Genomic DNA, 192,569 nt, shown 5'->3' on the forward strand with positions numbered 1-192,569 from the left:
AACTTAGGTTTAAACGGCTCCATTCATCCCAAACAAAAAAGCCGATACCTATACCGCCTGTCAGCATTTCCACCGCGACGATGACTAACCAAGCAATCCCTAAACTAATTCGCAAACCTGTAAAAATATATGGCAGACTTGCAGGCAAAATAATTTTGATAATCCTTCGCCACTGGGGCATTTCTAGCACCCGTGCGACATCTAAATAATCTTTGGGAACGCTAGAAACTCCAAGGGCAGTATTGATAATTGTCGGCCACAAGGAGGTAATAAAAATTACAAAAATCGCTGAAGGGTCTGCTAAGTTGAAGATGGCAAGGGCGATGGGTAACCAAGCCAAGGGCGAAACAGGTTTAAAAATCTGAATAATCGGATTGAGAGCTAGCATTGCCGGTTTGGACATGCCAATCAAAAATCCCACAGGTATTGCCACTACCGCACCTAATAGAAAACCCAGCAATACCCGTCGCAGACTTGCTATTAACAACCAACCAATTCCTAAGTTACCGGGGCCTCGTTGGTAAAACGGGTTTAAGATGTAATCAAGATTCGCAACTAGCGCTTCTGGCGGTGTGGGCATTAATTCATGGTTGGCAAGTGCAACCACCCACCACAGCACTATAATTCCCAAAAAGCCAAGGATAGGCAAGAAGACGACATCCTTGGTAATCACAGGTTTTGTTTTTTTCCAAGCCGCTTGACTAGCGATCGCTGCGATCGCTACTAAATTTAATTGAAATACCATTGCCACCTCAACAGAACTAAGTGCAGGTACAAAAAACCTGAGCAGTACCAGCCTCGGACACTGATGAGATCAGCACATTCTAAAAATGTCGTCTCTTCAGTCTCCTCTCAATGCCTACGAAGTTAGCTGACGGGCTAGGGCTGAGAGATGCCCCTCTCGAACAGTTATTAGTTATCAGTTATGTCTTCGTAACTTCTAACTTGCTGCGAGATACGCCCCATAATTTGGTTCCTCCGCTCCAGCGTTACGCACTGTGATGCGCCGGATTAGGCTGACTTACTCTGAACATATACTTTAAGGAAATCTAACAAATAAATTATTTTGCTTCAAGTTGTTGACCGATCAATGTTGATAGTCTGTAACCAAAAATTACAATAGGCTATTTTGTTTGCAAGTTCCAAAAATTATATGTTCCCTGTCTATACCATAGCATTGTTGGTCGGTAAATACATCTGTCTTATGATAAATGTTGTTTATTTAAATACCAAGTCCAAGCGCTGCTCGTTAATTTTCTGTAATAAATAAAATTTATACTTGATGTGCTTTTATCAGTTCAATTCTTGCACTGCAAGCTCAACAGCATTTTTAAATCAAGCTCTAATGCTGTTAATTATATGACTTTTATGTAAATTTTGGTAATATATTATACATAGTAAATTAACTTCACGGTTAAAAAAGCCAGCAAATAAGCTGAGCAGTGGTAACATAACATCTCCAATCTATTTCTTTTGGTAGGTGAAGCTTATGAATTTTTTTGGTATGAAGACCCGGCAATCGCTAAACTAATTGCATATGGCGTTTACTCATCTATCTGTTAGCAGAATTTAACATCATGGATTTTAGTCAGGTACTTGCTGAAAAAACTGATACCATCTTGTATAAATGGGTGATAGCAGTTCGCAAAGATAGGCGGATTGAAAGTGCTGATGACCTATCTTACACAGCGATACGAAATCATATCCCTGATGTATTGAAAGCGATGGTAACGGTGCTTTCCAAATCTGAGGATAGTGATGTTAAATCCATAGTGATTGCTAGTTTACAGCATGGAGTGCTGCGGGCTGAACAAGGCTTTGATCCAGCAGAAATTGCCAGAGAATATCATTTGTTGCGAACGATAATATTTGAGGTTATAGAAACAGATTTATTGCAGAGAACACCTTTAAGTATCATTCGTTCTATGCGTTTGATTGATGCTGTAATTGATGAAGCGATCGCTCGGTGTTTTAACAGTTATGTTGATGAGCGGTTGCGAGAATTACAATATCTGTATACATCACTAACAGTGCATAATGAGGAACTCACTCGCTTAGTGAGCGCGAATCAAGAGTATCTTTCACAACTAGCTCATGATTTGAAACATCCTTTAACTTCTATTATTGGTTATTCAGATTTGTTTTTACGCCAACAACGACAGAGAACTGAGGTAAAAGACGCTAATATCAATCTAGAACATATTGAGCGCGTGCTACGCAATGGTAGACAGTTACTACGAATAATTAATGATGTACTGGAAATTTCTCGTTTTGATGCTGGACAAATCAAACTTCAACTCGCACCGACGAATGTACGCGTATTAATCAACAATGTGTGCGAAATGTTAGAACCTTCGGCTATAACTAAAAAATTACAAATCATTGTAAATTGCGATCGCGCTCCGGAAGAAGTATTCACAGATGGCTTGCAATTACAACAAATTGTCACAAATCTTATTAGTAATGCCATTCGCTACACTGAGTCGGGAACTATTACTATAGTGTGTCAGATGTTGGACAATGATAAAGCAGCGATCGCTCCCATGTTGTCCACAAGTGATTTTCTCAAAGAAAATCTTTTTTCTCTCAATGGAGAAAATCTGGCAATAGTTCCAGATAAGGCATTAGGTAACAGTAAGTATTTTGCGATCGTAATTTCTGACACTGGAATTGGCATTGCACCAGAAGACCAAACGCGGATATTTGAACCTTACTTTCGTGCTAATTCTAGCGATCAACCACCTCTTCCAGATAGCACAGGATTAGGATTAGCAATAGTTTACCGCTTGGTGAAACTATTGCAAGGGCAAATTAACTTAATTTCTCAAGTGGGGGTTGGTTCCACTTTCATTGTCACCTTACCTTTGCAATTGGAAATAAGCTAATTTGCTGTCAGTTGTTAGTTGTTAGTTGTTAGTTGTCAGTGGTCAGTTTTCATTTGCTACTAATATCATGTCCGCTTGATTAGTTATCAAACACACGCTTACCCTACCCCATAAAAGCTACGCTTTGTTTCCCCTCCCCGTGTACGGGGAGGGGTTAGGGGTGGGGTGCAATGACTTTGGGAATCGTAACTAATTAACCGGACATAATATAACAACTAACCACTGACCACTGACCATTCTATAACAAACCTTGTTTTTTCAACTTAGCTAACGCATCTTCTGCCGCTGCTTTTTCAGCATCTTTTTTGTTGCGTCCCTTACCTTCTCCGTAATTTTTTTCGTTGACAAATACTCTAGCTATGAACTCTGGCGCGTGAGACAAACCGCCTACTTGTTCTGTGACATATTTGGGGGGATTTGTTGTCACATTGCGTTGCACCCATTCCTGAAAACGATTTTTTGAGTCTACCTTAGAACGAGACACAACCATTTGTTCAGGTACAGAATCAAACAACGGTTCTATCATTGCGCGAACTGCTTCAATATTTGCATCGTTATCTAAATAATAAGCACCAACCACTGCTTCAAAAGTACTGCTAAGTAAATTAGGATTTTGGAAGCCGCCGTCTAGAATTGCTCCTTTTCCTAAGCGCATTCTGAAATCTAAACCTACTTCAATAGCAAATTTTGCCAGTTGCTTTTCATCTACTAACGCAGAACGGCGACGAGTTAATTCATCTTCTCCTCTTTCTGGGTGAAGACGATAGAGATACTCACCACTTAAGAAATTCAGCAAAGCATCACCGAGAAATTCTAAGCGTTCATTGTGTTCACCCTCTCCGGGGTTCTCATGAACATAAGAACGGTGAGTAAGCGCACGGCGCAAAAGTTTTTCATCACGGAATATCAACAATTTGTGTATATCTGCCAACTTCTCTCTAATGCGGGCTTCTTCAACTTGCTGAGGAGAAAGCATTTCTAGGACTTCTTGCTTTTGTTTTTCTACAATATCTGCCTCTGATGCTGAAATAGCTTTGAGAAGTCGAACAATGCTATCAAGTGCGCGATAAGTGTCATCAGTAGAGAAGCGCTTTTCATGGGCCCATTTGTGGCGAAAGTCGAGGATTTCACTTGCTAGACGACGTTTAGGGTAATCCAATTTTTTTCTAAATACTTGATCCCACTGCCTTGTCATTACTTTTAGCAAGGCAGAAATATCTTCACGCAAAACATCTTCTACGTTACGGTTGAGGTTTGGTTCATCTGATAGACATGATTTAGCAGTTTTCAGCCAGTCCTCTTTATAAATTGCCTGCATTTCTCTTTGAAAATATGGGTATAAACCTTGACAAAGTATCTCTAGAGATATGCGAACTCTTTCGTGATTGCTAATAGCCATTGTAGTGTTTTGAATTAGTTGATTATGAATTGATGATTATTTATCACTTATTTTGAGCGATCGCACTATACAAAATTCCTAAAATCTTCTTAACATCCTTAATATAATATTCACTCAAATCAATGGAAACTACATTGGCTTCAAGCTTCATAAATTGCCAGATAGTACCGATAGTAACAGCACCATATATAGCCTTGATTTGATTTCCACTCCTCTCATTAAACAACTGAGCGGCTACCATTTCGGCAATACATTGTGCTAAACCAGACCTCAAATTTTCATTTTTACTTTCCACCAAAACAATTACCGGGCTACGTACAAACAACTGTTCAGAAGAAAGACTTAAAATAAAATCACAAAAGCCATTTAATCCTCGTTGGCTATCAACAGTAAAATCAACTCCAGAAAACAAACTTATTTGATAATCAAACTTACGTCGAACTTCTAATAAAATAGGGCTAATTATCATCTCACTACGAGCCTTTTCTGAACTAATAGCCACTGCCAAATCAACATTTTCTCTAAGAATAGTAGATAACAAATCACTACATTCTTGTTCCTGTACACTTGCAAACAGTCCCGATGACTCGTGAATAACTAAACCAAAAGAATCAATAATTTCTAGGAGCTTAAAATCGCTATAAGCCATAATGAGTCTGATTTACAGTCAAACTTATTGATCGTCACTCTTAAACCCTATTGGTGAATGTGAATCGTCATAGTAAAGTTTAATAATTAACTTTGGGTGGAAATACCTTATTTAAATCGAGAGATAAATCAGGAAAGCGAGGCAATGATATAACTTGATTGGGCAAAAAAATCCGTTTATTTATATATCCATATTTATCTTGTTTATCCTGATAAGGTTCGCTGTAACATTCCAAATGATTATCAAATAAATGAAATATCCAATAATCAGAAATACCTGCTTTGGCATAAAGAGGTATTTTGACATTTCGGTCATAATCTAAAGAAGAATCAGATACTTCAATGACCAGCAACACATCACTAGGTTGAGGATGACCAGCAAAATAATCATCAGCACGGTTTTTAACAATAGCAAAATCTGGTTCAGGTTCGCTGTTAGGGGGTAAAGTAATCGGGGCTTGAGATTGCAGAGTCGCCCTGTCTCCTACAATTTTTGGTAGTTCCTTCCACAATTTTCGTAAACAAGTTTCATGGGCTGTACCTTTTGATACCATTTCAATTATTTCTCCATTAATTAATTGAAGATGATCATCTTCATGGAAAAAGCCTAATTCTATGAGTTTGTGGTATTCCGCTATTGTGAAGCGTTTAGCCTGAATAATACTCATAATCTTGCTCCTGAAAGAAAACGTAACGCCCTGACTCTTACAACACTTATTGTGATTTACCTACACTGTACCTTCATGTCAGTGTGGGCTTCCTACCCAACAGATAGCGCAGCAGTAGATTTATTGCGTCCTCTAAAGCCCCTTCTATAATTTTTCCCCTTTCAACCCAGTACCCAGTCCCTAATCACCAGTCCCTTTGACGCTAAATGTGCCAAAAATTGATATGCTAAAGACCGAGACTAACCATTTTGTAAACAATGCCTGCGCCCACTTTCAACCCCACGATCGCCTCCTTTCCCTTAACAGCCGTAGTCGGTCAAGAAGCAATTAAATTAGCCTTGCTGTTAGCAGCGGTCGATCCAGGTTTGGGAGGAGTAGCGATCGCCGGTCGTCGCGGTACGGCAAAATCTGTAATGGCTCGTGCTATCCACGCCCTTATACCACCCATCGAAGTGGTCAAAGGCTCCATTTGCAACTGCGACCCAAGCCACCCAGAAGACTGGGATGATCTACTTGCAGCAGAATACGCAGATAAGAATATTCAAGATGTCCCCACTGCAATCATCCCCGCGCCTTTTGTGCAAATTCCTTTGGGTGTGACAGAAGACCGACTTCTAGGTTCTGTAGATGTGGAACAGTCGGTGAAGCAAGGAGACACCATTTTTCAGCCTGGGTTACTCGCCACAGCTAACCGCGGCGTGCTGTATGTCGATGAAATTAATTTACTAGACGACCAAATCTCAAATCAACTGTTAACAGTATTATCTGAAGGACGCAACCAAATTGAGCGGGAGGGAATTAGTTTTCAGCATCCCTGTAAACCCCTATTTATTGCCACTTATAACCCAGAAGAAGGAGCATTACGAGAGCATTTACTAGATAGAATTGCCATCGCCCTTTCCGCTGACGGTGTACTCGGCTTAGATCAAAGAGTAGCAGCAGTAGAGAGTGCGATCGCTTTCTCCAAGTCTCCCCAGGAGTTCCTACAGCAATACAACGAAGACTTAGACGCCCTGAAAACTCAAATTATCTTGGCACGGGAATGGCTCAAAGAAGTCACCATCACCCACGACCAAATTGCCTACCTAGTAAACGAAGCAATTCGCGGCGGCGTTCAAGGACACCGCGCGGAGTTATTCGCCGTGCGGGTTGCGAAGGCGGCTGCGGCTTTGGAAGGACGAACAACAGTCAACGCCGAAGATTTGCGCCGTGCAGTGGAATTGGTAATTGTACCACGAGCCACCATCGTCCAGACACCCCCACCCGACCAACCGCCGCCACCGCCGCCACCACCGCCACCCCAAAATCAAGAAGAACCGCCAGACGAGTCAGAACAGGAAGAACAAGAAGAACAAGAAGAAAATCAACAGCAAGAACCACCAAGTATTCCAGAAGAATTTATCTTTGACCCAGAAGGGGTAATCCTTGATGACAGTGTGCTTTATTTTGCTCAGATGGCAAAACGGCAAGGTAAATCTGGCAGCCGCAGCATCATCTTTTCCGAAGACCGGGGGCGCTATATTAAGCCGATGTTGCCCAAAGGGAAAGTGCGCCGCATAGCCGTAGATGCCACATTAAGGTCTGCCGCTCCGTATCAAAAAGCACGGCGGGAGAGACAACCAAATAGAAAAGTGATTGTTGAGCAAGGTGACATTCGCTCGAAGCGTCTAGTACGCAAAGCCGGAGCCTTGGTAGTATTTGTGGTAGATGCTTCTGGTTCCATGGCTTTAAACCGGATGCAGTCGGCTAAAGGTGCCGTCATGCAACTTTTAACCGAAGCATATCAAAATCGTGACCAAGTAGCTTTGATTCCCTTCCGGGGAGAACAAGCAGAGGTATTATTACCGCCAACACGTTCCATTGCCTTAGCACGTAACCGTTTGGAAAGATTGCCCTGTGGAGGAGGTTCGCCGCTAGCACATGGTTTAACCCAAGCTGTGCGCGTCGGCTTAAATGCCCAAATGAGTGGAGATATTGGGCAAGTTGTGATTGTAGCGATAACCGATGGGCGGGGTAATATTCCCTTAGCGCGTTCTTTGGGTGAACAACTAGAACCAGGAGAAAAACCAGATATCAAAGCGGAATTGTTAGAAATTGCTGCCAGAATTCGAGGCTTGGGAATGCAACTATTAGTAATTGACACAGAAAGTAAATTTGTGTCTACCGGCTTTGCTAAAGAATTATCGCAAACAGCGGCAGGCAAGTATTATCATTTACCAAAAGCGACCGATCAAGCAATTGCTGCCATGACCAGAGGTGCGATCGCTGATTTAAAATCTCGGTAGTTAAGTAGGTAGGCACGAAAAAAGTTAACTAGTGAGGATCGTCAGTTGTCAGTTGTCAGTTGTCAGTAGTAAGGGTTTCAGGCATTTTACGTTTCGTAACATAGTCATGTTTATTTTCACTTACTTACTTAGTCAATAGTCATTTGTCAAAAGTCAGTTGCTTTGTCACTGACGACTGACCACTGACTACTGACTATGACCCACTTGGCACCACCTGTGGTTGCAAATAACCCATCAAATCTTGAATTCCCTTTTGCAAATATCGAGTTACTGTCATGGGACTAGTACCAATATTTTTAGCAGCATCCTTGCGAGAAAGTTCCTTTAAAAATACCATTTCAACTGCCATGCGGGGCTTTTCTTCTAACATACTAATTGCCCCTTGGAGTTGTTGCCGTTCTTCTTCTTGAATTTGCAAAGCAGTAGAACGAGGACAGGGAAGTGCTTCACCTAAAGTTATTTGGCAATCAACATAATGAACTGCGGTAGCATCTAAACTCAAAGGCATACGATTTTGAGCTGCTAACTTAGTTTCTTGCCATTCTTGCAGAGATACATTCAGGATGTTGGCAATTTCCGCATCCTTGGGAGTGCGACCCAAAGTCATTGCTAATTCTTTGCGAATTCTTTGTCCTTCGTTGTACAGTTCTTGCCAACGACGGGGGATTTTTAATAGAGTACTGCGATCGCGTAAAAAATGCAGCATCTCACCGCGAATATATGGCACAGCAAAGGAACTAAAAGCATATCCTTGGCTGGGATCGAAGCGTTCAATCGCCCTAATTAAACCAAAATAACCGATTTGTTCTAAATCTTCATAAGGTTCATTACATTGATGGCTGAATTTATGAGCCATCTTCCGCACTAATCCAGTATGTAACTGTACAAGTTTATTACGAAGTTTAATAGAGGGATTTTGGTGGTATAAATGCAATAACTCTATACCATCTGCTCGCACAGAGGACTCACTTGTTGCCATATCAATTCCTTTGTTGTAACTCCTTTTCCTGAAAGAATGGAGTTGCGTATATTGCTTTCAAAGCTGTCATTATTTTCCTTAGTTGCAGATGATTAAGCTATGGTTATTTCACTGAACTTACGCGAGTACCTATTTTGGCGTTCAGTATTTACACGCATGATTTCGCTTACTTAACTGTTGCGAGTTATTTTAATTTTCTCTACCACAATTTAGCGCAGTATAATGTTGATTTTTTGCAACAAAAGCTAGCTATTTATGCTGAAAAATGCATAAGTTTCTTAACAGTCATTTGCCATACTGAGTGCAACGGAGATTGATACTGTATTAATACCTAAAGAAGCTGAACAATCTGATTTTTGGCATTGCTGAATCAAGGGATGATTTAGCAAATTATAAAACCTCTCCCCCTGCCTCCTCTGCCTCAAGAGCCTCCCCTGCCTGCCTAAATTCATCCCCCTGTTCTGCAACGCCTCATTTTTAAGTTGAGTATTGAGGGATATTTCCAGACAATCAAAGAGGTAATAGCGGGGTTCTGGCTTTTTACGTGCATTCTTTCGCTAGTTGACATCCCTGGCAGCTAGTCACAAATATTGGTAAAAATGGGAATAAACACGATGTTCACTTGAAAAAACTTCAATATGAGCAATACCAGCAACTTTCGTGAAGCTATCCGTGAGGCAAGGACTCAAGCCCTTGTCGGCCCAAACGTAATTGCCAATGCCCTCCCCTACGTTGGTGGCGGTCTTGTACTGACCGCATTGGGAACCTACGGCGGTCTGGGAGTTATCCGTACTAACCCCAGTCTGTTCTTCCCCACCTTCATTGGTGCAGTGATTTTAGAGTTCATTTTGTTCTTTGTTGCCCAAAATGTAGCTGAAAAAGGTAACAAAGGCGTTGCACTGCCTCTACTGGCAACCTACAGCCTCTTGTCTGGATATACCATCAGTGGCTTGGTGTTTGTCGCCTTAAGAACCCAAGGTGTTGGCATTCAAGGTATTGGTTTGGCTGCCCTCGGTTGTGGCATCACATTTATTTTCGCCCGTCAAATTGGTTCAAATCTCTCTGAACAAGACGGGATGGCTTTGACTAAAACCATCAATATTGGGGTCATAGCCTTATTGGTGGTCTGCCTGACTCAATTTGTGTTTGCCATGTTTGGCGTTTACACACCAAATTGGTTAGAAATCGCCATCTCCGGCTTGGGGGTATTTTTGTTCGTTGGCGTATCTGTGGTTGATTTCTACATTTTGCCCCGCACTTACCACAATGACCAATACCTACCCGCGGCTTTGTCGATGTATCTTACCTACATCAACTTGTTCGTCTTTATCTTGCGGTTGCTAATTGCCATTAATGGCCGTGACTAAGCACCTAATAAACAGAAAAATTTAACAAACCGTCAACCGTGGTTAACTTTCAGCAACCACGGTTTTTTAATTTTCATGGAACATACAAGAACTTTTGTAATACAATATGTAGTAATTGATTAGTATTAAAGCAAGAAAACTATGCCCGAACTATCAAGTATCAAAATTGAAGTAGAAAGGTTATCAAATATCCTGGTTAAAGCTGAAGACTGTCTTTGACCTGGGAGAATTAAATGCAAAAATTCAAGACTTAGAACAGATAATTGCTCAACCTACTTTTTGGCACAATTCTGTTACTGCTCATCAGACACTTCAAGAAATTCAATTTCTCAACGCCAAAAAGAAACAATATCAGCGATCGCACTCTATTTTAGCAGATATCAACGCCGCCCTGGAACTTTTGGAAGTAACCGCTGATGAACAATTGCTGCAAGAAGCGCAAGCGAACCTGACTCAACTCCAGCGAGAACTTGAAACACTAGAAATACAACAGTTACTCACTCAACCCTGCGACCAAAAAGGCGCATTCCTCACCATTACTGCTGGAATTGGTGATGTGGATGCTGAAGATTGGGCATTTATATTGTTGAAGCTGTACCATCGTTGGGCATTAAATCACAATTACCGACCAGATGTAGTAGCAGAGTCTGACGGAGATATTGCAGGGATTAAGTATGCTGTTCTGGAAATTACAGGACATTATGCTTATGGTTGTCTCAAATCAGAAATCGGAACCCATCAACTACAACGGCTTTCACCCTTTGGTGCTGACAAAAACTTAAAAACGAGTTTAGCCAGTGTCGAAGTCAGCCCAATATTAGATGAATCCTGTGATTTTGACATCTCACAAAAGGATTTAGAAATTACCTTGGCGCGGGCTAAAGGAAATGTCAACCGCACAAAAACATGGGCGCAGGTTGTTCATCTTCCCACTGGCATAACTGTATTTTGTGACAGCGATCGCAGTCAAATGGAAAACAAAGCCAAAGCCTTAGCTATTCTTAAGAGTAAGCTGTGGGCGTTAATGCAAGCCCAAGGTGTTAACCAAATCTCTGCAATTCAACCCCGACAGATGAAATCTTTATCCAACAAGCTCATCCGTGAATATATCTTGCACCCCAACACAAAAGTCAAGGATCTGCGTACTCTAGTGCAAACAACAGCTGTGGCGGAGGTTTTGGACGGCGGTATCGACTTGTTTATCAAAGCGTATCTGCAACAGGAACATCAAACCACTGTGCCCAGTCAATAGCCCAGAGTCCACTAAATATCTTCATATCGTTCGATAATTGAAGATAGTTAAAGACAATTCTTGTAACTTATACAAATAGTGCAAGAGAATTTGCCCAACAACAGCTAAAATCAAGAAGACATATAGAATCAAGAGCAATCAATCTTTCATCCTCAGCGCTCTATTTAGCAAGCACTATGGAAGTCTTAGAACTCAAACGCGAAATCGAAACATTGTCCGGTCGTCTGGGTAAAGCCCAGGACTATCTTTGACATACCTGCACTCACCGCCAAAATTCAAGACCTGGAACAAATAGCAGCACAACCAGAATTTTGGGAAAACCAAACTCAAGCCCAACAAACGCTTTCACAACTCAACGACCTCAAAGCCCATCTCGAACAGTATCATCAGTGGCGAGCCAACTTAGAAGATACTAAGGCAGTTGTTGAGCTATTGGAGTTAGAAACTGACGAAGCACTACTGCAAGAAGCGGAATCTACTGTCACCAAGCTCAACCGCGACCTCGACCAGTGGGAGTTACAACAGTTACTTTCCGGCCCCTACGACGCTGAAGGGGCAGTACTAACGATTAACGCTGGTGCTGGTGGCACAGATGCTCAAGACTGGGCATTTATGCTACTGCGGATGTACACCCGTTGGGCAGAAGCCCACGGCTATAAGGTAACTTTAGCTGAAGAGTCCGAGGGTGATGAAGCGGGAATTAAATCAGCAACTCTAGAAATTACTGGTCGCTATGCCTATGGTTACTTGCGGTCAGAAACAGGCACCCATCGTTTAGTGAGGATTTCACCTTTTAATGCCAATGGCAAGCGACAAACTAGTTTTGCTGGGGTGGAAGTAATGCCGCAGTTAGATAACTCTGTGCAACTGGATATTCCAGAGAAGGATTTGGAAATTACCACATCCAGGGCTGGCGGTAAAGGTGGGCAGAATGTCAACAAAGTAGAAACAGCAGTACGAATTGTTCACATTCCCACCGGTATTGCCGTGCGGTGTACAGAAGAGCGATCGCAGCTGCAAAACAAAGAAAAAGCCCTCGCCCGTCTCAAGGCTAAGTTATTAGTCATTGCCCGTGAGCAAAAAGCACAAGAAATCGCTCAAATTCGCGGCGATATGGTCGAGGCTTCCTGGGGCAACCAAATCCGCAACTACGTATTTCACCCTTACCAAATGGTAAAAGATTTGCGTACAGATGCAGAAACAACTGCGATCGCTGATGTCATGAATGGCGACCTCGATTCGTTCATCCAAGCCTATTTACGGCAGGAAAACCAACTAGTAGAAAGCACTCCCGCTTAATGGGAGATGGGGAGATGAGGGAGATGAGGGAGATGAGGGAGATGAGGGAGAATAACTAGTACCAATTCCCAATTCCCAATGCCCAATTCCCCATTCCCAATTCCCAATAAACGTAAACAACCTGTTACATTGATATATAAAAGAGTTTGTAATCAAATCATTATGAGCAACTCTCCGTCAACTGAACCCAAACCAAGCTACGTAAAACTTGCCATGCGAAACATGGTGCGTAAGGGTGGCACTTCCATCAAACATTTTGGTCTGACTGCCATAGGGCTTTTAGCTGTTCTGGTGGGTCTTGCTTACCTGACTCGCTGATGACATAAAAACCGAATCGGCTAGGAGAGTTTGTAATTGGTGCAAGTTGAACTGGATGTACAAGATTTATTTTACGAGTCGTTCCCAAGCTCAAATTTCAGCACAAATTTCAGCACAAATTTAAATTCTGGGGACACTGATGTCCGAGTTGCTGCTGCAACTTGGGAAAACTGGTTTAGTCGCTGGTTGGAAGTTTTACAGCCTCATTTGCCACCAGCACCAGGTTATGAAATCGGGCTGCGTTTGACAGATGACACCGAAATCCAATCGCTAAATGCCCAATATCGACATCAAGATAAACCAACAGATGTTTTAGCCTTTGCTGCCTTAGAAGTAGACTTTCCTCAAAGTCCGGAAATGTCTGCTGACCCTTTGTATCTAGGTGATATCGTTATTTCGGTCAATACTGCACAACGTCAAGCCCAACAGCAGGGACATAATTTGCCAACCGAGTTAGCTTGGCTAGCTACTCACGGAATACTACATCTGTTGGGCTGGGATCATCCAGATGAGGAAAGTTTAATAGAAATGCTCAAACAGCAAGTGATCTTACTGGAGACGACAGGTATTGCCATAGACATAGAATATGAAATGTCCTAATGGCTGTAAGTGTTTATAATACTTCTGTAGAAATTACTTGAATGTTGATTGGAGCATTCAAAGAGCGCGAAGATTTCCTCTCTACTTAACTCTATTATTATTTTTAAGCTTATGTCCCAAAAAGTTTCCCCTTCACCAACGCCCAATCAGATACCAACACTGATGAATCAGGAACGGGAACTCTCTTGGAAAGTTGCCTCTAATTTATTTGTTAGCTTTAAATATGCTTGGGCTGGAATCAGCTATAGTTTTCAAACTCAACGTAACTTTCGTATCCATGTAAGTGTTTGTGCTTTAGCGATCGCTTTAAGCATTTTTTTACATCTGCAAGCAGTGGAAATCGCCATTATTGGTATAACTAGTGGATTAGTATTGGCACTAGAGTTATTGAATACAGCGATCGAATCACTCGTTGATTTAACAGTAAAGCAGACATACCATGATTTAGCAAAAATTGCCAAAGACTGTGCTGCTGGTGCTGTGCTTGTCTCTGCTTTGGTAGCGGTGCTGGTTGCTAGTACACTATTGCTACCGCCGTTGGTAGCTTTAATTAGGTCAAATTTCTAGGTTTGGTTGAAATCAGGAATTAGGAATTAGTAGGGGCGCAAAGCATTGCGCCCCTATATTAGTTAATATTTATAGCCGTAGCCAGATGTGTTAGGACAAAATTGATTGCTCAAAGCCTTAGACCAACTAAGTTTTCACTCAGCACTCAGCACTCAGCACTTTGCTATATATCAATTTTCTATATAGAAACCAGGAGTCATAGGTTGTGATTATAGTTATCGATAACTACGACAGCTTTACATATAATTTGGTGCAGTACTTGGGAGAACTAGCAACAGAGTTCCCCGTAGCAGCGGATATCAGGGTTTTTCGTAACGACAAAATATCCATAGACGAAATTCAGCAATTAAACCCTGATGTTGTAGTGATTTCTCCTGGGCCTGGTCGCCCAGAAGATGCTGGAATATCCCTAGATTTGATTAAACAGCTAGGAGCTAACTTGCCAATTTTGGGTGTATGTTTGGGACATCAAAGCATTGGTCAAGTGTTTGGTGGTAAAATCGTCTCTGCTCCAGAGTTAATGCATGGTAAAACTTCTCAAGTGTCTCACACTGGTGTAGGTGTTTTTCAGGGATTAGAAAATCCCATGATCGCTACTAGGTATCATAGTCTGGTGATCGATCGCGAAACTTGCCCCGAAGTGTTAGAAATTACCGCTTGGGTTGAAGATGGTACAATTATGGGAGTGCGACACCGGAACTATCCTCACATTCAAGGCGTCCAATTTCACCCAGAGAGTGTTCTCACATCTTCAGGAAAGCAGTTACTGCGAAACTTTCTGGAACAATTACAGCAAAGAGAGTAACTAATGAAACGACGACAATTGATGGGCTATGCTGGGGCGGGGTTAGCTACAGCTTTGGTTACTACGTTAGCTTCCGAATTTCAGGCTGACGCACAATCTAGCGGTTTATCAGTTCGGTGGTTGGGTCATACTTGCTTTCTATTTACTGGTGGCGGAGTAAAAATTCTCGTTAATCCATTTCGGGCGATCGGCTGTACTGCTGGTTATCGACCACCAAAAGTTGCAGCAGATTTAGTACTGATTAGCAGTCAATTGCTAGATGAAGGTGCAGTAGATCAACTACCAGGGAATCCAAAGCTAGTATATACACCAGGAGTTTACGAGTTCCAAGGTATAAAATTTCAGGGTACTGCCATAGACCACGATCGCAAAGGTGGTAAGCAGTTCGGCACAAATACTGCTTGGAGTTGGAAGCAAGGGGGAATTAATATAGTGCATTTGGGAGGCGCAGCCGCACCAATTTCCATTGAGCAAAAAATCCTTTTGGGGCGTCCTGATTTGGCATTTATCCCCGTAGGAGGCAGTGCCAAAGCTTACAATGCTCAAGAAGCCAAACAGGCAGCTGAGGTATTAAATCCGAAACTGATAATTCCCACTCACTACCGTACACAGGCTGCTGATGCTGCTAAGTGCGATATTTCACCACTGGATGATTTTTTGACCTTGATGCAGGGTATAACAGTGAGGCGCAGTAATAGTGACACTATTACTATTACTTCTGAGAAACTACCAGAAAATAGCGTCATTCAGGTTTTTAGTTACAAATTATAACACGATGCAATCGTTGTAAGTAAAGAATCCCCCAACTTAAAGCTGGGGGATTATCAATATGATTAGTTTTCGCCTAACTAGCTATGCAACTAGTCTCATAGCAATTTGAAAAAAGAAAGAAAACCCAGATGAAATGTGAGTAGAGACGATTCGCCGAATCGTCTCTACAATTACGAATTACCCTCCGGGTGGGGTGACGCTCCTGCGTCGCTAACGCTGCGCTAACGGCAGTCCCCCAGACGCTCGAAGACTCGCTAAAGCTGCGCTAACGACGGGAACCGCCAAGACGGGGGATGCCTTACGAATTAGTAATTCGTATTAAGCGGTATACCACTCTGGGCCAAGTTTATTTTCCTCGGCTACGGGAGTTTCAGTGGCTCTTGTTCCATCCATCGTCCAGATTGTATCTGCACCGGTTGTCTGGTCGCGCCAGTAGATGTCGGTCTTGCCATCGCCGTTGTAATCACCAAGGGATGGTGTCAAAGACGCGCTGTTGCTTGGTAGGAAAGCTTCGCTAGTGACTTTTGTGCCATCCATCAACCAAGCGGTGTTTTCACCAGTTGTATTATTGTGCCAGAAGACATCGGTTTTACCATCACCGTTGAAATCGCCAATTTTAGATGTCCAGTTGGAGTCAAGTGTATTTAAAGCACCCTCAGTTACAAAGATGCCATTCATCTGCCAAATCTTGTTCTCTCCTGTTTGAGTGTTTCTCCACAGAATATCAGTGGCAAAGTCGCCGTTGAAATCACCAACGGTATAAGTCCAGCCTGCATCCTGTGATTGGAGAGAATATTTAGTTGCTTGTGTGCCATCCATGAACCAAACGTTGTTTTCACCGGTTGTCTGGTCACGCCAGAAGATGTCGGTCTTGCCATTGCCATCGAAATCAACAAGAGTAGGCGTCAAGGATGTGCTTGTAGTTTCTAGAACAGTAGCGCTGGTGACAGTGGTGCCGTCAACCTGCCAAAGAGCATTTTCGCCAGTTGTCGCATTATGCCAGAAGATATCAGTTTTGCGATCGCCGTTGAAATCCCCAATGCTAGAAGTCCAGCCTACGTCAACTCTGTCCAGAGGAGCAAAACCAGAAACTCTGGTTCCATCCATTAGCGCAATATCGTTTTCACCTGTATTCTTATTACGCAATAGGAAGTCAGTCTTGCCATCACCGTTAAAATCGGCAATGTTGTAAGTCCAGGCGGATACATCATATGTACCCAGAGAAGCCTGTTCGAGAATGTTTGCGCCATCCATCAACCGAACTACAATTTCACCGGTTTGAGCATTGACCCAGACTTTATCTGTTTTGCCATCGCCGTTGAAATCAGGAGTAACCGCTGCACTAGTTATATAAGGATTGGGATTGGGGTTTGCACTTGCTGATAAAGAAGATTGTGTTTGTACAGTTTGTGTCAAATCTGAAGAACTGCTACGTCCTAGTGAAGAAAAATCTGATTGTTGTAAATCACTAGCATAATTTGCTATAGCTTGTGATTTTTCTAAAGATATATCAAATGCACTAGCTTGCGATGAATTTTGATTGGCAGGCATGATTTGTTTTTATGACTGGTTGTCATAAAAGTTTTAACCTTTGTGTTGAATATCTTTCTGTCAACAAATAACATTTTCTCAGGCTTTATTGTTTTTTTATGAACATTCTTTTTTGATAAAAATCCTTATTTAACAACATTTATCTGCTTTGTGTTGAATGATTCTTTTTAAATTTCTCAGCACTATATAATCAGCCAAAAAATATTTTTATCAAGATATGTATATAAAATTAATATGTTTATCTAAACTTGAGTACATAGTCAGGATTTTTTGATAAAAACAGAATTAATACTTTTGATATTTAAATGTTGTATTCCCAAGTGATAGTTGTATCATGAGGAATGATATAAAACTCTGACAATGAATTAGGAGATAAGTAGTTATCATCAACTGAGTACACCAGAACGAATAAAAATACTTTTTCTGTTTGTGTCTTAGTGTCTTTTGTGGTTATTTGATTTTTTACCACAAAGGCACAAAGTGTTTTAAAGTGTAATATATGCAATCTGTAGTTAGCAAACGTTAAGATATCACCATAAATTGAAATATAAACTAGCTATGCAAGCAGAATATCGGCAGCGTCGCGAACAGTTAATGGCAAAAATTGGTAATGGCACTGGAATTTTTCGCAGTGCGCCAATGGCAGTGATGCACAACGATGTCGAATACGCTTATCGTCAAGACAGTGATTTTTTCTATCTGACTGGCTTTAACGAACCCGAAGCGGTGGCTGTATTGGCGCCACATCATGCAGAACATCGGTTTGTGCTGTTTGTCCAACCCAAAGATAGAGAAAAAGAAGTTTGGACTGGTTATCGCTGTGGGGTAGATGCAGCCAAAGAAATTTATGGTGCAGATGAAGCTTACCCCATCACGGAACTGGATGAAAAGTTGCCGCAATATCTAGAAAAAGCCGATCGCATTTATTATCACTTAGGACGCGATCGCAGTTTTAATGACAAAATTTTGGGGCATTACCAAAGTTTACTGCGGACTTATCCCAAACGCGGTACAGGGCCAATTGCCATTGAAGACACTGGGCCAATCCTCCACAGCATGAGACTAATTAAAAGTGAAGCTGAGTTGTCACTAATGCGTCAAGCTGCCGCGATCGCTATTGAAGCACACAATCATGCAATGGAGTTCGCTGCACCCGGACGTTATGAGTATGAAATCCAGGCGGAGATAGAACACATCTTTCGCTTGCGGGGTGGCATGGGGCCGGCTTATCCTTCAATTGTGGCTTCCGGTGTCAACGCTTGTGTACTGCACTACATCGAGAATGTACGGCAGATACAGGATAAAGACTTGCTGTTAATCGATGCTGGTTGTGCTTATGGTTATTACAACTCTGATATTACCCGCACATTTCCCGTAGGGGGTAAGTTTACGCCAGAACAAAAGGCATTGTATGAGATTGTTTTATCAGCACAAAAACAAGCGATCGCGCAAGTACAGCCAGGTAATACCTTCAAGTCAGTTCACGACACCGCAGTCCGTGTACTTACGGAAGGCTTAGTTGAACTTGGTATCCTCAAAGGCGAAATTGACAAGTTAATTGAGGAAGAAAAATACAAACCATATTACATGCACCGCACCAGTCATTGGTTAGGTTTGGATGTCCATGATGTGGGTGTTTACCAACATGGTGAGGACAAACCGCAGATTTTGCAACCTGGTCAAATTCTCACAGTGGAACCAGGAATTTACATTGTCCCAGATACGAAACTAGCAGAAGACCAGCCAGAAACAGATCGTCGCTGGGTTGGCATTGGCATTCGCATCGAAGATGATGTATTAGTTACACCTAATGGACATGAGGTTTTAACTGCTGGCGTTCCCAAAGAAGTAGATGAAGTAGAAAGATGAAAAAATGAGAATGGTAAATAAGCTGTTCCACTTGTATTGACAGATGACTGATGACTGATGACAGATAATAGTTATCAGTCATCGGTCATCAGTTAACGGTCTTGTATTAATAGATGACTGAATAACTGTCATCTGTCATCGGTCATCAGTTATCAATTTTTTAGATGTGCTTTAGTTGACATTGCCAAAATATTTAAGAACACCCTTCAACATATTCAACTTCTGGCAATTTACCCGACCGAAACTGAGTGACACGCTTGCCATCAGTCTCAAATACTAAGCGATAATTCTGGTCAGCGCGGTCTTTGGGAATGAATGTTAAATAGTGTCCACCTTGCACATATTTATGAGGAGTGACTCGAATTTGTTCTGGGTAAAGTGATTTGATTCGAGCTTCGCTATCTCCTATTTTTGCACCTTTAAGAGTAGTAATTTTGCTATTTATCCACAATCTACTCTAAATACACAACTTTCCGTCACTATAAAGGCAAACTCCTTCGGTTCTCTCCTAATTATACTTTTATGAGAGTTATAAAAGAGTATTAAGGATAATGAAAATTTATTAGCTGTTTATTTGCTAATTTAACCACTGCTAGTATCATTTTAAATGACTGATCAATCATATATTACGTAAAAACAGAGGACATGAACATGCTTCAGAAAACGAGAAAAATAATCAGCGTAATACTTCTAGCTATTACATTAGCTATTGGCTTTAGCGCACCCTCGTATGCCGCAGATACCTTATGTGCTACTGTAACAAGCGAAGCCCAACCACAATCAGGTCAAAAAAATCGCTCAAGTGGAAACTTTTCAACACAAGGCTGTGGCCCTAGACTTAAATGGACTTCTCCTCCTCTCATTGTGTATAGAGTTATGAGAGACGTGTCTGGTGGTACAGACCCAGTAATTCTCGGCGCTGTAACTAACGGTTTAGTAACTAATGCAATAAACGAAAGAAGCTTATATATTGCAAATCCACAGAACGCAAAACAGAGCTTTCAAGTTACTGTGTATAGCACTGATGACCCAACCAATAACTAATTGCTAATGCTCAGCTATTTCATTAGTAGAAAATGAAACTTTATATCAACCTAGTCTAACAGTGCTAGGTTGTTTTTTGTCTATTGTTTGAAGGGACGACAAGGGAGGTAAAGAGCTTGTTATAAAAGTGACATACCTTTCAAACCCTGCCGATGAAACTTCTAGTTATTACCAATATAACTCATGATGGTCTCAACCCATAGTTGATACTTATGAAAAGCAGCCATCTAAAATTTATATAGACAATTAAGGAATTAAAAAATCTAAATGCTCTCCAGATATAAGTTGTAACTCCTGTGAAGAACCTTGAAGTTTTAAATATCCTTTATCTAGTAACACAATAAAATCAGCGCGTAGAATAACTCTAGGACGATGACTAATGATAATTGTAGTTTTGCCTTGTCGATAATGTAAAAGTTTATCTAATACCTGTGATTCTAATACAGGATCTAATGCACTGGTAGATTCATCTAAAATTAGTATTGGCGGATCTGTAACAATTGCTCTAGCTAAAGCTAATCTCTGTTTTTGCCCACCTGACATATTAACACCAAATTCTCCTAATACAGTTTGATAGTTATCTGGTAATTCTTTAATAAATTCATCTGCACCTGCAATTTGACAGGCTCTAACTATTTGTTCAAATGTAGCATGAGGATAGCTGAAGCGGAAGTTATCTAAAATTGAACGACTCCAAAATTGGGGTTCTTGTGGTACTAATATTACTTGCTGTCGTCGGCATTCTAAACATAAATCTTTTTGATGATAAATTCCAAAACTGATATTACCAGATTCTAGGATATATAGCCCTGCGATGAGCTTTGCTAAAGTGCTTTTACCACAGCCAGATTTACCAATTAATGCTGTAACTTTTCCTCCGGGAATAGTTAAAGAAAAGTCTTTTAATAAGTCTGCTCTACCTATATGATGAAAGTTAATGTTAGTACATATGATATCAGCATTATCAGGAATTACTGCCCAAGGTTTACCTTGTTCACTGTGGTCTTCAGGAGTACTGTCAATTACTTCCGTAATACGCTGTGTTGCAGTTTGGACTCTTGCGAATTCATCTACAAAACCTATTACGGTTGAAATCAAACCATTAAAATTAGCATTCATAGCATTAAAGGCTAGCAATTGACCAATGGTTAACTCTTGACTAATCACTAGACTACTGCCAAACCACAGTATAGCCAGATTACTAAAACCTGAAATTAAACCAGAAAATACATTATTGATAATTCCAATGCGGATAGTACTAAAACTCAGATTGGCAAGACTACCAAAACGACTTTGAATTTCTTCCCAAGCTTGAGGAGCAGCATTTGTACTTTTTAGTGTAACTATACCTTTAAAAGTTTCGACTAACATTGCTTGATTTTCAGCTTGGGTGACAATTAAATCACGAATTTTATTTTGTAACCTAGGTAGAAAGGCAATTGTAGATAGAGACATCAACAATGCCATTAACACTGCAAGTCCTAATAATTTAGGACTATAAAGCAGCATAAAAGCTAGTGATATACCTGCGATAAAAATCTGGCTAGGAAGAGTAATTACAACTTGCGAAACCATCTGGTTAATTTGTTCAATATCCCGCAATCGACTGACAACTTCACCACTGCGGTGGACTTCGTAGTATGTCAGAGGAAGACGCAAAATTTGTCTACCAAATTCTAAAGTTAGCCCTAATTCTAAACGTTGAGCAAAGTGGGTAATTAAATTAGACTGTACTAGTTTCAAGGAACTACTAAAGAGGTTCATTGCAACTATGCCAATTCCTACCGTAGTTAAAAGTTGCAAATCTTTTCTCACTAATACGTCATCGGTAAGAATTTGAATGAGGAAGGGAGTAGCTAGGGAAAGAATTCCCATCACGAGGTTAAGCAAAAATGCTTCTGTTAGAATGTGGCGATAAGGTAATATTCGCGTTAAAAAGCGACCAAAGCCTTTAATATTATCTGATTTTTGCTGATAAAAGCGGATTTCATCTGGAGCTAGCAATAGCATAATGTAATTTGCCCAACTAGTTGCTAACTCTTCACGACTGATATAGCGAATACCAACACTAGGATCGGCAATTACATATTTTTGACCTTTTTGTCCGTATAAAACTACCCAATGATAGCCTTTCCAATGAATAATCGCAGGCAAAGGTGCTTCATGAAGTTTATCAATTAGTTGTGGTGTAGCTCTGACTTGACGAGCATTAAATCCCAGGTTTTCTGCACCACGTCTTAAACCTACAAGGGTTGTACCTTGTACTCCTGTACCTACAGCTTCTCGAACGCGAGCGATCGCAAAATTTCGTCCATAATATTTAGCAATGCTGGCAATACACGCTGCACCGCAATCTTCCTCACTGTGTTGCAAAACAATCTGATATCTCATTCTTTTTGGATAACCGGATTTTACCTATATAAAGAAAGTTAACTGAACCAGTAAGAATATAAGTATGATGTAAAAATTGATTATATACTTGACATTTTTATACAAAAGCCAATATTAAGAAAAGTTTCATTTCTCAAATTTTCTGCCATTAAATGCTGAATTTCTGTATAAATTCGCTTGTGTTCAATAGTTTTTTAATCACTTGGGATTGACTTATTCTACAAGTTATTTTAATTCTCAATTAAATCTTGTTTAAGATAAAATAAACACTTGTAATTTCAAAATCTATGTAATAGTATTGAGAGCAGTATAAATTTACAATTCCTTTCCCAAGGAGGTATTTATGTCAGAGGCTAAACCAGAAAATTTAAATTCACAAGCAGTTCCATTCTTCGCTCGATTTTTAGAAGGGCAAAACTTTGAAGACCTCTCTGATCAAGAATCAGAAGCAGTCAGCGGTGGATGTACAGTTCAAACTAAGAAATATCCTTCTGATAATGAAGAGTTTGTTACTCTGAAGTATCCTTCAGATGGTGAAGATGGTGGTGGCGGTTTTTATGAAACTCTGAAGTATCCTTCAGACGGGGAAGAAGCATAATGCTTTATCCTATAGAATAAATACCTAGTTTTGAGTACATCAAAGTTGCAGCTTTGAAAAATATTTTCAGCACATGAATACTATTAGCTTTGTCAACCTCTTCTAGAGTTTGGCAAAGCTAATTAATATCAAGGTTTGGCTTTTAGTGCTTAGAGTATGTTTACAAAATCATTTTGAATACTCAAATTCTGGCTTGAGGGGGAGTTGGGTAAAACGAAAAATCTGATGTTTTCAGCTTTGTTGGAGGTTGATTATACTCAGATTTTACCTCAAATGTAAATTTGAGAATTGATATACATCATTATTATATGTCTGGTGCAGATTTACCATCAATTTCCAATCCCAAACCACAAGGAGTAACTCATCCAGACTCCCTGCATCTTGCTACCCCCAATGAATTTTTACCTCCAATTAGCTACTGGACAACGATGGGAGGAGTTGTGCTTTTGGGCATCTTTGGTACTGCCATTAGCCTTGCAGGTATCCTGAAATACAAAGTCACGATTCAAGCCCCAGCCACAATTCGTCCAGCTGGAGAACTGCGCCTAGTACAGTCGCCAATAGAAGGAACAATTAAAAGTATTGCTGTACAAGTAAATCAAGCAGTCAAACAGGGACAGGTTATTGCTGTGATTGACGATAACCGTCTGCAAACCCAAAAAAGCCAACTACAAACGAACATACAGCAAGCTACATTGCAACTATCTCAACTCGATGCCCAAATTCGTGCTTTAGATGAGCAAATAGCAGCAGAGAAATATCGGCTTAAGCGTGCTGTTGCTTCTATTCAAGCTGAAGTCAACCGCAACCAAAGAGATTTCCGAGACAGACAAATCACCTCTGTAGCCCAAGTCAAAGAAGCAGAAGCAAATTTGCAGCAAGCACAAAAGGAATTGCAAAAAAGCCAAGCACAGTTAAAATCGGCTCAAGCATCTTTAAAATCCAGCGAAGCTTCTTTAAAGGCAGCCAAGGCTAAGCGAGGCAGATATCAACCCTTAGTCCAAACTGGTTCTATTTCTCAAGATCAATTTCAAGAAGTACAGCTAGCAGTTGAACAACAGCAACAACTTTTAGAATCGCAAAAAGCTACTGTAGAAGAACGTACTCAAGCAGTCCAACAACAGCAACAAGCAGTAGCAGCAGCAACCGCTAAACTACAAGGGACATACCCTGTTCTTAATCCCAGCGATGCTGATGTGACAATTTCTCAAGAGAAAATTGCTACTGAAACAGCTACGGGTAGAGCCAGTTTAGGTAGATTATATCAAGAACGAGAGCAACTAATACAGCAAAAACTAGAAATTCAAAAGCAAACAAGCCGCGATCGCAAGGAATTACTCCAAACTAGTCGAGACATTGCCAGTACAGTAATTCGTGCCCCGGCATCTGGTATTATCCAAGAACTAAATTTGCGTAACGCTTTGCAAGTACTACGCTCTGGTGATGCGATCGCTCAAATTTCTCCAACTGACTCACCTTTAATAATTAAGGCATTGGTAGAGTCTCAAGATATCCGTAAGGTAGAAAACGGTCAAGAAGTACAACTGCGAGTCTATGGCTGTTCTTATACTGATTTTGGTACTCTTCAAGGTCAAGTAAAAGCTATTTCTCCAGATGTCATCACGTCTTCAGATAAAGACAAAAATACTGCTGTTTACGAAGTGACTATCCAACCAGAAAAATTAATTTTAACTGCCAAAAATCGTAATTGCGCCATTCAATCTGGTATGGAAGCTAGAGCAGACATTATTTCTGAGCAAGAAACAGTACTCAACTTTATCCTGAGAAAAGCAAGAATTTTGTCCAATTTATAATGAATTGAAGGAAAACAGTTATTCCTTGTTATTCATAGTTTTTTGTCAGGACTTAGGCACACTCTACGCATTCTTGGCGTCAGGGATTAAAAACGAACAAAAAGGGTTTTACTCCCCTCTCATTGAAGGAGAGGGGCCGGGGGAAAGGTCAAAACAGCACTTGTGGAACTCGCGTTAAAATTACTTCACTCCTGCTAACTGCTGCAAATTTTTATCCTGTTCATTTAGCTGTGATAAGGATGTATTGACTTTATCTTTACTAGATTCTACATTATCTTTATTTAAATTACTAATAGTTTCTTTTACCTTATTGGTTAAATTATTAATAGTTTCTTTGACATCATTTGCCACCGTTAAAGTCTCTAAAGTTTTATCAACTTCATTCAGAGATGAATTGTTTTCTTTCTCTAAAATATTTAAGACTACTTTAGTAGTACCAACATCATTATTAATTTTACTTAGTAACTTCCTAGATAGATGATCGATAGTAGCTATTGTCTGTTTTTGAACAGCTTCTTCCTTTTCTGCATACTGAATAGCAATCAATGCTAAGCCAGCGATATACTCTAGTTTTTGCAAGTTGACTTTTGTAAATTCTTTATTTTCATAACTTGCAACAATCAGCACACCCCGTAAATCGCCATTTTTATCTAAAAGTGGTACACTTAGTTCTGAATTAGCACCATGAAAGTATGGTTTGTAGTTTTGTTGAATTTTGATATCATTTACGATTCGCGATTTTTCATATGTTTTGACTTCTTCCCAACTAGCAACACTTTTACTTACCTGTGTGTTTGGATAACCGAATGTAATAAGTTTTTCGGTATTTGGAGGACAAGTACTAATTTCTCCTACCTCTGCGCCTGTGATTTCTACAGCTTTTTCGACAACTAACTTTAGAGTCTCCTGTTCTGTTATTATCTGGCGTTCAATACTGTCTAAACTTTGCATCCATCTATAATTATGAATAGCAGTAGCAGCTGAAGATGCCAAAGAGTCAATTATTTGCTTTTCCTCATTTGAGAAGCGGTGAATTCGTCGGTAGTTAATAAACATGACACCGACTATATCATTATTTGCTTTCAACAATATGCCTGCTGCGGATAGAATTTTTTCTCTTTGAGCAAATGATGAATCTTTGAAAATGGGTTCATCAACAATTTGAGAAGCATAAATATTTTTTCCACCCTGAATGAGCATCTGTGTAACAGTATGCTCATTAGTTTCTATTCGCATTTTATCTTCATCTAGAAATTTACCCGCGACAGTAGGTGGAGTGTGCAGTCTTTCTCCTATTTGAAAAAACTCATAAATAATCACAACATCTGCTGCCAAAGCATTCATTGCATTCCAAGCAATATAATTTACTAAGTTGCTGCCTATCTCATTGAAAGATTGTGTAATAGATTGTAAGGCAGATAACTGACGAGCTTCTTCACGCACTCTTTGATATTTGATGACACTAGTTATAGCATCAACAGCTTTCTCAACAAAATATTTTCCTAGACGTATTAGCTCTTTAGTAAACTGAGATTCTTCTCTAAAATGGACATATAATACTCCTTTCAAAATAGTGTTTAATTGTTCATCTTCTTGTTTCCTAATAGTAGATATACTACGTGGTATTATTTCATCAATGGTATTAATTAATAAAGGAAAAGCGGCATAAGCTTTAACACCTCTTAAATGAGCTTTTTCACTAAAGATGATATTACAATTATTCTTTGTTTGAGAATAATATAATACTTGAACTTGTTTTTGATCAATGGCTAGCTGTCCCAAACCATTATTGCGAGGAGAAAATTCATCCAATGGTTTAGCACCAATATCACCTTTAAACACTTCATATATATATTTTCCTTCTTGTCTTCCTTGCGGCTCCCATAAAAAGTGCAACGTAGCTAAATTAGCATTAAAAAAACGCCTAGCACTTTCAGCAATAGTTTCTAAAACATAATGTAGGCTGATTCGACGAATCTTCAATGCTTGCTCAGCAAGCAGTTGAGCAAGCAGGCTTGCTTGCTCGGATGTAATTAATCTATCACGATTTTCATACCCTGCTTCCAACGTGCCAATAATTTGAGGCGTAGCATTTGAAGGTGGTTGTTTCATGTAGAAAACTGTACGCCCATCTTGTTGTTTTTGTATAAAATTTTCTTGCCAATCATAGGACTGAAACCAGTCCACTATCACATCCTTTTTTTCGTCATAAAATAGAAAGATGGGAGTAAAAATACGAATAAGTTTGTCATGTCCAAACCTATCATATACACCTCGGTCAAATCGATCATCCCATCCACTAATAATTTCAGTTTGACCAGTTTTAACTATATCAGCCTGAATATCTCTTAATTTTTCGTTTTCTTGAATAGGATGCCTGACTCGATCAACCAATTGTTTAGCTATGCCAGTTCCATACACTGTTTCGATAGTATTCTGTTCTGGCATAACTAATGATATACTAATAAAATCAAATTTAAATTTTTCTTCAATTTTTTTACATATATCATCAAATATAATTTCTGATCTATCAAGTTCTGAAGCGGCTGATATGATTTTTTGATCAGCTTTTATAAGTTCCTCAAATGTTTTGATAGAATTATTTCTTCTATTGATACTATTCAAACAATTTATCTGATCAGCATCCTGCGAATCAACATTTGTCAGATTAGCATTACTCAAGTTAGCATCTGTGCAATCGGTATCAATGAAATTAGCATTACTCAGATTGGAATTATCTAATTTAGCACCGCTTAAGTTAGTTCCAGCTAAAATTGCACCACTTAAATCAGTGTTTCTTAGATCGGCATGATTAAAGTCTACATTTGTCAAATTAGTATCAATTAAATTAGCATTACTTAAGTTAGAATTTTCCAATATAGCACCACTCAAGTCAGCGCCTCTCAAGCAAGCATCAATCAGATTAGCTTTTGTCAAGTCAGCGCCTCTCAAGCAAGCATTAATCAGATTAGCTTTCGTCAGATCAGCACCACTGAGGTTAGCATTAATGAGGTCAGCTCCTATGAGGTCAGCGCCACTGAGGTTAGCATTAGTGAGGTTAGCTCCTGTCAAGTCAGCACCACTGAGGTTAGCATTAGTGAGATTAGCTCCTGCTAAGTTAACATTGATCAAATTTGCAACACTTAAATCAGTACAGCTAAGGTTAGCATTGCTTAAGTCAGCCCCAGTAAAATTTGCGTATTTTAAATTATCTTGACTCAGATCCTCACCACTGAAGTCTGCCCCTATATAATCCTTAGTTAAATCAAGACCAACTTTTTGAGCTAGCTCGGAGAGTTTTGCATTGGGGTGATCATGAATTACTTGAAAAATCTCACTCAGTTGTTCAAAAGATATCAGCTTATTCATATCGTAACAATTACTTTTTTCACATAATTATCTAGTTTATATTGTTCTTGAAGGTAATTCAAGAAGTAGCTGATAAAATTCTCTTTTTGTATTTTATCTTCTATTTCAACATCTAAATATTTAATTTTTATATGATTTCGATTAACTTCTTGTATTTTAAATATTGCCTCTAACTCAAAGTATTTACCTACTTCTTCCAATAATTCTATAATTCCTAGATTTTGGTGTTGAATGTGTCCTTGTAAACATTTAGAGTTTTCATCATTTAACAATGTAAATTTCCATTGAGGAGCTTCGGATGAACCTTGAGGTATTCCTATCAAATTGTCTATTTCATTTCTTAAAGTATTACGTTCATGCAAATCCATCTTACCATTTTTTAATTTCAATTCTAAAACACCTCTTTTTATACAAAATACTATGTTTACTCCTGAGCTATTATCTAGAGGAATTGTTAATTGGCTTTCAGTAAATGTAATGGTTAAATTTAGACGGAGATTGTGTGATGATTGACAATTCTCATCAAAAAGTAATGGCACAAAAGTAACTAAATCACAACAAATACATTCATCAAGCTGAATTTTTGATACAGGTTTTGACGCTACATTATTTTGGCTCATCGGCGGAGCGCCATTTCTGTCCGATGAGCCATTTAAGGGCGTGGCTGTCTTTGTATTAATTCCAACAATGCATCTTGAAGTTCTTGTAGTTTGTTATTATTGACAGCCCAGTCTAATATCTTGCCTCGCTTATCAAAAATTGTCAGATCATTTGAAGGACGATGCTCCTGTGGCATACCTATAAAAGTCATAAGATATTGATTTTGATCCGGTGGATTGAGTTGATAAAATAAATTAGAGACTCCTTTCGGCGTTAGCTCAGTTCTCACTGTTGGCTCAGTTGTAGTGAGGTTGGAGTCAGAAATCATTTTGCAGCGCCGAACTCGAAAACTTTCATCATACTTTCCGTTTAAGGTTTCTTCGATACCATATTTTTGCTGTAGCTCAAAATCGAGAGCTTGATATGTATCTGAATCAACAACAAACTCTCCAAGCTTTGCACTAGCTTCTAGCCGATAAGCTTTCACAATAACGTAGCCTGTAACGCGACCATTATCTTCAGTAATTTCGCCGGTTGCAGCACCAATACGGAACCATCTTTTTGCTGAGGGTTCAGTTTTATTAGCGTTATGCAATTGAGTAGCTTGATGAACAGCCTCGGCAAATCTATAGGCATCATTGGCATCCTCAAAGAGGATAACAGCATTGTCTCCGTTACGTGCTATGACGACTTCTTCACGCTTCTGATTTACTTTGTTTAACCCACCATCAATAAATCCTTGAATTTGCTGGTTGAGACGTGGTACGATATCTACTCCGTATTCTTCTTCTCCTTTCTTGACAAGATTGCCATATCCAACTAAATCAAGTTCAACTACAGTCACAGTCTTTTTCATAGCTTAGTATTCCAGATGGCTTTTGTCCTGATAACTTTTTGAGAATAAAACTCTGTTATAAAGTTTTATAAATAACTAGGCTGATTATAATTGAACATGGAATTACTATAATGGAGGCAATTAAGCTATACAAAGCATACGTAAAGATTTGAAATTTTATAAATGTAATTTCGGAATTAATTGTGATTTGACTAGCAATGTCTTTGTATTCTTTCTTATATCTGATGCTGAGCTTCTCCTCAAAATAATGCTTGTTTAACATATCTAGTAGTTGAGTGGGATTATATTTGTACAAATGTCCAAAATAATAAAAATTATCTGTATTATTTAACTGAATATTTGAATTTTTAGCTTGTTTGGTTTGCACCAATAACAGGCGCTCTAAATTTGTTTTGGGAAGAAAAGATAGCGAACACAAGAAAGCACAAATGCAAAGTAAGGAAGTTGTTAACAATAGTCCAACGCGCAAGGAGTTTGGGAGATTCTGTGCTGTAGCTAAAAGGGTTATAGTTGCAGTCATACCAGCACCAGCAAAAGCAAGCAGGACAGCATTTTTTGCTTCCGCAAACCTCAGCCACTCGTTGACGTTCTGAAAAATCACTAGCAATTTGCTAGAAACCTCATCCATAAAAACCTGCTCCTTGAATCTACTTATGTTGACCTAGTAGCAAAACCAGCAGACTCTAATTCACATCCATTTCCTGATCAATCTTGCAATTCGCTCAGCCATTGCTCAATCATCTTCACTACAACTTGACTCATCTTCAGACCTTGCAAAGCGCAGGCTGCATGTATAGCAGAAGGCAGGAGAGGAGGTGAGTCTAGTCCCCGTCTTGGCTTCTACCAAGATGGGGAACTAGCGAAGCGCGAAGCGGTAGCAAGGTACGAGCGTCGGTACGAGCGTCACTCGAAGGCAGGAGTAAAAACCTTACTGTTAATGACATTCACGCTCTTCATACGTCCTAATCTATGATTCGACTCCTGTAACTGTTTTTTCAGGTTGTCTGTAATACTAATGTGCATAGCAACTAGTGTTATGAGTAGTATCTATACAAAGCCACAAATGTATAGAACAGGATTCCAGATTAATCTTAACAATACCAGTAAATTTACCTTAGTATTTATACTGAGAAAAATATATAATATCTGTTTAAATATTTTTGCCTCCTTACTCAGCTTTGATCCCAGCATTTAAAAGCAATGTATCATTCATATTTATTTGCTAAGGAAGATAAATATATGTTTACATTGCCTACTACCTTTGTCCTGAACTTACATAATTTTCTAATTAGCCGCTGATAAATCTATCAGCAAGTATTTTGGAGGCAAAAATATGAAACTTCACTATCGTGGTCTAAGTTACGAATACAACCCAAGCCAAGAAGCACAACAACCATTTCAGCCAGTTCCTCAGTCAGGAAGAGTTTATGACCTGATGTATCGTGGGGTTACTTATCGTGTTGATGGTAATGCGAAATCACCTCAAGTTCCTGCATCACTGGCAGTTTATAAATTGATTTATCGGGGACTCAGCTACTTAATTAATGGAACTGCAAAGGGAAAAGTGACTATAGCTTCTCAACCAGTAAGTACTTCATGAGACAGCAGTTTTTGGGAAAATGTAGTTTCAAGAATAACTTGGCAATAAAAAAATGAGGATAGTCAACACCATCCCCATTTGATTTTTGTGATTTTGCTCATTTCCAGGCAGTAACCCAGAAAAGATTCAACTATTACAGTTGTGGTACGTACTGCTGCTTCTCCGGTACGTCAGCGTACTCAGCCACAATCTGACGGAATTCGTCGCCGTCAATGGTTTCTTTCTCGATGAGCAAATCTACTAAGCGATCTGTGACGGTGCGATTGTCACGTATAATTTTCTTAGCTGTTTCATAGCAATCTTCCACGATCGCCCGCACTTGAGTATCAATACGAGATGCGATCGCTTCGGAGTAATCAGAACGGGTCATCCAGTCACGACCTAGGAATACTTCGCCTTGTTGGCTTTCCAAGGACAGGGGCCCTAAATCAGACATCCCGAACCGAGTCACCATCTGCCTTGCCATTCCCGACAACTGTTGCAAATCCCCACCAGCGCCAGTTGTGACTTCCGCAGGGCCAAACACCACTTCTTCAGCGGCGCGACCACCCAAAGCACCAGTAATCCGCGCTTTTAATTGGGAACGGGAAATTAACCCCTGTTCTTCGCTGGGACTAAACCAAGTCAAACCTTGTGCTTGTCCGCGGGGGATGAGGGTGACTTTTTGCACTGGGTCATGGTCTTTTAACAAGGTTCCCACTAAGGCGTGTCCAATTTCGTGGTAGGCAATCAAGCGCTTGCTCTTGCTGTCTACCAAGGGAGTGCCTTCCATACCAGCCACTACCCGATCCACCGCATCATCAATTTCGCGGAGGGTGATGGCTTCTTTGCGTCTTCTGGCGGTGAGAATCGCAGCTTCGTTGAGTAAGTTAGCTAAATCTGCACCAGTAAAACCAGGAGTACGACGGGCGATCGCTTCTAAGGATACGCTAGGGTCAAGTTTTTTGTTGCGTGCGTGGACTTGTAAAATTTCCAAACGTCCTTTGATGTCTGGTGCATCAACTGTTACCTGGCGGTCAAAGCGTCCGGGACGTAACAACGCCGCATCAAGGACATCAGGACGGTTGGTGGCAGCAATAATAATGATGCCTGTGTTACCTTCAAAACCGTCCATCTCCGTGAGCAGCTGGTTCAGGGTTTGCTCTCTTTCGTCGTTACCGCCACCGATACCAGCACCGCGTTGTCTTCCCACTGCGTCGATTTCATCGATGAAGATGATACAGGGGGCGTTATCTTTGGCTTTCTTGAACAAGTCGCGGACACGGGATGCACCCACACCGACAAACATTTCCACAAATTCCGAGCCGGAAATGCTGAAGAATGGTACACCAGCTTCCCCAGCGATCGCTTTTGCTAATAAAGTTTTACCAGTTCCCGGAGGCCCGACTAACAGCACTCCTTTGGGAATGCGTGCGCCTACAGCTGTGAATCTTTCTGGCTGTTTGAGGAAGGTGACAACTTCTTGTAGTTCTTCTTTTGCTTCTTCGATACCTGCTACGTCGTCAAATTTCACCCCAGTTTTGGCTTCCATTTGGAAACGCGCTCTGGATTTGCCAAAGTTCATTGCTTGGCCAGGGCCGCCTGGGAGGTTGCTAGAGCGACGGAACAAAAAGAACAGTCCAGTAATCAATAATATGGGGAAAATCAGATTACCCAACAATCCCCAGATGGCGCCATCATTCCGCATGGGATGGGCATCAAAACTAATTCCTTTAGCTTTGAGCTTGTTAATCAACTCAGGAGCGTTAACAGGCAGATCTACCCGCCACCGTTGGACGCGATTCTCGATATCTTGATCGACTGCTTCGATAATTGCTGTTCTACCGCCTTCGTACAGATCAACACTGGTAACGCGATCGGCGTCTAAGTATTCCAGGAAGCGACCGTAGGTCATGCGGGTATTGGCTGCATTCTTACCCATGTCAGCAGGAGCATTGGCAAATGCCCCTTGCCAGAAGAAAAAGCCAATCACTAAAGCAGGCAATGTCCAGAGTGCCAGGACTTTCCAAGAAAATTTCATTTTAATTTGCCTCTAGATGCCATTACAATTATTCACCTTTAGCAACAGTCGTTTCGGTCGGGAAAACCCCACTCGCTACAACTTTGGCAAAGCTAGCAAAGCAGTCATTCCCCAATCAACAGCACTGTTTGAGTTTAGTTACTAGGTTAGGTGTGCAACGGATGTTTATTAATCCAGTTTGTTTAATCTGATTTCTGGTCGTGCATTACCATAGAACCGCCTGGGCATTACAGTAATGCCGACAAGAATCTTAATTAAAGTTAACTTAATTTTAATACAACTGGGATTAACCAAGCAGAAAATTTCAGATTCGCCAGAATCAGCCAGAAATGAGTTTTGTCAAATAGTGCAGGGTGGTGGCGATCGCAACCGCGTCAAACACAAAAGAGCAACCTGCCTTGGGAGTTTCTTGAGCAGCAAGGTTACTTTATTGCAGCGTGCAACTTTCCAATCTCAGAATATGTCATAAAAAATACATCTATTATAGCCAGATATTTTTCATTTGTATAGTTAGATACTTGATTGCCACCAAAAGAAAATTAGTTAATGGAACTACAAAAATGTATTTTAAAACTCTCAAATATTTGACTTTAGCCCTAGTTTCTTTAGTTGTAAGTCTAGGAATATTAACTGCCTGTACTCAAGGTAAAAGCGAAACTGTAAACAATAGCGGTTCGTCACTATCTCAACCCAACATGATACTCAATGTCAAACAAGAAGCAGGGACATGTCCTCAGACAATTGGTATTTGGACTTTCTTACTTCCTTTTGAAGGTGGTGCTGAACATACTGCTGTGGCTGACATTAGGGATGCTAAGTTGGTTGCCTCTGGTAAGAAATTTGTAGAATACGAAGCACGATTGCGGCAATCTTATGCATCTTGTGTTGGTAGCGCTAAGTCAGAAAGACCTTCCGTGTACAATTTCCAATTTCGCAATGGAAAAGCTTATTTCCACTTAGATTTGAGACAAGAGACACTAAATACCACAATTACATATCAAGGAACAGGTGGGTTCCGTCCTTATGTGCGCTGGATAGCTGGAGAATAGTTAAAGAACAACTGAATTTGCAAGCTTTCAGGTACAAAAAAAGACCTAGTTAGTGCTAGGTCTTTTCAAAATTATGCAATTGATTTTTACTGCCTAGTGTTTGTAAAATACTCAAACTGATTAGAAGTATTGTCCATCTTCTCCCACCAGAATTACTGGTGCGTTAGCTAAGACGGTAGTATTGGAAGCAGTGGTCGTTGCCTTTTGTCCCATGACACCAAAAATCACACCGACTGTTAGTAATGAACCGACGGAAATCAACAGAAATTTTTTAGATATCATTGAATGGTTACTCTTTATCTGTTTGAAACAACTTTAGCTTTTCTTGGGGTCTAGGTGGCTAGGAAATTTTACTGAGCAAATTGGCTCAATCTATCTACTATTGAATTCTAAGTAATATAGAAAATATACTTGAATTTGGAAAGCTAGTATATTTTTTAATGCTATATTTACTTAGTTTCTGTAATTTCTAAAGTGTAAGGAAAATACTTGCCTTTTTCGTATGAACCCACCCAAACCTGGTATTCCCCAGGTAGCCATTCCCCAACTATGCCAGGATTTTTACCTACAAAATCGTCATTACACCAAGTACCACCAGGGCCTTTAATCATGATGGTGGTGTCTTGAGGACTTTGCACTTGTAGTTTCAAGTAATCAAATTTACTTGTGAGTGACAGAGTGTGGTCTGGTGTTTCATCTACAAATCCAGTACATGGGCCAGTGGGTGTTTCAGACCTCCCAGCAATTTGGTTTTGAGCTACTGAACCGCCACTCATCCCTCTCACTTCCAAAGGGTCTGGGGAAAAATGGTGGTTAATTGTGACATCTCCAAATATCGGTGGCGCTTCTTGAGCATCAGCTACAGTGTGCATTGTTGATGTGATGCATACCGTAACTATCATCCACGATAATCCTAGCCCTTTATTTAGTACTGTTTTCAACATTGCAACTATATAAATTTATCAGTGTTTTGAAAGACACGATTTTTACACAGCAAGTTCCCAAGATCAGAGAAATAGCACTTAGAAAATTTATTGATTTTCTAGGTGCTATTTGTGGGCTTTGACACAATACAGTTTAGTTAAGCATTTCTTCCTGTTCTTTCTTCTGTGAGCGTCCTTGGCGTTCTTGGTGAAGCAGTCCGTAAGAATAATGTTTTATTTATGACATTTAAGGAGGGCTTAGCCCACCCTCCATTAGTTAAAATTGTTCACGCATCATTTAAGTAGAAATTTTATATAAATAAATGTAACTATTCAGTTAATTTTGCGTAAACAGTGATTCCGAGACTGAGGAGTTAACTAAGAATCTAAAAACATGAAGGTACAAGGTTGATCAGATCTTGTTACCTAATTAATTAGTTGATTCTACAAAAACATAATTTTTGTACAGGAGAAAGAAATAATGGCTACATTAGAGGAAGGTCTCAGTCAATTTAAAGCTTTACCAAAACCAGAGTCATCTCGATTGATTGACTTTGAACAAGCAGAAATTCGTCCTGGGATAGTCAATGGCACTTATATTTTAATTGTCAGTGGGACAAAACCATACTTGAATATGGAAGTTCGTCTCGTTCCACTTGTGTACATCCAGCAACCTGAATATTGGGGAGTTGAGGTAGTTGGCACTTTGTCTGGAATTGGGCTACCAGCTACTGCACCGTATACAGTTTCTCTTCCAGTAGACGGTATTCGAGGCAAAAAAGGTATTGAAGTTCTTGGTGCAAATAGTTCTAAGCAATTACCTTTTCCAGATGTAGAGCAATACTAAATTAGGAAATGAACAAATATAAGTCTGTCATATTATACAAGTAATAATCTTTGTTCATAGTCTCAATAGTATCTTGTATAATGATGGCAAATTAATACTGTCTCATATTTGTTTATTACCTATTATTTATTAGAATATTATTGGCTATTTTTTCAGCAATAATATTTCTCAAATTTTACAAGTATATTGCCAGGAGCATCTCCTGGCTTTTCTGTTGTATAACAAAGTGCTGAGGGACTGACAAATAAAAAAACATACAATTTTTCTTGTGGGGCGGACAAGATGTCCGCCCCACAAGTAGTAGTAATTTATTTGTTGGTAATCCCTGAGTGCTGTAGACGCTTCTGTGGCTACTCTACCCTGCAAAGAAGAGGGTTCTCGCAGAGTAAAGTAGGGGTTCTTGTTCGCGGCCTTCGTCTTTGAAGGAGAAAAGTACCCGTAAGGGCTTGTTGCCAGATGGAGAACTGGCGATCGCGATCTTCGCTGCGAAGATCGCGAGTCTTCTCCCAAGGGGAGACGCTAAGCTTTCCGAGCGTCAGCGTATCCGTTTGCGAAGCGTCTCCGACAAAAGAAGGATTCACCCGAAGGGCGGTTTCTTAGAAGCAGCCGCACTGGGGGCGCACCACCCGCTATGAATGAAAGAAACACTTTCTTCCGCCACTCCCTGTGTTTCTTGAAAGAGCGATAATTCGTAATTGCAAGTTTGTAGAAAAACTGATCTGTGACATTTACAATACAAAACAGTTGCCGTTCTTTTGGCTACCCCAATGAAATTTCGATTCAAAAGACTTTCAAACAAGCAACGACAGCCTTTGATTCCAAAAATTCACATTAAACTACGGGATGGACAGTTTGAGATTACAGGTATGAATGTATGGTATTCCTACTGGCGTGACCCCTATCATTTACTGTTGACAATTCCCTGGATTGGCTTTTTAGCGCTGATAGCTGTTTTATATGTAACAATTAATGCCCTGTTTGCTCTAGTTTACATGTTAGGCGGAGACTGCATCGAAAACGCCCGACCTGGCTATTTTTTAGATTTATTTTTCTTCAGCGTGCAAACATTAGCATCCATTGGCTATGGTGCGATGTATCCGAAAACCACTTATGCCAATATCATCGTCACTATTGAAGCAATAACTGGTCTAGTAGGAATTGCTGTCATGACTGGACTAGCATTTGCCCGTTTTTCTCGACCAACTGCTCGTGTCATGTTTTCTCGTGTCGCGTTAATTACAATTCATGAAGGAGTACCAACTCTGATGTTTCGCGCAGCTAACCAGCGCCGTAACCAGATTCTAGAGGCGCAAATACGCGTGTACCTGATGCGTGATGAAGTGACAGCAGAAGGACATTTCATGCGTCGGTTCCATGATCTCAAAATGGTAAGGAGCCAGACACCCAGCTTTGCACTTACCTGGGTAGCGATACATCCAATAGATGAATATAGTCCTCTTTATGGAATGACCGCAGAGTTGCTAACCAAGACAAATAGTAATATTGTCATTTCCCTAACAGGCGTTGATGAAACAGTTGCACAAGTCGTTCATGCCCGTCATAGCTACACAGCGAACGAAATTTTATGGAACTATCAGTTTGTTGATATTTTTCACCATACAAGTGACGGGCATCGCTACGTTGACTATACCCGCTTTCACGATATTTTACCCTTAGATTAGCTACTGAATAATTTGATGCAGCTATTACCAATGCATCAAAATTACGTTTGAGACTCTTTTTGAGTATTAGAAGTCTCATCAAGTGTTTGTATTGGTTTAACTACCACTCGGCCATTTTCAACCACAGTGCTACTTTTAGCCTCACTCTTGCTAGAGTTGACTGGTACATCTTGGTACTGGTTTTTGTGGGAGATATTTTGCTCCTGTTGCTGGTTGAGAACAACCACAGAACAGGCACAAGAAGGAAAAGACATATGAGCTAATTTGATCTCTACTTCCATTATGGCGCTGCTGTGATAATTTGGCTAAAAAATTTGCTATATGAGGCTGATATCTTGCACCATTCTCAATTAACGCTGTGGTGGGTACTGCCAACAACGTCAAAATCAAGGTTTGAACCAACCATTAGCAGTGCCCACCCTACAAAAATGCCAATAATACAACTGGTGCAAGATATGAATTAAAGTCAAAAATCAAAAAGTTTTGACTTTTGACTTTTGACTTTCCGTTATGATTCAAGTACCTAACTGTAACTACCTTCTTCCGTTCTTGCTATTTCTAAAAGAGTTTTCAGTACGGAGTCAGGGTTAAGGCTGATAGAATCAATACCTTGCTGAACCAAAAATTGAGCAAATTCTGGATAGTCACTAGGTGCTTGTCCACAAATACCAATTTTGCGTCCGTGCTTTTTAACTGTGGCTATGACTTTGGCAATCATCAGCTTTACAGCTTCATTGCGTTCATCAAATAAATGGGCTACTAATTCTGAATCTCTATCTACTCCTAATATTAATTGTGTCAGGTCATTTGAGCCAATTGAGAAGCCATCAAAGATTTCACAGAACTCATCTGCCAATTGCACATTACTAGGTAACTCGCACATCACATAAACTTGCAAACCGTTTTCTCCCCGCACCAAACCATGCTTAGCCATTTCTGCTAACACGCGCTGGCCTTCTTTAGGAGTGCGACAAAAGGGCACCATTAAAATTACATTAGTTAAACCCATGCGATCGCGCACATTTTTCATCGCTAGACATTCCAACGCGAAGCCTTGACGATAGCGTTCATCGTAGTAGCGAGAAGCACCGCGCCAGCCTAGCATGGGGTTTTCTTCTTGGGGTTCAAACTGCTTGCCACCCAAAAGGTTAGCATATTCATTACTCTTAAAATCAGAGAGGCGCACAATCACAGGTTTGGGATAAAAAGCAGCTGCGATCATGCCAATACCTTGAGCTAGTTTATCGATAAAGTAGGCGGTTTTGTCTGCGTATTGGGCAGTTAACTCAGCAATTTTAGATTTAGCAAACTGATCTTCCAATTCATCAAAGTGAATTAATGCCAGTGGATGTGTCTTAATATGATTAGCAATAATGAATTCCATCCGCGCTAATCCCACTCCATCATTAGGGATAGCAGCATAACTTAAGGCTTCTTCTGGATTGCCCACATTCATCATAATTTTGGTACGAGTCTGGGGCAAATCTTCCAATGCAAATTCTTGCACTTGATATGGCAATAATCCTTGGTAAACTTTGCCAGTTTCACCTTCTGCACAAGAAACTGTAATTTCTTGTCCTGTGTTCAATATAGTAGTAGCATTACCACAACCAACTATAGCCGGAATACCTATTTCTCTGGCGATAATTGCACTATGGCAAGTACGTCCACCTTGGTTAGTGACAATTGCACTAGCACGTTTCATGATTGGTTCCCAGTCGGGATCTGTGCGATTTGTGACTAGTACTTCTCCCGGTTGAAACTGGTTAATTTGCTGCACATCCAGAATAACTCTGGCTTTACCTTGACCAATCATCTCACCCACACTCCGCCCTGTACTCAACACTTCACCTTTTTGTTGTAATTGGTAAGTGCGGAGAACATTTTTAGATTTTTGAGATTGTACTGTTTCAGGACGCGCCTGTACAATAAAAAGTTCATTGGTAATCCCGTCTTTGGCCCACTCAATATCCATTGGTGTGCAAACACCACGGACTTGTGAGTAATGTTCTTCAATCAGGCAACAAGCTTGGGCTAGTTGTAAAATTTCTGCATTACTAAGAGCATATTTTAGGCGATCGCCTGCCGGAACACGTATATTTTTGGTCAATTTCGATCCGCCAGTATCGTAGACCATTTTGATTTCTTTTGTACCCAAGCGTTTTTCTAAAATTGGGCAATATCCTTGCTTGAGCGTAGGTTTAAATACTAAGTATTCATCTGGATTGACTGCTCCCTGGACTACATTTTCTCCCAAACCATAGGCGGCAGTAATCAATGCTACATCCTGAAAACCTGTCTCAGTATCAATGGAGAACATCACACCAGATGTAGCTAGGTCAGAACGCACCATTTTTTGTACACCTACCGAGAGGGCGATGCTAAAGTGGTCAAAGCCTTTGAGTTGACGGTAGGAAATAGCACGGTCAGTATAAATTGAAGCAAAGCACTTGTGACAGGCTTCTAATACAGCTTGCAACCCGTGGACATTGAGGTAGGTTTCTTGCTGTCCAGCAAAGCTAGCATCAGGTAAGTCTTCTGCTGTAGCACTAGAACGGACTGCGACATCGGTATCACTGCCATACTCTTTTTCCAGGTCTTGATAAGCTTGGGTAATTGCTTGTTGCAATTCTAGTGGAAATGGAGTTTGCAGCATTAAAGCCCGTACTTGCTTGCCAATAGAATGCAGATTGTTCACATCTTCTATATTTAAATCTGCAAACAATTGTCGCAATTTAGGTTCCAAACCTGCTGAAGAGATAAAGTAGTGATAAGCATAAGCTGTAGTGGCAAATCCTGTGGGAATCTTAATGCCTTTGGGTACAAGCTGCTGAATCATTTCTCCTAAAGAAGCGTTCTTGCCACCCACTAGGGCTATATCTGCAATTCCAACTTGGCTTAAAGGTAATACCAAGGCTTTTTCTTGGGAAACTTGGTGAGTAGTTTGTTGATTAACTAGTGCTTTTGGCATGGACGATTTCCTTTTATTAAGCTAATCACGAGAGTTATATTCAATTTTTCTGCTCTGCTCATCTCACGTTTGTAGTTATAGGAAAATAATTTGAGGAACTTGTGAAGGTGCGGCTAATGCTAATTCGTAATTCGTAATTCTTAATTCGTAATTAAGAAAATTGTTTTCATTTGAGGTTTTAGGCGCAGTGACTCCCTTTAACGTGAGTTCAACAGATTTCAACAGATGATAAAACCCAGACACAAAAAGACTTTTCACCCAGTCCCTAGTCCCCATTACCCCTAATCCCCACTCCCTCCGGTCGTGGGGGCCCCGAGTTCCCCAGTCCCTAGCTATATTTCACAAAGGTAGCTTTAAGTAGAAAATACTACCTACTCCTACTTGACTTTCAGCCCAGATTTGTCCGTGGTGTTGCTCGACTATATTGCGACAAATCGCTAAACCTAAGCCTGTTCCACCTTGCTTGCGGGAATCAGAAGCATCCACTTGATGAAACCGCTCAAAAATAGATTCTAATTTGTTAGCAGGAATCCCTCGACCTTGGTCTTGTACCTTAAATAACACATGGGAAATAGCACCATCTTTTGCTTTGATTTTTTCTACGCTCATTGATACAGTAGACCCTTTAGGTGAAAACTTAATCGCATTACTTAGTAAATTTGTTAGTACCTGGATCATCCGATCCTTATCAACTGTTAGCTCAATAGATTGAGGTAAGACTGATAAGTTGATTCCAGCATTATTAGCTATTAACTGCATCAAATCTGTGGCTTCTATAAGCAAGTCACTAGCATTAACTTTTTGTTTATTTAAACTAATCTTTCCAGATTGTAATCTTTCTAAATCTAAAATGTCATTCACTAATCTGACTAGACGTTCGGAGTTGTCTGAGACAAGTTTGATGATACGCTGACCCTTTTCAGAATCCAGTTTTACTAAACCAGTTTTCAACAAGTTTAAACCTCCTTGGATTGAAGTCATGGGGGTACGTAGCTCGTGACTGACAACAGAGATAAACTCATTCTTAATTTTGTCTAATGTATAGCGTTGGGTAATATCTTCACCAATGCTCATAGTACCTGTTATTGCACCTTGTGAATCTCGTAGTAGAGTATTGTTCCAAGCAATTATACGTTCTTCTCCAGATTTGGTGATAATTTCGTTCTGGTAGTGAGAATGTAATTCTTGCTCTAGCATTTCCACAAAACACTTTTGCATATCATGTTGCTGATGCTGTGGGATAAAATTGGCAATCCACTCTTTACCTAAAATTTCCTCTTGAGTATAGCCAGTCAATTCTAAAAAGAAAGGATTAACGTATTCAACTTTCCCTGTTTTATCCAGTGCAATAACTAATAACTGCACATTTTCTAATAAACTGCGCCAACGGCGTTCTGCTTCACTTAGTTGAGCTTCAATTTTTGTTTGTTGGTTAATAGTGGTTGTGAGAATATTGATTAATCTATGCAAGTGTGAATTTGCTTGAGATAATTCAGCAGTTCGCTCTGCAACTTTGATTTCTAATTCTGCCTTTGATTGTCGTAAAATTGCTTCTGCTTGTTTGCTTTGTGTGATATCTAAACAAGTACCAATCATTCGTACTGGTTTACCTTCGTCATCATAGATACATTTTCCTTTAGCCGCCATCCAATGAATGCTACTGTCAGGCCAAATAACTCTGAATTCTACATAATATTCAGATTTATTGTCTGTAGCATCAATTATTTTTTGGTGAATCGCTTCTCTATCTTCAGGATGGAGACAGGCGAGAAAAGCTTCATAGTTACCTACAAACTTACCTGGAGCTATACCAAATATTTCCTCTTGACGGCTTGACCATTTGATATAGTTAGTGAGAATGTTCCAATCCCAAATTCCCATCTGAGAAGCTTCTAAAGCTAACCTTAAATGTTCCTCACTTTCTCTCAATGCAATCTCATTATGTTTTTCTTTGGTTATTTCTTTTAAAAAAATTGATATGCCTTCCAAAGAAGGATAAATACGATTTTCAAACCAGCGGCGACTCGATGGATAATATTCTTCTAATTGAATAAAACTTTGCTCAGTGAAAGCGCGATCGCAAGCTTCATAAAAATGCTGTCTTACCTCTTCGGGATATTCTTGCCAAATATTTTTACCAATTAAATCTTGTGGTTTTCTGCCGAAAATTTCTGCTGCTTTTTGATTAACATAGGTATAGTGCCAATTACTATCGACAGATACAAAGGCATCGTTAATACTCTCTAATATAGTAGATAAACGATTTTTGGTTGCTTCCGCTTCTGCACAAGCAGCTTGTTCACGCATTACAAGCTGTGCTATTTTTTCTTCTGTCTGTTTGCGCTCAGTAATATTAGTTAATGTCACTACACCACCAATAATTTGCTTGTCTAAATTTAATAATGGAGCAGCGCTTAAGAGTAAATGAAATTCACTATCATCTTCACGGTTTAACAAAACTTCCACTCCTTGAAAATATTGACCTTGCAGTAAACTAGATAGTGAAAATATTTCTTGCTTTTGCTGACAATTTGTGGATTCATTAATCAACAAACACTTTTCTATTTTTTGATAATCACTACAATAATTACATTGGAGTGGAAACGACAAAGCAAATGGTTGAAATAATGGATTATGACCACATAGTTGCTGTGCTGCTTGATTGGCGCGAATAATTTGCCAACTTTGATCACAGACAATGATTGCTTCGGCTGCTTGTTCTAGAATAGAATTTGCTAGTCTTTCAGCCGCTACAATTTCCGCATTACGTTTTTGCTCGGTTAAGTCGGTTACTACTATGCAAGTAACGGCTACTTCGTCTATTTGCAATGGCTTAAAAGACAAATAAACAGGTATTTGAGTTTCATCCTCAGCAATTAAGTAAACCTCTCCTCGAAAAGATTCCTGTCTTGCTTGCTGAAACAATCCTTGAAATACCTGTTTTTCTTGTGGTGCTATGTAATCCTCAAAGCCAGAGCCGATTACTTTTTCTAGTGGCTTTTTAAGCATTACTGCTAAAGGTTGATTACAGTAAAGAATTGTTCCGTAATCATCTATAGTAACAACGCCTTCATGCATTTCTTGCAAAAAAGCACGATAAGGATAATCAGCATCTTGCAAAGTGAAAATTCGTTCTTCTTGACTGCTAGATATAACTAAAGCATCTACCTCACCCATTTTAATGGCTCTAAAAGTTTCTTCTAAAACTTGTATTTGATTACGTAAAGCTATATTTTCAAGTTCAAGTTCTTGGCTTGTTTTCACTGCAATCACCCTAAAGAAATCGTAAATCGTAAATCGTAATTAATTGACATTAAAATAAATTTTTGCCTTTTATTCCATAAATATTGCTATTTATACAAAAACACAAAGATAATATTTAATTCCTCAAAAAAATAAGTGCAATGTTCAGAGCTTAATTTACTATTAATTATTACTAATTCCCGATTTACTCTAGAGTTAGAAATAATTTTCTTATCGTCGAATATCAAGCAATATCCAAAGCAACGATCACCTTATCAACATTTGTTAAATCGCCAATTAACTTTTGTAGAGGTGGTGGAAGTTCTTTAATCAGAGTAGGTACAGCAAATATATGGTCTCTTTCTAAAGTCTCCGGCTGTTGGTATATATCAATAATTTCCATTTCATAGCGTCCTTCTAAGTATTTTTCACAAATTTTTTTCAGCATTTGAATAGCACGCATGGATTTGAGGGTATTGCCCGCAACATACAAACGTAAGACATATTTTTGTACGTCTATATTTGCTAGCGCTTTTTCAAAATCTTCAGTAGATTCTATAATTACTTCATCGGAACTATGGTTAGTTTGGTTTGAATTATTCATGGCTATCCTTAGTTGATGTTAACTTGACGTAAATCCAGTCCTACTAATACTTTCTCAGTATTGGATAAGTCTCCAATTATTTGCTTTACAGGTTCCGGTAATTTTCTCACTAAAGTTGGGATAGCTAATATTTGGTCTCCCTTAGCTAATTGGGGATTTTCCATGAGGTCAATTACTTCAATACGATATTGGCCTTCTAGGTACTTTTCACAAATTTTTTTCAAATTAGCAAATGCTTTTAAAGATTTAGGAGTTTGTCCAGCTACATATAGCCGTAACTCCCAAATTTTTTCTGTATGACTACATTCAGACAGAGGATTCATATAGCACTCCACTATTAATATATCTACCTATGTATCTGCTTGGCGTAAATAAAACCTTTTCTCTTGTTCCTCGAATAAAACTTTCTCTTGTGTTTCCTCAATAGAAATTAACCTTTCAATTTCTTTCTTGTCAATTTCAAATTGAGCTTGTATAGCTTTAACTTGTGCTTCCATTAGTAAACGTTTACGTTCAATATCACGCTGTTTTTGCTCAATTTTTCGCTGGCGAGTTACAGCAGCAGCTTTGTCTTTTGCTTCTTGTATAATTCTTGCTGTACCTGTGAGTACACCTTCTGCTCCTAGATACACATCTAATAATTGTACCCCTTCATCAGTTAATAGAAATTCTCGCACTTGATTAGAGTGTGATGTACCACGAGATTTAAGTACATGAATTAAGCGGTTACGCTCGCCATTACTCTCTACAGACCGCAGCAGTATCCAAGTATCTGCTAATGAAGAAATCCCTATTTCTGTATATTCGACAAAAGCACTATTAGCTTCGTTTAAATTTGTCAATAATGTTGTAATATTTTTTGTTTTCAGATAATCAATCAGACGCATCATAAAGGATTTCACCTGAATATCATTACTGCCATAGGTGAGGTTAGATATGGGGTCGATAATGACTGTATTAGGCTGAAAGTCATTAACTGTACTCAGCATATTCACCAAATGCATTTCTAAACCGTAATACGTTGGGCGTAATGCTTGGAATTTTAATAACCCTTTGTGAACAGCAGGCTCTAAATCAATACCAATAGAACGCATGTTGCGAATAATCTGTTGCAGAGATTCTTCAAAGGCGAAATAAAGACATTTTTCTTCTCTTTGACAAGTTGCATCAGCGAAATGAGCGCAAAATGAACTTTTACCAGTTCCCGCCGTACCAGAAATTAAGATGCTGCTACCACGAAAGAAACCTTGTCCTCCCAACATTGTATCCAGGCGTTTGATCCCACTAGATATCCATTCGTTTGTGACTGGATAATCTAAGCCGACAGAGGTAATTGGCAAAACAGAAATACCATCTTCTTTAATTAAAAATGGATACTCGTTTGATCCATGCTTAGAACCGCGATATTTAATAATTTGTAATCGCCGAGTTGAAAGTTCATTACTGACACGCTGATCTATGCGGATGACACAATCTGAAACATATTCTTCTAAACCATGACGTGTGAGGCTATTTTCATCACTTTCACTAGTAATGATAGCTGTAACACCTTTGGTTTTTAACCACAGAAATAATCGCCGCAGTTCAGCTCGCACGATCGCAGCGTTATCTAAACCGCCAAATAATACTTCTAGTGTGTCTATAACTACTCTTTTAGCTGCGATCGCATCAATTTCATAGCCTAATCTAATAAATAATGCTTCTAGGTCATATTCACCTGTTTCTTGAATTTGACTGCGTTCTACATGAACATGATCAATTACTAGCTTTTTTTCTTTGATTAGTTTTGCTACATCCCACCCCAAGGAAGCCACATTTTGTGTCAACTCCTCAGCCGTTTCCTCAAACGCCATAAATACGCCTGGTTCGTTAAATAGAGTAGCACCCCGCACCAAAAATTCCATTGCCATCAGTGTTTTACCACAACCTGCTCTACCACAAATTAGTATTGGTCTTCCTTGTGGCAAACCTCCATAAGTAATTTCATCTAACCCTTGAATTCCTGTTGGACATTTGGCAAGCGTAGTAGGTTTTACTTGTGTATCAATTTTGGGTTTGTTCATATCTTAACTAAGTGTTTATTTAAGAAAAATTACAACAATAGAGATGGTATTTATCAGGAAAATGAATTATCAAAACTATCTCACTTTTATTACGGTGTACTAGTCTAGAGAAAGTTTGTGAGGATTTTGTGAAGAAGTGCAACCTTTAACTAGAACCCATGCATTCTCTCGAAGAGTATGAATTGAAAATGAGTATCATCTTCTCAAAAACTTTCCTGCTAACTCAGTTGCGCCTATAGTACTGCCCCAGAATGGTGTAATAAATATCCAATATAATTACTGTGTTGCTATCATATTTGTCTTAATTTATTCATTTTCGGTGAAAAGATATTATCTCAGACAATATCCTGCCAATAATTAACAAATTACAAATAATCTTGAGTCCTGAGATATTTTATGTGGTTTAACTTGTATTTATTAAAATTTTTATCTACTCACAAAATCTTCACAACTATTAGTTAATGTCTTGTTATCAGGATATTAGTAAAATTTTCTAGTCATATTACTTGAAATCACAATCAAAAGGAAGTTTGCTAATTAAACATGAGGTCGATGAGTACTGTTATGACCTCTCCCCCAACCCCTCTTTTACAAGGAAAGGGGAGTCAAACCTTGATTTCTTCGTTGTTCCTCTCTCTCCTACTCCTTTTCCACCTGAAGATTACCGTTTAGACAGCAGGGGAGCAAGGGAGCAGAGGAGCAGCAAAGAAAAATTTGCATCGCTAATCTTACAGCGGGAAGGGAGTCAAAGGCGAGGGAGGTTAGGAGGGAGAGGTTTGTCGAACTTACGTCAATCAAAAACCTAGTGGTCTACCGCATTAATTTTGCTGGGTCAAGGAACGAACCGCAGAGGCGCAGAGAACACAGAGGAAGAAAAAGAGGAGAAATTAAGAATGAGTTCACCTATCACAATTAATGAGACAGAGTACTAGTATTGATTGACAAAAGTATCTGTAGCTCAAGAAGGAGTAGAAAAGATGACAAAGCGACTCTTAGTAATTGATGATGAAGATAGTGTGCGGGAAATTATTCAAATCTCGTTGGAGTCAGTGGCTGGCTGGGATATACTAACAGCATCTTCAGGTAGTGAAGGAATAGAAATTGCAGAATCTGAGCATCCTGATGCCATTTTACTAGATGTAATGATGCCTGATATGGATGGGCCGACAACTTTTAAGCAGCTACAGGAAAGTGTTGCAACCTGTGATATTCCTACTATTATGGTGACAGCTAAAGCTCAAACTACCGAACAACAGCAGTTGAGAAACTTAGGGGTAGCAGGGGTAATTACTAAGCCTTGTCTCCCCCAAGATTTAGTTGATGAAATCTGTAAGATTCTGAATTGGAATCAAGTGACTCAGCTATAAGTAGGTGGGTGTAATATCGTGTCCGGTTAAAGACTTATCATTAAGACTGCAAGGGAGCAGGGGGGAAAGGGTGCAGGGGAGAGAATTTTAAGGTTTCTGCACACATACTCCGAATTATAAGTAATAAGCGCGAACGTGATATAATACCAATTTGGATTTTGGATGAGCGGATTTTAGATTTTGGATTGTGAATCGCCTTCTACGTCTAGGTTTTGTGAAGGCATCTGTCGCAATCATTGGTGAGGGTTTCAGGCGTATTTACTCTTCGTAAGGAAGTGTCAACTAATGCCCACATTGCCAATGTAAGTACTAAGCGATCGCGCAGTTTTTACTAAGAAATTATTGGGATCTACAAGACATGGACTGCAAGCCAAAACTGTTTCTAAAGGAACTGCTACAACTTGTCCATTTTGCCAAGCTACCATTTGTGCAGATTGCCCATCAGCTAACAAATCTACCGCAGCTTTGCCAAAAGCTGTTGCTATCAAACGGTCTAAAGCTGAAGGAATACCACCGCGTTGGATGTGTCCTAAAACGGAAACCCGAATGTCAATTTGATGGTTACTACAACAGCGAAGTTCATCAGCTATGTATTGACCCATACCACAGGATAGCTTTTCGCAGGATGCATAATTAGATGAATCTGCTGCTATTTGAGCGCCTTCTGCTACAACTACAATTGCAAATCTGCGTTCCCAGCGATCGCGTAATTCTGCTAAATGCTCACACACACCTTTGATTGTATAGGGGATTTCGGGAATTAAAATCACATCTGCACCCCCAGCAATACCAGAGTGTAGTGCTAAATGACCAGCTGTGCGTCCCATGACTTCGACAATCATTACGCGATCGTGACTGGCTGCTGTAAATGTCAAGCGATTTAGGGCATCAACAATTGTATTGACCGCAGTATCAAACCCCACTACTCTTTCTGTCTTGCCGACATCATTATCAATTGTTTTCGGAATGGCGATGAACTGCCAGTTGCCTTGGCTTTGCAGTTGGTTGAGAATTGCTAAACTGCCATCTCCACCAATACCAATTAAGGCATCTAGTCCTAAATCATGATAGCCAGCAATAATTTCATCAACATGAGATAGAGTATCTCCTTTATTGATGCTACCAAGAATGGTGCCTCCCATATTCAGCAAGGGGTCAATACCACGTAAGTCTAGACCATGTATGCTGAGAGGAATTGCCTTTCTCTCTAGAAGCCCTCTAGTCGCATAAGGAATACCCACTACCTGCCAGTTATAGGTGAGAGTAGCGTGGTTAACAACTGCCCGAATTACAGCATTAAGTCCCGGACAGTCACCACCACTGGTAAGAATGCCAAGTCGCTTTTGCATGGTCATCACACCTCAACCTGAAACATTTCTATGCAACAAGTCAAAATTTTGCTCTAATGGGAGAAATACTAAATATTTCTGGAAAAAGCTAAATAATTGCGCCATTTTGCTTGATTCCATAAATTTGAACCCTTTTTTGGCTGTATGTTGAGGTTAAGTCAAAAATTTGAGGAAGTTGTGAGGAGTCAAGGAGAAGGGTGTCGGGTGTCGGGTGTCGGGTGTGGGGTGTGCTGAATTGAGGTATGAATGTCAAAAGTTTCATTTCTCAAACTCTTACTCTCTGCGCCTGGTGCGCGACGCCACTTGCAAAGGCTGTCGGCATAGCCTTCCTGTGGAAGTGTCCTCCTCTGCGTGAGACAGATTCATACTTTCACTCAGCAACGCCGACTTTCTTAATTACGAATTACGAATTACGAATTGGTATAAGTCCTGGTCTTCACAAGTTTCTCAACTTCTTATCTTAGTGTCAAAAGTAAATCTAGCTTAGTCATTGCTAGCCCTTAGAGACACAGGTGTCAGAAGATGAACAAAAGAAGCTTTGCAACCATAGATGGTAATGAAGCAGTTGCCCAAGTTGTCTATCGACTGAATGAAGTCATTGCGATTTATCCCATTACTCCTTCTTCACCAATGGCTGAGTGGGCGGATGCTTGGGCTAGTGAAGGCAAACACAATATTTGGGGTACTGTTCCCTCGGTGGTACAGATGCAGAGTGAAGGAGGTGTGGCTGGTGCTGTACATGGCGCTTTGCAAACAGGTTCACTGACAACCACATTTACAGCATCCCAGGGATTATTGTTGATGATCCCCAATATGTACAAAATTGCCGGAGAACTCACACCTACAGTTTTTCATATTGCGGCGCGATCGCTAGCTGCCCAAGCCCTCTCGATTTTCGGCGACCACAGTGATGTTATGGCAGCCCGTAGTACTGGTTTTGCTATGCTGTGTGCGGCATCAGTGCAAGAAGCACAAGACTTTGCTTTGATAGCAACAAGGGCAACCTTAGAATCGCGGATACCTTTCCTACACTTTTTTGATGGCTTTCGTACCTCCCACGAAATTAACAAAGTAGAAACTTTAACAGAAGATGATTTGCGAGAATTCATTCCCGATGAATTAGTCTTCGCCCATCGGTCACGCGCCCTCACCCCCGACAAACCCGTTTTGCGCGGTACAACACAAAACCCTGATGTCTACTTCCAAGCCAGGGAAACTGTCAATCCTTACTATTTAGCTTGTCCAGACATCACCCAGAAAGTGATGGATGAATTTGCCGCCATGACTGGGCGACAGTATCAACTATTTGAATACCACGGCGACCCAGCAGCCGAACGAGTCATTGTGCTGATGGGTTCCGGTTGCGAGGCTGTACATGAAACAGTAGATTATCTCAACGCCCGTGGTGAGAAAGTAGGGGTTTTGAAAGTAAGACTATATCGTCCATTTGATGCTGTGCAATTTGTCGCCGCCTTGCCAGAAACTACCCGTAGCATCGCAGTTTTAGACCGCACCAAAGAACCCGGTGCATCTGGTGAACCATTGTATTTGGATGTAGTCGCTGCAACTTACGAAGACAATCTAAAATCTATTGTGGGTGGTCGTTACGGTTTATCTTCTAAAGAATTTACGCCAGCGATGATTAAAGCCGTTTTGGATAACATTGCTGCGGCTGAACCAAAAAATCATTTTACTGTGGGAATAAATGATGATGTCACCTATACCAGCTTGAATTATGACCCTGACTTTAGCATCGAACCAGACAACACCGTGAGAGCAATTTTTTATGGTTTGGGTGCAGATGGCACAGTAGGCGCGAATAAAAACTCAATCAAAATTATTGGCGAAGAAACAAACAATTACGCTCAAGGTTATTTTGTCTACGACTCCAAAAAATCAGGTTCTGTCACAGTTTCTCACCTACGCTTTGGTTCACAATTAATTCGCTCGACCTATTTAATTAGTAAAGCTAACTTTGTTGCTTGTCATCAATGGGAATTTATCGAAAAATTTCCTATGCTCAAAGATATCATACGAGGCGGTACATTCTTAGTTAATTCTCCTTATGAAAAGGATGAAGTTTGGCATCATCTGCCGCCATCAATACAAGAGCAAATTATTCAAAAGCATCTCAGATTTTATGTGATTAATGCCTATAAAGTCGCTCGTCAAGCAGGCATGGCTGGCAGAATTAATACAGTCATGCAAGTTTGTTTCTTCGCCCTATCGGGTGTATTGCCAAAAGCAGAAGCCATTGCAGAAATCAAAAACTCCATCCGTAAGACTTACGGCAAAAAAGGCGACGAAATTGTACAAATGAACCTGAAAGCTGTAGATACCACATTAGATAATCTACATGAAGTGGGGAATTGGGAATTGGGAATTGGGAATTGGGAAGAGTTTTCCCAATCCCCAATCCCTAATACCCATCGCCCCTTATCCCCAGAGGGGGCCCCGAGTTCCCCATTTATCCGTGATGTCTTAGGTAAAATCATTGCTCGTCAAGGTGATGAACTACCAGTTAGCGCTTTACCGGCAGATGGTACTTATCCCACTGGCACGGCAAAATGGGAAAAGCGTAACATTGCCCAAGAAATACCTGTTTGGGATACAGATGTCTGCATTCAGTGCGGTAAGTGTGTGATGGTGTGCCCTCACAGTGTCATCCGTAGTAAGGTTTACGAACCTCAGAAGTTAGAAAATGCACCACCGACATTTAAAAGTGCCAATGCCAAAGACCACGATTGGCAAGGTTTAAAATACACTATTCAAGTAGCAGCAGAAGATTGTACTGGCTGCGGTATTTGCGTAGATGTTTGTCCGGCGAAGAATAAATCAGAACTACGCCGCAAAGCCATTAACATGGAACTGCAAAGACCATTACGCGCACAAGAACGGGAAAATTGGGATTTCTTTTTGAATATTCCCAATCCAGATAGAAGCCATCTCAAGCTGACTCATATTAACCAGCAGCAAATGCAAGAACCATTGTTTGAATTTTCTGGGGCTTGTGCTGGTTGTGGCGAGACACCTTATATTAAATTAGCAACGCAGTTGTTCGGCGATCGCATGATTGTTGCTAACGCCACCGGTTGTTCTTCTATCTATGGCGGGAATTTACCTACTACCCCCTGGACGCATAATAGCGAAGGACGTGGCCCAGCTTGGTCAAATTCGTTATTTGAAGACAACGCCGAATTTGGACTTGGTTTTCGTATTTCCATTGATAAACAAGCACAATTCGCCGCTGAATTACTCAAACAACTGACAACAAATGTAGGTGAAGAGTTAGCAAATAGTATCCTGAATGCCGAACAAAAAGACGAAGCTGATATTTGGGAACAGCGAGAAAAAGTAGCGCAACGTGAGATTTATCTTCACAACCCAAATCGAGGAAACACAATTATGGGTTATCAACTCGACCTCAATACCATCACTGGACTTTCTGAACAAGAAGCAGCTTATAGGTTGAAGAGAGAAGGTTATAACGAATTGCCCTCTAGTAAACAGCGTAGTATTTTGGCGATCGCTTCTGAAGTTTTGCAAGAGCCAATTTTTCTCCTACTTGTTGCTTGTGGTGCAATTTATATCTTTTTGGGTGAGGCGCAAGACGCACTAATTCTTCTCGGCTTTGTGTTCTTCATTATGGGCATCACTCTCTATCAAGAGCATAAAACAGAACGTGCCTTAGAAGCATTGCGCGATTTATCTAGCCCTCGTGCTTTGGTAATTCGTGACGGCAAACAAAAACGCATTGCGGGACGTGAGGTGGTGCGGGGAGATATTCTAGTTTTAGCTCAAGGCGATCGCGTCCCCGCTGATGCCATACTTTTAGCTTCTACTTACTTAACAGTTGATGAATCTCTACTCACGGGTGAATCGATACCAGTACGCAAAGTTGCAAATGGTAGGGTAGAAATGGGTCGTCCTGGCGGCGATGACTTGCCTTTTGTTTACTCTGGAACGTTGATCGTTCAAGGTCAAGGTATCGCTGAAGCCAAAGCTACTGGGATTTATACTGAACTTGGGAAGATTGGTAAGGCTTTGCAAACGGTGAGTCCAGAAGAAACCCTATTACAAAAGGAAACCGGAGAGTTGGTAAAAAAACTCGCTGCGATCGCGATCGCTATTTGTGCGGCTATTGTCATAATCTACGGCATCACTAGAGGAAATTGGCTAAATGGGTTTTTGGCTGGTTTAGCCTTAGCAATGGCGATTTTGCCGAATGAATTTCCCGTTGTGGTGACCATCTTTCTGGCTTTGGGTGCGTGGCGGATTTCCCAGAAACGCGTTTTAGCACGCCGAATGCCTGCTGTGGAAACATTAGGTTCAGCAACGGTGTTGTGTGTTGATAAAACGGGTACGTTGACCTTTAACCAGATGTCAGTTAGTCAGTTGTTCGTCGAAAATCAGCTTTACGAACTCAGCTTACACGAACGGGAGGAACTGCCAGAAACTTTCCATCAAATCGTCGAGTTTAGTATTTTGGCTAGTCAAAAAGACCCCTTTGACCCAATGGAGAAGGCTTTTAAAGACTTGGGTAATAATTATTTAGCCCATACTGAACATTTGCATGACGACTGGCAATTAATTCGTGAATATCCACTATCGCCACACTTGCTGGCGATGTCCCATGTTTGGCAATCACCTGATGGTTTAGACTACATTATTGCAGCCAAAGGCGCACCAGAAGCGATCGCAGATTTATGTCATTTCAACCCAGAACAAATACACCAGCTATCTCAAAAAATTAATGAGATGGCTAGTGCTGGCTTGCAAATCTTGGGTGTAGCTAAAGCATACTTCCAGCATACAGACCTCCCGGTAGAACAACATGATTTCAATTTTCAGTTTCTCGGATTGGTAGGATTAGCCGATCCCGTTCGTCCCACTGTGAAAAGTTACAAAACACAGCTTTGTGGTGGGTGTTGGGTGGGGCGTTAGTTTTTCTAGCCTTTGTACTTTACTTACCTGTTTTGCGGCATCTGTTTCGCTTTTCTATCCTGCATCCAATTGATTTGGCAATCTGTTTAACCGCAGGAGTTTTCAGTATTTTTTGGTTTGAGCAACTGAAGATTTTGCACAAAAGAAAACTAGCTTCTACATCACATTGAAAATAGGATTAATCATGATGGATTTGACTACAAATTATATGGAGATGAAATTGCGATCGCCTCTTGTCCCCTCTGCATCTCCTCTGTCTGAGGACATTGACAACATCCAGCGTATGGAAGCAGCAGGTGCAGCAGCAGTGGTGATGCATTCATTATTTAAAGAACAGTTGCGCCTAGAACGTTATGAACTCCACCATCACCTCACCCAAGGTACTGAAAGTTTTTCTGAAGCATTAACTTACTTTCCTGATTCAATTAACTTTCGGGTAGGGTCAGAAACTTATTTAGAGCATATTCACAAAACTAAGCAGAAGGTGAGCATTCCAATTATTGCCAGTCTTAATGGCTCTTCCGTTGGTGGATGGACAAACTATGCTAAACAAATTCAGCAAGCAGGAGCAGACGCACTAGAATTGAATATTTACTATGTCCCTACCAATATAGAACTGACGAGTCATGAAATTGAACAGACATATATTGATATTCTGCGTGCAGTCAAAGCAGTAGTAACTATCCCCGTAGCAGTCAAACTCAGCCCATACTTCACTAATATGGCAAATATGGCAAAACGTTTAGATGAAGCGGGTGCTAATGCTTTGGTACTGTTTAATCGGTTTTACCAACCGGATATTAATCTGAATCTCCTGGAAGTTGAACCCAATGTGCTGTTAAGTACACCGCAAGCAATGCGATTACCTCTGCGCTGGATTGCAATTCTTTATGGTCGCATTCATACCGATTTGGCTGCAACTAGCGGTATTCATAGAGGTGAAGACGCGTTAAAAATGCTCATGGCTGGTGCCAAGATTACGATGCTTTGCTCGGTACTACTACGACATGGTATTAACCACATTCGAGTCATTGAGCAGGAAATATGCGAATGGATGCAAAAACACGAATACGAATCAGTACAGCAAATGCAGGGGAGTATGAGTCAAAAGCATTGCCCAAATCCTAGCGCCTTTGAACGTGCCCAGTATATGCGCTCTCTTACTACCTATAAACCTGAATGGGCAACCCCTCACGACACATCGTATTACTTTGGTTAAAAATTTCACTTAGGGCTATTTGAGCAACAAAGGCCTGCCGTTTAGGCCCAAGAAAAGCGATCGCGTGTAAACTGTTTAACATCAGTCGAAAAATACCGAAAAACAGTCAAGTTAACCCAGCGATCGCCTAAAGATTACGAAAAATATTTGGTTAACCTCTGGGCTATATGCTATCATTATTTAGTTATGACCTAATAGCTACTCAGTCAGGTAATACCTTAGAGTAGTTTAAGGAAAACCTAACTAAGGCGACATAGCCAAGTGGTAAGGCAGAGGTCTGCAAAACCTCCATTCGGCGGTTCAAATCCGCCTGTCGCCTTTAACAAATTATTTGTCACTGTTCACAAATTAATGTCCTAAAAACCCTTGCAAGACAAGGGTTTTATTATTTTAGCTTAACGTCAAGTTGAGCGTACAAAATTATTGATTGGGGTAAAACTGGGGTAAAAATTAATCCTCCTACCTTGCCAAACTTTGCCATTTTTAGCCTTATCATGCCAAAAGTAGTCACAATTTTTGCTACAAAATGGATGCGATTGATCAAAAGATCCAGCAGGCGAACGAGCGGCTGAAGAAAAAGGGTACAAGAGTAGTAATTTACAGGCGTGAAAACAGGCTGTGGTTGCGGGGAACCTTGCCACCAAAACCCCACATTAATAAGAATGGGGATTATTCTCAGTTTGTATCTTTGGGGAAAAATGCGATCGCTTCCGAAAAAGGCATAAAATACGCTACGGCTAAAGCCATGTTACTGACTGGGCAACTACAAGCTGGAACTTTTGACTGGGCAGACTGGATTGATCTAGATAAAGTCGCTCCCAATAGGGTAGAAGCTAGGCTAGTGAAGGATTGGTGCGCTGAGTATGAGAAAGATTATTGGCAGCGGATAAAACGCACACCAGAGCGCGAGGCGAATTGGAAGAAAGACCACGGCTTAGTGTTTTCCAAATTGTCACATGATGAGCCATTGACTATTGAGGTATTACTCAATTACATTCGCTCAACCGAACCTGATAGCCGTTCCAGGAAGCGCGCCTGTGACTATTGCTATAAGTTGGCTGAATTTGCCCAACTGGAGGGAATCGAGCAAATTCGCAAGCTTACGGGTAATTATTCTGTGCGCTCAGTTGACCCGCGATCGCTCCCATCAGATAAAGAGATTTTTGAATTTTGCGACTCCATCAAGACCCCATCGTGGCGCTGGGTGGTGCGGATGATGGCGACTTATGGTTTGCGGAATTATGAGGCGTTCCGCCTTGACTTGCAGGATTTTCCTACTATTCGGGTGCTGAATGGCAAGACGGGGAAGCGTATTGTAGTTCCCTTGTACCCTGAATGGGCAGACGCTTGGCAGCTGCATAAAATTTGCTTGCCAGATATTAGTTTGGACTACGCTAATTCCAAAATTGGTACCAAAGTATCTGGCTGGTTTTTTGACAACAAGGCCCCTTTTTCTGCTTACAACCTCAGACACAGCTACGCCCGTCGCTGCTTTGAATTTGACATCGCGCCAGACAGAGCAGCAAAATTCATGGGTCACTCATTATCAGTACACCTCCAGGTGTACCGCGCTTGGTTCGATGAGGCGGTTTATTTGGCAGATTACGCTAAAGCGATCGCCAAGCCTGATAGACCCAAGCCGCCTAACTATTGATATCAATCAAGTTTTGCTTGATAGCCAAAATATTGACTTTGATAATGCCGTTCACGCCATTAGAGCGGAAGTAATGAATGCCTTGTTTGTATTCACCACTGGCAATTTTTCTTCTTAGGGATCTAGGACTAAAGCCCTTTCCCAGTTTTCGGTAAGCCTCTTCTAGGGTTAAGAGGTTCGATTCATCTATTGCGTTGGGTTTTAACTTGGTTTTTGGCATATTTGCGTGGTGTTCCAGGAGCCACCTGCTTGAGTGGAGTGGCGCCAGGCGAAAATTAATAATACTTAAAGTACTATTTATGCACTCAAAGTCTCAAGCGTAGACACAAGCTTTTTATCTGCCGAGAACGTTGGATACATGGTTTCCAAGCCCATTCCTAGAATTGCCAGAATCGAAACAATCATTCTCGCATCAATAGAATCAACCCCTCCTCGCTCGATTTTTGCTAATCCGCTAATCGTGATATGGAATCCTGCCACCTCTAGTCTTTCACACATTTCCCTCCTAGAAACACTGCCTCTTAAGGTTTCTAGCCTTTTACCAAGTCTTTCATTCCAGATGAGCCTGTCTATGTGAGTGATGGGAATCATGGGAATTGCTTCAATGCTGACTTCTAGTCTAACATTTGTACTCATAGTGTATATTATGAAAGAGGACATATCCAATAAAACCAGTTAAAGGCTGTGACACAAAGCGATGTGTCACAGTCAAAATTGCAAATCTTGCATTTTTTATGCGAAAGAGTCAGCTAATGAAGATAAAAGCAAGGAAAAAAAATGTCTTTTTCCACACATCAAGAAACCGCAGATGGAGTGCGACTGGCTGCTATCATCGTTTCTTGAAAATATTTGCTAATTCCGTGTTTACCGCAATAAAAAATGGACTGAGGTAATCTAAGATTACTTCAGTCCATTGAATTAATTGTCCGGCTTTGATGCACTTTCTCAGGGTTCTTCAAAGCCGCTAAATCAATCAATGGAGATATTATGCCACAAACAATCGAAGCTGCGATAACTAATAACATTCGCGGTGATCTGCGCCCAATTAATCCTACAGATATCAGAGTATCAGAAGACACTGTTGCTGATATAAAGGAAGTAGAAAGAATAATTCAAGTTTTAAAAAATAAGGGCAGTTTACCCGAAATTATTGTTACCCAAGACAATGCATTGATCAGCGGTATTAATGCTTTAGAAGCCGCCATACAGTTTGGTCAATCAGTTATCTTGGCCACTGTTCAAAGAAGAAATAATAAGTCAGCGAAATTACACCTAGCCACTATCAAGCTTGATGGTGGAACGCAATCTCGTGCTGGTATCAATCAGCAAATTGTGGATGAGTATGCAGCTGCTTGGCGGGATGAGGTAATTTTTCCGCCAATCATTGTTTTTTATGATGGCGAGAATTACTGGCTGGCAGATGGCTTTCACAGATGCCTTAGTGCCAAGCAAGCGCGCCTTACAGAAATTGATGCAGATATCCGCCAGGGAACGCGCCGTGATGCTGTGCTTTTCAGTGTGGGAGCCAACAGCAATCACGGTTTGCGGCGGACAAATGAAGACAAGCGTCGCGCGGTGATGACACTGCTGCAAGATGATGAATGGAAGCAGTGGAGCGACAGAGAAATTGCTCGTCGCACGGGTGTGCATCACGATACTGTGGGACGACTCCGTGCTGAGCTATCTGGCGGAATCCGCCAGATAGAAGCAGGGGGAGCGGGGGAGCAGGGGAGAAAAGTGAGCCGGAATGGCTCGACTTACAGCCAAAAATCAAGATCTTCAAGATCTTCAACATCTTCTGCTACCAAAGCAGCACAAAAACCTTGGCTTCCCAAGGAAACTGAGGTGGTGGAAATTACCAGAGGTAAATTCAAAGGCAATCATGCCGAAGTTCGCGTTATTTCCGGCAATATGGCGATGTGCCACCTAATAGGAAGCGATGAAAATGAGCGCGAAAATATTTTGCTCTCAGATATGAAACCTATTGAAACTGCCGAGCAAGATTCAGCCACTTCAGTTACTTCAGTTGCTCAGGAAACCGCACAAAAACAAGCCGAACTGGGTTTGGGAAAAGGGGAGCAGGTATTACCTGACCAAGAACGCAACGAAGGCTTTGATACATCCGACAATCAACAACAAGCCGCCACTGTTGTCAACCTCAGCACGACTGCGGATGCTTGGATCGCTGAAGCAGCGATCGCTCTGATGCGATTATCCCCAGAGCAGCTTAATCAAGCCATCATCAAAGCTTCGCCAAGTTGGGACAAAGCCCACATCGAAGCTGCTTATCAAGCTTTGCATCAATGTGGGAGCAAAGCAGCATGATGAACGTTTGGAGGCGTGAAGCGACCTCAGCAATTGAGGGTGTGGTTGCCAAATTTGATTTAAATTCCATGAACAAAGATCAAAAAGCACGATTAAGATGTGCTATTGATGCGGCGTACCCATTTGAATTGCAGAAAAATCACCCCTACCAAATTTGGCTAGACGAGCGCCGAAAGGCTTTTTCTAGGTTGGGGCTGGACGAAAATGAAAATAAGGTTGGTGAAACCTCAGATCAATTGTCTTTATTTGATTTGTAATATGAAAGATTTGATTTCAAGGATTGAGTATGAATTAGCTAGAAGAGATTGTAATGCTGGGGAATTAAAGGATACAACTGGGGCTAGTTATCCTGAGATTTTCACCGCCTTACAAAGATTAAGCAGTGAAGACAAGGTGGCTTATTACTTTCTTTACATTACACCACTACCGACTTTAACTTATAAGCTGAAAAAGCATTTTTGGCAGTTTTGATTCATTCATTAAAAAAATACCTAGCCCCCAGAGCTAGGTATTTCATCTTGAGAAATTAATTTTGATAGATTTCAATGAGAATCTAATTATGTCACAGTTTTAAACTAACCTGTAAAAATTTTAATGTATTTATAAAATTCATAATGAATGAATATCGGTATTTACGTTTGTGCGTGATGTGGCAATACCAAGCACAAGTAGAAGCGATAGTTGACAAGCTTCATGATAGGCACAAGTTGGCTCTAATTGAAGGCGATAAAGAACTTGCTTATGTGCTAGAAATCGAGCGTGATATTACTCACCAAAAGCTCTACGCCGACCGTCTTCGACTAGAAGAAATTATCCGCTGGTTAGAGTTTGATGCAGATTTAAGAAAGATTGGTGAAACATACCCTTCGGCAATGGAAGGGCTTATTGCATAAGGAGAAAATTGTATGTGTGACTGCGAAATGCCCGACTATGACGATGAAGAAGGGGAATATCTCTACGACGACAAAGAAGTAGTAGCAGATAAATCCCTTGTCTGTTGTGAATGCAGTCATCCTATAGGTGTAGGCACGATTTACAAATACATTCGTGGTTGCTGGGATGGAGATTGGCAAGTTTTTGCAACTTGCTTAACTTGTGTGGCGTTGGGCGATCGCTTTGCCAAAGAAACCGATTGCTGTTATCCATTTGGTGGTCTTTATGATGAATTGATTGATTCTGATTTTCTGTGTCGAGACGAGGATGAAATTTGGATTGAGCAAGTGTCTTGGCTGACAATTTTGTGTCAAGAGCCTCTCAAGTGTGAGGTAGTGGAGGCAACACCATGACCAAATCTTGCTTGAATTGCACTTGGGGAGATTTCAGGCAAGAAGCCGATCACCACCTTTATTTCTACACTGGTGAATGTGGACATCCTGAAAAGTCAATCCGCGATCAAGTACTGAATGCTATTGAAATCAATAGCGAGGATTTAGAAGAAATTCAGCAGCCATTTTGCAAAGTAGCAGATCAATGTCCGGCTTGGGCAAATGAATTTGCATCAATTGCTCATGAATGGTTGAAAGGTTTGTCCGGACAAAGATTCGATGATGGTCGTTGGTGTCATTCAGTTGCTATTCAAGGCACTGAAATTAGAGAAACAGAAGAGTTCTCGCAAACATTTTGGATAGATGCTGACTTTTTTTACAACATCGAAGACACGGTAAAAGAGGAATTAATTTATGAGTTTGATGTTTCCTTTGACCCAGATATCAACGAATACAAAATTGAATCCTGGGATGTAATTGGCTCGGACGCATGGGAAACAGAGGAGGATGAATGACCGAGTTAACTGCTCTTAACCAAGGAAAAGTATTTAATGGCGTGGCTCGTCCTGCTACCGATGAAGATATCGCCATTCTTGCCCCTGGCGACTGGATTAAAGAAAAAGACATGCCTTATTGCTATAAATTCAAGCGCTGGGACGAATGGAAGGGAGAGAGAGCAGCAATTGGTGTGTGGGAAGGCAAAGAGTTTATAGTCCCATGTCAGTTATTGATGGTTGTGGAAATTCTAGAAAATACCGCTTGCGAAAAGTTTTTCACAAAGCTGGAAAAGCGAAATCTCAAGCGAACCGAGATTTCAACAGATTATAGCCAGTTAAAACCTGGCGATCGCCTTATTCACCATTCCACAGATAGCAAAGGAATACATACACACTTTGCTACTGTTATGATTCATGAAAACAATGAGATTACCTTTAGGCGCGATAGTGGGCATTGGGACACTTGGAGTTACAGGGAATTGCAAGAAGCCGGATACAGCAAGTTTTTGGAGCCAGATGCAGAGGTTGGATGTGAGCATGTTCCATCCCACAGACAAGCTATTCCACTGCCTAAAAATTTCTCTAATTTTGATGACTTCAAAAGAGCCTGGGATGAATGGATGGAAACGTTGGAGGATGAAGAGGAAGAGGAATATTCTCATGTATTAGCTTTAGATATCTGGGAGCAAGAATGTAATTCATGCGCAGCTAATGCTCCTCAGTCCCCAGTCCCCACTCCTCACATTGATATTGAAACTATTGCTGATAGTCTAATTGAGGAGCAGGGCAGAGAAATTACACCCCGATTTCGCTCTTACCTAATTGAGTATTTGTGTGAAGCCTATGGGCTTCGCGCATCATCTCTAAGCCCAGACCTTCGTTGCTTTGTAAACGCACAAGCGAACACTTATTCATTCATCAATCAACAAGGTATTAGGGAATCCGAAATTAATAACATTGCTGGCGACATTCAATTATGTGGAATAAGGGCTGATAAAGGTAAAATCCGGGAGGTTTTACCAGATTGCAAAAACCTCAATTTTGCAGAATCTACAGCTCTTTTTGATTCCGGTGCATTTCCAGAGGTTATAGCAAACGCTAGGGTCACGCCCAAAAAATCGCTCTCAAGACAACTGAGAGCGATCGCTGCACTGCCAAAATTCAAAGATGTTTGGTTCGTGTCGTATGACCGTTTAATAGACGAAAAACATATTAACGGTAAACGTGTAAAAAGGCGGTGGACTGTCCAAGAAGGCGAGTTAGCAGTAGCCGAAACTATTGAAGCCGCTAAATACTTAGACGGTCAGCGCCATCTACTACAGGATTACACCCTTGTTCAGAGCTGCCAGGGGGTAGATGAACAACAGTATCTTAGATGTGTTGAAGGGGTGCTTCAATACTGTCGCCCCGGTGATGTGGTCGGCTTGGGTGGGTGGTGTATTTTGGGTCGCCAGTCTTCATATCTGGAAACTTTTTGGAAAACCATTAATTTGGTTATTCCAGTAATTGCTCGTGCCGACATTAAGAAAATACATATTTTTGGTGTGACTTGGTATAAGCCAAGGGACAAGCAACCTTTACCTCCATTACAACCTTTACTATGGTTGTGCGATCAATACGGCATTGAACTTAGTACGGATGGGCGATCGCCTATTGGTAATGCTCTGTGGACAGATCATATTCGTGCTGGAGCAATATTCCCTTACTGGAGACACAATTTAGCTTGGGTAAAAACTGAGATGGCGACGCTACGAGATTCGCCATTGTATCAAGCGCCTCCAGATCTCTCCAAAATTGATATTGCCGATAACCAAGATGAAAATTTTTACATATTAACGGATGCAAAATTCAAGGTGGGCGATCGCGTCTTAATCACGAAAGGCAAGCACGAAGGCAAGTCAGCCAAGATTCACGAAATCAAAGCTGAAAATCATATTTGCTGCTGGGTAAATGATGAATTTTACCTGCACTTTCCACCCGAAGACTTGAGGCTAGATCCTGATAATGCTCCTCTTCACCCTTGGGATTCACCACAAGAGTGGTCAAGCGCTGGGGTGCTTTGCAAATACGAAAATGATGTGATTTTTTGGGGTGAATTGCAGTTTCAAGTTAACCCCCAAATCAAAAAAATATACCTCAATCCTCGCGTTGTGGTGAATTTCTTAGAGGATAGCTGGTGTGTTTTAAAATCTTTTATAAAATATCTTGCTAAATACAATAAATCAGCTACAGAAAAAGAAATCATTGATCACTACGGATGTGAGAAATCTTTAGCTCAAGATGCGCTAAAGCTAGGGGTTAATCTAGGCTTTATAGCTAAAGAGAATGGGAAATACAGCACAACATTATGTGACGAACCGCCTGATTTAACAGACTTTGCTACAACAGAAGAATTCAGCGAAGCCTGGAACAAGTGGACACCATTATCGTTATCAAAGCTTCAAGTACCTGAGAAAATTCAAAATACACCAAAGCCAGTCTTGTCGCCAGATGCACCCATCGCAGTGGTGCTTTTTGCTGGTGGCGGTGGCATTGAAGCGGGTATGGTTGAAGCTGGTATCCGTCCGGCTATTGCTGTGGAATTTGATCCGAAAAAGCCGAAGTTGAGCAGCGCGATCGCAGACTGCCACGAGAAAAATTTCAGCGAATATGGCTGTAAGCTGATTCGCCAAACTGTTCAGGAAGTATCTTTATTGGGGTTTGCTAATTTCCCTAAAAATCCCGATTTTCTGCACGCTTCACCTATGTGCAGCAACTTCTCGAATGCCAAGGGGAAAGACGCAATTGAAACAAATGAAGATATCGCAATGGCATCAGCTGTAGTTGGGGCGATTCGCGCTCTTGCGCCGAAAATATTCACTTTAGAGAATGTGCGGCGTTACCGCGATTCACAAAGCTTTAAGATCATTGCTCAGGCGCTTGAAGAAGAGGGCTATTTGTGGCGTGCTGAATTTTTACGGCTTCTTGATTGCCAAGCCAGAGAGCGCTTTGTTGTGGTAGCCGCTAAAGATTGGCTTCCACCATTACCACCAGCCCCGCAGCCTGTAGGTTGGTATGAGGTTGTGGCGGATCTCATTCCTGGTATGGCTGATTCAGAACTGGTGACAGGGCAAATAAAAGCGCTTGAAGAATTTTTAGCCAACAACGAACCCACACCATTGCTAATTGACCGAACAGGGGGGAGGGGAAAGTACAAGGTCAAACCCGCACACATACCTTGCAATACGCTGCTACGCAGCGTATTCACAGACGGCAAAGGAGCGAATCGCAATAAATTCGCTGATATTTGGCTTCCCGACGGCACTGTAAAATCAGTGCCCATCAAAGCGGCTGCACGCTGGCAGGGGTTTCCCAGCTGGTATCAATTCCCTCCAGATACCGCCACATCTGGCAGCATTATTGGCTATTCAGTGCCACCAAAATTCGCAGCCCAATTATTCAAATCACTTCAACAACCACCACCAATTGAATTGCAAATTCAGCTATGCCAAAAGCACATTTTTGACCACAATTGGCGTATACAAGATTCAAAAACTTCAAGAGAAGCCATCAAATCAGCGAAGAGCGCGATCGCTTCTGAGCAATCTCGTATCGATGAACTAGTAGAAGAACTGATTATCTATCGCCAGTTTTTAGACTTGGGACTGGATAAAAGCGAGGCAAAAATTAGAGTGCTTCGCTTAATTGTAGATCAAAGCCGCAATCAGTGAGCTTTTGATTGATGCTGGTGATTTCCTCACTTGTAAAATCGCCAATACCAGCAATACCGCTCATTGCTTCTCGAAGTTTAGCGATCGCGAATTCCAAATTTTCAAGCCTGCGAAAACTGCTGAGGGTGGTAAGGAGGGTGGTGTAGGCTGTATTGGCTTTTAGCGTCCGTTCAGCTGCGGCGTAAGCCCTAGCCCATTCTGGGGAATTGTGCAGCAAGGAAATAAGCTTATCCCAATCAGGAAAACTCGTTACATCGTGGTGGAAAATTTTCCACTCTAAAAGTTCGCCATCCCAATAATGCGCCTCAGATGGCTTTGGCGGCTTGGCTTTAATATCGCTGCCATCAAGATAAACTTCCTCAATCGGCAGATTTGGCCCTTCTAAGGCGATAAATCCCTCTGGCAGATTTTCAGCTTGAGTGGCAGTGCCGACGATGGCATTATCGTAAATCAAAAACATATTAACCTATTGGCAAAAATTGTCTCAAAATCAGTTGACCGCTTTGGGCGGCGATGCTGGGAAATAAGCCCCCCAACCCACCGAAGCTGCCACCAGCACCACCTCCTGTAGAGCCGTCGCCGCTAGTAGTTCCCATAGTTCCGCCATTCAGCAAAATGGTGCTGCCAGACGTATTGATGGAGGGAGATACAATCCCCACTACTCCGCCACCACCACCATGTCCGCCAGCGCCATTACCGACGATACCGTTGCTACCGTTACCGCCTTTGACGCTCAAAACAGCAGTGGCAGATACAACAACTTGCCGCAAGGATCTTAATAAGATAAGTCCTCCACTACCACCACCACCACCGCTAATGTTGGCGCTTCCAGAATTAAGAACTCCTGCGCCGGCATTCCCCCCTAAGGCGGTGATTGTTCCATTGATTGTGATCTTGCCTCCACAATCAATAATCAGTCCGCCGCCACCCCTACCACCAGCGGCAATAGTGGCATTCCCTCCAGGTGAAATACTGACAAAGCCGCTTGCCCCACCAGATCCATGTGGGGCTAATAAGTAGCTGTAAGCCGAGCCATTGGTCAGGTTGCCTATCCCTGCGCCGGGCCCAGCACCAGAATTACCCCCAAGGTTGCCACTAGGTAAAGTTGTAGCAAAACTGCCACCTCCAGCAGTAGCAGTGGCGATATTTATAGTGCCGTTGATCGCGACATCTCCAGAGACTCGAATGTAAGCGAGCTTATCTATTGTCAAAACCGCTCCAGCATTAATTGTGAAGCTTTTAAAGAAATACTCACCTTGCGAAAGAGTATCAGTACCACTAAGGCTATAATTTCCTTCATCTCCAGATCCTCCGAAAATTTTTACGGCATTAAAAAGCGGTTGCACCTGGTATCTGGGACGCAAATCAATTATGCTGCCAGAAATATTTCCTGAAACTGTAAAAATTTGCGCGAGCATTAATGCTCTAAGGGGATAAGTTGTGGATTGGACAATTACTCCTGATTCATTGATGTATACATAGCTGATAGAGTTATCAGCTAGCACAAGATTTCCGGGATTAATAGCAACAAAACTGCCATCTTGTAATCGCACTGCACCTCCGGTATAGCCAATTGTCAGCCCTGACGTTGCAATGACTTTTAAGGTATCTCTAAAAGCTTCCCATTCTGGTTTTATTTGCCCTGCGGCACTGCTGAGGTCGCTATTGGTAATCAAAGGACAATGACCATCGAAATCTTGCCCGTCAAAAACAGGGTTATTTATTGAATTTAAAAAATCTGCCGTAACAGGAGAACCATTTACAAAAACCGTTTTAGTCATTTATACCCCTGCATAGATAATCCAATTGATTATTAAATAAGGCTGCAAATTGTTGTGAGCCGCCCCGCCTCCCGTATTGGCGGTGACGACATTGGCTCCGGCGGTAGTACCAACAATGTCGGTCATCGCACTTTTGCTGCTGCCGTCCGCTACCCCACCAGAGACAGATTTGGGGTGCGCGTGCGGTGGTATTTCATTAGTGATTAGCGTGTGGGTTTGGGCACCAGCGCTTGCTCCTAATGTATTGCTAGCAGTAATTCTGCTAGCGGCTCCTTGTAGGGTTGAACTGTCGGCGCCTACCGGGACTCTACCCCGTAAATCAGGCAAATTAAAAGTGGTTGAGCCATCGCCAGAGCCAAAGATTGCGCCAACCACGGCATACAGCGCAGCGTAGGTAGTGCGCGATATCGCCCTACCATCGCAGATTAGCCATTTACTGGGTGCTGAATTAGTAATCCAGGCGATCGTCCCACCAATCGGCACAACGCCAATTGCGGCGATCGCACTATCTACATAAGCAGTATTAGCAATGCGAGTATTGTTGCTGTTGGATAACTGAAGAGGGCAAGTGGGATTATTGATGAAAGCTGGGCTATCTAGAATGGCGTAATTAGCAAGTTGAGAGATTCTTGCTAAAGTTTCGATAATATCGCGCACTGCGTTTCTTGATGGCGCGTCGATTGCGCCATTCCAGCCTGTTGCGTCATAGGCTGTATCATTGCCCCCAGTTCCGCCAGGGTCGCCTTTTTGGGCAAGGATCTGCCAGTAGGTTGTATTGAGGGTTGAAGGCGTTTGTCCTGCCGCGGGATCAGAGTTGATGTACACCCAAGAACTACCACCATAAGTCACAGCGTCGTCGCGCTGGTAATAGGTTGCTGCTGCATACGCCCCTCTAAATCGTGGGCCCCCGCGTAGTGCTTCTACAAAATCAGGGTCAGATGTGAGTAGTTCGGCGATCGCTCTTACTGTCCTAGGTAATGAGTCTGTAGAAATGCGTGTAGGGATAAGGTCGGCAAATTCAACCGAGGCGACATTGGGAATAATTGCGTGGAAGTCCATCACTACGCTTACATCATTCCCAGTGATTATCCCCAATCTCTGAGAGGTTGCCGCATCGTAAAACGTGCCTGTGTAGGTTAGTCCGGCATCAACAACAACTGGCCCGTCGTATTGTGTGCCATCTGCCAGCCAGTATGTGGTTTTAGAAGTATATTTATTGACGACCAAGTGGTAAGTGACGTTGCTAGTAGCAGATTCCACAACGTTCACGCCGCTTAGCGTGCCAGAACTAAAAGTAAAAGTATGAGGCGAAAGGGTATAGATCGAGTCGGGCGTTGTCCCAATATCGATCAATGGCGCATCAAGGGTCAGCGTCAAATCGCCGTCAAAAGCCACCCCGCCCGAATCTACGAATTTTCCTGTTATCTGCGTCATGGGGGTAGAATTCCCCATGAGGGGAGTTGGGGGAGTAGGGAGTAGGGAGTAGGGAGTAGGGAGTAGGGAGTAGGGAGTAGGGAGTAGGGAGTAGGGAGTAGGGAGTGGGGAGATGGGGGAGAATAACAAGCTATCCATTCCCAATGCCCTATGCCCTATGCCCAATAACTAATGACTAATGACTAATGACCGATTCTTTAAACTGCTTACCCGCCGAGAATGCGGGTACTGTGGTTGCGGGGATGACCATCTTTTCATTGGTTTTGGGGTTGCGTCCTTCGCGTTCTTTCCGATCGCGCCTCTCGAATGAGCCAAACCCCACAAGCGTTACCTTGTCACCACTAGAAACAGTTTCCATAATTGTTTCAATCGTGGCAGTTAAAACCGCGTCTGCCTCTTTTTTGGTGACGTTCGCTTTAGTGGCGATCGCGTCTACTAATTCAGCTTTGTTCATACCAATTCCTCATAAGTTTGGTATGAATTATAACCAGGAGTCTTGTCTGACATCAATTTGTGGGGCGGGCGACTCGCCCGCCCCACTTAAAACGCTACCGAAGTATCAAAAACTGGATCGCCAGCGATTGAGAATCCGGCATGGAATTGTGAAAAGCACACGGTTGACTTGACGTACACCGGCCCATAAAGTCTATTGAACTTAACCGCCAATCGCCACTGATAAGAAGTTCGCAAATACGAGAGTGGCAGTAGCAAGAAGTATTCAAGTGGTTCGCCTCCTAACGCATCCCCCGCTACGTTGCGCCCTGCGAGGAATTCGCCCAGTAGGTAGAGCTTGCCTTGGATATTAAAAGTTTGGAGCAAATATTCCAGTACGGCGCGTGAACCCTTGCATTCCCAAATAAAGGTATAGGCGTTGGTGATGAGACTGCGCTTTTGCTCGTCCGTCCAGGTAGTTTCCCAATATTCGCCAGTGAAACCACAAAGCTGTCCTAGCCAATCTAGGTTTTGCGATTTCGCGGTCAGTGAATCAAGGTAATCAACATAAAAGTTGCCGATTGCTGACTTGACCGCCATTAAGTTCTCGTCCACGCCTACGGTTAGCCAATCCGCCACAGGGTCTAATTCTAGGTCATCGTCGGCAACTTGATACTTTTCTTCAGCGATGGGGAGCCGCTTATATATTGGTCTTCCCTGTTCCCAAGCGCTTGGCATTAGTCTAAGTCCCCCCCTTCCCCGTAACTGTAAGTGAAGTTTTCACTGCCCAGTACTAAGTCAATTGTTAGGTCGAATAGATAAGCCGCGCTGTAACTATTTGGCAATTGAATATCTGCGTAGCTTATATCTTGGTCGGTGTGGGTGCTTACTGATTGCACTAAATCCACCCCTGCCAGTTTCACCTGAAACTCTAATTCTTTGAGATTAATGGTTTCGCCCAAGGATAAATTTCCTGGTTGCAAATACTCTTGTAATCGCTGGTAGATAGTGAGCGCGATCGCTTCTGGATTACTCCCAGGAAGCAAGGATGCGATCGCATACACTTCCAATGGCACAAGCTCAATGCTGGAAACATATACCAGTACACCAATTGGGGCTTTATTAGAATTTCTCAAGGCTGATTGCAAATCGTTGATTTGAGCTTGGTTGAGTTCCGTTCCATCGGGGTTAAGTCCAAATACATGGACTGCTCCCTTTTCGTAACTGACTTTATCAGCTGCCAGTAGCCCTACCGCCTTGGTTACGCTCCCCTCACCCAGTAATAACTTTGTTTCCTGCTCGTAATCGTCGGCGCTCGTCAGTCCCCGCCGTCGCAGTGCCACAAATCCTCTAGCTCTTGCTTCGTCCTCGGTTTCTTCGTCGATTCCGCCAGATGCGGGTTCTGTGTTGATCACAGATTGCAAAAATGCTCGCGACTCACTCAAATTCTTGATGGTGTAGGCAGGCAGATTGTAATTTCTTCCCAAGTTTTCAGCCGTCGCCGTCACCACGCCAGCAATTGACCCCGCCGGAATTATTAGGTCTTCGTCAGTTGTGAAATTGTAGGTATTGGAAACATCACTCACCATGTATCCAGCGCTCAAGTAAAAAGCGCTGCCTAGTGGCGCAGAGAGAGTGAAAGTCAGGCTTACCTGTGCGGCTTTCCCCAATCGCCTTTGAATGCCAGCAATTTTTAAAAATTCCACTGCCATTGAGGATGGTAACTTATTGGCATAGTACAAAAGTTCTAGTATGGCAAAGAGATGCCCCTCATACAGTGCCGTAATGGGACTGGCTGCACTGAAGTCATTGAGGGTGCGATCGCTTGCTGTGTAGCACCTATCCTGCATTGCCTGGAGGATCAGCTTGGGGTCTGCTGGGTAGAGCGATTCGGGTTGTAGGGGGGTAAAGCGGGTGGGGTTTGCCATAATACTTTCAGATTTCCCCACGGTTCTATCTGGCGGATTCCGCCAGATAGATGTATGGATTATGCTTAAAAAGACTAGGAAAATTGTCCCAATCCCGCGACAGCCACTGACTAAAAAAGCCAAGGCGGCTATTTTGACTTACGCGCAAATCAAAACATTAAGAAATCCAAATCTTTATTTTGCAGTGGAAGCAACCCTAGAAGCTGATAGAATGCGGCGCGAAAAACTGTATCAATGGCTGGAATCCAAGGGATACCGTTGGAGCGGTAATCTTTGGTATAGCAAAGATGCAGATTAAATTGTGTATGATTAAACTGCGACGCTCACTTTATTAAATAAGTGCGAACAGGCGATCGCGCCCTTCTGTAGCTTAGGCGATATGTGTAAGCCCTAAGAGCAGTTAAAGCGGCAATTCCATGATCTGGGGTTAGCCGCATCTTGACGGAGTAGTGTAGCGGTAACATCCGGTGACGACCGGGACGTGGGTTCAAATCCCGCCTCCGACCTTACGATTTTAATATTAAGCTTATTGGCGGCTGCGACACTTCCCCAATACTCCACTCAACGCGCACAGCAAAACCGCCATCTTCTTGAATGTCACCTGTTACCGTAAACTCAATATCGGGGATTTGCTCTTCCAACGCCACTTGGATGCGGGATAGCACTACTTGCGGTTGGGCAACAGCATCAAAAATAAAGTCAGGACAACCGAATTGTTGTTTCATGACGCGCTCGCCTGGGCGTGTTTCTAAAACGCCAAAGATCGCGTCTCGAATTGTGTCGTAATCTTCACTCAGTTTCAGGGAGCCGTTGAATACTTGCAGTGGGTAGGCGAGTCCGCGAAGTTTAGTCATTAGTCATTGGGCATTTGTCATTTGTCATTAGTAAAAACTGGCTCAACAGTTTCCGAGGCCACTAAGCCAGTCATCACAAACCTTGTACAAAAAATACTTTTATGGTTAGAAGGTTCTACCTTATTAATACCCGCGAGTGTTATTGACATCGCCTCTTGAGTCGGTCGCGCCTACCACGATCACGCTTTTACCGTTGATAGTGAAATCACTAGCGTTGATCACAGAAATACTAGCCCCCGCCGCGTTCCAAGTCCAACTAGTTCCCGACGCTCCCCCTAATTCCCACTCTTGCCCAGCAGCGTTGCCAAAGCGTAACTTTCCACCAGCCATGACTACATAACCACCGCTTCCATCTTCTAGTCGCACCTCGGTTAGTCCTGTGATGGTCACTCGGTTGTTGCTGGCTTCTAAGTTGATTTCACCAACAGAAGTAGTTACAGCGTAGGTTTGCTCGACCTTCACCACATGGTTTTGGTCGGTTTCGTCTACCCTGTCGCCTACAGTTTGGTGCGTACTAGAGCCGATGACTGTGCGGCGATCATTTCCTTGCACTTCCACAGCACAATCCCGCACAGGGTCAGATTGCGTGGGGTCAGGGGGGTTGGTGTCGTTGTGGGTGACGCCAAGCCACACACCGTCGTGAGGATCACCGTCAAGAAACTGGAAATAAACAGTTGACCCAACCGCAGGGATAGGCGCGTCCATTGCTGGCGCTGGATTGCAGTGCGATAGCCAATCAGATGCCGATAAACCGGCTTTTGATTGGGGTGACACCTTAATGCGGCGCTGGTTTAATGGGTCGGCATTGTCGGTGACGATGCCGATTTGCAGCCCATAAACTCGGTTTGGGAGTTCGGCGAGTTGGGCTTTAAGGCGATTAAGTTCAGCGAGGGTAGCAAGAAATTGGGACATGAGGCTAGGCTTCCCAGCGCGATCGCACTTATTCGAGCTAATCAATTTTTTCTTGATAATCATGACATGGCATATCAAGTAATCCCATAGGATGAATCACACAAAAGAAGCCTTTGCCCAGAGAACAGCCAGAAGCGCATTTTAAACACATCTTGGTTTGTTCTTTAACAAGATTACGTTTTGCGAATATCTTATCTTTGTTAGCTTCAAATATAGCGATGTATTTATCGCGCTCATCAAGCCATTTGGCATATTGTTCAGCGTTATCTGCCAAGAATTTTTCAATTCTCTTACGGCTATAAAGTTTAATCCGTGATGCGTTCCTGTAATGGGGATTATCCAATAATTTATCAGGCTCACCTATTTTTTTAATCCATCCGTCCGAAAGCAAATATTTTTCTTTCAATTGAGTTTTAGTTATCCAGTTGTCACGAGCTTCCCACTTACAATCATCTTCATGATAAAGAGGAATCCACACGCCCCATTCTTCATCTTTATCCCACACCCAAGCGACTGCACGAGGCTTGGTTTCTTCGCTTGGTACGAGGTTGATTTTTTTTAATTGCCCAACGGTTTTGAGTTCACCCAAATTATCCCACTGCACGATAGGTGGCAGTTTTGGGTTATGAAGTTCGCAGTCTTTGACATCGTAAAGCCAAGTCCAATAACTACGTTTCATAGAGTAAATTCCGCCGCTAGGACTTGCATCTTTCTTTGGTTTTAGGTTTTGCTTGTGTAGGTTAACTAAGTCTTTTAAATTACCAGGATGGCAGCCCCAATCATAGCGAGTTACGCCAGGGCATTCCGTTCTTGGCTTGCTACTCCACTGCCAATCACAAACCGCGCATTTCCACATCCCGTTAGGATGTTTAAATAATTTATGCTCCGTCATAAAATCAACTATTAATTGCTAATTAACAACTACAATATGCAATATAAATTTGTCAAATATTGTTTAATATTTTATTTAATTAAATAGTACACAGGCAGATAACGTCGCCGACATGATCGCCAAGGGGAGGGGATGGTACAACAAGAAAGCAAACGCAGATTCTAGAAGGTTTAAAAATACGATACTTTAGTATTTATTGCAGTCGGGGTTGAAACGCTGTACAGGTAAGCCAAGTTTTAGTACATCAATCCCGATTTGAGATAAAAGACATACATTGCTATTAAGTAAAAACCTCAAATGCAGATGATTCCCTGAGCTGCGTCCAGTCGATCCAATCTTCGCCACAGTTTGACCTTGTTTTACCTGCTGTTCTTGCTGCACCAAAATTCCACCGTCCATGAGGTGCATATACGTCGATTCATAGCCGCCCCCATACTGAATCGTAACCATGTTGCCAGCATCGCCATTACGAAGCGCAACCCGTGTCACAACACCATCTGCCATCGCTACAACAGAAGTCCCAAGAGGTGCAGCGACATCCAAGATTTTGTGTCGGTAAGAAGCAGGGCGACCCGCTCTTTTTCCGTACCCATCGCCTATACTGCTCGCCCCCTTGGGAACAGGAAAAATAAACTTTCCAGGCGCAGCGACAGGAGTCGTCGCAGTAGTTCCCGCCGTACTCGCTACAGGTGCGGCATTTGTCGCAGGCGCAGCTTGTGGCGTGTAAAACTGCAACTGCGTTAGGCCGCCAGGGAATTTGTGCGACACGCTACTGACTCGCCATTCCCGATTGAATGGCTCTGGTACTAGTTCGCCGGAAATACCAATAATTTGACCGGGAACCACGAGCAAATATTCAGGTGTAGTGACAACGGTCGCCTCTGACTCATATCCCTTGATGCGTTTGGCTTCATCTGCGATCGCTTCCCCTTCCGCTCTCCCATCCGCCAAATCAATCGCCCCAATCGCTTGGCGTGGCATTCCTGCATCATCTGTGGATTTTCCAGGGTTGGCAGTCACGGGCTGCGGTGGCGGTGCGTCTGCTTTCAAAGTGAGGCTAGCCAACGCTGCTTTGGAAACTTTATTGTTACTGGTAGTGGATTTGGTAATCACGCCGTTGGCGGCGATATCTTCAGTATCAATCGTCGTACCTGTGGTGGTTTCGGTTGTTGTCACTACCTTTTTAATCGTCGTTCCACCCGTAACTGAAGTTGTTTCCACTATCGTTGTAATCTTGCCACGCTCAATGGTTTTATCGGTTTTGGTGGTGATGATTGTAGTTGTACCGTTGGGGTTTTTCTGAGTTTTGGTAGCGGTTTGGGTCGGTTCAGTTTTTTTTGGTGATTCGGTGGGTGTGTTGTCGGCGGTGGTAGTTGAGGGTTTGGATTTCACATTCCCCGCGACAGGAGGCGCAGCTGCACCAGTCACGCCACTGGGAGCTTTGCCTGTTCCCGCTTTATCTTCAGCTTTTTGCTGCTCGACTTTCCCTGATTGCCTATCAATCACGGTCTTGGATTGGGCTTGTGGGGTGGGGGGAGAAGTAGCGGAACTGCCAGAAGTTGAGGCGCGATCGCTACGAGCTTTATCGCTAAATCGCAAATCCAGTACATCGCCCCAATCAATCACAATCCCCGTATATTCTGGTCTACCACTGGGCTTGAGAATGAGCTTATTTTTATCTTCCTTGAGCGTGTAACCAATGGAGCGACACTGCCGCAGTAGCAACTCATAGGCAGTAATACCAGTCTGGTCAAGAAATTGATAGGTTGGCCCGTTGCCCTCCATCTCTAACTTGAGGTTGTGTTGGCGTGTGACAATTTCCGCCAGCTGTCGCAGGGTGATATTTTCAAAGGATTTATTTTCAGTTCGCCGCGTCATCAGCCAGCGAATTGATTGCCCTGTAAAGGTTGTGACATCCTTTTCGCCTTTGGTTGAATCTGTCCCGACATGAATGAAGTGATAAGCGACAAGCTGATCCGGTTCAAATCCTAGCTCAATAATTATTTCAGTCCCTTTGATGCTGGTTTCCACTGGCGGGGTGACAGCTTGCATCTGGGCTTGAGGTGGTTGCGGCTGCGTCTCAGGAGCCATCGTCCTTTTCGAGTTCAGGATGCTCCAGATGATAGGCAAAGTACCAGAGCGCCTATCAACAGTTGAGGCGCTATACCTGCCGTCTGCCACATACAAGCCAGAATCATAGTGCTGAGAACTGGCCAGCAAGTATGGCGACGGTCGCCCTTTGCTGAGATATCCCAGCCCGTTGTAACTTTCTAGAAACCAGCACAAGTCAGGAATGTTGCCCCAGTTTACGCCTTTGAAGCGATTGTCAGAGGTGAGCGCATCAATCGCTGCTTGTTCAAAAGTGTACGGGGGAGCAACGCCGGGGATGCGCCCGGCTGGTACGTTGGTTGTGCGACGAGTGAGGGGGTCGCCGTTGGCAATATTTTGGCTGAAATTATAGGAACATTCGCGGTAATGGATTGCGGCGACAACGTGCCAAGGTACGCCAGTTTTTGCAGATATTGACTGGTATCTTGATTGGTTGGCGATCGCCTGCTGTGCCGCTTCTTTTACTATCCCAGCGCGATCTGGACGGATGGACATCGTTGACCAAACGCGATTGTAGTAATCACTTTGCGCTGCTTTAGCGCGACCAGTGGGGCGAGTCAGGATTGCCGCACCGCCTGTGGAGGTAGGCAGGGCTAAATCTGAAGTGGTTGATGTCGCGGTTGTGGGCGTGGCGGTTTGTTGTTTGTTGCTCCCTAGCAGTTCGGGTGGTACGACGATGCCACCATTAGCCAGCGATATTTGTTGGAATTTACCACCGATTACTAGTCCGGAATCATAGATGCTGAAACTGCAACGGCTACTCTTTTCACTCTCCCCAAGTTCCACGCTTACTTCTAAGAGAAAGCGATCGCCGCTTTCAAAAACACTTTCACCAATTCGGCAGCGACAAAAGGGGGCGATGAGTTTCACGCCTGACCTCCCAATAACCACTTCACCAGTTGCACGGGTTTGCCGTCGTAACTTGAAATCTGTTCCTCTGTTTTGTTGAGCGTCGTTTCCACATCCCCCAACACTCCATTCACATCACCCAGCAACTTCAGTGCGTCCGCCGTGTACCCTTGTAAGTTCCCAGGTAACTGCGTTTGTAGGGTAGTGAGCGTACTGGTTGCAGTGTCCAGAGTTTCACCAATCTGTGATAGTACGGGCTTGGCGTAGTTGAGGATTTGGGAAGTGTCGGGAATTTCCAAATCTAGTCCTTCTACCAAATCACCAAACACGTCAATATCTGGGTTGAGGTCAAGCAGTTCGGTGAAACGGGTCACATCGCCGTTGAAGATTTGGGATGCGAGGCTGGCTATTGTGTCTCCGGTTTTGGTTTGCATTTGTCAATGGTCAATGGTCAGTGGTCAGTTGTCAGTTGTCAGCGGTTGGGAGTGCTGAGTCAGTTGTTATTTTCACATCTCCCTCATCTCCCCTGCTCCTCTGCCTTCTATCTGGCGGATTCCGCCAGATACATTACTTCACATTCAAGGTGCTTTGCCACTAGTCACTAATGGAATTGTGGTTACTCCTTGTCCGGTTTTGGCTGCAAATCCGTCCCAGACAAGGACTTTACCAATAGTCTTTCCCCCGATGCCAATCATGGATACAGCACCAGTATTGGCATCGGTCGAGAGTTTGTACTTATTACCTCTAATCGCCGATTGAACGTCAGCAGCCCACTGCTTAATATTGGTTTCAAGATATTTCTTTGCAGCAGCAGACGCATCAGCACGCTGTCTATCAGTCAGTGGCAACCGGGGCTTACCTTGTTTCTCGCGTGTTGTTTTGGCGGCTTCTAAATTTTTAGTTTTTTGCTGCTCAATCTCCCCTCGGCTAATCGCTTTGGGTACTTCCTTGAGTTCCAGTCCTAGCTTCACGCTGGCGGGTTCGCCACCTAGCCAAGCTGATTCTTCCCATTGAATATTAGTCAGTACGCAGGGGCCAAACTCTCGCGTTCCCCACTGGAATTTTAAGATTGGAGGCGAATACTTTTTATTTTTGATATTGGCTTCTAGTAGCAAATTTATCCCCTCAATCAGTGGCCGCAGTGACTTGCCACAATACCAAGTTTGCAGCACGAGGTCAGGAATCGAGAGCGTTTGCCCTGTGGTGGCGTTGTATTGAATCTCGCTTCGCTGCGATGCCAGAGGTGAAATCTCGGTGTACTTGGCTTCCCGACTAAACCTGAGTGATTGAGGGTTGACCAAAAATAACCATAAGGGTTTGGCGGTATTGCCAGAAATATCATATTCCAGCAATACCGCTTCAATTCCTTTGGACTCTCTTGAGGCATCACTCAAAGATGCGTAAGCCCGTTGATTAAACATTAGTAGGTGTAGCCTACAAGCAACTTGATTGAATCAATATGGCTACATTGCTCTTTAAAAACTTTTTCAAAATCTGCAAACTCACCATCCCCCAACACTATGCACCCCATCGAGCCAGGGACGTTGGCATCACGATGGATTAGTAAATCAGAGCGCTCGGTTCCATCCTTTGTCGTGACTGCGAATGGTGTTATGGGATAGCCATTGCCCTCAACACCCTTGACATTTGTAAGGTCAACTGGCTTGGTGGCGACGCTGTAGAAAGGTAGCGGACTACTCAATTCATAAGTTGGCGGCAATACCCCACCGCGCACACTCCAATCTTTCACACCTTGCTTTGCTCCCGTAGCAGAAGTAGCAACCCACCTGCCGATTATCCCCTGCTCATAGTCGCACAAAAACAAGCGCCCACGGTTCAGTTCTGGTGTTTCGTCGAGTTGCATTGTGAAGAATAGGAATGGTTGTTTTAAAGACATGGCTTTACCTTTTTAGGTTAGGATTCCTCACTGAATGGGTAATAGGTAATGGGTAATGGTAAAATCCAATTCCCAATTCCCAATTCCCAATGCCCAACTTAAGCCAATTGCCCTTGCACTTGAGCAGCGTACATGATTTCTAATTGCTCCAGGGCAAGGCGCGCGATCGCTACAGGATCATTTACCCCATACACATTAATCACCGGAGCCAGTACGGTGCTTTTGGCAGAGGCTCCCACCGCTGCACTGCCCTGCATTAATCTCTGCATTTGGGCTGGGGTAAGGATGAATTCGCTTGAATTGGCAATTACTGGACTTGCTCCAGACGGCATATTGCGCGATTCTGTTGCCAATGCCCCTAATAATCCATCGCTTGCTGTAGGGATATGGCCTTTATAGAAACCAAGCAAGCTACCAACACTAGAGCCAATGTTTTGTCCGATATTTACAGCAGTTTGCCCAACACTTGTAAAAGCACTTTGAGCAGTGCCAATTGGATTATTTACGAAATTACTAGCGGCGTTAAATGGAGCCGAAATAATACTTTGAGCTTGGTTTAAGAGGTTACCGATTGCTGATTTTATCGCTGACAATAACTGATTCCACATGTCAGCGATCGCACTTCCCAAAGAGGTGAAAAAGTTTTGCACTGAACTAATAGCAAAACCCCCCACTTCACCCCAGCCGCCAAGGAAAGAACTCAACCACTCTTGAGTAGTGTAGACTGCCGCCTCCCAAACAAGACCCAATCCCTCCAATAGCTTGCCGCCAATACTTAATAATCCCCTGCCAATTTCTAAAACAACGGTGGCACGGAAGCCGCCAACCAAGCCAACAACAAAGGGGACAACACCAAGGGCGATATTGCCGATGGATATGAGGATATCGCCCCAAGGTAGATTGATAATTCCTTGGATTAATTTACCTACCAATTGTCCACTAAATATCCCAAGCTTGGCTCCCATCACGCCAAAGCCAATAGCGCCACCACCGCTGGATAAAACTTTGAGCGAAGAGTCAGCAAGCCATGAGAAAAACTGGCTAATCCAATTATTAATACCACTTAATAATTTTTCAAAACCATTGAGTATCGCACTGGGATTAAAAAATTTTTGCACCCCTCCCATTAGGGATTGAAAACTATTAACTAAAATATCTGGCTTAATAAAGCCTTGAATTGAATTAATTAATTTTTGAAAACTTCCAATAATAAAATCGGGATTGAAGATATTAGAAATAATTGCACTTGCTCCGGCTATTCCTCCACCTGCACCTTTGGCAAGGCTGGCGAGGGAACCGGCAAATCCCGCCGCTTTATTTATCCAGCCAGTAACGGTGTTGATGCCGTTATAAAGTACGAGCATTGGATCAACACTAGGCACTCCCAAAGCTTGAAGAATGCTAGCTCCTGCATCAAAAAAGGCTTGCATTGCTTTGATGCCACCAGCTACAGCAGTCATTACATTTTGTTGACCTTCACCGACTGACAAATCCCGTAATAAACCAAATACGCCAGAAGTGGGGTCGAACAAACTTGATTCAATCCCTGCTATCAAGCCATCCACTGTGTTGCTGGCAGCATCAATTACATCTTTGGTAACAAGTTTACCTGATACCGCTTTGACAACCTCAATTCGCTCTTTGGCAGAAATATTTTTCATATCATTGAGCGTCTTGCCGCGCTTTTTCATCTCCTGTTCTAGGAGGTTGATAAATGCGGGGTTGTTGTCGGCAAATAGCAAGTTTTTGGCACTGGCAATATTACCATCAAGCAGACGTGCCGTGAACATACCCACTGCACCCGCATCCGTCCCCGACGAAATACCAAGCAGTGTCATTTGCTTGGTGATGTCGGTTAAGTTCTTTTGGAATTCACCCTTGTTGAGTACCCCGTTTGCATCCTTGAAAGCCGGAATCACGTTATCCATGATGCTATTGGCCACCCGCTGATAATCAGCAGTTGCCCCTGGTAGCGCCCCGGCGATTTTGGATAATTCAGCGCCAAAACTAACAACAAACTTTTCGGACTCTTTGTATGATTCGCCTGTCAAGGCTGCAAAAGTTCCAGCAGCCGATACCGTGTCTAACTGAATTTTTTTAGCTTCTTCAAACTTTCCCCCCATGAAAGCAGCAGCATTGCCCGCCAATTGCAATGCTTGCCCCAAGAGATTGGCTTGGATGATGCCTGAAGTAATCGCACTTGTAAGGCTTTGCGTACCGCCAGAAGCGTTGTTAGCACTGCGTCCCAATCCTCCCAATGCCGAAGTGATGCGCCCAAACACGTTTGATGCTTGGTCACGAGCGCTGATAATCAATTGGACTAGGTTACTTGCCATTCCAAGCTTTCTTTTCAGCCTCCACAGCTTCTAGGTGGATATCTGCCATCAATTTGAGAGTGTCCAAGGGGATGCGCTTGTATTCTTCCAATCCCTGAAATGATTTACCGTTAAGGTGGTAGACAATTCTTAAAAAACTCTCTTCGTTAATCGTTTTCGGGTTTAGAGCGAAAGGATTTGATTAGATTCGCAACCCCCTGCCAATCACCTGTATTAATTTGGTTAAGAATTGATTCTTCTACAGAATCGCGATCGCCCCACTTGGTACAAAGGCGTAGCGCTAAAGCGATTTGTGATTCTAATTCTCCACCCTTGCACTTGCTGATAGCTTCCACATCACCATAGTTGGGTCGGCGGAAAATCACCTCAATTCCACTACCAAGAAAAAGAGATTTTGAGCGATCGCTCAGTTCGGTAAACTCTGGCGTATTGGATGGCGAAAGAGCTTGAGAGATAAGCTCGACATCTTCAACATCTACATTCCGTAACTGCGGTAGAGCAATCCCTGGCTTGTCTCCCCAAGAAATGCAATTTCTCACTATCAATCGCCCTGCCACCTCAATAGGATTGAGATTGCCAGCTTTAGCAAGACTGCGTACATCCTCTAAAATCACGGGGCGAAATACAGTAATCGTGCCATCGCTAAGGATGATCTTGGTTTTTTGTGCTTGTGCTTCGACTATTTGTTCCTGCGCTTGTTTTGCGTATTCTAAAAATTCTTTGGTAGCTTGCTGTTCATTTGTTGGAGTGCGTTGAATTCTACCCATTATGCGTACTCCCAATCATCACCGATAAAAGTCAGTTTCAGCATTGAAATATCATTTTTAGTTTTATCTACCTCAAAACCCTCCAACGCGGTGGGACGGGCTTTGTAAATAATCAGCGATGGGCCGATTGGCTCCACTTCTGGGCAGTAAGTCACCGGCGTGACTGAGATGGTGATAGCTTCCTTATTGCCATCGCAATAATTTCTCCAAAAATCGATGATGGGTTTATCCGCAACTGGATCAAAAGCTTTTTCTAAATCCATCTCGTCTAATTCTCTTGGCCCCACAAGCTTGTATTTGCGGTTGCTGAGTCCATCGCTGTAATCAGTAGTATCTGCTTTGTCTTTGATACCTGAAAACTTTTCCCAGTAACTATCAATGCCCTTGATGGTTACTAGATATTGTTGTTGGGTAATTGGATTAGCCGTTCCTCCTGCCATTTACGCCACTCCTGCTGCTTGTCGTACTTGATCAATTGGTGTTCTGTAGGAGCCAACCAGCATCCGTTCTAAGGTCGGTACTGGAGCCGCGTACACTTCGGATCTCACTACCCCATCCTCCAGATCAATAGCAGGATTAATGCTTCTGTCACATATCACCACAAAAGCATCCTTGGGTTGCGCTCCGAAGAATGCGCCACCTTCCCAAAATCTGTAGGCTATGGCTTCAATCGTTTCTCGAATTCTGGTAAATAGCACACCTTGCCCATCCACTGCCGAGAAAATAATGCCGCCGTTGTCGAGGGTTTGTTGAATGGTGCGATTGAAAACTGAGAAGATGATGCGAGTATTAACGAATCTGTAGTAAGGACTAGCCGATCGCGTCCTTGAACCATACACTACAACTCCTTGTCCAGGCAAATTGCGAATGCAGTTGACACCGTTTGGATTGACTACAGCCTGTTCGGACTTCTTGACCGTTACTGTCACACCCTTAACGCCACGCATTGGGTATTTGGTTCCGGCTGGTGGTTGCTGGAATCCTTCGATTCTGTAGCGGCGAAGCGCGATCGCAGCCACACCCGCAGATGGCGGCACTGTATTGTCAAGCAAATCAATTACATAGGGGAAAAAGTAAGCCAGATGTCCCCGTGCTGTGGTGTAATTGGCGGATTCGGTTTGTGCCAGTGCTGAGGTGTTGATGGTTCCCGATGGGCCAGAATCGACGAATGCCGCCCAATCAAAGCCTTCTGTAGCACAGAGGTTTTCCATCGCCGTGGCTACTGAGGTGCGATCACTTTGGTTGCTGAGTCCTGAAAAAGCTTCTGGGCAAATCAGAATACCTTGCTCGTGCAGGTCTGGGTCGAAGCTATTTTGAATGGCATAGACAAATTCATCCGCTAATGTAGCGTAGGTGTCAACCGTGACCGTGAGCGTTGACCCGCCTGGGGCTGTGGGGGAAGTGACTGTAAAGGCTATCCCAACATTATCAGAGGTAACAAGAAAAGTACTATTGCCACTAGTGTCGTCGCCTGCCGTTACCACAGGGCTGACGGTGACATTAGCGTTAATCGCCGCAATCAAGCCATCTACAATCGATTGCAAAGTTGGTGATGCACCAGCTGTGTAGCTGATTGCCGTGCCATTAATAGTGAGTGAATAAGCGCCAGCAGTTGGAGTGCCAACAGTAATTGTGGCAACTTGTTTACTTGCAGCGCGGACAAAGAATAGAATGCCGTTTGATAGGTTATTAAAAAATAATTTGACTGAGTTAAGGCTAGGACTAGAGCCAAACTTAGTAGCGAAATCGTCAGGACTAGTGACTTGCGTCGGCGTGTTGTAAGCCCCGGTTGTGCCGGTGCCAATTATATAGGCGCGGTTGAATGAGGCAATGTCTGCTGGGATTATGCCAGCTGTATCTTCATAGACATATGTGCCGGGCGCTGTTAATTGATTTATGTTAAGCGTTTGGGGCATGGGCAGTATGCATAACTGCGCGTAGAGTTCCCCTATTGTTCATCTTCGGTAATTGTAAATTCGCGATCTATTACGTTATCGCTCAGGTCGTCAGCACGCGATCGCCTAATGGTTGTCCTAAGTTGAATTGGAATAGGATTGCCATTCTCATCCACGGGCGCGTAAGGTCGCACTCCTTCGGATGGATCACGCTCTAGATAATCAACATCGGCAGCGGTGTAGGGTTGTTTTTGTCCCTCAATTTGCATCATCGCCACTGCCACGACCAGAGTGTAATACCAAATGCCATCATCAGTTTTTATAAATCCTTCCTGGACTGGATAGCACTTAGAAAGTGGCCCTTTGAGGGGAATCAAACCAGTGACAGCATAGCGAACTGCATCAAGCAAAGGATACGCACCTCTATGAGTACGCAAGTCTCGTAATTGCAAAGATAGCTCAAATTCAGCAATAACTTCGCAAGTCACAGGCTGCATAGAGGTAATTCTAAAGCGACTACGCTTGTAACCTATGAGAATCATTCCCTTACGCCCTGGCTTGGGCTGCTGATCACTTTCGCCTGGGAAAGGAGCGATATTTACCTCAAAAGGTGCAAGAATCGCCTCAACTCGCTTAACTATCGCCGCTTCAGCTTCAGCCAACATCACCAATCCCTCAAACTAGAAGCTGTCCAAGTTCGCCCAGGACTCTTAAATAGCGCCACATCCCCATTCCCGGCATCGGTTGTACTGCCGTCAGTCCCATCGACAATACCTGGCAGCGATGCCTTACCTGCTGCCAAGTCCTTGAGGTAATAGAAAACTAAATCCCGCCGCCTGGTTACTTCCTCTCTGGGCTTATCCTTATCGAGTAGATACCGCGCTACATCGCAGGTGTAGTTGCGAATCACTGGTGGTATAACCACCAGAGGTACTTTGTAGCGCGTTGCTAGGTAAGAATCGAGTTGCGCTTGGGCATCTCCAATTGCCCGATTTACCACATCTTCGTTGATTGTAGTGGCATCGGGATAATCGATATTGCTCAGTTCCAAGATTTCCTGTTCGCTAAAAGCTGCAACCATATCCGCGACGGTGGCGTAAGACATTACACCCGCCTCAAGGAAACCGTAACCACGACACCAGCCAAGGCAGTCACCGTACCTGCAAAGTCGAGAGACAAGCGATCGCCACTAGCCAAAGTCCGGGTTGCCTCGGTTGCAACGAGTGCCCCAACCTGTACCGTGTTAGCAGTGCCTTTGCAGTCAAAGCCAGCATTGGTGTTGTTGGTTAATAGGTCGGTTCCCGCACCAGGGGCTTGAGTGCCAGTATCTTTGGTAATTTGCAGGTTTACAGCAGAAGCGTCACTCCCCGCAGTCGAGTGTACGTAGGAAATGCCAGTTACCAAGTAAGCACCATCCGCCACGAAGAAAGGCTGATCTACGCACAGTGAGTTGAGCGGACACTGGACACTGATATTATGTGTGAGGTTGATGTTAGCGTTAATCAACTCAACACCTATTTTTTGTTTAACAGCCACTACTCATTACCTCCCTTGATTGCAGTGATGCGGCGATTGATGGCACGGCGAACGGTAACGCGAGACTCCGAAGCAAGCCAAGTTTCGAGCTTGGCGATATCGGGGCAATTTTCAATTACTTTTTCTGCCTCGTCCACGTTCATGGTTGATAGCTCTGAGGGTTGGGGGGCATTAGGGTTAATCTCAGCTTTAGGGGAGATAATCTCAATTGCTCCCCAGCGTTCGTACTGGGGGAAGTCGGGGTGTGATCGCAGTTGTTCTGTTGCCTCGTCTGACACGTTGAGATTACTGCCGGGTCTTAGGGTAAGAGTGTCAAAGCAAACTGGGCCGTTGCGTGGCGGGAAACTTTTTTCGGGTCTGAGGATAATTGTTGCCATTGTTGTATCGACTTTTGACTTTTGACCATTGACTCATAACAACAGCCAATACCTACTTTCTAATTGGCTGACTACTAGTTCACCTTCGGAACTTTGATGTAGCGGAAAGCACCAGGATAATTAATTATTGTGGAAGTTGTTGAACTAAACATCGGGTAAACCCTGCGCCCATCTCTTACTGTTATCCATTCCTGGGGCATCATCTGAACGAGTTCAATGTGGCGCTCTACAACTTCGGGGTCTTTGGTGTAAAGGGTAATGAGGTCTTTATTTGTGCTGAGCGCTTGGACGCCGTTTGTTTCCAACTGAGCAGAGTCACATTCTTGGCATTTTGTGATGTTGAAGTTCACATCTTCCTCTGATAAAGCCTGCTTGATGTAAGTAAGCACGCTTACAGAAGAATCAGGCATCCGAGTTTTAACCAATTTGAAGTAAAAACCTGTGGATATCAATACATCCATCGGCATTTCAACATTATTTGATGCCGTGTGTGCTGCCTTTAATTCGTCTACAAAAAACTCGGCTAGTTCGTCAGGCGCTGCGGTATTGGGGTCGAAACTGGAATTATTGAGAGCGACACCAGCGTTATTCAAAAAGCCAGTGACGTTTAAGCGCGTATCACCAAATGCAGCGATCCGGTGATGGCGCTCGGCAATGGAGCGTTTCGCCAACATTTGCTTGCGATTATCAATGTCGGCTTTTGCACCTGCAAAGCTGTAAGCGCGTTCCTGCTGGAACGTGTACGAAAAGGCGCTCGCAATCATAAAGACTTTGTAGCGATCTTCGTTAGCCGAAACATCGACAATTGGGATATCAAACGCTCCATCGCCAACGATATCCGCGTCGCCAACTTCATCGATGGTATTGCGTACCACCTCAGCCGCGCCCGGTTTTAAGTCTGCTTTTGTGGGGACAATCTTGCCGTTTTCAAAAGCTAAGTCTCGATACCTTCTTGAAAGCACTCCGGGCATATTTTGCTCTAGCGCCCGGTACAGTAAATTTCCACCTGTAGTCATACAATTTTAGATTTTGGATTTTAGATTTTGGATTTAACTGCTACGCCAAATTAATAGACAAAGGAACGACAGAACCAGCAGTAGCAGACTTTAAGAATCGAGCATTAGTTATCTGTACGGCGCGGTTGGTGTCGGCATCCGCTCTGAATTGTCCTTTGCGCTGCCCTGTTTGGGGTGTGTGAATCCAAAAAACGTTGGATGCAGGGGTGACATTTTGCTGAACTTTCACGCCGATTATGCCCCGCACTAGGTAAGAGACAGCCCAGTATAGGGGATAGCCCAAATCACCATCGCTGTTGATGCTAAAGCTAGAGCGCTTTTCAAAGGTGTCAGTAGCAACGGCAATACCCGTCAGCAAGCTGTTGGCATCCACAGGAAGAATCAAGTCCTTATCGCCAGTTCCTTTGACCAGTCCCCGACCGAAAACGAGGATGCTATTTGTAGAATCAGCATTAACTCCTGTGCGGATCACTGCTAATTCTAAATTGGCGATTTGCCCCTCGTAGAGTGAAGCGCCGTCGAGTAAATCTGTGTAGTTAGTTACTGGCATTATTTCCAAGCCTCCTCATAAGCAGCAGCAGCATCAGCGTAAGCGGAGCGCGATCGCTTGTCTTCTTCAGAGAATTCCTCAATCTCTTCATCGCGCACCACTTCCTTGAGATTGACCAAATCGGGGAGTCCCTTGAGGAATCCTTGCAACCAAGCTTTGGGGCTTTGGGGCTTACCTTCAGCGAATTCCAGTTCTTGTTCTGGCAGATTCATCATGAATTCGACCAGTTGATCTTTTTGGTTAGGGCGAATCTTACCCTTAAGTCCTTCAACGAAATTGGCGATCGCTTCCTTTTTTTTCTCCGACTCGACTTGTCGAAGTTTGGCTTCTGCTTTCTCCAACCGCTCCGATAATTCAATGCTTTCTTCTGATGGCACTGGTTCTGGCTCCTCCGTGTAATTGTTGGTATTTAAAAGCTGCAATACTTTCTCCCCGACTTCGGTTAGACGAGACTCCATATCGGGCGAAAATATTTTATTAATAAAGTTTTCTAGTTCATTGACTCGGTTTTCTAGATAGTTGAGACGACTATCGTCGGGTATGGAAAGTAAGTAGGCAGGGACAACGCGATCGCTCGTCTCGATCCCATACTTTTCAATTAGCCATTCCCGCAGATTACGCCATATTTCCTTATCCCCTCCCATACCACAACAAAAATCCACTACCCCCTCTTCTGCTTCACCAAAAGCAACCGACTTCAGTCCTTTGACAGCTGGTGCCATACCCCCCAAAAACCCCACATGCCGCAGGTAATAACTTCCTGGCTTGGGATTTGAGGGCGAATCCGGGGTATAGAAACTGGCGGAAATCTTTTTATAGCGCTTGGCTTTTACTGCCTTTTGGAAATCTGCATCCCAATCCTTGAGGTTGGCCATGAGCTTATTGCCCACCCGCCGTACTCCTTCTACCCAGGCGTAAGCTGGGGAGTTGTCACGCGGATGTCCCACGACTGCGGGAGCGTCGAATAGTTCGGGGTCGTAGGATCTGGCGATCTCATCAAGATGACTTTCGCCAAGAGTAACAACTTCGCCACTAGCGCTGGTATGTGTGCCAGCTTTAAAGATTTCGATTTCCTGGGGCATGGAGGAATAGGGAGGGAGGGGCGTCCTCCCGGTGCAAAAGGTAAATAATAATGCAGTTGTAGAATTCCCCAGTTTTCTATCTGGCGGATTCCGCCAGATAGATTCAACTACCAGACTTGATATAACTAAGCAAAATCTCTCCTAATTCCCGCTCATCCTCTGCCGAAGCTCCCAAAAACGGACGTGGCGGCAAATTGCGCTTAGGGTATCCGTACTGATGAGCGCGAGCATACCTCACATTGCAGCCCACAACAACTTGAGTACCGTCGGCGCGGTAGGTGATGGATGCTCGTAAGCGCCCCGATTCTGTTAATATTTTTGTTCCCCGCTTGCGTTTGCGGTATGCATTTGTCAGGGGTGCCCACGCCACGCCATCCGGGTCGTGTTCGCCTTTAAAATTTTGCTCGGTTCGCCGTAGCATAAATTCGCCCATTGAAGCGAAAGCCGGGCGGAGGTTATGGAGGCGATACTCGATTTCGGCAAGGTCTTGACGAGCAGCAATGTCATCTAGGGTAATAATAATGTTAGCCATAAATAGTCACATGGCGACACTACGAGGATTCCCTTTATGTTTGATATGCCTGCTACACCTATTGATCCTGAATTAGCTGCCGCATTCAAGACACTTGAAGCTCAAGGAATATTACTTTTGTGTGATGGCGCGATAGTTGATCGCTCATTGTTTATCAAAGCTGCTGAGAATGCTGTAAGCGCTCCGGTTGAGGAAACCATTGCTTTATTGCAAAAAGCAGGAGCAACTGCTGTTACCCCACAACAGAAGGAGTCGGTATGGAATTGTTACCCTAATAGGGATTGGACTGCTTACTGTCTACACGATGCGAGATGATGTCTACGGTTCCCTATACTCAATGGAATAACGCCACTTTAAATGACTACAGAAAAGCAAGCACAAGAATTGTTCCCTATTTGCGTTGAGGCGGGGTTGAATTATCGATGGTAGTAATAAATTTTCCTGGTGATTTCGAGTATGACAAGCTATTGCCCCCAAACAACAATCCTTTGGCGTGGGGATGGCAAGATTACACCGATTTTGAGTGCCAAAAGTCCAAGAATCAGGCGAAAGCACAAGAATTGTTAGACTTAATGACCGAAGTTTCTACCGATGCGTGGAATGCGGGTTGGATGAATGGCACAGAGTTTAGGCTATGGGAGGCAGCACTAGGAAAATGTGGTGAGTGGGGACATATTCAAATCAGCCAAGAAACAGGCGAGAAACTAAAAAACCTTTCTGATCTCTGTGGTGGCTGGTGGATTTATCATCGTGGAGAAAGGTTTTTAAGCCTAGAGGAATGGGAAAAACTTGCGGTTTACGCCAAGAGTCTAGACGCAAAGGAGCGCGAAGCCGTTAGGTTTCAAAATACCGACAGCTTGCACAATCACCTTTAGGATTAACAGCACATTGAACATGTGGCGATCGCGCATTAAAACGACACGACGAATCCCCTAAGCAAACATCATCATCCACATAAATATCACTGTGTTGAACCGCTTGACATTGCTGTAAGCGAGTTCTAGCTGTTCTCTGGGCGCTAACGATTTGTCTGAAAGGGTTAAGGTTTCCAATATCCTCAGGAGCTACTTGTACCTCAATTTGATCTAGTTGATACTGCTGAAGATTTAACTCGTATTGACGAAACAATTCAGCCTCTTGAGCCGCAACAAGTTTTGCTATTCCTGACACAACTTTGAAGCTGGAACGTAAGCTTCCAGTATCAACAAGTTTTGCTCTTGTTGTCTCAAAGTCGATAAGAATTCCTAGCTGGCTAGCTTCAATAATACGCATAGCATCCTGATGTATCTTTCTCATCCCCTCCCGAATGCCAGGATGCGCTATTGCTTTATTTACTTGAGCAATAGCCTTGTTGACTTCGTTCATGTTAATAGTAAAACCAGCGCAAATGATCTTTATTGTTGGTTGTCTTAATGCGGCTTTTACTTTGTGGCGGTTTCGCCTACGTTGTCTGATACTCATTTTTCTAACGCCTTTTTCACCTGTTCCTGTAACTGTGGCGGCAACTTCTGCATTGCCTGTTCCAGTATCGCTTGCTTTTGGCTAGGGTCACTACCGCCAGGGATGGTACTAAATCCTGGTTCGCCAATAGCAGGTACAGATTTGCGATCGCCACTCACCTTGTCCACCACAGTCACCCGCTCTTTTGGCGGTTCGTCCACTGTTAGTCCTTCTCTCTCGATATCGCGCTGGGATAGTGAAACTACGCCACACCTGCAACCAAAACCATTTGGCGGAAAGCATGTCTGCCAAAACGGATCATTGGCAGGATAGATTTTACCATCAAGCGCGAGATGGTGCGGACGCGGCACACGGCTATCTCTATGCACATATTGCCAGAAACCCCGAAGCTTTAACACTTCTGGATCGCTCATCTGCTTGTAGCGCCCGGCTTGATATGCATTCCTGAGATTTTGGTTGAAGATGAGTGCTGTTCTGTATGGGCGATTTGCTGGGTTCCACCCTGCTTTATCAATCGCCTGGTCAAATCCCTTTTTAAATTCGCCGTAACTGTCGCCGTTTTCCAGTCCGCTTAGAACCAAGTTGTAGACATCGTTGAGCAGTTCGGCTTCCGTGACTGTAGCAAGAGTAAACGCAAAATCCTGAGCGGCATCAGCAAACGTGTCCCAACTGGTGCTAGGAAGTGGCAACTTAGCCCGGTAGTAGGCGATCGCTTCATCAAATGGCAAGCGAAATGGGTCGATTTGTTCTGGCATGGGCTTAAGATTCCCCTTGCCAATCCTCGTCTAATTTCCCTTGAGCAATCAACTCTTTAATCACCGCCTTGCGAATAAAATCGCTCTTGTCGCTCATTTTTCGCAACACCCTATCTACCTCTGGCGGGTACTTCGTGCTGATGGGTTGCTGTCGGTTTGTTGTGCCTAATCCCGTGTCTTGAAATTTCATATCTTTTGAATGTTTCTCATGCTATCTTATCGCGTACACGCGAACTAATAAATAAGCAACACTGATAACAATTATTCAAACTTGCGAAAAGTTTTATGAATTCCAACCTAATTTTTATTGACAATCCGCGTACACGCGACATATCATAAATACATGAGCGGCGAGGACACCACTTCACCCCCTCCCCCAAAAGAAAATGCACTACATCGATACCCACCAAGAAAGAGATTACAGCCAAGAAGAATTAATTGCTCTGTGTACAGGTAACGCCAAGCCCTTTCCTAGCAGCTACTACCAAAGCGAAAAATCCTTGATTACCGAGAAAAACGCTTCCCACTGGAGAGAGTATCAGGAATTAGAAAAGCAAGAGTACGAAGAGGAAGGAGGCGATTACAGCGAATTTTCCTGCCCTCTGCACAAATGGCAGTATCTGTGCAAAAAAATCTAGTTTTCATGCCTCGCGACATCAGCGTGAGCTACCTGATCGAATCGGGCGGACACTACACTATTCCCGGCGTCAAAAAATCATGTTTTACACCTTTACATCTGCTACAACCACCGCGATCGCATCCACCGAACAATTAATTACATCTCTGCAAAACCAGCTAGATGCAGCTAGACAAGAATTAGCCAGACTCCAACAACAGCAACAAGCAGAACAAACCGCCAAAACAGCTGCCCAAACTGCACTAGAAATGGTGCAAAAAGCGCGGAAACTGGTTGCAATAGCATACGGAGACGCAGCAGTTGCAGAATTCAATAATGCTTTGGTAGCCGATAATCCGTTGCTTGAAGCGCAAAACGCAGACGTGACAACAGATGAAGAAGTGGTGGTGACGCAAGCGACGATTGTGACTGAAGCAATAACAGTAGAAGATACAGCCACTATAGATGTGGTTGCAGATATTGTGACTGAAGATCCTGATTTGGGTGAGGAGGTTGGCGAAATTCAAATAGAAAAAGATTTGGATTTTACCAAAATTAGTTGGACGAAATTACAAAAACTAGCAGTGACTAAAGGAGTATCAATCAAAGGAAAAAGCAAGGAAGCTATCAAAAAAGCTCTTTTAGGACTTGTGACTCAACAAGATATTGACCAGGCAGCGTAATTATCAACTAAAAATAACCCCCTGAGTTGTAAAGTAACTCAGGGGGTTTTATCATTCTGTCAAAGTTGCGTAAGTTCTGAAAACCTGCTTCCCACCAGATTTAAATTCCACGACTTCCGCCTTTTTGGCTGTGTCCTTGCTAGTTGGATTACCCTCAGCATCTTGATAGTAAATGATGCTGTAGTCTCCGCCATTGGGAGTGGCTTGATCAATGCGTTCTTGGGTGATACTATCCGCCAAAGTTTTCATCCTCCAGTATTTGCTTCATTACTTGATAGCGCAATGGTGATTTTTCTTTGAGTAAATCTGGCGACGTGTGATACATTCTTGCAGTTTCCGCAAAATCTTCAGCGCGGCTATTCCTGCCGTAGCTGCTAGGATGATCGCCATCTTTGATAGCAGCTTGAATGTAATTAGAGCTTTCAGGTGGGGCTGTAGCGCCATATCTACCCGTAGCTAAATTATGCCCCATTTCGTGGATCAAAGTTCCACGATCACTGCTTCCTCCATTGTAATAAACTACGCTGCCATTGCCACCAGTAGCGGCACTCTTAAAGTCTTTTATGTTATACGTTTTTTCCCAATATTTATCGTCTCTATTGCGCTGCGAACTGAAATAAACATCTGATGTGTAGCGAGTTAGAGATTTAGGCAAAGGGTCGTTCTCTTCAACGTCTAGGCTGATTGCTTTAATGAGCGGATGATTTTTATCCAGCGATCCTGTGCTGTGATAGCGAACACCTTCATGCTCCACAGACCACATATCCTCAGATTCACTCATACCGTGATGTAATTGCGGTTGAGGGTCTTTGTAGGATTTTTTCAATTCCTGTGTCACAAGTTTATCTCGCTGCCGAATGTATTCAATTTCTTTGGCTAATAATGCTTGTTCAGCATCTATAAATCTTTTTTGCTCAGCGCGGGTTTGAGTTTTTCTTTCTACAATCTTAGTGGCAAGTATTGCTTTGGCTGCATCATATTCTTTTCGTAAAGCGTCAGTCTGCTCTTGGTATTGACCCCTTAATTTCTTGATTTTCTCTCTCAATCCACCGCTTTCTGCCTTTACCTTTGTCCTCGCCTTGGTTTTTTGAGGTTTTGAGCTTGAGCCTTCTGCCTTTACCTTTGTCCTCACCTGAGCAATCTTTTTCTTGGTGGGAGCATCTGCATTTTTTCTACAGGTTTTTTTGGCGGAGATACACGAGCCACCGCAGGCAATGCCCTTTGTACAGTTACTGGCTTTTTTTTGAGCGACGAAATCCAGTGACGCTCGATGACTCGCACTTCGCAAGCTATCAGCAAATTCTTCTACATCACTTGGATTGACAAGGCTGTAGCTAATTTCATCGTCAGGCGCGATCGCAAACTTAAATCGCTTGGTCAGCTTAGAATCAACTCTATCCTCAAAGATGCCAGAGAAACTGTCATTTGCGTTTAACTGGGCTTGAGGTATAGCAGTAATACCGTCTTGGTACTGGGTTTCAAGGATGTCCCGCAGTTCTAATAGAAGTTGAGGATCGGTGATTTTCGTGCTGTCGTTTTCTGCAAACTCAATGGCACGATCGCACAGCAGCCGCGTGACATATAACCCAACTATCTTGTATTCATGTTCGGCGAACTGTAGCGACATCAAAGGAAACCAAGAGATTACGCCTCTAAGGTTCCCGCCTCCTGAACTACCTCAAATCTGCCAAGCGCTTCGGTTGCCATCATTGCCTGTGTCATTATTTCTGTGAGGTCGGTGGTATCCAGTTTGGGGAAGAGTTCAAATAGGCGATCGCGTGCCTCCTCGAAACTTTCCGATTCCTGCACCAATCCCCTGATCTGTTCGATCCAGTCAGTGATGATAGGTGCAGAACGCTCCTGCAACTGAGTCGCATAAAGGTCAGCGCCATCCTTCTCGGTTTCTGCGAAGTTGGTAGCAATGGGGAGGCTTCGGGAAGTGGAGAGGGAAACAGGAGTACGCTTGTACTGCTCTAGACTTTCGACGGTGACTTCCTGAACGCCTCCTAGATAATCGATAGGCATTTCGGCTAAATACGCATCCCTGGCGGTTTTCAGGTTTGCATAGCCAATCAGCATCTTGAATTCGTCGAAATCCCCATCCTCTGGGGAGATCTGCGATATCTGAAAAATGCGATCACTCCCCTCTGGCTCATCTAGCAGCAAGCCAGGATAGATGTAGCAATCAAGCGCCTCGTCGTCATTTCCCGAATAGCCACGAATATGGCCGTAAGCTGATCGCAATTTCTTAGAATGCTTGCGACCAGGGAACCTTACCTGACCTGGCAAAAACTCCACGCCGATAGATAACCCCTGCCACTTCAGCACCCGGTCGATGATGCTGCCAAAATCAACTGACTCTGACATATCAGCAGTATCTTCTCCCCCTGCTCCCCTGCTCCCCTGCACCCCTGCTCCTCCCTGTACACCCGAATTAGTCAGGAATTGCTCGTCAGTTGCTTCGCCTCCACCCTGCTCGACTTCCTCGTAGTGGTCGCCGTAAATCTCGGTTACAGATTCCTTCTTCAACTTGAAGCCCATATCAAATAGGGTTTTGTCACGCTGACTTCGCCCATTCAAGTCCTCAGCTTCCTCGAAGTTGCGCCATAGGCGTGGCGGTTTGGCATCTGGCAGATTTAGCTGCACATCCCATTTAATCAGGGTGCGGTTGAGCGTGTCGCTAAGCAAATCCGAGTCTGCTTTGGTTAGTTCCTTTCTCACTTCATTGTGAGTGTTGGCGGCTGCATAGCTTCCCCTGCTGCCAATTTCAGTGGTGAGAGTTTCCCCCAGTACAGTTTTGCTGATTTCCCCATCCATGTACTTGGCAAGGGATTCATAGCAATTGATGCTGCCAGAGCGGGAAGCTTCCAAGAGCATGATTTCCAAGTCGTCGGGAATTGCCACGCCGGCATCGGTGGCGATCGCTTCTAATGCCTCAAGCAGCGTACTTTTTTGCTCTTTAGTGGCTCCCCGCTTGTATTTGCCAATCGCGGTGGGAGATGCGAATTTATCAACGAATTGCAACCAGAATTTAATTCCTTGCTTTTTGAAGAACACATTCCACCAGAGTGTACGCCCCAATCCCATACCATAAGGGTTATCGTCAGTAGCGCCGCAAATGTGGGTGAAAAATTTCTTAGGGTAAAGCTTGGTCACAGCTTCCCCATCAATCATGTCTTCTAAGGTCAAAAGCCGCAGTTCCCATTTTCCCGCTTCGTTGATGGCGAAGTTAAACCGCTGTTGGCTCCTGGCTTTAACTTGACTGGGGTAAAATTCCTTACCATCGTTCTGCCACAATATCTCTGCCGGCTTGAAACCTTTGAGGATAGCATCAAGCAAGTTGTAACAAGTCCTATCAAAACCAGTGGCTAGCAAATCGTCATCATCCGCCCTGGATGCCAAGCTTTGTAGGTGATATTTCACCATATCCGCCGCTTTCTGGTCGATCTTGTCTTTTGAGGCAGGTTCGACCGACCATTCACGAGCAATTACGGCTAAATATCGCTTTTGCAACACCGAGAAACAATGACCATCTTTGAGCAGATCGTCGTAAGCTTTGTACTCTCCTTTTCCTCGCCCCTGGAGAACTTCGTCAGGATTAAGCAGGCGCGAACCCAGCAGTAGCAAGTAGGGATCGCGCTTGACTGAAGCGATTTCTGTGTTGAAATTGCGGGGGAGTGAGGGCATTTAAGGAAAAAGGCTGGTAGCTCGCCAGTCCACATAAGGAAATGAAAATCATCCAACTTTGCGCTAGGGTTCCCTATCTGGCGGAATCCGCCAGATAGGAAAGGCTTGTTGCTAGAGGGTAACCATAAATTCCATACTGAGGGCGGATAAATCTGCCATCTAAATAGCCACGGTTCAGTGCTTTGTAAATACTATCCGTTGCTTGCTGCCTTGTTCTCCCAATACATTCGTTTGAGAGTATTTCGTTTACTATATCTCCGGCTTTAAAAGACAACCCTCGTTTCTCTTGTAAGAAATATTCGACTGACTGCATGATAGTCAGACCTTCGTAGTTAGGATTTACCGGGTATTCGTGCTTGCGACGATTTTTGTTAATAACAAGTCCAGGTTCTTTGAGAATAAATTTTTTTGGCAATACTGGTCTAAAATTATCCTCAATAAAGTAAGATTCAGGCTGGGCATTGCCTCTCTTCCAAAATCCTAAATTCAAGCCATTAGCCAGGCGACTATTCAACTGTCGTTTAATCATTTCATATTCAGTATCACTAAGAGCGCGTCCAATTAGTTCGTTAGCAATAAACCTGGTATGACAAATTTTGCCCAAATGCTCTTGCAACAGTTTTTGAATAGCACCATTTAAAGTGAGTCCTTGGTATTTAGTGCATAAATAAATTTCTTTGCCTAGCACTTCTGCTTCAGTGAGTTTTGATTCCGAGTTTGGTTCATCAAGTATTGCGTTTATATGAGCCAGTTTATAACTAAGAAGTTCATTTTCTTTTTGTAATCGAGAAATTGCTTGTTTATTAGACTTGATTAAATTTTCACAACGCTCTTTGAGATAAGCAATTTCTTTGAATGATTGATCAATGGAATGGGTCATTTTATAGATATAAGCTACTTCAATAGTTTGCCCCTAATAGTCCTTTAACCTTGACCCAACACGATAACTCTTACCCACGCTTTCAAATTCAACCACGCCACCGGCGCCGTTGTACCCCAGCACTGTGGCATCGCCGACGTTGGGCGAACGGTGCAGGCGTTGCACGGTTTTTTTCTTATCCTCAATTTTGATTTTGCCTGTAGTGGTTTCTTCGTAGTAGGTTCCGGCTAGATCCTCCATGAGCATTTCTTCAATTTCGCCGAGGGGTGCGATCGCAATCTCCTCGTTCCTAAACCCTTCACGCAACATCCAGTACTGTTCGGCTTTGAGATTGGCATAGAGGTTATTTTCATCCGCAGCTTCACCCCAGTGTGTACCATCGCCTGGGTAATCACCCTCTAGTAACTTGGATAAAGCGCCAGAACCAACACCGATAATATCCACGTTGATCCGTCCCGGCTTTTCATCTATCACCTTTGCGCCAAGGGCTGCTGCTCTACCGACATCCAAGCGATCGCCTTTGGTAGGTTGAGTCGCAGCTGCGTACAGCACGGGCCCCCGCCAGCTAGCTGTGGCGTGGTCATCTCCCCCATCTCCTACGTCTAAACCGTGTCGCCAGTGGTGATGTTCTGCTGCAAAGTCCCATTTTTGCGGGTCAGCGTCGTAACGAGCGCGCGCCTGGAGAAACCATGAGCGCGGGACGATAGATTGCTCACTATCAACTGGGAATAATCCCTCAACGCGGGATTGCCAAAATGCCGATGATTCGCCTTTTTTGCGGACTTTTTCAATCCAGGCAATTGAGATAGCGCCGGGGATAACATCGCGCTGACACCAGTCAGTCCACGCTGATTGTGGTAATACATCCCCTGTTACCGGGTCAACTATTGCAGCTGCGACATCTGGTTTTAGGCGATGAATGCCATCGGCGTGCTGCTCGTAAGCCCAAGCAACATTAATGTGACTCCAAGCTGAAATCCGGTTGTGTTGACGAGCGCAGGCTTTTTCAAAGGGAGTACCGCCGACTATGGGGTTGCCGATTCTTAGTCCTCGGTTATCGGAACCCGTTAAACAGCTGGCAAAGCCGTCGTCAATTTCTTCGGTGATGCCGCACGCTTCATCTTGAATGAGTAGTAATTTTTCAGCGTGTTTGCCCTGGAAACTGTTGCTGTCGTAATTGCGGGCAGTGAAACCATAGGCGCGGGCAGACTCGGAAAACTTTAAAAATAGCTCTCCTCTCTCCCCACCTAGTTTTACTTTGTTCTTGTCGTAGAGCTTACGGACTTCTGACCAAAGTATTTGCTTGACTTGGGATTCAGTAGGAGCTGTGGAAATAGCAAGTCCACCAACAGCGAACACCCACCACAGAACAACACAAGCGGAGATGAAACTATTGTGTTCCCAAAAGTTTGTCAAATAGTGATGATGTTCTGGCACTTCGATCGCTACTGTTAGATCGGGATTGTCTAGCTTGCGTATACTTTCAACCTTTTCCCAAATAGTGCCGCCAGGAGCATTCTGATTTCTCCATTTTGGAATTTTATCTGACTGGGCTTTTTTGGCTCTTTCCACAACTGCTGCAACGGCGTCTTCTTTGCCAAAAATCCCTATCCGATCGGCAAATTTTAGCTGCATCTGACTAGAGTAAATTCCTAGACACCATGCATTGACTGTATTCCTTTGGGAAACGCTTGCAATTATTCCAAACCGTAATAGTAAGCGTTGCACCTGCTCAACCAATTCCCGCGAGACACTACAAAAACCAATCTCTGCCCTGCCTAATGTGCGTTTCCCGTGCGGTTTGCTTATACAAGCCCAGCCATCGGTTGCGAATAATCTCGATAAGAACAAGGCTAGTTGGTGCTTTGGAAGTTCAAAGATGGCATCTGGAATAACCTTTTCGTAGGAATCCTTGCCCATTAAACCATGTTGATTAAGCATGATTGTCACGGGATTGGGCTTTACTCCATTGCGTTTTGCTCCAACTTTAATACCTTGCTGTTCCTTCATTTGTCGGATAGCGTCAGCCTTCTGTGCTTCCAATAAGCTGATGTCCACGAATTGCGGATTGATACCAGTTTCAGCGACTTTTAATTTTAAAATTTCTAACGCCCTATTTTGATTACCTCTGCCGGAACCTCTGATTCTCTCTAACGCTGACAACTTGAGGCATTCGTCAAAAAGTTTGTATAACTCAAACTGAGAAATGCTTATATAGCCCTTGCCGTAAAAAGTTACTGGCTTGATACCCAGCATCCTCAGTCTTCCATACAGGGTGTTATTTTCGTGTCCTATTAGTTGCTTTAGTCTGGATGTCGAGATGTGGCGATCGCACGAAAAGTCACCTTGCTCAAATAATCCGAATGTGAGCTTACCCTGTTTGGTGTGACGAGAGCCAATTGGATTAGTGATAGCATAGCCGTACTTGCTTCTGGGTATCAACACACAACCCATTGCTTCAACACACTGCCTCAATTCTTCTAGTATTTTGCCTTCTTTTTGTGTAAAGACTGGTGTCGGTGTCGTCAGTCCACCATCGCCAATGAGGTACGCCATGAGCTTGATTTCATGTTCCGGCAATTCCTTGTCACCAAAGATAGGTATTTCATTTGGGACTGCACAAAGTAGCGCGTGTTTTCTTCTTTGGTCTACTTTCCAGTCTTTAGGCGTGAATTTTGATGTTTCGTAATTTGGGGGATGTGTTAGCCAAGCTTGCATCTGCTCTACTGTTGTCCAGCCCTTGGAATCGATTATTGGATGCCCACCGTCACGGCTCCATTTAATTGCTGTCCACAAAGGATGATTGCCATTTCTAATAATTCTTCTACCCGACTCTGTTGCGATCTCGTAGACAGGTTCCATCTTGTTCCACTCAGCTTTGGCTTGAACGCTTGTTATACAACCATTGTCGAGTGTAAGGACTTGAAAATTTCGTCCTACCAAAAACTTTGCAGAAACTTCAAGACCGCTTGACAAAAGGATTTTGTCGTTCTGAGCAACGCATTTACCAACACCGTGAGCAGCTTGGACATTTGTCTCTGCTCTATCTCTAACCGACTCTAGTATTTTGACCTGCTCAGAAGTGACTGTTGAGATGCCCAGTATTTCACAAACAAATTCGACTGGCTTGGCAGCATACTGGACAAAAGGAACCGCATCGTCCTCAGCAGCTTGAAGCCCAAGCGCGATCGCACATTCTTCGGCATACTCCCGCCGCCGCTTGTCGGCTACGCTCTCTTTTCCCACTTGTCTTTCAGCGCGTGAATAAAGTCTGTTGGGGAGATGCCAAGAGAAATCGCCATGTCAGCCAAGTCAGCAGCAGTCTTGGGAACGAGTTTGTTACGCAATTCAATTAATCGACACAATCCCGTGGCGATTCCGCCAATGCCGCGAGTGTCTTCTGCCCCACCACTAAGGATTGCTGAGAGGGATGCGATCGCATCATTGATAATTTCCACCTCGTCCATTTCTTGAGGTTGTCGGCGACGAGGGAGCAGGGGAGCAGGGGTAGCAATAACTGGAGGTGGTGTGATGGACTTGGCTTTTTTTAGCTCCTTCCACTTCTCGGAGGCAGCCTTGGCTTCAATAGTGCTTTTGCCAATTCCAAAACGTAAAGCTAAGGAAGCGTAAGTTTCACCGCCCGCCAGATAAACGTTTTTAATCTCCTCCCAAACCTTATCGTCAATCTCTTTGGGCATTACCCTAAAACCCTAAACTCAAACCCTAAAACACTCAACTTGTTCTTCTAGAGTTCCCTTGAAGTAAGGATTCAGGGTTTAGGGCAAAGCTAGAAAGTTGCTTATTGTATTGCTCCCACCCAATCAGTAAGCGCAAATATCTCTGTCAAATCCACGATCATAAGGTGGATCATTCGCCTGTACTGCTCATCCTCTTCTTCCATTGTGGGCTTGTCACCAACTTGAAGGAGCTTGAGATTGTCTTTGCGGAAAATCATTCTGTAAAAAGCCAGTTCAAATATCTCGGCTGCGATCGCTCTAGCTGCACGAGTCTTGAGAAACGCGATCGCCTCGGAAACTAACATTATCTGTATATCAGTATCAACTGTTTTCAGCCAGTCTAAAAATTTGTGCTGAACTTCTTGAGATGCCATACTTACATCGAAGCGAGATAAAGGATTTTCTTCTGATTTGAGGTTTTCTAAAATCATTCTCGCGCCACCTTGAAAGGTGGCTAAATCATATACCACATCCCAAAAGCTATCTATTACCTGCTTTTCAGCTTTTTTTGTGGTTTTGTTATCAAGTTTATTTATTTGCTTAAAAACTCTAAAAAAGCATCCTCTCATCTCTTTTTTGTCATAGCCAATGATCTCCAAGAATCGAGAATTATAAACTTTTAGCCTTTGTTCTCGGTTAATCGATTGGAATTTATTTATATAACTTTGATTTATTTGATTATTGAAATTAATACATGATTCATCTGCAAGTCCTTTGAAGTGAGCAAAGGATGGACTAATTTCGGCACTTTTTACTAATACTATTTGCTTTGATTTCGGAGCCAGTCTAGCGTGTTCGGTGCGCTTAGTAGCGCCAATTAAGTAAACTGGCTCACCGCATTTTGGGCATCTTAATTGCCAATTTGCGTAATCACGATAACTGCAATCAACAGCATCAATAATGATGCCATACAGAAGACTCTTAGCGTACCGCATGATTATCAGCTGGACAAGACAATCCCTGGACTAACATAGCGATAATTATCTCCTGATTAATCTTTTCCTCCAAGCACTCACCCAATTCCCCAAGGTGCGATCGCCCGCCAATTTCCCCCCACCTTTGGCGGAACAAACGCACATCTAGCAATAAACGAATCAAGCAAGAGACTTCGCTATCTAAGGCGCTGAACTCTTGCAAGAGATGAGCTAAGCACTCATCACTTAATGAGTGTAAATAAATACTTGACATTAGTTTTTAAAATATTTTCTTAATACTTTTTTAACAATCTCTACGCTTGATGTAGAGAGTAGAAATACAATAGCACTCAAGAAAATTATTGCGTAGAAATACACAGTTTATTCAAAATATCTTTACTTATAGATTGACTGATATCACCTAAAGTCCGAAAATACTTTCGATGGTCTTCGGGGGTCTTCGGGGGTGGATAAAAAGCAAGCTGCTGAATTTTTGGGTGTCTCGACGCGCACCATTGAAAATTACGCCAAGGAAGGAAAGATAAGTGTTACTTATATTCCAGACAAAAATGGTAAGCGGGCTGAATATAAGGAATCAGAGCTTCAACGCCTAAAGGAAGAATTGCAAACGCCGATACATCGCTCAGTTGTTGCCCCGAACGGTATTGAAATAGCTGATTCGGAGGTGTTTGGGGGTCTAGCTAAGCTGCCATCGACAAGGATAGCGGAGCTATTAGAAGCGATTAGCCAAGCTCAAGGGGTGGCGCTGCTGTGGAATAAGCTAGTCTGGGATTTGGATGAAGCCGCCACTGCTAGCGGATATTCGCGTTACAGACTGCGGAGCGCGATCGCACTTGGGGCGCTCAAAGCCAAGAAGGTGGGTAGGGGCTGGAAGGTTCGTCCCCAGGACTTGCGAGAGTATACTAATTGGTTATTTGGTGATGATAATGAAGAAGCAGATCAAAATCGCAACCGAATGGCAGGAATACGGAACTAAGGTACTCCCCCCCCCAACTGCTCCCAGATTCAACTGCAAGAAACAAGACGCGCATTCTACGCCGGCGTTGTTTCCGCGCTGCACATTATGAGTAAAATTGGCGAAGATGACTGCACAGAGGAAGAGGGAGCAACGATTCTAGAAGGATTACAGCAAGAGTGTGAGCAATTCTTTTCTCAGATTGGAACAAGGTATTAGCTGAAATTACAATTTTCTCGATTAAAAGCCTAAATACTTACTGCTAGAATCTTCCGGGTTGCTCTCTAGATAAACATTAGTCACACTAATGTTGCTGTGGCCCAAAGTATCCCGCACCAGATGAATTGGCGCTCCTTTGGTTAAGGAATGTTGTGCGTGTGCGTGGCGTAGCCAGTGGCAGCTGATCTTGGGGTCGAGGTTGGCTAATTTTGCAGCTTCTTTGATAATCAAATGCACCATTGTGCGGTCGATTTTTTTGTCCCTGACCGATAAGAATACTGGGGTGTCAGATAAGTAGTCGGCCCTTAGTGCTTCTACCTCCATCCAAACTGATAACGGCACTAAGACTACTCGTTGCTTATCACCTTTGCCTAAAATTGAAACTTGAACTTCTCCTGAATCGCGCTCAACAAAATCGCACCACCTCAAATTACAGACTTCACTGACTCGCATACCAGTAGCATAAAGAAGCTTAAGTAGAGCGCGATCACGTGCCGACAGTTCAGGATGATTGATTAATTTCAGTACCTCTATCTGCTTCAGTATCCTGCCAGATAAAAGACGGTTTCCCTTGGGAATGCGAAGCGCGGCGGCGACATTGAAGCGAGTGTAGTTGAGCTTGGTGGCGAAGGTAAAAAGCGATTTGATGGCGTTGAGTTTGCGGCGGATGGAAGAGGGCTTTAAATCCTGTTCGTCAAGACTGGTACTGTAAGCTTGCAATTCCTCCAGCGTGACTTGCTGCAAGGGTTTGCCTACAAATTCAAAAAAATTATCCACATCCCGCCTGTAAGCTTCTTGGGTGGAGTCTGGGCGGTTGTGCAACCACATTTCGATGAGGGTTTGGTCGGGATTTTGTTTACTGAGTTTGCCCAAAGGATTGTAAAACTGAGCCTACAGCCCTAGATTTCCCGGACTTGAAACCCTTGATTTTGCCACCATTCGACATAAGTGCAGTTATGTTTTTATGTTTTAAGTTATAACTAACAAATTAGATGACACTAGCATTAAACTCATAGGTCAAAAGCGCCATTTCACCGTATGTGGCGCTTTTTTATTGGGAACCCTAGCGAGGTAGTTTTCCCTTGTACAACGATGACTTCACCCCCAACCCCGAAAGAAGATTCGCGTATTGGCAAGGGATACTCATATCTATTTGCCAGCGTCCTAACTGCCTTACTTGTAGGGCAAACGATAGATATTTCTTTTAAAACTGATAAATCTGGCGACTTTGCGATCACGCTCCAAACTCGTGAAATTAATCTGCAAATCTTCTACCCGTGCGTCGGGTTGATTGCTGGAATTTTAGGGCTTCCCACAGATGCGATCGCGCTATCACTAGGTAAATTTTTATCTAAGGGACGTGAATAATGTGGGATGGCTTAGACAGCTACAGCGCTGGATTCGACGCTTATTCACAAAATCTAGAAAGCAACACGCACCTACAATCCTCAAGCGGTGGTATGGAAAAAATTGTGCTGTATTGCGACTTGAAAGAACAACCGCAGGTGGAATCGCCACCTACAGAGTTGTTTCTATTTATGGACGCGACTATCTCATCACACTCGACTATTTACCCGATCTACACGGCGAAGTGGTTGGCGAATTCAACGGCATCATTATCAAACTTGGATCACTGGATTATCCATCTAATCCTGCGACTCATCGCTTTGCAGTCTTTCGCCTGGGGAGCAATGGCAGCAGTTGTCCTGTTGGGGTTTGGGATGTGGACTTGGAAGGATTTACACCCAAGTACTCGCTACGAGAACTTGCACCGCGCCGCGCTGTGGCAGGTGTCGCCCTACAATGCCTCAAAATTCCCAACAGCAGTAAAACTCCATCGCTAAGCTGGGAAAGCCAGATGGGGCGTGTAGACTGGTTGGGATTGCTTGAAGAAAAAATCAGGGCGGAATTATCAAATCCAAATCATAGTCTGAGAGCTTGCGTAATCACAGGTGGAAATCTAGCCTAAAGCTTACATTCACCACCATGAAACTTCCTCACTTACTACTCGCGATCGCCATTCTCAAGCAGCAGCAAGCTGACCAAATAGCCAATCGTGAAACCAAGCCTTCGAGTCGGTAGGCAATAAGTAACCTACTGATAATTCAAAATTCCCTAACTCTTCAGACTCAGAAGCGATTTGCACCGCTTCATCCAAATCGCAAATATCCAATCGTGCCAACTCCTCCATGCCCTGCCACAACAGGGCATTTGTTTGAGCTTGGGTCAACTTCAACAATTTCTGTACTTCCTTGGGCTGCTTGCCTTGCAGATATACCAGATTAATTGCTGGGTTGTCCAGAGATGCGATCGCGTCTTTGAGCTTCTCTAGTATCTCTTCACTTCTGTTTTGAGGCGATTCACAGCCAACTAGAGTATCGCCCAGCGTCAAATCGTCTGTGTCGTCGAGTTTGGAATCCAAGCTCCAGATATATTTTTGGCTTTGAGAAGCTGCTTGAGCTTCTTTAACCTCAGCTTTGCTAATACCCAAAAATAATGCCACTTCTGCGTCACTAGGGTGGCGGCTTAGTTCATTAGATAGGGTGTTTCGTGCCTTCTTGATGTGGCTATTCATCTCATGCAAACCGCGTGGGATGCGTACTGGGGATGCCTTATCTCGCAAAAAGTGTTGGATTTCGCCTTTGATATAGGGTAGGGCAAATGAGGTGAAATATTTTTGATTGGGATTGTAGCGTTCCACTGCCTTAATCAAGCCCATTGTCGCCAGTTCAAACAAATCTTGGTAGCCAATATTACAGCTATCTTTCATGCGATGCGCCACTTTCCGCGCTAGCCCGATATTGAGTTCTACTAATAGGTTACGCAGCGTCAGATTGCGAGTTTCGTAAAACAGTTCAAATATCTCTTTCATGTTCCCACCCCCAGCTATTAGTCCGTTATGGCGTATCGATAAAGACTGGGTTAAGGATACAAGTACTGAGTTTACAAAAACTTTAAATTTATTGGGTTAGAGGAAAATACTGGGAATGGGGAATGGGTAATGGGTAATGGGCATTTAGTTACTTCTCCCTCATCTCCCCACCCCCATCCCCCATTTCCCCTGCCTCTATCTGGCGGAATCCGCCAGATAGAACCTAAATCGGTTTGATAAATAGATCCGCTTCAGCCAGCCGTCGCCTTTTCAAACCCTGCTCAACACTCGATCCTGGGTTTCTGTATTTTACGAATACTTCTTTGGCTAAAGCCCAATTCTTGGTCTTGAGCATAGTGGTAATGCTATTAAAGTTGGGCGAACCGTAGAAAGTCGCACCCAAATTATAGCCAAAGCTGAGCAACGCGCCTTGTTGGTTGATGTTGAGTTCGCCCCAGCAAGGGATTTTTTGCAGCTGCGGTAGGTAGTTATTTTCTAGTTGGTGTAGCAGCAATTCATCAGCTTGTTGTTGGGTGATGCGATCGCCTAATTTCCATTCGCCACCATCCAGTTTACGAGTACATCCCCAACCGATAGTGATTGGCTTGTTGCCCGTGAGGGGATCGGGGTAAGCAGATAAATAGCAGCCTTCAAATTGTTTAATTAGTTCGACACCTGAAAGGGGTAGTTTGGTCATAAGTGTGTTTTAAGCTTACCGTTCCACCCCATTTGCGCTACACTTCATCTCCCTTTTTTTGGAGACGAGTAGCGATCACTTCTACTAAATATTGCTCTAAAGATTTGCCACTAGCAGCAGCCTGCAACCTTAATTCATCAAAATGCTTATCTTGATTTCGCATCGCGTAAGTCTCTAGTGCAGTGGCGATTACGCCACTAAGATTTTTTTTGGTGGCAATGGACGCAGCCACCAGCTTGATATACAGCGATGCAGGCATCTCAGAAGTAGTCAACCTTTTGCGCTGAATTTCTTCTAAAATACCGACTTTTTCTAACTCCTCAATTAACCTTTCTATGTCCATGCTTGCAATTGATCCTAATTTTGATGCATCATAGCATCAAAGGAGATGCCCCTGGCGCTGACGACACCAGAGGACTTCCCGGCCTGTAACTACGAAAATGCCTACAGGAGGGCAACATTATTATGACCGATGACGTTCTCCCCTTGATGCACCCAAGGGAATTTCTTTCGCAATTTCCCCTTACCTACAGGGAGCTTGCGAAATATTTGGGCGTAACAATTGACGCTGTACAAAATTGGATGGGCGATCGCGCACGACCGTCTAAGCAAACCCAAAGACAGGTCGCAGACTTCGCGGCCAGACTTAAAGAGAACCCTGACTTGAGAAAAACTGTATTAGCTACAGAATGTGATGAGTAATCTGTAATAACTACATAATCAACTATTGCCCGCTTTAGTGCGGGTTTTTTATTGTGTGTATAGCGATGTTAATGCACAGTGAACGCACAGTAAATGCTTAGTGATAAGCACTTTATTAGTAGGTTGTTATCGCACTGATAACACGCTGTGAACAGCTTCAAAATTTTGACTATTAACTACGTAATGAACAAGGAATGGAGACAAGAACTTTTTAAAACCAAATCAGAGAAAACAGAGCTAAATCCCTTGGGTTTTCCCATGTCACAAGCCAAAGGATTGCGAATTTTGGATATTTGTCACACAACCTGGACGCGATGGGAAAAACTAGCCATGAGCATTCCAGAGTATGAATTTGTACAAATGCAATTAGACGCGATGGCAGACGTTACAGGTGGAATTACCCCAAAAGTTCCTTACCAGATTTGGGTCATTGGCAAGATAGGTGAAATTTTTACCGAACTGCCGCATGGACTGCCCAAAAAAGGAATGGCCAAGGAGTATTTGAACCGAGACAAAGAACAGTACACGCGCTCTTGCTATGAAGAGGAACAGGCGCGGTATGCAATTAAAGCATTGGAGGCAGCAACAAGTGTTTAGCAAAGACGAATTATTTCAGTATTTCAAAGACTTCTCCCCAGAACAGGTATTGGGTGCGATCGCGCAGCTAGCGGCTAAAGACAACAGCATCAATCCTAATGCTGAAAGTTTCCCCAGTAGCATAGTTGATCAATTAAAAGCCATACTCAAGCCTGTATCTATTAAAAAGGGTGCTAAGCAGCTTGCACCCGTTGAGAAGAATGTGGTAGCCGAAATTCAAAATGAAGAAGAGACGATTTCGCGCCAAGAATTGCTGCAATATTTCGACAAGTACGAGCCAGCAAAAATTGATGAAGCGCTCTTGCGGCTGGGTCAAGATCCAAGCCAGAAAAATTATCCTCTGGTTATCGCAGACAGGCTAGACCGTGCATTCATGCTGATTGAATCAGCACTAGCCAAGCAAGAGGAAGCAGGTTTGACGGGTGATTTAGCTCAATTGCAAAATTTAGCTTTTGAGATGGCATCCAGCCAAACCGATATCCCGCAACAGATATTTGCTGAACTGATAGAAGTTGTGACTGGGAAGGCCATTGTTCAGGGTGCAGTGCTAGGCAAGCTCAGCAATTTAATTACCGAGCAGGTGTATCAAGATACAACCGCAGATTTCCTAGCTAACAAAATTGACGCTACAGGCGCTGATATAGCTGCCTTGTATGAAATCTTGCAAGATCCCCAAAAACGGAATCAGATTTTGCAGCAGCACGGGCTGAAGACGGATACAGAACGCCAAGCCGAAACTTTAGTCCAAGCGACGAGTTCCACGGCAGAATTTGACCCAGATGCATTTTTGAAGGAGACAGAAGCAAAAAAGTTTGGACAGGAGCCAACCAATGGCAGCAAGTTCCGACCGAAGACTTCCAAGGATATCCAGAAGATGAGTCTCGCTATTTTGACCGAGCTTCAGAAATTTTAGATACTTTAGACAATTCTGAATTCATGAAATTCTTACGCCGCCGACCCGTCTACGCTTGGGGCTTCGCTGGATTATGCGTTTGCCTTGCCTTTTCATACCCAAATCTCAAAGCCAACTGGGAAGGCATGAGCAAACTGCAAACTCAAACCCGCATCAACACCCAACAAGCTTGGGAATTGAAAGCCTCTCAGCAAGCTACAGACAAACAAGCTGCGATCGCAGAAGACAGGTACAACAAAGGCTGTTTGTTTGTAGTCACAAGCCGCAGCAATCAACAGACGGCATTAACAGCAGGTGAACCAGTCATGGACAAAGCCCGCAACACGCCGCTCCAGCCTGGAGCAATAGTGTGTGATGTATTTGGTACGACTGGCAAGATTGTGCCTTCTGAAAATGGGCCAGTCGTAAGCGAGATTGCTTTCACTGGAGACAGCAGTGTAGTTGATGCAGCTTATGCCAAACGTAATCGCAGTAAATCAGCCAATTTACCTCCACGACAATAGTATGGAAGCCGAAATAAAAAATGCTATCGGACTTGGTTCACCGCAGCTAACACCGGAGCCGACAGCACAAGTTCTAGAAATTCAAAAACCAGAAGTGACAATCTATGATTTTGGCCGCCTGATGGACGAAAGTGAACCAGTCCGAAACCACAAAAATCGCAGATATGAACAATAACAATAGACAGCGCCGATCATCGCCCAATTCAATTGCCCGAAAGTGGGTGCGGTTTGTATTTTGGATAGCCATTGGGGTGGCTATACCGTTTGCGTATTTCAATATCTTGCCGTATACCCAAGCCGTGAGATTCCTACTTGGTAAAAGCGCAGATACTGGGTTTAGTCAGTTGATTTCTATCTTGCCTGTTATCGGGTGGATTGCTAATTCAATTGGTGCAGGTATTCACTGGATTATCGGTGCATTGGTGTGGGGACTACTGCAACTAGTCGAGCTATTCCCAATCATTTTGAAATACGATCACAAGTTCATGGGCAGCGTGATTCGGGATGCGGAATCTGCAACTAAGTTTGAGATTCGAGAGGATGATCCGCCAACGCTGCAAGCCCTAAAAAGGTGGTATAACAAGTTTCCTTATGTCACCTTTGAGAGAGCTTTGATATATGCTGCGATCGCCTACTTGATCGATTTTTGTATCAGTTTCTTCACCTACACTCCCATCAAAGGCAATTTATTCGATTTTGGATTCATTATTTTAAGTGGGCAGTTTGATCAACTTGATTGGTCAAACCTAGCAAGTCTAGTGACTACGATGTTTGTGATTGAGGTGATTGTTGTGATTCTGCTCTGGTTGGATAGAATCACATACTATATGAAAATTGCCCACAGCAATACTGCACAATACCGCGACAGATGAAGAAAGGCACGGTGTATCTGGTGAACGCCAAAGGCACAAACAGATACAAAATCGGGTATACCAATAGGCGGATTGAGGAGCGTCTAGCAGAACTCAGTGGTGGGCAAAGTCCTTTTCCGCTAGTGGTTACAAAAACCATCTTGGTGGAAGATGCCCACACTGTAGAACTAGGATTCCATCACAAGTTTGCAGATTGTCGTAAGTATGGCGAATGGTTTGAATTTGATGGCGATCGCCTAAAAGAAGTCTGCAAACTTATGGATGAAGCCGCCAAACACCAGGGAGAGGGAATCTCTTTTTTAGCACCACTGGCAGTAGCTCTAACACTCCTACTCGGCTACTGCCACCAATACCAACCCCCAACAAAAATCACACCAATTATGCAGAAAAAATGAGCGCCTTCAACCCACTACCAAGCTCTCGACAATTAACACCACAAGAATGGCAAAGTATTGCGATTGATTCGTTAAATAGCAATGCTCAATTTGTAATTGTCGGTAGCGTGGTCGGTGGGATAATCGCGGCTTCCGTAACAGCCTTTCCACCAACATTTTTTGTGATTGCTGGCTGTGGCATTTATGAAGGTTTTCGCCGCATTAAAGAAGTTGGCAGAAACCATAAAGCCATCACAACCTACAATTGTGTGGCACACGTTTTATCAGGAGACGACCTGCGTGATTACTGTTATCAAGTTGGCTATCAAGAAGCTGTCCGACAAGTCAGATGGGCGATACAACATGAGTATGTTGTTTCTGATGATGCACTTGATTTAGCTGAATCGCCTGGAAAGTTCATGTTGAGCGCGGCGGCTCCAGCGCCATTACCAGCAGGACAAAACTATTCTGCACCTACTGTAATTACTCCAGTACCAGCACCTACTGTAACTGCGCCATTACCAGTTCAAAACTATTCTGCACCTGCTGTAATTACCGCACCACCGCCAGTAATTGAATATCCTACGCCTACTATCCAAACTCAAATCAGCAACTATGCGCCGCCTGTTTCCGCCGAGATAAACTTAATCGAAGCGATGGTAGGGAGAGAGATCAGAAATCAACTATTCGTCGGTATTCAAGGTGCTGGTAAGGGTGTATTTGTCAGCAATGCGCTGGCAGGTATTCGCAAATATCACCCCCGGCGCAAAATCTTTGTGATTGACCCAAAGGGGAAAGATGAAGAACTGGGTTACTGGGAGAACCATGCTGACTATCTTCACCGAGCCAAGATATTAGAAATGCAACCACATGAGGTGGTGGCATGGATTCAGGAGTGCTTTGAGGAATACGCCAAGATTCCAGGTGAGTGCTTGCTATTTCTAGATGAAGGCATAGCTGTTTCCTCTTCCTTCAAAGCCCAAAGAGGCGCGATTTCTTGGTTAAAAAACAAGGTTTCACACTTCGTTTCTTTGGGTGATGGCGATGGCAAGAATTTCTGGATGGCCATTCAAAATGGTGATGCTGTTGATTTGGGTATTTCCGGAGGTATGCGTAGTCAGCTAAACCCGTACGTCATTATCAATCCCAAGCAGATGGCTGCTTATGAAAGTGTTATTAACTTAGAGCTACTACCCAGAGATAAAAAACCAAGCTCAGAAGAAATTACCGCGATCGCAAGCCGATCACCTGTAGGGAGAGCCTTATATCACGGCGCCCTCAATGAATGGATGCCAATGCAAAAATTGGAGAATTTCTCTGGCTTTGACCGTGACACCCGTACCTTTATTAAAGGTAGTAACACTGCCACAATTGCACCACCAACTGGGCAAGTTGCAGCTTTATTTAAAAAGCTAGAAGCGACTCAAGAAACAGTTTTGGCTAGGTTTATCGCTTACGAACTAGGAATACTTGGCGAAAAACACGAACAAATGAAACAGCGGATTGCAGAAGCTATCAACCAGCACGGTAGAAAGGACTTACAACGCAAATTTGTAGATATATGACGTTAAACAAAACAATCTTGAATCGCGTGTCCAAGAATTAGACAAAATCGTTACCAAAAATAATATTTGGCATTCAATCAATGAATGCCAAATATACTAGAAACTCATAGGATTTGTTGAAGAAGGCAGGTATGCAGGAGGCAGAGGGCAGAAGGTTCTTTTCAGAAGGGGATTCAAACCCCTCCTGAAAAGGAGCCACCTTTCTTGAAATTTGGTGGGGGTCTTAAACCCTTGCTCCCTCCGGTCGCGCAGATGGTTCGGGCACTCAGGAGAAGGGATAAATCCATAAAAGCCTTCTGCCCTCTGCCCTCTGCCTTTCTTGATAAACTTCCATCAAGCGGCGTGGCCGCTTGATGGAAGTTTATCAAGAAATACTCCTATATTTTGTAGGCGTTGCTATTGCTCAAGTCTTCCATAGTCAATTCCTTCTAAAAACTTTAATTGCCCTGGCGTGATTTGATGCTCAAACACACCAGGACGAAACCTGTCGCGCCACACATTAGCAGGGCAGAAATTAATTCCTGCATTGGTGGCGCATTGTTCATCTTCTGGTCTGTCGCCTACCATCCAAGCTTCGCCAACTTCCACCAAACAGCTTTCTAAGTTGTGAAGAATCATTCCTGGATCTGGCTTGCGATAAGTTCCCACAAATTGCGGGAGTTCTTGACTCACGTTAGAAGCACTCAACTGCAATATTTTCCAACACTCCCGTCCCTCAAAATCGGGACAGAAATAAACTGAAAGCAACTCAGGTATTAACTGCATGGTAAATTGCATCTCAGCGATCGCATCAGTGAGTTCTTTGTAATACTTGCCAGTTTTCGGATTAATTGATGAGCAACCGCCCTGATTTGATACGCCGATAATTGTCCATCCATTGTTGTGATAGTGAGTCACAGCTTTGTCGGCACCTTCTATCACTTTCACATCTTGCGGGTTCTGCTTGAAAGTTTCGCCACTGATAGTTTCAGTCAATGTGCCGTCGATGTCTACAAAGAGAAATTTTATCATTGCAATAATCTCACTAAAAAACTTCAACTTATTACTGTATTTGGAAACTGCCTCATTTTTAAATCTTCTGGGAATTCAGCAATATCGCCACCTTTGCGATCGCTATACCCAAAAGCCAAACCTGGCATAACGCAGCAATTGCTTCCCAGTTGTTTGACAAATACGGGAATCTCCGCCTCTTGACATTGGCGGGCAGCAGACCTTATCCAATCAATACTACAAGGCCGCGCACCAGGGCCAGATTCACCACCGATAATCGCCCAACTTAAATCTGAATAAAAGCGCTTGTCTTTACACTTAAAACATTGTTTACGCCCTGCCACGCCTAAACGCGGCCCTGTACGTTTTTCATACCACAGTTGTTCACCTTGGCATTCTGGGCATATGAGCCACTCACTTAAATCAATCGCTTCAAGCAATGGTTCGCATGATAAAAAGCGTGCAGCAGCAGGTATTTGTAATAGTGTTGGTATGCGTTTATTAGCCATTGCTTGATTCTCGACAGTCGTACCAATCCAACAATTTTTCAAAGGCAGGGAGACAACAGGATGCTCTCTTGTGTAGGGTGTTCTCCCTGCTCTCAAAATTTCGTAGGCTTGGTAGTCAATAAAGGCAAACCTGTTCTCACGAGTCAAGTATTGCAGCGCACGATGAGGCCTTTTCGTAAGGATCTGAAAAGTGTGCTGTGGGCAAAGTGAAGCCACGGCTAGCACTTTATCAATCCATTCATCAGGCACATTTTCATGGAATAAATCGCTCATTGAGCAGACGAATATGCGCTTAGGCTTTTTCCATCTCAATGGCTTGAGTAATTGGCTTTCTACGAACTCCACTGTTCCATCCCAGTCTTTCACCTTCTGGTATTGGGGGAACTGCTGAAGTCGTGCGGATTTTGCTGCGGTAGCAGCATAGCATCGCTCACAGCCAGGACTTATGCGTGAACAACCAACTATCAAATTCCAAGTTTCGTCAGTCCATTGAATGGTGGTCATATCTCACTTTATCTACACTTTTTTTCAAGTCTTTACCAAAAACTACAAGTTCGTCCTCGTTTTTGGCGTACAAGTCTGGCAGCTCATAGGCTACGCCAGTCAACTCTTCGTATTGATTGGCTAGCTCCAGAATGCGCGATCGCAGCCTATCAGCTCGTGATGGAGGCAAAGTTTTAGGCTCCTGTGATACTTCTACAATTTCAGCGTCAATTATGGAGGTATCGCCCTTGAGTAGTCCCAAAACGGCGTTTTGTGATACAGGTAGTTGTCTAAATTTTAGCTCCTCCATTAATTGCCAACATCTATACAACTCCATCCAGGTTGGATCAATTTGCAAAGTCAGTGCCCAAATAATTCTGTCAGTTTTTTTGCCTGTGCGGACATAGTTGTTATCTTTGTCCGTAATTGGCTGCTTAATTTTGACTTGAGTCCGCGACAAAATAAACGGGATTTTGTGACGGTATTGGTGAGCAGGAAAAGGCGATCGCGTCAGTGACCCAATCAATTCTTTGTACTCTTCAAGCTTGGTATTGAGGTAAGTCAGATCCTCAAATCCATGAACTGTGATGCGTGCTGGCAACATCATGTCACGGTCTAGGAGTTCACGAATATAAAAGTAAAATTGTCCTTCTTTGACGCACCTATTTGGACAATCCCCTGTAAAACCCTTGTCCCTCATAGGACAGACTTCTTCAACATCTACCAATGGACGCCAAACATTACCCTTGCCGTCTTTAGTGGGAATGCAGCGCTTGGTGATGGTGTGGCGATCGCACACCAATTCAAGTCCTGAAGTTGTATGAGCTTTCATTGAACAGTTGAAAGTTTTCTCAACTTCATCGAAAGGTAAATAAATATTGAGTGCTTCGGTGTAAAAATCACCGTTGTTATCAGGCTCTGAGTAGCGCTTTAAAATTGTCTTAGCGACATTGTTGGTAGTAGTAATCCGCAGTTTATTTGCTAAATCTTTACCTGCGGTTTTTTCACCTTTGCGTCCACCTTTGAAAACTGAAATCTCAATGCGACCAAGGCAATTAAATTCTTTGCGTTGGTCGGTTAGTCCTCTAATTGGCATTCTCCAAACACCCCATCGCTTCAGATAAGTAGTGCAGAACATCACCCAAATGAGTTTTCATTTCTGGATCGGCATTTGGGCGATCGCACAACCACCTCCATTCTTCGGACTGAGCAATTTTTTCTATCTCTACATAACACCGATTAAAAACTCCTTGAAATTCTGCGATTTTTGCACTATCAACTGGATTCGCTTCTCTGATTTCGCCCAGTTGAATGAGGAGTTTATCAAAAAAAGTTTCGGTACTTCCATCACACAGGTGACTGTCTATCCCGCTTCGCAACGCCCAACCATTGCCCCAAACAATAATTTTAAAATGCTGATTTGCGTACTGAAATTCGGCGCTAGTCGAATGTATTCCGTCGGTCTTAAATTGAACATTCAGAGCTTCTTGTAATTCTGGCGGGATGACTTTATCGAATTTAGAACGAAATTGAGTGATCGCATCCTCTATCCATTTTTGCTCTTGGCGCTGCTTTTCTTCTTGTTCCGCTCTGAGCTTGGCTTGGTGCTTGGTGTAGACTTTGGTAATTAGTTCCTCTAACATGGTTTACCTCTTGTAAAAACTGGTCTATGTTTTGGCGCAACATCTTTAAGTCAAACGCTGCATCATCGCCTACTTCATCAATCAATTCAAGTTCATTGTTGATTTGATTACAGATGTTTAAGCACTGAGTAAAGTCGGGGATGTTGTCATCATCCCAAGCCAGAATAATTGGCTCGATGATGTCTTGATAAAGCTTTTGCATTCGCTTGATTGTGTCATCCCCTCTTAATTCTCTGTGGAATTCAGAGGGGTGATAGGGCCTGCCGTTGTGGTCAAATTTTCTCATATTGTTTTGGGTGGGTAGTGCCCACCCATTACCCTCACGCTGCTACCAATTCCATACTTTCGGCTGGCTGATACTGCCTTAGCAGCTCCCACTCCTCACGGGTAAGCTCGTCAAAGGGTTTGTCTAGCAGTTCTTCAGGGCTTGGCGTGGTTGCGATGATTTGTTCTAATCGTTGTTTTAGAAATATCTCGACTGCTATTTGGTGTTTACACCTTACTGAGCGGTAGTGGCAGTCAGGGCACTCGCAGCGCTCCGACGATTCGGCGTGATTTGGACGCACTACATAATGATGTCCATTCTCACAGTTACGAACTACAAACTCATCACCGTGTTGCTCAAGCACTTCAATAGCTTGAGCGCGTTCAGAGCGCATAGCACATTGTTGTCTGTACGTTTCTGCTAAATCAATAGTCGCCTGCTGTGGTGTACAGAATTTGGCTTGCGACAATGGATGTGTCCAGTAACAAGTCCAATCCATCCGAATCTGACTTATCGCGTTGTTTTCGTCATACACGTCCCATATAACGGCGTAATCATCACCACCGACTTGGGAGCAACGCAAGAGGAATTCGCCAATGAAATAGCTGTCGCCAACTTTTGGCAAGTTATTGGGCTGTTCGTCGTGAAATAAATAGTCGTCGGTTTGTTCTTGGGCTTCTGGTTCGTCTGCCGCTTGCTGTGGCTTGGCAGCTACCACTTCGCCATAAGTCATCAACTCAATGCGTTCTACAGGAAAACGCAGGTCATCATAACCATCATTAACAATCACCATGCTTTGATCGTTGTATCCTTTGATGGTTAAAAAATTTCCTACACTAGCGTACGAGAATGTATAACCTTGGGCAGCGGCTTCTTCTACAGTGAACGGGTTTTCCTTTGTTGGCATGACTTTAGGCGCATCTGTCACCTTTTCTATCTGGCGGATTCCGCCAGATAGCTTTTCAGTTTTAGCGGACTGATACTCGGTAATTGCCTTAATCCAATTGTCTTTGCTGCGCTTGTCACCCTCTGGTGTTACGCCCAGTTGACGAGCAATTTTTTTGATTTCGTCTAACTTAAGTTCTTGGAGGTATTGAGCAGTGTAGAGTTGGTGTGTCATAATTTTTTTGCCTGTACTTTAGTTGTTAAGGTTCCAAGGGTGCGGATTGCTGATGTTTGCGAGACGGGCGATTCGCCTAACCTTGGATTAATGAGCTTTATCACCAGCTTTTTCTAGAAACTGGACAACTTCTCGATAATCGCTTTTTGTGTATGCCCAGCAAGATAGGGCATCAAGTAGGTCACTGAAGGAGTAGCCTTGCTTTTCTAGAATGTCCATCAGTTTGGCGATGAACTTGGCGAGCGCCTCGGCACGGCACTCCTCTAGGGCAGAGGTAACAGTTTTCTCGAATTCAGAAGTCATAAGTTTTCAAGGTGCTGAGTAGGGCAATTCACCGCTATTCAAGCGGTGAAGAGCGTTTTTCTAGGGGGCTTCGGCTTCAAGTTTGTCGATTCGTTTGAGAGTGGCTTGCACTCTCGTGATGATTTCCTCGGCTTTTTGTCTGTCTGCGGCTGCTTGCTGTTGCTTGGCTTTGGTTTCTTGTAGTAGCTGCTTGTAGTTCATGGTGGTGGTTCGCTTGCGTTGATAAATTTATGTTAGTACGTGGTTAGCACATTTGTCAATATCTGTTAGTACAAAGTTTTTGCGAGGATATTAGCTTTCAGGTGTGAAGATGCTATCTTGGTTAGTACAATTGAGCAAACTAGGCAGGTAAATATGGCAGAAGAAGCTAGGTTGACCATACGTATCAACCCAGACAAGAGAAAGGCACTCAAAGCCAAAGCCGAAGCAGAGGGCAAAAATACAACCGAAGTTTTAACGGAGTTTATTGATCAATATCTCGGCATAAAACAACTCCATAACCCGCTTGAGCAACGTGTTACCAGACTTGAAAAAATCGTTGAGGAACATCTGGGGGAATCAGCCGCCTGAGAGAAGAAAACGAATCTCTCAGGCAGATAAAAGAAAAAGTGATTGACGCAGTTTTAAAGGAAAAACCCGCCAGCGACTAGGCGGGTTTTGTGTTTTGTTGTTTTGTTGTGCTAACTAAGGCATGACGTTATACTAACAAATAAGTGATCGCTTTTGGGGTCAACAAAAGCGATCGCCACAAGTCATTAGTTAACTTGTCTTCACAAATGACAAATGACAAATGACTAAAAACGCGATCGCTCTTGGTGGCAGATAGCACCTGCCTTCAAAAATCTGCGCGATCGCACAGACTAAAGAATCTTTAGTAGTCTATCTGGCGGAATCCGCCAGATAAAAATCTTCACTTACCACGGATACCAAAATGTCAGACATTAAAAAACTAACCCTTTCTGAAATCATGGCAAGACCGATGCCAGAAATTGATGAAGAAGCTCAAGCGGAACTTGATGCTCTAGATATTTTGTTTCCTGAAAAATCTCCAGAGCCTTGGTATCCTGCACCAGAAACCACTTTATCAAGAGAAATCGCTGCCTGGCTTGAGGAAAATTCATAATGACCACTGACAACTACCCACAACCAGATCCGACCTGGATTTATTACCAGGTGTGGCAGCAAGTGACAACTGCCCACGCAGAACTTGAAAAACTGATGCAATACATGACACAGTGCGAGGATGCCTCAGTAATAACTGATGACGAAATCGACCAATCTTTAGACAAAGTTAGCCTCGCCATGCTCCAAGCCGGCGAGGCGCTACCGCTCAGGCAAGAACCACAACAGGAAAACAAACTAAAAGATTCCACCGGATTAACACTTGTTGAGCCTTATCTTCTTCGTGTTTCACAAATTCTCAGTGATGAGCAGATTGAGGTTGTAAAGTCTCGCTGGAACATCAAAAACGTTTACACAGAAGAGGGAAACACCTTTTTTGAACTGGGGCGAGACATGGGACAAACGCATCTGCCCACGGTAGCCGAATGGCTGGGCGGGTGGTAAGCAAAAATTTCACCAAATCGGCCAAACATCGGTTATGACAAACTCATCCTACTGAGTGTCAACCGATGTTTAACTTACTTTTACTAGTCAACCTTGCCTCAATCATTGCCTTTGTGACTGGGCTGATTAATCCCAAACTAGTGCTACGCGGTAAAACAAAGACACGGCGTAGAAGTTCTGAAGTTTACCTATCTGCTTTTGTACTGTCTTTTGTTGGCATGATTATTTTTCTTCCCAAGCCAGAACCAGATGCAATATCTGCGCCACCAATACCAAAGGAGGTGAAACCAACCCAAACACCTCAAGCAGTGGCGAAACCGACATTAACACCAACCCCAAAAGCAACACCAACACCTGAATTTGTTGCCTTTGACCCAAGTGTATGCAAGAGCGATCGCTATCTTCCCGTAAATGGGGCAAGCATCGCGCTCTACACCACCTGTCAATACCTCAACACCGACTTAATCAAACCTGAATCCGTTTCCGTCGTCACTGGCGCAAACGACAATGAAAATCCATCAGTTTTGGAATTGCAATCCGAATCAGGATTTGAAAAAGTCGCAGCCAGGGATTATAGCCTTACTTCAGAATCAGGCGATGTGTGTGTTGAATACAAAGACAAGTCTGTTTCCTGCTTTGCATTCTCTGACTCTGGTCAGGCAGAAGTACAAATTCAGCAACCACAAGAAACCGTTATCCCAATAGGTGCTAAGTGCGAAAACTTCGCTACTCAAGCTGATGCCCAAGCAGCACTAAGCGCCAATCCACAACTGGATAGAGATGGTGATGGGACAGCTTGTGATTCACTAGCCTCTGGTGGAACCCGCCATACAGGACAACGACGCAGGAAAAGATGAAAATTCGAGAAAGGTTAAACCGCCTAGCTGCCAAATTCTACGCTCAAATGGGCTATGTAGTGCGGGAAGAGTTTGATTTTACCACTTCCCAGCACCCAACAGAAAAAGCAGTTTACCGGATGGCTGAAATTGCCTATGAGGAGTTCATGGGCGATCGCCCTGATTATGCCGAAGAAGAAAACGAAGCCCAAGAGTAGAACAGATAAATAACACTCTTGGGCAGTTCACAAACTATAAATTTATGAACAATACAACAATACCACGCCCTCAAAGAAGCGACAAAGGCAGAATAGTTGGCGAATTTTATCCTTTACAAAGAGCCGAATTACTAGCCTTGCGGGACTCTGATTTAGCTAGAGGCCCGTTTTACGTCCATCTATGCATGAGGTTTGAAAACCCCTGGTGCGATCGCCCGTTTGCTATTTCAGTTGGGCAATTCTGCAAAAGGTGGCATATTCCTGAAAGCAATTTCTACAGGGCTATTAGCAAGCTACAGGAAATGCAAATTTTGGATTGGGAACCAAGAGAGATATTTTTTTACTGGAAAAGTCCCACTAGTGAGAACCAATTCCCAGTAGTGGGAGATAGTCCCAGTAGTGGGAGTAATAGTCCCAGTAGTGGGAGTGAAATTCCCAGTAGTGAGAGCAATAGTCCCAGTAGTGGGAATTTGAGATCGCCAGAACCCTTGATTGATAAGGCTTTTAGCGACGACGAAATACAGACTATTCAGATTAATTCAGAACCTATTCATACTTATTTAGACGAGAACGACGAAAGTGAAAAACAACTTCTTATTCAAGAACCAAAGTCACAATCACCCACTACGTTGTTAAACCAATCCGAGTCTTCGCAACAAAACAAGTTAACTCGTATTGACCCATTTTTCGCCCGGCGCCCCAAGCCCCAAGAAATCGAATGGGATTGGGTTCCTGATGGCGAGTGGAAAATCGATGGCAAACTAGATGCAAATTTCGTCGATTGGCACGCTAGGCGCTGGATGCAAAAATATGGAGCTATTGATATCCACGAGGCCCGCAAAAACGTGCGGGCCTATTACCGCAACGACCCGCGTCGCCTTGCTGATGATTGGCAGGAATATCACGAAGCTACTTTGCATAAAGCCGCTAATATCGCTACTCGCCAATCAAATGGCATCAATGTTCCAGAAGCGGAAAAAGCCGCGATCGCCAAACATCAAGCGGCGTTGCAGCCCACAGATAAATCTGTAGTGAAACCGCAATATGAAGAAGTCAAGCAATATGTTTCAGTGAATTCTGAGCAATTGAAGAGCGAGAATAAGCCAATACTTTGTGCTGAAAAAGAAATTGATTGGGATGCCCTAGCAGACGAAAGTCGGCAATGGGAAGCCGAGCAAACCCGAATCCCAGAAGGCGCGGAAAATCCCCAAGCTTATATCAATACGGTAAGACCGGAAGATAGCGACTACTGGCGGCGATTTAGTGAGCAACGCCAATCAAGTTCAATAATCCCTATCGATATTCCAACTTCTGAAGCTGAAGCCAGAAAGCTGGTTGCTGATGCGATCGCCAACATTAAACCAATGCCAAAGTTTAGTCGTGCTGAACGCTATGCTCAAACTCGCCTACAGCATTGGAATAATCTATTACAAACTGGCATTCCTTCGGTGATTGCGGATGTTGAGCGCCAAGTTGCAGCTGCGGGATTGATTATCGTTGATGGTTGTGTTGTGAGTGCAGAAGATATAGGAAATGAATGATAAATACTCACTAAATACTCAAAAACTCGCCCACTTAGCCCGAAGCAAACGCAACACTAGAGGTTTGCGAGAAACGGCAGTAGAGATTGGCAGTGTAAGTCCAGCTACTCTTTCAAGAATAGAAAACGGTAGAATGCCGGACATGGAAACTTTTCTAGCACTTTGCGACTGGCTAGAAGTGCCGCCTGGTGAGTTATTTAAGGAAATTATGGAAGATGAAATAAAATACAGAGCTACGCCCAAGGGCAAGCAATATATACGCTCTATGCAAATTGAAGATATAAAAACGCGATTAAGCAATCCTATAACCAGAGAGCAAGCCTTGCTGGATACAGGCGAGTGGGTCAAAGAAACTGCTTTGTACTTTGGTGCTAGTCCTACTACCGCCTACAAGATAGCTGCCACTTTTGTGGAGGGGCTTGAAAAGGATTTTACTTGATTATCTGGCGGATTCCGCCAGATAAAAAGCTTTACAAATCCCGTAAAGCGACAAAACCCGCTGGGCTTGGTAGGCTGCAACCAATATCTTTCTAGTAGACAGATAAGACATCTGGTGTTGGCGTGCAACTTCCCCCACAGCACTAAACCAGTCTTCACAGCAAGCCTGGTCAGCAATTAGGGCTTCTTCGTTATCCAGGTTTAGTATTGCGTCTGCTGGCGTGTAGAAGGATTTCATGGTTAAGAGTGCTGAGTAGGGAGTTAGTGGTCAGTGGTCAGTGGTCAGTGGTTAGGAGTGTTGAGTGTTGAGTGCTGAGTGCTGAGTGGGGAGTAGGGAGTAGGGAGTTAGAAATTCTCCCCATCTACAGACAGGGGAAGCCTAACTTCATGCTTACCGACTATAACCATCAAGACGCCTTGCGCCTACAGCAAGCGAGACTTGCTCGTTTTAAAACCTTCGTAATTACTGACTTTCATATCAGCATCGTTAACGACTGCCTCATCCTCCAAGGCATTGAACCCCAAACCGCCATTGCTGAAACTAATTCCTTGCTATGCCAAGCTAGCATCATACTTGGCACGTCAAAATTGCAAATACTTGACACAGATAGCAACCTTGTGTTTGCGGCTGAACTAAAATCAGAACAAACACACAAAAGTGAGGAAGTTATGACAGCAGCGACAGCAGCAAGATCAGTGGAATTCGATATGTCTGCATCTGCAACAACACCAGTAACAATTTCCTGGAACCGCATCGCCGCCATCACTGGGGAGAAAGAGAAGGAATTACGCGATCGCCTCCAAGTGATGGGTGTGCCTTTTTATTGGAGTGATGATAGCTGGGCGGTTGGCCACGATGTAGCATCTCAATTAATCATTCGCTTTCGGGCTGAACAGGGACGCAAAGAAGCCGAAATGTTGTTAGCGAGTGAGCCAGCGGCCAATGGTCATCAGTCCCCAGTCCCCAGTCCCCAGTCCCCAGAGACTAACGGTACTAAACCCACCAAACCCAAAGCCGAAAAACCGGAATTCCAACCCCTTAAACGGGGCGTAACTCCGACGCTTGAGAAATATTTGAGCTTTGTTGCAAATGACGAGAGTCGCCAGTCAGAAATTCTCAACGACATCGCCACCGAAACCAGTAAAGGTAAACGACACCTCACCAAAATTTTAAGCAGCTACCCTGAAGACATGGAAAAACCCACAAGAGGAGAGTTTCAAGTTGCTGCGAAAAAGCTATTGAACAAACGCTCCAAAGCGCAGAGTGAAACCGAAACGCCCACTCAAGAGGAAGTAGCAGCGACAGAAGGCGAAGAATAGTGTTTGCTACAAAATTTGCTACGTTTTAGTTTTTTGTTCTCAAAAGCTTTGCTGGCAACGGTTTTCGCATTTGGGTTTTGGTCTGCAAAACCTCCATTCCCCAGTTCAAATCTGGGTGTCGCCTCTTAAGAATATCAAGATTACAGGGCTTGAAAGCCCTTTTTTAGTGGGTGTTCAAGGTTTTATTTTCCAGGCCTTCTACAATTTTTGGGGTTATTTTGGGTAGTTTTGGGAAACAACTGGGGTAAAACTGGGGTAAATTTGTAAGGTAGAGGTTTTTACCCCAAATAGTATTTCTGGGGTAAACTGGGGTAAAGTGGAAGGATAAAGGTATTTACCCCAGTTAATTAACTTTATGCAACCTAAAAATTCTAAAAGTAATGCGAGTCGTGGTTCTGTACAGATAAAAAACTCTAATGGTAGACTCCAATTAGTTTTTTCCCATCCAGTTATCACTCATGGTAAGCTTCAATCCAAGCGTTTCTACCTTTCCACAGGGCATGATGATACACCTCTGGGAAGACATCAAGCATCTAGTTTGGCCGCAAAAATCCAGAGGGATATTGATTATGGTGAGTTTGATGCCAGCTTGGTTAAGTACAAACCAGCAGCATCATTAACTACTGTTACCCCAATTACCTCAGTTCCACCTTCAGCTACCCCTCAATTTGATTTGGGAGAATTATGGGAAAAATACACTGAGTTTAAAAAACCACAAGTTAGCCCTTCGACTTACGCTGTTGATTATCGAAAGTACCGCAATCACATCGCTAGTTTACCTACTAAAAATTTGGATGATGCGATCGCAATTCGAGACTATTTGGTACAAAATCTCAGTGCTAATGCAGCTAAACGTACTTTGACAAATATCAATGCTTGCTGTGATTGGGCGCTAAAGAGCCAGCTAATTGAATCAAATCCCTTTCAAAGTATGGCAAAAGATATTCAGATACCAAAGTCAGAATCGGCTGAATATGAAATTAATCCCTTTACTAAGGAAGAACGCGACATTATAATCAAAGCTTTTGAGGAGAGTAAACTCTACAGTTACTACGCCCCTTTAGTAAAATTCTTGTTTTTCACTGGTTGCAGACCATCAGAAGCGATCGCCCTTCAATGGAAGCATATCAGTGATAAATACATCACATTTGAACAAGCAATCACAATCAGTACTAAAGGGTTAGTTCTCAAAAATGGATTAAAGACTCAAAATCAAAGACGTTTTCCGATTAACAGTCAGCAACGTGAAATTCTAGGCTCAATCAGACCAGAGAATTGCAACCAAGATGACTTTATTTTTAGAAGCAAAAAAGGCGGCATAGTAGACTTTGGAGATTTTCTAAATCATGCTTGGAAAGGTTATAAAAATCATCGTAGTACATATATAGATGGAATCGTAACTCAACTTGTAAAGCAGGGTTTAGTAAGCGAATATCGTAAACCTTACCAATGTAGGCATACTTTTATCACTCTTTGTCTGGAAGCTGATATTGATGCGAAGGATGTAGGAAGGTGGGTTGGCAACTCTCCGGAAATTATTTACAAGCATTACGCAGGTAATAAACGTAATTTACAGGTGCCAAAGTTATAAATTTGTTGAATTATCAATACCTTAGCCAAACTACGAGGGTTTAATGCCCGTAGAACTGGGATGAATACGCCCTAAAGAAGTGAGCTTGGCAAAAATTTGCGCTAATAAAATAGGCTCAGGCTTTTGAGGAAGCATTTTTAAGATTTCACGGATATATCGAAAACCACGGTAATAAGCTTTCAGGTTAATAATGCCAGAGTCAGGATTATATTTGCGGAAATCAACAAGAAGATGATGAGATAAATTGACCATAAAGAAAGCAAGATTAGCCGCATTAGTCACAGCAGTCTGGGACAGATTCATAAAATCTAAAATCTTCTAAACCCCAAAATTGCTTGGCATCACGGAAGTTAAACTCGATTTGAAAGCGAAGTTTGTAATAATCGATGATTTTATCAGCATTCAAATCCAGGTCTCTGGAAAATAAAATTACATGGCTACGAGCATGAGTATCAAGATTGATTTTGACCAAAATTACTACATTAAGAGCCTGTGCAAATTCCTTGTGAAGCAGAGTGGCTTGATAAACATCAGTTTGAATATTTTTATCAATTGTGCTTTTACATAAGTATTTGTCAGGTAGATTACGATAGTCTAGTTTGTCACCGTATTTACGACGAGAGCGTTTACTGGAGTTAGGATTTTCATAAGGGATGTATAATGCGGAATCATGGCGTAACTTGGAAATTATGTGCAAGTTAACTTGCCGTGCCATCTGCAAAGCATTATTGTTACCAAAATGACCATCTACTACCAAGTAGGTCAGGGGAATAAAGTGAGCTATTAACTCGAATAATGAATTAATCATCTTTCTAATTAGCAATAGTTCAGATGTTAATATCACTTCGGTTTTGTTTTTATTTTTACTTCCTTTTGGTCGTCCCTTTCCACGTTTCTCTTGGGAATTTACTTTTTTGATGGGCGAGGTGCTATTTCTTTCTTCATCACTTTTGATTACCTGTTCTATCTTAATAGGAAATGACTGTCTTTCTGATACGCTTACTAATGACAATACGAAGAAAGATAAGCCATTAATTGGTTTACTAGCCAAGCTAGAAAAAAATCTATCTACCCCATAAGTTTGCTTACCCGATTTACTAACTACAACTTCATCTCCTGCAAGCAAATACACATCCTGCTCTCGCCACAAATGTTGACGAAAAAACAGCCAAAACAATGTCGTCCAAGGTATGACTGTAGAGAAAAATCTTCCCATTGTCCGATAACTCCCACCTGTACCAGTCCAACGGGCAATTCCCAACATTGTGACTCGACCACTCAGCGCTAACATTGCCAGAATAATTTGGTTCAATTGCCGCATCGTTGTCGCATTTATCTGCGGTAGCAGGCATTGTAACAATGATAAGATATCTGGCATGGGCTGCTTGTAGCTTTTGAGTTGTCGTTGTGAGAGACAATAACTCTACTACGAAACGCCCTACCTCTTCATGCTCTTATTTTGGCAACGGTATTGAATTAGAAATGCTTTTTTAGTAAGTGTTCTAGAGAAAAAATTGTAAAAGTTATTTCTTTACAGGCTCTAACCGTATTTGATGGGAAACGGCTTGTCGCAGGTTAGAACGCGAAGAACGCAGAGAAAAGAAAGAATTAACTGTATTGGATTATAAGCTATTAAACGGCTCTGACTGAACAGTAAGATTGCTACGCCTGGGGTGCGATCGCACAATTAAGGGCGAGGGTAGAGCTAGCTGCGCTCACTCAAAGAAGTTGATGGCCCAACAGTGTTAATAGTTGTGCGCTCTACCGCACTTTGCAGAAATACTAAATTATGAGATGTGATCGCTAATTTTCGGTATGATAGCTCTATAAGTTGCCACCTGTGCATTATTTAAATCGTCCTTATGATTGCAGCCAAAACGCCCACTAGAAGACACTGGGAACTGTTTGAGATTTACAAAGCTAAGGTTGCTATCAAAATGGAGCCTGAAGAGTTCCTAAAACACTGGTCTGTCAACTACGAAGAACTTGCCGAATTGTGTGGGCGTTCTAAAAGCACAGTAGCTCATTGGTTTTCCCAAGGTGAGCATCGTAGGGAACCCTCAGAATCTGACAAACGCCGACTAGCAGAAATTCATGCTTTGTGGATTCAATTTGAGAATGAACCTGCTCACCTTAGAGAGATTTGGGCAAGAAAACGACGGCGCAAACATAACACAAACTGTAATAATTAGTTGTCAGTAGTGCATTATTAAGTTATCAGGGTGACAACTTGGGTTTTATTGTGTGTCATAGCTAAGCTAATCAGCATTTAAGTTGCAACATAGCTAAAATTACCTTTATTTTTGATTTTCCGATGCCACTTAATCACTAATTCACCTTGATTTAACAATTTATCAAGTAATAATTTCAATTCATCGACTGATTTAAATAGACGGTGAGCAATATATTCTTTACATGAATGCCAGACTAATTCGATAATATTGTAATCTGGGCTATAAGCAGGTAAAAACTCTAAAACTAAGTTAGGAAACTGTTGAGATATTTTAGCTAGAACATCTTTCCGTTTATGAAAACTAGCATTATCTAAAATCAAAATAATCTTCGGGCCAGACTTAGAGAAATCTTCGCCCTTATTTCCTTTACTCACCCACTCTTGAAAAATTAATTCATTTAATTGTTGTAATTGCTCATAAAAAATATCTGCATTCCCTTTTTTTACAAAAAAACATATCCGTTTCCGGTCTAGTTCTCTGATTGCCCCCATTACATTTACTCGACCACAACGCCGTTCCCCTGGAACACTTTTCCGTTTTCCTTTCTTACCCCAATTCTTGCGCCGGATCACACGTAAACTAAAACCACTCTCGTCCCAAAACCATACCTGTAAACGTTCTGGCTGTTCTCGCGCTATTGATAAATATTGAGTAAGTTTTTCTTTAAACTTTGCTCTTTCTATAGGTTTTTGTTTACCTTCTAGCTCATATTTAGACCAGATGTAACTATACTTTTTTCGCTTTAATATCTTCCTCACTTGAGAACTGCTTAAATCAATACCTGAATTCTTACGTTAAATATGTAGCTAATCTTTCTGCTGTCCATTTCCCAAATTCGTAACCTAACGATGATGGTTCTTGTTCAACAGTTTTTATTAATAGTTCAATATATTCAGGAGTCGCTTTTCGGTAATGTTCATACTCTCTTTTATTATGTAAACTTTCTAGATTATCTGGCTCTCCATGCATACACCAATATGCTACTGTTCTAGCCGAACAACCTAAAAATGAGCGCAATTTCATGTTGTGGTTTCCCATCATTTTGTAGTAAAATAATTAGAATTCTCTCCCTGACATGTGGTAGATCACTCTCTTTTAGAGCTTGCTGTAGCTTGCTGACCTGTTCCGTCGTTAAAAAGTTTTTGGCTGGTGGTGGCATAGTTGCTTTTAAACGGCTTCATCTTATTATTATGCAACTTAAGTGCCGATTAGCTTATTCCCGCCTCAAATAGGTTAATTATGATTACCCAAAGCTTTTTATCCAGCGTCGAAGAATCGAATTCAGCAAACAATAATCCAAGCGAGTTTCAAACTTTACAAGGTAAAGAACCACTTAAACATCTGTTGATTGGTTCTTCTAAAGCCGTTACTAGCACAATTCACTACTTACAGGTTATTGGCTACGCAAATGTAGGCGATTGGAGTCCTTTACTACCTAGCCCTAATCCTGGCGAAGTTATGAGTATTTTAAACAGACCTATTGTGGTGTAATAAAAACTGTTACTTCGTGCAATTAAAAAATTATGACCCCTGTAGGGGTCATAATTTTTTAGGTAAATATTTTGTGTGCTTTAGACTTGTGTGCGATCGCAGCAAAGATAAACTCCAAAGTATGACTGCGCTCCAATAAAGTCTATGAGTGATTTTATGGAAAAGGTTTAAGAGATAACAAATCCTGTAGCTCTGCAACACTTAGTTGTTCCAATTCCACAAGTCGCTGGTCAACAAGTTCCATAAATTGCTGAAAATATGGACAACCACAACATACTTTGTCATCGCCAGGAACAGCACACTTACAGCTGTGAGTGGCAATAATTTCTTTAAAGTAATAGTTACACCGGATACAATAACAAACGCGGCTGTCCTGACTCTGGTGAGGGGTTAAAAATCCTGGAGAGTAGCATTTAGGACACTTAGGTTTACTTAAGTCTTCAGGCTTCCACTCCTTCAAAACCAGTTGTGAAGCAACTTGAAACCTCAACTGTTTCAGCCGCAGAATTTCAATCACATTCATCTTAATTCTCCAGTTTTATAGCAGGAGAGTTTTTAAACACAATGGATTCAACTTGACCATCACGAAGAAAAATCCTGTGTACAATGCGGCGGTATATCTGAACCTTCTCATTATTAGACAGCGTTCTCCAAACACCCAAGTTGTTTCCTACTCGAATAATTTCCTCAACAGTCTTGTCCTCAAGGCGTTGTGATTGGAAGAAATTGGTTTCCTCCTCAATTTGACGTTTTAAATCTGCCTTGAATTCTTCCGCACCAGGGTTAAATCCCGGAAACTGCTCTAGAAAGGCAAGCTGTGTCTCTAGTTGTTGCAACCTCTCAGTTTTATAAGGAAGCACTTGGCCGGAATTACCCTGCTCCTGAGTCAGATTTTGGGACTTTTCTAATAATTTGGTCATCAATGCTTCTTCGATGTCAGATTGAAGAACGTTTTTGGAGTTCTTGCAACCAACGCCAGCGTGTCGACAGGCATAGTAACGATACTGGTAAGAAGAAGTATACACTCCCTTATAAGTACACCGAGAACCACATTCCCCGCAATAAACTAACCCAATTTGATAAGCATAGGGGCGATATCCTTCTTGACGGTGCGTAGTTCCAAACGCTCCGCCACACATTTGAATATTGGCTTGAATGATATGCTGAATTTCTTCAGCTTCCCCATCCCTTAAAAGCCGTTGGTCGGGATGAGTGTTGCGTATAATCTGCCACTGGTCACGGGGCTTGCGCCTTCTTTTGCCATCAATAGATTGCTCGTACTTGCTATAGCTAGTATGTCCATCCAGAACGGGATTTTGAAGCCACAGCGAAAAACCTGGTTTACTCCAGTGAAAAACTTTGTCTGTGCCATTAGACTTCGCTTTAGTCTTGCAAATCCCATATTTTTCAAAAATTTTCTTGAGTGCAGGAGTCACACCTTTTACTTGCAGAAAAATTTCGATACAGTCTCTGGCAATTTCAGCTACTGTTCGATGAGGTAAATCGTAAATGGCATTTTCATCTATGGAATTAGAGTAAAAATCTCGATAGTTTTCGGGTCTGTCTGTCAATAAACAGAGAAAAGGAGTTAAATCCAAAAAATATTTGCGTTCAATCACAATTAAACCAAACGGACAAGAACCATTAGCCCAAACTTGTTTTCGTTGGTGTTCTTTACCGCGTTTGATTCGCTCTGAAAGTAAATCTACTTCCCATTCAGCCAGTACACCCAGCATATTCAGCATAAGTTTACCTTGCGGTGTACTCAAATCTAATTTCTGGTCAAGAATCACCAAGTTGACATCATATTTATGAAGGATGTCAACAATTTTTCTCAGGGTAGGTAAAGAGCGTGTAATGCGATCTATTCGAGTAATAATAACTTTCCTAACTTTCCCCGCTTCCACAAGCTGAATTAATTCTTGATACTGAAGGCGTTCATCCTTCTTGCCTTTTTCAACATCACAAAGAATATGCTTTGCTCCAGCATCCTTCAATCTAGCAATTTGTTGTTCTAAAGCATTTGTGTTTTCGGCTTGTTCGCGGGAAGAGACACGGGCATAACCAATGTCCAACTTTTCCATCTCTTCCTCAATATTCAAAGTAGTAGAATTCAGTGGTTGATTAGCTAATTCTACCATCTTTTTTGTGCATAATCCATTTGAATTGAGTATGCACAAAAACTGAGAGTAAAGATTAGGAAATAACCAAAGTATTCTCCTAATATTGAGGCTGTCAAAATTCTTGATTAACCTATGAATACTTACAAAATTAATAGCTTGAAGATATAAGTAGCGAATCTGTAATTGAACAGATAGCTGTTTAGGACAAAGTGAGTAGGACATGAGTTTGTTCTCCTTGTCAAAAATTTACTTGACAAGGAATAACAACATAATTCAAGAAAATACAAATTAATTTGAAGTTGTAAAAAAATATTAAGAATAGTACCACTGAATATACCCTAACGGATCAACATCTCCTTGAATGGTTAGAGGCCTATTGGTAATCTGCTGACCGTTAACTTGCTTTTTATAAGGGTTTCCGCTTCGCCAATCAAATTCATCTACAAAAAGTTCTTTCCCTTCTTGCACAGCAGTAATGTATGCTTCTAAATAAGGTTCTAGATGATTGTTGTATTTAGCATTTTTCTCGATTTGTGCTTGCATTGCAAATACCCAGTTATTATTCCAAGTGTTTGCTTGTTTTAAATAATCAAGGTATTCTTCTTTGCTCTTACAGTAGCCAGCATTATCGAGAGATGATTCTTTCCAAATTGCTTCTTTGAGTAAATAAATTCTTGTTAAAATATTGTCCCTTTGTATTTTTTTTGTCATCCATTCCCAATCTTGGTTGCATGGGTCTATTTGCCATCTAATTAAAAAATCCTGTTTGAGTATTTCCAGAAAAATTTCTAAGGGCTGATTAAACGGATAGCTAATTTTATTTTGTCTTGCCCATGTTTTAATAATTCGTTGGCCCCTGACTAAAATTTGGAACAAGGTCATGTCTATATTTCTCGTTAGTTTAAGAGATTGAATGATGCTTTGTGGTAGTCGATTATTAAGAATACCTTCTTCGAGAGGGTCTTGTATTAGTCCCAATAGTTGATGAGCAAAGGTGACTCCTATTGCTTGCCAATAGTAATGTAATGTTTTGAGCCAATAGCCTTGATTTTGGTTTTTAGGTATGACAGGAGTATTGAGAGGAATATCACCAATTGCTTTGGCAATCTTAAAAAATTGTTTTCCTTTGTTTGTATTAGGAATATACACAGGGGTATGTGGAATCCATCGACGTTCAATTCTTAAACGCTCATCGTCTTTTTTTGCGTCATCAAGCCATTTCTGTGTTGACTTTTGGATGAATGGATGTTGCTGCTTCATATCAAAAGACAAGGACAGCAGATATTCTGGAATCAAGATGAGCGGGAGTTCCTGTAAGGCTTTGTCAGGACGAATAAATTTCTCTGCTAAAGACTGTAATTCACTATCGCAAGAGTTTTTGTCTGGCCAAGGTAATGGGTAATAATGCTTGAGCATGGTTCGTAACCCATAATTTTACCTACCCAGTGTAATTCATCCACAATTTGACTGGTTTTTTAAAGTAGAGTGCTTAGTTCTATTACACCCTACAGGATTTTTGAATAATCTATAAGCCAATCTCTAAATATCTTTATTCAAGATTAGATAATGGTTGAGCCGGGAATTTTTGTGACGGGTGGTTCTCCCCAAGCTTCTATTTGGTTAAATGTATGTTTGCTTAAAGGATAAAAGAACTCCAAAAGGCGATCGCTGGGAAGAAGACCACCAAACAGGGGTACTCACACAGGAATTAATTGATGGATATGGGCTACTTCCCCAAGAAATTCTCCGCGCTGCGATCGCAGATTATCACGCCAAAATCAAATCCCAAAAAAAAGAGCAGCCGCAGGAAGAGACTGCTGAATCTGAAGTGGTTGAGTCGAGTATGCTTCCACAATTAGAAACATCCCCAACAGAGAGCGAAAAAGCTAAATCAACCCAATCAAGCCAGGCAAAATTTCAAGAATTGTTACAAGAATTACACGAAATGTTTTTGTTTTGTACGCTAAAATTCCGTCTAAATTCACAAATCCAACATACAGTGAAGCGTTATTGGTCGAATGCGATCACCTTTCTCAAAGAATCACTCCGAACGAGTAAGAAAATTCAATCTCCGGAGGCTGTGTTTGTCGCGGCTTGTAAAGGAGGTAGAAAGCCAAAGGGGCGTGGCACAAGTGAATTCTGATGTAAGTAAGCGCTTGGTTCAGATGGGCACGCAAGCAAAGGATTGCAATGACTTACTTGCCTTTTAAGTACGAAACGACAGCAAAGATGATTGCCAAATACATTTATGACGTAACCAAGAAGCAAGTACCATCTGATTTGCAGCTAAAGGTTGCAGTGTCAGAAACTCCTAATTCTTGGGTAGAGTATAAAGATGACTAAATCTATTCCAACAAAAACCTTGGTTTCAACTAGCACAATTTCACGCCTTCGCACACTAATTATTACTTCTTGTACTGGAAAAAAGCTTCATAACCCAACAAATCAGCTAATAATAGAAGATTTTAAAGACACAGAGAGATTAAGAGAACGCACACAATCACTTTCAAAATTCTCTTGTCCGTCTGGCCAGATGTACACAGGGCTGCAACATCTAAGGCTAATGGAGGGGGTGGATATCTTGAGATCGCGCTTTGGAAGAGAAGTGGTAGATGTAAAAATCATCTCAGCAGCTTATGGACTAATCCCTGAAGACAAAGTTATCGTCCCCTACTCTGTCACCTTTAATTCGATGAAGAATGATGAAGTCTATTCGTGGGGTAATTATCTCAGAATCCATGAAGATTTTCAACAAGAAATTGTCGAATATGATTTAATATTTGTCTTGCTTGGGGATAAATACCTCCGTACTTTAAAGCTACCAGTTGAGACTCATTCCCACCAAACTTTCATTTTTTTTGCTTCAAATGAAAGTATAAATTATATAGATTCAGGTAATGCTAAACTATTAACTTTAACTCTTTCCAATAAGTCTGCATCACGTTTTAGCTGTGCGTTAGTAGGTTTAAAGGGGCATCTGCTAAAGCTGATTGCTACTGAAATCAGCAGATATCCACATTTATTAGACAGTATATATAACAATCCAGAAACATTAGAGTCACTTCTTAACAACCAACCTAATCCATTAGAACTACCTCTAGGAATTTCATTTTCAACAGAAAAAAGCTCAAATTCCAAAAATAAACCCCATCGAAAAACTCAATATACAGAGGAAGCTTTACGTTCTTTTCTAGAATTACCTCAAGCAATTAATCAGCATTTACCAATGCAATACTTAATTCCAGAATGGGATGATAAAGTAGATGCTGGATATGACTTTTTACAAGATAAGTTTAGTCCTAATAGGAACGCTTACAAAGATGACATTTATGCTCATGATCATAAAATATATGCACAACCCAACTACGACGGGATTTTAGTATCTAAGATAGTTGTTGATAAAAGAAAATCAAAAAGAGATGATATAGAAGCAGCAGGAGGTATCCAAAAATATTTAAAATTTTCAGGAAAAATTATGGGTGATTGTGGAGCTTTTGGATATATTAAGCAGCCAGAACCTCCATATAATACTATAGAAATTTTGGATTATTATGAACGACTTGGTTTCAATTATGGCGTAAGTATTGACCATTTAATCGTAGGGCCATTTGCACAGCCTGGAATTAGAGAGAAGCGATACAATCTGACTTTGCAAAATGCAGAGGAATTTATATCTAAACATCAAAAAATTGGATATACTTTTACTCCTATTGGTGTAGCTCAAGGTTGGAACCCAGAAACTTACGCTGATGCAGTAAAAAAACTAGTTGAAATGGGATACGACTATATCGCTATAGGAGGAGTTGCCAGGACACCAACCATAGAAATTTTAGAAATTTTGAAAGAAGTTTATCAACATTTAACACCGGACACCAGATTACATTTATTTGGCGTAGGGCGTATTGATGCTCTTCCTTATTTCCGCCATTTGGGAGTAACCAGTTTTGATTCAGCAAGTCCATTACGTAAAGCTTGGTTTGATGCCGTAGAAAACTATCATACTTTAAGTGGAAAAGCCTACGCTGCCGTTAGGATTCCTTTTGTAGATAAGCAATCACAACGAATTAAGCATTTGCTATCGTCGGGTTATGAACGTGAAACTCTCAAGCAGCTTGAACAAGAAGCATTGAAAGCTATTCGGGAATACGATAAAGGCAATATATCACTAGATGAATGTCTTAATAAATTACTTGCTTACGATGAGTTATTAGAATTACCTCGCGACGGCAAAGTAAACCCGGTAGCTAAAGCTAGACGTTTAAGACAACACACTAAATTATATAGGGAATTATTAGAAGTAAAACCTTGGCAGGAATGTGAGTGTCAAATCTGCCAAAACCCAGACTATAGAGTAGAAACAATTATTTTTCGTGGTAATGATCGTAATCGTAGACGTGGTTTTCACAACACTTATATTTTTTATAAGCGGTTTCAAGAATTTATAAAGACTGAAAATTCTAATATTAATATTACTAAAGAATAAATCTAATTTAGAGTTTATCTAAACTCAATTACACTTTATTAATATTTATATTAATATGAATCTTAAACATAACTTTCTTCCAGTCTTTTCAGTAGATTGGTTAGGTTTATTCAATAAATTAAGGAATTTACAAGGAAATTATGGTATCCTGGCACCTATTTCATCTAATAAAAGTCTTTTAAGAGATATCCGTAATTTTGATAAACCCTTTTTTATAGATAGCGGCATTTTTGGTAATCAAGATTGTCCTTGGTATTATGAAACACATTCTGAATACCTTGATGAGCGTTGGGTGCGTAAACAAAAATTCGCTTCTGAAGAGCATTTGCGAAGTAAGATCAGAGACTATTTAGAACGCTGCGATCAATTTTCACCTGATTTTGTTTTTACACAAGATATTTTTGGAGAGCCATTACTATCACTGTATTTAGCTAGATTAACCTGGCAAGAGTATTGGAAAAAGTCAAGAAACTATACTTTAATTGGTGTTGTTCAAGTAGGGTATTCAATTTATAATTGGCAACAAAATTTAGTTCCTCAACTAAATTCTTTTCCTCCTCATTATTATTCACCCAAAAGTTTCTTAGCTCCCTTGATTAGTGCTTATCGAGATATTGGTTATGAATACATAGCCTTGGGGGGATTGTTGAAAGTTGATAAAACTAGAACCACAGGCTTAAAATTTGGTTTGTCCATACAGGAATTAGATGAACTTCTTGCTTGGAGCCGACCAGAATTTGTTTTAGGGGGACTAGCGTTAACCCGTGCAGAAGTCTTGAAAAAGCACAATGTTTGGGCAGATTCTACTGGTTGGTTGTGGTGGAATGAGAAATATGACACTAAATTTCGCGATCGCAATGCTTTCCAGGAAGTTTTAATGTAGCTGCTACTTATTGGCATTACAGTATTTTTACTTATTTGAATGTAAAAAATAAATTGCAGGTGTTGGTTTTTCTTTTCTCAGAGAAGCATAATAAATATATACCTATCTGCCTCTGGGTGCCCTACTGGTAAATTTATTGTGATGCGAATTGCTTTCTTACATACCAAGCTGCAAAAATTAGCAAATTGGAAAATACAAGCTGACAAGTTAGTCTGGGACTCACCTTTTACCACGGTGCTAGGACACCTAGAGTTATGCTGTTGCTTCAGTCTAGATTATGCTAGGCTTCACGTTAACGTTGTCTCTGTCTTAGAGAAGCTATTTTGGAAAAAGCCAATAGCCAGTGGAGACAGTCAGCTATATGCGTGCTATGGGAAGGTTAATGCTAACGTACTTAGTGGACTTGAAGTATGATAACACTTGGTTCGTTGGTACGTTCCCGAAATAACAGCTTGGGCATAGGGAAGGTAATTGATCTATCTGATACTCAAGCAACAGTTGAGTACTTTTGCTCAGTAAATCAGCGCAGAGAAAAAATTTTACCCTTAAGTTTGCTAGAGCAGTTCAAACTGGAGCGCCAAACTCGATGCTATATTTGCCTAGAAAGCCAAGAAGCATGGCTGATCGGCAGAATTTACGAATGGGATGAGGAACTTTACAAGTATCGCGTTGACTTACCTGATAAAAAGATGATCGCAGTAAGTGAGCAGGAAGTCTACGTACGTTGTAGTTTACCTCAACCAGACCCCATCGAAACTTTGGCCATGAAAGGGCACGAAACGCCCTATTTTCACGATAGACGCTTTGCTTTTGTTAAATGCTTAATTTTACAACGTGCTGTTAGTCGGGGAATGACGGGATTAATTTCCGCCAATATTAAGCTTTATCCACATCAAGTTGAAGTTGTCCGTCGTGTACTCGAAGACCCGATTCAACGCTATCTACTGGCGGATGAAGTTGGACTGGGAAAAACCATCGAAGCTGGCGCGATTCTTCGTCAATACCTATTGGATGAACCTTCTGGATATGCGGTAGTGCTAGTTCCGCAATATCTACTTCAACAATGGCAACAGGAATTAGAAAATAAGTTTTACATCTCCCACTTTCCCAAGCGGGTGGAAGTGTTGGCGGTTGAGGATATTCACAAAATCAACCCGAAAGCGAATATTGGCTTGGTAATTTTAGATGAAGCACAGCACATCGCAGCAATGGCGACCTCTAGCGATGCAGCAGTGCGCCAGCGTTTTGATACTTGTAAACATCTTGCCCATAAAAGCGATCGCCTGCTTCTATTATCGGCTACCCCGGTTCTCAACCACGAGCAAGATTTTCTCGCCATGCTACATCTGCTCGATCCGACAACTTATCAACTTAATGACTTAGCAGGTTTTCGTGAAAGGGTAGTAAAACGCCAAGAGATTGGTCGAATTCTGCTGTCATTTAAAGAAGGTGCAAACCCCTTCGTCCTGAAAACTAATCTCAAAAATCTCCGTAACCTGTTTGCTCAAGATGAGTATTTACTGGAATTTGTAGACAATTTAGAAAATAGTTTACAAGCAAAGACTGGCGATACAGTTGAAATGGTCAGGGCAATTCGTACCCATATTAGCGATACCTACAGACTTCACAGAAGGATGCTTCGCAATCGTCGTGCTTCCGTAGAAGATGTGATTTTTGACCGTAATATTACACCCAGAGCCGAATACGATTTAGATGAGCGATCGCCACACATCCACGAACTAATTGAGGAATGGCGTGAAGTAGCTCCTGATGACAAACAATATCACCAAATTTTTCTTTTGTTATTTCGTGCTTCTGGTACTTGGCTGGGTATTTTAAAACAGGTAATTCAAGCACGTTTAAACGGTGAGACAGCGCTGCGGGAGGGTTTCCCTCCGCAGGCGACTGCGTTAGCGCAAGCGGTAGCGAGGGACGAGCGTCACCCGTTCGCGCAGCGTCTCCGACAGGAGAAGGGTGTGTCCACTGCGGAAGTAATTCAAGAGTTTGGCGCTGATAGCGTTCGTACTCTGACTGAAACTCCTAAATTTGCTGGGGAAGCAGAGATATTGCAAAGTTTGCTGCGAATTTTAGAACAACCGTCAGAGGATGGCGATCGCCTAGAATTACTCAAGACAGTAATTCTCTATCAACTTTGCGAACCTTTAAAACTACAATCCTTGAAATTCAATCTCCCGAAATTGCTTGCAGAGGTTCAACAACGGATCAAAAGACCGATACCCGGAGACAGTCTACCAAAAATTGTTGTATTTACCAGCTTTGTGCAAACTTGCGCCGAAATTGTCCGTTACTTGAGCGATCGTTTTGGTGAGGAGACTGTTGTCAGTCATCAAGCTGGACAAACTCGCTCTCAAGTAGAGAAGAACTTAAATAGGTTTAAAACAGACCCCAAATGCTTTATTTTAGTTTGCGACTCCTCCGGCGAAGAAGGTCGTAACTTACAATTTACCAACTACATGATATGTTTTGACCTGCCTTGGTCGCCAAATCGTCTAGAACAAAGAATTGGTAGGATAGACCGGATTGGTCGTCCATTAAAAGTTGAATTAACAGTATTTGCTGGCGTAGATTTACCGGATAGTCTCCATGAGGCATGGTATCGCTTATTAAAAGAAGGCTTTAATATCTTTGAGCAATCTATTGCTAGTCTCCAGTTTTATGTTGATGAAAAATTACCAGTATTAGCAGAAATATTGTTTAAATATGGTGCAGATGGCATTTTAGAAAGTATCAATATAATTAAGCAAGAAATTGAGCAGGAACAAGTCAAAATTAGCGAACAAAATGCCCTAGACGAAATAGATGCTTTGGATGACAACGCTACCCAATATTTTCAAGCTTTAGACGATTATGATGCCCGTCATCAAGAAATCCAAGAAATAACTGAAAATTGTATTTGTGATGCGTTGAGATTTAGAGCAATCAATCATCCTAATTTATCGACACTAAAGCGTTATCAACCTACCGGAAATACATTAATTCCAGCAAATGATTTGAGCAGCAATTTTGCCGGGGTTTTAGAAAAATTTGGGACTTTTAACCGTAGGGTAGCAAATCAACAGCCTGATGTGAAACTCTACCGTATTGGTGAAAAATTTATCGAAGCACTATCATCTTATATCCATTGGGACGACCGAGGTAAAGCTTTTGCGATGTGGCGAGTTGAAGAAACTTGGGACGCGGGCGAAGGCGAAGAGTGGTATGGTTTCCGATTTAATTACGTTATTGAAACAAATTTAACGAATTACAAAGAAACTAATACAAAATCTAAAATTTTGCAAAGACGTGTTGATGGGTTATTCCCGCCAATTGTAGAAAATGTATTTATTGATGCTAGATATGAACCAATGTGTGCTGTTGAAGATGAGACTCTATTAAATATCCTGAAACGGCCTTATAAAGGCAAAGGGAGTCAATGCCGAGATTACAACTTAGCTAAAAGTCGTTTATCTATTCTTGATAACTTTATAGATGCGAGCAATTGGCCAGAATTTTGCTATCAGGCGCGTAGTAAGTCTTTAGAATTACTCAGCCAACGTCCCAAATTTATTGCATTATGTGAAGATAGCGCCACCCGTGCTGAACAAAAATTAGGTAAGAGACTAAACCAATTGCGTCTGCGTCTCAACAGACTTATTAACCAAGAGCGAATTTCTCATACGGTATTGGAGCAAGAACTCAATAACGAAACGGCATTAAGCCAAGTAATTATCGAAGGAATTCGTCATCCTAGTATTCGTCTTGATTCTGTTGGCTTTATTATCGTTTCTGGGCGAACTCCAGTGCAATCCCAGGAGGATGATTTATGAATGATTCATTCTCACAACTTCGGGAAATTCTCAAAACAGGTAAAATTCCTGAGGATATTAGTAATGTTACAGAACCTTGTCATCGGCGCTTGTTGGATGCACTGCGAAACTCGCCTGGGTCTGGGGATATTGTTAGCCTAGTGCGTCATGTGTTGCGACGCGAGGATGCAAAACAGGGTGGAAGTTCTCCAACTTATCTCCAAATACCTCGAAAACCGCCTTTTCTCGATAGCACTATTTGGGAGCAGGCTAGCATAACTGTATATGGTGAAGAAGAAGAATACTATCTCATCATGGCCAGTCCTTGGCAACCGGAATGGCTTGACCTGGCTGACCAATATCCGCCAGATGCACCTTTATTTAAAGAAGAAAATCGACGAAACTACAAACCAGTTTCCGGTGACCCGTTTTTGCAATTAATGAAGTATGAAAAATACAGCAGTATCGGACAGCGTGAAGCAATTCGAGCAGTTTTGACTGCTCCTGATAATTCAACTTTAATTATTAACTTACCTACGGGTGCGGGAAAAAGCCTTTGCGCTCAACTACCTGCATTGCTGAACTCCAGAAACAATAATGGTGTCAGCGTAGTAGTTGTCCCGACTACTGCGTTGGCTATTGACCAAGAACGGGCATTAAAATCTTTTGTACACCATGCCACAGCGTATTATAGCGATGATACTGTGGAGGGTAAAGAAAGAAGAGAAGGGATACGCGATCGCATTCGCGCTGGAAATCAAAGAATAATTTTTACCTCTCCTGAAAGTTTAATGGATTCCCTTGCACCTGCTCTGTATGAAGCAGCCAAACTGGGAATTTTACGGTATTTCATTATCGATGAAGCACACATGGTAGAGCAATGGGGTGATGATTTTCGTCCAGCTTTTCAAGAAATTCCTGGCTTGCGAAGAGATTTATTACGTCTTAGCTCTTTTAATACTTTATTATTAACAGCAACATTAACTGAATCTTGTTTAGACACCCTGGAAACATTATTTGGTCAAGATTTACAAGTTATATCTGCTGTACAATTGCGATCAGAACCTGCTTATTGGTTTAACAAATGTCCCAGTGAAGAAGTTAGAAAACAAAGGCTAATTGAAGCAGTTTATCATCTTCCTCGCCCGTTAATTATTTACGGGACTAAAGTTAAAGATGTCGAGGATTGGAAACGAGAATTAACCCGCGCCGGATTTAAAAGATGTGACCTGATTACAGGTAAATCTACTACTCAGGAACGGGAGCAATTAATTGAAAAATGGCGGGAAGGAAAGATTGATATAGTTGTTGCTACTTCTGCCTTTGGGTTAGGTATAGATCAAGCAGATGTGCGAGCGGTAATTCATGTTTGTATTCCCGAAACTATTGACCGTTTCTATCAAGAAGTTGGACGAGGAGGACGAGACGGGAAAGCTTCATTATCACTCACATTATATACAAAGGAAGACTTCAGAATTGCTGAAGGAATAAATGATAAATCAGCGATAACTATTGAATTAGGTTTGCAACGTTGGCAAACTATGTTTTATAAAAAAGAAACTATAAGTGATGGACGCTTTCGTGTACCAATAGAAACGCCTCGTTCATTTCAAGACAAAACTATTGATAAAATAAATTACCAAAATAGGGCTTGGAATATACGTACTTTGACGCTGATGAACCAAGCAAATCTAATTGAAATTGACTCAGCAGAACCTCCCCAGAGGAAAAACTTTGAATCACAATCAGAAGAAGCTTATCAAGCAGCTTGGGATTTGTACCGCAATTCTCGCATTATTCGTATCCGTAATCAATTGCACGATAAAAAATTAACTTGGGAAACTGAAGTTGAACCAGTGCGCCAGAAACGCCAAAGCTGGAGTTATAAAAACCTGCAATTAATGAAAGAAGCTTTAAACGCTAAACGTTGTATTTCAGAAATATTTGCGGAGGCGTATAGCATTCCCTCCCGTCAAACTCCAGAAACCAGAAATCCGGTTATAGTTTCTCGCGCTTGTGGGGGTTGTCCTGTTTGTAGAGAAAATGGCGTTACACCATTTCCAGGAATTATGCCTAGTTCCAGACCTGTATGGCAAAAACCCAATTTTATTCTCGGTCAAGAAATGCAAAGAGTGATTGCAGGTGAAAGAATCTTGCTTATTTTCTATGACTCCCTGGAACAATTGAATAAGTTTCAAAGAGGTAAAAAATTGTTTATGTGGTTAATAAAACAGGGAATGATGAATATTGTAATTTCTCCAGATTATCATTATTTTTTGAAAGAGAATAGTAGGATACAATTTCTATTTGATAGTTACGAACCTTTACTCATGCCACGTATTCCTACTCTGATTTTTCATCTTCCAGGGATACCTCTCCCATTAAAATATTTATCAAATTACAGTACGTCAACTACAACACGCATTATTTTACTTCCTATAAACACACCAGATCCAAACAGAGAAGACAGACGACTAATTAATGTTTTTTCTGGCAGATATTTTAAATTTGATGCATTTTGTACGGAGATTAGTATATGAGCGTTTTAAAAACAGGTTTAGCTCACCCCAGTAGAATGCGAGGAATATTTAGATATTTACTTCATGCTAAAGGCCAAAGGGAGAATAGAGACGTATTAGAAAGCATATTATCTCCTGATAAATTAGTTGAACATGTGCCAGAAAATAAGGAGAAATTGAAAGACAAAAAAATGTCACATCCCATGTTCAATGATGCTCTTAGGGAAAGTATAAAATGTAAACTTTTAATTGAAGAGGATGAAGAAGTTGCAATCAATCCAAATTTACCACAAGACGCAATAAATCCTCAGCTTGGTGACAGGTTATTACCTGATACTTTCACTTATCTATTTTTTGCATCTGATAACGAAGATGAAGAAGACTTTGGTCGAGTTTGTGCTTGGTATTTAGCACAGGATATTTATGATGCACCTGGGACTGGGGAAGAAGTAGAAAATCTGGTTAGCGAACAAAAAATAGGCGATTTTTTGAAAATGTCAAGCAGTCGCCTTTTTGTCCAAATGGATGACTGGATGCGCTACCTGGGTTTTGCATGGGGTCATACTTTGAGAGGAAAACCTGTAACAGTTCCAGATCCAACTGCTTATTTTAAACGAAATCTCAAGCATTTGTTTAATGGACGACAAGAAATTACAATTCAAGATTTTATTAATAGATTAGCAAAACGATGCCCTTTATTTGAAACCGGAAAGTTTCGAGAAGAAGTAGAAGCCCAAATTGGCTCACGGGAAACTAACTTTCTTTCTACAAGTACAGCTTTTGCCTTATTTAGGCTTCAAGAAGAGGGTGATATTCAGCTTGAGAGACAATCTGATTCATCCTTTATGATTTTACCAAAAGCCAATAACCAAGTTGATAATGATGGGCGAATTTCTCACATTATTTGGAAAGGAGAAAAATCATGAATTTTGAAAAATTTGTCTGCTGGAAGCTGGATATGATTCGTCAGGTGATGAATGTAGAAGCAACCCAAACTGCAAATCATTTGTTTCTAGCTACACATCATCCGATTGCAATGTATCGTCAGGACTCTATTAAGGCGTTATCACAAAAGGAATATGATGAAGCACAGTTTCTTCAAGATTTTTTAGGTGAAAGAGATTTTGCCTTTGTACCTGTTTTGGGTGAGACGGGTACGGGAAAGTCCCACCTAATTCGTTGGTTGCAAGCTAATATAAAATCAACTGATAGACGGAAGGTGTTACTCATTCCCAGAATTGGGACAAATTTAAAAGATATCATTGAAAAGATTTTAAATATTGCGGAATTTGAGGTAGATAAATTAGATGAGTACCGTAAACGGTTAAATCAATCGAGCCGCACTTTCACAGATAGGGCTGCAAGAGAACAATTATTAAACAATTTAGCTTTTCAAGTTGGTATTAACGGACAACATACACGTGCTAAACTTGCTGATGAAGAGACTCAGCAATATTTGATCGAAAATTTACCTGCTTTGTTATATGATGATTTTTTTCGAGAACATTTATTAAGAGATGGAGAAATTATTCATCGCTTGGTGATTCATACACTTGGATATCAATATACTATTGAAGATATTAACGAACGTCGTGAGTTTTCTATTGAGGATTTGCCTCTTAATTTTAAAGATATCGGAAAAGCCGGATACAAGGCAAAAGAGTTTTATCGTTCATTAGTAAGTGATCCTGAGTATATACAAAAGCCAACTGTAACTTGGTTGAACGATCACTTAGATGAAGCTATCACCCAAGTTTTAAATTTTGGTCGAGAAGACTTGCAGCAATTAATGCGTGAAGTCCGAGAGACATTAGCAGAAAAAAATATTGAATTAGTACTTTTAATTGAAGATTTCGCTAAATTACAAGGGATTGATAGAGAAGTATTAGAAGCAGTTTTAGCACGACCGCAACAAACAGAAAATAAACCTTTATGCGCTATGCGTACAGCTTTGGCTTGTACTACAGGTTACTTTAAAAGCTTGATTGATACAGTACAACAGCGCGTTACTTTCAGCGTCAATCTTAATATTGATACAATTGGTGAACAATCTTTAATTACTCAGAATGATATTCAGGTATTTGTTGCTAGATATTTGAATGCTGTTCGTTTAGAAGAAAGGGAAATTGAAAATTGGGCAAATTCTCAAAATAGAGATGAACTACCAAGTGCTTGTAGCGAATGCGAACATTCCCACGCTTGTCATACAGGATTTGGACATGTTCAGGGAATGGGTCTTTATCCTTTCAATTCTAAAGCTTTAGCGCAGATGTTTAGTAGGGTAAATCCAGGTGAATTTAATCCCCGAATTTTAATCAGAGATGTTTTAAAACACACTCTAGAAAATTCTATTGATGATATTAAAAATGGAACTTTCCCTTCAGTTACTTTAGGAAACTACTTTGGTAACATGAGATTGAGTAATGATGTAAAGTTAGATATTCAAGTCAAAGATCCACAAAATTCAAAGCGACGAGAGATATTTTTAGACTTGTGGGATGATAACAATGATCTTTGTAATTTGTCTCCAGAAGTTCATACGGCTTTTAATTTACCTCTGCTTGATGTCAAGACTAAACCGAAAGAAATTCCGTCAGTTATACCCGAAAATCGTCGAGTACCACCAAGGGTTGTAGAACCTTCAGGGGAATATCAGATTGATACTTTGCTACAAGACAAGCTGAAAATCCTTGACAATTGGAACAATCAACAAATTTTACCAGACGCGATCGCCAAAGATATCCGCGAGTTGCTTCGTCCCGCTATTATCGAAAAAATTGAATGGGATAATGAAATGCTGCTGAAGAATAGTTTCTTCGGTAGTGGTAAGTTATTTAAGCCTGACAATTTCAATTTCTATAACCCCAACAAAGTCAAAAGAAAAACTTATTCGGGTGTCGTTTTACCGCTTCCTCTCAACCCAGAGGACGGTAAGGAATTTACGGAAACTGCATACGTATTTCAAGGTATTCTAAAATACAACTACTATAAGGACTGGAAGTTTCCCAATGGCGATCGCTATTTTCGCATGTACGCCAAGTATCTAGAACGCTGGAGTCAGTACGTCATCGAAAAAATTCGCCTTTATCCCCGCGAATCTGGTGAACCTTGGAACCCCGTACCTGCTGCGGTGGAATTGTTAGCGATTAGTGCCACAATGGCAGGGTATCCTACTAATACGCTCGAAAATTTGATTAATTCTTTGTTTATCGACTTAGATAAAAGCGATAATACAACTCGTGCATCTAGTTGGAAAAAGCTGTTTGATACCTTTAGTCTCACGAGAAACCGAGAAGCATTATTAGATATTGTTAAAAGTCGAATTGCTTGTACAAAAGGTAGTAATTCAACGTTTCAAATTATTGATGCAATTCAAATTGTTGAACCTCTAGAAAAAGTGCGTAAATCTTGGCAACCTCAAGAGCAAATTCCTGAAAATGTCCGCGAGAAGTTTCCAGAGTTGCAAAAGGTACGTCAACAAGTCGATGAATTGTTAGAGAAAGCCATCCAAGAAGAGTACGAACGACAGCTAGATATCTATCAGCGTCTAATATCCGAATTAGGAGAAGATGTTAAAAAAAATGACCTAATTAAAGCTATCAATTCAGCTTTAGAAAACGCGCAAGATGCAGCTGTATTCCGTGGTAGAAAGAGTTTTGATGAAATGAAAACAATTTTAAATCAATTCAGAACTGGTACTGCAATTTCCAAATATTTAGAAATAATTAAGCAGGCACAGATAGAGAAAAATGATTCCGAAAATAACTCAGGTAAAATACTCCAGTATCTGAGTAAAGACTATCAAAAATTAAGTAAGGTAATTATAGACTCTCAAGAATTTCTCGATAACACTAAGAATTTCCTAGATACTTCGATTCTTGAAGCAAAAAGTCGTATTGCAGAGTTAGAAAAATCTGATGCCGCAACAGTAGAATCTAGTTACCAAGAAATTTGTGAGGGGCTAGCTAACTTACGGAATCTCATGAATGAAATTAAAGGTGACACAAAATGCTCTTAGAAAAATCACAAGAACTAATTGATTTATCTCAACGTAGAAAATCTCTGCAAAAGTTTGCAGGTAATCTTCAAATTATTCAAACTAGGCAAAAGCAAATTGCTGATGCAATTGCAACCATTCAGCCCCTTGTGGAAGCATTAAAAGCTTTTCGCCAAAGGGGTATTAACAATATTAATTTTACTCAAAATGTGGAGTCTATTCTAAGTTTCGTTATCAATGCTGAGGAGAATTTACAAAATAATCCTGATTGGATTCTTGACAATAAAAATTTTAAAGGTAATTTTTTAAAGTCAAATGTAGAAAATCTAAAAACTACACTAGAGCAGCAATTGAGCGCAGCATGGAAAAACTACCGCGATCAAAAAATGCCTAGCACTGATAATGAAATACTAAAATTTTGGTCTGAAGTAGAAGCTTCTAAACGAACTGTTTTACAAATTCAGATTATAGACAGAGAAATAAAAAAAGTTATTTATCCTAAAAATAATGATGAATTTGAAAGCTGTGAACGTAAAATAGAGCAATTCAACTATTCTTGGAATAGCCTAAATTCTAGTGAATTATCAGAAGCCGTATCACGTTTTCTCCAAGCTGTATCCGATAAAGGAGCGCCTTTAAATCTTTTAACTCCAGAAGTTCAAGATTGGATTAATCAAAATGGCATTTCTGATTCTTTTAAAATTCGCTTGACTTAAAGTAAGGGCAGAGAAAGGGTGACTACCAACTGGGATAAAATAATTAGAGAATTTTTAGATAAGTTGGAACGCCAGGAAGTCCAACTTTTGACGTGGGGAATTATTGATGGTGGATTTTCTGAAGATGAAATTAAAGAACTTGCGGACGATTTTCTCAATAATTGCGAGATTGATGAGGATGTTTGGGATTTTTTAGACCAAATCCTCGATCGCAAACTGTTGTTTGAATTCAACCTCAGAGGCGATCGCCTTTTCCGCACCCGGATGGCGGAAGCAGTGAGATTATTTGCCCGTCTTCGCCAACTGTTCCCAAATAATAATTGGCAAACATCTCCTACCTTAGTTGCTGATTATCGCTTACAAATCCGTCCGAGAATTTATCCTAACAGGTATATTACGCCAGAAGCAGTAATTGAGCAGTTGGCAGCAGACAAACTGCTAACTCCCATACAGCAAAAAGCCGTTACAGCGATACTGCTTTCTCACGATCGCGGTGAAGTTCAACTTGCAGACTTCCAGCTACGCGCTACAAGGCGGATGTTGCAGGATTTAAACAGCACAAAAAGTCGCGGGATGATTGTCTGTGCTGGGACAGGAACCGGAAAAACTTTATCTTTTTACTTACCTGCGCTGGCGCATATTGCAAGTTTGTTGAAAAAGGATGAGTATTGGAGTAAGGGACTGGCAATTTATCCCCGTAACGAACTCCTCAAAGACCAATTTTCTGAAACCTATCAAGAAGCACGTCGTCTCGATGCTGTCCTCAAGGCAGAAGGTAAGCGTAAAATTCTCATTGGTGCATTTTTTGGCTTAACTCCCAGAAGCGCAACTTTGGATCGGGTGCAGGATAAATGGGAAGCTGAAAGTGGTGGCTTTACTTGTCCTTATCTACGGTGTCCCAGATGTGAAGGTGCGCTATCTTGGCGACGGGCTGATGTGGAAGCCAGTAGAGAAAAGCTTTCTTGTCTCAACCCATCCTGCGGTGCTGTTATCCAAGAAGATGAAGTAATTTTGACACGCGATCGCATGGCGAAAAATCCCCCAGACCTAGTTTTTACCAGCACAGAAATGCTCAATCGGTCTATGGGAGACTCCCGTTACGGTCATGTATTTGGTATCGCATCGGCGAAAAAACCTCAGCTAGTTTTATTGGATGAGGTGCATACTTATACAGGTATCCACGGGGCACAAGTTGCTTACCTGCTGCGGCGTTGGCAGAGAATCATTAAGAAGAAAGTCCAATTTACCGGACTTTCAGCAACTCTAGAAAGTGCGGCAGAATTTTTCAGTCAACTTACAGGTTTAAACCCTGGTTTAGTGGAAGAAATTTCTCCTGGTGAAGACCAAATTGCTGAAGGAATGGAGTATCAATTGGTTCTCAGGGGCGACCCCGTATCAGGGACAAGTCTTTTATCTACTAGCATCCAAACGGCGATGCTGTTGCGGCGTGTACTCGACCCATCTGAAGACCCCCCTAGCAAAGGTTTCTATGGTTCCCGTGTTTTTGCCTTCACTGATGACTTAGATGTTACTAATCGTTTATTCCACAATTTGTTGGATGCTGAAGGTCGAGACAGTTGGGGTCGTCCCTTGCGCGGACGACAGCCATTAGCAGCTTTGCGATCGCATGGTGCAACTAATGGTAGAGAAAGGCTGATTGCCGCACAATCCTGGCTATTGTGTGAAGAAATCGGTCATGGTTTGGAACTACCTTTAAGTATTGGGCGCACCAGTTCCCAAGATACCGGAGTTACCCCAAATGCAGATGTAATTGTTGCTACTGCATCTCTAGAAGTGGGATTTAATGATCCAGAAGTAGGAGGTGTTATTCAGCACAAAGCACCGCGAGATATGGCATCTTTTTTGCAAAGGAAGGGACGGGCGGGACGACGCAGAACTATGCGACCTTGGACAGTAGTAGTGCTTTCTGATTACGGACGCGATCGCATTGCCTATCAAGGCTACGATATGCTGTTTAACCCAGTTTTAGAAAAGCGATCGCTTCCCATCGCCAACCGCTATGTTATCCGCATTCAAGCGGTTTTCGCCTTTATGGATTGGGTTGGACAGCAATTAGCTGCAACTAAAGGAAGTGTCTGGAGAGACTTTGCTAGTACCGATTTATACTTAATTAACCGTCAGCGACTAGAAATAGAATTAATCAAAAATATTCTCGAAACACAAGCAGGACAACGCAACTTAGAAACATATCTGCAATCAGCACTACACCTGACCAAAGATGAAGTCGAAGCAATTCTTTGGGAACCGCCCAGGTCATTGATGATGGCGGTGCTTCCTACTTTGCTACGGCGTTTAGAGTCTGGTTGGAAGCGCCTTCCGATTCATCCAGATGAATCAGACCAAGACTATCAAACCCGTGACCCCTTACCTGATTTTGTTCCCCCGAACTTATTTAGTGACCTGCTGTTGCCAGAAGTAACCATTACTACACCGCCACAAACGCGCAACAGTGAGCCAGATGTTAATTCTATGCCAATTGTCCAAGCCCTGAAAACCTTTACCCCAGGCAGGGCGACGCGCCGTTTCGGGGTACAGCATATTTATGCAACCCACTGGATTGCTCCGTCAGATTTGCAACAAAGAGAACAAGAATTACCCGTAGAAGATTATTGTGCCGAGTTTGAAGAAGCAGGGTATTTTCAATTGTGGCAAGATGGGCAAATTGTAGATATTCGCTGCATTCGCCCTTGGGCAATAAATCCTACCCAAGTTCCTGCCGATATTTCAATTACCTCTAACGCTCAATTGGAATGGCGCAGTCAAATCATACCACCCGGCTTGGGAATAAAACTCGAACTGCCTCAAGGTTCTCCCTGGTGCAAAATTATCACAGAAGTTTGTTGCTTTACTCACACTCAACAATCGCCTCTGGAAGTGCGGCGGTTTGCGATCGCATCCCATGCTAACATCCGCTTCGACAATGGGCAGGAACTTGATACAACAATTCGCTTCACCCAGAAACAGGATAGTAGTCCAGCGGCTGTGGGATTTGCCCAATCTGTTGACGGTCTAGTATTTCGCTTTCGCATTCCGCCTAATTTTAGTATTAGTCCCAGCGATGCCAATCAAGAGAAGATTCGGGGGTTTCGCACGGCATATTTCCGCTATCGGGTATTGACAGATGACAGATTGTGTGGATTAACAAATGTCTTTCAACGGGAATGGCTTTATCAAATATATATATCGATGCTTACCGACCGCGCCTTAACAGCCCAAATCTCCTTACATAAAGCTTTTGAAGCGCTTTTGGGTGAAAATATAGGTCAAGAAATGGCCAGGGTTCTGGACAATATTTTCCAAACATTGAATGTTGAGGAAACCTTACTAGAAGAAGGGGAATCTGCACCGGAACAAATTCAGGGACGGCAGAGAGTACATGATAGATTGCTAGCACTTGGCAACGCAGATATCATCCAAACTATATTAAATGACCTGGCACCGATTCTCTGGTCAGAACCTGATGAAGAGTGGCATTCTTGGGCAGCTTTACGTTTTAAAGCGACCTTGGGAGGGGCGCTGCTGGATGCTTGCGGACAATTGTGTCCTCATTTTGACTTGGGCGACCTGATTTTAGATATCGATCCTGGCCCGCGTCCACCAGATGCACCTGCTATTTCTGAGGGAGTAGAAGAAATTTGGATAACTGAATCTACGATTGGTGGCGGCGGGGTGATTGAGGAAATCTTGAGGCACTATGCTGCTGATCCGGCGAATTTTTTCCGCTTGGCGGGGAGTGCATTGTCACCTGGGGATTTTGAGATTGTGGACTCGGAATTGACGCGGTTACTGGAGTTAAGCCAAACTAGTGCAGATGTTGCCGATGCAATGGCAGATGTGCGGTTAGCCGCAGGATATGGTGAATTAAAACAAGCTAGCGATCGCCTCCGCAAAGTCCTGTCCTCTGAGGGGCTTTTGGTAACGCATCCGGTAATGACTGCAATTAACGCAAGGGTTTTGCGTCCTGGAAGTACCCCAGAAACCGATAAACTGCTGCTGGATTTGATTCGTTTGTGGCATCAGGAAGAAGCACGTTTAGGTATTGAAATTGATGCCAGGGTGTTTGCCTATGTCACCAGCAACGATGACCAATTGGAGCGAGCGTTGTTGCATCTTGGTTTAGTGCAGCCTAATCCCCATTGGCGGTTTCAAGTGATTTATGGGCTGTTGTGGGCAAGGGGAAATATAGTGCGTTCTCGCACCTTATCTTCCTATAATCCCTTCGTTGTGATTCCCGATGCTGATAGAGAAATTTTACTGGATGTTTTGCAAGTGGGCGATCGTACAGTTTGGTTGGATGAACCCGACTGGCGGGAACAGGTAGAAGATGCGTTTAAGCAAGGTGCTTCGGTTTCGCTGATAGCGCCTCCTGATGCGAGAGAAAATTTGAAGTCAGCGATTTTAAGTTTAGCAGTTGAACCTATGGAACTTGGGTTTTTGCAAGTTTATCCAGTCATGGAGGGGGTGCAGAGATATCCACGAGGGTTTGGAGTGAGGCTACGAGTCAGGGAGACAGTGCAGTAAAAAATATTGCCAAGATTTCTATAGACACATTTTCAATAATTAAGTAATATTACTAAGTTAATTTTATTACTAATTAAGTTAATTTTTGTAGATAGCAAAATATTTACGATTTCAGCACCATGCTATCTACTCCAGTTCATCAAATAAAAAATGCATTAGCTCAGGCTCTTGCGAATTTACCTGATTTCAATAACATGAACCCTTTTCAAAAAGGAAAAGTTATTGATGTAGCATTTAAATCTATTTTAAAGGATTTAATGGATCAGTTTGGCATGAAGCCAGGAATAGACTATGTAGATGATTTAGGTGATACTGAACCAGCAACTGATTTTGTTGCTTTATCTAAGAGAGCAGATGAACTAATTACAGGTTTGATGGAAGGAAAAATTATTGCTGTGAGTGGTTATTTAGCCAAAAGTAAAACAGGTAGAGAATATGAGGTTAAAGCATATTATAAACGAAAGTCAGTAGCTTAAAATTAACTACTTTAATTCAAAATTTTCCAATAATTTTGTAAAAATTTTATCACTATTTAATATGGAAGCAAAGTTTTTTCAACAAGGTAATTATATATATGAATGTAAAACTTCTCCTACAAATATGGAAGGTTATTTTGATATCTCATATTTACAGCAATCTGTAAATAAACTTAGAAAACGTTGGGAGAGAGGAAATATACCCAGTGGTTATCGTTATGTTTTCCCTGTTAATGAAATTAACGATAAAGCCATAAGCATTATTAATAATTTACAGGATGATTATCCCAGTATAGATATTAAATATTATGACTGCAATCAAGTTAATAAACTAATTATAAGTTTAGAAAAATTGGGGGATTTGAAGTCATTAGTTGATTATCTCAAGCAAGTAAGAGGTAAATAAAAGTGTCTCAAGAATTATATTTTTATAAACAAAAAATACTCAAAGATAATGCCGCTAAAATTCTTTCAGAAGAAGAAATATATGAAGCAGTTAAAGTATTATTAGCAAAACGAAATTTAGATAATGAAAGTTCTGTGCGAGATAGGCTCTTTCAAGAAGTTGAACTAGAATCACTTCAAATAAGTGCTTATTCTCCAGAGATTGAGACTTTATTAGAGAAAGACATTCAGTTTATCAATCCACAATCGAGATTTTTTATGATGAATAAAAATATGTGGATAGCTATTAAATTTTATATTATTTCTCACTACATCAAAGTAAATGATGGTAGTAAATTAGATACTGAAAACAGTAATGAAATTGATCATTTAATTAAGAAACTTAAGCAGCAAAATCCTGAAATAAGTCATGATTACTCAAAATTAAATAAATTATATAACCAAAAAATGCTATTTATTAATATTCAATAGTTAATAATCAGCGTAACTTATATTTGTGATTTATTAACAATGCCCTTATGCTACATCTACTCCTCTTAAGTACCCATCAAACCCCAGACTTACTGCAAACAATTTCGTAGCTTCACTCAGCAACCGCAGTCAGTCTGTGTGGTTTTTTGCCTTGGATATCCTGTATCCTCGTTATCGGTAACATCAGCAAAACTTCTTATACATAGAATCATCTGAGAATTACGGCATCGCACTCATCCACAACGCTATGATCGTTGATTAATTGAGGCACAATAGAACCAAAGGCACTGTGAACACACAATGACTATTCAATTGATGGTTCAACCCTCATCCTTAATTTCTTCTGGTATCAGGATGAGCGAATTCGGTGATATTTATCTGTTTAAATTTACCGATGAGCTACAGTCTCGTTTTGAAGAACTGTTGCAAAAGAAAAAAGCTGATACGCTCACCCCTGAAGAAGAAGCTGAATATATGGGCATTTCCGAATTAGAGCGAATATTTACCTTGATTAACGCTCAACTAGCGGCGAAAAGTAAATCGTATCCGAACAAACTCGAAGACTTGTAAGAAAACGAGCTGAATATCTCTGCGAATACTGTCACTCTCCAGAATACTTGAGTCCAGACCGTTTTACCATTACCCTATTAATCCAGGCAAAATAGAACTAAAGCATTGTGAAAATATCATGACTAATCCAACCAGAGTTCAAAACTGATGCCGGATGAAACACCTGTAGATCCCTTTCTAGCCCAGTTATATGAAGGATACACCGAGGCGGAAGTAGCAGAAATAAAGCAGTATCTAGCTGAGTGGGATGCTTCTACCTATATCAGCGTAGCTCAGAGTATTTTAGACCATGCTTCCAGAAAAGAATTCGAGCCATTGAAATATCTGCGAAAAGCCCATAGCTTCAATAAAAAAAGAGCAGTCAGAGTTCCGAAAACAGGATATCGTCAAGATGGTTCAGCAGTTTATCGAAAAGGAAATGAATATTTAATTGTAAGACCCGATAATTTTGGTGTTGAAAAAATAGTCACTTATGGAGTAAATGATGACTAAAGCAATGCTCAATACTCAAAACCCTGAAATTACGAGAAACTACATCACTCACCTATTACAGCAGCTAACTGACGATTATAAAAATACCAAAGAAGAACGAAAAAAATTAGCTTCTCTATCACCTGCTTCTGATGAAGAATTTACTCTTTTAGAAGAAATCGAACTGTTAACAGTGGATATCCGAGGCTATGCCAGTCAAATTCAGGCAAGGGGTAGAATCGAAAATGAAGAGAAGGCAATTGAGCGATTGCAAACTATGCACGTCTTTGATGTTCCAACTATTGCTCAATTTTACTTTGTCACCGATGAAGACTACAGGCAAATAAAAGCTTATATTAGAATGCTCGATTACTTACGCTTGCTGATTCTAGAATATTTGCGCTCGTGCCAAAATTTACAACAAGAATCTGCTCAGATTGAATAAAATTAAATGCCTTCCCGCTATATTCACTCCCGCCTAAGTTCCCGCCAAATCTCTGACTTACTCCAAACAATCTTCGTCGCTGAACTTATCACCCCCAGCCAATGCGTGTGGCTTGTGTCCCCGTGGATATCTGACATCCCCGTTATCGATAACACCGCCAACACCTTCTTGTGCTTAGAACCCTCATGGAGTCGTTCCCGCATTCGCCTCTCTCAAGTCCTCGCCACTCTAGCAGAACGCGGAACGACTGTACACATTGCTACTCGTCCCGACTCTCACAACCACAGATTTATTGAACAAATCAAAGTCAAAACTGACTATCAAAACTTTCCCGTGCGATTCCACATTACCGAAGAACTTCATGCAAAAGGTATCCTGGGAGATGGGTATTATCTTGCTGGTTCGATGAACTTCACATACAACGGTATTACAATCAATGAGGAAGTTGTAACTTACGAAACATCCCCAGAAGCGATCGCCGAACAACAGGTAATTTTTACTAACCGTTGGGGAGGGGTGGAACCATGACCAATCCTAGCAATACTGATGTCCGCCGCTTTCTAGAGCAGTTCTTTAGCACAGGTAATCAATTAGACCTGGTAAAAATTGAACGCGGCGAAGGAAGTCATGCCAAAATTCGTCCTTGGGTGGAACGACTGACCCAAGCTGAACCTCAACCAACTGTTCTCCCCCGTTGGCATGAAGAACGTGTAGATTGGTATGGAATAGCTCAAAGCCAACGCCAATTACGCTCTTTGAGTGAAGAATTGATGGCATTCGTTGGCCCCTCCTACTCTACATTCCGGGGACAAAGAGCGCAACTAAACTTACAAGACCCTGTAGAATTGGCAGTTTATGAATTTACTGGCGGTGCAGTAGTCAAATTGAGCGGACAGGCGACTACTATTTGGGAAGCACTAGAACGGATGCGCCGGGTGAGTGAGAGACGGGTGAAACGGAGCGCAGATATTCCCCGTCCCACAGGTCGGGTACTGCGGGACTTTTACATGGCGCTGCAAGCAGGCGATCGCATTTCTGCGGAAAACTCACTACAATACCTTGTAGACCAGCATCGCTTGGATGCGCTGAATCTGCTGTTCCTGCGGGTGCAACTCTTAGCAGAACTGGAGCAATGGCACGAGTTGCTTACCCTCCCGGAACTAGGCAATCTTTTGCAGGTTCGCCGACCCTTTGCAGTTACCCAAGCCTTACTTAGAGCAGTGTACCGCAATGAACTGCAACATTTTGAGGACAATAATGCCCCCGGCAGTGCTGTAGTCTATTTCCAAGAAGTAGTTTTCCCCCGTTACCACAATCTTTTTGCAGTCCGCGCAGGCAGTAAAATCCCGGAAGTACTGAAATTATTTATGCTGCTGGCGGTGGGTGGAAAACCAGCAAAACCAGCACTTCGAGATGAACTGCTGGCAATTGGGGAAGTTGAGGAAACTCACCGCAGCTATTTGCAAAGGTTAGCTGCACTGTTAAGAGATGCTACCCCAGACAGCAAAGGCGAACCCTTGCAACAAGCCGAACAGCTATCTAAAAACGGAGACTTCGACCAAGCCTTTTCATTGCTTTGTCATGTTCCGTCATCGAAAGAGAAAGTTCGCTTGCTCCTCCAATGCGCCTACGAGTTGCAAACTTTGGCAGTCGAAAAAGCTGCATTGGAAGCCTTCCATGAGTTGACGACTGACGAGCAAACAGCCTTGGTGAAGGTACGCTGGAACCAAGATTTTCTTACTCAACTACGAGGAAACCAGGAAAGTACAATTGAAAATACCCCAACAGCAGAAGCAATCCCATCAAATTGGCTGGAGTGGCTGTTGCAACTGGACAAAGAGCCAAGTTGGGAACGTGCGCTATACACTGCACGCCAGGGTTCTGCCGAGTGGGATGTCACTAGCTTGCTTACACAACCACAGGCGGTAGCAGAATTTTACGAATTGTTAAATAAAGTAGGCTCAACAGCTGAATCTGTTCTGCACGATGCGCTTCCCTACTTGCTGGCGTTTTTTCAAAAAGATGAACAATTTCCCCGTGGCGAGTTTCTCACCCTTTATCACTCGCTGCTAGAACTGCTAGTTCTGAGTACAGAGGGTGGAGATGTTGATTTGGTTTTGTTCAATGATTTAGCGATCGCTCTTTTAACTTTGGGAGTTAATACAGCAAAATATACAGAGATTTTAGACTATGCTTTGGAGCTTTGGGAAAGGTTCGCCTCACCCAAAAAGATTGATTGGGTGCTTGACTTTATTGATGTATTAGTATCATACCCTTGCCCAGTCCAACAAAAGCGCGAACAACTTTTATTTGCTGTGGCTGAAACCTTATACCGCTTTGCAGAACGTATTGATGAAGTACAAAAGGGAATCTTTCGCGCTTTAGTCAAAGATTTACATTTAGGAGAATCGCTTCCAGATTTGCTTGGCGAACAAGCGAGTTTAGTCGAGCAAAATCTGGAAATTGAAGCCAATATTTTCCAAAAACTCAAGAGTAAATCTGTTCTTATTTACACTCTCACAGAAACCGCAGCAATCAGAGTAAAAAGTATTTTAGAAGCAGCTTGTAAAGAAGTGACAGTTTATCTCAGCCATGACAAGGGAGGTAACGATAGGCTGCGTCAGTGGGTGAAAAATTCTGACATTGTTGTGATGGTGACGGCTAGTGCTAAACATGCAGCCACAGATTTTATTGAAGCAAATCGTCCATCACATCTTGCGCCGATTATTTTAGTTAACAGTAAAGGTAGTGCAAGTATGCTGCGTACTATACGGGAGTATTTAGCTGGATGACGAATCAAGAGGTAAGAATAGGTTGTCTTCAATAAGTGCGCGGACTTCAGGAGATACTTGACTTTGATTGAGACAATCTATTAGCAATTTATTGGTTTGATAATAGCGTAGTATAACTTCTAATTCCTCCTCCATAATCCACTCCTGATTACCTATATTGCGATGCTCGACTATCCAATCTCTGAAGTCTTCAAACCATTCAAAATCTTCATTCTCCCACAACTTTATAATCTTTTCTGAATTTGTATCTAACTGTGGTAGTTTGTTTTTGAGTTGTATAAGTGACTCTAACAAGTTAGATTGGCAAATTTCACTAAATGTAATTATCGATTCAAATAACTTAGTTATTTTATAAATCAGCTTATATTCTTCAATGTTTTCACAATCAAATAATTCAATAGCAATTTCAAAAGCAAGAACAATACAATAGTCCAACTCAATTTTGTCTTTTATACTAAAACAAGAGTCAAATGAACGACGAATATTGCTATCGATTGCACAAACTAACTCCATAATATTATCAGTTGATAAACATAAAAAACACCAGCCTAAGTATTCTCCTCTGTTGGTATGTAAGGAAGATAGAATAAAATCGCTAAATAAATAGAAAGCTCGAACTGCTGAACCTTTATAATTTGTATTCAACAAACTTATTTTTGAACTTTTCTGATTAATCAAATCTTGTAAATAATAATTATCGGAGTTTGATTCATTAAATGAAATTTCAACTTCGGAAAAATCGAGATTCTTTTCTAAACCATCATCTTCTGAATCTTCGTTCCATCTATTCCAGCAATTGTTCTCGTTATACTTAACTAGCTGTTCAAAGCCTTGCGTAAATAAACGTACCAAAGTATCAGTATTAGGCAACATCTCAACCGCCATGAAAAATACCTCGCGCCAGCGCGGTTCTGTAATATGAATCAGTAGTTTTCTCCAACCTTGTTGAGAATTGACTAATTCTTCAGCTATCAAATACTCTTGAAAGGTTTGATGAGAGAAAGCATAGGTTTTCCATGTCTTCTTTACCAATAGGCCAGATAAAACTTCAATTTCAGACAACTTACTGGAACAGTTGTCGATATCAGGCAAAATTTCTCCTTCTTCAAAAGACGACTTACCCTCCTCAAAAGTAATAACTGCTATTCGCCTTAAAGCCTTTCTCAACTCAGCTATATTTAGCTGAACACGGTCATTAAATTGGTTCCATTTCTCTAACAGCAGGTTAATTCCTTCTTTGTAAACGTCAACTCTTTTAGCAGGTAAATCTCCTATTTCTTGAAAAATTAAACAAATAAGGTGAAGTAGCAATGGTGTATCAGCTAGTTCTAGTATGCGTTTATTTTTCTCTAATTTCAGATTTATAATTAAATTATTTGCTAATATTTCTTTGCGTATTTGCGTAGCTTCCTGACTCTCTGCAAACCAATTTTTGATAAATATATCTATTTCTAGTTGTTCAAAATCAGCTACTTTACATAAAATAAAATTGCCAAAAGCTTTAGATTTATACGCCTGATATTCTTTTCGACAAGTCACTATAACTCGATTATCGTCATACTCATCAACTAAGTGATGAATTTCTTTGAAAACTGCTCCATTTTTATCTTCTGTCACTTCATCCAAGCCATCCAGCAAAAACAATAATCTACCGTTGTCTAGTAATACTTCTAATTCCTTTTCTGAAATATGACTACGGCAATATTTTCTGCGAATGTACCTCATTAAATTAATTTCATCTGCACTTTTGGCATTTTCAGCCAAGGTTCTCAAACTGATAAAAACAGGTATAGGCTTAGGTTGAAAATCAACCTCATCACAGTGAACAGCAATATATTGCAGTAAGGTAGTTTTACCCGCACCTGGTTTACCCAACACCATCAACTTAGGGTTCTTCACTACTACTTCTTCCCATAATCGTCGTTCTTGACTAAACTCCTCTGAGCTAAACTGTTGCGATTCATTAAGCTTAGTCTGCACATAAATTTGGCTGAGATTCCCCTGCATAGGAGAATAGAGGAGATTGAAAGTACACAAGGTTTCGCACTCGTTTTGTATCGTTTTGTCGAAATGCGATCGCACCTTCTGCACCAGTACCTCAATATCCTCTGGGTTGGTATACTGGTCAGCAAATAATTCCTTGCGCGGTTCGATAAAGTCCATAATCTGAGAAAGAACATCACCAGAAGTTATAAAACCTGCATTAGCTCGCCTAATATCCTCGAAATTATCTAGAAAAGCTCTGATTTTGTCATAATCCCAAATATCATATCCTTTCAAAGGAACGCTATCTTGAAATTCCTGAAAGATATCGTATGCTTTATCTTTTGTTCCCTTATTTTGTACAGGTGTTAAAACAACATTTGTAGCGAAAATATAATAATCAGGTTGGCGACTACGTTTTTTGGGATTAGCAAAATCCTCAAGTTCAGATTTTAGCTGCTTCAACGCCCACTCACCATCTTCTTGTGAATTTTGAGGTCGTTGTCTAAATTTGGCTTGAATGACAATATATCCATTCCAAGGATTATCCTCAGATGGGTAACGAGTCCGACCATTGAAAGTAGCTTCACGTCCTCCGTCCGGGCCATCACCAAATACTACAACTCCAGGGCTGACTACTTTGAGTGCGATCACTTGAATTAATTGTTCAAAGGAGCGTGTATTTAATCCAGCGAGATTGTAGTCAGTCATGGTACTTATGTATTATTCCACATTATAGCTATCAATAATACCGCATACTCCTTCCCTTGCTTTTGACACCCTCAAGATGCGTTAATCATCGAAATAATACCGACAAACTCACGCAAAACCCGATGGCAAGCATCAACAGTTGTCTTTGTATTAGACATGATTGGTTCTCCGCTTGCACCAACTTGGGTTACTCCTCGTTCTCGCCACAACTGAGAGTCGCGCCGCCAATCTATTTCTTGCAATCTACTCAACCACTTAACTAAATCTTCCGCCGGAACTCTTTCTACTAACAAATCATGAGCCAACATACCCAAGGCTTGAAAAACAACAGCACTAACTGCTACTAACTCCTGTCTTTGGGTAGCACGTTCCTGTTTATTCATAATTCTCCAAGGATCATTAGGGATAATGCTTGCTGTTGCTGCCCAGAACGTTGTCGCCCAATCAATCAGAGATTCTAAATCGGTTTGAGATTTTAAATTGGGGAACATCCGTTGAGTAGCGGTGACTAATGTTGATAAGGTGAGTAACTTGGGATTGTGCTTACCCAAGCCGTTTTCCACTGTTTCTACATTGTCACGAAACTGAGGAACTCGGCAGATCAAGTTCTTGGCGATTAAAACCGTGGGCGATCGCTTGTCAAAGGCATGGGATAGCGACACACTTGGTCGTTGAACTAATAGGTTTTGGTCGCGGAAAGCTTGGCGTTCCTCTTCTAATGACAGTCCTGCATATATCAACACGCCAATTTCTAACTGTGAAAGGATAATGGCATACTCTGATTCTTGCACCTGAATATCTTGCAATGCTTGGCGAATGCCATAGCATCGATGCTGACCATCGGTTAAACGCAAACTAACCGAATGGTAAGGAAGATAGATATTACCGTCTCTGTAAGTTGGGGACGGTTGGACATTAACGCAAATCGGGGGAAAAAATGTAGTTCCATCTTGGTAAGTCTTTAGGATATATCGAGCGATCGCCTTGACTCGTGTCACGTTAAGTTTGCGTTGAGCAAAGTCTGGTAAATCTGGGATATTCGGTATATATAGATGACCGTCATTCAGCAATCGTGCAACATCTCCAAATGTGATGCTGGCGACATAACTCATATGCTCGCACGCCTGACCGCGTTGTACAGGCACGCCTTTAATAACCAATTCAAACATTACTTTGCTTTATCTGTAGGTTAACTTAAATTTCCTAACCTTGCATACAAGCATACATGGTAGCAGAAATTATGTCTGTGTATTTATGCTGGGGTGAGATATGTAGCAGCGGTAAAACCATTGCCTCACCAAGCACGGATTCCAGATGAAATTTATGCCCAGTTGTACACAATTAGACACTCATGCGAGCAAATGCTTGCTCCCAATCGAACCAGTGATGCCCCAAGTTTACAAGACATCGTAAACGTAGCTCTGAAGCGACTGATTAAAGATTGGCAAGACGAAAACAAGCAAAATTTGCTACAAGAAGAACTTCTTGAACAGCGCAGGACTGCCCGTTCAAATATGGGTCGGAGAAAAAGTGAGGACACCTAATAAGCGTGCAAAATGCTTGGTAACGCAGGAGAGCTCGTTCAAAAAAATATGGGCAGAAAAAAATTGACGCTAGCTAAAGCGTTGTCATCTGATGTGAAATTAGCCAATTCTAGCTTACTAGGTTCATCTACCTTATAGTCCAAAAACATGAGCTTAGACTCTGACACGATTAAACGACTGGCTGATGAAGTTTTAACCTTCATTGAACAACGTGAAGCAGAACAAGTTGCCTATGGCATTTACGATGTAACAATGGCAGGGATTGAAGTAATTGAGAACTTTAAACCCTCTGAAGACATTGTATTAACTGCTCAAGACAAAACAGAAGCTCTCAGAAAGGCTTTAGAGCAACTTGCACAGGATTTGCAAATTATCCGCTTTAACCAAGAAGAGTCTCTTGATGGCTGGATTTTTCGCAGTCGAATCGCAGAAACTGTAAGGTTGCTATCAAAACTCCGTCAAAGAATTGTTAGAGAAAACAACCTCAAAGTAGCGCACCGCATCAGCAATAGCAAGCGTTTAGTGGCAGATATTAAGTTTAGTGTCGCTTCTCGTCGCGTACCTCGAAGGAACATAGCAGTACAAAGCTGCATGACACCTTTACTTAGTGGTGATACAGAGCAACAGCGAACAGCAAACCTAATTTTAGAGGTAATTGACACCTATCTCCCGAAGCTACGCCAGATGAGTGGCTTCCAAAAACGAACTTTAGAAAGAATTCTCGAAGCAATCGAGTTAAAAGCACAAGAAGGTATCGAAAAAGGCGTTGTAGTTACTGCTAGCACAGGAGCAGGTAAAACCTACGCTTTCTTTTTACCCGTACTCGCCAAGATGGTGCTAGAACGTTGCTTGCGCGGGCGAGAAGGGGTTAAAGCGATTTGCATTTACCCACGGGTTGCACTGTCTGAAAATCAACTTACTGATTTTATTGAAGTATTATTTTATCTCAACCAAGTCCTAGCAAAGTACAATCTTCCACAACTGACAATTGGGGTAGAAAGTGGTGCAGCAGTTTATCAAATCCGAGACTTCCAAGATATCACTGCGGATCGCCAACAAAAACTTTCTAAGCAACGGGGCTGGACTTTTAGCGAAGAATATGCAGGTTATCTATCACCTTTTGCTTACTGTGTAGGTACAGATGGTAAAGCTTGCAAAACAGATAAACAACGATTACTTGTGCGTCCCACAAACCCACAAACCTTGATTTGTCCTATCTGTGACAAGCAATATCCGTTTATCCAGTTTGCCAGGGAGGATGTCATGGCAAAGCATCCACCTGATTTGCTCATTGCTACAACAGAATCACTTCATCGACGGCTGTTATCCACGAAATATCAATACCTGTTTGGTAACGATCAGTTTTGTGCGCCAACGGTAGTGATGTTAGACGAAATTCACCTACAAACTTCTACCGCAGGGACTCAAGTAGCACTCCTACTGCGACGATTGATGGCTAGGATTCGTTTGGGTAAGCAGCATCGCAACGAACAAAGCAATTTAGCATTTGTAGGATTAAGTGCCACTATTTCAGAGCCAATTGAATTTCTGTCGGAGTTATCTGGTATACCTGCTCCTCGCATTAAACGGGTATACCCTCAAGATAATGAAATGCAGACAATTGGTGCCGAACGCTATGTATTTGTCCGGGCTGAGGATAACGAAGATACTGCTGTAATTTCAACTTTAATTCAAACGGCGATGTGCGTCTTACACACTATGCCGCAACCATCCGCAGATTCAGACCTCAAGCGTTACCGCACATTTGGCTTTGTCCAGTCTCTAGACATTGCAGGTCGCTGCTTATACCAGATGGAAGATGCTGAGAAAGTAAAGAAAGAGCAACGTCAGAACCGCCTCAGATACAAAGAACAAGGAATACCAGCCCAATCTTGTCCTATTCGAGATATACCCCTTTATTGGTACCGCTACCCACCATTAAATAAACAGCTTTTCCCAGAATTTTTTGGTGCGAATACTAACCCTAACTGTGATTGCGAAAACTGCAAAGAACCAGATTTGACTTGCCCATTTTTCCAAGCGGGCGAGTGTTGGTGGGTTCTCAGTCAGAAAGGAAAGGCACGCCAGCAACCCCTAAAAATTATACGGAAAACGGGGAGCGATCGCTCAATTACTATCGAGCCTGATGATGACTTAATAATTACAACGACTGCCTTAGAAGTAGGTTACGATGACGAAGCATTAATGTGTGTTTTACAATACACAGCACCAGTAAATGTCGCTAGTTTTGTACAGCGTAAAGGTCGGGGAGGGCGGAAAGTTGGCACACGACCAATTGTAGTTACAGTACTCAGCCCCTATAAATCTACTGACTTATTTTTGTTTCGTAACGAACACATACTTACAGATCCTACTTTCCAAAAACTTCCTCTTAATTCCCAAAACCGATACCTGCAAAGAATTCATGGGTTTTACGCTTTCTTTGATTGGTTAGTAACCCGTGCAAGTTGTGCAGGAATTGACCTTGAACTTGATAATTTATCTAGGCAAGGGTATGAGTATTTAATGGAGCAAAGTTTGGATTTGGGAGTATTGCTGGAATTTAAAGATTATCTCAAACAAACTTTTGCAATCCCAGACGATGCCATAAAACAGGTACTTGACGATGAGTCAGAAGGATTTTTGTGCCAAATTTTCTACGAAGGCTTAATGAAGGGAGTAAATCCGCAGTTTGAGCGCGAAAACACACAGCGCATTAATTCCAAAGAATTGAGAAATTTGTTATCCAAGCACTTACCAGAAAATTTATTTTCTGACATTAATTTGCCAGAGGTGCAAGTTGACTACCGTCCCGATAATAACAACCCGAATAAGAAGCCTAACTCTGAAAGTATCAGTTTGGCGGTGAGCGAAACAATCCCAGGTAATGTAACATTTCGCGGTGGCGAGGGTTCAACTTGGATACCACCGGAAATTTCTGATGGAGAACCTTCCCGAATAGCCATTAATCAGTATTATAAAATTAGCCCCTTAAACTACCCTCCAAATACAGTTAACTTGCCAACACGGGCGCTAAAGAAAGTTGACATTAGTAAAAAAAGTACCAACTTTTTGAATTTATATCGTCCCACTGCAATTAAGCCTAAGCAGTTTAGTCGAGACTATAACTCATCATTTTGGTGGTGTAACCCAGAAACAGGAGAATTATCTGAAAGCCGTACCTCTGAAAATGCAGCCCAAGATACACAATCATTAGCCCACTCCTGTTCGGCTAACGCTATCAGTGCGGTAGCAATTCGCCCTGTCCGAGGTGATACTCCCACGCCCGCATATACCCTTAAGCCTGGTCATCCTTCACTTGTTTGCAATCCATTAGGGCAAGAATTAATACAACGAGTTGTTTTTCACAGTGACGAAACTGCAAATCTTAATTTGTTAGATGTGCAGCGAATTATTTTGGGAAGTGAATACACGATTAAATTCCACAATTCACCAGCTGAAGAAATTCGTGGAGTCGTGGGTTTTACAGCAGACGAGGAGAGCCTGAGTAACTGTGCTTTAGGATACCAGATATTGACGGAAGGAGTTTGTTTTGATCTCAATTCCGATTTGCTAACTAAGCTCCAATTTTCTGCTTCGACACAGAAAAATCTGTGTTACCATGCCATCCACCATGCCTTTGTTAGTGTTCTCACGGTTGAATATCAGGCAAACTACTTTGCTGCTGAATATCTTGTTAATGTGCTGTTGACTATGGCAGATAGATGGTGTGGTGGAGAGGGAGGAACACCTGAAGGGCTGCGTGATTGGTTTACTCGTGGTAACAGTCAGTTTGACCGTTGGTTGACAGAAGCAATTAATGGCATACAACAGTTGTCCCGCAAAAATCAACAAGCGGTTTACCACCTCATAAATAGTGGCAATGATTATTTATCGATATTTGTGAATTTGTATGCTGAAATTCATAGCGGTGGATTGAGCTATCAGCAATACTTAAGGGACAGCTTTCAGTATAGTCTGACTCAAGCTTTAAAGTCTGTAGCCCAAGAAGTTGCAGGTGTTGAGGCACTAAATTACGTTGCAGCCTGGACTGAGTTACACGCTGACTTTGAGGGTACGGCGGCTAACCGGATTTGGTTGTACGAAATTGGTATGGGAGGTATTGGTGTAATGCGGGCAACCCATGACTTGCTTCGCAACCATGCTGATAAATTCTGGACAACCCTTGCCAACAAAATGACTCGCTGTACTACTGCCCAAGAGGAAGCTTTTTTGCGTCATTTATTAGCACAACCTGAGTCTTGGTTAGAAGGATGTGCAACTAGGGTAAATGAAATTATAGCAGCAGGTAAATCTAGCGATCGCCAAAATAAAATTGAACAGTTAATGGCACAGGTACGGCAACAATTGGGTGTGCCTATGCGCCAAGCCCAACTCAAAGCCATCTTTCGGGTTTTTATTCCCGACTACGTTCAACAACTAGGGGGTACACCTTTGGTTAACTGGCGTATTTTTCGGGAAATTAACCACGAGTTTCTTCCTGAGTGTGCCGAACAGCTAGGACGCGATCCTACATTTACTGAAGCAACGGCACTACTTTACCGCAAATTAGTTAAAGCTAGGCGCGATCAACAATCACCGCCCTATCCAGAGTTAATGCGCTTACTTGAAATTTATGAAGCCGAATATAGTGCTTCAGATAACGAAGCACGTAAAGCATTTGAAGCAGGGGTAGAACGCAGGATGCTTTTAAATTGTCGCTGCAATTGTTCCAGTTGCCTAGATGACCGCAGTGGCGACATCGAAGCGCCAGGTTTAAGTCGTCACCTTCTTAATCGTCCCCTACTGACGGAATGGTTAAATCAGGTTCGTACTCCTCAAACCTTAGAATTAGATGGCACTGTCAGCGGTACTGACATCAGTGAAAGAATGAGAACCTTGCTGGAAAATGGCTGTCAAACAATTTACTTACGGGTAAGAAGCGATAATCTTGCGTCCCTCTGTGTCACAATTAGCTACTTGACAGACGCAGGTATCGACACAGATATCGGCATGGTTTACCCAATGATTACCGATATTCAAACTATTTACCCTAACGACTTACAACCAAACGAATTACCTGTCATTCAAGTAACAGTTCGTCCTATTAAGTGAGGTTCTGCCAATGGCAAAGCAATCAACTCAATTGCAACCCAGTGGTCAAGCAATGCTTTACAACTTTCTGCTCAATGAGATTTTAGCATCACAACTAGAAGGCAGTTACGAGTTTTGGATTGTTTCGCCTTGGGTAACAAATTTCCGTTTAGAAAAACCCTATTATGTCTCTTTTGGGGAAATTGTAGAGACAAAGCAAGAAGCACTACACCTGTTTGACATTCTGCATCAAATGGCCGCCAATGGCGGTAAAGTGTACATCACAGTAGGTAGCGATAAAGAATATCATCCTTTATTGAGACAACTCGGCAATAAAAGCGATCGCATCCAGGTACGAACCCTCCCCGAATTGCACGCAAAAGCTTATGTTGGTCGTTACGGTGCAATCGATGGTTCCCTAAATTTAACTGCTGGAGGGGTGAATCAAAACATAGAAATGTTTACCTATTATCACGATGAGCGCAATATTGCCCAAATGCGTAAACTTTGTCAAGAGTTTTTTGAAAAAGGATTGCGACTTTAATGGCGTTTCGATATGAAATTGTGACAAAACAGAAACGTGCCGATCAAATAGGGCTACGTCTTCAGTGTGATGAACAAAGACAGGCTGAGGAAATTCACCGAAGACTTCGCCAAGCTGGGTTCACAATTAGTAGTTTAATGTCCGCAACACATTCTGACTATACCCACTTTATCTATGTCACTTTGATAGAAAATAACATAGACAATACCATGTTCAAAATAGAAGCTCATATAAGAGCTTTAAATAATGTTGATGTTGCCAAAAAGCCAGTAAGCATAAAAGATTTTAGAACATGGCAAAACCAATTTCGTAAAGTAATTAAACAATTAAATAATGACGATGTTAGGCCAACTAGTTCAGTTCAAGAAATTAATCAAAGTCGTCTTAAACAAAAGATTGCTGCTGGGCTGACCACCCAAGTCGAGGAGAAATTACTTCAACAATCTGATAACAATGATAGTAACGCTCTACGAACATTAATTGCACTGTATGCCAACACAGAACAAAATGAACAGCTAGTGGAACTTTTCAAGGTCAAAAGGTCTGCTGTTTTTGCTCTACCTGTCTCTGGGAGGTTAGTTGAGCAGTTAGTTGGTGCCCATCTCCAGATTTATAAAGAAACTAATGCCCCAGAATTATTACGTTCTGCCCAGGAATTAGCACAAGAATTTTTACCTGAATTAGAGAGGTTACGTCAAGCTAACGAAGTACGAAAACTTCTGCATTTGTCCTTAGTTGCTCAAGAACCCTTACCAAAAATAGAAGGAGCTACACTCAACGAACAATTGACACAGTTATTAGAAATTGAACCAGGCGAACGTATCTCCCAACTGGATAAACTTAAAAACAAATATCCCAAAGCGATTAATGTAATACTTGCTTTAGCTGATTCTTACGTATCAATTGATAATCCCGAATCTGCTTTACAAATATATCAATCAATTACCGAAAAGACAGAAGAGTTGCAACAACGTCATGCAGAAGTGCTGTTAAATAGTCAACGTTTCCAAGAAGTAATTGAATTATTACCCAAGGTAATTTCTGAACTTTCACCAGCATTGGCAGGATTGCGTGGTGCTGCCCTTTATAACTTAGGGGAGAAAACACAAGCTAGTGAATTTCTAGAAAAGGCTTGGCAAGGAGGTGAACGTAGAGTTCAAATTCTGCTACCTTTAGCAAAATTATGGGCTACAGTTGGCGATCCAGTCAAAGCAGGAGAGGTATATCAAATACTCCTAGAAACAGCTGATGAAAAATTAACATTATCAGACCGCGTTTTAATAGCTAGAGTTGCTAATCTTGATGGTTTTGGTGATATTTATGATGATGATAAAGTTAGTTATTATGAGTTATGTGTAAATTTAGCTGGAGTACGCTTGCGGGATTTACCAGAAGCAGAAGAAATATTAAAAGACAGATTAGATTTGTGGAAGCAGGTACAAAACACGTCAGGAATGCTCAACGCTTATGCTGACTGGCTAGACTGGCTCGCTAGTGTAGGAAAGTGGGAAGATTTAAACAATGAACTAGGTATTGTAAGAAAATTTGCAATCGAACAAAAAATCAGTTCGCTACAGTATTTTGAATTACTTGAAGGACTGGAAGCATACATAAATGTGCAACCTACTTTACGTCAAAGTTTAGCAAATGACTATTTTGGTTTAGCTATTGCTGAAATAGATAACGCATTACGTCAAGAAGAAATCGAAGCACCTTTTTTTCAAGATTTAAAACGTGCTTTATTCTACCTTAACTCGGATTCAGCAAATGAGCTTGTTGAGTATCGCCAACAACGTCGTGCTGAAGCTACTAAGCTGAATGTACAAGTAGCTTCAGATGAAAACATAGTATCAACAACTCAAAACTTGGCATCTATAAATCTTGCGTTAGTGGGTGGACACCAAGCAACTCGACGAGAAGTCATCCGTGAATTGTGCGAAAACTACGGTTTAAAAAATTGTGTTGAGGTTGCCCCCTCAAGTGAAGCATATATAAGTCGCAGTAACGTACAGGCACAAATAAGCAATTGTAATTTAATTGCAGTAATTACTGGATATATGGGTCATGATTTAAGTCAAATTGTGTCTGACTTAAAAAAAGATGGTACTTTAACAGGTAATGTCTTTTTTCTAGCTTGTCGGGGCAAAAGTGGTGTAGTTCGCGCAATTCTTAATAAGGTGCAATAATAAAATGGCTGATTACACACTTAGAAAAATCTAATTTCATCACATCAATTTCTTTATGTTGTCCACTTCAAGGGGCGACAAGCCCTCTAAAGTGTTTGTTGTATAAGCTTCATAGCCCTTAAACCTCGCTGATAATATGCTTGCTTATTGCGACTAAAACCGACCAGTTCCTCGACCCATGCTTGACACTCATGCAAAGCTTCTAAGCTAATCGTCATTCATTTTTCCGGGGTGAGTTGCTTGTGGTAAGCGGTTCAGCTTTGGGGTTATGCAACTTAAATGCTCATTAGCTTATCCAATTTTGACCATATAAACCTATCCAGAAATTACCGTGACGTTTCTCATTTCTATTTTTTTCTTGGCTACGACAAATATATGATTCTTGTTTTTGAAATTTAGTTCTTTGCCCATGTAACCAAGCACTGGTCATAGCCAAAGCGATTAAGAAAATTAAACGTACAAGTCTATCAGGATTGGCTTGAGAGCTTTCCAAATTGTAGCCACCAGTTTTACAATCTTTGAACATGGCTTCAATCCCAAAGCGTTGAGTATATATTTTGAGGGCAGTATTTAAATCAGGCAAATTAGTTAATAAATACCAAGCTTCCTTTTCTTGTTTACTTCTATACTTTCTTTTCCAGTAGACTGCTAAATTAAACCGACCAAAACCTTTTTTCGGTTCTTGCGTTGGTTTTATGGTGGAGCATTAAAATCACAGTTTTATAGAAAGACTCAAAAACTTAAAACCCAGTCACGGCAATAAATCTAGCCTATCTTTAGGTTTTATTTATTATTCTGTTCCATAAAATGAACTGAAGAACCCTTTTTTCTGACTCAACTTAACATTGGGATAAAATTGACGAATACCAGGATAAATCTCAATGTTACTTAAAGGCTGAAATTTTTGCCATTTTTCCCGGAAAGCCGTATCCTTCTTTTGACGGAGTACAAAACCTATATTCTGCTTGTGTAGCCAACTTCCCAGTTCGATGCTATAAAATTCTCTATCCCCAATAATCACTAATTTGTACTTTTTTAATAACCGAATTACTGGGCGTAATACTTTTTGCTGTTCTTCTAAGTTACTGCAACCATCTTTCTCTAACAGACACCAATATATTGGCCAAGCTCTTTTTTGATAAATCACGCTCACCATCAACACATTATTTTCTTTCCACGCTCGTTTTATCCATCGCAATGGTTAATTGTGACCCTACTTTAAAATGTTGGTTAATTATTGCTTCAATGATGGGAAACCACAATAAGACTACACTCAAAGCATTCGATGTTAAAAACCTTTGTATATGCCGTCTACGACTGTTTTGTTGTATTGGTAGAGGTAAGGTTGCTGCCAATCAATAATCCTCACCTGTTTCTGATTTTGTAGTAACCACACCAACATTTTTAGGGTAAGTAACTGTGCTTTATTTAAGTATTTTTCTAAGAAGTTTTGATAAAATGATGCCAGCATTATTTCGACGGTCTTGGTCAAATTACGAGACCGTTCTTTTTTACCACAAAACCGCTCCCCACAGAAAAGCCTACTACCCTTATACAGTTCATTCTCAATAAGCACCTAATTTTTTCAAGGGTTCTATACCTCCTAAGCCGTTATCTGGCTTGGTTTAGAGGCGATTGTCGCCCCTTGAAGTTGTTAGACGACAACTGACTGTAATTGAGGTCAACTCTCTTGCTGGAATGTATCCAGAACATCCAAAAAAACGCACTGCTCAACCTACTGCTGAACGGTTGTTACGTGCTTTTTCTAATATCACTTTGACGATTATTGAAGCTCGTGGTCAGCGTTTTGGTTATGTTCCTCCTTTAAACCCTCTACAACAGGAAATTATTAGTTTGCTTGGTCTTCTTCCTGATATTTATAGCAATCTTGTAGATAATTCCTCTTAGTCAAATTCTATTACGCGAACGGTGAGTAATTAAAATAGATATTTAAATTTGAAAAGTTTGAAGTTAGATGAACAAGGCAAAAAAAACCCTCGCGCAACCTTCCATTTCGCCTGCAACCTTTATTGCATTGAATTATTTGCACAATTTACCAGATCAAATCATTCGAGACAGGTACTCAGATATAAAAACCGTTGAACAGGGCAACGGCAAAATTATGATGGAAGCAATGCGCCGACACGCCAGATTAACTAATAACTGGCAACAAGCGTTGCTAATCGATGCAAAAGAACTACAGAAAATATATGCTGTCAACGAACAAGCACCTTATCGGCCGTATGCAGAAATCTCTCTTGCACATAGGGCAATGGCCGCAATTATTTATCAAGATTTATATCCAGATTTTTACCGCTTTCAAAAGCAGTTTGATTCCTTTGAGGAATTTTGGTGTGCTGTTGAGTGGGATTTAATGTACCGAGCTATGCGCGGTTCTGGTCTAATTAACGTCACTAAGGAAGTTAAACCGCAAGGAAAGCGCAAGTGGGCAGAACAGGGAAATGAGTTCTTCAAGTATCTAGAGGATTCTGGAAAAGTGCCGTTTAAAAAACAGCCACAACTAATTGACCTCCCCCTCCCTGCTGCGGAAGCTTTGTATATCTACGCTATTTACCATGCCCAGCAAGATGAAGGATTTCGTCGAAGACAATTAGCTGAATTTACAGCCACTCTTAAACGCTGTCACCGAGAAATTCGCAACAACAAACTCCAGTTAGGCTATTTACTGGAAGACAGAAGTTTAATTATTTTCGAGAAACACGGTAAGCAAGTTTTAAAACCAGATACCTGAAAACTAAGCAAAGGTTTAAGTTGAATGCCTATTCCAGTTATGTGTCTTGCTGTGTCTTGCAAACTGGATAGCTTCTGTTTGGCAACTAATACTTAATATTAGTTAACACAAGATGATTTCTTAAATTTTAGGTGATGACTGATAAAGATAGCCAGAACTACTGTCATTTGGTCACTTTCAATATCACCCAAGTAACGATGTACTTCATTACAAACAGTGTGCTGAAAAAAAGGTTGCACAAAACTCGACTCCTCTAGCACCAACTTTCTACGATAAAGCCCAACACGCCTGAAAAATATCTAACTTTTAGTGACTAACACTTGAAACTCAGGGTGTGCAGAGAACTGGAAGAAAGTTGCCACCCTTTCTTCTAACTTGGAGCAAATCACTATAGACGTGAAAGGTAAAGGAGTTTTTATGAGTTTTACATTTTGTAATAAGCACGTTCTTGCACAAAGGCTTGGATACAGTCCTCACACTTTGAAGGCAATCCGGCAACGTGGTGATTGGCTCGAAGGAATTCATTACATCAGACCTAATGGCAATTCAAGGGTCATTCGATATAATCTTGACCTGTGCTTGAATTGGTTTGCTAATCAAAATAATCCAAATGCTCATCACAGAGAAATTGAGCGTTATTTGATGAGTTTGGAAAGTGAAAAACGGCGAAAATCAAGGTAAGAATTTTAGATACCTTCAAAAAGCACAGATATCTGAAAACAGCAGATTCAGCATAGTGCAAAAAGTATTCTCTCCAAAATTCTTGATTATACATATAACTATGCAACGCTGGCGAAAGCAATAAAAAAGCGATCGCTGTTCATATCAGTTATCGCCGAACTACAAAAAATATCTTTTGTGCATAATTTTACCAGCAATGGCAAAAATACGGCTCAGTAAATTCTTCAGAATTTAAGACTAGTATCGAAAAATGAATGGTGCATTATCCTCACTTAGAAATTATGCAGGATCGCTGAGGATAACTAGCCAATAATTTTCTTGATACTGCCTAAATCTTAAATAGATGTTGACATTAAGAACTTCAAGTCTCGGACATTGTTAACCAAGTTTTTGCAATTGAAATAAATCATTTTTTAGCACAAAAAATACTTGTGTTAGGAAACCTGCTGATGATTTTGTAACTAACGCAAACATAGCCAGCAATTTTGAAGCGGCGGCATTATGTCGCCCCTTTAATGCTGCGACAACATTTGGAGTTGATTATGAAAGCTACAAACATCAATGAATTTTCGGACAATCCTAAATTAATAGAAAAACATTGGCAAGAATGGGTACTTAATTCAAGTGTAGACGTAAATCTAACCTGCTTAAATGTTCTTTCTCTAGATGGTGCAATCAGCTACGAATATTTATTGTATCCCCTACCACAAACTGCTAGACGTAATGATGGGCGGTTACAAAACAAGTATCTAAAACAATATGCCCATATCGAAGCAGGAGGATGGTGGGTTAGTGGACTTGACCCATTAAATAATTGGTTACCAATGGATTGGGGCAGATTTAAACCAGACTACCCTAGACAGGAGTGGGATATAAACACCCAGAAGTATAACCAAAAGATTGTCAAATATGAATCGCCTCCCAAAACACCAAATCGTGTTACTTATCTGAGAGTGCCATTACATATTTGGCAGATGGTAGCAAGGCGTTATAACGTTCCCATGCCTCAGGATATTACCATTACTGAAGAAGGAGAAGCTTTAGGATTTTGGGCTTGGGTAGTAGCACACAGAGAAATTCCTATTATTCTTACTGAGGGTGAAAAGAAAGCAGGTTGTCTTTTAACGCTGGGGTTTGTTGCTATCGGCTTACCAGGAATTTGGAACGGAAGAGTAGGGAAAAAAGACTTTGAAAAACTACATCCTGATTTAATACCATTAGCGCAAAAGGGACGCAAGTTTGTCATCCTGTTCGACTACGAAACCAAATCCAAAACTAAACAACAAATTTTTCAAGCCACCCATCGCACCTGTAAAACTATTTTGAGGCAAGGTTGTCAAAGTGAAGTTGCTGTGCTGCCAGGGCCAGAAAAAGGTATTGATGACTGGGTTCTAGCTCTTGGTAAAAAAGCTGATAATTCTGTCACTACTCTTACTCTGATTGCTGATGCCCTCACTGTTACGGATTATCAAAAATCATTTTTTGTTCTACCAAACAGAGGAATTTATAAATATAAACCTGATGAAACAGTCAATAGCCGCTACCTATTACAGGTAATAAACGGACTGCCTGGAAAAGGCTTAGTTGGCTTAATTTCTGATATGGGTACTGGAAAAACGGAATTGATAGCAAATCGTAGAGGAAAGTATCCAAAAGAACGCTTTCTTAACTGTGGCCATAGAGTTAATCTGCTACAAAATCTTAGTGAACGGCTACAAACCGATATCTACTCGGATGTGTATCATAAAGATTTAGGAAAAGCTCACGCCCTTAGTATTACAGTAGATTCACTGTATAAAATGGCAAACGATTTACAAGCTTATGATTGCATCTTTATTGATGAGGCCTGTCAGTATCTTGTTCATTTATTGAAGTCAAACACCTGTAAAGAACATAGAGGAGAAATACTAGAGGTTTTAGAATACCTTATCTATAATGCCAAGCTGGTAGTGTTAGCAGATGCTCACTTAAATGATTCGACGATTGATTTCTTTTTAGCGATGCGTCCAATGGGTGAAAAACCTTACATCATCAAAAATGAGTGGAAGTCAGGCGGACGTAATGTTTACTGGTATGAAGGGAAAGATAGCAGCACTCTTTTAGCTCAGATCCATGCTCAACTCATGGTGGGTAAACGCCTAATGGTGGTCAGTGACAGCAAGCGTTTCATCAAGAAGTTAGAACGTGCTTTAAATAACTGTTCTATCCTAAAAGATACTGATGACTTAGCGACAGAATCAGAGGAAGACCGACAATTGAGGATTTGGTCTATTCATTCTGAAAATAGTTCCTCTCCAGAGAATATTAGTTTCGTTAAGACAATTAATTTTGCTATTGAGGATTTAGATGTACTGTTAGCTAGCCCTAGCTTGAGTTCAGGGGTTGACATTTGCAACTACCATTTTGATGCAATATTTGGTGTTTTCCACACTATAAGTCAATCAGCTACAGAATGCGCTCAACAGCTATGGCGGTATCGTCCAAACGTGCCGATGTATGTCTGGGCTGCTCTTCATCCGCCTTTTGGTTATGCCGAAACTAATCCACAGCGCATTAAGGAAAGAATTCTCCAAAAAAATGAGATGACTGCCTTTTTAATCCGTATTGACTGCAAAACAGGCAGCCGTGGCGCAGAAAAGGATTGGGCATTAAATATCAGTTGTGAAATAGAAGCTCAAAGAAACAAGTCAATTAATAATTTGCGAGCTGATTTGCGATCGCTATTAGTTCAGATGGGCAACAGCATTATTATTGTTGGGGATTCTGTTAATGATAGAGCTGCTGCATGGATAAAAGCAGCAAGTATTGCTCTCGATACAGAGCATTGCACGAAAGTCACTAATGCTGAAGATATTGATAGAGAAACCTACGCGAACAGACTGCACTATGACTACTTAACACCTGAACAGATGCTGGAGTTTGAGAAGTACCGTATTAGGCACACCTACGGCATGACTGTTACACCGGAACTAGTTGCTAAAGACGCTGGAGGGCAATTGATTGGCAAAATAATTGCATTAGAAGCCATTCTAGCAAAGCCTGGGGAAACAATCATTTATGAGCCAGGAATAGAATTGATGACTCCGCCAACATTGATTGTGGAAAAGGATAAAGCCGAACGTGACCGCTTGTCCATTTGTACTGATTGGAGCAATCATTCTACGACTTGGTTAGTGCGTTATCAGCTAGGGCTACGAGAAATTTTGACTGAGATGATGGCTGGGGTTGAGCTTACCGAAAACGAGCCAATTATTCAGGCTATGGCAGAATTTTCCCACCGTTTTGCACCTCATATTAAGGTTATCCTCAATCTCACTATTCCACCCAATAAGCCGCCTATGTGGATTTTGAGTCAGTATCTCAATCAACTAGAACTATCTACTTTTGTATCACGCCGACCAAAAGAGCAAGGAAAACGTGTGAGATATTATCGGCTGAAGACTGATGACCTTGCTTTTGTTCAACAGGTAATAGAATATCGTCGGCAGCAAAGAGAACATAGAGCGCACAAACCCCAATAGTAGTATAAAAATAAGAGTTATGCAGATGCAATATAAGCTATGTATGGGATGGTAGCAGAAAAAACACCTGTCCAGACCCCCCTCAAATTAGATATATATATTAACTAGGGCGGTCTGGCCCGAAAGAAAAACTAAGTCAACAGCCATTTTTGGGAATGAGAGTTCCAAAGGTTTAGATAAATTTCGATTTTCTCCTCAAGAACCTCAAACTCAAGCCCAGGTTGGTGTTAAAAAATTATTTTGATGTCCATACTGGTGGCAATCTACGGTTGAATGGCTAAATATGCAATCACACCTAAAACTTAAATAAATTAATTATATTTAGAAATTTAACTTATGTTTAACTTCTTATGGAGTGCGAGCACTGAAAATTAGCCTTAGATTTTTTGTTATACCTTAGACAGTCTGGCACTTCCATAGATTTATTCACTAAATACTATTCTGGGGTAAAACTGGGGTAAAAATTCATTAATATGCTGATAACCTTTATAAATACGTTCTTTTTTAAGGTCTGCAAAACCTCCATTCCCCAGTTCAAATCTGGGTGTCGCCTCTTAATGTGTAATTTACCAATGCAACTGCGGCATAAAACCGAGAAGGTTGACCACTGTAGCGCGAGTCAGTTTTGAGTGTCAGACATAGTTGCTTGACGATATCAGCAGGAATCTTAGCTTTTTGTCGCCAATTTTCAAGGTCTGGGTGATGTCCCAATTGTTCCAGTAACTCGTTAATCAGAGGCGTGTTTTGCTCTGCCATTAACTTCCATAAGTATTGGCGGGTAGATGCACTCTTCACCAAACGACACTGAATCGTGATTTGGCTCATGGCATTTTAAAACATATATGTTGAATAATAACATGCATGTTTTATAAAGAGCCGTGTGTAAAATTATTTCATGCAAGAGACATTTTTTACGAGCAAACAAGCGGCTGAAATCACAGGCTGTACCCTGCGTCAGCTACAGTACTGGCGAGAGAAGGGTGTAATTGTTCCTGTTATCAGTGAAACGGGAACTGGACGTAGTATTTATTACTCAAAAGCCAATTTGGTGGAATTGGCTGTGATGGTATATTTTTTGTCTGCGGGGTTGAGTTTTGATTTGGCTGGTGAAACGGTCAAAACCCTGAAAGACAAGGAGCCGGAGTTGTTTAAATCTGGTCAGGGAAAGCGTTTTATGCTGTTGGGAGCAGTAGGAGAAAAAGCTACCAAGGGAGGAACAGGGTTGATGCTTTCCCTTGTGGAGTTTGACCGAGACAAAGCGATCGCTTCCGTAGTTGAAGGTAAACCAGTGATTCCCGTGTGGTTGGATGAGATTTATAAGGTAGTAGCAAACAGGTTGACAGTCTATAGTTAATCTAGTTTTTTTGAAAAGATCAAGTCAGTCTGTATTTTTTATATACTTGGAATAATTGAAACAAAAATGAAAAAACTTTTATAAGCAATTACTAATAACATATATTACCATAAATCAACTAGCTAAGTTGAGAACCACTTATCTCTGCGTGCAATTTCTCCAACCTTAACAATTTTTGATGCAACTATATTTCTACATTTAGCCTCAGCAGCAGCAACTAAAAATCCTGGATAATGCTCTGGTTGTCTGGCAATTTTATTTGCAATATCATCAGGTAGAGAATCTGTCGATACTATACGAATAAATTTTTGATAGGCGTAACGTTCAGACACGACACCTTTCATATAGCTCTTTGATATGATATTTAAAGCTGATTGCCAGCTAATTTGTGCTTCACCAAGGAGTTCAATTGCCACATCTTGCCAATGCTGCAACACATAAAGATCAGTTTCATCGTACTCATTTATATCATTTATATACCTTGAATATAAATCTTTAGGATGATTTGAACGAATACTAAGCAAAGTTACTGTTCTCGGATCTAAAATTTCTGGGAGTAGCTTAACATTAAATATAATCACACGGGTGTTTGATTGCTGTGTAATAGACACAGACTCCTCTACAGATTTATACAAACGTTGCCAATCCTCAAGAGACAAATTTTTAAGATAATTATCTATTGAACTAGCAAATTGCTCTAATGTTTTCTTGCTACCCCAAGTTGTTATAAGTAAGATAGCAAACATCTTATCGATCAGATCATCTGCTTGCTGAAATAGCTTTTGCCAGTAAGATGCTGTACCAGATCTCAATCTTGCGTAACGCGCTCGTCTACAAAGAGATACAGAGCGATCAAAAAGCTCAGAGAAACCTTTACAAGTTTCACTTTTAGATTTAATTCCACTGGCAATATTAGCAATATGAAAAAACACCCAATGCTCACCAAATACTGAGCGTCCATGCTCAACTAAATTATCCCAAGGAGTTATTTCTGTTGCCCATTGGCCTACACTATAATTTGATTCTTTTTCTACAGTATCTAATATTTTATATAAATTATTTAATCCAGAAAAGTTAGCTGGAATTTGGATTTTCTGTCGATTGAGAGAAGGAATACGTACTATTTTAGTACTGGCATAAATCATCTTCTCTCGTTGCCATATTTGGGACAAAGATAATGGATAATAGTAAACACTAAAAGCTATAGCATATCGCTTTGCATCTCAGGCATAACTCAAAAGTTCTAAAATAGATTTCGGGCGCGGTTGAACATCAGTAGTAAAATCTCCACTCAAAATAGATTGTAAGGCGATATTAAAACGCTCTTCTGTGATTTCAAAATAATCATATCGCCGTGCCTTAAAAAGAATTTCAATGCGTAGTTGGTTGTTAATTTCATCTGAGAGAACTGTACTTAGTTCGCTGACTGAGAGCCTTGATAAGCTACTAAAATAAAATCCATATTCAAGCCAACGTGTGCGTTCGCCATTTTTTTGAGCAAGAACAGCTCCAAGCCATAATTTATCAATATCGTCCGGAGAAGTATTTGCCTTAACTAAATCAATAACATCCAAAGCATAGTCTTTAGGAGGAGCATTTCCTAAAATTGCAACGCAGCGAGTAATAAGTTCATCTTGACCACAATCTTTCGGAAGTACCAGCGGATTACCAGAGCCAAGTCTGCGACTATTAGAGGTCAATAAATAGCGTAATCCAATGCCGTCTAATATTAATTCTATAACTCTACGGACAGACTTAGATTGTTGAGTAAAAACCCAGTCAGACAGCAACATAGCTGCCAAGAGTCTTGGATAGCTGATAAGGGAATATCCATCTTCTGCAATAAGTTCTTCAAGGCGATCAATTAAATCTGCAAGCTCTCCTTTGCTATAGCATCCTGCATAAAACCTTGTAACATTTAACCAGTAAAAATCACGAGAAATTGCATCAAATCTATCAGGTTTAGTTCCTGGCTTTTCGTTCCCTGGTGGAGACAGTGGAGCTGTAACATAGAGATGCTTTGCAGCAAAATATTCTCGAAGAAGCTCTTTTATGGTAATTAAACAACTGTTAAATGGGGATTTTGCCACTTTACCATTTCCCCAAACGCCAGAAAACACCTCTGACACCATCCATCAACCCACAAAGCCGGAACCTTAAACCTCGCTCCACAATTAGGACACTCCGACAATAACCTTAACTGATGAAGCTTACATCCCTGCGTTACCTTCAATTGCCACTCAATTTTGTGACAAGGCGATTCGGCATAACAAGCAGCACATAACCTAATCGGCTCCATCTTCATTCCCTCCCCAACAGGTGGTAACATCTGCTCTAACCTATCGGCCTCAACTCCCACCACAAGAGCCAACGCTTCCAACTGCTGACGTGAGGGAGGCGGATTAAACCGAAACTTTTCCCAACGTGCAACAGCACCCCCAATTCCTGCTGCTTTACTTAACCCAGTAGGCGTTAATTCATTGGCTCGTCGAAAACGTCCCAAAAAATGACTCAAACTTTCGCCCTGATATGGTTCTACTCGAAACAGCCAGGGTTGGATATCTTCGGCTTTCATTACCTATACTCCCCAGTTACTTCCTTCAAAGTTTCCAGGTCAATTTTTTGTAATCCTTTCTTCAATGCTCTAATTGCTGCTTCTCTGAGAATCATATCCAGCAGCCCAATATAACCAAGCGTTGCTTCGCCCAAAGTCTTCAACATTTTCTTGCTGGAGAGATTAGAAGCCACCGACATTTGCAAAACTTTCTTTTCCCAGATATCCACAGTCCGCTTAAAATCTTCTCCTGACATCTTGCCAAAGCGATGACAAGCCCGAAAACGGTTATAAACCTGCTCCGGAACGCTTAATTACAGCATCCAGGCGGTCTGTTCCCACCAAAATCACGGCAATTTCTAACTTGTCAAAAATATCGCGCACCTCTGCAAAGGTTTTCGGCTTCAAACGGTCAGCCTCATCAACAATCAGCATCTCTACGCTGCAACCCTTGAGAACCCGAACTTTTACCTCCTACCTCCAACATAGCTGCCTTCTGCCTCCTGCTATAAATTCTTGCCAATTCTCGTTAACTCGGTGTTTTCCTTTGTCTGCACGTTGAGTTTGAGTAAGTCCTACTAACCCTTCTTGCTCTCATTTATCAATCAGTCGCTGCACCGTTCGCACAGATTTACCCAATTTGACTGCTGCTTGTTGGAGCCTTTCTTTGAGCATATGTTGTGCGATCGCTTGCTTCAAAAAGAACAGGGCTTGTGATGATCGCGTAGCGCGTCCTACAGCCCAATGTGACAAAACCCTCTGGCTGTAAACGGACGATCGCGGTTGTTGGGGTTATCTCTTCTTCACACCCCACACCCCACAACGCCAGTCCGAAGTGCTGAGTAGAAAGCCAGTTATTTCATTGCTCTGAGCAATCAGTACTGTCCTAAACTATGCTTCGACTGCTATATCTTCTTAAGTTGACACCTTGGCACAAGACTGCGCCCCTTCATCCTTCAACCCGGAAGGTAAGTCAAAATAGTTGAATAAGTTCCAGTAACCGACCAAACGATTTTGCTAATGAGAATTTGGGCTGCGATCGTTGTACTTACTTCTTCCTGGTTGATATCTAAAGCTATAGCTTCTGAGCCAATCAACGCTACTTTGGCTTTACCAGATAATGGTACGGTATCTTCTGGGTCAATCTCTCAGGCAAGCAATACTAAACCAATTACTGTCAGTAAAGCTGAGTTTGGGGTGCTGAGAATTGACTCCAATGGCGAAGGTAAGTTTACTCCTACTACCAGAGTGCTACTAAACCAGGGTGGCAAATACGGATGGCGTATTCAACTCAAAGACTACAAAGGTAAGGTAACATGGCGAGAAGTTCTACGATTGCCAAAAACCCCCCAAACCTGGGCTACAGATGATGGTGAAAACTTTTCCCTGTCACCAGACGGTCTGGAAGCTGTAACTAAGCGTACAGAATCAACTTCTGATGGTGTAATCGAGAACTTTTGGACGATCGCTCCTGGCGATCCAGGTGGTAAACATAGGATACAGGTTTACATTGATAAGCGTCTGATTGCTAATTTCGAGTTTGAAGTTATTTCTCTCAAGAAGCAATAAGAAGTTAATTTCTTCAATTGAAAAATTTCTCTCAATCAATTTTGGGAGAAATTTTCTTTTACACCTTAACTACGGACGGTTAAAGCCAAACGATGTCCCAGCAGTTCCTTGGCCCGTTCTGCCCTTTGGCATTCTTGCTGTTGAATCTCGTGGAAAAACTCGCTTAGTTCGATATCTCCCTGTTCTTCTGCATCTTGGTAGTAAATCTCATAAGTTGCAGCTCCTTCCAAAGCGTGGTAGAGGACGCTGATCAGGTCGTAGAGGTCGTTACTGGTTCCAGTACTTTCAGTGTTGCGATCGCCATTTATTGTGTTACTCATGTCATAGCCTCCAAATACAAATTTGTAGAGGTTCTAGAGTTGTGTTTTTCTAAAAAAAGTGAACAGATAATGATTGTTACCGAGAGAATTTTCTTTAGTTGTCTAGCAGTAAGTTTTATGTGGCAAAACTATCAGATTTGTAACGTTATCCTACAAAAGATATAATTCCTCTTACTTCTAGCTAACGAAGGTATTATTTTATCAACTACTCTTCCTTAATGAAGGTATCAGTATTAAATAGAAATGTGAGTAGGAATACAAGTGATTTAGCAATAAATAAATTATTCTCAATGAAGTAGGAGCAGGTTCACAAATATCCTCGCTTGCTCAAAAACAATATTTATTAACCCGCCCCTACTGATGACTGAAAAAGTGGGTGTGGGGTGTGGGGTGTAGGGAAAGAACACGCTCCCACACCCGCTGTTGACAGAGCAACTGTCTCACCAACGCACTGGCTCCTGATGACTGTACTCATTCGGTATTACTGCGATCGCTTCACTAGTACCAATACCTGAAACAATGACATCACTAACAAGCAGGCCAGAGAGTATCTTGGAATTAGAGGTTTACACTTGTTGAGTGGCGATCATGAATACAGAAGAATTTCAACGATTTATTGAAAAACAGCACTCATGTCCCCAGACGCTACCAAAAGCACTGCAAGCCTTGTGGTATGACAAACAAGGTGATTGGGGCAAAGCGCATGAAATAGTTCAAGATGCCAGCGATATGGATAGCGCCTGGGTTCATGCCTACTTACACCGCAAAGAAGGCGATTTGAGCAATGCTCGTTACTGGTATCGACGCAGCCAGCAACCAGAGTTTATAGGAACGCTAAACCAGGAATGGGAACAGATTACTTCTCTATTGCTGAAGAAGGTCAACACAACGCATGGATGTTGAACAACTGAAAAAACTTTATGCGGCAGGGGAAAAATATTTTCCAGCAGCGAACTTAAGTAGGGTCAGGCTGATTGGAGCCTACTTGCCTGGAATCAATTTATGGGGAGCAGACTTGAGCGGTGCAAACCTGGCGAGAGCTAAACTCTGGGGAGCGGACTTGAGTAGAGCTAACTTAGCCAAAGCGAATTTAACCAGAGCGAATTTGAGTGGTGTGAAACTAAATGAAGCAAATCTCCGGGGAGCCAAACTCAACAATGCTAAATTGTATGGAGCCGATCTAACTGGTGCTTATTATGATGAAAGCACCCGCTTTTCTAAAGGTTTTGACCCCATCAGCAAAAATATGCGGAAATTTTAATTGTCAGTTGTCAGTGGTCAGTGGTCAGTTGTCAGTGGTCAGTTGTAATTTTCTCCCCTGCTCCCCATCTCCGAAAGCTCCGAAAGCTCCGAAAGCTCCGAAAGCTCCGAAAGCTCCCCTGCTAACTTACACTTCCTCTGCTTCCGGAAGAGGAAAGATTTCCCCAGCCAAGTAAGCCTGAAAGTGCTTTTGGAAGTACAACCAAGAGGTCATATCTTCCCCATCTAGATAAGTTTTTGGAGCTTGTTTATACAAAGGAATGCGATTATTGATTTCATCTTGTAACAACTGAGGCAATTCTGTGAAACTATCTACTTTACTTCCGGCGGCACTATAAATAAGGTTACCGGGGCGATCGCCCATTTTCATCCAGGGAAGCCACTGACCAATGCGATCCCAACTCAGTCGGAGTTGAGAAACTGAAGGCAGTTCTGAGTTCAATAAATCTGCGGTTGGCACTGCTAGTTTAAACAATTCCGCTGCCTGATAAGTTGCTTGGGGACTGTATTCGGCAAACTGCGGATCTTCTGCCAGTGGATTAGGATATGTAGGAAAAATATCAAAAACGAAAGTTGTAGTGTCTCCCTCTACTTGCGCGGGAAATTTGCCTTTAAACTGACCCTGCACAGGATTATTGGCAACGTGTATTACTGGTAATATTTCCCCTGTCCAAGGATTTTCCCATTTTCGCAGAATCTCACTTGTTTGAGGATTGAGGTAGTAAGTCAGTTCCCTAGAAGTAAAATACCAACTACCTTCTGCTATGGGAATACACCTACTGATGCTCAACCCCAGCATCTTGAACAAAAGTTTTCTCTCCTCCTGGGGAATAAAGCTGTGAATTTTACCTGTCCAGATCACGAATGTGGATTGGCTAGGATCAAGGGAAGAACGAGTTTTCACCCATTGCTGAGCATCTAATTCTTTGAATTGGGCAACCATCTACAGCATCCTTAAGTATTTCAATAAACAAGAATACGTTCTAAATCACATGGCACTCAGATTAGGAGTTCAATGTATATAGCAAAGTGCTGAGGAACCAATGCGTTCGGTCGCCAGACAGACACGCACATGTGGCGTTGCTGAGTATAAACCCAGTTGTTGATTGGCTTTGAGCAATCAGCACTGTCCTAACCTTTGCTTCGATTGCTATAGTCTCAATTTTGTGTTGTCTGTTAAAACTATCCTCAGCAATATTTCAACTGTTCTTTGAACAGCTTGAGCTTATCTTTATCTAATTTGCCATTGCTGCGAACGCTGCATACATCCTAATCCAAAGTGTTTTTTTGTCACCCTACAACAGATCGTGCTGCTTTTTAGGCGATCGCAAAAGCATGGAAAAATCAAACTATATGCTTGGAAATCTTTATACCATACTTCATAACTTTTGTCAATTGCTAAGTCCTGATTTCAAACAGAAAAAAATTAATCCTTTAATTTTATGAATTTTTTTACTGTCTTAACTGTCTTCAAATTTTATTATTTAACTGTCTGCTTGACTGTTTTATCTAATAGTAAATTTTTGTAAAAAGTATTACTTTTATAGGTACAGAGATTCCGCAGATTGCAAGTAAATTGAGTACACCCCTTGCGAAAACCCGGACAAAACGCAAGGGACGAAAGCGGCGCTCTTGGTTTGACAGTGCTCAAACCAGGTTAATTTGTATAAAAAACCAGCGCAATTTTTTTAAAACAGTAATTATACTGAGTATATTTGGGTAAGGCGCTTGCGTTTTGTCTATTTTTACTCCCTTCCCGCTGTTAGATTAACAATGCAAATTTTTCTCCCCTGCTCCCCTTCGGTCGTGGGGGCCCCGAGTTCCCCATCTCCCCTGCTGTCTAAACGGTAATCTTGAGGTGGGAAAGGAGTAATTGAACCCTAGCAAGTTTTTGAATTAGCAAATAGCTCAGAAAGCTTAGTCTTCGTCCAACGCCGGAAAAATCTCCTCAAACTGCCACAATTCATCTTTATGATTGAGAAACCAGATACGAGCTTCAGGAGTCAATTGACCCCAAATAAGATCACCAGGAACATGAGGAGATGCATATCGATATTGCTGACCAAGTGATTTCAGATTTTGTTCCACGTCACGAGGAATACCGAACTCTTGCCAGTCAACTTCTACATGTCTTCCTGAGAGTCCCGCAGCCGGATCAAAAATTAACTGTGCAGCTCTGATTAAATCAGCGAAGTGTTTCGGTTTCAAACTAGCTAGCTGCTCAATTTGGAGTTGTTCGTTATGCTCTTGAGACATTTTCGCTGGAGTGGTGAAAATTAATAGTCCATTGAACTTACTGCCAGAGATTTTTATCCCAATGTCTCTAGTCTAGCGCAGAGTCGCTCTTGTGAGCAGTTCAGACTCAAACAAGTTATATAGCAAAGTGCGCTCGTGCTGAGTCCTGTAGACGCTTGGTGCAGCTACTCTTTTACTTCAAAGACGAAGACCGCGTAGCTTGCTTCCCCTTAGGGGTACGAGAACGCCTAACGGCGAACCCGCAGGGAGGAGCCACTGCGCGATCGCGCTTTGCCGACAGCCTTTGTATGTGGCGTTGCTGAGTAGAAACCCAGTTGCTTATTGGCTTTGAGGAATCAACACTGTCCTAACCTATGTGGCTACGGCTATATTTATACCGAATTGTATTCAAAGGTAGCGCAGAGAATCAGGTAGATGAGGAATGTTATACCATTCCACTCAATTACTGATACAAATTCTTTCTCCCCGGCTCAAGATCTGCCTATTGATATCAACATAATAGATTTATCATCAGGAACATTGGCTTGCCCCTGCTTAGGTAGTATGATTTATTTTTATTAATTCTAGTAGTTATTCTGGATATTATGAGTGATAATTTATTTGATTGTCTAAAATAATAAAAAATCACCGTTTTATCGTTCATCTCAAACTGCTATTTGGTCTTATTTGAGGTATTTTCTTACCCTTTGCAGAGAGAATCTTTATTAAGAAATGTGAATAATTATTCTTTGTCGCACCTAATAGAAAACTAAAAAGATTCTCTGGGAAATACTAGCTTTATAGAGCGATGTGAATAATAAGCTTTGTTGGAGGTAATAGCAATGATAGGAATATTCTGGTTTTCGATTTTTTGCTTTCTCTGGCTGATTGGCTTAACACTTTTGTTAGAAACTTGGTTCTATGAAGAAGAACAGGAGTTGTGACCAAAACTAATAGCATTTCACGAAATTATTGACACAAATCATTTTTCTTGCTCCCCCTGCGTCCCCTGCTCAAGAAAGCTTGTTATCTGTATCAATCTTCAGGTGATATCATGACCGCAAAATTATTTAGGAGATGTTTGTGGTGAGCGTAATTAAGTGTACAGGAGTTACGCAAAAATTGCTCCTAAGCTTAATTTATCGAACCGCCCTACCCTTCGGGAACGCAGGAGAGCGAACGGGTGACGCTCGCGCTTCTCGCGCTTCGCTGTTGAGATCGCTAGTCCCCCATCGTGACGGAAACCGCCAAGACGGGGGCTGGACTCACCAAGACGCCAAGAACGCCAAGAGTTCGTAGAGTGTGCGTAAGTCCTAGTGTAGACGTGTTCGCGAAGCGTTGCCGCAGGCTAGCGGTTTCCCGTTCCCCGAAGGGGTTGCCGAAGGCTAGGATAGCGAAGCAATCTTAAGGACTTTGCGATTGCTTCACTATGAAGAGCGCTTCGTACCCTGCGGGAAGGCGTTCCGCCAACGCAATTGACTTCTAATCAACCGGACATAATATAAAACGGTCTAAAGTGTAGGAGAGCCAGCCGCACTTCATCGGGTTTCCCGAATTGAGGAGCCACTGCGTTGTGGGGGTTACCCCCGAGCCTTTGCAAGTGGCGTTGGACTTGCGTTCTTCCTTAATTTCAGCACTGAGGAAAATTTTGAGATTTGTATACTACTTTGTCGTTAAGCTTTTTACTGTGTAAATTTGATACAGTAGAACCAGTTAACCCCACATAGCTGCAACTACAATGTGATATATGCACAATTTCCAGCTGCAAGAACTGCAAGCAAGATTACGCCACTAAATCAGGATTTTCTAGTCAACATTATGGAGCAAAGTCAGCAACCACAGCGCCGTGCCGCTGATGAGGAGTTTCAAGAATCTCTCGACCAATTGAAGGATATCCTACAAGAAAGTTCGACAGAGGATGAAGATACACCAAAATTACGTACTAGTACCAATGAAGTCGAACTCGATCAAGATTTTTCAGCTATTGATTTAGAGGCTTTTGAAGATGCAGTTGCTGATATTGAAAAATATTTGGAAGAAAGAGCAAAATAAAAGCACTGAGTAGGGCGGTGCAATTAAAGATAACTGGCTAGGGCTGTCATTTGTTATTTGTCAAAAGTCCTCTGTTACAAAGTTCTGATGGTCGCAAACCTACGCTCAACGCTAGTTCGCCTAAGTCGGCTAGGCTGGACGCTAGACGCTACAACAAAGGAGCCAGCCGCACAGTCAGGGTTTCCCGACAGTAGGGGCCACTGCGCCCTTGCTGGTTCCCCCCGTGTCTTTGCAAGTGGCGTCAGACTGTCTTCGTAACATAGTTTGGTTTATTTCCACCAACTGACTTAAGTGGCGTTGCTGAGTGTTAACTCCTAACTCCCAACTTCCAACTCCCAACTCTTAACTTTTGACCTTTTGCCGCTGTGCTTCATACAACATTAAAGCAGCTGCGATCGCCACGTTTAAAGATTCTACTCCCGGACTTAGGGGAATTTTCACTTGCTGATCTGCCATTGTGGCTAAATCTGCCGATAAACCAGCACCTTCATTGCCTAATAAAATCAAACTGGGTTTTCGCCAATCTATTTCCCAGTAAGTTAAACTTGCAGTGGGTAAGGTTGCTACTACCTGCATTCTTTGCTGCTGACAAAGTTGTACTGTGGCTTTTAAATCTTCACTAACTGCCATTGTCAGGCGGAACCATTGCCCAGCAGAAGCGCGTAGGACTTTGGGATTATCTAAATCTACACTATCTTCACTCAACCATAAACCGGATGCACCAGCAGCAGCAGCAGTACGAATGATTGTACCTAGGTTTCCTGGATCTTGCACAGTTTCCAAGGCCAGTACTATACCATTAAACGGCACTTGAGAAGAGCGATCGCTGCGTTTTGCTGTTGCCACTACACCGTCTGGTTGTACTGTTGTGGCCATCGCACTCAAAACTTCTTCACTCACAATTTCTGCCCGTTGGCAGCGACTACAAGCTTTTTCCCACAGTGAAACATGAGCAGCTTGCCATTGGGGAGTACAACACACTGCCACTAGGGGATAATTCACTGCACAAGCTTCCTCTAACAGGTGCGTCCCCTCCAGTAAAAACAGCTGTTCTTTATGCCGCTCCTTGGTAGAGTGCAATTTACGGATTTGCTTGATTAAAGGATTTTGTAAACTAGTCAACACGGTTTTAGATTTGAGATTTCGGATTTTAGAATCATCCCAAATCGGAAATCTAAAATCCAAAATTTATATGCGGAACCCGGGACTTGAACCCGGAAGCCTTGCGGCACTAGAACCTGAATCTAGCGCGTCTGCCAATTCCGCCAGTTCCGCTGGCATCAATGTTTATCGACAATTTCTTATTATTGCGTAATTCTCGGTGTTTGTCAAGTGCCATAGCCAAGAGTGTCGATAGAGATTATGGATAAAAAATTGGGAATTATTAGTAGTGGTTGAGTTTCCCTTAACCCAATTATTAAATATGGCAGGCAGATAATCGTACTTTTACTGAGTATTTACTGCTGTCATGGCGTATAATCAAAAGTTCTTCACTGAAATTGTCAAATGTCCATAACACTTACTGCTGCTTGCTTTCATTATTAAATTGCCACAAAAAAATTTTTTCTGGATGCCAAATGTAGCGTCAAAATTGTAGACAAACCAATTCTTTAATGTAGAATCAAAACCAACTTTAACCGATCAAATATGTATTCTTTTTGGAGGTAGCCTTATTAATCCTTCTAGCAGCTTACCAGATGCCAAACTGACTCCTGAAGCAGACTCCTCAGTCTTGCAAATATGGGGTGGGCATCCTTTGCAAGGTCATGTGAAAATCAGCGGGGCAAAAAATTCAGCACTGGTGATTATGGCTGGAGCCTTGCTGTGTTCGGGAGATTGTCGTATCCGCAATGTTCCTTTATTAGCGGATGTAGACAGAATGGGTCAGGTTTTATCAGCTTTGGGTGTTCGCCTCACACGACAAGGCGATATTTTAGACATTAATGCCAGGGAAATTACCACATCAAAAGCTCCCTACGAACTAGTTACCCAACTACGGGCAAGTTTTTTTGCCATTGGCTCAATTTTGGCAAGGCTAGGTGTGGCACAAATGCCCTTACCAGGTGGTTGTGCCATTGGAGCCAGACCGGTTGATTTGCATGTCCGAGGACTGCAAGCTATGGGAGCAGAAGTGCAGATTGAACATGGCATCTGTAATGCCTATGTCCCAGGTAGTAGTAAAAGATTAAAAGGTGCTAAAATTTACCTTGATATCGCCAGTGTGGGAGCAACAGAAACATTAATGATGGCTGCTACCCTAGCCGATGGCGAAACCATCATCGAAAATGCTGCACGAGAGCCGGAAGTAGTCGATCTGGCAAATTTCTGTAACGCTATGGGAGCCAAAATTCAAGGTGCAGGCACTAGTACAATTACGATTGTTGGTGTTTCCCAGTTACATTCTGTTGACTACAGCATTATTCCCGATCGCATTGAAGCAGGTACATTTTTAGTAGCTGGAGCCATCACCCGTTCAGAACTGACTTTATCGCCAGTCCAACCAGACCATTTAATCCCAGTGATTGCCAAGTTGCGGGAAATTGGAGTCACAATCATTGAGGAAGGGTCTGATACTTTACGCGTTCTCCCAGCCTCAACTCTCAGAGCAACAGACATTGAAACCTTACCGCATCCAGGCTTTCCCACAGACATGCAAGCGCCGTTCATGGCTTTGCTGACTTTAGCCGAAGGTGACAGCTTGATTAATGAATCTGTGTTTGAAAATCGCTTACGTCATGCTTCCGAGTTGAATCGCTTAGGGGCAGACATTCGCGTTAAAGGTAACACCGCCTTTGTCAGGGGAGTACCCTTATTATCTGGCGCACCTGTATTAGGTACAGACTTACGGGCATCAGCAGCCCTAGTTTTAGCAGGACTAGCAGCCCAAGGAAAAACCACAATTCAGGGATTGCACCACCTTGATCGGGGTTACGATCGCCTGGATATGAAGTTACAGCAATTAGGAGCTAAAATCCTGCGTGTGGGCGCACCAGCAGATACACAATTGGCACCCAATACCAGTGCTTCTACATCGTCGATTGCAACATAAGGGAATTGGGAATTGGGCATAGGGCATAGGGCATTGGGAATTATTTCTCCCTCATCCCCCCATCCCCCCTGCTTATCGTTATACTAACTGTGGGAGGCTGTTGATATTTCGTTTTTCCAGTTTGCTACACCATGTCTTTCTTCAAAACGCCGCTAATTGGTTTAAAAGCTGACGCATTTCGTCATCCCTTAGACTTAGAAGCTACCAAATCGCTCAAGCAAATACCAGGTTTAGACTTGATGGTGCGGAATTGGCTCGGGCCAATGGTAGAGCAGGTTTTTTATGTGGAAAATATTGCCTCCAGCATTCTGGTGGGTGAAAACCAACTGCCTGATTTACACAAGCTATTGTTAGAAGCCTGCAAAATTCTGGATATTGAGCCTCCCCAGTTGTATGTCCGGCAGCATCCTGTTCCTAATGCTTATACCTTTGCTATGCGGGGTAAACAGCCTTTTGTTGTGTTGCATACCTCGTTGATTGATATCCTCACACCAGAGGAAATACAGGCAGTGATTGCCCATGAACTAGGACATCTCAAATGCGATCATGGTGTTTACTTGACACCTGTGAATATATTAGTCTTAGCAGCAGCAATAGTACCCAATATCGGAACTATTCTTGCTCAAGCTATACAAGTACAACTTTTAGAATGGGTACGCTGTGCTGAGTTTACCTGCGATCGCGCCGCTTTATTAGCCACCCAAAATCCCAAAGTTGTGATGTCGGTATTGATGAAGTTGGCTGGCGGTTCACCCATCTTAGCACCACAACTTAACCTCGATGCCTTTGTCGCCCAAGCCCGTGCTTACGATGATATCAGCAAGACTGAACTGGGTGAAATGGTGAAAGCAGCCCGCACAGCTGAATTAACTCATCCAGTTCCAGTATTGCGGGCGCGAGAAATTGACCGTTGGGCAAGCAGCACGGAATATCAATCTTTATTACAAGGTCACGGATTGAAGGATACTAGTGACGCCTCACCCAAAGGTGGCTGGCGCAACTGGTAAAGCCGAATGGCACTAAGATAAGCTAAATCCTTGATACTACTGGCTTTGGGGTGTGGGGGAGCCAGCCGCACAGGAAGGGTCTCCCGACTTGAGCGGACTGGCGTTGTGGGGTGTGGGGAATTCAAAAGAAAGAATTTCTGACAAGCTACTCGTACATTGAACGGCTATTAACACTACACCCACTCAGCCATCCCCAACACCCTCTTTCGTAATATAACGTAATGTTGCTTAATATAATTATATAGATATAACCAAGAGACTTAATACTTCGGTGGCAATGAAATTATTAGATTGTGCCTCACTCATAACCGCTATCTTTATTACTTACGCCTAATGTGAATTAAAGAGGTAGAGACTGGAAAGTGAGAACATTAATGCCAAAACGGGGACGAAGTAATAGACGTAGAGTGTGAGATGCAATTTTTGCAGCAATATGGACACAAAAACCATCAACAGTTTTGTTGAGTAAGCGTTCAGGATTACGCCCAGTATGGGTGAATTTCGTGAAAAACACCTTCTATGGGTTGGCGGACACGACTTTCAAAACGCTTCAAAGCATCAGAATGTTGAAGATGCTGGTTATCGCGCTTGTTTGTCCAGATGCGATTGCCAGTGCGGTGGGCGTAGACGCGTTGGCGAAGCCTTCTCGTTCGCGTTAGCGTCTCCGAAGGAGAAGAGTAGCGGCTTGTCGCTAGACATCGCTCGCTCGCTGCCTGCCAGTCGGCAGAAATAAATCCCTTATCTGCGTAAATATCGCTATGTCGTACTGTTGATAAAACACCATTAGCAGCAATTCTCTCATCCGTATTAGCAGGCACAAGGTCATAAGCAATGGGAATTCCATTCCATGTTGACAGCATCACGCTTGTTGTACCCAAAATAGCTCATTTCCCTAGCAGCACACCGACCAGGAGCAGCATTTCCAGCGAAATCACTACATCGCTTGTCTCGTTTGAGTCCCAGTACTGGTAACGGTTTGGTGTCGAGAAGAAAATATTTTTCACTTTCTCCAACCAATTCCTCCACCCAACTGCGGCGTCAATTCTCTAACATCCCATCTCATTTGCGTAGCCGACGATTAAATTGACTTTGGTCAAGTAAATTAGGAAACCATTCAAAGTAATTTCCCCTGATGAAACCAAGAAATTGGGTTTCTCCAGGAAATGGCAGATAATCCATCAATAGAGCCAGTGTCATGATTTCACTATCGCTCATACTTGCTTTCACCCCTGGTTTTAATAGTGTTATGCTTTTTACTTGCTTTTGACACCAATCATCGACCACTACAAAGATTGTTGTAATTACCGTTCCCAAGTCTATGCTAGTCATGGGGGAAGTCTGAGTTGAAAAGCTGCTAACTTTCATCTTCTTACTTCTCCCGCCTTTTTTCCTAATTCACATTAGGCGTGAATTAAAAATTAGTATTATGACTTATTC

At 42.0% G+C, this 192,569-nt stretch carries 187 protein-coding genes, 3 tRNA genes, 5 pseudogenes and 1 riboswitch; of the genes and pseudogenes, 96 read left to right on the plus strand and 99 right to left on the minus strand.

The window, feature by feature from the left end; genetic code table 11:
• On the minus strand, nucleotides 1-745 hold a 745-nt coding region (ntrB, locus tag I8748_RS31365), incomplete at its 3' end, for a nitrate ABC transporter permease (RefSeq protein ID WP_198128389.1).
• Nucleotides 746-841: 96 nt separating this feature from the next.
• Nucleotides 842-1,028: riboswitch (cyclic di-AMP (ydaO/yuaA leader) on the minus strand.
• Between the two features lie 549 nt (nucleotides 1,029-1,577).
• On the opposite strand from ntrB, the gene I8748_RS31370 reads away from it, so the two are divergent.
• Nucleotides 1,578-2,885, plus strand: coding sequence for a sensor histidine kinase (locus I8748_RS31370; RefSeq protein WP_198128390.1), 1,308 nt, complete (start codon nucleotides 1,578-1,580; stop codon nucleotides 2,883-2,885).
• Between the two features lie 238 nt (nucleotides 2,886-3,123).
• On the opposite strand, the gene rnc is transcribed toward I8748_RS31370, so the two are convergent.
• The 4 genes and pseudogenes from rnc to I8748_RS31385 form a co-directional block, all read right to left on the minus strand.
• Nucleotides 3,124-3,807 (minus strand): ribonuclease III, encoded by a 684-nt coding sequence (gene rnc / locus I8748_RS35490; RefSeq protein ID WP_318781306.1) that lies wholly within the window; start codon nucleotides 3,805-3,807, stop codon nucleotides 3,124-3,126.
• Between the two features lie 114 nt (nucleotides 3,808-3,921).
• Nucleotides 3,922-4,284, minus strand: a pseudogene (locus I8748_RS35495) (Swt1 family HEPN domain-containing protein); the annotation flags it as partial.
• Between the two features lie 43 nt (nucleotides 4,285-4,327).
• Nucleotides 4,328-4,933: a hypothetical protein gene (locus tag I8748_RS31380; protein ID WP_198128392.1), complete on the minus strand. Its 606-nt coding sequence runs from the start codon at nucleotides 4,931-4,933 to the stop codon at nucleotides 4,328-4,330.
• Nucleotides 4,934-5,012: 79 nt separating this feature from the next.
• Nucleotides 5,013-5,600 carry a Uma2 family endonuclease gene (locus I8748_RS31385; protein WP_198128393.1) on the minus strand — a complete coding sequence of 196 codons (588 nt, stop codon included), beginning with the start codon at nucleotides 5,598-5,600 and terminating at the stop codon, nucleotides 5,013-5,015.
• 257 nt (nucleotides 5,601-5,857) lie between these two features.
• Between I8748_RS31385 and bchD the strand changes: the two genes are divergently transcribed.
• Nucleotides 5,858-7,885: a magnesium chelatase ATPase subunit D gene (bchD, locus tag I8748_RS31390; RefSeq protein WP_198128394.1), complete on the plus strand. Its 2,028-nt coding sequence runs from the start codon at nucleotides 5,858-5,860 to the stop codon at nucleotides 7,883-7,885.
• A gap of 193 nt (nucleotides 7,886-8,078) precedes the next feature.
• On the opposite strand, the gene I8748_RS31395 is transcribed toward bchD, so the two are convergent.
• On the minus strand, nucleotides 8,079-8,864 hold the full coding sequence (locus I8748_RS31395; protein WP_096553833.1) for an RNA polymerase sigma factor SigF: 786 nt from the start codon (nucleotides 8,862-8,864) through the stop codon (nucleotides 8,079-8,081).
• Between the two features lie 638 nt (nucleotides 8,865-9,502).
• On the opposite strand from I8748_RS31395, the gene I8748_RS31400 reads away from it, so the two are divergent.
• The 8 genes from I8748_RS31400 to I8748_RS31435 all read left to right on the plus strand — a co-directional run bounded on the left by I8748_RS31400 (nucleotide 9,503) and on the right by I8748_RS31435 (nucleotide 15,843).
• The gene (locus I8748_RS31400) at nucleotides 9,503-10,231 is read left to right on the plus strand and encodes a Bax inhibitor-1/YccA family protein (protein ID WP_198128395.1); all 729 of its coding nucleotides are present in this window, start codon (nucleotides 9,503-9,505) and stop codon (nucleotides 10,229-10,231) included.
• Between the two features lie 141 nt (nucleotides 10,232-10,372).
• Nucleotides 10,373-11,483 (plus strand): PCRF domain-containing protein gene (locus I8748_RS31405; protein WP_198128396.1). Its coding sequence is split into 2 segments (ribosomal slippage): nucleotides 10,373-10,447 and nucleotides 10,449-11,483, totalling 1,110 coding nucleotides; the frame shifts between segments, so codons are not numbered across the junction.
• A 176-nt stretch (nucleotides 11,484-11,659) separates the two neighbouring features.
• Nucleotides 11,660-12,782 (plus strand): peptide chain release factor 2 gene (gene prfB / locus I8748_RS31410; RefSeq protein WP_198128397.1). Its coding sequence is split into 2 segments (ribosomal slippage): nucleotides 11,660-11,731 and nucleotides 11,733-12,782, totalling 1,122 coding nucleotides; the frame shifts between segments, so codons are not numbered across the junction.
• Between the two features lie 162 nt (nucleotides 12,783-12,944).
• Nucleotides 12,945-13,100, plus strand: a complete 156-nt coding sequence (locus I8748_RS31415; RefSeq protein WP_198128398.1) for a DUF3285 domain-containing protein — start codon at nucleotides 12,945-12,947, stop codon at nucleotides 13,098-13,100.
• Between the two features lie 39 nt (nucleotides 13,101-13,139).
• A complete protein-coding gene (ybeY, locus tag I8748_RS31420; RefSeq protein ID WP_198128556.1) occupies nucleotides 13,140-13,700 on the plus strand; it encodes an rRNA maturation RNase YbeY in 561 nt (186 codons plus the stop codon).
• Between the two features lie 111 nt (nucleotides 13,701-13,811).
• A complete protein-coding gene (locus I8748_RS31425; RefSeq protein ID WP_198128399.1) occupies nucleotides 13,812-14,267 on the plus strand; it encodes a diacylglycerol kinase family protein in 456 nt (151 codons plus the stop codon).
• A 205-nt stretch (nucleotides 14,268-14,472) separates the two neighbouring features.
• Complete coding sequence (locus I8748_RS31430) at nucleotides 14,473-15,072, plus strand: anthranilate synthase component II (protein ID WP_198128400.1); 600 nt, start codon at nucleotides 14,473-14,475, stop codon at nucleotides 15,070-15,072.
• A gap of 3 nt (nucleotides 15,073-15,075) precedes the next feature.
• A complete protein-coding gene (locus I8748_RS31435) occupies nucleotides 15,076-15,843 on the plus strand; it encodes an MBL fold metallo-hydrolase (RefSeq protein ID WP_198128401.1) in 768 nt (255 codons plus the stop codon).
• Between the two features lie 318 nt (nucleotides 15,844-16,161).
• Here I8748_RS31435 and I8748_RS31440 read toward each other — a convergent pair whose 3' ends face one another.
• Nucleotides 16,162-17,394, minus strand: coding sequence for an FG-GAP repeat domain-containing protein (locus I8748_RS31440; RefSeq protein ID WP_198128402.1), 1,233 nt, complete (start codon nucleotides 17,392-17,394; stop codon nucleotides 16,162-16,164).
• Between the two features lie 558 nt (nucleotides 17,395-17,952).
• Here I8748_RS31440 and I8748_RS31445 point away from each other — a divergent pair.
• Nucleotides 17,953-19,263, plus strand: coding sequence for an aminopeptidase P N-terminal domain-containing protein (locus tag I8748_RS31445; RefSeq protein ID WP_198128557.1), 1,311 nt, complete (start codon nucleotides 17,953-17,955; stop codon nucleotides 19,261-19,263).
• Between the two features lie 193 nt (nucleotides 19,264-19,456).
• On the opposite strand, the gene I8748_RS31450 is transcribed toward I8748_RS31445, so the two are convergent.
• On the minus strand, nucleotides 19,457-19,714 hold the full coding sequence (locus tag I8748_RS31450) for a hypothetical protein (protein ID WP_225896604.1): 258 nt from the start codon (nucleotides 19,712-19,714) through the stop codon (nucleotides 19,457-19,459).
• Between the two features lie 200 nt (nucleotides 19,715-19,914).
• Here I8748_RS31450 and I8748_RS31455 point away from each other — a divergent pair, with 200 nt between their 5' ends.
• On the plus strand, nucleotides 19,915-20,307 hold the full coding sequence (locus I8748_RS31455) for a DeoR family transcriptional regulator (RefSeq protein ID WP_214662836.1): 393 nt from the start codon (nucleotides 19,915-19,917) through the stop codon (nucleotides 20,305-20,307).
• Between the two features lie 246 nt (nucleotides 20,308-20,553).
• Here I8748_RS31455 and I8748_RS31460 read toward each other — a convergent pair whose 3' ends face one another.
• On the minus strand, nucleotides 20,554-22,698 hold the full coding sequence (locus tag I8748_RS31460; RefSeq protein ID WP_198128403.1) for a peptidase domain-containing ABC transporter: 2,145 nt from the start codon (nucleotides 22,696-22,698) through the stop codon (nucleotides 20,554-20,556).
• A gap of 343 nt (nucleotides 22,699-23,041) precedes the next feature.
• Here I8748_RS31460 and I8748_RS31465 point away from each other — a divergent pair, with 343 nt between their 5' ends.
• Both I8748_RS31465 and I8748_RS31470 read left to right on the plus strand, forming a co-directional pair.
• Nucleotides 23,042-23,296: a microviridin/marinostatin family tricyclic proteinase inhibitor gene (locus I8748_RS31465; RefSeq protein WP_198128404.1), complete on the plus strand. Its 255-nt coding sequence runs from the start codon at nucleotides 23,042-23,044 to the stop codon at nucleotides 23,294-23,296.
• Between the two features lie 308 nt (nucleotides 23,297-23,604).
• The gene (locus tag I8748_RS31470) at nucleotides 23,605-25,110 is read left to right on the plus strand and encodes an HlyD family efflux transporter periplasmic adaptor subunit (RefSeq protein WP_198128405.1); all 1,506 of its coding nucleotides are present in this window, start codon (nucleotides 23,605-23,607) and stop codon (nucleotides 25,108-25,110) included.
• Nucleotides 25,111-25,290: 180 nt separating this feature from the next.
• On the opposite strand, the gene I8748_RS31475 is transcribed toward I8748_RS31470, so the two are convergent.
• The 4 genes from I8748_RS31475 to I8748_RS31490 are packed head-to-tail and all read right to left on the minus strand — an operon-like array spanning nucleotide 25,291 to nucleotide 30,563.
• Nucleotides 25,291-28,479, minus strand: a complete 3,189-nt coding sequence (locus I8748_RS31475; RefSeq protein WP_198128406.1) for a pentapeptide repeat-containing protein — start codon at nucleotides 28,477-28,479, stop codon at nucleotides 25,291-25,293.
• On the minus strand, nucleotides 28,476-29,099 hold the full coding sequence (locus I8748_RS31480) for a hypothetical protein (protein WP_198128407.1): 624 nt from the start codon (nucleotides 29,097-29,099) through the stop codon (nucleotides 28,476-28,478). The genes I8748_RS31475 and I8748_RS31480 overlap by 4 nt, the downstream gene beginning before the upstream one ends.
• A gap of 32 nt (nucleotides 29,100-29,131) precedes the next feature.
• Entirely contained in the window at nucleotides 29,132-29,935 is an 804-nt protein-coding gene (locus tag I8748_RS31485) for an adenylate/guanylate cyclase domain-containing protein (protein ID WP_198128408.1), read from the minus strand.
• 55 nt (nucleotides 29,936-29,990) lie between these two features.
• A complete protein-coding gene (locus I8748_RS31490; protein WP_198128409.1) occupies nucleotides 29,991-30,563 on the minus strand; it encodes a hypothetical protein in 573 nt (190 codons plus the stop codon).
• Nucleotides 30,564-31,268: 705 nt separating this feature from the next.
• Between I8748_RS31490 and I8748_RS31495 the strand changes: the two genes are divergently transcribed.
• Nucleotides 31,269-31,535, plus strand: coding sequence for a DUF4278 domain-containing protein (locus I8748_RS31495; protein ID WP_198128410.1), 267 nt, complete (start codon nucleotides 31,269-31,271; stop codon nucleotides 31,533-31,535).
• A 133-nt stretch (nucleotides 31,536-31,668) separates the two neighbouring features.
• Here I8748_RS31495 and ftsH2 read toward each other — a convergent pair whose 3' ends face one another.
• The gene (gene ftsH2, locus I8748_RS31500; protein WP_198128411.1) at nucleotides 31,669-33,555 is read right to left on the minus strand and encodes an ATP-dependent zinc metalloprotease FtsH2; all 1,887 of its coding nucleotides are present in this window, start codon (nucleotides 33,553-33,555) and stop codon (nucleotides 31,669-31,671) included.
• A 16-nt stretch (nucleotides 33,556-33,571) separates the two neighbouring features.
• On the opposite strand from ftsH2, the gene I8748_RS35915 reads away from it, so the two are divergent.
• The 3 genes from I8748_RS35915 to I8748_RS31510 all read left to right on the plus strand — a co-directional run bounded on the left by I8748_RS35915 (nucleotide 33,572) and on the right by I8748_RS31510 (nucleotide 34,604).
• Nucleotides 33,572-33,700 carry a hypothetical protein gene (locus I8748_RS35915; protein WP_263977116.1) on the plus strand — a complete coding sequence of 43 codons (129 nt, stop codon included), beginning with the start codon at nucleotides 33,572-33,574 and terminating at the stop codon, nucleotides 33,698-33,700.
• Between the two features lie 90 nt (nucleotides 33,701-33,790).
• Entirely contained in the window at nucleotides 33,791-34,024 is a 234-nt protein-coding gene (locus I8748_RS31505; RefSeq protein WP_198128412.1) for a hypothetical protein, read from the plus strand.
• A 91-nt stretch (nucleotides 34,025-34,115) separates the two neighbouring features.
• The gene (locus tag I8748_RS31510) at nucleotides 34,116-34,604 is read left to right on the plus strand and encodes a hypothetical protein (protein ID WP_198128413.1); all 489 of its coding nucleotides are present in this window, start codon (nucleotides 34,116-34,118) and stop codon (nucleotides 34,602-34,604) included.
• A 120-nt stretch (nucleotides 34,605-34,724) separates the two neighbouring features.
• Here the strand turns inward: I8748_RS31510 and I8748_RS31515 are convergent, their stop codons facing one another.
• Entirely contained in the window at nucleotides 34,725-34,886 is a 162-nt protein-coding gene (locus I8748_RS31515) for a hypothetical protein (RefSeq protein ID WP_198128414.1), read from the minus strand.
• Nucleotides 34,887-35,053: 167 nt separating this feature from the next.
• Complete coding sequence (locus I8748_RS31520) at nucleotides 35,054-35,548, minus strand: hypothetical protein (RefSeq protein WP_198128415.1); 495 nt, start codon at nucleotides 35,546-35,548, stop codon at nucleotides 35,054-35,056.
• Between the two features lie 460 nt (nucleotides 35,549-36,008).
• Between I8748_RS31520 and I8748_RS31525 the strand changes: the two genes are divergently transcribed.
• A complete protein-coding gene (locus I8748_RS31525) occupies nucleotides 36,009-36,374 on the plus strand; it encodes a hypothetical protein (protein WP_198128416.1) in 366 nt (121 codons plus the stop codon).
• A gap of 767 nt (nucleotides 36,375-37,141) precedes the next feature.
• Nucleotides 37,142-38,056, plus strand: coding sequence for an ion channel (locus I8748_RS31530; RefSeq protein ID WP_198128417.1), 915 nt, complete (start codon nucleotides 37,142-37,144; stop codon nucleotides 38,054-38,056).
• 41 nt (nucleotides 38,057-38,097) lie between these two features.
• Here I8748_RS31530 and I8748_RS31535 read toward each other — a convergent pair whose 3' ends face one another.
• The 6 genes from I8748_RS31535 to kaiC form a co-directional block, all read right to left on the minus strand.
• Complete coding sequence (locus I8748_RS31535) at nucleotides 38,098-38,337, minus strand: hypothetical protein (RefSeq protein WP_225896605.1); 240 nt, start codon at nucleotides 38,335-38,337, stop codon at nucleotides 38,098-38,100.
• A 242-nt stretch (nucleotides 38,338-38,579) separates the two neighbouring features.
• On the minus strand, nucleotides 38,580-41,027 hold the full coding sequence (ppsA, locus tag I8748_RS31540) for a phosphoenolpyruvate synthase (protein ID WP_198128418.1): 2,448 nt from the start codon (nucleotides 41,025-41,027) through the stop codon (nucleotides 38,580-38,582).
• A gap of 339 nt (nucleotides 41,028-41,366) precedes the next feature.
• On the minus strand, nucleotides 41,367-44,291 hold the full coding sequence (locus I8748_RS31545) for a PAS domain S-box protein (protein WP_198128419.1): 2,925 nt from the start codon (nucleotides 44,289-44,291) through the stop codon (nucleotides 41,367-41,369).
• A 223-nt stretch (nucleotides 44,292-44,514) separates the two neighbouring features.
• Entirely contained in the window at nucleotides 44,515-44,874 is a 360-nt protein-coding gene (locus I8748_RS31550) for a circadian clock KaiB family protein (RefSeq protein WP_198128420.1), read from the minus strand.
• Between the two features lie 8 nt (nucleotides 44,875-44,882).
• A complete protein-coding gene (locus I8748_RS31555; protein WP_198128421.1) occupies nucleotides 44,883-45,197 on the minus strand; it encodes a circadian clock KaiB family protein in 315 nt (104 codons plus the stop codon).
• A gap of 27 nt (nucleotides 45,198-45,224) precedes the next feature.
• The gene (kaiC, locus tag I8748_RS31560; protein ID WP_198128422.1) at nucleotides 45,225-46,937 is read right to left on the minus strand and encodes a circadian clock protein KaiC; all 1,713 of its coding nucleotides are present in this window, start codon (nucleotides 46,935-46,937) and stop codon (nucleotides 45,225-45,227) included.
• Between the two features lie 977 nt (nucleotides 46,938-47,914).
• Between kaiC and I8748_RS31565 the strand changes: the two genes are divergently transcribed.
• Nucleotides 47,915-48,304 carry a response regulator gene (locus I8748_RS31565; protein ID WP_198128423.1) on the plus strand — a complete coding sequence of 130 codons (390 nt, stop codon included), beginning with the start codon at nucleotides 47,915-47,917 and terminating at the stop codon, nucleotides 48,302-48,304.
• Nucleotides 48,305-48,582: 278 nt separating this feature from the next.
• Here the strand turns inward: I8748_RS31565 and I8748_RS31570 are convergent, their stop codons facing one another.
• On the minus strand, nucleotides 48,583-49,653 hold the full coding sequence (locus I8748_RS31570) for an ATP-dependent 6-phosphofructokinase (RefSeq protein ID WP_198128424.1): 1,071 nt from the start codon (nucleotides 49,651-49,653) through the stop codon (nucleotides 48,583-48,585).
• A gap of 522 nt (nucleotides 49,654-50,175) precedes the next feature.
• Here I8748_RS31570 and nifJ point away from each other — a divergent pair.
• The 5 genes from nifJ to I8748_RS31600 all read left to right on the plus strand — a co-directional run bounded on the left by nifJ (nucleotide 50,176) and on the right by I8748_RS31600 (nucleotide 57,470).
• Nucleotides 50,176-54,597, plus strand: coding sequence for a pyruvate:ferredoxin (flavodoxin) oxidoreductase (gene nifJ, locus I8748_RS36410; protein ID WP_404800385.1), 4,422 nt, complete (start codon nucleotides 50,176-50,178; stop codon nucleotides 54,595-54,597).
• A complete protein-coding gene (locus tag I8748_RS36415; RefSeq protein ID WP_404800387.1) occupies nucleotides 54,579-54,767 on the plus strand; it encodes a hypothetical protein in 189 nt (62 codons plus the stop codon). Before nifJ ends, I8748_RS36415 begins: the two co-directional genes overlap by 19 nt.
• Nucleotides 54,768-54,784: 17 nt before the next feature.
• Nucleotides 54,785-55,816: a dihydroorotate dehydrogenase-like protein gene (locus I8748_RS31590; protein WP_198128562.1), complete on the plus strand. Its 1,032-nt coding sequence runs from the start codon at nucleotides 54,785-54,787 to the stop codon at nucleotides 55,814-55,816.
• A gap of 247 nt (nucleotides 55,817-56,063) precedes the next feature.
• Nucleotides 56,064-56,135 (plus strand) — tRNA-Cys (locus I8748_RS31595).
• 207 nt (nucleotides 56,136-56,342) lie between these two features.
• Nucleotides 56,343-57,470 (plus strand): site-specific integrase, encoded by a 1,128-nt coding sequence (locus I8748_RS31600; RefSeq protein ID WP_198128425.1) that lies wholly within the window; start codon nucleotides 56,343-56,345, stop codon nucleotides 57,468-57,470.
• Here the strand turns inward: I8748_RS31600 and I8748_RS31605 are convergent.
• Both I8748_RS31605 and I8748_RS31610 read right to left on the minus strand, forming a co-directional pair.
• Nucleotides 57,460-57,690, minus strand: coding sequence for a hypothetical protein (locus I8748_RS31605; RefSeq protein WP_198128426.1), 231 nt, complete (start codon nucleotides 57,688-57,690; stop codon nucleotides 57,460-57,462). The two genes, I8748_RS31600 and I8748_RS31605, sit on opposite strands and share 11 nt — an antisense overlap.
• 77 nt (nucleotides 57,691-57,767) lie before the next feature.
• Nucleotides 57,768-58,106, minus strand: a complete 339-nt coding sequence (locus I8748_RS31610) for a helix-turn-helix domain-containing protein (RefSeq protein WP_198128427.1) — start codon at nucleotides 58,104-58,106, stop codon at nucleotides 57,768-57,770.
• Between the two features lie 351 nt (nucleotides 58,107-58,457).
• Between I8748_RS31610 and I8748_RS31615 the strand changes: the two genes are divergently transcribed.
• The 7 genes from I8748_RS31615 (at nucleotide 58,458) to I8748_RS35500 (ending at nucleotide 65,267) form a co-directional block, all read left to right on the plus strand.
• Nucleotides 58,458-59,795: a ParB N-terminal domain-containing protein gene (locus I8748_RS31615; protein WP_198128428.1), complete on the plus strand. Its 1,338-nt coding sequence runs from the start codon at nucleotides 58,458-58,460 to the stop codon at nucleotides 59,793-59,795.
• Nucleotides 59,774-60,052 carry a hypothetical protein gene (locus I8748_RS31620; protein ID WP_214662837.1) on the plus strand — a complete coding sequence of 93 codons (279 nt, stop codon included), beginning with the start codon at nucleotides 59,774-59,776 and terminating at the stop codon, nucleotides 60,050-60,052. Before I8748_RS31615 ends, I8748_RS31620 begins: the two co-directional genes overlap by 22 nt.
• Nucleotide 60,053: 1 nt before the next feature.
• Nucleotides 60,054-60,266: a hypothetical protein gene (locus tag I8748_RS31625; protein WP_198128430.1), complete on the plus strand. Its 213-nt coding sequence runs from the start codon at nucleotides 60,054-60,056 to the stop codon at nucleotides 60,264-60,266.
• A gap of 143 nt (nucleotides 60,267-60,409) precedes the next feature.
• Nucleotides 60,410-60,688 carry a hypothetical protein gene (locus I8748_RS31630; protein WP_198128431.1) on the plus strand — a complete coding sequence of 93 codons (279 nt, stop codon included), beginning with the start codon at nucleotides 60,410-60,412 and terminating at the stop codon, nucleotides 60,686-60,688.
• A 12-nt stretch (nucleotides 60,689-60,700) separates the two neighbouring features.
• Complete coding sequence (locus I8748_RS31635) at nucleotides 60,701-61,081, plus strand: hypothetical protein (protein WP_198128432.1); 381 nt, start codon at nucleotides 60,701-60,703, stop codon at nucleotides 61,079-61,081.
• Complete coding sequence (locus I8748_RS31640) at nucleotides 61,078-61,575, plus strand: hypothetical protein (RefSeq protein WP_198128433.1); 498 nt, start codon at nucleotides 61,078-61,080, stop codon at nucleotides 61,573-61,575. The genes I8748_RS31635 and I8748_RS31640 overlap by 4 nt, the downstream gene beginning before the upstream one ends.
• Nucleotides 61,572-65,267, plus strand: a complete 3,696-nt coding sequence (locus tag I8748_RS35500; RefSeq protein ID WP_225896606.1) for a DNA cytosine methyltransferase — start codon at nucleotides 61,572-61,574, stop codon at nucleotides 65,265-65,267. The genes I8748_RS31640 and I8748_RS35500 overlap by 4 nt, the downstream gene beginning before the upstream one ends.
• On the opposite strand, the gene I8748_RS31650 is transcribed toward I8748_RS35500, so the two are convergent.
• The 6 genes from I8748_RS31650 to I8748_RS31675 form a co-directional block, all read right to left on the minus strand.
• Complete coding sequence (locus tag I8748_RS31650) at nucleotides 65,224-65,727, minus strand: hypothetical protein (protein WP_198128434.1); 504 nt, start codon at nucleotides 65,725-65,727, stop codon at nucleotides 65,224-65,226. The genes I8748_RS35500 and I8748_RS31650 overlap by 44 nt on opposite strands.
• Before the next feature lies 1 nt (nucleotide 65,728).
• The gene (locus I8748_RS31655) at nucleotides 65,729-67,048 is read right to left on the minus strand and encodes an autotransporter outer membrane beta-barrel domain-containing protein (RefSeq protein WP_198128435.1); all 1,320 of its coding nucleotides are present in this window, start codon (nucleotides 67,046-67,048) and stop codon (nucleotides 65,729-65,731) included.
• Complete coding sequence (locus tag I8748_RS31660; protein WP_198128436.1) at nucleotides 67,049-68,482, minus strand: phage tail protein; 1,434 nt, start codon at nucleotides 68,480-68,482, stop codon at nucleotides 67,049-67,051.
• Between the two features lie 175 nt (nucleotides 68,483-68,657).
• Nucleotides 68,658-68,936 carry an HU family DNA-binding protein gene (locus I8748_RS31665; RefSeq protein WP_198128437.1) on the minus strand — a complete coding sequence of 93 codons (279 nt, stop codon included), beginning with the start codon at nucleotides 68,934-68,936 and terminating at the stop codon, nucleotides 68,658-68,660.
• Between the two features lie 86 nt (nucleotides 68,937-69,022).
• The gene (locus tag I8748_RS31670) at nucleotides 69,023-69,652 is read right to left on the minus strand and encodes a phage tail protein (RefSeq protein WP_198128438.1); all 630 of its coding nucleotides are present in this window, start codon (nucleotides 69,650-69,652) and stop codon (nucleotides 69,023-69,025) included.
• Entirely contained in the window at nucleotides 69,652-70,842 is a 1,191-nt protein-coding gene (locus I8748_RS31675) for a baseplate J/gp47 family protein (RefSeq protein WP_198128439.1), read from the minus strand. Before I8748_RS31675 ends, I8748_RS31670 begins: the two co-directional genes overlap by 1 nt.
• Before the next feature lie 61 nt (nucleotides 70,843-70,903).
• Here I8748_RS31675 and I8748_RS31680 point away from each other — a divergent pair, with 61 nt between their 5' ends.
• Together I8748_RS31680 and I8748_RS31685 are read left to right on the plus strand one after the other, a co-directional pair.
• Nucleotides 70,904-71,140, plus strand: coding sequence for a hypothetical protein (locus tag I8748_RS31680; protein WP_198128440.1), 237 nt, complete (start codon nucleotides 70,904-70,906; stop codon nucleotides 71,138-71,140).
• Between the two features lie 142 nt (nucleotides 71,141-71,282).
• Nucleotides 71,283-71,348 (plus strand) — tRNA-OTHER (locus I8748_RS31685).
• Here the strand turns inward: I8748_RS31685 and I8748_RS31690 are convergent.
• The 19 genes from I8748_RS31690 to I8748_RS31780 form a co-directional block, all read right to left on the minus strand.
• A complete protein-coding gene (locus I8748_RS31690; RefSeq protein WP_198128441.1) occupies nucleotides 71,349-71,696 on the minus strand; it encodes a GPW/gp25 family protein in 348 nt (115 codons plus the stop codon).
• A 123-nt stretch (nucleotides 71,697-71,819) separates the two neighbouring features.
• On the minus strand, nucleotides 71,820-72,608 hold the full coding sequence (locus I8748_RS31695) for a phage baseplate assembly protein V (RefSeq protein ID WP_198128442.1): 789 nt from the start codon (nucleotides 72,606-72,608) through the stop codon (nucleotides 71,820-71,822).
• A 37-nt stretch (nucleotides 72,609-72,645) separates the two neighbouring features.
• On the minus strand, nucleotides 72,646-73,500 hold the full coding sequence (locus I8748_RS31700; RefSeq protein WP_198128443.1) for a hypothetical protein: 855 nt from the start codon (nucleotides 73,498-73,500) through the stop codon (nucleotides 72,646-72,648).
• 186 nt (nucleotides 73,501-73,686) lie between these two features.
• A complete protein-coding gene (locus I8748_RS36175; protein WP_198128444.1) occupies nucleotides 73,687-76,479 on the minus strand; it encodes a peptidoglycan DD-metalloendopeptidase family protein in 2,793 nt (930 codons plus the stop codon).
• The gene (locus I8748_RS31710; RefSeq protein ID WP_198128445.1) at nucleotides 76,476-76,892 is read right to left on the minus strand and encodes a hypothetical protein; all 417 of its coding nucleotides are present in this window, start codon (nucleotides 76,890-76,892) and stop codon (nucleotides 76,476-76,478) included. The genes I8748_RS36175 and I8748_RS31710 overlap by 4 nt, the downstream gene beginning before the upstream one ends.
• A 144-nt stretch (nucleotides 76,893-77,036) precedes the next feature.
• Nucleotides 77,037-77,879 carry a CIS tube protein gene (locus I8748_RS31715; RefSeq protein WP_198128446.1) on the minus strand — a complete coding sequence of 281 codons (843 nt, stop codon included), beginning with the start codon at nucleotides 77,877-77,879 and terminating at the stop codon, nucleotides 77,037-77,039.
• Complete coding sequence (locus I8748_RS31720) at nucleotides 77,879-78,355, minus strand: hypothetical protein (protein ID WP_225896607.1); 477 nt, start codon at nucleotides 78,353-78,355, stop codon at nucleotides 77,879-77,881. Before I8748_RS31720 ends, I8748_RS31715 begins: the two co-directional genes overlap by 1 nt.
• A gap of 98 nt (nucleotides 78,356-78,453) precedes the next feature.
• Nucleotides 78,454-80,691 carry a hypothetical protein gene (locus tag I8748_RS31725; RefSeq protein WP_198128447.1) on the minus strand — a complete coding sequence of 746 codons (2,238 nt, stop codon included), beginning with the start codon at nucleotides 80,689-80,691 and terminating at the stop codon, nucleotides 78,454-78,456.
• 146 nt (nucleotides 80,692-80,837) lie between these two features.
• Nucleotides 80,838-81,458 carry a hypothetical protein gene (locus I8748_RS31730; RefSeq protein ID WP_198128448.1) on the minus strand — a complete coding sequence of 207 codons (621 nt, stop codon included), beginning with the start codon at nucleotides 81,456-81,458 and terminating at the stop codon, nucleotides 80,838-80,840.
• Nucleotides 81,458-81,898 (minus strand): hypothetical protein, encoded by a 441-nt coding sequence (locus tag I8748_RS31735; protein WP_198128449.1) that lies wholly within the window; start codon nucleotides 81,896-81,898, stop codon nucleotides 81,458-81,460. The genes I8748_RS31730 and I8748_RS31735 overlap by 1 nt, the downstream gene beginning before the upstream one ends.
• On the minus strand, nucleotides 81,899-83,374 hold the full coding sequence (locus I8748_RS31740) for a phage tail sheath subtilisin-like domain-containing protein (RefSeq protein WP_198128450.1): 1,476 nt from the start codon (nucleotides 83,372-83,374) through the stop codon (nucleotides 81,899-81,901).
• A gap of 32 nt (nucleotides 83,375-83,406) precedes the next feature.
• Complete coding sequence (locus I8748_RS31745; protein WP_198128451.1) at nucleotides 83,407-84,018, minus strand: Gp37 family protein; 612 nt, start codon at nucleotides 84,016-84,018, stop codon at nucleotides 83,407-83,409.
• Entirely contained in the window at nucleotides 84,018-84,458 is a 441-nt protein-coding gene (locus I8748_RS31750; protein WP_198128452.1) for a gp436 family protein, read from the minus strand. The genes I8748_RS31745 and I8748_RS31750 overlap by 1 nt, the downstream gene beginning before the upstream one ends.
• Complete coding sequence (locus I8748_RS31755; protein WP_198128453.1) at nucleotides 84,458-84,889, minus strand: hypothetical protein; 432 nt, start codon at nucleotides 84,887-84,889, stop codon at nucleotides 84,458-84,460. Before I8748_RS31755 ends, I8748_RS31750 begins: the two co-directional genes overlap by 1 nt.
• Nucleotides 84,889-85,266 (minus strand): hypothetical protein, encoded by a 378-nt coding sequence (locus I8748_RS31760; protein ID WP_198128454.1) that lies wholly within the window; start codon nucleotides 85,264-85,266, stop codon nucleotides 84,889-84,891. Before I8748_RS31760 ends, I8748_RS31755 begins: the two co-directional genes overlap by 1 nt.
• 74 nt (nucleotides 85,267-85,340) lie before the next feature.
• On the minus strand, nucleotides 85,341-86,282 hold the full coding sequence (locus tag I8748_RS31765) for a major capsid family protein (RefSeq protein WP_198128455.1): 942 nt from the start codon (nucleotides 86,280-86,282) through the stop codon (nucleotides 85,341-85,343).
• Between the two features lie 40 nt (nucleotides 86,283-86,322).
• Nucleotides 86,323-86,832, minus strand: coding sequence for a structural cement protein Gp24 (locus tag I8748_RS31770; protein WP_198128456.1), 510 nt, complete (start codon nucleotides 86,830-86,832; stop codon nucleotides 86,323-86,325).
• A complete protein-coding gene (locus I8748_RS31775) occupies nucleotides 86,832-87,914 on the minus strand; it encodes a hypothetical protein (RefSeq protein ID WP_198128457.1) in 1,083 nt (360 codons plus the stop codon). The genes I8748_RS31770 and I8748_RS31775 overlap by 1 nt, the downstream gene beginning before the upstream one ends.
• A gap of 103 nt (nucleotides 87,915-88,017) precedes the next feature.
• Entirely contained in the window at nucleotides 88,018-88,446 is a 429-nt protein-coding gene (locus I8748_RS31780; protein ID WP_198128458.1) for a phage virion morphogenesis protein, read from the minus strand.
• 36 nt (nucleotides 88,447-88,482) lie between these two features.
• On the opposite strand from I8748_RS31780, the gene I8748_RS31785 reads away from it, so the two are divergent.
• Both I8748_RS31785 and I8748_RS31790 read left to right on the plus strand, forming a co-directional pair.
• A complete protein-coding gene (locus tag I8748_RS31785) occupies nucleotides 88,483-88,761 on the plus strand; it encodes a hypothetical protein (RefSeq protein ID WP_198128459.1) in 279 nt (92 codons plus the stop codon).
• 107 nt (nucleotides 88,762-88,868) lie between these two features.
• Nucleotides 88,869-89,321, plus strand: coding sequence for a hypothetical protein (locus I8748_RS31790; RefSeq protein ID WP_198128460.1), 453 nt, complete (start codon nucleotides 88,869-88,871; stop codon nucleotides 89,319-89,321).
• Here the strand turns inward: I8748_RS31790 and I8748_RS31795 are convergent.
• The 3 genes from I8748_RS31795 to I8748_RS31805 are packed head-to-tail and all read right to left on the minus strand — an operon-like array spanning nucleotide 89,281 to nucleotide 90,852.
• Entirely contained in the window at nucleotides 89,281-89,907 is a 627-nt protein-coding gene (locus tag I8748_RS31795; RefSeq protein WP_198128461.1) for a DUF6464 family protein, read from the minus strand. The genes I8748_RS31790 and I8748_RS31795 overlap by 41 nt on opposite strands.
• Entirely contained in the window at nucleotides 89,904-90,662 is a 759-nt protein-coding gene (locus I8748_RS31800; RefSeq protein WP_198128462.1) for a phage head morphogenesis protein, read from the minus strand. The genes I8748_RS31795 and I8748_RS31800 overlap by 4 nt, the downstream gene beginning before the upstream one ends.
• A 4-nt stretch (nucleotides 90,663-90,666) precedes the next feature.
• The gene (locus I8748_RS31805) at nucleotides 90,667-90,852 is read right to left on the minus strand and encodes a hypothetical protein (RefSeq protein ID WP_198128463.1); all 186 of its coding nucleotides are present in this window, start codon (nucleotides 90,850-90,852) and stop codon (nucleotides 90,667-90,669) included.
• A 196-nt stretch (nucleotides 90,853-91,048) separates the two neighbouring features.
• Here I8748_RS31805 and I8748_RS31810 point away from each other — a divergent pair, with 196 nt between their 5' ends.
• Nucleotides 91,049-91,300 carry a hypothetical protein gene (locus I8748_RS31810; protein ID WP_198128464.1) on the plus strand — a complete coding sequence of 84 codons (252 nt, stop codon included), beginning with the start codon at nucleotides 91,049-91,051 and terminating at the stop codon, nucleotides 91,298-91,300.
• Between the two features lie 79 nt (nucleotides 91,301-91,379).
• Complete coding sequence (locus I8748_RS31815; protein WP_198128465.1) at nucleotides 91,380-91,961, plus strand: hypothetical protein; 582 nt, start codon at nucleotides 91,380-91,382, stop codon at nucleotides 91,959-91,961.
• A 51-nt stretch (nucleotides 91,962-92,012) separates the two neighbouring features.
• Here I8748_RS31815 and I8748_RS31820 read toward each other — a convergent pair whose 3' ends face one another.
• The 8 genes from I8748_RS31820 to I8748_RS31855 form a co-directional block, all read right to left on the minus strand.
• Nucleotides 92,013-92,201 (minus strand): hypothetical protein, encoded by a 189-nt coding sequence (locus tag I8748_RS31820; RefSeq protein WP_214662838.1) that lies wholly within the window; start codon nucleotides 92,199-92,201, stop codon nucleotides 92,013-92,015.
• The gene (locus tag I8748_RS31825; protein WP_198128467.1) at nucleotides 92,191-93,588 is read right to left on the minus strand and encodes a hypothetical protein; all 1,398 of its coding nucleotides are present in this window, start codon (nucleotides 93,586-93,588) and stop codon (nucleotides 92,191-92,193) included. The genes I8748_RS31820 and I8748_RS31825 overlap by 11 nt, the downstream gene beginning before the upstream one ends.
• A gap of 17 nt (nucleotides 93,589-93,605) precedes the next feature.
• Nucleotides 93,606-95,648 carry a DUF935 domain-containing protein gene (locus I8748_RS31830; protein ID WP_198128468.1) on the minus strand — a complete coding sequence of 681 codons (2,043 nt, stop codon included), beginning with the start codon at nucleotides 95,646-95,648 and terminating at the stop codon, nucleotides 93,606-93,608.
• Nucleotides 95,649-95,721: 73 nt separating this feature from the next.
• A complete protein-coding gene (locus I8748_RS31835; RefSeq protein WP_198128469.1) occupies nucleotides 95,722-96,528 on the minus strand; it encodes a hypothetical protein in 807 nt (268 codons plus the stop codon).
• A gap of 33 nt (nucleotides 96,529-96,561) precedes the next feature.
• The gene (locus I8748_RS36180) at nucleotides 96,562-99,774 is read right to left on the minus strand and encodes an LAGLIDADG family homing endonuclease (RefSeq protein ID WP_198128470.1); all 3,213 of its coding nucleotides are present in this window, start codon (nucleotides 99,772-99,774) and stop codon (nucleotides 96,562-96,564) included.
• Nucleotides 99,756-100,226, minus strand: coding sequence for a hypothetical protein (locus tag I8748_RS31845; protein WP_198128471.1), 471 nt, complete (start codon nucleotides 100,224-100,226; stop codon nucleotides 99,756-99,758). The genes I8748_RS36180 and I8748_RS31845 overlap by 19 nt, the downstream gene beginning before the upstream one ends.
• A 101-nt stretch (nucleotides 100,227-100,327) precedes the next feature.
• Nucleotides 100,328-101,200 (minus strand): hypothetical protein, encoded by an 873-nt coding sequence (locus I8748_RS31850; RefSeq protein WP_198128472.1) that lies wholly within the window; start codon nucleotides 101,198-101,200, stop codon nucleotides 100,328-100,330.
• Entirely contained in the window at nucleotides 101,187-101,453 is a 267-nt protein-coding gene (locus tag I8748_RS31855; RefSeq protein WP_198128473.1) for a hypothetical protein, read from the minus strand. The genes I8748_RS31850 and I8748_RS31855 overlap by 14 nt, the downstream gene beginning before the upstream one ends.
• Nucleotides 101,454-101,645: 192 nt before the next feature.
• Between I8748_RS31855 and I8748_RS31860 the strand changes: the two genes are divergently transcribed.
• On the plus strand, nucleotides 101,646-102,176 hold the full coding sequence (locus tag I8748_RS31860) for a helix-turn-helix domain-containing protein (protein ID WP_198128474.1): 531 nt from the start codon (nucleotides 101,646-101,648) through the stop codon (nucleotides 102,174-102,176).
• A gap of 219 nt (nucleotides 102,177-102,395) precedes the next feature.
• Here the strand turns inward: I8748_RS31860 and I8748_RS31865 are convergent, their stop codons facing one another.
• Entirely contained in the window at nucleotides 102,396-103,247 is an 852-nt protein-coding gene (locus I8748_RS31865; RefSeq protein WP_198128475.1) for a tyrosine-type recombinase/integrase, read from the minus strand.
• Nucleotides 103,248-103,466: 219 nt separating this feature from the next.
• On the opposite strand from I8748_RS31865, the gene I8748_RS31870 reads away from it, so the two are divergent.
• Together I8748_RS31870 and I8748_RS31875 are read left to right on the plus strand one after the other, a co-directional pair.
• A complete protein-coding gene (locus I8748_RS31870; protein WP_198128476.1) occupies nucleotides 103,467-103,742 on the plus strand; it encodes a hypothetical protein in 276 nt (91 codons plus the stop codon).
• Nucleotide 103,743: 1 nt separating this feature from the next.
• Complete coding sequence (locus I8748_RS31875) at nucleotides 103,744-104,343, plus strand: hypothetical protein (protein WP_198128477.1); 600 nt, start codon at nucleotides 103,744-103,746, stop codon at nucleotides 104,341-104,343.
• A gap of 54 nt (nucleotides 104,344-104,397) precedes the next feature.
• Here I8748_RS31875 and I8748_RS31880 read toward each other — a convergent pair whose 3' ends face one another.
• From I8748_RS31880 to I8748_RS31890, 3 genes are all read right to left on the minus strand, one after another.
• Nucleotides 104,398-105,246, minus strand: coding sequence for a sigma-70 family RNA polymerase sigma factor (locus tag I8748_RS31880; protein ID WP_198128478.1), 849 nt, complete (start codon nucleotides 105,244-105,246; stop codon nucleotides 104,398-104,400).
• Nucleotides 105,247-105,469: 223 nt separating this feature from the next.
• Nucleotides 105,470-105,943 (minus strand): lysozyme, encoded by a 474-nt coding sequence (locus I8748_RS31885; protein ID WP_198128479.1) that lies wholly within the window; start codon nucleotides 105,941-105,943, stop codon nucleotides 105,470-105,472.
• 37 nt (nucleotides 105,944-105,980) lie between these two features.
• Nucleotides 105,981-106,286, minus strand: a complete 306-nt coding sequence (locus I8748_RS31890; protein ID WP_198128480.1) for a hypothetical protein — start codon at nucleotides 106,284-106,286, stop codon at nucleotides 105,981-105,983.
• A gap of 122 nt (nucleotides 106,287-106,408) precedes the next feature.
• Here I8748_RS31890 and I8748_RS31895 point away from each other — a divergent pair, with 122 nt between their 5' ends.
• The 8 genes from I8748_RS31895 (at nucleotide 106,409) to I8748_RS31930 (ending at nucleotide 111,469) form a co-directional block, all read left to right on the plus strand.
• Nucleotides 106,409-106,645, plus strand: a complete 237-nt coding sequence (locus I8748_RS31895; protein ID WP_198128481.1) for a helix-turn-helix domain-containing protein — start codon at nucleotides 106,409-106,411, stop codon at nucleotides 106,643-106,645.
• 183 nt (nucleotides 106,646-106,828) lie between these two features.
• Nucleotides 106,829-107,242, plus strand: coding sequence for a hypothetical protein (locus tag I8748_RS31900; protein ID WP_198128482.1), 414 nt, complete (start codon nucleotides 106,829-106,831; stop codon nucleotides 107,240-107,242).
• Nucleotides 107,205-108,155 (plus strand): hypothetical protein, encoded by a 951-nt coding sequence (locus I8748_RS31905; protein ID WP_198128483.1) that lies wholly within the window; start codon nucleotides 107,205-107,207, stop codon nucleotides 108,153-108,155. The genes I8748_RS31900 and I8748_RS31905 overlap by 38 nt, the downstream gene beginning before the upstream one ends.
• A 23-nt stretch (nucleotides 108,156-108,178) precedes the next feature.
• The gene (locus I8748_RS31910; protein WP_198128484.1) at nucleotides 108,179-108,658 is read left to right on the plus strand and encodes a hypothetical protein; all 480 of its coding nucleotides are present in this window, start codon (nucleotides 108,179-108,181) and stop codon (nucleotides 108,656-108,658) included.
• Nucleotide 108,659: 1 nt separating this feature from the next.
• Entirely contained in the window at nucleotides 108,660-108,833 is a 174-nt protein-coding gene (locus tag I8748_RS31915; RefSeq protein WP_198128485.1) for a hypothetical protein, read from the plus strand.
• Nucleotides 108,823-109,530, plus strand: coding sequence for a hypothetical protein (locus I8748_RS31920; protein WP_198128486.1), 708 nt, complete (start codon nucleotides 108,823-108,825; stop codon nucleotides 109,528-109,530). Before I8748_RS31915 ends, I8748_RS31920 begins: the two co-directional genes overlap by 11 nt.
• Nucleotides 109,527-109,925, plus strand: coding sequence for a GIY-YIG nuclease family protein (locus I8748_RS31925; protein ID WP_198128487.1), 399 nt, complete (start codon nucleotides 109,527-109,529; stop codon nucleotides 109,923-109,925). Before I8748_RS31920 ends, I8748_RS31925 begins: the two co-directional genes overlap by 4 nt.
• Nucleotides 109,922-111,469, plus strand: coding sequence for a hypothetical protein (locus tag I8748_RS31930; protein ID WP_198128488.1), 1,548 nt, complete (start codon nucleotides 109,922-109,924; stop codon nucleotides 111,467-111,469). Before I8748_RS31925 ends, I8748_RS31930 begins: the two co-directional genes overlap by 4 nt.
• A gap of 396 nt (nucleotides 111,470-111,865) precedes the next feature.
• Here I8748_RS31930 and I8748_RS31935 read toward each other — a convergent pair whose 3' ends face one another.
• From I8748_RS31935 to I8748_RS31965, 7 genes are all read right to left on the minus strand, one after another.
• On the minus strand, nucleotides 111,866-112,480 hold the full coding sequence (locus I8748_RS31935) for an HAD hydrolase-like protein (RefSeq protein WP_198128489.1): 615 nt from the start codon (nucleotides 112,478-112,480) through the stop codon (nucleotides 111,866-111,868).
• Nucleotides 112,481-112,503: 23 nt separating this feature from the next.
• Complete coding sequence (locus I8748_RS31940) at nucleotides 112,504-113,472, minus strand: DUF5131 family protein (RefSeq protein ID WP_198128490.1); 969 nt, start codon at nucleotides 113,470-113,472, stop codon at nucleotides 112,504-112,506.
• Nucleotides 113,450-114,547 carry a hypothetical protein gene (locus I8748_RS31945; protein ID WP_198128491.1) on the minus strand — a complete coding sequence of 366 codons (1,098 nt, stop codon included), beginning with the start codon at nucleotides 114,545-114,547 and terminating at the stop codon, nucleotides 113,450-113,452. The genes I8748_RS31940 and I8748_RS31945 overlap by 23 nt, the downstream gene beginning before the upstream one ends.
• On the minus strand, nucleotides 114,537-115,094 hold the full coding sequence (locus I8748_RS34775; protein WP_214662839.1) for a hypothetical protein: 558 nt from the start codon (nucleotides 115,092-115,094) through the stop codon (nucleotides 114,537-114,539). The genes I8748_RS31945 and I8748_RS34775 overlap by 11 nt, the downstream gene beginning before the upstream one ends.
• A gap of 320 nt (nucleotides 115,095-115,414) precedes the next feature.
• Nucleotides 115,415-116,479: a hypothetical protein gene (locus I8748_RS31955; protein ID WP_198128492.1), complete on the minus strand. Its 1,065-nt coding sequence runs from the start codon at nucleotides 116,477-116,479 to the stop codon at nucleotides 115,415-115,417.
• Nucleotides 116,480-116,566: 87 nt separating this feature from the next.
• Nucleotides 116,567-116,782, minus strand: a complete 216-nt coding sequence (locus tag I8748_RS31960; protein ID WP_198128493.1) for a hypothetical protein — start codon at nucleotides 116,780-116,782, stop codon at nucleotides 116,567-116,569.
• 60 nt (nucleotides 116,783-116,842) lie between these two features.
• Entirely contained in the window at nucleotides 116,843-116,983 is a 141-nt protein-coding gene (locus I8748_RS31965) for a hypothetical protein (protein ID WP_198128494.1), read from the minus strand.
• A 153-nt stretch (nucleotides 116,984-117,136) separates the two neighbouring features.
• On the opposite strand from I8748_RS31965, the gene I8748_RS31970 reads away from it, so the two are divergent.
• Nucleotides 117,137-117,352 carry a hypothetical protein gene (locus tag I8748_RS31970; protein WP_214662840.1) on the plus strand — a complete coding sequence of 72 codons (216 nt, stop codon included), beginning with the start codon at nucleotides 117,137-117,139 and terminating at the stop codon, nucleotides 117,350-117,352.
• Between the two features lie 127 nt (nucleotides 117,353-117,479).
• Here the strand turns inward: I8748_RS31970 and I8748_RS35920 are convergent, their stop codons facing one another.
• Nucleotides 117,480-117,611, minus strand: a complete 132-nt coding sequence (locus tag I8748_RS35920) for a hypothetical protein (RefSeq protein WP_263977117.1) — start codon at nucleotides 117,609-117,611, stop codon at nucleotides 117,480-117,482.
• A 102-nt stretch (nucleotides 117,612-117,713) separates the two neighbouring features.
• On the opposite strand from I8748_RS35920, the gene I8748_RS31975 reads away from it, so the two are divergent.
• The 6 genes from I8748_RS31975 to I8748_RS32000 all read left to right on the plus strand — a co-directional run bounded on the left by I8748_RS31975 (nucleotide 117,714) and on the right by I8748_RS32000 (nucleotide 121,382).
• Nucleotides 117,714-117,905 (plus strand): hypothetical protein, encoded by a 192-nt coding sequence (locus I8748_RS31975; RefSeq protein WP_198128496.1) that lies wholly within the window; start codon nucleotides 117,714-117,716, stop codon nucleotides 117,903-117,905.
• Nucleotides 117,905-118,348, plus strand: a complete 444-nt coding sequence (locus I8748_RS31980; RefSeq protein WP_198128497.1) for a hypothetical protein — start codon at nucleotides 117,905-117,907, stop codon at nucleotides 118,346-118,348. Before I8748_RS31975 ends, I8748_RS31980 begins: the two co-directional genes overlap by 1 nt.
• Before the next feature lie 65 nt (nucleotides 118,349-118,413).
• Complete coding sequence (locus I8748_RS31985) at nucleotides 118,414-119,205, plus strand: excalibur calcium-binding domain-containing protein (protein ID WP_198128498.1); 792 nt, start codon at nucleotides 118,414-118,416, stop codon at nucleotides 119,203-119,205.
• A complete protein-coding gene (locus I8748_RS31990) occupies nucleotides 119,202-119,402 on the plus strand; it encodes a hypothetical protein (RefSeq protein WP_198128499.1) in 201 nt (66 codons plus the stop codon). The genes I8748_RS31985 and I8748_RS31990 overlap by 4 nt, the downstream gene beginning before the upstream one ends.
• Nucleotides 119,403-119,446: 44 nt before the next feature.
• Nucleotides 119,447-120,943, plus strand: coding sequence for a hypothetical protein (locus I8748_RS31995; RefSeq protein WP_198128500.1), 1,497 nt, complete (start codon nucleotides 119,447-119,449; stop codon nucleotides 120,941-120,943).
• A complete protein-coding gene (locus tag I8748_RS32000) occupies nucleotides 120,936-121,382 on the plus strand; it encodes a helix-turn-helix domain-containing protein (protein ID WP_198128501.1) in 447 nt (148 codons plus the stop codon). Before I8748_RS31995 ends, I8748_RS32000 begins: the two co-directional genes overlap by 8 nt.
• Here the strand turns inward: I8748_RS32000 and I8748_RS32005 are convergent, their stop codons facing one another.
• On the minus strand, nucleotides 121,383-121,619 hold the full coding sequence (locus I8748_RS32005; RefSeq protein WP_198128502.1) for a hypothetical protein: 237 nt from the start codon (nucleotides 121,617-121,619) through the stop codon (nucleotides 121,383-121,385).
• Between the two features lie 149 nt (nucleotides 121,620-121,768).
• Here I8748_RS32005 and I8748_RS32010 point away from each other — a divergent pair, with 149 nt between their 5' ends.
• Nucleotides 121,769-122,701, plus strand: coding sequence for a hypothetical protein (locus I8748_RS32010; protein WP_198128503.1), 933 nt, complete (start codon nucleotides 121,769-121,771; stop codon nucleotides 122,699-122,701).
• Nucleotides 122,702-123,056: 355 nt separating this feature from the next.
• Nucleotides 123,057-124,292: a site-specific integrase gene (locus I8748_RS32015; RefSeq protein WP_198128504.1), complete on the plus strand. Its 1,236-nt coding sequence runs from the start codon at nucleotides 123,057-123,059 to the stop codon at nucleotides 124,290-124,292.
• A 30-nt stretch (nucleotides 124,293-124,322) separates the two neighbouring features.
• Here I8748_RS32015 and I8748_RS32020 read toward each other — a convergent pair.
• Nucleotides 124,323-125,670, minus strand: a pseudogene (locus tag I8748_RS32020) (transposase).
• A gap of 484 nt (nucleotides 125,671-126,154) precedes the next feature.
• Between I8748_RS32020 and I8748_RS32025 the strand changes: the two are divergent.
• The gene (locus I8748_RS32025; RefSeq protein WP_198128505.1) at nucleotides 126,155-126,484 is read left to right on the plus strand and encodes a hypothetical protein; all 330 of its coding nucleotides are present in this window, start codon (nucleotides 126,155-126,157) and stop codon (nucleotides 126,482-126,484) included.
• 77 nt (nucleotides 126,485-126,561) lie between these two features.
• Here I8748_RS32025 and I8748_RS32030 read toward each other — a convergent pair.
• A pseudogene (locus I8748_RS32030) lies at nucleotides 126,562-127,685 on the minus strand (IS630 family transposase).
• Nucleotides 127,686-127,765: 80 nt separating this feature from the next.
• Here I8748_RS32030 and I8748_RS32035 point away from each other — a divergent pair.
• On the plus strand, nucleotides 127,766-128,017 hold the full coding sequence (locus I8748_RS32035; RefSeq protein WP_198128506.1) for a hypothetical protein: 252 nt from the start codon (nucleotides 127,766-127,768) through the stop codon (nucleotides 128,015-128,017).
• 154 nt (nucleotides 128,018-128,171) lie between these two features.
• Here I8748_RS32035 and I8748_RS32040 read toward each other — a convergent pair whose 3' ends face one another.
• The 3 genes from I8748_RS32040 to I8748_RS32050 form a co-directional block, all read right to left on the minus strand.
• On the minus strand, nucleotides 128,172-128,540 hold the full coding sequence (locus I8748_RS32040) for a hypothetical protein (protein WP_198128507.1): 369 nt from the start codon (nucleotides 128,538-128,540) through the stop codon (nucleotides 128,172-128,174).
• A gap of 1 nt (nucleotide 128,541) precedes the next feature.
• Nucleotides 128,542-130,362: a fdxN element excision recombinase XisF gene (gene xisF / locus I8748_RS32045; protein ID WP_214662841.1), complete on the minus strand. Its 1,821-nt coding sequence runs from the start codon at nucleotides 130,360-130,362 to the stop codon at nucleotides 128,542-128,544.
• Between the two features lie 90 nt (nucleotides 130,363-130,452).
• Nucleotides 130,453-131,556: a hypothetical protein gene (locus I8748_RS32050; RefSeq protein ID WP_198128509.1), complete on the minus strand. Its 1,104-nt coding sequence runs from the start codon at nucleotides 131,554-131,556 to the stop codon at nucleotides 130,453-130,455.
• Nucleotides 131,557-131,764: 208 nt separating this feature from the next.
• Between I8748_RS32050 and I8748_RS35515 the strand changes: the two genes are divergently transcribed.
• From I8748_RS35515 to dpdD, 19 genes and pseudogenes are all read left to right on the plus strand, one after another.
• Complete coding sequence (locus I8748_RS35515) at nucleotides 131,765-132,283, plus strand: hypothetical protein (protein WP_225896608.1); 519 nt, start codon at nucleotides 131,765-131,767, stop codon at nucleotides 132,281-132,283.
• A 56-nt stretch (nucleotides 132,284-132,339) separates the two neighbouring features.
• Nucleotides 132,340-132,483: pseudogene (locus I8748_RS32060) on the plus strand (6-carboxytetrahydropterin synthase); the annotation flags it as partial.
• On the plus strand, nucleotides 132,476-134,623 hold the full coding sequence (gene dpdA / locus I8748_RS32065; RefSeq protein ID WP_198128511.1) for a tRNA-guanine transglycosylase DpdA: 2,148 nt from the start codon (nucleotides 132,476-132,478) through the stop codon (nucleotides 134,621-134,623). The pseudogene I8748_RS32060 and the gene dpdA, both read left to right, overlap by 8 nt.
• A gap of 55 nt (nucleotides 134,624-134,678) precedes the next feature.
• Nucleotides 134,679-135,506: a hypothetical protein gene (locus I8748_RS32070; protein ID WP_198128512.1), complete on the plus strand. Its 828-nt coding sequence runs from the start codon at nucleotides 134,679-134,681 to the stop codon at nucleotides 135,504-135,506.
• A 141-nt stretch (nucleotides 135,507-135,647) separates the two neighbouring features.
• Nucleotides 135,648-135,920 (plus strand): hypothetical protein, encoded by a 273-nt coding sequence (locus tag I8748_RS32075; RefSeq protein WP_198128513.1) that lies wholly within the window; start codon nucleotides 135,648-135,650, stop codon nucleotides 135,918-135,920.
• Nucleotides 135,917-139,333 carry a protein DpdE gene (gene dpdE / locus I8748_RS35520; protein ID WP_225896609.1) on the plus strand — a complete coding sequence of 1,139 codons (3,417 nt, stop codon included), beginning with the start codon at nucleotides 135,917-135,919 and terminating at the stop codon, nucleotides 139,331-139,333. The genes I8748_RS32075 and dpdE overlap by 4 nt, the downstream gene beginning before the upstream one ends.
• Complete coding sequence (gene dpdF, locus I8748_RS32090) at nucleotides 139,330-141,852, plus strand: protein DpdF (RefSeq protein WP_198128514.1); 2,523 nt, start codon at nucleotides 139,330-139,332, stop codon at nucleotides 141,850-141,852. The genes dpdE and dpdF overlap by 4 nt, the downstream gene beginning before the upstream one ends.
• Entirely contained in the window at nucleotides 141,849-142,757 is a 909-nt protein-coding gene (gene dpdG / locus I8748_RS32095; RefSeq protein WP_198128515.1) for a protein DpdG, read from the plus strand. The genes dpdF and dpdG overlap by 4 nt, the downstream gene beginning before the upstream one ends.
• Complete coding sequence (gene dpdH, locus I8748_RS32100; RefSeq protein ID WP_198128516.1) at nucleotides 142,754-145,849, plus strand: protein DpdH; 3,096 nt, start codon at nucleotides 142,754-142,756, stop codon at nucleotides 145,847-145,849. Before dpdG ends, dpdH begins: the two co-directional genes overlap by 4 nt.
• Entirely contained in the window at nucleotides 145,840-146,544 is a 705-nt protein-coding gene (locus I8748_RS32105; protein WP_198128517.1) for a hypothetical protein, read from the plus strand. The genes dpdH and I8748_RS32105 overlap by 10 nt, the downstream gene beginning before the upstream one ends.
• 18 nt (nucleotides 146,545-146,562) lie before the next feature.
• Entirely contained in the window at nucleotides 146,563-151,086 is a 4,524-nt protein-coding gene (dpdJ, locus tag I8748_RS32110) for a protein DpdJ (RefSeq protein WP_198128518.1), read from the plus strand.
• A gap of 119 nt (nucleotides 151,087-151,205) precedes the next feature.
• Nucleotides 151,206-151,562 (plus strand): hypothetical protein, encoded by a 357-nt coding sequence (locus I8748_RS32115; protein WP_198128519.1) that lies wholly within the window; start codon nucleotides 151,206-151,208, stop codon nucleotides 151,560-151,562.
• 61 nt (nucleotides 151,563-151,623) lie between these two features.
• On the plus strand, nucleotides 151,624-151,968 hold the full coding sequence (locus I8748_RS32120; RefSeq protein WP_198128520.1) for a hypothetical protein: 345 nt from the start codon (nucleotides 151,624-151,626) through the stop codon (nucleotides 151,966-151,968).
• A 2-nt stretch (nucleotides 151,969-151,970) separates the two neighbouring features.
• Nucleotides 151,971-152,438: a hypothetical protein gene (locus I8748_RS32125; RefSeq protein WP_198128521.1), complete on the plus strand. Its 468-nt coding sequence runs from the start codon at nucleotides 151,971-151,973 to the stop codon at nucleotides 152,436-152,438.
• 300 nt (nucleotides 152,439-152,738) lie between these two features.
• Nucleotides 152,739-153,008: a hypothetical protein gene (locus tag I8748_RS32130; protein ID WP_198128522.1), complete on the plus strand. Its 270-nt coding sequence runs from the start codon at nucleotides 152,739-152,741 to the stop codon at nucleotides 153,006-153,008.
• Nucleotides 153,009-153,155: 147 nt separating this feature from the next.
• The gene (locus I8748_RS32135) at nucleotides 153,156-153,500 is read left to right on the plus strand and encodes a hypothetical protein (protein WP_094330697.1); all 345 of its coding nucleotides are present in this window, start codon (nucleotides 153,156-153,158) and stop codon (nucleotides 153,498-153,500) included.
• The gene (locus tag I8748_RS32140; RefSeq protein WP_198128566.1) at nucleotides 153,493-153,924 is read left to right on the plus strand and encodes a hypothetical protein; all 432 of its coding nucleotides are present in this window, start codon (nucleotides 153,493-153,495) and stop codon (nucleotides 153,922-153,924) included. The genes I8748_RS32135 and I8748_RS32140 overlap by 8 nt, the downstream gene beginning before the upstream one ends.
• Before the next feature lie 6 nt (nucleotides 153,925-153,930).
• Nucleotides 153,931-154,452, plus strand: coding sequence for a phospholipase D-like domain-containing protein DpdK (dpdK, locus tag I8748_RS32145; RefSeq protein WP_198128523.1), 522 nt, complete (start codon nucleotides 153,931-153,933; stop codon nucleotides 154,450-154,452).
• Nucleotides 154,449-156,716 carry a protein DpdD gene (gene dpdD / locus I8748_RS32150; RefSeq protein ID WP_198128524.1) on the plus strand — a complete coding sequence of 756 codons (2,268 nt, stop codon included), beginning with the start codon at nucleotides 154,449-154,451 and terminating at the stop codon, nucleotides 156,714-156,716. Before dpdK ends, dpdD begins: the two co-directional genes overlap by 4 nt.
• Here dpdD and I8748_RS32155 read toward each other — a convergent pair.
• Together I8748_RS32155 and I8748_RS32160 are read right to left on the minus strand one after the other, a co-directional pair.
• On the minus strand, nucleotides 156,705-159,410 hold the full coding sequence (locus I8748_RS32155) for an NACHT domain-containing protein (RefSeq protein ID WP_198128525.1): 2,706 nt from the start codon (nucleotides 159,408-159,410) through the stop codon (nucleotides 156,705-156,707). The genes dpdD and I8748_RS32155 overlap by 12 nt on opposite strands.
• Before the next feature lie 71 nt (nucleotides 159,411-159,481).
• Nucleotides 159,482-160,579: a DNA sulfur modification protein DndB gene (locus I8748_RS32160; RefSeq protein WP_198128526.1), complete on the minus strand. Its 1,098-nt coding sequence runs from the start codon at nucleotides 160,577-160,579 to the stop codon at nucleotides 159,482-159,484.
• A 120-nt stretch (nucleotides 160,580-160,699) separates the two neighbouring features.
• Between I8748_RS32160 and I8748_RS34780 the strand changes: the two genes are divergently transcribed.
• From I8748_RS34780 to I8748_RS32175, 4 genes are all read left to right on the plus strand, one after another.
• Nucleotides 160,700-160,954: a hypothetical protein gene (locus I8748_RS34780; RefSeq protein ID WP_214662842.1), complete on the plus strand. Its 255-nt coding sequence runs from the start codon at nucleotides 160,700-160,702 to the stop codon at nucleotides 160,952-160,954.
• A 147-nt stretch (nucleotides 160,955-161,101) separates the two neighbouring features.
• A complete protein-coding gene (locus I8748_RS32165; protein ID WP_198128527.1) occupies nucleotides 161,102-166,069 on the plus strand; it encodes a DEAD/DEAH box helicase in 4,968 nt (1,655 codons plus the stop codon).
• 10 nt (nucleotides 166,070-166,079) lie between these two features.
• Nucleotides 166,080-166,592, plus strand: coding sequence for a phospholipase D-like domain-containing protein (locus I8748_RS32170; protein ID WP_198128528.1), 513 nt, complete (start codon nucleotides 166,080-166,082; stop codon nucleotides 166,590-166,592).
• A 20-nt stretch (nucleotides 166,593-166,612) separates the two neighbouring features.
• Nucleotides 166,613-168,778, plus strand: coding sequence for a hypothetical protein (locus I8748_RS32175; protein WP_214662843.1), 2,166 nt, complete (start codon nucleotides 166,613-166,615; stop codon nucleotides 168,776-168,778).
• Between the two features lie 86 nt (nucleotides 168,779-168,864).
• On the opposite strand, the gene I8748_RS35925 is transcribed toward I8748_RS32175, so the two are convergent.
• From I8748_RS35925 to I8748_RS34785, 4 genes are all read right to left on the minus strand, one after another.
• A complete protein-coding gene (locus I8748_RS35925; RefSeq protein ID WP_263977118.1) occupies nucleotides 168,865-168,996 on the minus strand; it encodes a hypothetical protein in 132 nt (43 codons plus the stop codon).
• Between the two features lie 68 nt (nucleotides 168,997-169,064).
• A complete protein-coding gene (locus tag I8748_RS32180) occupies nucleotides 169,065-169,475 on the minus strand; it encodes a transposase (RefSeq protein ID WP_404800388.1) in 411 nt (136 codons plus the stop codon).
• 93 nt (nucleotides 169,476-169,568) lie between these two features.
• Nucleotides 169,569-169,976, minus strand: a complete 408-nt coding sequence (locus I8748_RS32185) for a hypothetical protein (protein ID WP_214662844.1) — start codon at nucleotides 169,974-169,976, stop codon at nucleotides 169,569-169,571.
• Between the two features lie 90 nt (nucleotides 169,977-170,066).
• Nucleotides 170,067-170,249, minus strand: coding sequence for a hypothetical protein (locus tag I8748_RS34785; protein ID WP_214662845.1), 183 nt, complete (start codon nucleotides 170,247-170,249; stop codon nucleotides 170,067-170,069).
• 179 nt (nucleotides 170,250-170,428) lie between these two features.
• On the opposite strand from I8748_RS34785, the pseudogene I8748_RS32195 reads away from it, so the two are divergent.
• The 4 genes and pseudogenes from I8748_RS32195 to I8748_RS32210 form a co-directional block, all read left to right on the plus strand.
• A pseudogene (locus I8748_RS32195) lies at nucleotides 170,429-170,686 on the plus strand (IS1634 family transposase); the annotation flags it as partial.
• Nucleotides 170,687-170,753: 67 nt separating this feature from the next.
• The gene (locus I8748_RS32200; RefSeq protein WP_198128534.1) at nucleotides 170,754-171,530 is read left to right on the plus strand and encodes a hypothetical protein; all 777 of its coding nucleotides are present in this window, start codon (nucleotides 170,754-170,756) and stop codon (nucleotides 171,528-171,530) included.
• Between the two features lie 417 nt (nucleotides 171,531-171,947).
• Entirely contained in the window at nucleotides 171,948-172,211 is a 264-nt protein-coding gene (locus I8748_RS32205) for a hypothetical protein (RefSeq protein WP_198128535.1), read from the plus strand.
• Between the two features lie 542 nt (nucleotides 172,212-172,753).
• Nucleotides 172,754-175,732 carry a plasmid replication protein, CyRepA1 family gene (locus tag I8748_RS32210; RefSeq protein ID WP_198128536.1) on the plus strand — a complete coding sequence of 993 codons (2,979 nt, stop codon included), beginning with the start codon at nucleotides 172,754-172,756 and terminating at the stop codon, nucleotides 175,730-175,732.
• 534 nt (nucleotides 175,733-176,266) lie between these two features.
• Here I8748_RS32210 and I8748_RS32215 read toward each other — a convergent pair.
• The gene (locus I8748_RS32215; RefSeq protein WP_198128537.1) at nucleotides 176,267-176,557 is read right to left on the minus strand and encodes a hypothetical protein; all 291 of its coding nucleotides are present in this window, start codon (nucleotides 176,555-176,557) and stop codon (nucleotides 176,267-176,269) included.
• A 70-nt stretch (nucleotides 176,558-176,627) separates the two neighbouring features.
• Here I8748_RS32215 and I8748_RS32220 point away from each other — a divergent pair, with 70 nt between their 5' ends.
• On the plus strand, nucleotides 176,628-177,086 hold the full coding sequence (locus I8748_RS32220) for a MerR family transcriptional regulator (RefSeq protein ID WP_198128538.1): 459 nt from the start codon (nucleotides 176,628-176,630) through the stop codon (nucleotides 177,084-177,086).
• 122 nt (nucleotides 177,087-177,208) lie between these two features.
• On the opposite strand, the gene I8748_RS32225 is transcribed toward I8748_RS32220, so the two are convergent.
• From I8748_RS32225 to I8748_RS32245, 6 genes are all read right to left on the minus strand, one after another.
• Entirely contained in the window at nucleotides 177,209-178,231 is a 1,023-nt protein-coding gene (locus I8748_RS32225) for a hypothetical protein (protein WP_198128539.1), read from the minus strand.
• A gap of 78 nt (nucleotides 178,232-178,309) precedes the next feature.
• Entirely contained in the window at nucleotides 178,310-179,206 is an 897-nt protein-coding gene (locus I8748_RS32230; protein ID WP_214662846.1) for a hypothetical protein, read from the minus strand.
• Complete coding sequence (locus I8748_RS32235; protein ID WP_198128541.1) at nucleotides 179,146-179,661, minus strand: TniQ family protein; 516 nt, start codon at nucleotides 179,659-179,661, stop codon at nucleotides 179,146-179,148. Before I8748_RS32235 ends, I8748_RS32230 begins: the two co-directional genes overlap by 61 nt.
• On the minus strand, nucleotides 179,661-179,897 hold the full coding sequence (locus I8748_RS35525; protein WP_225896610.1) for a hypothetical protein: 237 nt from the start codon (nucleotides 179,895-179,897) through the stop codon (nucleotides 179,661-179,663). The genes I8748_RS32235 and I8748_RS35525 overlap by 1 nt, the downstream gene beginning before the upstream one ends.
• A 31-nt stretch (nucleotides 179,898-179,928) precedes the next feature.
• Nucleotides 179,929-180,075, minus strand: coding sequence for an AAA family ATPase (locus I8748_RS35530; RefSeq protein WP_225896611.1), 147 nt, complete (start codon nucleotides 180,073-180,075; stop codon nucleotides 179,929-179,931).
• A 159-nt stretch (nucleotides 180,076-180,234) separates the two neighbouring features.
• Nucleotides 180,235-180,393 (minus strand): hypothetical protein, encoded by a 159-nt coding sequence (locus I8748_RS32245; RefSeq protein ID WP_198128542.1) that lies wholly within the window; start codon nucleotides 180,391-180,393, stop codon nucleotides 180,235-180,237.
• A gap of 267 nt (nucleotides 180,394-180,660) precedes the next feature.
• Here I8748_RS32245 and I8748_RS32250 point away from each other — a divergent pair, with 267 nt between their 5' ends.
• The gene (locus tag I8748_RS32250; protein ID WP_198128543.1) at nucleotides 180,661-181,209 is read left to right on the plus strand and encodes a hypothetical protein; all 549 of its coding nucleotides are present in this window, start codon (nucleotides 180,661-180,663) and stop codon (nucleotides 181,207-181,209) included.
• 65 nt (nucleotides 181,210-181,274) lie between these two features.
• On the opposite strand, the gene I8748_RS32255 is transcribed toward I8748_RS32250, so the two are convergent.
• Nucleotides 181,275-181,529, minus strand: a complete 255-nt coding sequence (locus tag I8748_RS32255) for a hypothetical protein (RefSeq protein WP_198128544.1) — start codon at nucleotides 181,527-181,529, stop codon at nucleotides 181,275-181,277.
• Between the two features lie 588 nt (nucleotides 181,530-182,117).
• On the opposite strand from I8748_RS32255, the gene I8748_RS32260 reads away from it, so the two are divergent.
• On the plus strand, nucleotides 182,118-182,432 hold the full coding sequence (locus I8748_RS32260; protein WP_198128545.1) for a hypothetical protein: 315 nt from the start codon (nucleotides 182,118-182,120) through the stop codon (nucleotides 182,430-182,432).
• Nucleotides 182,422-182,790 carry a pentapeptide repeat-containing protein gene (locus I8748_RS32265; RefSeq protein WP_198128546.1) on the plus strand — a complete coding sequence of 123 codons (369 nt, stop codon included), beginning with the start codon at nucleotides 182,422-182,424 and terminating at the stop codon, nucleotides 182,788-182,790. The genes I8748_RS32260 and I8748_RS32265 overlap by 11 nt, the downstream gene beginning before the upstream one ends.
• Nucleotides 182,791-182,916: 126 nt before the next feature.
• On the opposite strand, the gene I8748_RS32270 is transcribed toward I8748_RS32265, so the two are convergent.
• Nucleotides 182,917-183,732, minus strand: a complete 816-nt coding sequence (locus I8748_RS32270) for a DUF1838 domain-containing protein (RefSeq protein WP_198128547.1) — start codon at nucleotides 183,730-183,732, stop codon at nucleotides 182,917-182,919.
• 974 nt (nucleotides 183,733-184,706) lie between these two features.
• Nucleotides 184,707-185,045, minus strand: coding sequence for a hypothetical protein (locus I8748_RS32275; RefSeq protein WP_198128548.1), 339 nt, complete (start codon nucleotides 185,043-185,045; stop codon nucleotides 184,707-184,709).
• Nucleotides 185,046-185,203: 158 nt separating this feature from the next.
• Between I8748_RS32275 and I8748_RS32280 the strand changes: the two genes are divergently transcribed.
• Both I8748_RS32280 and I8748_RS32285 read left to right on the plus strand, forming a co-directional pair.
• Complete coding sequence (locus I8748_RS32280; RefSeq protein WP_198128549.1) at nucleotides 185,204-185,347, plus strand: hypothetical protein; 144 nt, start codon at nucleotides 185,204-185,206, stop codon at nucleotides 185,345-185,347.
• A 1,495-nt stretch (nucleotides 185,348-186,842) separates the two neighbouring features.
• The gene (locus I8748_RS32285; RefSeq protein ID WP_198128550.1) at nucleotides 186,843-187,076 is read left to right on the plus strand and encodes a hypothetical protein; all 234 of its coding nucleotides are present in this window, start codon (nucleotides 186,843-186,845) and stop codon (nucleotides 187,074-187,076) included.
• Nucleotides 187,077-187,418: 342 nt separating this feature from the next.
• Here the strand turns inward: I8748_RS32285 and I8748_RS32290 are convergent, their stop codons facing one another.
• Both I8748_RS32290 and I8748_RS32295 read right to left on the minus strand, forming a co-directional pair.
• Nucleotides 187,419-188,201 (minus strand): TrmH family RNA methyltransferase, encoded by a 783-nt coding sequence (locus I8748_RS32290; RefSeq protein WP_198128567.1) that lies wholly within the window; start codon nucleotides 188,199-188,201, stop codon nucleotides 187,419-187,421.
• Between the two features lie 68 nt (nucleotides 188,202-188,269).
• Nucleotides 188,270-188,351, minus strand: a tRNA-Leu gene (locus I8748_RS32295).
• A gap of 397 nt (nucleotides 188,352-188,748) precedes the next feature.
• On the opposite strand from I8748_RS32295, the gene murA reads away from it, so the two are divergent.
• On the plus strand, nucleotides 188,749-190,125 hold the full coding sequence (gene murA / locus I8748_RS32300; RefSeq protein WP_198128568.1) for a UDP-N-acetylglucosamine 1-carboxyvinyltransferase: 1,377 nt from the start codon (nucleotides 188,749-188,751) through the stop codon (nucleotides 190,123-190,125).
• Between the two features lie 131 nt (nucleotides 190,126-190,256).
• The gene (locus tag I8748_RS32305; RefSeq protein WP_198128551.1) at nucleotides 190,257-191,132 is read left to right on the plus strand and encodes a M48 family metallopeptidase; all 876 of its coding nucleotides are present in this window, start codon (nucleotides 190,257-190,259) and stop codon (nucleotides 191,130-191,132) included.
• A gap of 479 nt (nucleotides 191,133-191,611) precedes the next feature.
• On the opposite strand, the gene I8748_RS35535 is transcribed toward I8748_RS32305, so the two are convergent.
• On the minus strand, nucleotides 191,612-192,010 hold the full coding sequence (locus I8748_RS35535; RefSeq protein ID WP_225896612.1) for a transposase: 399 nt from the start codon (nucleotides 192,008-192,010) through the stop codon (nucleotides 191,612-191,614).
• Between the two features lie 181 nt (nucleotides 192,011-192,191).
• Nucleotides 192,192-192,461: a hypothetical protein gene (locus tag I8748_RS32315; protein ID WP_214662747.1), complete on the minus strand. Its 270-nt coding sequence runs from the start codon at nucleotides 192,459-192,461 to the stop codon at nucleotides 192,192-192,194.
• Between the last annotated feature and the right edge of the window lie 108 nt (nucleotides 192,462-192,569).

It is taken from the genome of Amazonocrinis nigriterrae CENA67, from assembly GCF_016056305.1.
Classification (GTDB): domain Bacteria; phylum Cyanobacteriota; class Cyanobacteriia; order Cyanobacteriales; family Nostocaceae; genus Amazonocrinis; species Amazonocrinis nigriterrae.

What these genes read in the sequence shown, in the direction of transcription:
- I8748_RS31370 (WP_198128390.1), top strand. Translation starts at nt 1,578, where the DNA reads ATGGATTTTAGTCAGGTACTTGCTGAAAAAACTGATACCATCTTGTAT.
- I8748_RS31380 (WP_198128392.1), bottom strand. Translation starts at nt 4,933, where the DNA reads ATGGCTTATAGCGATTTTAAGCTCCTAGAAATTATTGATTCTTTTGGT.
- I8748_RS31385 (WP_198128393.1), bottom strand. Translation starts at nt 5,600, where the DNA reads ATGAGTATTATTCAGGCTAAACGCTTCACAATAGCGGAATACCACAAA.
- bchD (WP_198128394.1), top strand. Translation starts at nt 5,858, where the DNA reads ATGCCTGCGCCCACTTTCAACCCCACGATCGCCTCCTTTCCCTTAACA.
- I8748_RS31395 (WP_096553833.1), bottom strand. Translation starts at nt 8,864, where the DNA reads ATGGCAACAAGTGAGTCCTCTGTGCGAGCAGATGGTATAGAGTTATTG.
- I8748_RS31400 (WP_198128395.1), top strand. Translation starts at nt 9,503, where the DNA reads ATGAGCAATACCAGCAACTTTCGTGAAGCTATCCGTGAGGCAAGGACT.
- I8748_RS31415 (WP_198128398.1), top strand. Translation starts at nt 12,945, where the DNA reads ATGAGCAACTCTCCGTCAACTGAACCCAAACCAAGCTACGTAAAACTT.
- I8748_RS31425 (WP_198128399.1), top strand. Translation starts at nt 13,812, where the DNA reads ATGTCCCAAAAAGTTTCCCCTTCACCAACGCCCAATCAGATACCAACA.
- I8748_RS31435 (WP_198128401.1), top strand. Translation starts at nt 15,076, where the DNA reads ATGAAACGACGACAATTGATGGGCTATGCTGGGGCGGGGTTAGCTACA.
- I8748_RS31440 (WP_198128402.1), bottom strand. Translation starts at nt 17,394, where the DNA reads ATGCCTGCCAATCAAAATTCATCGCAAGCTAGTGCATTTGATATATCT.
- I8748_RS31445 (WP_198128557.1), top strand. Translation starts at nt 17,953, where the DNA reads ATGCAAGCAGAATATCGGCAGCGTCGCGAACAGTTAATGGCAAAAATT.
- I8748_RS31455 (WP_214662836.1), top strand. Translation starts at nt 19,915, where the DNA reads ATGCTTCAGAAAACGAGAAAAATAATCAGCGTAATACTTCTAGCTATT.
- I8748_RS31460 (WP_198128403.1), bottom strand. Translation starts at nt 22,698, where the DNA reads ATGAGATATCAGATTGTTTTGCAACACAGTGAGGAAGATTGCGGTGCA.
- I8748_RS31465 (WP_198128404.1), top strand. Translation starts at nt 23,042, where the DNA reads ATGTCAGAGGCTAAACCAGAAAATTTAAATTCACAAGCAGTTCCATTC.
- I8748_RS31470 (WP_198128405.1), top strand. Translation starts at nt 23,605, where the DNA reads ATGTCTGGTGCAGATTTACCATCAATTTCCAATCCCAAACCACAAGGA.
- I8748_RS31475 (WP_198128406.1), bottom strand. Translation starts at nt 28,479, where the DNA reads ATGAATAAGCTGATATCTTTTGAACAACTGAGTGAGATTTTTCAAGTA.
- I8748_RS31480 (WP_198128407.1), bottom strand. Translation starts at nt 29,099, where the DNA reads ATGAGCCAAAATAATGTAGCGTCAAAACCTGTATCAAAAATTCAGCTT.
- I8748_RS31485 (WP_198128408.1), bottom strand. Translation starts at nt 29,935, where the DNA reads ATGAAAAAGACTGTGACTGTAGTTGAACTTGATTTAGTTGGATATGGC.
- I8748_RS31490 (WP_198128409.1), bottom strand. Translation starts at nt 30,563, where the DNA reads ATGGATGAGGTTTCTAGCAAATTGCTAGTGATTTTTCAGAACGTCAAC.
- I8748_RS31495 (WP_198128410.1), top strand. Translation starts at nt 31,269, where the DNA reads ATGAAACTTCACTATCGTGGTCTAAGTTACGAATACAACCCAAGCCAA.
- ftsH2 (WP_198128411.1), bottom strand. Translation starts at nt 33,555, where the DNA reads ATGAAATTTTCTTGGAAAGTCCTGGCACTCTGGACATTGCCTGCTTTA.
- I8748_RS35915 (WP_263977116.1), top strand. Translation starts at nt 33,572, where the DNA reads ATGCCATTACAATTATTCACCTTTAGCAACAGTCGTTTCGGTCGGGAA.
- I8748_RS31505 (WP_198128412.1), top strand. Translation starts at nt 33,791, where the DNA reads ATGCCGACAAGAATCTTAATTAAAGTTAACTTAATTTTAATACAACTG.
- I8748_RS31510 (WP_198128413.1), top strand. Translation starts at nt 34,116, where the DNA reads ATGTATTTTAAAACTCTCAAATATTTGACTTTAGCCCTAGTTTCTTTA.
- I8748_RS31515 (WP_198128414.1), bottom strand. Translation starts at nt 34,886, where the DNA reads ATGATATCTAAAAAATTTCTGTTGATTTCCGTCGGTTCATTACTAACA.
- I8748_RS31520 (WP_198128415.1), bottom strand. Translation starts at nt 35,548, where the DNA reads ATGTTGAAAACAGTACTAAATAAAGGGCTAGGATTATCGTGGATGATA.
- I8748_RS31525 (WP_198128416.1), top strand. Translation starts at nt 36,009, where the DNA reads ATGGCTACATTAGAGGAAGGTCTCAGTCAATTTAAAGCTTTACCAAAA.
- I8748_RS31530 (WP_198128417.1), top strand. Translation starts at nt 37,142, where the DNA reads ATGAAATTTCGATTCAAAAGACTTTCAAACAAGCAACGACAGCCTTTG.
- I8748_RS31535 (WP_225896605.1), bottom strand. Translation starts at nt 38,337, where the DNA reads ATGGAAGTAGAGATCAAATTAGCTCATATGTCTTTTCCTTCTTGTGCC.
- ppsA (WP_198128418.1), bottom strand. Translation starts at nt 41,027, where the DNA reads ATGCCAAAAGCACTAGTTAATCAACAAACTACTCACCAAGTTTCCCAA.
- I8748_RS31550 (WP_198128420.1), bottom strand. Translation starts at nt 44,874, where the DNA reads ATGAATAATTCAAACCAAACTAACCATAGTTCCGATGAAGTAATTATA.
- I8748_RS31555 (WP_198128421.1), bottom strand. Translation starts at nt 45,197, where the DNA reads ATGAATCCTCTGTCTGAATGTAGTCATACAGAAAAAATTTGGGAGTTA.
- kaiC (WP_198128422.1), bottom strand. Translation starts at nt 46,937, where the DNA reads ATGAACAAACCCAAAATTGATACACAAGTAAAACCTACTACGCTTGCC.
- I8748_RS31565 (WP_198128423.1), top strand. Translation starts at nt 47,915, where the DNA reads ATGACAAAGCGACTCTTAGTAATTGATGATGAAGATAGTGTGCGGGAA.
- I8748_RS31570 (WP_198128424.1), bottom strand. Translation starts at nt 49,653, where the DNA reads ATGCAAAAGCGACTTGGCATTCTTACCAGTGGTGGTGACTGTCCGGGA.
- nifJ (WP_404800385.1), top strand. Translation starts at nt 50,176, where the DNA reads ATGAACAAAAGAAGCTTTGCAACCATAGATGGTAATGAAGCAGTTGCC.
- I8748_RS31590 (WP_198128562.1), top strand. Translation starts at nt 54,785, where the DNA reads ATGGATTTGACTACAAATTATATGGAGATGAAATTGCGATCGCCTCTT.
- I8748_RS31600 (WP_198128425.1), top strand. Translation starts at nt 56,343, where the DNA reads ATGGATGCGATTGATCAAAAGATCCAGCAGGCGAACGAGCGGCTGAAG.
- I8748_RS31605 (WP_198128426.1), bottom strand. Translation starts at nt 57,690, where the DNA reads ATGCCAAAAACCAAGTTAAAACCCAACGCAATAGATGAATCGAACCTC.
- I8748_RS31610 (WP_198128427.1), bottom strand. Translation starts at nt 58,106, where the DNA reads ATGAGTACAAATGTTAGACTAGAAGTCAGCATTGAAGCAATTCCCATG.
- I8748_RS31615 (WP_198128428.1), top strand. Translation starts at nt 58,458, where the DNA reads ATGCCACAAACAATCGAAGCTGCGATAACTAATAACATTCGCGGTGAT.
- I8748_RS31620 (WP_214662837.1), top strand. Translation starts at nt 59,774, where the DNA reads ATGTGGGAGCAAAGCAGCATGATGAACGTTTGGAGGCGTGAAGCGACC.
- I8748_RS31625 (WP_198128430.1), top strand. Translation starts at nt 60,054, where the DNA reads ATGAAAGATTTGATTTCAAGGATTGAGTATGAATTAGCTAGAAGAGAT.
- I8748_RS31630 (WP_198128431.1), top strand. Translation starts at nt 60,410, where the DNA reads ATGAATGAATATCGGTATTTACGTTTGTGCGTGATGTGGCAATACCAA.
- I8748_RS31635 (WP_198128432.1), top strand. Translation starts at nt 60,701, where the DNA reads ATGTGTGACTGCGAAATGCCCGACTATGACGATGAAGAAGGGGAATAT.
- I8748_RS31640 (WP_198128433.1), top strand. Translation starts at nt 61,078, where the DNA reads ATGACCAAATCTTGCTTGAATTGCACTTGGGGAGATTTCAGGCAAGAA.
- I8748_RS35500 (WP_225896606.1), top strand. Translation starts at nt 61,572, where the DNA reads ATGACCGAGTTAACTGCTCTTAACCAAGGAAAAGTATTTAATGGCGTG.
- I8748_RS31650 (WP_198128434.1), bottom strand. Translation starts at nt 65,727, where the DNA reads ATGTTTTTGATTTACGATAATGCCATCGTCGGCACTGCCACTCAAGCT.
- I8748_RS31655 (WP_198128435.1), bottom strand. Translation starts at nt 67,048, where the DNA reads ATGACTAAAACGGTTTTTGTAAATGGTTCTCCTGTTACGGCAGATTTT.
- I8748_RS31660 (WP_198128436.1), bottom strand. Translation starts at nt 68,482, where the DNA reads ATGACGCAGATAACAGGAAAATTCGTAGATTCGGGCGGGGTGGCTTTT.
- I8748_RS31665 (WP_198128437.1), bottom strand. Translation starts at nt 68,936, where the DNA reads ATGAACAAAGCTGAATTAGTAGACGCGATCGCCACTAAAGCGAACGTC.
- I8748_RS31670 (WP_198128438.1), bottom strand. Translation starts at nt 69,652, where the DNA reads ATGCCAAGCGCTTGGGAACAGGGAAGACCAATATATAAGCGGCTCCCC.
- I8748_RS31675 (WP_198128439.1), bottom strand. Translation starts at nt 70,842, where the DNA reads ATGGCAAACCCCACCCGCTTTACCCCCCTACAACCCGAATCGCTCTAC.
- I8748_RS31680 (WP_198128440.1), top strand. Translation starts at nt 70,904, where the DNA reads ATGCTTAAAAAGACTAGGAAAATTGTCCCAATCCCGCGACAGCCACTG.
- I8748_RS31690 (WP_198128441.1), bottom strand. Translation starts at nt 71,696, where the DNA reads ATGACTAAACTTCGCGGACTCGCCTACCCACTGCAAGTATTCAACGGC.
- I8748_RS31695 (WP_198128442.1), bottom strand. Translation starts at nt 72,608, where the DNA reads ATGTCCCAATTTCTTGCTACCCTCGCTGAACTTAATCGCCTTAAAGCC.
- I8748_RS31700 (WP_198128443.1), bottom strand. Translation starts at nt 73,500, where the DNA reads ATGACGGAGCATAAATTATTTAAACATCCTAACGGGATGTGGAAATGC.
- I8748_RS31710 (WP_198128445.1), bottom strand. Translation starts at nt 76,892, where the DNA reads ATGCAAACCAAAACCGGAGACACAATAGCCAGCCTCGCATCCCAAATC.
- I8748_RS31715 (WP_198128446.1), bottom strand. Translation starts at nt 77,879, where the DNA reads ATGTTTAATCAACGGGCTTACGCATCTTTGAGTGATGCCTCAAGAGAG.
- I8748_RS31720 (WP_225896607.1), bottom strand. Translation starts at nt 78,355, where the DNA reads ATGTCTTTAAAACAACCATTCCTATTCTTCACAATGCAACTCGACGAA.
- I8748_RS31725 (WP_198128447.1), bottom strand. Translation starts at nt 80,691, where the DNA reads ATGGCAAGTAACCTAGTCCAATTGATTATCAGCGCTCGTGACCAAGCA.
- I8748_RS31730 (WP_198128448.1), bottom strand. Translation starts at nt 81,458, where the DNA reads ATGGGTAGAATTCAACGCACTCCAACAAATGAACAGCAAGCTACCAAA.
- I8748_RS31735 (WP_198128449.1), bottom strand. Translation starts at nt 81,898, where the DNA reads ATGGCAGGAGGAACGGCTAATCCAATTACCCAACAACAATATCTAGTA.
- I8748_RS31740 (WP_198128450.1), bottom strand. Translation starts at nt 83,374, where the DNA reads ATGCCCCAAACGCTTAACATAAATCAATTAACAGCGCCCGGCACATAT.
- I8748_RS31745 (WP_198128451.1), bottom strand. Translation starts at nt 84,018, where the DNA reads ATGTTGGCTGAAGCTGAAGCGGCGATAGTTAAGCGAGTTGAGGCGATT.
- I8748_RS31750 (WP_198128452.1), bottom strand. Translation starts at nt 84,458, where the DNA reads ATGTCTTACGCCACCGTCGCGGATATGGTTGCAGCTTTTAGCGAACAG.
- I8748_RS31760 (WP_198128454.1), bottom strand. Translation starts at nt 85,266, where the DNA reads ATGGCAACAATTATCCTCAGACCCGAAAAAAGTTTCCCGCCACGCAAC.
- I8748_RS31765 (WP_198128455.1), bottom strand. Translation starts at nt 86,282, where the DNA reads ATGACTACAGGTGGAAATTTACTGTACCGGGCGCTAGAGCAAAATATG.
- I8748_RS31770 (WP_198128456.1), bottom strand. Translation starts at nt 86,832, where the DNA reads ATGCCAGTAACTAACTACACAGATTTACTCGACGGCGCTTCACTCTAC.
- I8748_RS31775 (WP_198128457.1), bottom strand. Translation starts at nt 87,914, where the DNA reads ATGCCCCAGGAAATCGAAATCTTTAAAGCTGGCACACATACCAGCGCT.
- I8748_RS31780 (WP_198128458.1), bottom strand. Translation starts at nt 88,446, where the DNA reads ATGGCTAACATTATTATTACCCTAGATGACATTGCTGCTCGTCAAGAC.
- I8748_RS31785 (WP_198128459.1), top strand. Translation starts at nt 88,483, where the DNA reads ATGTTTGATATGCCTGCTACACCTATTGATCCTGAATTAGCTGCCGCA.
- I8748_RS31790 (WP_198128460.1), top strand. Translation starts at nt 88,869, where the DNA reads ATGGTAGTAATAAATTTTCCTGGTGATTTCGAGTATGACAAGCTATTG.
- I8748_RS31795 (WP_198128461.1), bottom strand. Translation starts at nt 89,907, where the DNA reads ATGAGTATCAGACAACGTAGGCGAAACCGCCACAAAGTAAAAGCCGCA.
- I8748_RS31800 (WP_198128462.1), bottom strand. Translation starts at nt 90,662, where the DNA reads ATGCCAGAACAAATCGACCCATTTCGCTTGCCATTTGATGAAGCGATC.
- I8748_RS31805 (WP_198128463.1), bottom strand. Translation starts at nt 90,852, where the DNA reads ATGAAATTTCAAGACACGGGATTAGGCACAACAAACCGACAGCAACCC.
- I8748_RS31810 (WP_198128464.1), top strand. Translation starts at nt 91,049, where the DNA reads ATGCACTACATCGATACCCACCAAGAAAGAGATTACAGCCAAGAAGAA.
- I8748_RS31815 (WP_198128465.1), top strand. Translation starts at nt 91,380, where the DNA reads ATGTTTTACACCTTTACATCTGCTACAACCACCGCGATCGCATCCACC.
- I8748_RS31825 (WP_198128467.1), bottom strand. Translation starts at nt 93,588, where the DNA reads ATGTCGCTACAGTTCGCCGAACATGAATACAAGATAGTTGGGTTATAT.
- I8748_RS31830 (WP_198128468.1), bottom strand. Translation starts at nt 95,648, where the DNA reads ATGCCCTCACTCCCCCGCAATTTCAACACAGAAATCGCTTCAGTCAAG.
- I8748_RS31835 (WP_198128469.1), bottom strand. Translation starts at nt 96,528, where the DNA reads ATGACCCATTCCATTGATCAATCATTCAAAGAAATTGCTTATCTCAAA.
- I8748_RS31845 (WP_198128471.1), bottom strand. Translation starts at nt 100,226, where the DNA reads ATGCCCAAAGAGATTGACGATAAGGTTTGGGAGGAGATTAAAAACGTT.
- I8748_RS31850 (WP_198128472.1), bottom strand. Translation starts at nt 101,200, where the DNA reads ATGCGGTACGCTAAGAGTCTTCTGTATGGCATCATTATTGATGCTGTT.
- I8748_RS31855 (WP_198128473.1), bottom strand. Translation starts at nt 101,453, where the DNA reads ATGTCAAGTATTTATTTACACTCATTAAGTGATGAGTGCTTAGCTCAT.
- I8748_RS31870 (WP_198128476.1), top strand. Translation starts at nt 103,467, where the DNA reads ATGACTTCACCCCCAACCCCGAAAGAAGATTCGCGTATTGGCAAGGGA.
- I8748_RS31880 (WP_198128478.1), bottom strand. Translation starts at nt 105,246, where the DNA reads ATGAAAGAGATATTTGAACTGTTTTACGAAACTCGCAATCTGACGCTG.
- I8748_RS31885 (WP_198128479.1), bottom strand. Translation starts at nt 105,943, where the DNA reads ATGACCAAACTACCCCTTTCAGGTGTCGAACTAATTAAACAATTTGAA.
- I8748_RS31890 (WP_198128480.1), bottom strand. Translation starts at nt 106,286, where the DNA reads ATGGACATAGAAAGGTTAATTGAGGAGTTAGAAAAAGTCGGTATTTTA.
- I8748_RS31895 (WP_198128481.1), top strand. Translation starts at nt 106,409, where the DNA reads ATGACCGATGACGTTCTCCCCTTGATGCACCCAAGGGAATTTCTTTCG.
- I8748_RS31900 (WP_198128482.1), top strand. Translation starts at nt 106,829, where the DNA reads ATGAACAAGGAATGGAGACAAGAACTTTTTAAAACCAAATCAGAGAAA.
- I8748_RS31905 (WP_198128483.1), top strand. Translation starts at nt 107,205, where the DNA reads ATGCAATTAAAGCATTGGAGGCAGCAACAAGTGTTTAGCAAAGACGAA.
- I8748_RS31910 (WP_198128484.1), top strand. Translation starts at nt 108,179, where the DNA reads ATGAAATTCTTACGCCGCCGACCCGTCTACGCTTGGGGCTTCGCTGGA.
- I8748_RS31915 (WP_198128485.1), top strand. Translation starts at nt 108,660, where the DNA reads ATGGAAGCCGAAATAAAAAATGCTATCGGACTTGGTTCACCGCAGCTA.
- I8748_RS31920 (WP_198128486.1), top strand. Translation starts at nt 108,823, where the DNA reads ATGAACAATAACAATAGACAGCGCCGATCATCGCCCAATTCAATTGCC.
- I8748_RS31925 (WP_198128487.1), top strand. Translation starts at nt 109,527, where the DNA reads ATGAAGAAAGGCACGGTGTATCTGGTGAACGCCAAAGGCACAAACAGA.
- I8748_RS31930 (WP_198128488.1), top strand. Translation starts at nt 109,922, where the DNA reads ATGAGCGCCTTCAACCCACTACCAAGCTCTCGACAATTAACACCACAA.
- I8748_RS31935 (WP_198128489.1), bottom strand. Translation starts at nt 112,480, where the DNA reads ATGATAAAATTTCTCTTTGTAGACATCGACGGCACATTGACTGAAACT.
- I8748_RS31940 (WP_198128490.1), bottom strand. Translation starts at nt 113,472, where the DNA reads ATGACCACCATTCAATGGACTGACGAAACTTGGAATTTGATAGTTGGT.
- I8748_RS31945 (WP_198128491.1), bottom strand. Translation starts at nt 114,547, where the DNA reads ATGCCAATTAGAGGACTAACCGACCAACGCAAAGAATTTAATTGCCTT.
- I8748_RS34775 (WP_214662839.1), bottom strand. Translation starts at nt 115,094, where the DNA reads ATGTTAGAGGAACTAATTACCAAAGTCTACACCAAGCACCAAGCCAAG.
- I8748_RS31955 (WP_198128492.1), bottom strand. Translation starts at nt 116,479, where the DNA reads ATGACACACCAACTCTACACTGCTCAATACCTCCAAGAACTTAAGTTA.
- I8748_RS31960 (WP_198128493.1), bottom strand. Translation starts at nt 116,782, where the DNA reads ATGACTTCTGAATTCGAGAAAACTGTTACCTCTGCCCTAGAGGAGTGC.
- I8748_RS31965 (WP_198128494.1), bottom strand. Translation starts at nt 116,983, where the DNA reads ATGAACTACAAGCAGCTACTACAAGAAACCAAAGCCAAGCAACAGCAA.
- I8748_RS31970 (WP_214662840.1), top strand. Translation starts at nt 117,137, where the DNA reads ATGGCAGAAGAAGCTAGGTTGACCATACGTATCAACCCAGACAAGAGA.
- I8748_RS31975 (WP_198128496.1), top strand. Translation starts at nt 117,714, where the DNA reads ATGTCAGACATTAAAAAACTAACCCTTTCTGAAATCATGGCAAGACCG.
- I8748_RS31980 (WP_198128497.1), top strand. Translation starts at nt 117,905, where the DNA reads ATGACCACTGACAACTACCCACAACCAGATCCGACCTGGATTTATTAC.
- I8748_RS31985 (WP_198128498.1), top strand. Translation starts at nt 118,414, where the DNA reads ATGTTTAACTTACTTTTACTAGTCAACCTTGCCTCAATCATTGCCTTT.
- I8748_RS31990 (WP_198128499.1), top strand. Translation starts at nt 119,202, where the DNA reads ATGAAAATTCGAGAAAGGTTAAACCGCCTAGCTGCCAAATTCTACGCT.
- I8748_RS31995 (WP_198128500.1), top strand. Translation starts at nt 119,447, where the DNA reads ATGAACAATACAACAATACCACGCCCTCAAAGAAGCGACAAAGGCAGA.
- I8748_RS32000 (WP_198128501.1), top strand. Translation starts at nt 120,936, where the DNA reads ATGAATGATAAATACTCACTAAATACTCAAAAACTCGCCCACTTAGCC.
- I8748_RS32005 (WP_198128502.1), bottom strand. Translation starts at nt 121,619, where the DNA reads ATGAAATCCTTCTACACGCCAGCAGACGCAATACTAAACCTGGATAAC.
- I8748_RS32010 (WP_198128503.1), top strand. Translation starts at nt 121,769, where the DNA reads ATGCTTACCGACTATAACCATCAAGACGCCTTGCGCCTACAGCAAGCG.
- I8748_RS32015 (WP_198128504.1), top strand. Translation starts at nt 123,057, where the DNA reads ATGCAACCTAAAAATTCTAAAAGTAATGCGAGTCGTGGTTCTGTACAG.
- I8748_RS32025 (WP_198128505.1), top strand. Translation starts at nt 126,155, where the DNA reads ATGATTGCAGCCAAAACGCCCACTAGAAGACACTGGGAACTGTTTGAG.
- I8748_RS32035 (WP_198128506.1), top strand. Translation starts at nt 127,766, where the DNA reads ATGATTACCCAAAGCTTTTTATCCAGCGTCGAAGAATCGAATTCAGCA.
- I8748_RS32040 (WP_198128507.1), bottom strand. Translation starts at nt 128,540, where the DNA reads ATGAATGTGATTGAAATTCTGCGGCTGAAACAGTTGAGGTTTCAAGTT.
- xisF (WP_214662841.1), bottom strand. Translation starts at nt 130,362, where the DNA reads ATGTCCTACTCACTTTGTCCTAAACAGCTATCTGTTCAATTACAGATT.
- I8748_RS32050 (WP_198128509.1), bottom strand. Translation starts at nt 131,556, where the DNA reads ATGCTCAAGCATTATTACCCATTACCTTGGCCAGACAAAAACTCTTGC.
- I8748_RS35515 (WP_225896608.1), top strand. Translation starts at nt 131,765, where the DNA reads ATGTATGTTTGCTTAAAGGATAAAAGAACTCCAAAAGGCGATCGCTGG.
- dpdA (WP_198128511.1), top strand. Translation starts at nt 132,476, where the DNA reads ATGACTAAATCTATTCCAACAAAAACCTTGGTTTCAACTAGCACAATT.
- I8748_RS32070 (WP_198128512.1), top strand. Translation starts at nt 134,679, where the DNA reads ATGAATCTTAAACATAACTTTCTTCCAGTCTTTTCAGTAGATTGGTTA.
- I8748_RS32075 (WP_198128513.1), top strand. Translation starts at nt 135,648, where the DNA reads ATGCGAATTGCTTTCTTACATACCAAGCTGCAAAAATTAGCAAATTGG.
- dpdE (WP_225896609.1), top strand. Translation starts at nt 135,917, where the DNA reads ATGATAACACTTGGTTCGTTGGTACGTTCCCGAAATAACAGCTTGGGC.
- dpdF (WP_198128514.1), top strand. Translation starts at nt 139,330, where the DNA reads ATGAATGATTCATTCTCACAACTTCGGGAAATTCTCAAAACAGGTAAA.
- dpdG (WP_198128515.1), top strand. Translation starts at nt 141,849, where the DNA reads ATGAGCGTTTTAAAAACAGGTTTAGCTCACCCCAGTAGAATGCGAGGA.
- dpdH (WP_198128516.1), top strand. Translation starts at nt 142,754, where the DNA reads ATGAATTTTGAAAAATTTGTCTGCTGGAAGCTGGATATGATTCGTCAG.
- I8748_RS32105 (WP_198128517.1), top strand. Translation starts at nt 145,840, where the DNA reads ATGCTCTTAGAAAAATCACAAGAACTAATTGATTTATCTCAACGTAGA.
- I8748_RS32115 (WP_198128519.1), top strand. Translation starts at nt 151,206, where the DNA reads ATGCTATCTACTCCAGTTCATCAAATAAAAAATGCATTAGCTCAGGCT.
- I8748_RS32120 (WP_198128520.1), top strand. Translation starts at nt 151,624, where the DNA reads ATGGAAGCAAAGTTTTTTCAACAAGGTAATTATATATATGAATGTAAA.
- I8748_RS32130 (WP_198128522.1), top strand. Translation starts at nt 152,739, where the DNA reads ATGACTATTCAATTGATGGTTCAACCCTCATCCTTAATTTCTTCTGGT.
- I8748_RS32135 (WP_094330697.1), top strand. Translation starts at nt 153,156, where the DNA reads ATGCCGGATGAAACACCTGTAGATCCCTTTCTAGCCCAGTTATATGAA.
- I8748_RS32140 (WP_198128566.1), top strand. Translation starts at nt 153,493, where the DNA reads ATGACTAAAGCAATGCTCAATACTCAAAACCCTGAAATTACGAGAAAC.
- dpdK (WP_198128523.1), top strand. Translation starts at nt 153,931, where the DNA reads ATGCCTTCCCGCTATATTCACTCCCGCCTAAGTTCCCGCCAAATCTCT.
- dpdD (WP_198128524.1), top strand. Translation starts at nt 154,449, where the DNA reads ATGACCAATCCTAGCAATACTGATGTCCGCCGCTTTCTAGAGCAGTTC.
- I8748_RS32155 (WP_198128525.1), bottom strand. Translation starts at nt 159,410, where the DNA reads ATGACTGACTACAATCTCGCTGGATTAAATACACGCTCCTTTGAACAA.
- I8748_RS32160 (WP_198128526.1), bottom strand. Translation starts at nt 160,579, where the DNA reads ATGTTTGAATTGGTTATTAAAGGCGTGCCTGTACAACGCGGTCAGGCG.
- I8748_RS32165 (WP_198128527.1), top strand. Translation starts at nt 161,102, where the DNA reads ATGAGCTTAGACTCTGACACGATTAAACGACTGGCTGATGAAGTTTTA.
- I8748_RS32170 (WP_198128528.1), top strand. Translation starts at nt 166,080, where the DNA reads ATGGCAAAGCAATCAACTCAATTGCAACCCAGTGGTCAAGCAATGCTT.
- I8748_RS35925 (WP_263977118.1), bottom strand. Translation starts at nt 168,996, where the DNA reads ATGACGATTAGCTTAGAAGCTTTGCATGAGTGTCAAGCATGGGTCGAG.
- I8748_RS34785 (WP_214662845.1), bottom strand. Translation starts at nt 170,249, where the DNA reads ATGCTGGCATCATTTTATCAAAACTTCTTAGAAAAATACTTAAATAAA.
- I8748_RS32200 (WP_198128534.1), top strand. Translation starts at nt 170,754, where the DNA reads ATGAACAAGGCAAAAAAAACCCTCGCGCAACCTTCCATTTCGCCTGCA.
- I8748_RS32205 (WP_198128535.1), top strand. Translation starts at nt 171,948, where the DNA reads ATGAGTTTTACATTTTGTAATAAGCACGTTCTTGCACAAAGGCTTGGA.
- I8748_RS32210 (WP_198128536.1), top strand. Translation starts at nt 172,754, where the DNA reads ATGAAAGCTACAAACATCAATGAATTTTCGGACAATCCTAAATTAATA.
- I8748_RS32215 (WP_198128537.1), bottom strand. Translation starts at nt 176,557, where the DNA reads ATGAGCCAAATCACGATTCAGTGTCGTTTGGTGAAGAGTGCATCTACC.
- I8748_RS32220 (WP_198128538.1), top strand. Translation starts at nt 176,628, where the DNA reads ATGCAAGAGACATTTTTTACGAGCAAACAAGCGGCTGAAATCACAGGC.
- I8748_RS32225 (WP_198128539.1), bottom strand. Translation starts at nt 178,231, where the DNA reads ATGATTTATGCCAGTACTAAAATAGTACGTATTCCTTCTCTCAATCGA.
- I8748_RS32235 (WP_198128541.1), bottom strand. Translation starts at nt 179,661, where the DNA reads ATGAAAGCCGAAGATATCCAACCCTGGCTGTTTCGAGTAGAACCATAT.
- I8748_RS35525 (WP_225896610.1), bottom strand. Translation starts at nt 179,897, where the DNA reads ATGTCAGGAGAAGATTTTAAGCGGACTGTGGATATCTGGGAAAAGAAA.
- I8748_RS35530 (WP_225896611.1), bottom strand. Translation starts at nt 180,075, where the DNA reads ATGCTGATTGTTGATGAGGCTGACCGTTTGAAGCCGAAAACCTTTGCA.
- I8748_RS32250 (WP_198128543.1), top strand. Translation starts at nt 180,661, where the DNA reads ATGAGAATTTGGGCTGCGATCGTTGTACTTACTTCTTCCTGGTTGATA.
- I8748_RS32255 (WP_198128544.1), bottom strand. Translation starts at nt 181,529, where the DNA reads ATGAGTAACACAATAAATGGCGATCGCAACACTGAAAGTACTGGAACC.
- I8748_RS32260 (WP_198128545.1), top strand. Translation starts at nt 182,118, where the DNA reads ATGAATACAGAAGAATTTCAACGATTTATTGAAAAACAGCACTCATGT.
- I8748_RS32265 (WP_198128546.1), top strand. Translation starts at nt 182,422, where the DNA reads ATGGATGTTGAACAACTGAAAAAACTTTATGCGGCAGGGGAAAAATAT.
- I8748_RS32270 (WP_198128547.1), bottom strand. Translation starts at nt 183,732, where the DNA reads ATGGTTGCCCAATTCAAAGAATTAGATGCTCAGCAATGGGTGAAAACT.
- I8748_RS32275 (WP_198128548.1), bottom strand. Translation starts at nt 185,045, where the DNA reads ATGTCTCAAGAGCATAACGAACAACTCCAAATTGAGCAGCTAGCTAGT.
- I8748_RS32285 (WP_198128550.1), top strand. Translation starts at nt 186,843, where the DNA reads ATGGAGCAAAGTCAGCAACCACAGCGCCGTGCCGCTGATGAGGAGTTT.
- I8748_RS32305 (WP_198128551.1), top strand. Translation starts at nt 190,257, where the DNA reads ATGTCTTTCTTCAAAACGCCGCTAATTGGTTTAAAAGCTGACGCATTT.
- I8748_RS32315 (WP_214662747.1), bottom strand. Translation starts at nt 192,461, where the DNA reads ATGACTAGCATAGACTTGGGAACGGTAATTACAACAATCTTTGTAGTG.